The sequence below is a fragment of the Marinobacter sp. DS40M6 genome (assembly GCF_028581595.1).
GTDB lineage: Bacteria > Pseudomonadota > Gammaproteobacteria > Pseudomonadales > Oleiphilaceae > Marinobacter > Marinobacter salarius.
The window spans coordinates 268,619-435,058 of record NZ_JAFCAE010000003.1 but is presented as its reverse complement, the minus strand read 5'-3'; the positions used below and the strand labels follow the sequence as shown (position 1 = coordinate 435,058).

Sequence of the window (166,440 nt, the reverse complement as noted above, 5' to 3'; positions counted from 1 at the left end):
GGGTCGTTAGCTCAGTTGGTAGAGCAGTTGGCTTTTAACCAATTGGTCGAAGGTTCGAATCCTTCACGACCCACCAAATTACGAACGAGGCGGTGGACTGAGTCGTCGCGTTGTTCTGGTCCGGATTCGGGCCGACAGTTATGGGTCGTTAGCTCAGTTGGTAGAGCAGTTGGCTTTTAACCAATTGGTCGAAGGTTCGAATCCTTCACGACCCACCAATAGAACAGGAAGCCAAAGCGGCTCCTGTCGAAAAAAGAGCCTTCGGGCTCTTTTTTTTTTGGGTATACGGTCATACATCTGTGATAGTGGGCGTAGTTAAAAGGGTGCATGTAAGTAACCTAAGCAAAACTCTGTGACAGCAGGGTGTCAGCCCAGTGAAAGTCGTGGCCGAAGTGATATACTTCCGACGTTAACGCAATACAGAGATGCAGTAATGACGCGAGTTGAAGACCGTATTCTCGTTCAGGAACATCTGGCACACCAGGCGGAGCCAAAGACCCTGAGCGACGACGAGAAAGCCAACCTTGAGTCCCGTATTCGAGCAGCGCTGAAAGCGCAGGATGCGGTGCTCGTGGCTCATTACTACACCGACCCTGACATTCAGCGCCTGGCGGAGGAAACCGGCGGCTGTGTTGCCGATTCGCTGGAAATGGCCCGGTTTGGCAACCAGCACAAAGCGTCAACCGTGGTCGTGGCAGGTGTCCGTTTCATGGGCGAAACCGCCAAGATTCTGAACCCGGAAAAACGTGTGCTGATGCCCACGCTGGAGGCCACCTGTTCACTGGATATTGGCTGCCCCGCGGACGAATTCTCGGCCTTTTGCGACCAGCACCCCGACCGTACCGTTGTGGTCTACGCCAATACCTCCGCAGCGGTGAAGGCAAGGGCGGACTGGGTGGTTACCTCCAGTTGTGCTCAGGCCATTGTGGAGTCGCTGGATGCCCGTGGTGAAAAAATACTCTGGGCCCCGGACAAGCATTTAGGCCATTACGTGCAGAAAACCACCGGTGCGGATGTGTTGCTCTGGGATGGTTCATGCATCGTACATGAAGAGTTCAAGTACCGGGGGCTGGAGGATCTGAAAGCGCTGTATCCGGATGCGGCGGTTCTGGTGCACCCTGAGTCGCCCAACGCGGTGGTCGAGATGGCCGATGTTGTCGGTTCGACCTCTCAGCTGATTCATGCGGTACAGACGCTGCCCAACGATCAGTTTATCGTTGCCACCGACAACGGCATTTTCTACAAGATGCAGCAGTTGGCCCCCAACAAGACCTTGATTGAGGCGCCAACAGCCGGAAATGGCGCCACCTGTCGTAGCTGCGCCCATTGCCCGTGGATGGCGATGAATGGCCTCGAGAACCTGCTGTCGGTGATTGAGAACGGTGACCAGGAGGTTCATGTGGACCCGTCGTTGCGGGAGGATGCGTTGAGGCCGCTTCAGCGAATGCTGGATTTCACCGCCGAGATGAATCTGAAGGCCGCCGGCAACGCCTGACGTCAGCTGCGGCGCTGGTTCAGCCGCTCTGACACCTGCGACAATCGTTCGGTCACGATTTGGCGCAATGGCGCTCCGGCGGGGAGTCTTTCCTGGGCCTGTCGCAACTGGCGCTGGGCTGCCTCAAGGTCGCCCATCAGGATATCGTATTCGGCCCTCGCCCGGTGCACCCCAACGATGTTGCGCGCCAACCCTTCGGCTTCCGCCAACCTCAGCCAGAGATGCTCTTTCTTCGGCAGTTCCCGCGTCAGTCTGTGGAGGTATTCGGCGGCACGTTCGCCGTTACCCGCCGCGGTTTCCAGGTGTGCGAGCATGTCGGTAATCGGGTAGTTGCCGGGATTTCTTGCAAGGGCTTCGGAAAGCAGGCTGCGAGCTTCGTTGAGCTTGTCCTGCTCAATCAGCGCCTCTGCGAGTGTCACCTGATAGGTGATGCGCCCCGGTGTTCCATCGAGCAGCCTTTCAAGCTCAATAATCGCCTCACTCTGGTTTCCATTTCTCAGCAACGCCACCGCCAGGCCGTAGCGAATGGCATCCGGCTTTTCGGTGTCCGAACGGTTCAGGTAGTCCTTGAACGTTTCCACAGCGATGTCTGCGGACTTTGCGTAGCGAACCTGAAGCCGGGATCGAACCAGATGATACTCCTGGGCATCGGCCACATCCCTGCGGGGGTATTGCTCGGCGCGGTTGCGGGTGTCGGATACACGATTCTGCGTCAGCGGGTGGGTGGAAAGGTACTCCGGAACCCGGTTTCCCTGCAGGCGGTTCTGTCGCATCATGATCTCGAACATTTCCGGCATCCCTCTCGGGTCCATGCCGGAGCTGGCGAGTATGTCCATGCCAACCCGGTCAGCTTCCTGTTCATGAGCCCGGCTATAAGCCAGCATATTCTGCACTGCCAGTGCCTGAGTGCCTGCGATGGCTGCTATGCCGACATCCGACTGGGTAACCGCTGAGAGGATGATGCCGGCGATCATGCCGGCAATGGTCAGCGGGGCGCTGGTTTCCTGTTGCTCCAGGCGCCTGGCGAAATGGCGCTGGCTCAGGTGCGCCAGTTCGTGGGCCAGAACCGAGGCAAACTGTTGCTCACTCTCGGCATTCAGGAACAGGCCGCCATTAACGCCGACGACATTGCCGGGGACCGCAAAGGCATTGATGTCGGGGCTGTCGATGATCGCCAGCGTGAGGTCGCTGCTACTCAGAGGTGCCGAGGGTACGAGGCGATAAATGATCGAGTTCAGGTAGTCCTGGACCAGGGCATCGGTGATCTGAGGGGCGGATCGCCGGATGGATGTCATCACTTGACGCCCGATATCCGTTTCCTGGCGCTCAGAGATCAGCCCACCACCGGCGCCACCAATGGACGGCAGTGTGCTATCCGACGATTGTGCCGAGGCCTGGCTGACCGTCAGTGAAAACGCCAGGGCAAAGGCGGATGCCAGGATGCCTGGCCGTTGAGCTCGGTGGCGGTTTGTTACAGTCATGAATAGGCGATGTCCGTTGTCATGGGGTTCTCTCTGACAGCATTGTGCCACCGAAAGTTCTTTCGGGGTTCGTCTGTTACGATTGAGGTGCAATACAGTACCACTGTGGGCATAATGCCGGCTCCTGTTTTGAACATACGGATGCCTTATCGCCATGGCTGATCGAACACTGGACGCATCGGGCCTGCGCTGTCCGATGCCGCTATTGAAAACCAAGCTCGAACTCAACAGCATGTCTCCCGGCCAGGAACTTGAAGTTATCGCCACAGACGCCGGTTCTGCAAGGGATATTCCTGCGTTCCTCGAACTGTCGAGTCATGAGCTGGTCCGCACATCCGAACAGGGTGGCTGTTTCACCTTTGTGATAAAGTGCGGCGGTTAAGCCCGTAGTAATGACCCTCCGGAGTCGTTGATGATCAGAATTTTACGTGGTCTCGCCCACAAATACTTTTCAGATGAAGAAGCCGTCATTCTTTTCCTGCTGATACTGGCAGGCGTCGTCTTCATCATTTTTTTCGGCTCCATGCTGGCGCCCGCGATTGCGGCGGTTATTGTTGCCTTTATTCTCCAGGGGCTGGTCACCAAGCTTAATCGGCTCGGCATTCCGGAAATCGTATCCATCATAGGCGTGTTCTTTGTCTTCCTGGGGCTGTTGATTGGCGTCCTGTTCGGGTTGTTACCTCTGATCTGGACCCAGGTGACCGGGCTGGCGGGCGAAGCACCTCGTATTTTCAGAGAGATGCAGTCCTATCTTGAAGTGCTTCCTGAGCAGTATCCAACGTTGATATCCATGGAAGGCATCAACACCATCTACAATCAGGTAACCACCGAAGCCGGCCGCATGACCCAATGGCTGGTGTCCTTTTCACTGGAAAGCATTCCGGATCTGGTGGCGCTGCTGATCTACATGGTGTTGCTGCCGATTCTCGTATTCTTCTTCCTCAAGGACCGCCGGGTGCTACTGGGTGCGATCGCTCGCATGCTGCCATCCCAACGCCCGATGATGGTCCGGATATGGCATGAAGTGAATCTTCAGTGTGCCAACTACGTGCGGGGAAAGGCGGTGGAGATACTGATCGTTGGAGGTATCACCTACGTGGCCTTCAAGGTTCTGGGTATGCCTTATGCGGCCCTGCTGTCACTGATGGTGGGTCTGAGCGTGGTGATTCCCTATATCGGGGCGGCTGTTGTCACCATTCCGGTCGCCATGATCGCCCTGTTCGCCTTCGGGTGGGGCAGCCAGTTTATCTGGGTCATGGTGGTGTACGGTGTGATCCAGGCGCTGGATGGCAACGTTCTGGTTCCCATCCTGTTCTCGGAAGTGAATAATCTGCACCCTGTCGCCATCATCGTGGCTGTGTTGTTCTTTGGTGGCATCTGGGGTTTGTGGGGTGTGTTCTTCGCCATACCGCTGGCGACCATGCTCAAGGCGATCTTCTCGGCATGGCCGGTCAAGTACGGGCAGGCAGAGACGTTGCCAAAGGAGTCTTAAAGACTCCTGACGGCTTCCAGCACTTCGTCAACGTGGCCTGGTACTTTCACGCCTCGCCACTCCCTGCGGAGGACCCCGTCCTTGTCGATCAGGAAGGTGCTGCGGTCAATGCCCATATATTCCTTGCCATAGAGCTTTTTCAGCTTGATGACATCGAACTGTTGGCAGAGGGCTTCGTCCTTGTCGGAAATCAGGTGAAAGGGAAATGCCTGTTTTTCGCGGAAGTTGTCGTGGGCTTTCAGGCCGTCACGTGACACACCGAAAATAACCGTATCGAGTGCTTCAAACTGGTCGTGCCGATCGCGGAAATCCTGACCTTCAGTGGTGCATCCGGGGGTGTTGTCCTTGGGGTAGAAATAGACCACCACATTCTGGCCTTTCAGGTCCGATAAACGAATGGTTTGATCTCCGGTAGCCGGGGCCTCAAAATCATCAACAGGACGGTTCAGTTCGGGTGCTGACATGACATCTCCTTTAATTCCCTTGTGTCAGTGGGTGCCCAACATTACCATATCGTTTTTATTCGTACGGAGTTTTTATGATTACGGGGAGCCTTGTCGCACTGGTCACGCCCATGCATTCCGATGGCAGCGTTCATTGGGAGCACCTTGATAAGCTGGTGGACTTTCATCTCGACAACGGAACGCACGGTATCGTGGCCGTTGGAACGACGGGTGAATCCGCCACGCTGGACCCGGAAGAGCACATGCGGGTGGTGGGGCATATCATAAAACGCGTCAATGGCCGCATTCCTGTGATTGCCGGTACCGGCGGTAACAGTACTCGCGAAGCCATAGAGCTGACCGAAGAAGCTCACAAGCTGGGTGCCGATGCCTGTCTGCTTGTCGTCCCGTACTACAACAAGCCGACCCAGGAAGGGCTCTACCAGCACTTCAAGACCATTGCCGAGGCTGTCCCGGTCGATCAGATTCTCTACAACGTTCCCGGCCGAACGGCGTGCGACATGCTGAACGAGACCGTTGAGCGCCTGGCAGATATTCCGAACATCATCGGCATCAAGGATGCAACCGGCAATATTCCCCGTGGTGCAGAGCTGGTTGAAGCCGTTAGAGGCCGCCTGGTGGTCTACTCTGGCGACGACGCGACGGCCGCCGGACTGATGCTTGCCGGCGCCAAAGGCAACGTCTCCGTTACCGCCAACGTGGCGCCCAAGGGCATGGCTGCGTTGTGCGAAGCCGCCATCGCCGGAAATGAGGAGGAAACCGAGCGGCTTAACGAGTTGCTCATGCCTCTGAACCGCAAACTTTTCCTCGAGGCCAATCCCATCCCCGTGAAGTGGGCTCTCTATCATATGGGTATGATCGGGGAGGGCATTCGCCTTCCGCTCACCCCTCTGAGTGACAGGTTCCACGGCGAAGTGGAAGACGCACTGAAAGCCTCTGGCGTACTCTGAGTCAGGCTGTACCATCTATCGTAACTGGAGTCGCCTGATGGCGTTTAGGTTCAGGACAGAAATCGAAAAAACCGAAAAATGCATCAGGCCCCTGGCGGGCCTGATGTTTGTTATGGCCCTGTCAGGCTGTAGCTTGATCGAAGACCGCTCAGAGCGCTATGTCAATGCCTCGGAAGGCACGCCTCTGAAACTGCCGGAAACGGCGGATGAAGGCGAGTTTGGTCAGATCATGCCGATACGCGAAGCGACCGCTGCCGACTCGGGCCGTATGTATCGGGGAAGCATACCCAGGCCGCCGGATATGACCTCCGATATCCTTGACGAAAACTATCTGGTTGAGGAGCTGGATGGCCAGATATGGCTGCTGGTGAATGATGTTCCAGGTCGCCTTTGGCCTGCAGTCACCTCCTACATGAATGAGAACGGCCTTGGTGTGGCGTACGACAGCCCCCAGCTCGGCCTGATGCAGAGTGAATTGGTTAACTTCAGCAAGCAGGCGAGGGGATTGCTGGGGCTGCCGGACAACCCCGACGGACCAGAAGCGAAAGTGGTTGTCCAAGCCCGTGTTGCGCCCGGTGTGCGCCGCAAAACCACAGAGGTTCAATTCCGTTCCTTCGAAGTTGCTGATGACCCGAACGAACTGATGGCTTGGGGCGGTGGGGACACCCGTAGCCGCGAGCAACTCGATACCAGTCGGAAGCTGCTCGAAGACCTGGCCCAGTATTTACGCAACCGGGAAGACAGTAAGTCTTACTCCCGTGCGGCATTGGGCATGGCCAGCGAACCCCTGGTCAAGTTGGTATCGGACGACGAAACGCCCAGGGAAATTGTAATGAGCCTGGATTACGGCCGGGCTTGGGCGGAGGTTCGCCGAGCGGTGGATGACGCGGGCATACCGGTGATCGACCTGAACCGTGAAGACGGATATTTCTTTGTGGATTTCCGGCCGGAATCCGAGCGCGAGCCGGGATGGTTCAGCTGGTTCTCCGACGCCCCGGAACCGGTACATTCGTTTGATATACGGCTTGAGGAACGCGACGGCGACATTGTCGTTTCCACCGCCATCGCCGAGAGTTACGATGGTGAGAATCGCTCGACCGAGCTGCTTTCAGAACTGTTCGAATATCTTTACTAATGCAAGCAGTGCCTGCACCGAGCGGGCACGTCCGGAGATGTGACATGGAAAAGCGTGAAGAGCTTTACGCGGGCAAGGCCAAATCCGTATACCGTACCGATGACCCCGACCGGTTTGTGATGGTCTTTCGCGACGATACGTCGGCTTTTGACGGCGAGAAGAAAGAGCAGCTCAACCGCAAGGGCATGGTGAACAACCGCTTTAATGCCTTCATCATGGAAAAACTGGAAGCGGCCGGCGTTCCCACGCACTTTGAGGGCCTGCTTTCCGGCACGGAATCGCTGGTCAAGAAGCTGGATATGATTCCGGTTGAATGCGTGGTTCGTAACATCTCCGCCGGCAGTCTGTGCCGCAGGTTGGGTGTTGAGGAAGGGCTGACGCTGAACCCGCCCACCTTTGAACTGTTCCTGAAGAACGACGCCATGCATGATCCCATGGTCAATGAGTCATTGGCGGTCAGTTTTGGCTGGGCGAAAGCAGACGAGCTTGCCAGAATGAAAGAACTGACCTATCAGGTAAATGACGTACTGAAGGCGCTGTTTGAGGAAGCCGGCATGCTGCTGGTGGATTACAAGCTGGAATTTGGTCGTTCGGGTGGCCAGATTGTCCTGGGTGACGAATTCAGCCCTGACGGCTGCCGTATCTGGGACAGGGAAACCCGAAAGAAGATGGATAAGGACCGTTTTCGTCAGGGACTGGGCGATGTGATTGAGACCTACGAAGAGGTTGGTCGTCGTCTCGGCATCCGTTTCGACTGATCAGTCAGGTACAACAACCAGAAAACAGGTGCACTATGCGTAAACTGATTCTTGCCATCGGCGGCTCTTTGGTCATCGCCGCCCCAGTCGCAACCGCTGATGTGGTTGGTGTGGGCGCCAATGTCAGCTACTGGGATTCTGACCTCTCGGGCGAGGCTGGTAAAAACAACAAGGTCGTCGATGTAGAAAATGACCTGGACCTGGAAAGTGACACCAATGCCAACCTGAACGCCTATTTCGAGCACCCGGTTCCGGTGCTGCCGAATGTTCGGCTGAACTATACTCGCATCGAGCAGAGTGGGCGCGGGGAATTGTCCACCGAGTTTGATCTGATTCAAGACGGCGCGGAGGTGGATTCCGATCTGGACCTAAGTCAGTTTGACGTCACCCTGTATTACGAAGTGCTCGACAACTGGGCCAATCTGGATCTGGGCGTGACCGCCCGCAATCTGGATGGCGAACTGATTGTCCGTGAGCGGACCACCAATGGCCAGGTCAGTAAGACTGAGGTCGACGGCGTGATTCCGATGGGTTATCTGGCTGCCCGCTTTGATCTTCCCTTTACCGGTGTTTCCGTCGGTGGCGAGGCCAACCTCATCAGCTTCGACGGCGATTCCATCTATGACTACAACGCTTACGGCCAATACGAACTGTCGTTGTTACAGCTGCGCGCCGGATACCGTCAGATCAGCATTGATTACGAAGACAGCGATGACCGTCTGGACATCGAACTCGGTGGCCCGTTTGTAAGTGCCGGGCTGACGTTCTGAAGGAACAGGAGAGAACACGTTGAAAATTCTGGTTACGGGCACGGCGGGCTTCATTGGCTCCCATCTGGCGCATCGGCTGCTTGACCGAGGTGATGAAGTAATCGGCGTAGATAACGTCAACGATTACTACGACCCCACTTTGAAGGAAGCGCGGCTTGGGCGCCTGACCTGTAAACCAGGATTCACCGAGGTTCGTAAGGACGTGGCCGACAGGCCCACCATGGAGGCCCTGTTCCGAGAGCACAAGCCAGAGCGTGTGGTTCACCTGGCGGCCCAGGCGGGCGTGCGGTACTCCCTGGAGAATCCTCATGCCTACATCGATGCCAATTTGGTGGGTTTCACCAACATCCTGGAAGGTTGTCGTCACAATGATGTGAAGCACCTGGTGTACGCCTCCAGCAGCTCCGTCTACGGCGCGAATGAAACCATGCCGTTCTCCATCCACGACAACGTGGACCACCCCCTGAGTCTGTATGCGGCCTCCAAGAAAGCCAACGAGCTGATGGCCCACACCTACAGCCACCTTTACAACATGCCCACCACCGGCCTGCGCTTCTTCACTGTCTATGGCCCATGGGGCCGACCGGATATGGCGCTGTTCATCTTCACCAAGAAGATCCTGGCCGGTGAACCCATTGATGTGTTCAATCATGGGCACCACAGGCGCGACTTCACCTACATTGACGATATTGTGGAAGGCGTTATCCGGACCCTGGACAGTGTCGCCACCCCCAACCCGCAGTGGAGTGGTGAAACTCCAGACCCCGGCACCAGCAAGGCGCCATATCGACTGTATAACATCGGTAGCAACAATCCGGTGGAGTTGTCCCGGTTTATTGAGATCATCGAAGAGCGCGTTGGTAAAAAGGCTGAGAAGAACCTGCTGCCCCTACAACCCGGTGACGTGCCGGCTACCTACGCCAATGTGGATGACCTGATTGAAGATGTGGGCTACAAGCCATCCACCACGGTGGAAGAGGGCATTGCCAACTTCGTGGACTGGTATCGGGATTTCTACAAGGTCTAGGTTTTTCAGGCGCACACAAAACCGCTGAAGGGCACCTTCGGCGGTTTTTTTATGCCCCCATTACTGGGGGCCAGTATTTAGCGTAACGCAATCAAGCGTTTACCGTGTCGAGAGCTTGCTATGTAGTTTATTGCTGTTATTCTGAGATTGGATTCACAATTATTCAAAATAAAAAAGGAAAGATGATGAATAAACTCGCCTGCGTTACTGCAGTACTTGGCCTCACACTTGGCCTGACTTCCTCGGTCTTTGCCGATGACTTTTCGGATATGGATCCCGTCACTTTGCGCCTGGCTCACGTCGTTAACGAGCAGGATGGCTTCCACATCGCCGCTGTAAAATTCCAGGAGCTGGTCAGTAAGCGCACAGAAGGTGCGGTGACCATCGAACTTTATCCCAATGCTTCTCTCGGCGACGAGCGCACCCTACTTGAGGGTATGCAAATTGGTACCGTGGATATGGGCGTCATAACCAATGGTCCGGTCGCCAATTTCGTAGAAGAAATGGCAGTATTTGAACTGCCCTTCCTGTTTTCTTCCCCGGAAGAAGCCTATGCCGTGCTTGATGGTCCCATTGGCCAGGAGTTGCTGGACAAGTTAAGCGAAGTCAACCTCAAAGGCCTCGCATATGCGGAGCGCGGCTTCCGTAACCTCACCAACAGCGAGCGGCCGGTCAGTCATCCGGATGACATTGACGGTTTGCGCGTGCGTGTCATGGAGAATCCTGTTTACGTTGATACGTTCCGTGAGCTGGGGGCAAATGCCGTTCCCATGGCCTGGACCGAAGCGCTGACAGCAATGCAACAAGGCACTATCGATGGCCAGGAAAATCCTGTCAACGTCGTACACTCCTTTAAGCTCAATGAGACTCAGAACTATATGACGATGTCTCGCCACACCTACGCGCCGGCGATATTTGTCATGGGGATGCCAGTATGGAACCGCTTGCCGGAGGCAGCTCAAGGCGTAATCAAACAGGCGGCCCAGGAAGCTGCGGAACATGAGCGCAGCGTTAATGCTGAAATGGAGTCCAAACAGTTGGCGGAGCTTCGAGCATCGGGGATGGAAATCGTAGAGGATCCTGAGATTGATGCCTTCCAGGCTGCCGTCGCCCCCGTCTATGAAAAGTACGGTAATCAGTTTGGTGATTACCTGGAGCGGATTCGTGAATTCCAGCAGCAATAGTTAAAGGACCCGACGACGTTATGTTGGGAATTCTGAAGAGAGTTGAACGTGCAATCGATGCCATCATGCAGCCTATGGTGTTTGCGGCGATGGTGGCATTGATCGCCGTGATCACGCTGCAGATTATATCCAGGGTTTTCTTTACAGCGGCGGGCTGGACTGAGGAGCTAGCCAGGTTCCTGCTTATCTGGATCACTTTTATGGGGGCCACCCTCGCGTTTCAGCGTGGTCGCCATATCGCTGTTACCTTCGTCGTCAATGCGCTGCCAGGCAGGCTGCGGCAAGTGACGCGTATTCTGGCTGTGGCCATTGTTTTGGGATTCATGATTGCGTTAGTGCTTGTTGGCTATCGCTATATGCAGATGCAAAGCTTCCAGACCTCGGCCTCTCTTGGCTGGTCAATGACCTACGTTTACGCGATTATCCCGGTCTGTGGAGCGCTGATGAGTTGGTATGCATTTGTTGATCTGGTTGAACTGGTGTCCGAAGGACCTGACGCCGCCGAGACTGCTTCTGATATAAGTGACCCGCCACTGTGACTGGTCTGCTGTTCCTACTTTTTTTTCTGTTCATGCTCATTGGCGTACCTATTGCCGTGTCAATCGGTGCCAGTACGATGGCAGCGCTATTTTTTCAGGGTGTGCCACTGATGGTGGTTACCCAGCAGATGTTTCAGGGGATTAACTCCTTCGCCCTGGTTGCGGTACCTATGTTCATACTGGCCGGCGACCTCATGGCCCAAGGCAAGGTCAGTGAGAAGCTGGTCAGTTTTGCGGACTCGCTGTTTGGGTTTCTGAAAGGTGGGCTTTCTATCGTAGCCGTACTGGCAGGCATGTTCTTTGCGGCTATATCCGGCTCAGGGGCAGCCACAACGGCAGCTGTTGGCTCCAGCCTGGTGCCGGAGCTTCGTAAAAAAGGGTATGACCCGGCGGCGGCAGCCAGTTTGATTGCTGCCAGCGGCACTATTGGTGTGGTGATCCCGCCATCAGTGCCGATGATTATCTATGCTGTCATTGCTCAGCAATCGGTTTCCAAGCTGTTTTTAAATGGTTTTATTCCCGGCCTTATCATGGGTTTGGGGCTCATCGCTATTGCCATTACCCAGGGTTACCGTCGGAATTATCCGCGTGGGACAGCATTATCCATCGCTACTATTTGGGGCACGCTCAAGAGCGCAAGCTGGGGGTTGATGACACCCGTCATTATTCTGGGTGGAATATTCTCTGGCATCTTTACACCCAGCGAAGCGGCAGTAGTGGCGGTCAATTACGCACTGTTAGTTTCATTGTTTATCTATCGCGACCTCAAGCTTCCGGATATCTATCGGATATTGATCCGCTCTGCGATTACAACCGCCGTTATCATGTTCGTCATTGCCACATCGGCCGTTCTGAGCTGGACACTATCAAGTTGGCAGGTACCCGGCGCGATTGCTGAATCGGTCCTGTCACTGTCCACTAACCCTTACATCATTATGCTACTCGTCGTCGGTATTATCCTGATAACGGGAGTGTTCATCGAAACAGCGAGTGCCCTGATAATCTTGACCCCGGTTCTGTTGCCGTTGGTCATCCAGCTAGGAATCGACCCAATCCACTTCGGTCTCATAATTGTGGTGGGACTGGCCATTGGTATGATTACGCCTCCAGTCGCAATCAACCTATATGTGGCGTCCTCTGTCACCGGTTTGCCGCTCGAGCGCATCACCCGCGCTATCATTCCCTACCTGCTTGGCTTAATCGCAGTGTTGCTTCTGGTGGTTTATGTCCCGATTTTTACAGGCATATCAGGTTAGGCAGGAATCGCTGCGTCTCAGTTGTCGTGATGAAACGGGAGTGGTAGTAGGAATCTTATTGGAAGAGCTTTGAAACAGTATCGGGAAAGAAAGACGGTATAGAGAAGGGAACTGCAAGAAACGGATCGTTAAGCAGGAATGGTAGGACCAGGCAGATTTGAACTGCCGACCTCTGCCATGTCAAGGCAGCGCTCTAACCAACTGAGCTATGGTCCTATGTCCTGCAACGGGGTGGAAATATACTGATTCCGATGGGCGTGGTCAACCTCTTTCAGGCGGTTTTCTGCTTTCTGGCCCAGCCTTTTATGGCCTTGCTGAGCACTCCCCACCGATTGATCAGCAGTGCGAGGAATATCAGGCCGCAACCGGCGAGTTGTGTGGTGGACATGGATTCGCTGAACCAGCCTGCAGCGAACAGTGCGACCCATACCGGCTCCAACACAAGGATTACAACTCCGTGGCTGTGGGTGGCCAGGCTTTGGGCATAGGTCTGCAGCAGGAAGCGGCCTGCCGTGCCTACCACGGCACTGGCAATCACCCAGCCGGCGAGAATGCCGGAGAAGTTCTCGAGAGTCGGTGTCCAGGGTTCCAGCAGCACTGACTCGGTCAAGGTGACGGTGCCTACGGTGAGCAGCGCAATGGTCGTGAGGGGCAGGGCGGGGACGCGGTGTTTTTCCACGGACTCTCCCCGGCGGTTGATCACCGTGCGCTGGTTGGCCGCGCGGGTGTTAAGGGTGAAATACAGCGCAAAGATAAACGCAGCCACCACAAAGAAAACCTGACCGATTTCGGGCCGGAATCCATTTTTGAGCGACAGCAGCGCGAGCCCGCCCACCGCGACCGGAATTGCAAACCAGGTGCTCAAAGGCTGTGCCTCCTGGAAGATCACCCGGGCAATCACTGGCACGATGACCACGCCAAGGCTGGTCAGGAAGGCACCTTCACCTATGTGGGTGACGTGAAACAGCCCCATCACCCAGAAGCTCATGGCCACTCCGAACACCAGCCCCACGCCAGCACTGCGCTTGAATTGGTCCAGGCTTAGTCGTTTCAGCGAAGGCCAGGCTATGACCGCCAGTACCGAACCGGCCAACAGGAACCGAAGGGCCATGAACATCAGCGGCGGCATCAGTAATACGGCTTCCTTGGAAAATATCCAGCTAATGGCTGCCATCAGGGTGACAACCACCAGTAACAGGTCGGATTTATGAGTGTTCGAGAGGGGCATTCAAGACCGCCATAGAGTGGATAGGCTTTAGAGCGACAGCGGCGGAGTTTATCACGGGCAGGTAAGAATGGCTCTTCCATGAGCCGGTTGGTGCTCCTTCAGACGGTTGGGTCCATCTTGGTATTTTTAGTTGTTGAGTGTGTTGTAGACCAGCGTCGACATATCGGTCTGGTTCGAACCGGGTACTTCAACATATCGGTCACCGGAACCCCACCACTGCCACCAGGCGCGCTTGTTGTAGGTGCGGCTGGCGAAATCGACACGCAGCCCATTGAGGGTTGTGTCATTCACTACCGGGACCGAAATGTTGCCGGTTTCCGAGCCCAGAACGCCGCTGTGGGAAGCACCCTCGTTCATCAGGATCGGAAAGTGGTTGTAGTACAGGTCCGACGGCCCGTTCTGGCTGGACACCTTGCCCGCCAGGCTCAGGTTCGAGCTACAGGAGTCGATACCGTTGCTGCTGGTGGCGCCACAGGCCGAGTGGGTTGGTACCACGCCATCATCGGTACCGGCAATGAACGGCTTGGTGATGCCGCCGTAGGAGGAGCCGCCGGCCACAAACCGCAGGCGCGGAATATTATTGGGACTGACGGCGAGGTTGCGTGCCGTGTTGGTTTGCAGGTCATTGACCACGCCAAGGCTGCCTGGCTCAGGGGTGATGCCGGTGAAGGCACGTACTGCCTGTTTGAGCGGCCAGTTGTACCAGCTGTCGTTGTAGGCAACATTGAGGGCCAGATCGGCCAGCTCTGTACCGCCGCCGGCACCGGAGTAGTCGATCGCAGCGAGTATTTTCAGCGGCTGCAGTCCGTCGGCCTGAAGCCAGCGGGCCTGGTTTTCCAGAAGATATCGGGTGACCAGGTCACCGGTGGAATGGGAAACCACAATGCAGAAATCGTTGCACAGCCCTTGCTGGCTGATGTCGCGTAGCTGCTGATAGGCCTGCTGGGCGATGTTGCCCTCCACACGGCCATCGCTGCCCCAATCTACACGGGCGTCGGAACGGGACAGCCAGAAGGTACGCCAGTAGTCCTCGCCAGCACTTTTTACCTCATTAAGGTTGGCAGGTGGATTGGCCAGGTCTTCCTGCTGGAAGCCGTGAACCAGGATCACGTTGTGGCCCGCAAGCTGGGCGTGGGCGGTGCCGGCGAACAAGCCGCCGGCGATGGCCACCGCAAGGGCGGTCTTACAGGCACTTCTCTTTCTTGTTTTCATAAAGGCTCCGTCTTTGTTTTATTGTTGTATCAGAACTTGTCTGCCAGCCTTTGCAGCAGCGCAGCACGTTGCTCTGATTCGGGGTCACCTGCCGGGCTGTCGGTCAATCCGTCCAGGTCCGGTGGCGAAAACGAGTAGCCATCATCAGGGCCATAGCCATAGTCGGTGCGGTCTCCGGGCGAGGCCGGCAGGCGCCGGATCTGCAGGTTGCGCAGTTCCAGGTTACCGCTAATCTCACGATGGGCGAGCACCGAGCCATGGGCTTTGAGCTCCAGGGTGTCGGTGGTTCCGTCGAGTCGCTTCTCCGCCTGCAGCTGCGCGAGTGCGCGGCCGTTGTGGTAGAGCTGGGCAGAGAGGGCATAGAAGCCGGGGTCTTTGGCGTCGAAATGAACCGGTATTATCAGGTCGTTGTTGGTCACCTTTGGGGCGCCCAGGCCGTCAAACTCTCCCAGGTCGGGCTCAATGGTCAGGGTTGAAACGTGGCGTACGGGTTTGCCATCAATGGTTGCCTCAACGATCAACCGATATTCGCCAGGCTCTGCGTCGGCCTCAATGATGCCTTCATAGTAGGGGGCACCGGCCTCGTTCTGGAGTGTAGTACTGGCAATCGCCTGGCGAGACTCGGGGGACTCCAGGGTCGCGTCCAGGCTTGGCCCTACCACCTGGGAGCCAGTAATGCTCGCTGCCACAAGAACGTCTTCTTCCTGTACGAAGCGGTATTTCTCAAGCGTGACGGTAAATTGTCCGCCCCCGTCCAGCGGCAGCTCCACAGGGTCGAAACGGTTGCCGGCGTAGGCCTTGGCCTGGTCGTCAGAGATTGGAATGGAGTACGTCGGGTAGCGGATGTTCTGGCTGTATTGGGCTGCAGCACTGGCCAACATGAAGCCGATCGCATTCTCAGAGGGTTCCTGCTTTTCCGTGGTCGGCGATTCGGCCGGCCCGGGCTTGGAGCGGGTGGTGTCTGTTCCGGAAGGGGGCGGGCTCCTACCTTCGCTCTCACCGGTTATCCAGGAGAACCGGACTGTATTGTCGGCCGACAGTAGATATCCCAGGCCGACGGCACCGGACACAACGAACGTTAGGGCCAAGAGCAACCGCAGTGGCATCTTTGGATCCTTGTTGGAGGCATTCTATGGCGCGAACGCCATTATTTTTGTTGTTGTATTAACATAACGGGCCAAACTGACTTCGCGCAAAAAAATGGCCCGAATGTGTAACAGAATGTGTCCAGGGTGTGATGTTGTTCACACTACCTCATAACCAGCCGGACTCTTTCACAGCTTCGAGGCCGAACCTGAGGCGAACGTCATCACCCACCAGATCCTGATCAATGCCGTAGGTCATGCCCCAATTGCTGCGCTTAATGGTGGCCTCGGCGGTGATGCCGAGGGTGTAGTCCTCGTGCCCGATGGGGTAGTCGGCAGATTTGTTAAGGGTTACATCAACATCCACCGGGCGGGTTTTGCCCAGAAGGGTCAGGTCACCGGTCACAATGCCGGTGTTTTCGCCGGTGGTTTCGAAATTGGTGATCTCAAAGGTGATGTCCGGGAACTTTCCACTGTTGAGAAAATCCTCGTTGCGCAGGTGGCCATCCCGTTTATCGTGATTGGTGAAGACGCTTTTGCTTTTGAACGTCAGTGTGCCGGAGGTGAGCTGTTGAGTCTCCTCGTCGTAGCCGAACTTTCCTTCCACATCCCGGAACATGCCCATTACCGGGGCATAGCCGATGTGGTTCACCTCAAACGACATCGAGAAATGCTCATCGTCGATAACGTAGGTTTCCGGCTCGGCCATGGCAACGGGGGCGGACAATGCCAGTGAGGCGGTCAGTGCAGCAGTGGATAGGAACGCTTTCATGTCTTTCTCCCTGTTTGGTAAAGCCAGCGCAGGTCTGTAAAAAACGAATAACAGAGCAGTAACAGCGCGATAGCGAGTGTGGCAGTCGCGAAGCCGGTCGGCGTAATCGGTAATATGGCAACCATCAGGGTGACTATTTGCCATACGCAGACAGTTTTGCGTCGAAAGCTGTCGGGTAGTGGTCTGTCCATGAAGCGAAACCAGTGGCCAGCGATCACAAAGGCGTAACGCATCAGCCCCAACGCGAGAACCCATGGGCCGGCTTTGCCCTGGGCCAGGACCGCAACACACAGCCCGAGGATGAACAGCGCATCCAGTTCCATGTCGAATCGGGCACCGAACGCCGTTGTTGAACGGGTGGCCCTTGCGACTGCGCCATCCACGCCGTCAAGAATCAACGCCAGTAAACACAATGACCCGTACAACCACAGCCAGTTCCCTAACCCGGAAGTGAACGGCGCCAGGCTGATGAGGAGTATGACGAGGGAGGCGCGTACCAGGGTTGCCCGATTGGCCCAACCGAAGTCCTGTTCCGCAGGCCAGAAGCGAATAACAGGCACCGCAATTGCCAAGCAGAGCAACACGGCGAGCGCGTAAAAGCTGGCAGGGGGGTGGAATCCGATGCCAGCGGCGGTCACCATGAGCGCCGTCAGTCCGCCGGACCAGGCAAGATCGGCAGCCAGGGGCAGGCGGAACGTGTGAGTGTGGGAATCCATCATCAAACCCCAGCGTATGATTGAGCGTGCATCCGGTCGTAACAGGGCCTTACTGAAAATATGGATGCGCCTGTATGCACTATAGCTGGCAAGGCCGCGTGTACTATAGCCTGCGTATACTATAGTGAGTTACGTGCGCTGTAAGGAAACAGACGATATGACAAACGCATTTTGGGTGACCGGGCCCGGGGAAGGGGCCATTCTCCCAGCAACCTACGATCATTGTTCGGCGACCGACGCTGACAGTCCAGCGGTGTCTGTGCGAGCGCTATACTCGGGCGTCAGTCGTGGAACCGAGTCATTGGTTTTCAACAACCGTGTGCCACCGTCGGAATACGATTCGATGCGTGCCCCGTTCCAGGAAGGCGATTTTCCCTTCCCGGTCAAATATGGTTATGCCAGCGTAGGTCGTGTTGTTTCGGGCCCCGAGGCCCTGACTGGCCAGTCGGTTTTCTGCCTGTTTCCTCATCAGGAGCACTACCAGGTTCCTGCATCCGCCGTGGTACCTCTTCCATCCGGTCTTCCGGAATCCAGGGCAGTGCTGGCCGCCAACATGGAAACCGCGGTGAACGGCCTGTGGGATGCTTCACCACGAGTGGGCGAGCGGGTCGCAGTGGTTGGCCTCGGCGTCGTTGGTCTGCTGGTTGCCTGGCTTGCCAGCCGAATACCGGGTACCCGGGTTACCGCCGTGGACACCAATCCACAGCGTAAAGCGGTTGCGCACACGCTGGGGCTGGATTTCCAGACCCGGTGCCGGCAGGACGATCATGACTTGGTCATCCACGCCAGCGGCCACCCAACGGGTCTTGAAACCGCTCTTGCGCTGGCGGGACAGGAAGCGCGAATTATTGAGATGAGCTGGTACGGCGAGCAGCCAGTGCCGGTATCCCTGGGCCGGGCATTCCATTCCCGTCGGCTGACGATACGGTCTAGCCAGGTTGGTAACCTGCATCCTGAGCAGCGGCCACGCTGGCGCCATCGGGATCGAATGGTGCTGGCCCTGGAGCTGCTGCGGGATGATGTCCTGGACTGCCTGATCAGCGGCGAAACCACCTTCGAATCGCTGCCGGAGGTTATGCCGGCACTTGCTGGAAACAGAGCTGGCGGAACGGCCTCCGACACTCTCTGCCACCGTATCGTATACCCCGACAATTGACTCCCATCATCCGTATCGAGGACCCAAAACCCATGTTCAGCCTTACCGTCAGAGACCACATGATGATCGCCCACAGCTTTAAGGGTGACATTTTCGGCCCCGCCCAGGGCCTGCATGGCGCCACCTACGTAGTTGATGTCTCCTTCGAGCGGGAAGCCCTCGACAACGACGATCTGATCGTCGATATCGGGCTGGCGTCCGAGGTGTTGTCGTCGGTGATTGCCGAGTTCAACATGAAGAACCTGGACGATATCGAGGAATTTGCCAATCGCAATACCACCACCGAATTCATGGCGATGACGGTGTTCGACCGACTGGCCGCGGCGATCCGCCAGGGCCGGCTGGGTGAAACTGGCAAAGGCCTGTGTTCGATGAAGGTCACCCTTGGCGAATCCCATATTGCCTGGGCCAGCTACCATGGCGAACTCTGAGCCATTAACGTCGGTGTTGTTCGTTGTCCCGGGGGATCCTGAACAGAAAACCGGAGGCTACCGGTACGTTCAGCATGTTGTCGCAGGGCTCAGGGATAACGGCGTGGATGCCTTTGTTTCCGGGCTCTGTGGCAGCTTCCCGGTGCCAGACCGGATGGCGGAAGCATCCATGAACAGGTTGCTTGCCGACCTTGCGGATGATTCGGTGGTGGTACTTGATGGCCTGGCCATGGGCGGGCTTCCGGACGTGATCGCCAACCATGCATCCCGTTTGCGGGTTGTGTCGCTGGTCCACCACGCCCTGGCGGATGAAACGGGGCTGACGCAAGAGTTGCAGGATTGGCTTTTCCGGGTAGAGCGTCGGGCGCTGTCAAAGGTGGCCGGGGTAATCACGACCAGTGCCCACACCGCGCACCGACTGAAAGACTACAGCGTACCGGCCACGGCCATCCGCGTGGTTGAGCCGGGCGCCGACACCATTGCCGGTATTGGCGCTGAAACCCAGCCATCAAGAGCCCAGGGCCCCACGATTCATCTGCTCTGTGTTGCCCACCTGTCGCCGCGCAAGGCACAGCACCATCTGGTTGAAGCGTTAAGTGATCTCCGGGACTGTTCATGGCACTGCACCCTGGCAGGCTCGCTGGATCGCGACGAGCGCTATGCCCACGAGCTTCGCGGTATCATTGCGAACCTGGGGCTTGAACATCGGATCAGTCTTTTGGGGGAGCTGGACGACCTTGAGCTTGCCGGCGCCTATCGTAACGCTGATGTTTTTGTGCTGCCGTCCGTTTACGAAGGGTATGGAATGGTGATTGATGAGGCGATTGCCGCGGGGTTGCCGGTGATCACCACGGATGGGGGTGCCCTTTCCACCACAGGCCTGCGGCCTGGCGTCCGGCAGTATCAAGCCGGCGATGTCGCAGGGTTGCGGGCGTGCCTGGAAGACTGGCTTACTAACCCCGGCGCGCTTGGCGAGGCGGCTACCCAGGCACAGCAGGCGGCGCGCTCCCTGCGAAGCTGGCAGAGTACCGCCATTGACTTCCAACGGGCACTGGAAGACCTGCTGCCGCCACCGGACCCTACCACCTTCGACAGCGACTGGCTGGCACTGCGTGAGCCGGCAGACCACCTTGCTCGTAACAAGAGGCTGCTCTCGGAGGTGCTGGTTTGGGCGGAACAGGACTATTGTCACCCGGGCGTTCTGAGCGGTCATCACGCACCACCACTGCTGGTGGTGGATCTGGGTACCGGCACTGGCTCCAACGCCCGTTACCTTGTGCCGGCCATGACGGTACCCCAGCGCTGGGTGCTACTGGACCAGGACGAACACCTGCTTGCCCTTGCCGGAGAGAGACTGCAACACCTTGATGTCCCGCTGGAAACCCATGCCTGTCACTTGAACGCCAAGCGGCTTGCCGGGCAGATTCCGGATGGCACCCGGTTGATCACAGCTTCGGCCCTGATAGACCTGATGTCGGAAGACTGGCTTGAGGCAGTGGCGGTAGCCGCCGCCAGACACAATGCCGGTGTGTTTATCGCTCTGAGTTACGCGGGTGATGTCGAGCTGTTGCCGGCAGACCAGGACGACGACTGGATACGCGAGACCGTCAACGAGCACCAGCACAACGATAAGGGGACTGGTGCCGCGCTGGGGCCATCGGCGACGAATTACCTCAAGCAACAGCTCGAATTGCGGGACTATCAGGTGTCTGTTGCTCCAAGCCCGTGGCGCCTGACGCCTGCTCAAAGTGCACTTCAGCGCGCCTTGCTTGAGGGCTGGCGTGACGCGGTGATGCAACAGTCGCCGAGCGAACGTCAGCGGGCCGAGCGCTGGTTTGGCCTGCGTCTGAAGCAGGCTGATGAGCAGAGCCTGTCAATCCGCGTGGAACATGAAGACTTGTTTGCCCGGCCAGCCAGAGACGGCGTTGCCTGACGTGCGACGCCTGCTCCGAACCCGTTACCTGCGCTGGGGTTTCACCCTGCTGTTGCTAGTGGCGACTGGCTACTTCCTGGATCTGGGCGTGCTCTGGCGGGAGCTGGCGCAGTTCTCATTACTGGCGTTATTGGCAGCCATGGTGGTGTCCGTTGCGCAGGTGGTGCTTTCAGCCTGGCGCTGGCGTTACACCGCCCGGCGACTTGGGTTGGTCTTGCCCATGGCTGTTGCGGTGCGGGAGTACTACCTTGCCACTTTTCTCAATCAGGTGCTTCCTGGCGGGGTGATGGGCGATGTTAATCGGGCCTGGCGTCACAGTCTCGACTCCGGTGAGCGCCTTGCGTCCGCTCATGCCGTCATGATTGAGAGAATGTCCGGGCAACTGGTGATGATGGCTGTGGCGCTGAGCCTGGGTGTTTGGCTTGTCTGGTACCGATACGGAATGCTTGAAGCCCTCTCGGAATATGGCGAACGGGCGCTGCTGTTGCTGGCCGGCCTGACAGCCACAGTGGTATTGGTTACAAGTATTTGGCAGCGCGCGAAAGACTATGTCCATACGCTGCGGCGGGACTTGCGCAAAGCCTTGTTGGAGTGGCCGGCCGTGGGTGTCCAGTTGGTGTCTTCCGCCGGTGTGGTGGCCAGTTACCTGGCCGTGTTCTCGTTGCTGGCTCTGGGCGCGGGTTATTGGAGTGACCCGCACATGGCTTTGGTTCTGACGTCTCTTTGCAGCCTTCTGCTGCTGGTCATGGCCATTCCGGTCACTGTTGCAGGCTGGGGGGTGCGCGAGGGTGCTGCGGCATTGCTCTGGCCCATGGCTGGGATGCCGGCAGAGCAGGGCGTTGCACTCAGTGTCGGCTATGGGTTGGCGGTTCTGTTGTCGAGCCTTCCGGGCGTGCTGTTCGTGTTCACTCGTCGACAGTCGAACGAGTGAAATCCAGGTCAAACAGCATGTCACTGCCCAGGTCCACCATCTGGGCCTTCGGGCGCAGGGCGCTGTCGAGTTTCTTGATCTCCGGCAGTGAAAATGCCGGGCGCCCACTGCCGATGATCATGGGGGCGACCATGACATGCAGCCGGTCGAGCAGGTCCGCATTCAGGAATTCAGACACGGTAAGCCCTCCGCCCTCCACAAAAATCTTGCGAAGGCCAAAGTCCGCGAGAACCGCGAGTATATGGGCAGGGTCCGTGGTGTCATCCTGCCCGAGGCAGGGCACATCTGTTACGCCGTGGCGGGGTGTCAGCTTGTCGCCGGCGTGGTAGTCCCCTGCGACGAGGCGGAGCGTAGGGGATGCTTCGTCGCTGAACAGGTGATGGCTGTCCGGAACCCGATGGTTGCGATCAATCACCACCCGGACCGGATTAATGCCGGACGTCTTGCGGACTGTCAGCCTGGGATTGTCGGTGGATGCGGTTCCGGCGCCGACAATGACCGCTTCCGACACAGCCCGCAAGCGGTGCAGGTGGGTAATGCCATCCTCGCCATTGATGAACTTGGAAGCGCCGGTCACCGTGGCGATACGTCCGTCCAGGCTCTGCCCCATCTGGCCGACAACCCGCGAGCGCGAGCCTTGAGCAACCGGGCAGCACAGAGGCAGGAAAACCGACAGCAGGTTGCGTGCGTCGAGCTCTGCTGGCAGTCGAAGTTCCCATTCGCCGTTCTGGCCTATATCCAGTGCTGGCTTGTCACTGCCCGGCAATGAGAGTGTCACATTGCTGCGGTTCACTGCGTCCAGTACCAGCTCCCATGCGGTGTTCTTATCCAGTGCTTTTGCCGCCATACCAAGTTATTTCCGTTGCTTATGGATTCATTATAGGTAGATTGTGTGTAAAGCTATATGTACGTTACATTTCCGGTTTGATTCACCGAAAGTGCCATCAGGCCACAAGACTAACCACGGCAGAGAACACTCCTATGCGGTACCTGCAAACCTTTAACCGCCGCCTGCGGCAGATTCGGGAAGCCGGGCAGTTGTCGTGCGGGGACGTGGCAGAAATGTGCGGAGTGGACGAGGCGCGGGTGGTGAGTTGGGAATCGACTGATGCGAGGCAGCGGGCATGGCCGTGTGTCACCGAGTTACTGGATTTTTGCCTGAAGACGGAAACCCCACTGGAAGACCTGCTGGATCTGGACGACGCCGGGGACACCGGCCAGTTGGAGTTGCCAGGCCTGGCGTTCAGCCAGGGCGATGACCTGTCAACGGCCCTGAAAGAACTGGAGCGTGAAATCAGCCGGATTCAACTTTCAGAGGAGGAAATGGAACTGCTGCGCCGGTTCCGGAAAACCTCCGGCGAAAACCGGCGCATGATCCTGCAAATCCTCGGCAAATAGGCGCCTATTTACCTTTCTTGTAGATGTTTTCGTAAACGTAGTTGGTTGCTTCCACAAACCCGTCAATACTGCCGCAATCAAACCGGCGGCCCTTGAATTTATACGCCAGCACACAGCCGTTCTTCGCCTGTTCCAGCAGTGCATCCGTTATCTGAACTTCACCGTTCTTGCCGGGCGCCGTGCGCTCGATGATGTCAAAAATATCGGGCGTGAGGATATAGCGACCGATAATCGCAAGGTTGCTGGGGGCGTTCTCCGGCGATGGTTTTTCGACCATGTCGGTGATGCGATAGAGGCCGTCTTTCATCGACTCGCCCGCTATGACGCCATATTTGTGGGTCTCGTCTTCCGGTACTTCCTCAATGGCAACGATGGAGCAGCGGAACTGGTTGTAAAGTTTAACCATCTGGGCGAGTACGCCTTCTTCGGCGCCGTCAGCCACGCAGAAGTCGTCCGCCAGTACAACCGCGAATGGGTTGTCGCCAACAAGGTTGCGACCGGTGAGAATGGCGTGACCGAGACCTTTCATTTCGTTCTGGCGGGTAAAGGCGAACGAGTTATTGTCGATCAGCTCCCGGATGGAGGTAAGCAGGTCTTCCTTGCCCGAGCCGGCAATCTGGTGCTCAAGCTCATAGCTGATGTCGAAGTGATCCTCGATGGCCCTTTTACCACGACCGGTAACGAAACCGAACTCGTGAACCCCCGCTTCTGCAGCTTCCTCCACACCGTATTGAACAAGGGGCTTGTTCACAATGGGCAGGATTTCCTTGGGCATGGCTTTGGTGGCTGGCAGGAAGCGGGTGCCGTAGCCGGCAACAGGGAAGAGACACTTCTTGATCATAACGTTCGTCCTTATTTCGTTTCGGTCACGGCCTGTTTGAAGTCAGTCGTCCGTGTAGGCTGACTCACGAATTGTGCCAAGTGTAACCAAGTTAGTGACCCAAATGGAGGCCTCGGTAGCGAAATGTAGAATTTGGTAATAAGTGGCACCAGTTCTCAATACCTCCGGCCTGTTGAAATCTATAGAAAAAACTTTCAGAGGTATTTGTAATCATCTGTTTTCTATGAAGATTAACTTTGTAAATTTTGGCAACCAGTGATGGATTTAAGGGCGTTAATGCAATACATTCCGCAGTGACGATTTTTTAAGAATAACCGGTATTCGCAGCGACAGGCGGCCGGCGCTCACTGGCAGGATCAGAAACATTGAGACATTCCCTGTTGTTCGCACTGATTTGGTGCGTTCTCAGCCAACCTTTGTACGCGGAATCATCGGGTTCCTGGTTGCGTAATGGCTGGAAACCCTACGCCGATAACTTTGAGGGCACCGTAAATGCGTTTCGCGATGAGCGTGAACACTGGCTAAGATCCCGATTGAAGTTTTCCGGCAAAACCTCCCTGAACAGCGACGGAATGGACGGAGACATCGGTGTGTCTGCTGACAGCCTGGTCGGTAGCAGCGATGCAATCGGGTTTCATTATCGCGATGCCCGGTCCCACAAGAACCGCTCGGACGTCAACGCCACCTCGTTTCGCTACCGCTTTCCGGCCGGCGCCAACCAAGTAACCGTGGAAACCGGAAGTTCTTACTACAGCCACGCCGTTACCAGTGGTGACAGGCGCTACAATGCCAGTGGCGAATCCAGTGTTGTGGGTGTCGGGGCCAGTCGGCCGCTGTTTTCACGGTTTGGTCTGGCGTTTGATGGTGTTGCCCACCATACCGGTCGAGACAGTCGCGCTATGGAGAAGGGGAGCCTGGTATCGGAGAGCCGCTACGAGTTGTCCTCAGTCGGTCTCAAGGCGCAGGGCGGTCATGAGCTTTGGGATGGTTTGCAGGCCAGCACCGGTCTTCTGGCGGTGAGCGGTCGCGAGTACAGTTCGACCGATTATCGGTTGCAGGACGATGTTGGTCGCGAAGACGCCTTCTATAAAGTGGCGATGTCCGCTTCGCTGGAACAGGAGCTCTATCGGTGGCGCTGGCGGATTCACGGACGCTACCAGTTCGCTGATGAAGATCTTCCGGTGTCGGAGTATCTGACCGTCGCAGGCCCCTCCATGATCGCCGGTTTTAACGGGCAATCCGTATCGGTTGTTCGGGGTGGCTGGTTGCGCCTGGATACCGCCAGCCCCTCCTGGCAGATGCCGTTTATGGACGGTGTGCTTTCCAGCGTGAATTTTGCGGTGTTGCACGGCTGGGTTCCATACTCTGAAACCCAGTCCGACCGCCACGGCCGGGCCTCTGCTGGCCAGGTGTCGTTGAAGTTCGAGGGCCGGGCTTTCACAGCGAATGTCAGCGTCGGCCGTATGATTCGTGCTTCCACGATGGCCATGACGATGCCCGAACGCCCGGACGTTCGGTTTTCCCTCACCATGGGTATCTGATTGCTTGCTAACGACGTTCTAGCTCCCTCCTGAAGCCTCTCGGGCCCCCTGCGGCCAACCTGCCTTACGAAGATGTCACTTGAGACGGCGCCGGTCGCAAGTGCTACATTAAAAAGTCGATGGACATTTTTGAGGTAGGAGCTACATGCATTCAGGGAAACGATGGCTGATCGGCCTGATATTGCCGGGGCTGCTCTACGCCCATGCGGCGGGGGCGCTTGAGTTCAGGGAAATAGTGGACAAGGCCAAAGCAAGGGCTGAAGGTGAGTATCAGCCACCACCTTCGGTGCCCGGCTTTCTCAGGAACCTGAGCTACCGAGCCTACCAATCCATCCGTTTCAATCCGCAAGCCAGCCTTTGGCGGGAAGGGCGCTCCCGTTTCCAGGTGATGATGGTGCCACCGGGGAGCTATTACACCCATACCGTCAAGTTGAATGAAGTGGATGCCGACGGTGTAAAACCCATCCCGTTTGATAAATCCGGGTTCAGCTTCCCGGACCCGGAACTCGCCAAAAGGGTTCCCGCGGACCTGGGCTATGCGGGCTTCAAACTCACGTACCCGATGGGCCGTGGCGACGAACAGAATCAGTTTCTGGTCTTCGCCGGCGCAAGCTACTTCCGGGGCGTGGGTGCCGACAATCACTTTGGTCTGTCGGCGCGGGGTATAGCGATAGACACCGGACTGCCCTCCGGAGAGGAGGTGCCATCGTTTGTTGAATTCTGGCTTGAGCGGCCGGGAGGTGGCAGTGAACGTATGCGGGTTTACGGCCTGTTGGACGGCCCTAGCGTCGCCGGCGCCTACCGTTTCGATATCCAGCCTGGCAAAACCACACGTATCGATGTCACTGCTGAGTTGTTCTACCGCAACCCGGTGGATCAACCGGGCCTGGCGCCACTGACGTCGATGTTCTACTACGGCGAAAATACTGCCAGGCCCCGGGGTGAATGGCGGCCCCAGGTGCACGACTCAAGCGGACTGCTGATTCATGACCAGGGCGCGGGCGAATGGTTGTGGCGCCCTCTGACGAACCCATCGCGCCTCCGGCTCAGCTACCTTCAGGTTGATCGCCTGGCTGGCTTCGGTTTGATGCAGCGGGATACCCAGTTTGACCAGTTTGAGGACGCCGAGGCTCGATATGACAAACGGCCCAGTGCGTGGGTTGCGCCAAGGCAGGGATGGTCGAACGGCGAGGTCGTGCTGGTTGAAATCCCCACCAACGCGGAAACCAACGACAACATTGTTGCCTTCTGGAAACCGAAGGAGCCAGTAAAGCAGGGTGACCATCGGGCGTTTGCCTACAGCCTTCGTTTTGGCGACAAGGACGTATCCGGGCAGGACACCGGGCGTGCACTGCAAACGTTTGTTGGAGATGGCAATCGTCCCGGAGGCGGCACGGAAGAGGGGGCCTACCGAATCATTGTTGATTTTGCAGGAGGGCCACTGGACGATCTCAAGCCTAATGCAGCCATCGTCAGTAAGGTCAGTGAGGGCAGCGGAAACAGCGATGCCGTTGAGATCATAGAGCATTTCGTTGAGTACGTTGAGGCTGATGGCACCTGGCGACTGTCGATGCTGGTGCGCCCCGTCGGTGAAAAGGCTCCGGTGCTCCGAGGACAACTCCTGCTTGATAATGAGCCACTGACCGAGACCTGGACCTATTCCATCGGCCCGGATTCCGGGCTTGGCCAGAAACAGTAGAGCGGAGATTTGTTCATGCCGGAAACCTTATGCCAGCAGGCAATCGAGAGGGTCATGACCTATCTGCGCGACGATGGCGTGGAACTGGACGCGGAAACCTGTCGACAGGTGTTGCGTTTGGTTGACGGTGCCATGACAGAAGGTGATGGGCCAGACTTGCCCGCCCGGTGTATTGAGCTCGTGCCGGACTACTTCAACCTGCCGGGAATGGACATCCCGGCGCCCATTCCACCCCTCATGCGCGGCCACCTGGGGTACTACCCCCATGACTGAGGTCATTAATGCAGCCCCAATCGAGCGTTCGGGAACCTGGCGACGTACCGCCACAGTGCGTCGTTTTTTCCTGACACTGTTTGTGGTTGGGCAAACCGTTGTTGCCAGTTACTTCCTGCTCTGGATTCTGCCGTATCACGGCGGCACATGGGTGGAGCTCGGCCTGCTTGCGCTTTTCATCCTCCTTTATATGTGGATTGCAGTGGGGTTCTGGACGGCCGTGTTTGGCTTTGTGCTCAGGCTGGTAGGGGGCGATCGCCACAGTCTTCTCAAGCGCCATCCGGAGTCGGAACTGGAAAACACGGCGTTGGCCAAAACCGCCATCGTTATGCCGATCTACCATGAGCCGGTGCAATGGACACTCAGTGGGTTGAAGGCTGTCTATCAGGATATTGAGCGGACCGGGCACCTGGACCGCTTTGAGTTTCATATCATCTCCGACAGCAGGGACCCGAACGTCTGGCTACAGGAACAGGCCGAGTGGCATCGGTTGTGCGAAGAGTTGGGGGCCGAGGGGCGGCTATTCTATCGTCGACGGCGCGTCAATCTCAATTTCAAAAGCGGCAACGTTGCGGACTTTTTGCGGCGTTGGGGCCGTCGTTACCGCTATATGGTTGTTCTGGATGCCGACAGCCTGCTGAGCGCGGGAACCATCGTGAAAATGGTGCAACTGATGGAGCGGGAACCCAACGTGGGTATCCTGCAGACCGCACCCACCATTATCAACGGTGAGTCTCTCTTTGCCAGAGTGCAGCAGTTCGCGAATCGCCTTTACTCGTCGTTGTTTGCCACCGGTCTGGCAGCCATACAGATGGGAGACGCTGCTTTCTGGGGCCACAACGCCATTCTGCGTGTCGAGCCATTCATGGCGCACTGCGGTCTTCGCAAACTACGGGGCTTCGGGCTTTTTCGCGGGCCCATCATGAGTCACGATTTTGTGGAAGCGGCCTACATGGGGCGCGCTGGTTATGAGGTGTGGCTTGAGCCTGAGCTTGGGAACAGTTTTGAAGAATCACCGCCCACCATTTCGGATGAGCTTTCCCGGGATAATCGCTGGTCCAGGGGCAACCTCCAGCATCTCTGGATCCTTCTGTTCGGTCGGAAGCTGCGTCTGGCCCACCGGATGGCGCTGCTGAACGGCATCATGGCGTACCTGGCGTCGCCGCTCTGGTTGGCGTTTCTGATTCTGACGACCGTTGAAGCCGTGCAAATGACCGTCGCCAGCATCAATTACTTCCCAGAAGGGCACCAGGGGCTATTCCCCCTATGGCCGGAATGGCGGCCGGAATGGGCTATCGGGCTTGCGTTGAGCACTCTATCGCTGCTGTTCCTGCCAAAGTTTCTTGCCATCTTTGATGCTGTAATCCACGGCCTTGTGCGGGGCTTCGGAGGTGTCTGGCGGCTATTTCTGAGTGTGATGCTGGAAATCGTTGTGTCCGTGCTGCTGGCTCCGGTCAGGATGATGGCCCACAGCCGATATGTTCTTGGCGCTCTTCTCAACGTCTCTTTGTCCTGGGCAGGGCAGAACCGTACCGAAGAAACGACATGGCGGGACGCTTTTCTGACCCAGTTTCCCGGCATGCTCGTGGGCGCTGGCTGGTCCGCCTTCGCCTGGAGCCTGGACCCCATGTTTTTCCTCTGGTCCCTGCCCGTAGCGGTGCCGCTTGTGTTGGCAGCCCCGACATCGGTGGTGCTCAGCCGTGTAGGGCTGGGGCGGGCCTTCCGAAAAAAAGGATTACTGGTGATACCGGAAGAACTTACACCAGTCGCGGTATTGAACGACGCCAGACGCGCAAGGGCCGAGAGTGATGAGGTTCCGGTGATTACCGCTGTGGAGGCCGCCGTGATACGGCCGCGACTGAACCAGCTTCATCTCACTTTGGCGCGCGCCGATCGCCAACCCAGAAGGGCGGAGTTGCTGGCGCCATTGGTACGACGACTCGCCGACAAAGGGCCGGAGTCATTGTCCCGGAACGAACTCAGCCAAGTGTTCCGTGACCGCACGGCACTGGCGGAACTGCACCAGCTTGCCTGGCGTTCATCGCCGGACAGTTTCTGGGGACGGCGAATATCCAGTCTGGGCAAGACAAAACCTGAAGAGTAAAGGCTTCAATATTAGACGGGAGCATGACATGGACAGACGCACACTGATCAAAACCTTCGTCAGTCTGGCGGGAGCCCAGGCACTGCCCCTCTCGGCATTGATGTACAGTGGTTCCAGCGTGGCGGGCGAGGTTGGTGAGCCCAAGCCATTCAGTTACGCGTGGCTGAAAGGCCATGCGCGGGCCTTGGCCGGTGAACCCTGGGTGTCACATGAAGGGGAGTTGCCCGGCTCGTTGAAGAATCTGTCCTGGGACGATTACCAGGCGATCGGCTTTCGCCCCGAAGAAGCGCTTTGGCGTAACGACGACAATGCGTTCCAGGTGCAGCTTTTCCATCTTGGCCTCTACTTCAAAACCCCGGTGCGCATCCACGAAGTGGAAGATGGCGAGGCCCTGGAGCTTGCGTACAAGCCGGAATACTTCCGATATGAGGGTGAACAACCCCTGGGAACCCTGCCGGAGGATCTTGGCTATGCCGGGTTCCGTGTTCACTTCCACACGGACTACGAGCGCGACCTGGCCGCTTTCCTCGGCGCCAGCTACTTCCGGGCGGTTGGGTCAGAGATGCAATACGGGCTCTCCGCCAGGGGCCTGGCGATCGACACCGCACTGGAAAGCGGGGAAGAGTTCCCGCAGTTTTCGGCCTTCTGGCTGGAGAAGCCGAAACCGGGCAGCCAGAACATGGTGGTCTATGCACTTCTGGATTCACCCAGCACGACCGGTGCCTATGCCTTTACGTTGACCCCGGGACGGAACATGGTGATGAGCGTGGATGCGGCGATATACCCGAGAAAACCCATTCAGCGGGTGGGGGTCGCGCCACTGACCAGTATGTACCAGACCGGTGAGAATGATCGCCGTATGGCTTATGACTGGCGCCCGGAAATTCACGATTCGGACGGGCTGTCGATCCTGAACGGGCAGGGCGAATGGCTGTGGCGGCCACTGGTCAATCCTCGCTCCCTGCGGGTAAATACGTTTGTTGACAATAATCCTCGTGGCTTTGGCCTGCTGCAGCGCGACCGCCGGTTTGCCAACTACCAGGACGACGGCGTGTTCTACGAGAAACGTCCGAGCACCTGGGTCACGCCTCACGATGACTGGGGCAAAGGCAGCGTGATGCTGGTGGAGATTCCCACCAAGGACGAGACGTTCGACAATATCGTTGCCTTCTGGCACCCCGAGAAGCCCATGGAGCCGGGGCAGGAGTATCTTTATTCCTACACGTTGTCATGGGGGGGCGAGCCGCCGATGGAGCCAGAGGAGCTGGCCACGGTCCAGGCAACACGTACGGGATTGGGGGGCGTTGTCGGGCAGGAGCGAAAATATTTCTCCTGGCGGTTTGCCGTGGACTTTGCCGGCGGCGCGCTGCCGCTGGTGGGGGACGATGCAGAGGTAGAGCCTGTGATAACGGCCAGCCGCGGGGAGGTGGAAATCACCTCTGCGCGGCCATTGGACTCCATTGGTGGTTATCGGGCGATGTTTGACCTTGTGCCCGACGACTCCCTGGAACCGATTGACCTGCGTCTTCAGCTCAAACTCGGTAACCAGGTGCTTACCGAAACCTGGTTGTACCAGTACACGCCGCCTCCGAAGGACGAGCGCACGCTCTATTAGCCTTGCTTCTGGGCGGTGAAGGCTGCCGCTCTGTCAACAATTACGCTGCCAGGTAATCCGGGATTGTTGACAATAATCGAGTTAGGGCGTAGATTTCCGGTAATTCCAGTCACTATTGTTGACAAAATATGCCGGAAGCTATCGCCCAAACCTATACCCGTGCCGATGAAGCCTTCGATTGTCTGCAAACGGCCATCGTTAAGGGCGACCTTGCCCCTGGCGAAAAGATCGGCGAAGTCGAACTTTGCTCCCGTTTCAATCTTACCCGTGGCCCGCTTCGCGAGGCGCTTGGCCGCCTTGAATCCCGAGGGTTGCTGGTGCGCCGGCCCCACGCCGGGGTAAAGGTGGTCTCAGTCAGCGCTGATGAACTCATGGAGCTCTACCGCATTCGCGAAACCATGGAGGGGCTCGCCGCCCGTCAGGCCGCCGAGCGGATGACCGATCAGGAAATCGCTGACCTGTCCGCCACCCTCGATAGCCATGAGCGAATGATCGAACAGGCCCAGGGCCAGGCCTACTATCAGGCGGAAGGCGACTACGACTTCCATCACCGAATTGCCACAGGCAGTCGCAACACCAAACTCGCGCAAATGCTGCTGGGTGATCTTTACTATATGGTCCGGATGTATCGTTACCGTTTGAGCACCTCATCCGGGCGCCCTCACATGGCGCTGGGGGAGCATCGCAGGATTGTTGAAGCCATCGCCCAGCGTGACGGCGAGCTGGCGGAATTCCTGATGAAACGACACATCCATGCGGCCCGCAAAAACATCGAGAAAAAGATTCAGCAAGGCGATTTAACGATCTAGAACCGTCACCCCAAATAACGAGGTTACTCATGTCCAAAACACTATCCCCAGGCGCACGCTTCCGCAAAGCCCTGAAAGAAAACCACCCCCTACAGATCGTCGGCACCATCAACGCCTATACTGCCATGATGGCGGAAAAGGTCGGTCATCAGGCCATCTACCTGTCCGGCGGCGGTGTTGCCAATGCGTCCTATGGTTTGCCAGATCTGGGCATGACCACGCTGAACGATGTGGTCGAGGATGTCCGCCGTATCACTGCGGCCACCGACGTCCCGCTGCTGGTAGACATCGATACCGGGTGGGGCGGCGCCTTCAACATTGCTCGCACAATTCGCGAAATGGAACGCGCTGGCGCAGCGGCAGTCCATATCGAAGATCAGGTGGCCCAGAAACGCTGTGGTCACCGACCGAACAAGGAAATCGTCTCCCAGGAAGAAATGGTGGATCGCATCACGGCCGCCGTGGATGCCCGTCAGGACGATGACTTCTTCATCATGGCTCGTACCGACGCGTTCCAGAAGGAAGGCCTGGACGCCGCGATTGAGCGTGCGAAGGCCTGCATAGAGGCGGGCGCCGACGGCATTTTCGCCGAAGCGGTGACCGAGTTGGAGCACTACAAGGCCTTCTCTGAAGCCCTGGACGTGCCGGTGCTGGCCAATATTACCGAGTTCGGTGCCACGCCGTTGTACAATCGCAAGGAGCTTGCAGAAGCCGGCGCCGGTATGGTGCTGTATCCATTGAGTGCCTTTCGCGCCATGAACAAGGCTGCACTGACGGTTTACGAAAACATCCTCGAGAAAGGTGACCAGAAAGACGTGGTTGATCTTATGCAAACGCGGATGGAGTTGTACGATTTCCTGAACTACCACGATTTCGAACAGAAGCTGGACGAGCTGTTCCAGCAGAAAAAGGGTTAATCAAAATCCAAACATTGATGAGGGGGAAAACCATGGCTGAAGCAAAAAAACTCGGAGGCGCAGGTCTTCGCGGCCAGGTGGCTGGCGTAACGTCGCTGTGTACTGTTGGCCAGTCCGGTGCCGGCCTGACCTATCGTGGCTATGACATCAGCGATCTGGCGGACCACGCCCAGTTTGAAGAAGTGGCTTACCTGTTGTTGCGCGGCAAGCTGCCTAACCGGCAGGAGCTTGAGGACTACAAGAAAAAGCTTGTGAGTATGCGTGAACTGCCATACGCCGTGAAATCCGTACTGGAGCATATTCCCAAAGACGCCCACCCCATGGACGTCATGCGCACCGGCTGCTCCATGCTGGGTAACCTGGAAACGGAGACCGACTTCAGCCAGCAGGACGACAAAATCGATCGCATGCTGGCACTGTTCCCGGCCATCATCACCTACTGGTACCGCTTCGCCCATGAAGGCGTGCGCATCGATACCGCCAGCGACGTGGATTCCATTGGCGGCCATTTCCTGGAACTGCTCCACGGCAAGAAACCCAGCGAACTGCATGAGCGAGTTATGAACGTGTCGCTGATTCTTTATGCAGAGCATGAGTTCAACGCCTCTACCTTCACGGCTCGAGTGTGCGCTTCCACCCTGTCGGATATCCACAGCTGCGTGACCGGTGCGATTGGTACGCTGCGCGGCCCGCTTCACGGTGGCGCCAATGAGGCGGCCATGGCGCTGATCCAGAAATTCCAGACCCCGGACGAAGCCGAGAAAGGCCTGCTGGGCATGCTGGAGCGCAAAGAGAAGATTATGGGCTTCGGCCATGCGATCTATCGGGAGTCTGATCCCCGCAACGCCATCATCAAGAAATGGTCCGAGGAGCTCGCCAAGGAAGTGGGTGATACCGTTCTGTACCCGGTATCGGTTCGTTGTGAGGAAGTCATGTGGCGCGAGAAGAAGCTGTTCTGCAACGCCGACTTCTTCCATGCCTCCGCCTATCACTTCATGGGTATCCCGACCGAATTGTTTACCCCCATCTTCGTGATGTCACGGGTGTCTGGTTGGACCGCCCACGTGAAAGAGCAGCGTGAGAACAACCGCATCATCCGCCCAAGTGCCGATTACGATGGCCCGGCGGATTCGAAGTGGGTGCCGATCGACGAGCGGCCGTAATCCGATAAACCAGAATTTGAGTACCGCCCATGAACATTGATTACCGCAAACCTCTCCCGGGCACCGACCTGGAGTATTTTGACACCCGTCAGGCTGTGGAAGACATCCAGCCTGGCGCCTACGACAAACTGCCGTACACCTCCAAGATCCTGGCGGAGCAGTTAGTTCGTCGTTGTGATCCATCGGCACTGACGGATTCCCTCAAGCAGCTGATCGAACGCAAACGGGACCTGGATTTTCCCTGGTACCCGGCCCGCGTGGTCTGCCATGACATCCTTGGCCAGACGGCCCTGGTAGATCTGGCTGGCCTGCGCGATGCCATCAAGGAAAAGGGTGGTGATCCGGCGAAAGTCAATCCGGTGGTGCCCACCCAGTTGATCGTGGATCACTCGCTGGCCGTTGAGCATGCTGGTTTCGAGAAAGACGCGTTCGAGAAAAACCGTGCCGTGGAAGACCGCCGCAACGACGACCGTTTCCACTTCATCAACTGGACCAAGACGGCGTTCAAGAACGTAGATGTGATTCCTCCGGGCAACGGCATCATGCACCAGATCAACCTGGAGAAGATGTCGCCGGTGGTTCAGAACCGTGACGGTATTGCGTATCCGGATACCTGCGTGGGAACCGACAGCCACACGCCAATGGTAGACGCCCTTGGTGTTATCTCCGTGGGCGTGGGCGGCCTTGAAGCCGAAAGCGTGATGCTGGGCCGCGCCTCCATGATGCGCCTGCCAGACATCGTGGGTGTGGAGCTCAAGGGCAAGCTGCAACCAGGAATCACCGGTACCGACATGGTGCTGGCTATCACTGAATTCCTGCGTAAGGAAAGGGTGGTAGGTGCCTACCTGGAATTCTACGGCGAAGGCGCCGACAGCCTGACCGTAGGTGACCGGGCCACCATCTCCAACATGACTCCGGAATACGGTGCCACGGCGGCGATGTTCTATATCGACGGCCAGACCATCGATTACCTCAAGCTGACCGGTCGTGAAGACGAACAGGTCGCCCTGGTTGAGAGATACGCCAAAGAGACAGGCCTGTGGGCCGACAGCATGAAAAACGCCGAATACGAGCGAGTGCTGACATTTGACCTGTCCAAGGTACATCGTACGCTGGCGGGCCCGTCTAACCCCCACGCGCATCTTCCCACCTCCGAACTGGCCGAGCGCGGTGTTGCCGGCAAATGGGAAAAAGAAGAGGGCAAGATGCCGGACGGCGCGTGCATCATCGCCGCGATTACCAGTTGCACGAATACCAGTAACCCCCGCAATATGGTGGCCGCAGGCCTGATCGCCCGTAATGCCAACAAACTGGGCCTGACTCGCAAGCCCTGGGTAAAGACTTCCCTGGCGCCGGGCTCCAAGACGGTAAAAATGTATCTGGAAGAAGCCAGCCTGATGTCCGAGCTGGAAGAACTCGGCTTCGGCGTAGTGGCTTTCGCCTGCACCACCTGTAATGGCATGAGTGGCGCACTGGACCCGAAGATCCAAAAGGAAATTGTTGATCGGGACCTGTATTCCACCGCCGTGCTTTCGGGCAACCGGAACTTTGACGGCCGCATTCACCCCTACGCTAAACAGGCGTTCCTGGCATCGCCGCCGCTTGTGGTGGCCTATGCGATTGCGGGCACCATCCGCTTCGACATCGAAAAAGACGCCCTGGGGCACGACAAGGATGGCAACCCCATTACCTTGAAGGACATCTGGCCGGATGATGCGGAAATTGATGCCATCGTGAAGTCCAGTGTGAAGCCGGAGCAGTTCCGCAGCACTTATATTCCGATGTTCGACATCACCCGGGATGCGCACGCCAACACCAACCCGAACTACGACTGGCGCCCCCAGAGCACCTACATTCGTCGCCCGCCGTACTGGGAAGGTGGCATGGTAGGCGAGAAAACCCTCAAGGGTATGCGCCCGCTGGCGGTGTTGCCGGACAACATCACCACCGACCACCTGTCGCCGTCCAATGCCATCCTGATGGACAGCGCAGCCGGTGAATACCTGCATAAAATGGGCGTGCCGGAGGAAGACTTCAACTCCTACGCCACCCATCGGGGCGATCACCTGACGGCTCAGCGCGCCACGTTTGCCAACCCGAAACTGTTCAATGAAATGGTCCGGGACGAGAATGGCAAGGTGAAGCAGGGCTCCCTGGCGAGGGTTGAGCCGGAAGGCAAGGTCACCCGCATGTGGGAAGCCATCGAAACCTACATGGAGCGGAAGCAGCCACTGATCATCATCGCTGGCGCCGACTATGGTCAGGGTTCCTCCCGCGACTGGGCGGCCAAGGGCGTGGCCCTGGCGGGTGTGGAAGCCATCGTTGCCGAAGGCTTTGAGCGCATTCACCGTACCAATCTCGTCGGCATGGGCGTTATGCCCCTGCAGTTCGAGGAAGGCACCACGCGGCAAACCCTGGGTATTGATGGTACTGAAACCTATGATGTAGAGGGCACTGCTGCACCGCGTGCGCAACTCACTCTGGTTATCCATCGCAACAATGGCAGCACCGAGCGTGTGCCCGTGATCTGTCGTCTGGATACAGCGGAAGAAGTGTCTATCTATAGTGCTGGTGGCGTGCTTCAGCGCTTTGCCGAGGACTTCCTGCAATCGGAGGGCGCCGCATGACCCACGCGCCCCAGATAAAAGTTCCCGCCACCTACATGCGTGGCGGCACCAGCAAGGGCGTGTTCTTTCGGCTGAAGGATCTGCCGGAAGCGGCACAAGTCCCGGGCAAAGCCCGGGATAACCTTCTGCTGCGTGTGATTGGCAGCCCGGACCCTTACCAGAAGCAGATCGACGGCATGGGCGGAGCCACCTCCAGCACCAGCAAAACCGTGATCCTGGCCGAGCCGACGCAACCGGACCACGACGTGGACTACCTCTTCGGTCAGGTGTCCATCGACAAGCCGTTCGTCGACTGGAGCGGGAACTGCGGCAACCTGACCGCCGCCGTCGGCGCATTTGCCATCAATGGTGGTTTCGTCGCTCAAGAGCGCATTCCGGAAAACGGTATTGCCACGGTTCGCATCTGGCAGGCCAACATCCGGAAAACCATCGTTGCCCGCATTCCCATCACCAATGGTGAAGTGCAGGAAACCGGTGATTTCGAACTGGACGGCGTGACCTTCCCGGCTGCCGAAGTCCAGGTGGAATTCATGGACCCCGCCGATGGCGAAGGCGCCATGTTCCCCACCGGCAACCTGGTGGACGACCTGGACGTACCCGGTGTTGGCACCCTCAAGGCCACCATTATCAATGCCGGCATTCCCACCATCTTCCTGAATGCAGAAGACATTGGCTACAAGGGCACGGAACTGCAGGACGATATCAACAGCAATCCCGAGGCCCTGGCGATGTTTGAAACCATCCGCGCCCACGGTGCTGTCAAAATGGGACTGATTCAGTCCGTAGAAGAGGCCGCCAGCCGCCAGCACACGCCCAAGGTGGCGTTTGTGGCAAAGCCTTCTGCCTATTTGTCTTCCAGTGGCAAAGCCATTGGGGCAGGGGATGTGGACGTGCTGGTGCGGGCCCTTTCCATGGGTAAGCTCCACCACGCGATGATGGGAACAGCCGCCGTTGCTATTGCTACTGCAGCTGCCGTACCGGGAACTCTGGTTAACCTGGCCGCCGGCGGCGGTGACAGAACCTCCGTGACCTTCGGCCACCCATCAGGCACCTTGCAGGTTGGTGCGGAAGCCAGTCTGGTCAACGGCCAGTGGACAGCCACCAAAGCCATCATGAGCCGCAGCGCGCGAGTGCTTATGGAAGGTTGGGTTAGGGTGCCCTTGATCTAATTGTGACGCTGGTTGCGACAGGTTTCACGATTCCAGAATTCAGCGCTTGTAAGCTCTTTGAATAAAAGAGATAAACGCTTAAATTTCAACGGAATGTGAAAAATGTCGCAACCATTCGGTCCGTCTGGCCTTCCTCTTATTGTTTGTTCAATCGCCTTGGCATTGGTTGGATGTGGTGACGGTGGATCCTCCTCATCATCGAATTCTTCGCAAGCTGGGCAAGACAACGCTGGCCCCGGAGTGACGGCGAAATCCCTGCCTGAACTGGATGGCTATATTGAGCACGACTATTCCTTACGAGGCACGAACGAGAACCCACGGGTTTATCGTCGTAATCTTGAATCTCACTCGCTGGCTTATGTGCAGGCAGGGGATAAGGTGGGTGGGCAGGTATTTGCCGGGGGTGTCTTTACCGACAATCTGTTCGCTCCAGCCGCCGTAACCGCAAGCTCAACCAGCGTGTCGATTCACAGCCGCGTTGATGGAACAAGTGTCAAACTGTCGAATATTGGTGGCGGGCAGGAACCTTGTTCCGTTAAGGGTTTCGTGAACAGTGACCTGTCGACAGGACTTGTCAATCTGGCGATGTCCGGCGGTAATCTGACATGCGACCTCTCGGTTGATTCCGACGACACGCATTACTGGTGGACATTGGGAGCCAATACGTTCGAGGTCTGGGAAGCGGATGGGGTGTCATCCTACACGGATGTATTCTTCAACGGCGACGGCGATATCGATTTTGTGGTCGCCAATAACTATGCCGAAAGGACGATCATCCTGTATGGAGAGTCAGGCGCTGAGCTGAAGCGGGTGGCGGGAAGCACTTGGGTGCCGAGAGTCTACCCCATGGCAGAACCCGGCCCCACACGGGATGAGACGTTTGTGGGTGTGCTCAGTGACGGCGAGTTTTTGATTACATCAGTTGCAATGCTGTTGGACTCCGGTCTTGCAGGCGCACAACCTGTGCTGTCGGGACTTTCTGAGTCTGCCAGGTTGGCGTCACTCTCTTTGATCGAGGACGACAAATACACAATCATCGCGGACCGTGGCGTGTTGCACAAGGTCGATGAAATCAATCGATCTGCCTCTTTGTTTGCTGATTTCTCAGATAAGTTTGCGGATGGTTGGGCGCTCGACGATGTTGTCGTTATGGGCGACAAAGCCATCGCTTTATGGACGACTTTTCAGGGTGCTGATCGCTCAGACCCTCTCGGTGAAGTCTATACCGTCGATCTGAGTTCGGGTGAGGTCGATTTGCTTCTTGCGGTGGAATCTACGTTTGTTGCTTCTCGAACGGAATCACTGCTTTTCGTCAATTTCCTGGATTTCTCAGGTCGTAACAGAACCCTGATTGTAGGCCGGCCCGGTGGCCCGGTTGTGCCTAACGCGGAAACCTACTATGCAACGTCGATGAATCTGACTCGTGGCGGAGACCGAGCAAAAGTGCTGGCGATGAGCTCTTCCATCGAGAGGGATGTGCTCAGCCCTGCGGGATTGCTCAACCCCGACATATGGGCCGTCAATGAAACCACCGGGAACATAACAAGCAAGGTAATGACGCTGCCTTACAATTGTTACTCTATGGACTCTCTTTATGCGATTAACAGTCACCTCAGTGTCGTGTCTTTCTGTGAGGATGGGTTCGCAATAGAAGAGCTGGAGCTAGAGAGAGGGACATTGAGTTTCGTCACCTCGGATCTGCGGGCAATAAACTGAAGGGTAATGATTGGAAAGCTAAAAGCCTCACCAGCTTGAGCCTGGAGGCCCACGTTCCGGCTCCGCAAAACACCTGTCGAGCTTGCGGAGCCGAAGCGCTCTACTTATGCCTTGCGACTACGGCGACGCAGTCCAAAACCCAGGGCGCCAAGCCCCAGCAGGGCCAGGGTGCTGGGTTCCGGAACCGGGTTGGTCGGAGTAATCGGGCTACCGGCGTCGAAATCGTTGTTGTCAGTATCGCTCAGGAAGCTGAACATGCCTGAGAACAGGCTGCCATCGAAATCGATAGCCATGGTTGTAAACAGGTCGTCGTAAAATACACCATCGAGGGAAAGCTTGTCGGAGTATTCAACGTTCACGGTTGTGCTATCCGTCAGATCGCCGGAATTGGACAGTCGAAAAGGCTTGCCCAGGGCTGAATCTGGTGAGCGGGAGTCGCTACCAACAATGTCAAAGATCGTGTTTCCCGGACGCCCGTTCAATACGATGCTGGTGACGTCTTGAACGGAATTGAAGGTAAACGGGGAGCTGTAGGTGTCTCCATTGATAGACAAGCTCCAGCCACTACCGATGGCTTCGCCATAGGAAGAGCTGCCGACTGTACCGTCAAATGCCACGGTTTCACAGGCTGCGCTGGCAAAGCAAGTAGTGACTTCCATGCCGTCCATCAGCGAGCCGTCGGTTGAATACCCGGTCAGCATTTCGGTGTTGTAGAGGTCGCCGTCAGAGTTGACGACGTTTACGATGGGGGCTGCGTAAGCGTTCCCAGCCATTGCAGCGGCCAATCCCAGGCCAATCACTATTTTGTGGTCAAATCCTTTCATACTTCATTCTCCTTGCGTTTTTACAGATATCCATATTCACCCCGCGTTTCCTGCAGAGTGGTCTCCGGACTGCGTTCTCAGCAAGAAAAAAGCCAGCTTGGATATTTTTCGGTTAAAACAGCCGGTTGCCATTTTCTGAATACTCTGGTCACCGGTGAGGCATTGAAAAGTGTATAAAAAGTCAACGCTTAAGATCTGGATGGCTGTATCCCGGCCGGGCCGATGTACTAACCTGTTTGGCATGACTGTTTTTCGTTCTTAGTCTCTCACTGAGATCCAAAACCAATAAGGGATTCGCAATGAGCTCCAACGCTGATCAGAACATTCGCCCCGACTATGACGACGTCCTGCAGGCAATCGCCGACTACGCTCTCGGCTATCGGATAAAAAGCAAAGAGGCTTGGAATACCGCGAGAAACTGCCTGATAGATACCCTCGGTTGCGGCCTTCTCGCCCTGCGTTTTCCTGAATGCACCAAGCACCTTGGGCCGCTGGTTGACGGCACCGTTGTACCCCATGGCGCCCGTGTTCCGGGCACTCCTTACAGACTCGATCCGGTAAAGGCGGCCTGGGATATTGGCTGTATCGTGCGCTGGCTGGACTACAACGATACCTGGCTGGCGGCGGAGTGGGGCCACCCCTCGGATAACCTGGGGGGCATACTGGCCGTGGCGGATCATCTGTCCCAGAAGCGGGTGGCGGAGGGCAAGGCGCCCCTGACCATGCGGGATGTCCTGGAGGCTATGATCATGGCCCATGAAATCCAGGGGGTGCTTGCACTCGAAAACTCGTTTAACCGGGTGGGGCTGGATCACGTTGTGCTCGTCAAGGTGGCCTCAACCGCTGTTGTCGCAAAACTGATGGGTGCCAGTCGCGATCAAATGCTGTCGGCCTTGTCCCATGCCTGGGTGGACGGTCAGGCGCTGCGAACCTACCGTCATGCGCCGAACGCTGGCTCCCGAAAATCCTGGGCGGCGGGAGATGCAACGTCCCGGGCCGTGCGGCTGGCCGATATTGCAATGCGGGGAGAAATGGGTATCCCGGGGGTGCTCACGGCGCCCCAATGGGGCTTCTACGACGTTCTGTTCAGCAAAACCAATAAAGATCAGAAACTGAAACCTGAGGACAAGCGTCAGTTTACTTTACCCCAGGCTTTTGGCGCCTACGTGATGGAAAACATTCTGTTCAAGATTTCCTTCCCGGCCGAGTTCCATGCTCAAACAGCGGCGGAAGCAGCGGTCATACTTCATCCCGAGGTAAAAGACCGCCTGGATGACATCGAACGAATCGTTATCACCACCCACGAATCTGCCATCCGTATCATCTCGAAACAGGGCACATTGGCAAACGCGGCCGACCGGGATCACTGCCTTCAATACATGGCTGCTGTACCGCTGATTTTTGGGAGGCTGACAGCGGAGCATTATGAAGACAGCTTCCATGAGGCCAATCCGATGATCGACCAACTCCGAGACAAGATGGACGTGGTTGAGGATGAGCGATACACGCGTGAGTATCTGGAAGCAGATAAGCGCTCAATTGCCAATGCGATTCAGGTGTTCTTCGCCGACGGCACCAGCACGGATAAGGTGGCAGTTGAGTATCCCATTGGCCATCGCCGTCGCCGAAAGGAGGGGATTCCCCTGCTTGAGGATAAGTTCCGCCATAACCTGGCGACCCGGTTTCCTGGTCAGCGCTGCGAGAAGATCTTTAACCTGTGTAAAGATCAAGCGCTATTGGAGTCGACCCCCGCACACGAATTTGTTGATCTGTTTGTTATCTGAACTGATTGGAGCGCCTGCTCTCCGGGCATAGCGAGGGGTTGTCGAAAAACTTTACATTGAGAAAATGTGCGGGCTTCTAACTGACTGAAAATGAACCAGTTGAAGCCGTGGCACGTCTTATGCAGTAGTTACTCCCTATCGAAGACGATTCTGTCAGCTTATATGGAGTACTGATATGAACACACTACAAACAGTCGGCGCCATTGGGGTTCTCCTTGGCGCCTGCAACTGGGCCAGCGCTGCGCCCATTCTCAGTATTAGTAGCCAGGGCGCTACAGCGGCCGCCTCCGCGGAACAGGACTTCCTGGACGCTGCGCATTCCGGTTATCTCACCGAAACGTTCGATGATAATTCTTTTTACACCGTTGGAAGCCAGGCCGGCACCATCACGTCCTCAGTGGGTTTTGGATCCTTTACCAGTGCGGTGCCAGGTTCAGGCGGTTTGTGCGATAGCGGTCCCTATAATTGCAATGGCGGTCTTGCCGTATTGAACGCCGGCGCCAGTCCCTTTAGCGGGCGCTATTCCGTATCTGGGGATAACTGGTTGGACAGTATGGATGCACGCCAGATGGTTATTTCTCCAGCGACTGGTTTTAACGCCATGGGTTTCTATATGACAGACCCCAACGATGCTGGCGGACGCCTCTCGATTGGCGGGTTCGATTTCAGCTTCAACGACATATTTGGGTCCGCTCTGGGCAACGGCAGAGTTTTTTATGTCAGCCTCTATGACGCAGCGGGTTTGGGGGATGTCAGTATTTTTTCCAACAACCCCAATGATGGGTACGGCATCGACAACATAACAGTCGCCAATGTCACAGAGCCGGGTACGCTGGCTTTGTTCGCGCTGGGACTGCTAGGGATTGGACTTTCGCTTTCGCGGAAGTCAAAGCGCAATCGCTGAGGATCAATGGCGGTGTGTCAGTATATTTTACGCAACCCAAATATTGCCAATGTAAGTTATTGTTTAATAATGAATAAATAATTGGCACGACAACTGCATTGGTTTGGGCGGTTGATGAGAATCATAAGATGTAGACAAGGAGCAGTAAAATGAAAATGACTTCAAAGCTGATTGCAGCGGCGATGCTGGTGGGAACGTTCTCGGTAGCTCAGGCCGCTCCAATGGACGTTTTCGACCTGAAAACAGACGGTGGCGCGGACGTGTTTACCGATTCCCTCGGTGAAGGCGCGTTCTACGACAACGGAGCCTCTTTTGCGAAACTGAACGATGTTGATGGTAACCAGGATTCAGCCGGTGCCTTCCTGCTGTTTGAATTTGCAGGTTTTGCGAACATCAACAACTTCGGTATCTATAACCTGAACGACACCAACGAAACACTTCAGGTGTTTTCAGGGTCGGAAGGCTCTGGCGGTCGCCAGGTAGAATTTGACCTGGACGCTGGAACGGCTTCCACTCACTTCGGAACAGCCAACATTGGCTCTACGTTCGGCTTCTATCTGCAGCGCGGCAACACCACGTTCTATTCAGATGCCAGCCTGAACGGCGGCGTTGACATGACGCGGATCTTTGACGTGACTGGCAGCCAGAACAGCAGCTTCTTTGGCAGCTCACTGATTGTGGCCTTCGAAGACCTGATTGATGGTGACTTTGATTACAACGATCTGATCGTTGGAATTTCAGACGTGCAAGCAGTGCCTGAGCCAGGAACGCTCGCTCTGTTTGGTCTTGGCCTTCTGGGCCTCGGTATGACTCGCCGTCGCAAGTCAGCCTGAGCTATGTAAGCCATGAAACACCCTGCCTTGATCTCTGGGGCAGGGTGTTTTGCGTTTCTGGCGTCGCGTTGGGTGCTGTCCTTCTACTGTCCCTGATTGCAGTATCATTAAAATACAGTAAACTCTGTTCATCGTTAGATCTGCAGCATGGGATGCGCAGACGCATTTCCAGTGAACAGCAAAAGGAGTTGGCGTGGCCCACGTCAGATTGTTCAGGCACTACATTCATGTCCCTTTCGTTATTCTGGGCTTAATTGATTTTGTTGTCCTGGCCGTAAGTTTCTCGCTTGCCGCATTTTTTCGCCACTTCGGCGAAGTGTCCTTCTTTCTCGACAGCTATGTATTCCTGCTGCCTTCCGCTGTTGTTTTCAGTCTCGTCAACCTGGTAGTCATGATTGCCCTGGGTGTTCATCAGTCCCGCCTGGAAGAAGGCATGTCCGGGATGATGCTGAGGACCATTTTTTCGCTCATTATCGGCGTTCCGGCGGTGAGTGTTCTATTTATCATCGGCAACGACTGGCTCTGGTATCTCGGCTTCACGGATCTCCTCACATCGGCCTCGGTCTTTGGATTCTTCCTGCTGGGAATATGCCGTTGGGTCTTCTTCGCAATGGCAGGTAAGGACGCGTTCAAGCGAAAAGTTCTCGTACTCGGAGCGGGTTTCAGGGCCCGGCAGCTTCTGGAAGACCTTACAACGCCGTTTAATCGTAAGGGTTTTATCCTGACAGGGTTTGTGCCGATTCCCGATGAGCCGATTCAGGTCAGTGATGAAAACCTTCTCCAGATCCCGACCACGTTGCATCAATACATCCTCAAGCACCCAGCAAAGGAGATCGTGGTTGCTGTCGACGATCGCCGTAAGGGGTTGCCGATGGAAGATCTTTTGGAATGCAAAATGCTGGGTGTCCGTATCGTGGATGGGGCTAGTTTCTACGAGAGAGAGTCACGGAAAGTCGCACTGGAGATGGTAACCCACGGCTGGCTGGTATTCTCGGACGGCTTCAAAGTGTCGTCGGTATATGGGTTTGGCAAGCGTTTGCTGGACATCCTGGCGGCGGGTGTGTTGTTACTGGCAGGCCTGCCACTGATGATTCTCACGGCAATTGCCATCAAGATTGAAGACGGGATAAAGGCGCCCGTGTTTTACAGCCAGGAGAGAGTAGGCCTTAACGGCAGTGTCTTTAAGGTTCACAAATTCCGTTCAATGATCACCGATGCAGAGAAAAACGGTGCAGTATGGGCCAGTCAGAATGACGCACGGGTCACGAAAGTGGGTGATATTATTCGTAAAATCCGCGTGGATGAATTGCCCCAGATCTTTAACGTTATCAACGGCACTATGGCATTTGTGGGCCCTCGCCCTGAAAGGCCTGTCTTTGTTGAGCAATTGTCGGAGAAGATTCCATTCTACAGCGAGCGCCACCGGGTAAAGCCGGGTTTGACGGGTTGGGCCCAGCTTTGTTTTGCTTATGCTGATAATGAAGAAGATACACGGGAAAAACTTCGTTACGACCTTTATTACATCAAAAATCAGAGTTTATTACTGGATTTGTTGATTATAATTCAGACAGTAGAAGTGGTATTGTTTAAGAAAGGATCACGGTAGTTTCGGGACCCACATTTCCGAGACATGGAAACAGGCAAGGAATTGTAGAGAGGACGAACAATGTCATCCAAGTATTCGCTCCTGGGATTGGTTTTATCCCTGACCGCAGTCATTCTTGTTTCGGGTTGCGCTGGCCCGAAAACCTCATCACCGGAACAGATTCAACGTGCCTTGGCCGTCGACACGGTCAATAGCGTTGATGAATATATCCTCGGTGCCACTGACGTGGTGCGTGTCTCTGTGTGGCGCAATGAGGACCTGAGCATTTCCGTGCCTATTCGGCCCGATGGAAAAATCTCAGTACCGCTTGTGGGCGACGTGCAGGCCTCCGGCCGAACACCTGATGCCCTGGCAAACGACATAGAGACCAAGCTCTCGGCCTATATCCGGGAACCTCAGGTCAGTATCGTTGTCACCAGCATGGGGAGCCATGAATACTCAGACCGAGTACGTGTAACGGGTGCGGTACAGCAGCCGACATCGGTTCCTCACCGCGCCGGCATGACGGTGCTTGATATGGTTCTCACCTCAGGCGGCGTTACACCATTTGCGTCCCCGAATAACTCCGTACTCTACCGGGCCGTTGAGGGCGAGGTGGTTGCTATTCCAGTCAAGCTGGACGAAATCCTCTCTCGCGGCGATATATCGACAAACTACAAACTACGGCCGGGAGATATCCTGACCATACCTGAGAGAAGCTTATAACCCGGCACCGGGTAAGATGGTTGATCCCGGATGGGCTTTTTGAATAACGGACTATTGCTATGGCACTTCCTTTAAACCAGTTACCGAAAGAGATCGTACGGGAAGTACGGTCTCGTAAATGGCTGGCACTGTTGTTGTTTGCAGTCGTCAGTTTCTCGGTATTGGCTGCCGGTTTCGTCTGGCCTTATAAATATCAGTCGGAAGTTGTTATTTTTGTCGACGACAGAAATATCATCCAGCCGCTCATGGAAGGCAGGGCTGTTGCCACCGAAGTAAGCGAAAAAGTGTCTGCGGCCAGAGAGCTGCTGGGAACCAGGAGTGTGCTGGAAGGTATCGCCACAGACACGGAAATTTTCGGTGACAACGCCGCCAACTTGCCCCCCGAACAGCTAGAAGAGCGAATCAACGGATTGAAATACAGCATGTCCATAGCGCAGCGGGGCGATAATTATTTCAGTATTGGCTACTCGTCCTCCTCCGCTCTGAAGACCTTCCGTGTGGCACAAAAGCTCGGCCAGGCATTTATTGAAGAAAACGCCAGGCGCAAGCGAGAAGAAAGCCGTTCCGCCTACGATTTTATTGACAAGCAGGTTAAAAGTTACGAGCAACAGATTGGCCAGGTGGAAGAACGCCTTAAACAGTTCCTATCCGAGAACGTGGATGGCACGGAATCGGACGCGAACGCCCGTCTGTCGAATCTGCAAAGTCGCCTGGAACTGGCCCAACTGGAAAAAGAAGAGCTTGAAACCCGAGCCCAGTCGCTCGAGCGTGAACTCAACGGCGTCAGCAGGACACTTCGGCAAGGCCGCACCGTTGATGCCTATCAGGAGCGTATCAATTCCATGGAGGAGCAGTTGGATTCACTAAGGCTGCGCTACCACGATACTTATCCGGATATTGTTATTTTGCGTGAGCAGCTTGAAGAGCTGCGCAGGCAAAGAGCAAGAGCTCTCGACGATCAAGAGGTGTCGAGCGGCGCAGGCGGCGATGAAAGTATCCCCAATCCTGTGTATCAGGAGATCCGGTCCAAACTGGTCACCACGAATACAGATATAGAAACGGTTGAGACAAGAATCAGTTCTATTAAGCGCCTGGTGGGCGAACAGAAGCGCCGTATGGAGCGCATCCAGGAAAACAAAGCGCAGTATTCTGAACTGACCCGCGACATGGAAGTAAACAAAGAAATCTATAACGATCTCTTACAACGCCGAGAAAAAGCCCGTGTCTCGATGCACCTGGACATAGAAGGGCAGGGCCTTAGTTACAAGATTACCGAGACAGCGCAGTATCCCACGAGCCCTACAGGGCCAAAGTTCTCAATGTTCGCCATGGCAGGTCTTTTACTAGGTGCTGTGGCGCCTTTCGGTGCCGTTGCCGGGCTGCTTCAGGTCGACCCCCGAATTCGGTCTCGTGACCAACTGCAAGACGTTCTCGACATCCGGGTGTTGGAGCATTTGCCGGAAATTCGGACGCCTTTTGAAAAGCGGCGGGATCGAAAGGTCACCGTGGCCGTGGTTGTAATGGCGGTACTGGTTGCCGCCGCCTACGTCGCAGTAGCGCTGGCTTCTGTGTTTGGAGTGATTTGATGGCTGATTCCAGAGCAGACCAGGGAAAAGATACCCCTGCCGAGGGAAGCGTTCTTTCTGATTTCGAAAAATGGAAATCAGAAAAAATGAACAGGGAGACGGAGAATAGCAGTGGATCTGCTTCTGCGGGTAATAACCCTGAAATTGTCACTCGTGGGGAAGATCGTTTCTCCGAATGGGACGACTCGAGAATGCTCGTACCCAGCTCGTTGGAACTCGGATCTGGCAGCGTCGACAAGTACGTCATCAGTAAACAGATCGTTCGGATGCAGGAACCACGTCGTCTGACGCCGGATGATTTGGAAGAGCGACGAATTGTCTATCCGGAGTCCCCTAATAGGAAACTGGTCAACCATTTCCGGAACCTGCGAACGAAGCTGCTGGAAAAATCCGGAGGCAATAACTTTACGCTTGTGGTCAGCGGCGCAAGGGCAGGGTCTGGCTCGTCGTTTGTCGCTCTCAACCTGGCTGCAGCGTTCGCCTTTGACGAAGCAAAAACAGCGCTAATTATCGACTGCAACTTGAGGGAACCCGCTCTTCATTCAACGTTGGATATCGTTCCAGACTCGGGGTTGACGGACTTTCTCGACGACCCCGACTATGACATTGGCCGTATTCTGTATCCCACCGGGATTCCCCGGCTGCGCTTGATCCCTGCCGGAAGCCGTCGTGAAACTCCCAGTGAATTTTTCACTTCATTCCGTATGAAACAGTTCCTTCAGGCGGTACGCCGTCGTTACCCCGATCGCTTTATCGTATTGGATACTGCTCCCATTACCGAGTCACCAGACGCGCGCATCCTGACCGAACTCTGTGACTACGCAATGCTCGTTATTCCGCACGCTGGGATGACCGCCGATGGTATAGAGCAGGCGGCCGGGGCCTTCAATGCAGAGAAGTTTGTCGGAGCGGTGATTAATGGCTAACTCAATCGGGCCATGGAAGCGCTCGCCATTATCTGCTCCTGCAATGTTGGTTGGTTGTTTGGTGGTTAGCCAGTTGGCCACAGCGGAGCCTGTGAGCCTGTCCGGGGGGCTGACAAACCGTTTTAGCGACAACACCACCCGGGACGCCGACAACGAAATCAGTGATACGGAAACCCGAGTCAACCTCAGACTGTCCCATCAAAGCGACCCGGGCCAATGCCAAACCGATACGTTCGCAGACATCGGCTACGGCATCTGGCATGACAAGACCTATGATCCGGAGACCTACACAACACTCGATTTTTTGGGCAACTGTGAGCTTTTTCAGGGATTCAGCTGGGAGGTGGCCGATAACCTAAGGGACGTCGAACAGGACTCTCGTGGCACGGAAACTCCAGATAACACAACGAGCAAGAATATATTTCGCACGGGACCGACTTACGTTTTGCCACTTGGCAAAGTCGACCAGCTTCGTTTCTCCGCGCAGTATGAACAAACCGAGTTTAGTGAAACGGATGAAACTGACAGTGATCGGTATATTGGTTCGCTGGCCTGGAATCATCTGTTCAATCAGTCGTTATCTGGTGGTATCACTGTTACCGCCAATCGGGCTGAGTTCGATACCGGCGCCGAGATAGATACAGATGTAATTACCTTGGATTTCTCTCAAACCTGGGCAACAACCCGTTTGTCGGGAAGCCTTGGTGTCAGTGAGATCGAGAGCCGTTTTGGTGGTACTACCCAATCGAGTGACGGTGTTGTTGGGAATGTCTCGCTGGAGCGGGATATCAATCCAGTCACCACCTTCTATCTCGACGCCAGCCGCGAACTTACGGACCAAACCTCGGATTTCGATATTCGCTTCGGGGAGTTTGTGTTTGATCTGCGCGAGATCAGTGAAATCGAAGTCACGGCTGTTGATACTGGAATCAGAAGGCAGTTCAGTGATGGGGCACAGCTTAACGTCAACGCATTTGCCAATCGTGCTGACTATATTCGAACGAATGAAACCGAAGACCGCTTGGGGCTGGTAATAGGCTATCGCCGGCCTGTCATTCCGCTGTTAACGTTTCAGTCCAATGTTCGATACCAGTATGAAACATTCGAGGAAGACAATGTTGATGAAGAGACCGCGAGTCTGGATGTGGGGCTGACCTACGAGATAACACGTGACCTCGGCATCACGGGCAGGATTGGTCACACGTCCAGGTCCAGTGATTTCAACCCCAGCGAATATGAAGAAAACTGGGTGCTGGTTGGGCTGGACTATCGTTTCTTATGATGGTTTTTATCTGAATACCGCTATCAAAGCCGGAGTACTAAGGACGTGAAACAGAACGCCCTGACAATCGATGTCGAAGATTATTTTCAGGTAGCGGCACTTGCCGAGGCCGTCCATCGTGACGACTGGCCAACCATGGAATACCGGGTTGAAGCGAACACAGAACGGTTGCTGGAACTGTTTTCCGAGCGTGATGTGAAGGCGACCTTCTTTACCTTGGGCTGGGTTGCCGAGCGCTCCCCCGGGCTGGTGAAAAAGATCCAGCAAGCGGGGCACGAGATCGCCAGCCATGGATACAGCCACCAGTTGGTCTACACCCAGACACCGGAAGTTTTCAAGGAAGAAACCCGCAAGTCCAAGCGCATACTCGAAGACATTACCGGTGAGCCTATAACCGGCTACAGGGCTGCGAGCTATTCGATTACGGCACAGTCCCGTTGGGCTCTGGATATCCTTTGCGATGAGGGGTTCACCTGGGATTCATCGATATTCCCGGTTCACCATGATCGCTATGGCATGCCAGGCACGCCTCACGAGCCCTATCTATTGCAGGCGCCCAATGGCAAAACCCTCACGGAGTTTCCGCTGTCGACCTGCCCGATTGGTAGATACCGGTTGCCCATCGCAGGGGGTGGCTACTTCCGATTGTTCCCTTACTGGCTCAGCCATTGGGGCTTGGGCAAGATTAACCGGGCAGGGCAACCGTTTATTTTCTACCTGCACCCCTGGGAAATCGATACCGGGCAACCAAGGCTGAACGTCAAGGCATTTTCCCGCTTCCGACACTACAACAACCTGGATAAGTGCATGCATCGGCTTGAACGGCTGCTCGGCGATTTCCGTTTCGGCTCGGTATCGGACGTGCTGTCCGATATGGACATACCCACCAGGGCTGTCGCTGTCTGATCGTTGTTTAGGGAATTCTTTAAGGATAGCGTAATGGGAATGGAAACACCTATCCCCGGTCTGGAGGCTTCAAAGGCGCGGCTGGACGAGTTGAAGAGTGACAAAGGCCGTCTCAGTCGCCTGGTGGGCGAAGCCCGCAAAAGCGGAACCAATGCGGATGAACTGATTGCCGAGCTCCAACAGGTATCCAGCGAGATAAAACGGCTCCAGAAGCAGGTTAAGCAGCAACTCAATGGGGCTCAGGCACAGGACAAGTGGACCCCAAAGCCGATCACTATTCCTCCTGCTGTTGGAAATACCACGATGGCACAAGCCATCGCCGTAGAGCCCTGTGCAGATTCCGACATCCATCACGCAGAAGCCTATGTAGCCCGTCATCCTGCAGCGTCAGTTTGGCATAGGCCTGGTATTTCATCGTTCATCAGTAAAACCTACGGCCACAACACCCGATATCTCTGTGCCTACGATGACGTAGGGGGCATTGTCGGTGTGCTTCCCCTGGTACAACTCAATAGCCGGCTTTTTGGTAATTTCCTGGTTTCAATGCCCTATTTTAATTATGGCGGGGTTTTGGCGGACCATCCCGACATTGCCCAAAAACTCATCGGCGAGGGCGAAAAGTGGCGACAGCAGTTGGGAGCAGGTCACCTGGAAATGCGGTTTTGCCAGGATAATAAACTTGCCTTACCGCAACGCACGGACAAAGTCACCTTCTGGTTACCACTGCCGAGTAAGGCCAAAGACCTGTGGGACAGCTTCCAGCCCAAACTGCGTGCGCAAATCCGCCGGGGCGAGCGGGAAATGAACGGGTTCGCTATCGGTGGCGCTGACTTGCTGGACGAGTTCTATCGGGTTTTTGCCATCAACATGCGTGACCTCGGAACGCCCGTCTACGGTAAAGAGTTTTTCCGAAACTTGCTGGACACTCTAGGCGGGCAGGCGTGGCTGGTAGTTGCCCGTATTGAAGGGCAAGCGGTTGGCTGCGCTTTTTTGACCGGTTACAAGGGCCGCATGGAGATTCCCTGGGCGTCTACACTGCGCAAGTACAACCACACCAGCATCAATATGATCATGTACTGGAAAGCCCTGGAATTCGCGGTACAGCAGGGTTTCGAGGTTTTTGACTTCGGCCGTTGCAGTCACGATGCCGGCACCTATCGTTTCAAGCAACAGTGGGGTGCCCAGCCTCTGACATTGCATTGGGACTACTTGCTGCCGGAGGGAGAGGCGCTACCCGCACTCAACCCGAACAACCCGAAGTTCAGGCTGTTGATCGCCGTATGGCAGCGACTTCCGGTTTGGGTGACCATGCTGCTTGGCCCTCATATCGTCAAGGCCCTGCCGTAATGAGCCTGTTCCAGACAAAGGCGTGGCAAAGCGCCTGGTGGGACACCTGGGGGCACCAGAAAAGCTTCCGCCTTGTCCGGCCCTGGGACGGAGAAGTGTCCGGGCTGTATGAGTCCCGGTACAGGCTGAAAGGGGTGCTGCCTATACGATCGCTCCAGTTCGTAGGCACTAGCTCCCGTGAGCTGAGAACCCCAAGAACGGAACATAACCGCTTTTTTACAGACATGGGTGGCCAACCACTGATCCGTGGTTTGGAGCACCAACTGGAAAACAGCCACTGGAGCGAAGCGGTTTTCAGTGACTTGCGCACTGGCTCCGAAGAGCTATCTGCTCTGGTCACTCTTGCTGCCACCCAACGTTGGGCTTTTCGTATCATTGCGGCTGATGACGGATACGCCGTCAAGACTTCCGGCGACTTCGAAGATTACCTCGGAGCCCTGGGTGCCAACAGTCGTCTGAGACTCTATAACCGGCGGACCACATTTGAGTCGCTAGGGGAGGTGCGGCAAGAAAACCTGTGGCCAACCAGTCCGGAAGGCTTTTTCCAGGCGTTAAACCGCTTTCATCAAGCCAGGTGGAAAAAAGATTGTGTGACTGATAAAAGTCTGGCTTTCCACCGGGCTTTCCTCTCCCGGATAGAAGATGAGGGCGGTCGCCCTTTTTTATCGGCATTGTTGTGTGACAATACAGTGGTGTCCGTTCTATATAATGTCTGGTACAGGGGAGTGGTATACAACATACAGGCAGGATTTGAGGAGAACTTCCATAAAAAGCTATCTCTTGGCACTCTCCATCTCGGATATGCCATCGAGGACGCGTTCAAGCAATCAGATACTCACCGGTTTGATCTGCTAGCGGGAAAAGGCAAGAAAGAGGACTATAAAGCGCGACTGGCAACAGATACCTATCAGTTTGTATCCGTAATGCTTGTGAAAAGCGCGTTGTTCCGGGCCCTCTATTGGATGAGAGGATTGTAAGGCCATGGCAGGGACTGTATGAAGACCATTCTGCATCTTATTGATACAACGGGCCCTGGCGGCGCCGAAACCGTTTTCATTAATCTTCTCAAAGAACTACAGCACACAGAGTTCCGTAATGTGGTGGTGCTGCGGGGTGAAGGTTGGGTAGCAGACCAGGTCCGCAGCCTTGGTATCACCCCTAAGTTCATAGACTCCAAGGGCAGTTTTAACCTCGGATATATCAAAGTACTGAGGCAACTGGTGATCCAAGAGAGCGTGGACCTGATTCACGCTCACCTGCTGGGTTCAAACGTATATGGCGCCTTACTGGCACTTATCTGCCGCAAGCCCATGATCGCGACTTTTCATGGAGCCGTCGATGTGGCCGCTGGAGAGAGATTTCTGAAAGCCAAGTTTTCCATCATCGGGTGTGGGGCGTCTGCAATTGTCTGTGTCTCCAAGCGGTTGCAGGAAGAACTGGCGGCCCGCAGTTCCTTACCGGCGCGGAAGATCAACCTGATTTACAACGGTGTTGACCCGGATATGTTTTGCGAAGCGCCTGCATCGGGCCTGAGAGGGGAGCTGGGGTTGCCGCCGGAAGCCACTGTTGTGGCCTCTATCGGTAATATTCGGCCCGCCAAAGGTTACGAACATCTGGTGGATGCGGCCATCAAAATGGCCAAACTGGACCCCAGTGTTCACTTTGTCGTTGTGGGGCACCAGAGAGAGTCCCTGTTTAAACAGCTCGAGGCTCAAATCGCCCGGGCTGAAGAGCCTCCCAGAATCCACTGGCTCGGCTTCAGGTCGGATGTAGCAGGCATTTTACGGCAGGCAGATATTTTTCTGTTGCCCTCGGTCTCCGAGGGATTCTCAATATCCACCGTTGAAGCTATGATGGCTGGAGTGCCCATTATCGCGACACGAAGTGGCGGTCCGGAGGAAATACTCTCCGATGGCGAAACCGGGCTCCTGATACCCATCAAAGACCCGGACGCCATCGTTGGTGCGGTCGAGCGCCTGAAAGACCCGACGTTGCGTAGCAGGGTTATCGAAAAAGCCCGACAAAACGCGCTCGAGCGATTCAGCCTTGGAAGTATGTTGGAGGCGTACCGCGGGTTGTATGAAAGGTTTATTCGGCGCTAAGGCGCCGGCCGAAGGACCGGAGTCGTGTGGATTTAACGCAGGAGGCGCAGGCTTGAAATCAGTTGTCTTGAACTTCGTAAACTTTGTTGGCGAGACCGGGCTGTATCGCCTGTTGTGCCCCGGGCGTATCCCGGTTTTTATGCTGCACCGTGTTACCGATGGCAACGACGATATACCTGGTGATATGACCGCGGACAAGCTTCGCAGCTACCTTCGTTACCTTTCCAGGCGGGGGTACAAAGTGCTGTCCATGGAGCAACTATGGAAAGTTCTCGAGAAAGGCGAGCCAATTCCGTCAAAAACGGTCATGTTTACCATTGATGATGGCTTCTTCGACCACCACGACGTGGCGGCGAGGGTTTTTGATGAGTTCGGCTTTCCCCTCAACTTCTTCGTGATCACTGGTTTGCTGGATAAGCACCTGTGGCCGTGGGACGACCAGATCGCTTATGCACTGAATCGGACAGACCTGCGACAGGTTAGCCTCCAGCTCCCATCAGGTGGCGAGTACTCCATAGATCTCTCGGTGAAGAATATCAGGCAAACGGCCCGCGAGATCCGGAACGCGCTGAAGAAAGGCAAACAGGCGCATATCTACCGCTGGCTGGATGAAGAGCTCTACCATAAACTCAAGGTTGAGTTTCCTGGCAATATTCCTCCGGAATACCGGCCAATGTCCTGGAACAATGCAAGATCGTTGCGTGAAAGAGGGCATGGAGTGTATCCGCACACCTGTTCGCACCGCATTCTCTCGGCGCTGTCGCCGGAGGAAAAGCACCGGGAAATCAACGAAGCCCGCAAAAGGGTTGAGCAGGAGCTGCAATATACGCCGGAAGTCTTTGCCTACCCGACTGGACGCCGTTCAGATTACGATTCGGCTGATATAGAAGAACTGAAACGGGCGGGATTCAAGATGGCGTTCAACACTGTTCCGGATTATGTCAGCCAGGGTTGTAGTCACTTTGAACTCCCACGATTTTCAGTGCCTGGGGCTGTCGCCGATTTTATTCAAATCGTAAACCGGTTTGAGGCCATGAAAGAAAAACTGCCTAATCAGCCAACTTTCTCACGCAGCTTCCTGCCTACCCGTTGAGCCATATCCCGGATGGAAGACCGGGCATATCGAAGGGCGGGCTGAGGGTCTTTCCAGTAGAGCAATGCGCCGATACGCCGCCGGCGGAGTACCCTCAGGTAGCGAAAGAGTATCGACAACAGGTTCTCTCTGTTTTCAAGTCGTGCGATCAGGTCACCAAAAAAGTTCCAGTAAACCCAATTGTTCTTCTGGGGGGCCAATGCACTCTTCTGACCGTAGGCCGCGTGGGTGCACGCCAGGATATTGTTGACTCCGCAACGGGTATCAAACCAGTTACACATGCCGAGGCGGGGGTTGGTTTCAATATAGTAGTAAGTGTCTGAATTTTGGTCCTTCTTGAACTCGATCATCGCCGGGCCAGTGTAGTTCAGGGCCCTACCAATCTTTTCGCACTCTTCCCGGAGCTTCTGATTCTCCTGGCTGATCGCCATGGACGTCACGCCATAGTGTGAGGGCATGGTTCCCATGCGTTTGAACACAAAACAGGCACTGAGCTGCTGCTGGTGGTCAAACGTTACATTGCAGACCCATAGATTATCGTCACCCCCTTGGACCACTTTCTGTCCGATGAATCGGTCAAGGTAGCCCTTGAAGCGTTGCCGGAAATCGTTCAGTTCAGCGGGGGAGTTCAGAATAACGTTTTTCGCGCCCAGCACACCGTATTCCCTGAAAGTTCGTGGCTTGATGATGATTGGGAAGGCATCCGGTTCGTCATCCGACAGCTGGTAATAGGTTTTCGGAAGGGTAATGCCGCCCTTTTCCATATACAGGCATTCCAGCTTCTTGTCGTTAAGTACGTTCGTGGTTTCAGTGCTAGGAACAACAAGATGCTGTTTGGCATAACCTTCACATTTCAGTTGCCCGAGTAACTCCGCTGCCAAATCCGAGCATGCAAGCAAAACCCCTGGCCCGCCTTCATTGTCATGTAGCTGGTCGAGAACAGGCCGAAGATCGTCAGCGGTGGGATTGGGCGGCAACAGGAAGCGATACTGGCCAAACCGGCTGTAGGTACACAGGTCCGAGTGATTAGTGAGGAGCGTATAGGTCTTCAGGCCCGCGTGAGCGGCTGAGCGCACAGCACCGAGGCCGTTAAGTCCGTTAGCAAGGATAATAACGTAGGGTTTCTTGTCAGGCATTGTCAGTTCTTTAGTGCGCGTAGGTAATGTTTCAGCTCGAACCAGAACGGACGAAGATCTTTCCACCGATTGACTTCATGGCGGGTTCGCAGGTTCGGCATAACAAAATTGAAGATTTCCCGCAATTTCCAGCTAAGTGAGTAACGGCTCAAAGGTGCCTTTAAAACGAGGTAAAGCCTATCCAGATCACCCAGCAACCAGCGTACACGTCGATACTCCCATACCGGCTGGGGTACGGCTTGACCGGTACTCACAAGGTATAGCAACCATGGGAAGTCAATACCGGAGTCGATTGCTAGCTGTAAAGACCCCCAGAATCTGGGGTTAACTTCCATAAGGTACCCGGTACCGTCCTCAGCCACCCGGAACTCCACCATGGCTACGCCATGCCATTTTGCGGAACGAAGTAACGTTTCTGCGGATACACGAAGTTGCTCATTAATGGGAGCGGACTCGCATAGTACGCTTACGCCGCCACCGGGAGGTTTCTCCCTAAGCCGGCGATGGGCGAAATAGCACACCGGATCACCATGATCAAACAACGCAAAAACGCCCTGGCCAGTACCGTTGATAAAGGATTGAATCGAGAAGGGAAAGCGAAAAAATCCATTGGAGGTGATAGCCGTTCGCGCCTCCTGCCTGGTATTGGCAACAATAACCTGAGTGGACTCGATGCCCCCTTCAGTCAACACTTTGGACTTGTAAGGTTTTAAAACGACCGGAAAGCGCTCCAAGTCGTTGAGTGCCCTCAAGCCTTCCTCGGCATCATTGCAAAAGACGGTATCCGGAACGGGGATATTTTTCTCCTGGGCCAACTGAAACAGATCATTCTTATTTGCCAGTTGTTCCACTGCCTCCGTGGTGGAGAAGGGGAGTACAATATGATCTGGCAGCTCATCACGGTACCGCAGCAGGACGTACGTTGTGGCCTCTGTGATTGGCAACAAAAATGAAATGCCGAGCGATTCGACTTGATGCAAAATATCGTCGAAAAAAAGGCGAGGCGACAGGAAGGGATTTGAATAGGTCACCCGCTGGTGGCAGTAACGGGAACAACCAGCGAGCGACTCCGGTGCCGCTTCACCCACGGCGACCCAGAGCCCCCTCGACCCCAGAGAACGCACAGCGGCCAGGGAGGCACGCTGATTTCCGTCAAGTACGAGTATTCTGGGTTCCATGGGTATAAACGTCCTTTGTTTGTACCAACAGTAAAAGTCGGAGCCCGATTATCCGGTATGTAGCTCACAAATTCTATCGCGCGGAGCGATCTATGCCATCAAAAAGCATCAATGTTTCCCGATGGTAACGTAACTTGTGGCATGATACCCAGAGCTAGGAAACACTGGGTTTTTCTGGACCAGAACAGGGAGATTGCACGTTGAACCGGTTGGTCTATGAGCGGTTTGGCTCAAAAAAAGGACTTGCACATTTTTTTTACCACGGGGTTCTCGCGTGGTTCGGATTCTATAGCCGACATTGGAAGGTCATTCCTGCCCCCAATCAACGGATTGTATTCATATGCAGCGGCAACATATGCCGAAGCCCTCTTGCAGAAGTTTACGCAACGAAGCTTGGCAGGGAAGCGGCCTCTTGTGGTTTACACTGCGGGGACGATTACCCTGCCGACATGAGAGCAATTGAGTTCGCTAAACAATATGGGCTTGAACTCGAAGATCATAGGACGATCAATGCCAGAAATTTTGAGTTTCGAAGCACGGATTTGATTGTTGTCATGGAGCCGGCGCATGCAACTGCTTTTCGAAGTATTGTAGGAAACGGTTACAAACTGGTTCTCGCGGGCTCCTACTGTAAAAGTCCATACCCTTACATTCACGATCCATATAACTGTTGTAATGAGTTCTTCGTACGCTGTGAAAAGAGAGTAATTGAAGCAGTAAGGGAGATGTGTGGTGGTTAGGAAGCAAAAAGAGATTTTTGCTCAAGACCTGTTTCGGCTGGAGTTGGCACCTATGTGGCGCTATTTCAAGTCGGAATCTTTTGCTTTCTGGATGATCTGTTTCTATCTATTTTTGGAGTATGTCAGGCCTCAGTCCATTATTCCAGAGCTGGACTTCCTACCTTGGACACAGCTAGCTGTGCTCGGATCGCTGGCAGGATGCTTTATCGATAAAACGGTAAAGTGGAACTCGACTCCCTTGAACTCATTGTTATTTCTATTCTTTATCTTGATATTGATATCTAGTGCTTTTGCATACGATTCATCGATATCTTATAGATACTTGGAAAATTTTTACACATGGCTGATAATTTATTTGTTAGTGGTAAATATCGTAAATAGCAAGAATAGATTCTTTATATTCATTTGTATATTTTTGTTGGCTTCATTTAAATTGTCATTGTCGCTATCTATTACTTGGGCGATGAGAGGGTTTGCGTTCACTGGATGGGGACTAAGTGGTCCCCCGGGGTTTTTCCAAAACTCTGGTGAATTGGCTATTCAGATGCTTGTATATTGGCCTGTCGCTTTCGCAATCGCAATTGCTTTGAAGTCCTACGTAACCCGGATTAAATACTATATTTTGTTATTGATGCCCATCACGGGAATTATGGTAATACTGGGCGCAAGTTCGCGAGGTGCACAACTTGCACTATTTGTTCAGCTGATATTGTTAAACTTCCGATCAATTTTTAAAGTTAAAGTGTTGGTCGCTTTTTCCATCATTCTGTTTTCTCTATGGAACATTCTCCCACAGGAGCAAAAAGAACGATTCCAAGTCGCTGGTGATGATAGAACTTCTATACAAAGGCTATTTTATTGGGAAAATGGTTTTGAGATGATGAAGAGCCACCCCGTGACTGGGGTTGGTTACTTTAATTTTGTAAAATATTATGAAAGTTTTTTCAGAGAGGATCTCTTATATGAGCGCGCTGAGCTTCCTCATAATATTTTCGTACAGGTTGGGGCCGAGCTTGGGGTTTTTGCTCTTATTATATATGTATTGTCGATTGTTTTTGTTTATTTAAAAACGGCTCGGTTAAGGAAACACTTGATTAGCTCTGGCGGCGATTGTTTCTACATACCGCTTCTTAAGTACCTTAATGTTTCGCTAGTTGGGTTTGTGGTCGCAGGTCAATTTGTTTCAGTAGTGTACTATCCTTTTCTATGGATTCACTTCTCGTTTTTCGTATGCTTGATTAATATAGTTGGTGCAAAAAATATAGATAGATTTAGACAAGGACGGCGAAATGATTAACGTAAATTATTTGAAGTCTAGGCTTCGAGATGTATGGTTCCTTAATATTTCAAAAATTTTTTCAGTGGCGTTGTTTTTAGCGTCGCGTTTGCTTGTTAGTTTTAATTTAAAGAATAAAGCTATTAAGTATTTGTTGATGTCAATCCGATACAGTTACTATGGTCCTTCTCAGGAGTTGCTATATAGAGAGTTTCGTGAGTTTGATTTCACCGAGTTCTTATCTAAATCGACCTCTAAAAAGGATGCTGTTGGTCGGACGATCATCTTAAGTGCACCTTATACGGATAGATCGGGAGTGTTTCGAAAGGGTGTAATGCTGCTAACTTTTTCTCATACATTTTCATTTTTTATCAAGCATGGTAATTGGGATAGACTTAACCAAAGCTTTGCATTTGTTCTAGAGCCAAGTTGGGCTGGCTATGCTGATCCTGACATTCTTGCTTTTGCGCAAACTGCTGAACATTGCGTAATCCAGGCTTCTGAGATTAAAGATAGGATTTTGATCAACACGATTTTCCCTGAAGTTCCATGTATCGACACTGGCGCCAGCAATTGGATTGATGATCGGTTTTTTTACTTTGATAAAGATCGCCCTGTTGAGGAAAAAGAATTTGACGCTATTTATGTGGCAAACTTAAATCCAATAAAAAGAGTGTATAGAGCAATTGATGCTGTTAAAGAAGCTAAGAGAACGAAAAGTGATATAAGGGTAGCCATTGTATGTGCTGGATGGGGTAGTGGTAGTTATGATGAACTGAGGAACCATATTGCCTACCAAGGGGTTGTGGATAATCTGACTCTTTTTGAGGGTATGGATCAAGACAACCTTATAGATCTCGTTTTGAAATCTAAATGTAGTATTTTACTGTCCCTAAAAGAAGGCAGTAATAGGGTGTTATTCGAGTCAATGTTCCTCAATGTTCCAGTTATTTGTATTAGTGAGAATGTCGGCGTCAATAAGTCCTACATCAACTCACAAACTGGACTATTGGTTCCAGATAGGTTAGTTGATAAAGCTATCTGCTTTATGGTTGATCATTATACGAACTTTTCCCCTAGACGATGGGCTATGAGGAGTATATCGCCGGAAGTGACTACAAACGGTTTATCTGAATTGCTCGAAGGGTACTATGGAGTTGACTTGAACTATAAACTTGAGGTCAAAGTTAACAGCCCTGAAGTGCAGTATAGGCGGGAAGATCTTCGTGACTATGATTTTTTAGATAAGCTACTAGAGTCAAACACAGATGCCGATTTTTCAGAGAATTGCAGGCAAATCCATGAAAAGTTCAAGATGAATGAGGTCGGCTAAATAATGTCAACTGAGATGAATGAAAAAAATGCATGGATTACCTGGGAGCGCCAACAAAGAAATGTTTCCATGGCAAGAGTCTTTTCTGCGGATTATTATGAGTTCAGTAAGCCTCGCAATAGCTATATTTTTCGTGTTCTAGTAAATGCTTTCCTAACTTTAAAAGTTTTCCTAAAAAAATATCAAATCATTTTTGTTCAGAATCCATCGATAGTTTTAGTTGCTGTTTCAGTTTTTATTAACGTTTTTTTTAGGAAAAAACTAGTTGTAGATGCTCACAATGCAGGTGTTTTTCCTTTCGAAGGTAAAAGTAAGCTTTTAGTAGCGTTCAATAACTTTTTACTTAAACGGTCTGATTTGGTGATCGTTAGTAACTCTTCTCTAAGCCGAAAACTCTCTGATTTAGGAATTACCTCTATCGCTATGCCTGACCCAATTCCCAAGCTTGAGGGGAGTGTTAGGGCTAGTTTTGATATGTCACCAGTTCAGGTGTTCATTGTCTGTTCTTGGTCCGATGATGAGCCGATCGATTTGTATTTCTCTCTTGCTAAGGCCTTCCCAAATATTGAGTTCGGGATTTCTGGAAAAGTTAAAGAAAGATATAACTACCTATTAAATGATGTTCCTGAGAACCTTAAGTTGATGGGTTTTTTACCTGAAAACGAATATTTTTATTATCTAGCCAGCTCAGAGACTATAATTGACCTAACCACACGAAATGACTGCTTGGTGTGCGGGGCGTACGAAGCGATTGGTGCTGGAGTTCCAGCTATATTGAGCGACACTACGGTAAATAGAGAGTTGTTTATTAAAGGTATTGTGTTTTCAGAATGTAATGATTCCGCACTTGTTGAGGCGTTGAATTATTTATTTCGTGATCATGCGACCCTGGTGTCTGAAGTTGGTTTGATGAAGGATAAGATGATTCGGGATGAAGAGCGTAATAAAATGCGTGTTTTGGAGTTTCTCACCGAATAATTACTTGTAATGCGAAATTCACTATCGATATGCGATTCTCGCTTCTTATAACTAAATTAATTTGACAATTGTTTAACAAAGGTCCGATCATCTAGTATGTCCGTGTTTCATATAATAGGGGTTGGCTATGAAAGCGTATTCGGCAATAGCTATTGCTGCGGTTATGATTTTGTTACCGCTGGAGACTATCAGCGCTTTTACGATTTCAGTATCGGGCGACAATGCTAACTCTGGGCAGAGGCCCTTAAGCGAAGGGTGTCAGCTCTATGGGGAGGAGGCATTCACGTCGGATTCAGGAAACACGAGGTACACGGATGAGCAGGTTTATAGTGGTGATGGTGCGCTAAAGCTCACTATCGAACAAGGTAGTAAAGGATTTGGATCACTGGGAGGTATCATAGATTTTGCATCTTGTGATCACGTTGGGGGTCGGGTCCTCAAGAAGGGTGACGAGGTTTGGGTAAGGGTGCACATATTCTTTCCGCAGAATTTTGAGTTCAATCGTAACGGCAGAAACAAGTTTCTAAGGCTTCGAACGTTTAGCGGCTCCGGCAATAGCGAAGGCTATAACGATCTATATTTGGACGGTCGACTGGACTCTACTCCATACGATTATATTTTCGAAGGTGTACAACGTTGGTATGCCATGGGAGAGCAGGAACATCTCTTCCCGCTGGGTCAGTGGCGAACCGTAGAATACTACCTCAGATTGGATGATAGAACTGAGCCGCAAGGCGGAAACGCTCGTGTTCGTGTATGGATCGATGGTGAGCTAATCGGGGATACTGGTGAGCGGGCAAACCTTGTGACTCCGGATAGCTACATCGAATCACTATACTTTTTTACATACTGGGACAACGACGGTGCTCATAAAACCCAATCGTTCTATGTTGATGACCTGGTGGTCACTAGTGACACTCCAGAGAACAGAGATGCGAATGGGTTCCCATTTATCGGCCTAGGTAAGCCAACCAGTGGTAGTGGATCAGGTGGCTCTGGTGGCTCTGGGGACGCGCCACGTCCCTTGCCGCCAGTACTTACTGTTGATTAAGGTTGGAGATCTTGCTCTTTGCAATTGAACATACGATGACCAGTTAAATGAAGTAGTTTGCTCGGCTAGGCAATGATTTTAGGGGTTTAGTGCTTCACGCTTGCTACGGTATTAAGAGGGCCGGGACCCAAAGTACCTTTTTAGCTTGCGGATATCTGAGGTTGATGTGTCAAATTTTTTTACGGTGATGCTGTTTCGAGCTTTCTAAGTTATTGAAAGTTTCGACACGGCATAATTTATGCGTGCGTCATTGTATATTCATGGAAGAAAAGGTGGTTCGGATGCGTAATCTGTTTTTTGTTTTGATAATTACTTTTAGCCCTTTGGCTATATCATCCCCCATAAAATACAGTTTTGAGGGCTACACCAGTTTTATAAACTTGAACAGTGGGGATCATGATCCAGAATCACCTTTGATAAGAGACGACGGTGTAGTGATTACCAACGGCGACTCTTTTATGCAAGGCCATATCGTATTCGATCCAGACCAAGTAAGAAGCGGTGCAGGAGGGACTGGTCTTGGTGAAGTTCTCAGTTGGTCATTTTCGACGCAAGGCCTCACATACCAGGGATCAGGTGGAGGATTTCACTATTTAACGTTCGAGAATAGCTCATTCAAGTATCATGACGAAATTCCCACCGGTGGCTATGGACCAGATGTAGCCTATATGGATTTCAACTTTAACGGGGATCCTTTCGCACTTGGGGCGGACTTCTTTCCTGTTGCTGATTTTATAGGCGGTAAATTCTTCACGTCGATCGATATAGCTAAAGTTGATGACGATACAGCAATGTGGGGCCTTGAAGGGAAAATTACTGATTTACAGGTCGATCAGTGGTCGGTCCCTGCTCCTTCTTCTATCTGGATAATGGCTTTTGGTCTTCTAGGTATATTTTTCAAGCTGTACAAAAGAAAAGTTTAGCTTACTAATAGTGGGCGTATATATAGCTATCTCGGTATAGTGTCTTAGATATTGGGGGATAGGGCTTTTGGTTTGTCCTATTTTCCCAAAGTTTTAGTTATCAGAGCTCTAAGTCCTTTTCTCTCGGATTGAGTGCTTAGATAAAATGCAATTGCTGTAGAAGCAACCAAAAAGATTCCAGATTTTTCAATTATTACTTTTATAGTAAATTCCGAAGTTGTTATGGTCTGGTCGAGTAATGTGGATGCCAATAGTACCAATACCGACATGACTAGTGGCGCTTGACGGATCTTTAAAGGGTATAGCTTATTTCCATTGTATAGTGCATAGACGTATTGGACAATTGATCCCAAAGCAAAAGCGACTGATGCACCAACGAAGCCATAGAAAGGTATTAATATAAAATAGAAAACAGAGATTGCAATTGCTGTTACGGCATTGTTCTTCGTTACTTCGAGAGTTCGATCAGTCAACATAAAGCTAAAGTTATTAAATATTGTTAGGCACTGAAATATCCCAGCAATTACCAAGTAGGGTACTGCCTTGGCCGCGGTATGAAATGGTTCGGCAGACATAATATTGATTATGACGCTAGAAAATATGCTTACGCCGATCCCTGCAACTACCAACAGCGCCGTAATCATTCGGAACGCCATAGAATAATCTGGGTAAGGATTTTTCAGTTTCGCGATTTCGAAGCGCTCAGTCTGCCAGTATTGAGAAAAAGGAAGCCAGATTAAAACTGATACGATTGATCCAAATTTTGCAGCAAGCTCAAAAAGACCAACTTCGTCGAGTGATGAAAAAATTCTGATAAAATAGCGATTGGAGGAACCGATATATAAACCTATTAACCCTGATATCCAGAGTGGCCAACTGAATTTCAGGATGTATAGAGCGACGGACCTTCTGACAAGAAATCCTGTTTTATAAACCGTATAAATCAACAATGCTAACGCTATAATTACAGAGGATATCAAGCTGCTCAATGCCAGGCCCATAAGTCCCCAGTCGAGAACCACTATCGTCAATATGTTTAATCCAAGCTGTAAGCCCAGTTTTATCATGTTGAAGTTAAAGTAAGTCCATGGCTTTTTGACGATCCGTAAATAGGTCAGCCCATATTGTTCCAGCGCATGAGTAACTATCAGAGCGGAGAATATAATGATGTAAATACTATATTCTTCCTTCCCAAAAACCACCTCAGCTAGAGGCTCCGAAAAACTGGCCATTAGAATGCTGGCCACACCGCTGAAGAATGATGTCACCAGAAGTGCGGTTGATACCACTGAGTTTTTCAGCAGCTTGGTTTCTTCCTGGTGGTAGAACTTGGGAACGGCCTGAAACATATGCCCGCCCAGAACTACCTCGAACAGACTGACAAGGAAAACAAGGAGGCCTATAACACCGTAGTCAGCCGGCGTTAAATAATGCGTATAGATCGGCAACATAATGAAGCCGACCAACTGTCGAGAGATGTTGCCAACTGCGTAAATGGTTGAATGCTTAACCATTTGCTGTGCTTGACTCACAGCGAATGCTCCGTTGTTTTTTCCAGTGCTTCAAAGATATTAATCAAGCCTTTTGCCTGGGAGGCTCTTGAGTAATGTTTTATGACTCGCTCCCGGGATGCTGCGCCCATGGCCAGTCTCATCGCCTGGTTACTCAGCATGTCCTTTAAGGTCTGAGCCGCGACACTGTAATTACCGACCGGGAAAGTTTTACCTGTTTCAGGTGTTACTGCCTCGTCTAACCCAGGTAGTGCAGATACCATTAGGGGTAAGCCCGTGGCCGCCATTTCGAGTGAGGACATGGGGAAGGAGTCCCACTCTGTCGACGCAATCATTCCCATGGCGCAACTTTTCAGGATATCTGGGACATCATTTCGGTACCCACCAAATGTAATATGGTCGTTCACGTCGGGGTTCTGCAGGTATTCTTCGAAGTTCTCTTTCTCGCCAGGGCGGTTGCCAAGGATAAGGAACTGAACATTCTTGTAACCCAGGTCTTGCGTAAGCACCTTCGCGGTCTGGAGTATTACGTGGACACCTTTCCTGCGCTCCATGTGTCCGGTGAACACCACAATTTCTCGATCTTTGGGAATGTCCAATTGTTCGTGAGCGTAGTGCCTCTTGGTCTTGTCGGGGGCGTACTTGGTCGTATCAATCCCGGTTTTAACGATGGAGGTCTTGGACAGCGGTATGCCGCGCCCATCGACGGCGGTGTCTCTCATGCCCGTCGACTGAAACACGTAATGGTCGGGGCCATGGCGTTTCGTGGCTACTTCAAGCCTTTTAACAATTAGCTTCAACCCCGTGTTGAGGGAACTCATAGGGGCGCCCCAATAGGAAACGAAGGTTCTCACCCCGCTCTTTCTGAAAACTTTGTACATTGGCCGGGAGACAGCCTGGTCAAAGCCTAGTAGACGAGTAATGTTGTGGTCTTTGATATAACGCTCAGCAGCACGAAGTTGTTCCGGCGTTGACCAACGAGTGTCCAGCTGGATGATGTTTTTCAAGTCTTTGGGTAAAGACGGTGTAATTCCCCCGTCTAGAGTGGTGTAGGCGTAATGAATGTCCGCCATATCGTTAGTAAAATGCTTTGCGACCTCCAGAAACGTGTGTTCGTGGCTGGACGCCGCATACCCTGGGTTTGACTCGCAATGGAACAGCACCATCATCCCTGTCACGACTTGATGTCCTCCTTCGCCGATGCGATGGGTTGGGCGTCTTCGTTAACATCGGCCAACAATCGATAGGGGCGCTCACTGATGGCTCGGGCGTTGCCTTGAACCTTCAGGGCTGCGGCTTCGAACGAAGCCCGTGACTCAAGAGCCTCCCTTACCAGTGGTTCAAGAGTCTGTTGCACGTCGTCAATGGATGTTACCAGCGGCTTCAGCCCAAGGGCTTCAAACGATCCACGCAGCTTTGCCTCTGTATACTCATTCACGTAGATGCCCACTGCCGGTACACCTGTAGACAGCGCAAATATCAGTTGGTGGTAACGCATGGATACCACGAACTGACTGTCTACCGTCAACGCTTTGAGGGAAGAGGCGAGGGGGATTGGATCAACCAGGTGGAATCGAGTGGCTGGCCATAAATGCTCAATATTATGGGCCAGTTTGATGTCGCCTTCTGTTCCACGCGGCGCATGATGAGGGATGAAAACCGTATTAACGTTATTGGAGGACACCGCCTTTTCTATGGCGGTAGCAACGCGCAACACGGCGTCGTCGTCCATTTCGCCGAATTTTCGCATTGAGACGCAGGCGAAGGGCGCGTTCTTTGCACTGATGCTACGTGTGTAGTCGTTGTGGCGCTGCTCCAGAAAGCAGGCATCATCAAGGGCGAATTCCACAGGTCTGCTAATTTGGGTGTGGGAAAAATTGAGATCCCTTACTCCAATCCACTTGGCATCTTTCAGTACCGAATCGACACGTTTGCGGTGGCTGTCGTTATAGGGGCCAATGGTCTGGCTGACCAGGTAAATGTCTTTATTGAAGAAGTTCGCGACTCTAAGCAGGCGTAGGCGGGCTTCCAGAACGCCGGTCCAAACACTGGTCATGTTGCCTCCGCCGCAGACCACCACTTTGTCGCACTTGAGTACCTGATAGAGGTTGGTCGCGAGCGCCTTCAGGTAGGATAGGGGCTTTTTCCACCGCATTTCCCGGAATACATCGTCTGGGGTGTGATAGAACTCAAATGCCTTGATTCCATAGGTTTCGGGAACCTTCGTCGGGTTTGCGCACCCCAGTATGAGGTTATCCTTGCCCACGAGCTGGCTGAGGCGGTCGATAGCGACTTCCGCCATGGCTTCGTCACCAACATGGTAGTCGGGGCCCAGTCCGGTTATATCCGACAGCATGAGAATTTTCGGCATGTTCCTGTCTACTCTGTGTGTATTAAGCGAAAGATCGGCTTTATGGTGAAAAGGCATCACAAATGCTGTGGTGCTTATGTATTGTAAACGTCCGTGTACTTAACCGTATTGGCCTCAACCCCAAAAAGTTGACGAACGTGCATCAGGCCACTATCGGTTTTATGCCTACGCCCGGTGCCTTCGGCGAAGATCTGCGTTATTGCCCGGGTATAGCCTTCAGGAGAATGGTCCTTAACCAGCCACCCGCAACGCCCATTGTCCAAGACCTCCGGAATGCCGCCAACGTGGTGCGCTACAACGGGGATCTCCAGTGCCAGGGCCTCCAGGAGTGTCATCGGCAGGCCCTCATGGTCGGACGTCATTAGCAGCACATCAAGCTTCGTCATTTCGGCGGCTGCAGGGCTTACAAACCCCGTGAAAACTATCCGGTCTGAGATGCCCAGGTCGATGGCGAGTTGTCGCAATTCTGGCTCGAGAGGGCCGCTTCCGATGATGATGCCCTGGCACGCCTGTCCCTGCTGATTTAACAAGGCCATGGTTCTGATAAAGATATCAACCCGTTTGACGGGCACCAGGCGCCCAACAATGCCAATACGGGGCGTTTTGCTATCTGTTTCGGTCGGTATCTTCCATTCGTGACGGGTGTTGTCCACGTCAATAAAGTTATAGATTTTATGGACTTTTCCGGGAAACAGTCTCCCCAGTCTTACCTCCAGTTGGGTAGACACCGCAATAATCGCCTGTTGCCGTAATCTACCCAGGACAATGTCCAGTTTCTGAACCAACCATTTGTGAGGGCGTTTCAGGGTAAAGGCGGTTTCCGGGTTGCCATGCACAGTGCGAACGGAGGCCGGCACCCGCGCCAGCTCCTTTCCGAGAATGCCGAGCACGTTTTCCTTGAAACCGTGGGTGTGCACGATCCCGGTTTCGTGTTCTCTACAATGAGAAGCGATGCTACGGGCAATGGCTATCGGACCAAGTTTTGTCTCATCCGCCAGGGTGACGGGGATGTCCAGTTCGCGCAGTTTATCGTGCAGGATGCCGGTGTTGAAGACTACCGCTGTCGGTGAAATCTGATCCGTGGCCTGTAGTGCCCGGCAAAGGTTATATACCTGTACCTCGGCACCTGCCCATAAATCGCCGGACACCACATGCGTTACAACCCGTCTGGCCTCACTCTGCGTCATAAAAGACCGCGTCCGATTGTCGCCAGTAAGGTACGTGTACTGTGGCTGTTGCCGTCATGGAGGTTAAAGCGGTGAAGATCATAAGGATTGCACCCGGCAACATTCCAGCCGGTTTTGGTGGTGCATGCTGCCTTGTAGGTATCGGAGACCAGGTCTTCACCTTTGCCGGTTATGTCGCCATTGGGATAACAGAACACTGGTATGGCGGCATCGCCCAGGGATTTGAGGTCCTTAAGGCAGTCCACGATTTCTTCTTTTAGCGATTTTTCATCTTTCAGGCGGTTCAGGCGGTAATGGTGCCTGGTGTGCGCGCCATACATCACAAGACCGTTTTGCGCCATTTCAGCCAGTTCCGAGCCGCTGAGAATGGATCTGGAGGTTTCCGTGGGGGCGATATCCGGATGCGATGTGTAAACCTGTTCAAGAGCCTCAAGGATCGCCACATCTTCGAGTGACTTCAGTCGCGCGATCACTTCGTCCGCTTCCATAAGGGAAAGTGGGCGATTTGCGCCAGGGGTTGGCCCACTAGGCAGGTGAGGTCGCAGCCAGTCGAAGGATGAGTCATTCTCGGGAATGGTCTGTGTGGTCAGTAGGCTGAGCACCTGTTCCGGCCAGAAGGTGTTGCCGGTGTCGATCATTTGAGTGACCAGGAAGATCGTTGCGGGGGCGTTCTGTGCTTTGAGAGTTGGATAGGCGTACTGGTAGTTGTCTTGCCAGCCATCGTCAAAGGTGAAGGCAACCGCTAGCTTTGGAAGCGGCTCGCCTTGCCTGTTACGGTCAAGCCAGTCGGAAAGGTGGACGGGTTCCGCCCCAAGTTTACGGGCAAACCTGATATGGTTTTCGAGTGACTGCGGGCTGGTGACCATACCCGGTTGCTCAACGGCACGCTCGGGCGCATCCGCCGGGAGAATTCGGTGGTAAGTGAGGATCAGGAGCGTTGGCTTTTTTGAGAGACGGACGCGCAGCCAGCCGTAGCTCGCCAGCACGAAAAGCGCACCTGATTTAACAAGGGATCTGAAGAATGCCACGCCTTGGGCCTCCGTCGGCTTCGCCAATGGTTTTGGCTTGTTCGTCCATGTATAGTTTATCGCCATAGAGATTCTGCCAGTAGTGTGCAGAGATGTCATCCACAAGGGTTCACAGGGATTGGGAGCGATGCTGGTTATTCTATTCTGGTTTGCGGCAATTGGAGCGCTTTTCAGCTACTTTATTTATCCATTGATTCTCCGCTTTATGCCCCGTCGTCCGGAAGCGGAGCGCGAGCATTCCCAGTCCGGTTCTCCACCGGCCGTTTCCCTCATCGTGACGGCTCATAATGAAGCCCACCGAATCCGTGACAAAATCGAGAACTGCCTGGCTTTGGACTACCAGGGCCTGGAAATCATTGTTGCTTCGGATGCCTCCAGCGACGAAACCGACCAGATCGTGGGCGAGTACTCTAATCGCGGTGTGAAGTTGGCCCGCGCCGAGGAGCGGAAGGGAAAGGAGCACGCTCAACTGCAGGCGATCAATACCGCAACCGGCGATATCCTGATCTTTTCAGACGTTGCAACGTCGATTCCCGAAGACGCGATTGGCCGCATGGTGGCTTATTTTAATGACCCCACTGTGGGCGCTGTGTCCAGCGAGGATCGCTTCATCAGCCGGGATGGCAGTGTGGTGGGTGAAGGTGCCTACGTGCGTTACGAGATGTGGCTGCGGGGCCTGGAATCAAAACGGGCAGGGCTTGTAGGGCTGAGCGGATCCTTCTTTGCTGCTCGCAAGGAAGTGTGCCAGGAAAACTGGGATATCTATTCCCCCAGTGATTTCAATACTGCCTTAAACAGTGCACGAAGGGGGCTGGTGGCTGTAACGGCGCCGGACGTCCTTGGGTTCTATCAGGATGTGGCGGACGCCTCGAAGGAGTATCAGCGTAAGGTGCGCACCATCATCCGGGGGCTGACGGCGTTGAGCCGGCATCCCGAGGTGCTCAATCCGTTCAGGTTTGGCCGTTTTGCGTTCCAGGTGTTCGGTCACAAGCTGATGCGGTGGGCCGTTCCGTGGTTTCAGGCGTTGTTGCTTTTGGTCTCGTTTGCCGTCGCGGGGAAGGGCGGTATCTACACTCTGGCATTACTGCTTCAACTGGCGTTTTATGGGTGTGTTCTGGCGGGGCATTTCGCGCCGGAGTTGCGTAAGCACACCCTGGTGAAGATTCCCTATTTCTTTGTTCAGGTCAATCTGGCGGTTGCCCACGCAACCGTGAGCTTTTTTGCCGGGCGCAGGATGACGGTATGGACACCCTCAAAGCGTTGATGGCCAATCGAGGTCTGTTCAATGAAGGGTAAGTTGCGCCCGGTCGGAAGCCCTGTCCCGTTTCCCCGTATTCGTGAGCGCCAGGAGTTGCCTTGGGCAGCGCCTTACCATACTGAGTTCATGGGCTCCGGTACTGAAGCGCTGTCACTGGCGGTTGCGATTGCCATTCGTCGCCATTCTCAGGTTTCTACACCCGAGGTGATTATTCCCGCCTACGGTTGCCCGGATCTGGTGTCGGCAATTGTTGCCCAGGGTGCCAGGCCGGTTTTGGTGGATTTGCTTCCGGATTGCGCATATATGAGCGATACCTGGATTCGGGAGGCAATAACAGCTTCGACGGTTGCCGTGGTAGGGGTGGGTTTCCTTGGCATTCCGGAGCGTCTGGAAGAGCTCTCGGGCATCTGCCGGGAGCACAATCTGTTTCTTATCGAAGACTCAGCTCAGTGTTTCCCGCCTGCAAGCGCCTTTAAACCGCATGCGGATCTTGTTGTGCTGAGTTTTGGGCGAGGAAAGCCCATCAACCTGATGGGAGGGGGCGCTTTGCTGGTTCGTACAGAACTTGCTGGCCAAGCGGAAGAGTCTGTTGCCCAGCACCCTGTGTCGGTGTTGAAGGTTGGGGTGGGATGGTTGATCAAGCGTCTCGTGTTTAACTTTCTGATGAGGCGATTACCATACTACGTGCTGGAGCGGCTGCCTTTACTGGGCATTGGCGAGACCAAATTTCACAGACTGGTCACCATTTCCCGTCTTGATCTTCCAGAGAGCGTCCTACAGGCTGGCCTGCGTGATTTTCAGTTACGACCATTGATCCATCAACGTTATGACACTGAGTTGGCAGGGCTTGAAGCTCGGGGATGGAAATGCCTGACCAGCGATAGGTCGGAAATGTCCCGTAACGATCTGCAGCAGCCGGTTCCTTTGCTCCGTTATCCCGTTCTGGCGCCCAGCAAAGACATGCGTGATCGGGCTATAGCGACTCTGAATTCGGCAGGCATTGGAGCAAGCGCTTTTTATGAGCGAACACTACCGCAGATAGACGGTGTCGAAGCGGAAGTTGAGGGTAGGGATTACCCGGTGGCCAGTGATTTTGCATCGCGTTTACTGACGCTGCCTACCCATGAAAACGTAACGTCCGCAGACGTTACGCTCATAGGTCGTATCCTTTTGAGTCTGAAGGAGTTTTAGTCGCGCCCTATTCAATCGTGCGTGTTGCAATCTCCGAGTACTCACTTGTCAGGCCATTGGAGTCAACCGCCCGGATCTTGAATTGCCACTCGCCGCTCTCCAGATCCTTGAGGATGTGGCTGTTGTGGCGTCCTGGTTCGATTGATACGGTATTCTCCGTTGCTGACGAACCGGTTAGCCTTATGGCATCCGCGATCACGTAGCCGTCTGAATCATTGTCTATTTCCACCACCGCTTGGGAACCTCCGCTGACAAAGGTTCCGAGCAGTTGCCAGGAGCCCCCGTTTTCCCGCTGATCAACCGTTACAGCTTCGGTAGTTTGTGAGCCGTTCGAAGACGTATAGGTGTACCTGTACTCCGCATCGGGTGCGCGCAATGGAGTGGATACCCAATGCCCGTAAAGCTCGTACTCCGTCCCTGAGCTAAGCTCGTAAACCTGCCACTGTGCACTGACTTCGCCAGAGCCGGGATTCATAATGAAATAGTTGTCGCCAATGAATCCGCCATAGCCTGTGGATTCGCGGCCGCCGCCATAAGAGACGAACTCGGAGTCTGTGTTATCGATGGTCATGTCCGCCGACGAAGATGCTCGCTGGTACGACAGTTCGTACTCGGCAATATCGCTTTGGCTGAGAGCGCTGCCATCGACTCTCTCGGTAGGAGCCTCCCAGGTCAGCAATACAGAGTTGCTGGCGAGGCCGCTGGTATCGTCGTTGGGGTCTGTATCAGCCAGGTATTCCTGAAAATTCGTCAGGCCGTCTGCGTCAGAGTCCAGCCCCGAGTCATCAACGGTGGGATCCAGGCCGTAGGCCACTTCGAAGCCGTCCGGGATACCGTCGGCGTCAGTATCGCCAATCGTTGGATCCGTGAGGAAAACAAACTCGTCTTTGTTGGAGAGCCCATCGCCATCCAGGTCCTGACCGGCATCAGACGGGTCGTCTGGGTTAAGCCCATATTGCCGCTCCCATTCGTCGTCAATGCCATCGCCGTCGCTGTCACCGGTAGCTGGAACGTCATCATCCTGATCGTCACCAATTCCAATCTCACGGAACATCACCGCATCGGCAACCACGTAACCGTCGGCGTCATCGCTGACGGTTACGCGCCCTGTAAGGGTGGACATTCGGTAGGTGCCGAGCTTCACCCATTCACCACTGTTTTGTCTCTGATCGACGGTGACCGTCTCCGTAACAAGGTTGTCCCGATCATCAAGGTAGTGAACGACGTATTTAACGTTGGAGCCCCTCAGCCCTGAGGAGGTCCACTTTGCATACACATCAAAGGTTCTGATGATGTTCAGGTTCCAGGTGGCAACATTATTGCCCGATCCGGGCGCAGATTGCAGATAGTGGTCGCCTTGGTAGCCAGAAACGGATGTAGAGCGGGTCCAGTTGCCCTCGGTGTAAAAGCCAATGCTATCGCCGTCGATAATATGATCGGCCGGGCCTCCGGCGGCGGGCGGTGGGAGATCGTCAACAGGCGATTGGGGTTGGATGGCACAACCTGCAAATAGCGAGCTCGTGATAGACAGAACTAAAATCGTCTTATTTCTGGCCATGGGAGCGTCCTCTGGCGACTGGGTTTAAAGATACGGACTTCTAGGTTCAAGCGTGTACTGAGACGCCGACGAATGTCTTTGAACGCGGATTCTTTTTGTTTTGTATCTTCGTTTTACTGGGTGAGTCGTCCGAAAGAACCTATGTCCGAAAATTTTGTGTTCGGACAATTACAAGTATTGTTGGTGGTTACGGTATTTTCTAATGCTTACTTCAATCGTTTTTGAATGTTAAATCGAGGTATATGCACTTAACGTATAAGTGTCCTATAAGTCGGAAGAGTAAGGGATAGTATAGATAAGCCTTGGTCCAGACCGAGCGCATTGCCGGAGGAGGTTTGTACCTAGAAACCAGTGGGCGGCTTGTATCCCCTGAGCCGCTTCTTCAAACCCACGAGCAATCTCCCCAGACCGAATTTAATGCCATCAAAAGGCGACTCACCAGGAAACCTCGGAGACACACCAAACCGCCGCAACAGTCGATTCAGCGAATGGATATAGGCCTGCCTGCGGGTGGTTTTGGTATAGAAGACAATGCCAATAGAAACCGTTACGCCGTTATCCGGGGTTACCCAGGTATTCTCGGTACGTGTTGAGTGGGGCGAGGTGCTGGGGAAATAGACACCTTCTCCGGGGCCAAGGTCCCACTCGTGGCGAGCGTCCATGAACTCGTCCTTCAGGATGACGTCGTGAAGGGAACCGTCGATGATGAAGCTTTCCACGGTATGGGCGGGAATGATGCCTCTGTCGTGGGAATCCCAGACGTTCATGATTTTACGGCCGTGTATCTGCAGCCAGAAGTTGTTCTCCCGGTCGATGTGAAAGGGCGTTACTGACGGAGGCGCGGAGATGAAAATGAACGCCTGCGGGCTGAAAATGCCAGGCTGCTCCCGATCAACCAGGTGCTCGACGGATGAGATAGCCTCGTTGACGAGACCGGCATACTGCGGGTCGGTTTCTGCATTGTACAGAGCCACCCAGGAGCCGGGTTCCGAGATGTTTGCAAAGACGTCGGAAAGATCGCGCCCGTCCGGGCTTTCGGCGTGATGAATGAACTTGGAACTCTGCTTGGCACCAGGGGCGATAAAGCGGCATTGTTTTGAGGGCAGCAGGCGGTGAGCCAATGCTTCCAGTTGATCAAGCTGGAGCAGAGGGTGTTCATAGAAGTTGTGCCCAAGGAGCGAGATGCTGTTTAGGGAAAAGTCCGTTTCGTCTTCAACCCAGACCTTGAACCTGCCCGTGGGTGCTGCAGGCTGATCGCTTTTCACTTGGTTTGCCGTTTCGGGAACGGCTATCTGTTCAGCTGTGTCCATGCTCGCCTGCTCCTACTCGGGATGGCGTAAAAAAATTATAGGTAGACCGCAGAAAGCCGTCAATTGGCCGGAACGCGAACCGAAGGGTTAGTCACTTCGGATCATTAACCGTGAAATAAAACCCGTGGTAGTGCTCTACGGTTTTCTCCAGATGGTAGGGGATTTCTATCCGGCGCGGGTTTTTCCACCGGTCCACCAATCGGTACCCTGCCTTTTCCATGTTACTCACCAGATTGGCCTGCGAGCTGATGTGATAGGGCACTTCGCAGACTTCCAGGTATTGCAGTGTCCAGAAGTCTTCCGTCGGGTGGGAGGGCAGGTTGTGGACCAACACATGCTTGGGAAGCCGTTGGAGCTGGCTCACGGTTTCGGCAATGGTGGTGTCCATGTATTGCAGTGTTCCTGCCGTCATGAAGATGTCTGCGGCGTCTTCCTCACCCATGTCGTTACTGTCGATGAATGCGAGCCGTGTTTCGTCTTTCTGGCTGGCGATTTTACGCCCGGCTTCGACGGCCGCCGGCAACTCTGCGATCACCCATTGGAGTCTGTCGGGGTACGAGAAAAAATTTTCAAAACTGTAGAACCCCTGGCCGATACTGCCGCCCAGTTCCAGTAGCCGTTGGGAAGGCTGCATCAGCCGGGAGAGCCAGAATAACAACGGGTAATCGATATCCAGCACCCGTTTGTCCAGTACTGGCAGCTCCTGCTCCAGATGTTCCCCCTTGTTTTGGTTGATGACGTCGTACTCGTTGGCCAACTGGCTGATGGCCTGCTGCTGGGCTTCGTGGAAGGAATCGTAAACGCCCCGGTAGGTAATGCCCAGCCGCTTCCTGGCCATGTGGAGGTAGAGGTCGTGACCATAGGGCAGCAGTTCGATGCTATTGATGATCCGGTTCTTCAAGGCTTTGTTCACTGTTGTCTCCTTTACGCAACGGATTGCGCCAGTGAGTCTATTCCGATGTTTTTATGGACAATGCTACGGAGGACGGGGTGTCTCCACCAAAGTAAACTCTGTTGGTGGCGACAAACGTATCCGAATCGCTATATTCGTCTTTGCCGGTGTTGAGGTTCCGCGCCAGGCGTGGAAAGTTGCTGCTTGAAATGTGGAACTCGAGCCGGTGTCCTTTCCGGAAGCGATAGGCAATGGGCCTCATTTCCAGTTCAACCCGATAGATGCGGCCCGGTTCGACGGGGCTTGGGTTGTCGATACCGTTCCGGTAACGCAGGCGGACGACGCCATCCTGGAGGTTAAAGGCCCTGCCATCCGGGTACTGGTCGACCATCTTGACGGTAAAATCCGTATCCTGGGCGTTGGTCGACACGTAGAGGACAACGTTGGCATTGCCAGCCAACTCCATGTCCTGCTCCAGTGGGTCACTTGCGTGAACCAACACGTCCTGACGTGACTTCAGTGGCCTCTGGTCGAGCGGCCCGGGTTTATCTTCCGGCCTGTAAGTACAGCAGATTGGCCCGCCGAGGGTGGGGACGGGATCTAAAGGGTCGTAGGTAAACTCTTCATACAACGGGCCACTTTGCTCAGGCTCGCTGTTTAGGTTCGTCTCCTTTACCAGGCGATTGCCCGGCATGAAATAGTGGCGTTGGTCGCTGGCATCGGCAGGCGGCCACTGCTCAGAGGTATTCCATTCCCCGGAATGGATCGAGTAATACTCGAAATCGGGTGGCAGGTCCGTTGGTTCGTCTTTCAGCCAATGATCAAACCAGTCGATGTAGGTTTGCCGGAAATCTTTGCCGGCGTAATCAAACGACATCTCACCAATGGTGACTTCCCCGGGCTTCAGTTTTCCGGCGCCGCAATGCACGCCTGGTGCGATCAGTACAGGCTGGGACTTCGCTCGGGGATGGCGGGCGTTCTCTGCCATGTGTTCGGCCAGCTTGAAGGTGTTATGGGCCGTTTGGTCGAACCAGTCGTTGATATGCAGTGTGGCCACCGAGAACTCGTCGGCCGGGTGGGTGTAGCCTTCTTCGTCCCACCAGTCGTCCGTTAAGGGGTGGCGAATAATGTCATCGAAGCCGGTTTCGTAGGGAACGATCTTGTCTGCAATCCCGGAAACGGGCAGGTGGGTCATATAGGTACGCATTCGCTCTTCGTAATCGTCGGGGCGTGGCGTTACCTTGAAATCCTTTGCGCCCTCAGCGGTGAACCACCCTAATGAAGAAGCCAGGTTCAACACGCCGTTTTCGAACACGCCAAAATAGCCAAACGTGTTCTTGACCTTGCCGGCGGCACCGCCGGCGCCGGACGCAATCATGGCGATGTGATTCGGGTGGTTGGCCGCGGCAAGAATGATCTGGCTTTCACCCAGGTAGGAGCATCCAAATGTTCCGATTTTGCCGGTTGACCAGGGCTGTTCAACCAACCATTCGATGGTGTCGTAGCCGTCTTGCTTTGCAGTCCAGTAGGGGCTCTTGTAACGACCCTCTGAGTAAAACCGGCCACGGACATGTTGTACGATCACGGCGTAGTTGTGTCTGACGAAGTGCCGGACGGTGCTGAATTCGATGCCGCCATAGGTGGTGCGAATGTATATAACCGGTTGGCGTTTGTTTCCAAGCGGCCGGTATACGTCTGTTGCAAGCTTCACACCGTCGCGCATGGGAACCATGACATTGCGGGCCCGTTGCATGTTTTCGCGCATGGGCATGGTGACATCGCCCAGCCATAGCTTTACGTCGTCTGCGCGATAGCCGAGCACGGCAAGGATGGCAATCAGGATCAGCGAACTGGTGATCAGGACGAATTTCATTCCGGTTTCAGGGTCTTCAAATGATCCAGTTGTTTATTGGCCCAGTCTGTAATGGTGCCGATCAGGCGTTGTCGGTGCACTTCGATGGAGAAGATGTGCTTGGCATTGGGCCAGAAGACTTCCTCGATAATGGGTTCAAGGCCTTTGATACCCATGGCAGAGGCGAACTGGCCAAGCTTGTTGTAGTGGTAGAGGGTTTGGCTGGTAAACACGGCCAGCACCCGGCCATCTTTCTCCACCAGGCTCTCGAAGCAACGGTCCATATCGTCTTCATTGGGCTCATCCCGCAAGTCCATGGGGGAACTGAGCAGCGATCGCTCCCCACTGGTATTTTGTTTCAGCCGGCGGGAGACAATCTTGTGGATATTCAACCATTTGTTTGGATTGGTCAGTTTCCGGAACAGTTCTCTCTTCGCGAAACCTTCGTCCTGCCGGGACACCGGGTCCAGAAGGATAAGCCCCTTGATGGATGGGTCCTGGGCGCAGAGTTTGATGCCGTTGTCGGCACCTGAACACAAACCGAAGATCAGCAGGGGCCTGGAGCCATAGAGCTTTTCGAGGGATTTCTTCATGAATGACCAGTCGAGGGCCACTGATTCCCGGTTGGTCATGGTTTCGTGGGCTGGGGAGTCCCCCTTGCCAGACAGGTCCACCCGCAACGCGATATAACCCAGTTCCGCGAGTTGGCGGCCGAGCAGTACATTCAGCCGATAGGGCTCCGCCCGGTGGGACAGGCCGGCGTTCAGCAGCACCACAATGGGGCTGTTGAAGGTGTCTTCAGGCTCGGAGAGAACGCCAATGCCGTGCTGGTGTTCCCCATAGGTGAATATCCGTTCCTTGATCATGCGAATACCCTGTCCAGTAATGCTTCGAGTACCGGTTTCTGGGTGATTACGCCGTCGTGGTAATACGGCCAATCGTAGCTGAGGCCGGGATAGGCGCAGTTGCTTAGTCCTGAGCTTTTGCAGAATTCCGGATCGGTTGAGACGGTGAAGCACAGGTCGGGGTTGTTCAGGGTACTCTCGGGAATAGCCAGTTCGCGTATGCCGGTTACCAGCCCTGAGGGAAGGTCGAAGTTCCTGTACTCTATGTTTTCGAAGGGAACATTGTTCTCGCGTGCCGCTGACTGATGCCGCTTGCGCAGGATGGCATCGATCTCATTCAGCCACTCAACGTAGCGTTCTCCGGACAGCACTGGATCCCAGAAAAGGAATTCCTTTACGGAGGCATGGTTAATTTGTGCCGCCAGCGTTGCACCAAACCGCACGCCTAATAACACCACATGGTTGGCACCGGAGACAGCGATGGCTTCATCAATCGCTTTTTGGATATCGGACAACCAGACTTCTATCGTTGCCTCGGACAGCAGTCCCTGGGATTCTGCCGTTCCGTAGTAGTCGAAGCGAAACGCATGATTCCCGCGCTCGGAAATGGCCACGGACAATTCCGACAAGGCCCGGTAAGTGCGCCGGTACTCGTCAAAAAGCGGCGGGCACACAACCACGACTTTTTCTGCATTGGGGTCCGTCGCAGACGAATAGCAGCCGAACAGGCGGCTGTTATCAAAGAAAAAAGGTTCTATCATTGCCCGTTACTTCCCGTCATGACTGAAACAGCTTCCTCCAGAACGGCTTCTTGGCGACCGGTGTTTTTGACTGGCTTGGCTCTGAGGGCGCCTCATTGATAAGTCTTTCAAGGTCCGCAACAAGTCCGGCAAAGGTCTCCTTGAGCGACTGTACCGTCTCTGAATCAGCAGAAGCCTCGTTGTAGTCAAACACGCCAATGAAACCACCAGGCTGGATCCGCACCCAGAATTCCACCGGGTACTCGGTGTTCAGTCGGGGCAGGTCCAGTTGCCTGAGCGCCAGGTCGGCAATGGAGGTTGGCCGGTTGCGGATGTCCTGAAAAGCAAAGCTGGCCTGGACAAATTCCGGAAACAGCTCCCTCTCGGCAGGCGTGTTACGGACGATATCAGCGTAGGTCACCGTCTGATGATCCAGTGTTTCCCTGAGTTGGTCGCCCAGGCTGGCAATGCGTTCCCGGAAGCTGGATGATGGCGCCTGAAGCAAACAGGGAATGGTGGTCACAAAGCTGCCTATCAGGTTGATCACGTCGGCGCGTTGACGGCCGGACGTGGGCACGCCAAGTACAATACGGTTGTCTTTGTGCGACCGGGAGATGGTCTCCGCGAACAGGCAGAACAGGATCTCGTGAAGTTTGAGCCCGAGTTCATTACCCACCTTTTCCACCATCGCCAGGCTTGCTTCCGGGAAGTTCAGGGTCTCCCGGGCACATTGGTTGGGTTTGGCGTCGTTCTCGTTCTCGCGGGCCCCGGATTCCAGGACGCCGGCAATCTTGGCCCTGTGGTAATCGACATCCTCTGTCGACGCACCTTTTTCAATTGACCACTCAGCGTAATCCCGGAACTCGAACGCCAGTTTGTTGGCCTTTTCCCGTTCCGTATTGCTTTGTACCAGATAGGCGTCCTCCAGTTCCTTGAGGAAGATATCAAACGACCAGCCATCGAAGACCAGTTGATGTGGCACGAACACGTAGTGGTAGCGGGCATCGCCCAGCACAAACAGCGTGGAGCGGAACAGCGGCCGGTCGAGCACCTTGAAGGGTTTGAACGCCAGGTCCCGTGAGCGTTTCAGCGCCGTTTGCTCGGGGTTATCCTCGCCGGTTAGGTCCACAACATCGAGTACGGGGACCTGCTTCACTGGCAGGATGCCTTGCTGGTAGCGGCTATCCACCTGGGTAATGACCGTTCGCAGCGCGGTCTGGCGCTCGAAAACCTTGATCAGGCTACGGGTGAACGTATCAATATCAAGGTTGCCTTCGAGGAACCAGGACGCGGGCAGGTTGTTACACACGTTGTCCGGGTAGGACAGCTGCCGCAGCAGCAGCCGGGTCTGTTCATGGCTCAGCAAGCGCCGCTGGGCCGTGGGCAGATCCGCCGGTGAGTCTTCGTGCCCGGCGGAGGCCGGCGTGCTGTGGGAGACTTTCTCGGCGATTTCACTCAGGCTGAGCCCGACGATGTCTTCCGGGGTCAGTTTGATGCCGGTCTGGCTCTCTATCCTGCGGATGGCCTGCAGCGCGAGCAATGAGTGCCCGCCCAGGCTGAAGAAGTTGTCCTCGCGTACAATCCGGGACTTGGAATTGAGTACGTCGGACCAGACATCGGCAAGCATCTCTTCGGTCTGGTTTGCCAAGGCGGAGGCCTTGAGAATACTGGACTCTCGAAGTTCCGGTTTGGGCAGGCGCCGCCGGTCCATCTTGCCGCTAGGGCTCAGGGGTATGCTATCGATGGCAATGATGTATTGAGGGATCATGTACGCTGGCAGCAGTTTTCGAAGTTCCTTGCGGATGCTCACCACATTGGGCACGTCTCCGGATTCCGAAACCACACAGCCAACGATGCGTGCGTCGCCCGGTGCCAGTTCCCAGACATACGCGCAGGCGGATTTAATGTCAGCGCAGGCGGCGAGGGCGGACTCAATATCACCCAATTCAATGCGGTAGCCGCGAACCTTCACCTGATCGTCCATGCGGCCCAGATGCTGAAGGTTGCCATCGGGAGTCCATTTCGCCAGATCTCCGGTGGCATACAGCCTTCCGTGGAGGGGATGGTCAATGTACTTCTCTGAGGTGAGATCGGGCCGATTGTGGTAGCCCGTTGCCAGCCCAAGGCCGCCGATGTACAGCTCGCCAGGGCAGGACAGGGGCACCGGATTGCGTTCCCGGTCAAGAATGTGCACCTGGGTATTGTGGATAGGTTTGCCGATGGAGATCAGTTTGTCGGTCAGGCGCAATGGGTGGCAAGTGGACCAGACGGTGGTTTCCGTCGGACCATACATATTCCACAGTTCGTCCAGGCACCCGAGCAGATCCCGCACCAGATCCTGGGGCAGTGGTTCCCCGCCACAGAGCCCCTTCATCCTGACCCCATCCTGCCGCCAGTCGGTATCCAGCAGCATGCGCCAGGTTGCCGGGGTTGCCTGCATGATTGATATCTGGTGATCGAGAATCAGCCGGCGCAGTTTTTCACCGTCCTTTACGCTGTCCTTGTCGGCGATCACGGTTGTGGCGCCCTGAGTCAGGGGTAACAAAAGCTCCAGGAAGGAGATGTCGAAGGAGAAGGTGGTGACCGCCAGAAGCCGGTCATTGGCTGTGCAACCGGGTTTGTCCGACATGCTCTCAAGAAAGTTAATCAGAGCCCGGTGAGGAACCAGCACGCCCTTGGGTTTTCCGGTGGAGCCGGAGGTGTAGATAATATAGGCCGTTTGCTCCGGGTCGATTCTTACCGGTGGCACGGGGGACGCTTCGGCTGACGCCGGTTCAATTGCCTCATTGATATCGACTTTGAGGAGGTTCACGCCGGCGATGGCCGCAGGCGTCTGTGAGTCGACGATGACAGCGGAAGCTTCCGAGTCCTCAATCATGTACTGCAATCGAGCCTCCGGAAAGTCCGGGTCCAGGGGCAGGTAAATCGCACCCAGCTTGAGGATGCCGACAATAGCGGCCAGGGCAGCGTCCGAGCGCTCGACACAGACCGCCACCGTATTGCCGGCCGCAATACCTTGGTTGGCAAGGCTGGCGGCCACGGCATTACTGCGTTCATCGAGCTGCGGGTAGGTCCAGCTACGGTCACCGAAAGCGCATGCGAAGGCATCGGGCGTGGCTGAGACATGGTGCTGCAGGGCGTCGATGACCGTTCCATGGGGCATGTCGCGCTGGGTGTCGTTGGCGCGCTGAACCACGTTCGGTTCCTGTTCCGCGAGGGCAATGCTACCCACGGCAATCTCAACATCCGCCGTGGCGGTCGCCAGTATCCTTTCCAGGGCCTCAAGCCAGGACACGATGGTGGCCTCGCTGAACAATGCCGTGGAGTAAGTGGCTTCGATGGTGAGGCTGTCGGACGACGGCAGGATGTTCAGGAACATCTCGAAGTTCTCCGCTGCGCGGGGCACGGTCCGGACTTTGCCTTCTATATCGCCGAACTGGATGGACTCCAGGGGCTGATCGATGTTGAATATGGTATTGATCAGCGGAACACGGGTGCGGTCGACGTTGATCGCTTCTATGAGCTTGCCGAACGTGAAGTTTGAATGCTCGGAGGCATTGAGCACTTCGGACTTGACCTGTTTGCACAGCTCAGAAAACCGCGTGTCCGGGGTCAGTTGGGCCCGGATTGGCAGCAGGTGAACCATGTGGCCAACCTGCTTCAGTCGGTTCTGTGTGGCCTGGCCTGCAACGGGGAGCCCCACCACGATGTCGTCGCTGGATGTCAGGCGATGCAGCAGCACAAAATAGCTCGCCAACACCATGTTCACCATGCTGACTTTCATAGCGGCTGCTGTCTTGGGCAGGCGTTTGGCAAGCTCCGGGTCTATTCGGTAATCCAGCCGCGTCGCCTCAAAGGTTCGAAAATGGGGCCGCGGGTAATCCAGGGGCAGGTCCAGGTTTGGCGGCACTTCGGCAAAACGATCGCTCCAGTAGTCGTTGTCGATGTTGCTGATTTCTTTGGAATCCACCATTTCCGCGTAATCGAAGAAGGAGATATCCGCTCCGCTGTCGTCCGATTGAGCGCGTTGACTGCCATAGGATTCGGCCAGTTCGGTCAGCATCAGTCCGATTGACCAGCCGTCACAGACAATATGATGGGCGGCCAGCACCAGTTCGTGGGTGTTGCTGTCGAGCTTCATCAGCCATGCGAACAGGAGAGGGCCTTCCTCCAGATTCATGGGGGAGATGGCGATGTTCTTCCAGAGATCTCTAATGGCAGCTTCCTGTTCGCTCGGAGTGCCGCCACTGAGGTCTTCCACCTCCAGCTGGAATGTGGAGGTGTCGTGCAGGCAGATTTCCGTGCCGTTCCTGGAAAACGTTGCCCTCAGAATATCGTGCTTTGCGATAAGGTCATCAAAACACTGGCGGAGCAGATTGGCATCAAGATTGCCGGAAAGCTTAACGGATACGGCCTCGTTAAAGGCGGTGTTGGCAACGTCGCTAAGCTGGGCAGAGGCGATGATTTCCCTTTGCGGCCCTGTTGCGGGAGCAACCCGCAACAGTTCACCACCGGCGAACGGATTGAAGCTGGCGGAACTCATGGGCGGCCCACCTCCACATATGCGCCTTTATTGTCAGGGTCTTCAATGAAGTAAGCGGGCTCTCCTTTCTCATTTTTTCCCAGCCTGGCACCTGCGGGAATGCTGCTGTTGCCACTCAGATACTTCTTGGCCGCCACTTGGTCGCCCTCGAGCAGGCCGTTGACGATGAGGTTCGCCAGGGCCGACTTGAACGCCTGCAGTATTTTCTTCACATCTTCGGTGGAGTGCTGGGTTGTCAGGAAGTTTGGGCGGTACTGCTGGATGTGGATGCCGTCGAGCGTCATCGACAGGAACAACAGGTGCCCCCAATGAGACGTCGGGGGAATGGAAATGTAGAACAGCGAGGCAAACTCCTCGAAGCTGACATTGGACTTCAGTTGCTCGATGAAGGCCTTGGCTTCCCTGGCCATGGCGGTGGTTTTTTCTTCCAGCGCCGGGTAAATCGAATCGCCGTCTTCCTTGATCTTGGTAAGTACCGCTTTGGCAACTGCCAGGGCCAGCGGGTGCCGCACAAAGGTTCCGGCGAAGAAGGTCACACCCTGCTCGGGGATGGAATCATCGCCAAACTCCCAATAGCCCCCGTCCATCGCGTCCAGGTACTTGGCTTTGCCGGCGATAATGCCGATGGGATAGCCGCCGCCGACGACCTTGCCGTAGGTCATCATGTCGGCATCAACATCGAAGCGTTTGCGAATACCGCCGGGGCCAACGCGGAAGCCGGTCACTACCTCATCGAGGATCAGCGCGACGCCGTTTTCTTTCGTAATCCTGCGGATTTCCTGGATGTATTCCTTGCTGTGGAACTGGGGCTTCCTGCTTTGCACCGGTTCCACCAGTACAGCGGCGATCTCGTCACCCAGTTTTCGGATCTCATCCAGGCTGCTCTGCTCGCCCCAGGGCAGGAGTATCATGTTTGAAGTTGCTTCCCTGGGCACTCCTGGTGCGGCGGGAAGAGCCTTGTGGTCTTTACCGACCCGCATGACCACTTCATCGTGAATGCCGTGGTAGGAGCCTTCGAACGCCACGACCTTGGTGCGCCCGGTGACCGTGCGGGCAACCCGGAGAGCGCCCACGTTTGCCTCAGAGCCTGTACAGGCAAAGGTGCATCGCTCATTACCGGTAAGTTCACAGAAGAGTTCAGCGACTTCTCCCGCCAAAGGGGATTGCGGACCGGTTTCCACGCCGCGGTCAATCTGGGCCTTGGCAGCGTTGGAAATGAAGTCCGGTGAATGCCCGAACAGAATCGGGCCGAAGCCGTTGGAGGTATCAATAAGCTCGTTGCCGTCGATATCCCAGAGTTTCGATCCTTTCGACTCCACCGTGACAATCGGGAAAATGACTTCTTTCCAGCCCGGATTGAAGCCGGAAACACTTCTCGGATCGGCCAGGTGTTTCCTGTGCTTCTGCGTGTAGCTCTTGGACCCTGCGTATTTTTCCTGGTATTTCGTCATCAACCGGTCAATCCATTCCCGCTGTGCGGAGGTGACTTCGGTATTGGTTTTCTCCCGTGTGATACGAGTGCCAGGGGTGTGGGCCGGTTTACTGGGTGTGTCGTCGGCGCTCTCGTTGGCGCTTGCCCGCTCCTTGTTTGCAGCGGCAGCGGCAGCGGCAGCGGGCGCTGGCGTGGATGCGGCTGCCTGTTGGGTTTGCGGAACACTCTGCGCCGTTGAAGCCCCCTGTCGCCCAAGGGCCTGAAGTTGCATCTGCATAATCTGCAACTGCGCATTCACGATATCCTGTATATGGCCACCGGAAGTGGGCATTGCAGTGCTGAAATCAACACCGGAGGGCATGGACATTTGGCTGCCATCAGCAGGCTGAGGCTGACCAGCTGCCTCCTGAGACGGTGGTGCGGCCTGGGTGACGACCTCGGGCTCAACCTGGGAGGCAATGAACTCCGAGATCAATTCCAGGGAGGTGTATTCTTCCACAAGATGTCTGAATGTGATCCCGAGTTTAAACTGCCGCTCCAATGCAGTCGCGACCTGGGTGAGCAACAACGAATCCAGACCAACCTCACTGAAGTGTGAGGCCGGGTCTGCGTCGCCCAGTTCATACCCCGACACGTCTTCAATGATGGCCATGACATCGGCGCGGATTTTTTCGGAATGCTGTTTTGAGTCCATTTTAACGTCCTGTGTAACCGGGGTTGCCGGATTAGCCAGATGAGACAGTTGCGAAGCTGCCGCGGTTGAAGGGGCGACGCTGTTGGTCATGTTTGCGGGGTCGTTGTTGACCGGGCCGAGCCAGAACGAGTCGTCCGAGAACGCGTAGCCCGGGAGCCGTTCCTTGCAAACCCACAGCCCCTCAAAGTAACGGTTCCAGTCCAGGGCGTGCCCATCGACCCAGAGCTGGCCAATACTTCGGTAAATGTCATCTTCCGCGTTCTCGTCGGTGCCCTTGCTGGTGAGAGCGGGATAGGCGTGAATACCTTCAAGCTCCCGGTGGCTATTCGCCAGGTTGACCAGGGTGTTGCCGGGCCCGACTTCCAGGAGACTGATTCGTTCGCCATCGTTTTCATGACGGAGGCTGAGAGCCTGCAACGCGCTGGAAAACAGCACCGGGTTTCTGAGCTGTTGCGACCAGTACCGGGGCGACATCGCCTCCTCATCCGTCAGCAGTGCGCCCGTCATGGTTGAATAGATAGGGATGGAGGGCGCCTGCCGTTGAATCGTGGATACGAATGCTTCGAACTCGGGAACAATGGGGTCCATCATCGACGAGTGGAACGCATGGCTGGTCTGCAGGATAGTGCTGGCGATCTTCCGGTCGGACAATTCGGCGGAGATCGCCTTGATGGCCTCCTGCTCACCCGAGAGCACCATAAGGCCAGGCGCATTCACCGCAGCCACCTCAGCCCGCTGGCCAACGAGTTCTTCGATGTCATCCGGGTTTGACCGCACAATGAGCATTTTTCCGGCCGGCATGCGTTGCATGAGGGCGCCCCGGGTGGCAACCAGAGCCACGGCGTCCTCAAAGCTGAAGATGCCTGCAAGGGCAGCGGCGGCGAATTCGCCAATGCTGTGCCCGATCAGAAACGAGGGCGCAACGCCATGCTCTTCCAGGTAGTTTGCCAGTCCGAATTCGAGCAGGAACAGGGCCGGTTGCACGAAGGAAGTCTGGTTGACCAGATTGTCATCGGCATTCTGGTCGCCTTCGGCGAACAGGATGCCGCGTATGTCCACCCCACTGGTTTTCAGTACGATCTTGCAACCGCGATCAAAGGTCTCCCGATAAGAGCTGGCGTTCTCATACAGCCACTTGCCCATATGTCTGGCCTGGGTACCCTGGCCAGAGAACATAAAACCGACACTCTGGTTGGGGTTGTTACCAGCCTGGCCCTTGGCGAAGGATACACCCTGGCCGAGTTTCTCCATGGTGGAGGGCAGGTCACCGCCGAACACGATCGCCCGATGATCGAAGTGCTTGCGACCATGGATCGAGGTATGGGACACATTCGACAGCAGGGCATCCTTCCGGTTGCTGAAGTAGTCGCAATATCGGGCGATCTGTCGCTCCAGTGAGGGCTTGCTCTTGGCCGATAGCAGTATCGGGAAACGGCGCTCTGGAGTGATCTCTTTAGGCAGCTCGGGCGCCTTTCCGGGAACGTATTCCTCCAGGATGACGTGGGCATTGGTACCGCCCACACCAAGAGAGGTAACTGCCGCCCGGCGGGGGGAGGGCAACTTCCAGGCCTCCACTGCCGTATTGACGTAAAAATGGGACTTTTCCAGTTCCAGCTTCGGGTTTGCGGTCTGGAAAAACAATGTGGGCGGTATCTTGTTGTCACGGACGGCCAGAGTGGATTTAATCAGGCTAGCCAGGCCGGCGGCATGGATGGCGTGCCCGATGTTGGATTTAACAGAACCGATCGCGCAGGTTTTCTCCCGGGTATTCTCTGAGGAATAACAGCGCCTCAGTGACAACACTTCAATGGGGTCGCCCAGTGGCGTCGCAGTGCCGTGGGTTTCAATGAAACCGACGGAGGAAGGTTCGATGGCAGCGCGGGCAAGGGCATCCTTATAAACAGCCACTTGGCCGGCCACACTGGGTGCGGTGAAGCTGGCCTTCTGTTCGCCGTCGTTATTTACTGCATAGCCTTTGATGACGGCGTAGATAGTGTCGCCATCCCGTTCCGCCAGGTCTCGACGTTTCAGGACGATGGCGCCGGCACCGTCGTTGAACGTAGTTCCCGTGGCGTCCTGGTCGAAAGGTCTGCAATGGCCATCTTTCGAGAGCATGCTGCCTTCCTGGTAGGCGTACCCGCGCTTCACTGGCGTCGAGATGGACACACCTGCGGCGATGGCTTGCTCACATTGGCCGTTGTCGATCGCTTCACAGGCCTGTGCCACTGCGACGAGTCCCGTGGAACACGCCGTAAAGACGTTGATGCTTGGGCCCTTCAGGTTCAACTTATAGGAGATGCGGGTGCTCAGCAGGTCGGGCTCGTTGGCGAGACCACAGTTGAGAACACCGTAGCTATCAATAATCTCCTTATTTGGCAGAACATACTGCTGGTAATAACGAGCCCAGTTCATACCAGCGAACACGCCGGTGCGGTATTGGGCATCGCCCGGAGGAATGCCGGCGTCCTCAAGGGCGTGCCAGCTCAGTTCCAGGAGAATACGCTGCTGCGGATCCATCACCCGGGCTTCTATCGGTGAGATACCAAAGAACTTGGCGTCAAAGCGGTCGTAACCCTCGACAATACCCTTGGCTTTTACATACGCGGGATTGGAGCGTTCTTCTGCACTGACGTCGGGGCTCAGTTCGTCATCGGTAAAGAAACTGACGGTTTCCTTGCCCGCAAGTAGGTTCTGCCAGTATTCCTCCAGATTGTTGGCGCCGGGAAAGCGGCAGGCCATGCCAATGATGGCAAACTCGTTGTTGTTCCTGTCGCCGCGCCGTGCCGATGCTTCAGTGTCATCAGCATTGGAACGGGTTGCAAAGAAATTCGCTTGCTGCTGGATCGTCGGGTGCTCGAACACAAACGTGGCACTGAGCTCAACCTCAAAGGTGCGTTCCAGCAGGGTTGCGAGTTTCAGGGCTTCTAGTGAGGTGCCGCCGGCATCCATGAAGTTGTCGGTATCTTCGACCGGGCGGTTCAGTATGGTGTTCCAGTTTTCCTGGATGCGGTCCTTGGTGACTCTGGAGGCCTGTGGGGCGTCTTTTGGCGCCGTAGCGTATGGGTCCGGAAGGCGGGCTTCATCCAGTTTGCCGTTCTTGTTCTTCGGCAATTCGGACACCTGGACAATAAAGTGGGGAATCATGTAGGCCGGGACAACCTCAGCCAACGCCTGGCGGACGGATTGTGTGCTGAAGCCCGATTCCGACACCAGGTAGGCGGCGAGTCGCTTCTGTCCTTGTGGTCCAATTCGAACAACGACCCGAGCCTCTGTGACGAACTCAAGGTTGTTCAATTGGTACTCAATTTCGCCTGGCTCGATGCGGTGCCCGTCGATTTTAACCTGCTTATCTATTCTGCCTAAATAATCGTAGCTACCATCGTCGTTGAGTTGCCCCAGATCGCCTGTCCTGTAGCCGGTTCGCGACCGGCCGTCATTGGCTTTCACCTGAATGAACTTCTCAGCGGTCAATTCCGGCCTGTTGAGGTAACCCAGTGCGAGGCCATCGCCGAAGGCAATGAGTTCACCGGTCTGATCTGGACCCTCAAGAATGTTCAGCTCTGAATCGACAAGAGCACATTGGGTACCGGGAATGGGAAACCCAATAGGAATTCGCTTGATATCTTCCGGCAGAGGCCTGGGTATCGGGAATACGGTGGTAAACGTTGTATTCTCGGTGGGCCCATAGCCGTTGAACAGGGCAGTGTTGGGCAGGTGTTCGAGTGCTTTCCTCACATGTGGCACTGAAAGCGCTTCGCCTCCTGTCAATAACTGTTTAACAGGCTTGAGGTAGTCAGGGTATTCGGCGATGAACGTGTTAAACAGCGAGGCAGTAAGCCATAGAGTGCTGACATCACGCTCCAGGATAACGTCCCGGATGCAATTGGGTGTCAGTACGCCGGTCTCTGGGTGTAGTACGCAGGTGCCACCATTGAGTAGGGGGCCCCAGAGTTCCAACGTGGAAGCATCGAAACTCAGGGCTGATAACTGAAGGAACGTCTGCTCTGGTGAAAATGATATGAAATCGGTGCTGGTGACCAGCCGAAGTATTGCGCGGTCGGGTACCACCACACCTTTGGGCTCTCCGGTCGAGCCGGAGGTAAACATGACATAGGCTGGCCGCTCGCTGTTTTCAGGGATATCCGGTATTTCCACGTTACTTTGCGGGGAATTACGGGTATTTATCCATGAAATATCAAGGTGATTAAGTAAATCAGATCCAGGAGCATTAATTCCAAACTTTGCAGATACAGCTTCAGTGATGAAATGTTGACGTTCTTTTGGGTAATTAGCGTCAATAAATACGTAATGAGCGCCACAAAAAAGTACACCCAATAAGTTGGCGCATAAGTCGGGGTGTCTTTCTGACGGAAGTATGACCGAAGAGCCTTCTTCTACACCTGCTCTTGCCAACTCGCTGGCAATCCTCCGGGCTTTGTCGAATAATTCGGTATAGGTGAGTTTCTTCCAGGTCTGATTGTCTCGCCACGCTACGGCGGTGCGACCGGGGTGGTGCTGAGCGACTTCAATAAAACGGGCGATGACGGTTTGTTGGCTACTGCTGGCGGTCATGACAAAACGTCCTGTTTGACAATCGTACCTATAAGATCCAATGAAGTGGCGCTGCAGCTTTTTTTAAAACCCTTGGACATAAATGTCGATGGCTTTTAGGCTTTGCTATCCTTCATCATTAAAAAAATATAACAGTCTTTCTTTTCGATTGAAATGGAATTTGAAACAGCTTTCAGTTTCTAGTTAACCCTGATGCCGGTGGAAATATATGAGTAAGGACACCTTGTTTCCAAACATCGTTAAAAAACGTTGGTTACGACCTCTGAAGCAATGGATTCTCCGTTTAGTTGAGATAAAGTCCGGTATCTTTCTCTCGCAGCACATTGTCGATGGGGCGTTATCGAGGAATGCAAGCTCTATCGCGCCGTCCCGCATTGTTGAGGCTGACGGAACAGAACCCGGGTTGCCGGTGTCTGATCAGGAGTTTCTGCGTCGCACCCGCCAGGGTAATCGACTTTTCCAGATGCATGTTGATAACCAACTGGTTTCCTGGGGCTGGGTGGCTGGGCCGGGCACCTGCATTGGCATTTTACACGACCTTTATCTGACCGTTCCCGATAGGGCGTTCTACATTTGGGACTGCGCTACCATTCCCGAGTGTCGTGGCCGAGGGTACTTCCAGATGTTGCTTGATGGGATCTTGAGCGTGCATCGCTCTACCTCGACCCTGGCACTCGTGGCGGTTGATACTCACAACGGCGCATCCAGGAAGGCTCTGGGCAAGGCGGGCTTCCGGTTCGGATTTACCTACATCAGTGTCCGAACGCTTGGTTTGGGATTGTTCAGTGTTGCGTTCAAGGGGTGGAGAGTGAGTAGGGCACAGCCCTGGTTTGATCGCATAGGACGTTAGTTCTCCCGCAATCGATCAGGTTGGACCAGTCTGTTGACAGTGCACATGGTAGTGCTTGCAGCTTTATTGCCCATGGAATATGGTAATTTTGTAATCAGGGAATTAGTAGAAGCAGGGTCCACCTTAACTAGCGCGATTCATGCGGGGCGTTGTGGATTGTTGAAACAGGAAGTCGCGATGAGTTTATTTGATCTTTCCGGGCCGGAATCCATAAAAACCATTCCCTTTCCCACTGAACAGGACGGATTGCTTCCTTATATCCGTCGTCGTCAGCCTTTGTTGTTGAGTGGCATCGAGGAGTCTTTGCCGTTCATCCGGGACTGGAACTACGATTTTTTCAGAGAATCGCTTAAATCGATTCGGATACAGCGACAGTCAGAAGACGGCATCTACCATTATCTGGGCTTCGAGCGCATCCCCATGGCGGATTTTGATGAGGTGATGCGCACAACCGGGAATGGCTATGCGCTTGAGCCGCTGAAAGGTCGCGGTGTTTCCGAGGACCTGCCAAACAGTGTTGCGGTCACGTTGCCGGCGTTCGTGCCTGAATCCCGTTTTCGGGTCTCGAATCTGTACATTGGGCCCGGGAAAAATAAATCGCTGTTGCACTATGACGAAACCCACAGCCTTCTGATGATGTTGGAAGGGCGCAAACGATTCATTCTCTTTGCGCCGGATCAAAGCGACTGCATGTATCCATACAGCCCATTCAGTTTGCGGGCATTGTTGGAGAATCGGGTGGTGGACAGCAAGATCGACTGCCAGAAGCTGGACCTGGAGGCATTCCCGAAATTGGGCAATGCAAAGGGCATTACCGGCTGGCTGGAAGAAGGGCAGGCACTTTTTATTCCCGCCGGCACCTGGCATTTCATTGAAGCGGAAGGTCGCAACGTGTCGGTCAACTACTTTTGGCTGCAGAACCGTGTCAGGCACTGGTTACAACAACCACTGCTTGATTTCTGGCTGAAACGGCGCGCCATTGATGTGCTGGACCAGCTTCGCAAGGTTAAACACAAGTTGTCTGCAGCCGCTTAGGAAACACGAATACTGTGGAACTAAGAGTTATCAGAACGGAGGAGGCATTCAACCAGATCAGACCACAATGGGACGAGTTGCTGTCGACTCTGGACCCTATTCCTCTACCATTGACTCATGCCTGGCTGCAGGCTTGGTGGCGCGCCTTTTCGATCAATATGCAGTTGGAGTTCCGGTGTGTCTATATCGAGGGAGCCTTGGTCGGGGTTGCGCCACTTTTTCGGGTTCGTGAGCGTTATCGGGGAGTTCCGGTAACACTCCTGAAGCTTGCGGCCAACGGTCACACCCCCTATTCGTCCATCGTCGTTGATTCAGCGGTGATTGGTCGGGAAAGGGACGCAGTGTTGGGGTTGCTGACAAAGGTAGGTTGTGACGAAATCGGCCTCTTCTTCAAGATACACCAGAGCGGTGACCTGAAGCGCTTTCTGCAGGACCGCTCGATGCCCGGGCACAATCGGGTCGGTGAAAAACCCAGCCTTTACACGCCTGTTATTCGCATTGACCAACCGTGGGAGGCCTTTTACCGGTCCCGGCCGAGGAAGTTGAAGAAAAGCCTCAACCATAAACTGAACCGGTTTGGAAAGAATGCCGGCTTTTCCATCCATGAAGAGACTATTTCAAGCCCCGATCAGGACACCGTCCGTGAGTTGGTAGAGATCTCCGCCAACAGCTGGAAGGCGACTGTTGGCAATGATTTGCGCTCGAATGAACGAAGTCGCCGGTTTCTGCACAATCTGATCGAATCGTTTGGGCCTACCGGTTTGTTGTCGGCCTGGATCATTCGCGATGGAGAGCGCCCGGTGGCGTTCGAAGTTCACCTCAAGTACGACGACATTGTTTATCCCATACGTGCTGATTTTGACGAGTCTTATAAAGCCTATTCACCGGGCTCTGTTCTTGAGTACACGGCACTGAAGAGACTATTTGAGAACGGGTTGGTAAAAGAGTACTACACCTGTGCGGACGACTACTGGTATCTGAGTAACTGGACATCAGAGTACCAGTCATATTGCACCGTTGAGCTTTTTGGAAGTAGCCCAAAACTTCATCTGTTGTACCTGCTTGAATACCGACTCATACCCGTATTAAAGCGTTTTCTGGGGAAACGCGCCAAACAACGCCGCCGTCCCGACGGACTGAAAGGAGAGTGAATCAATGAGGACGCTGGTGATTGTCAGTCCTGACAAGTCGGATATCTATTTTGCCAATCAGCTGGCCAAGGCCCTGAACGTAGTGGGTGTTGTTGTTGAAAATCAGACACCGGAGAAAGATCGCTCTTCGCTGGCTACCAAAGCCATAAAGTACCTGTCTACGCCCGGTCAGTTCTTTCGCAAGGTTCTGGAGGTTATGGACAGGCGGTTTATTGAGCCGCGCCAGCCCTACAACGATCCAGCGAATTCACTGGACTTTGGCGAAGAGGAACGTGTTCTGAAGGTGGGAGAGGGTGTCGAAATACTCCGCACCCAAGGGGTGAATGCGATTAATAACCCTGGATACCTGGCCTGGATTCGAGACCGGCGGCCTGATGTGATTGCCGTTTGTGGTGCCTCAATTTTAAGGGCGGATCTGCTTGCGATTCCGAAATATGGCGTCCTCAACCTGCATGGGGGGCTCTCCCAGTTCTACCGTGGTCTGTTTACGACAGACTGGGCGATACACAATCGCGAGCCGGAGTGTGTTGGGGCCACTGTGCATTTTGTATCTGAGGGGGTTGATGACGGCGATGTGGTATACCAGGGCCGGCCACACATCGAAGAAGGTGATCACCCTAACAGCCTATATGAAAAAGTGGTCCGCCTCGGAGTGCAAATGATGGTGCGTGCGGTCTCGGATATCGAGCAGTCCCGATGCCCGAGAACCAAGCTTGAATCGAAGGGGGATCTTTACCTTCACAATATGTTCCATGTCGCGGCCAAGCGCACCACCTGGCGCCAGATTGAAACAGGCGCGATTACGGATTATCTGACCAATCAGATCGAGCGCGACCAGAAGGTGAAGGGGGCGCTCATCAACGAGTTCAGCACTCCAAAGGAAACGAGTTAAGTCAATTAACGTCGCGAGTTTTCAAGAAACCGGCCAAACGCTTCCCGTTGTTGGTCGCAATCAGCAATTTCGTTACCCTCACAGCGCCCTGCCAGGGCCCATAGCGCGCCGCGGCTGTCGCCGGTGATCTTTTTGAAGGCACCGGTGATCTTGGCTTCGATACGCGAGTCTGTAAGAGTGTCGCCTATGTCATACCATGACCAGATGATGATCTGTTCTTCGCTTGCCTGGCGCTTGATGATGGTTTCGTTCACACGGTTCAGGCTGGGATAAGAATCAATATCCAGTTCTTCCGTGGTTTGGGATACGAGAGTCCAGTCATCGCTATCGAAAAGCCGATTGCGGAAATAAATCAGCTCTTTGTTCTGAGTCTGGAGTCGATAGCCGGTGATCTGCAGCTGCACCTGCTGTAGGTCATCGGATACGTAAACACCACCCAGGTCTATGTCCGGTTTTTGATAGTCTGGTTGCCAGATGTTTGCGTGCCTGAGCGGGCCTCGCCATTCCGGTACTGATTCCGGCAGGATGGGGTTCCACTCCGCGGCCACTCTTTCGGTTTTCGCGTGAACGGCGAGCGGTACCAGGGAAGGCCAGACAATAAGCACCGAAGCAATGACCGGCCAGGCGATGGATGACCGTGGGTGTTCAGACGTTTCTGCTACGGCTGGCGTATCGACAGTATCTTCAGATGGTTTGTCCAGCCTCGCTGAAATATAGAAGAGGGGGACCAGGGTAAAGATAACAAACACCACCCAGCCGAAGAGTTCATGGTCTTCAACCAGCGAGGTTTCCATGTTGGTGTAATGGCCGGCCGCAATAATGCCAAAGACCCGAATCCAGTTGGCCAGCATCGACAGTAAGGCGGAGATGAGGACAAGCTGGACCGTGGCCATATATGAGCGGTAGTGGAGCTGCCCGTAGAAACTGGCGAGAAAGAGCGCAACCATAAGGTATCGCACACCGCTGCATCCGTCCTCGACCAGGAAGGTGCCCACTTCCAGCATGATGTAGAATTCCTTAATGGTGGCCTGTATCCCGGCCAACTGAAGGAAGATATTGTTGAAGAAAACGGTGATGTGCTGGAGCAGGGGAGACAGGTCATCCCAAACCGGTACCGCGAATATGAGCAGCATAATCGGGCCGCCGGCGGCTTTCAGGAATCCCTTTCCCCAAATGGACCAACCCCAGAAAATAACAAGCACGGGAACCAACAGCAGCCGAAACACCCGGATGTCCGCTGCCTGAGACAGCAGCAGGACGACACTGGCACCGGCCAGCAGGAATAAGGGCAGTGGAGAGGCATTGATGCGCAGTTTAGCCAGAGACTCCCTTCTCAGGTAAAGCAGAAACAGGGTGCCGGCCAGCACCAGGAATCCATGGTTGTAGATGATGGAGTCGTACCAGAGGCTAAAGAAGGTCTGCCATTCAGCCCAAAGCCCAAAGACGAGCAAAGGCACCGTTAGCAACCACAGGTACTGCCGGGAATATCCTGTAACCGTGTGCATAAGTTCCTTTTATCCCTGGCCACCAAATTTTTCCAGCACTTTCCTTGCTGCAGAATTTTTGCCTACGCTTCGATACGCCTCTGCCAGATGCAGTGCGATTTCTTCCGACTCCGGTTGTAGTTCATGGGCCTTTTCGAGAATGGGTACACTGGCTTCATGATTACCGGCCTTGAGCATGATCCATCCGTAGGTGTCCGCGACTGCCGCGTTGCCAGGGCTAAGCTCGTAGGCTTGCTTCGCCAGATCGATTGCCCGCTTGTCCCCATTTTCGTGATAGATCCAGGCCAGGTTATTTAGCACCACAACGTTGCCGGGTGCGCTTTCAAGTAGGGTCTCATAATTCGATTTGGCGCTTTCATACTGGCCCTCGGATTGCTGCAGCAGCGCCAGCGTAAGAAGCAGCTGGTTACTGCCGGGATACGTTTTGCGAGCGGACTCGAGGAAAGAGAGTGCTTCCTGTGCCTTGCCGGATCGTTGCAGGTTTGTCGCGTATCCATTTGCGAGTTCGGCGCTGGGGCGCTTGTCGAGGGCGAGTTGGTAGAGTTCAGCCGCTTGCTGATACTCTTTTTGCCGTTCGAAGTAAGCGGCTTCCGTTACGTAGGGCGCAGAAGATTCCGGGTGTTGCTGCTTGGTTTCCTGAATAATTCTCCGCGCTTCGTCTTCCTCGCCTTCGTTGAAGGCTTGTTGAGCGGCTTGAAGAGCGATGTCCTGGTTGTCCGGGAACAGTGCGCGAGCCCGGTCAAGGAGAGCGGCCGCCCGGGCTGTTTCTCCCGAGCTCTGGAATGCGGTTGCTGCGCTGCTATAGATGCCTGCAACGAAGGGCGTTGCGGGTGATGGGGTCGATTGCTCGTTTCGCTCCAGCAGGGAGGCGGTTAAATCGTCCGCTTCCTGCTGGTTGTTATCCATGAGGGCAACCTCAAGCAGAATCAGACGAGGGCCGGTCGCTTCCGGATTCTCTTTGAGAATCTCCCGCATGAAACCTGTGGTTTCTTCGCGATCCAGAACGGTCGCCAGCCCTTGAAGCGCCTGGCGGCTATCCGGGGCGAGCCTGACTGCTGCCCGGAACTGCTTCTGCGCTTCCGCTTGATCGTTCTGAGTCAGCGCCAGTCTACCAAGAGCGATCAGCGGTGCTGGTGATTCTGGCGCTTTCTCCCTGGCCTTGTTGAAGTCTGTTTTGGCCGCGTCCACATTGCCTGCGGTGGCTGCAAGGCTTCCCCTGGTCATCAGGGCATTGATACTGTCAGGAGCTTCTTTAATCCACTGAGAGGCGGATTTTACAGCCTCGTCCATGTTGCCAGAGCGAGCCTGAGCTTCAACGATGACGCTGCGTGCCTGCTCCAACTCAGGGGCGCTTTCAAGAACCCGGGTTGCCTCGGCGATCGCTCGGTCATGTTCACCCCGCTGGTTGAGGTAGGTCGCATACCGTAGCCTCAGCTGGTGGTTGTCGGGGTTGCTTGCCAGGGCCTTGTCCATAAGCGTTTCGCCCGTTTTCAGGTCGCCGCTGGCAAGCGTGGCAATGGCCACCATGGCAAGCGTTTCCGGATCGGAGTCTTTGTCCTCCAGATTCGAGAGTATGGCCTGGGCGCCTTCTGGATTTCGCATTTGCAGCCGTGCGGCGGCCAGTAATTTGCTGGCGGTTTCTGAATTTCCCGCTTCTGCGATGGGTGCCAGCAGCTTTTCAGCATCCTCTACCCGGCCTTGCCTGAACCGGACAAGGCCGAGCATCAACGATGTCTGCTCATGGTTGGGAGCTTGCGCCAGAACTTCCTCCAGATAGCGCGCGGCCTCATCGAGGTCACCCTGTTCCACTGCCGCCTGGGCGGCCATCAGGTTGCTCTTGATCGTACCGGGGGCGGACTTGGCCAGTATTTCTTCGTATACGAAAGCTTCTGACTGCTTCCCCTGGGCTCTAAGGACGCGAATAAGGGACGAAATCGTGGCGTATTTGCGCTGGGTCATTACATCGTACTGACCGATGTCTTCGAGGGCCCGGATATAGGCATCTTCCGCTTTTTGCCACTCTTCCTGAGAAGCGGCGAGCTCGGCCTTCCAGAGCCATAATTCACCATTCGCCTCATCGACCTCTTCCGCCTCGGTGACCAGTTTTCGGGCCTTCGATACGTCGCCGCCGGCGAACGCTGTTTTCGAGAGTCCTATCACCGATTCAACTTCCCCGGAGTCTATTTCCCGTGCTCTGTTGAACGCAGTGCGGGCTTTTTCAAGTTCATTGGATGCCAGGTAAATCTGGCCTTCCAGCAGTGCCGCCTGGGTTTCCACCGGTCGGTCCGGGGAGGTGATGTCATCGAGAGCCGCCAGGGCGTCTTCAAAATCTTCCTGAAGCAGATTGGCTTCTGCGAGGATCAGGCTGGCGCGGTTCCGAACCTTTGCATCGATCTGCTCTGCAGGGAGGCGCTCCAGGATCTGGTTAAGGTGCCGTTCGGCATTGGCCGCATCGCCTGCCTTGAGGAGATTGTTGACGATCAGGAAATACGGTTCGATCTTTTCCGGTTGAAGCTCGATCGCGCTCCTGGCTTCCAGTGTGCTCGCCTTGAGTTCACCCTGACGCTGGAAAAAACGTGACTGGTCAATATGACTCAGGTACTGGATGTCGTCCTGGCTCATCTCATTGCTGTCGCCACAGCCGGCGAGAGCGAATGAGATTGCGACTGAGAGGAGGGTGGCACGTACTGCTGAAACTGGCTTCATGGCCCTGGTCCTTTTCCTTATCGGGTCTTGTTCTGGATTCCTTGCCTGCTATTCAGGCGCCTGACGATTCGGGGGATGTTTCAATCCGATATTTATCAGTCAGGTTATACAGCGTTGGTCGGGTTACGCCGAGCAGGCGTGAGGCCTGCGCCATATTGAAGCTACAGGACTGCAGTGCCTGCACAATGGCGGCACGTTCCGCATTTTCCCTGACCTGCCTGAGATTCAGTTGGCTTTCGGGGCCTTCAAGGTCGCAGTTTAGCTCAAGGTCGGCGGCGGTAACACGTTTGCCGTCGGCCATGATTGTGGCCCGTTTCACCTTGTTGATCATTTCACGCACGTTGCCGGGCCATGGGTGTGTCTTGATGGCCTTGATGGCGTCTTCGGTAAAGGCCAGGTTGGGCCGATCCATTTGTTTGCCCAATGACTGCAACAGCGACTGCGCAACAACGAGGGCGTCGCCTTCGCGCTCGCGAAGTGCGGGAACGTCGAGAGTAATTTCACTGATCCGGTAATAAAGGTCCTCGCGGAAAGTCTCCTGATCGATCAACTGCTGTACGTCCCGGTGAGTTGCGCACACCACGCGGACATCGACAGGAACCGGGTTGACCGAGCCCACCCGATCGACCACGCGCTCCTGGAGAAAACGGAGCAGCTTTGCCTGGAGGGGCATGGGCATGTCGCCAATCTCGTCCAGGAATAGGGTGCCGCCATTGGCGCTTTCGATTTTGCCTTTCTTGCTCTGGGTGGCGCCGGTGAACGAGCCCTTCTCAAAGCCAAAGAGTTCGCTTTCAAGGAGGTTCTCAGGAATAGCGGCACAGTTAATGGCCGCAAAAGGTTTATCGAAGCGGTGGCTCAAGTCATGAAGCGCCCTTGCCAGCAGCTCCTTGCCCGTGCCGGTTTCACCGGTAATCAGGGTAGTGACGTCGGTGGGGGCCACTTTTTCGAGGGTGCGACAGATGCCAAGCATCTGTGGGCTGGCCGCGACGATACCTTTGATGTTGGTGCCATTACGCTGACGGGCCAGCTCCCGATTGTCACGTTCCAGTTCGGCCAATCGCAAGGCACGGTTCACCACGAAGGTCAGAATGTCCGCGTCCAGCGGCTTCTGGTAGAAGTCACTGGCCCCCATGCCGATGGCCTTGACGGCGTTCTCCTTGTCTTCCCGTCCGGTGACCACAATGATCTTGGTCATGGGCGACAACCGAAGAATTTCTTCAAGCAGTAGAAAGCCTTCTTTTGCACCACCTGGATCCGGAGGCAGACCCAGATCCAGAGTAATGACATCGGGTTCGCTTCGACGCAGTGCGGTCAGGGCTGACTCCCGGTCAGCCGCAACGCTTACTTCCAGATCTTCGCTGAAACACCAGCGCATCTGGCTTTGTAAACCCGGATCATCTTCTACGATTAGCAGTCGTCTACTCACAACGGTTACAAATCCCTTTTTGTAATGGTGACGGTCTTGCGATCAATCCTCTAAACCCTGATTCTTAACCGAAGATTGACACTTTGCAATGATAGTGTTCGTTGTATTTCGGTTTCGCCAATTATTTGGCATTCTGCTGCGGCAGTGGGTCGCCGGTAATCAGTCGCTCGGGTTCTTCCGGGGCCTGTTCCGGTTTGAACCGGGCAAGCGGGAACCGGATTGAGAAACAGGAGCCCAGGTCCGGTTCGCTGGTTACATCTATATTACCCCCAACATTGCGCACATACTCCCTGGCCTGATAGGCACCAATGCCCATGCCCGTCAGCCCCTTGGTACTTTCGAACGGTTTGAATAACTGGGTCTGGATAAAGTCCTCGGTCATGCCGGAACCGGTGTCCTGGATGAACAGCACAACGTTGCCCTTGGCGGTTTTCAGGGTGAGAGTGATTTCGCCATCGGGTGGGGTGGCATCCTGCGCATTCTGAATCAGGTGGCCGAGAATACTGTAGAGTTGCTCCCGATCGGCATTGATGAAAATGTTTCCGGGATTATCGGCAACCCTCGGTGCAGGTTGGCGGCGGGAGTAGTGCTCCGCCAACTGGCTAACAACCTCAGTCAGGTCGATCACTTCGGTCACCAGGGTTTCGTCCGCTGGCTTGCGGATGTGATCCACCAGGTTCGACATCTTGCGCACGGCATGGTCAGTGGTGTGAATCATATCGTCGATAAAGGCCGGGTTGTTCCGGTGCCTGGGGGCGTTTTTCACCAGCAACGATAGTTGAGCAATCAGCGTTTTCAGGTCATGCACCATGAAGGCAGACGCCTTGCTTACCGCCTCAAACTGCATGGCCCTGGAAAGCCGGTTTTGGGCGTCAGTTTGTGCAAGCAGGTTACAGGTCTGCCGGGCGACAACCTTGATCAGGTCAAAGTTCTCCCAGTTGAGTTCAACGCGCGCGTAAGGGTTGCCGACCATGGCAATACCGTATAAGTCGTTGCTGAGGTATAGGGGAATGACCAGCCAACCATCCGGTGTATGTGATATCGGGTCGGGGATCTCCAGCAGGTTGTAGCTGACCGGATCGCCACGATATTCATGAAGGTCGATAATCCACTCCCGTTCCCCAAAGAAGCGGACAAGTTCGGAGTTGGCGTCGATGGTCGTGTACTTGGGCGTGACCATGTTGACTGCGTTCTTGAGGATGAAGTCGCCTCTTTCCTCTCGTATCCAGAGTGCGCCGGCGTTGCTTTCAACCAGGCTCGAAAGAATGCGGATGACCCGTTCCGGAAGTGGCGGGCTGTCGCTGAGGTCGGCCATTTCCCGGGTCATTTTCAGCCATTCGTCGCGGTAGTCGTATTTGTAATCGAAAAAGTTCTGGCTGATAAACACCATTAGCCGGGAACGCACACGGCGCGAGACCAGCAGGGTGACGAGGAATACCAGTGCGATGCTGAAGAAGAGTACCTGCAGGGCGTCGCCCCATTCGCCTCCCAGGGTTTTGACGTAGTAGCCACCCAGTGACAGGAACAACAGGTAACCACCGGCGAGTATCAGGGCTCCGGCGTGGAAGACGGCTGAACGGGAGAGCTGGAAATCCACTGGCTGTTTGCGGGTGTTAATCACGTTGACAGCAAACAAGGGCACCAGTGCAGCGTTGACCAGGCCACGGGCGTTCCAGAACGACTCCGAGACCTGGCCAAAGAGCAGGGTGTCGGCATACATGAAGAAATCAAAGGCAAACAGGCTGCCAACGGCAATACAGACATACTTCATGCTGGACCGACCAAATGACACGGAGTTTCGCCAGATCTGCTCAATCAGCGATAAGCCGAGTAAGGATAGGGCTATCTGGCCAACCACTTTGGTTTTACCGTCCAGAATGCTGAGCCCGAAGAAATATTCCAGGACACCGCTGCCGAGTAGGAGAGCAACCAGGATCAGGGTGGCTGCCGCCAGCACTTTTCGTAGGCGACCGACAAGATTGGCAGACCGGAATGAATCGCGAAGTAGGGCGAAGAGGACGGTAATCCACGCGGCATCACGCAGAAGTTCCAGCAGGTAGCGAATAAAAAAGCTTGGTTCGCCCCAAAGGCTTTGGGTAACAAGTGAGCCGGCCCACAGCGTGGTGACCACGGCGGCGAGGAGCAAAGAACGATCAATGTCCCGGCGCAGGTATCGTGTGGCAATCAGCAGCGATAGCAACCCAAAGGCAATGGCTGCCGTGGAATGACTGATCAGGCTGAAATTATTCAACATGTTTCGCTTCCTGCGCTATGCGCCACTTTCCATAACGGCACCGATTTCGATCCTGTGCCGTTCACACCGGCTTCTTGTTCTCCCGGTAGAACCGGAATATCTCTTTTAGCGGGCGCCTGGGAGTGAAACCGAATTCCCTGGCGAACGCCCTGCCGTCGATGACTACAGGATACTTGAAAAAGTGCATCAGGTACGAAGGAAAACTTCGCAGGTTGAGTGTGCGCAGTATCATCCTGGGCAGTATGGGGGGAATGGATGGTACTGGTATGCGGCCGCAGCCGCAGAGCTTCAACGCATGCTGGTAGGCCACCCAGTCCTGCGGCGCGACATTGAAAATTCCCCGCTGGGGTTTGTTGTAAGCCAGCACGATGGCATCCGCCATGTCATCGATATGGATAAACTGCATCATCGGTGAAAAACCGGCCAGAACAGGTGCCCGTTCCATGCCCAGCAAGGTGCTGATGGAGTTGCGCACGCCTGGGCCGACAATGTTGCAGGGCCGCAGAATGGTGATATTCAGGTCCGGGTAGCGCCACAGGTAGATGTTGGCCAGGTTCTCCAGTTCCACGGAATCAATCAGGTCCGCGCTCAGCCCCGCACTTTTCAGCGGAGCTTCCTCGTCTATCAGCGCCGGGTTGTAGGCCACCGCGCCATAGACGTGGAAGGTCGACAGGACCACCACCCTTTTGATGTTGTACTTGTGGCTCAAGTCCAGCAGTTTCTGGGTACCGAGAACGTTGGCGTTGTACCGGCGCATTCGGGTGAGCTGGCTCGACATGATGCGGCCGAGATGAATGACGCCATCAAACCGGTAACGCCGGAAAAGGTCTTCGAAGGAGCGTTTGTTGAAGTCGATGCAGTAGCTGGGGATATCGTCGCCCAGATAGACCTGTTCTCGAAAATCCACGGCAACGAGGTTGCAGGTATCCCGCAGGCGGCTGATTACCTGTTGAGCCAGGGCGCCAGCTGCACCTGTTACAAGAATCTGGGGTCTGCTTTTTTCAACCATCAGAACAGCCTTTTCCTTTCGCTCAGTCCGGTATCGATCAATTCACTGATCGCTGCCTTCACCTGTTCCACCCGCTCTGTCACCTGTTCTTCGGGAATTTCCAGGTCGTCAAACACCATTGGATCGCCAAAGTTCAGGTGGACTTTGGCCGGCAAGACAAATGGCATGGCCACCGGAGCGTAGGGAATGCCGAGCCACCGAGCCAGTGGTTTGATGTTGGCGATGGCGGGAATGGTTTCCTCACACCCGACCACGCCCACTGGCACAATGGGTGCCTTGTACTTCATGGCCAGGTGCATGAAGCCGTTACCGAACCGCTTGAGCTGGTAGCGATCCTGATACAGCTTGCCAGACCCGCGAATGCCTTCGGGGAATACGATGACGGCCTCGCCGTTGGCCAGCATCTTGGCGCAATTGGTGGGATCGCCCAAAACCGCGCCAAACTCGTTCAGCAAATTGCCGAGGTAGGGGACGGTCGGGAAAAAACGTTCGATCATTGCCCGGGGAATGCGCGGGTTTTTCTCGCGAGAGGCAAGGGCATAGGCGATCAAAAGTCCATCTACCGGCAACTGCCCACTGTGATTCGGGACGATCAGCACCGGCCCCTCCGAGGGAATTTTGTCAACGCCGGTGGCTTCCACTCGAAAATACTTTTCGTAGATCTGGCGGGTCAGGGAGAAGCCGTACTTCATCACTTCGTTGTTATAGCCCCAGGGATCGTACCCCAGAGAACCAATCGGCTTGCGGATGCGATTGATGTGATTCTCCAGCTCTGCCGGGATCAACCGTGACTTCAGAATCGATGCTAGACCCATGTGGTTTCTACTCTCTTCCTATCATAACGCCAAGGGTATGACTCTGGCCCGTATTCAGCACGCGGTAATCGCCGAGAGCATTGGCGCTTTCAACGCACAGCATGGACTCCCAGGCAACGTCGGGGAAATCCGACAATCGTGCCGCTTTCTCCGGCCCCGGATTCCAGACAACCGTGGAGTCGCTGCCGATGGCGGTGATGCGCCGGTTCCCTGATGGGGTTTCAATGATCAGCGAATTGCCGCTTTCATAGATGCGGTCGGTTTCACCCTCGAAGCTCACTGGCCCTTGCTGTGTGTGGTAGCTCCAGTCTTTCAGGGAGTCCACGTATCCGCAGTTTTCGAGGCCTCTGACCAGCGTTTTGGAAATGTCCGGGGTCGGAAGATAGGTGTGAAGTGCCTGGGTAAACGCCAGCGGTTCCGAACCCGGATTGGTGGTGGTCAACGCCAGTTGGCAGCCGTCAGCCGAGAAGTGGAAGGTCATCAGTAACCGGGCGCGGCCGTCCCAGGCATCAGAAAAGTCACTGTTTGCATCCAGTGACAGGCTGATTTCCACGTCGTGCGCGGTTTCCCTGACATCCTCCAGCTTCCACACTGCTGTGCGGGCGAAACCGTGGGAGCTGGTGGTCAGCAGCCTGCGGCGAACTTCCGGAGGATTTTTCTCGGGCGCCCCAAACCAGGGCCAGCATATCGGGATGCCACCACGGATGGCCACGCCGGGTTCAAAGCGCGCGGTGTCGCTTATCCACAGCCAGTCTGGTTCGTCACGGGCGGCAAAGTGAGTAAGGTGAGCGCCCTGCAGGAAAAGGCGGGCGTGGAACAAGGGGTGGTGTACCTCCATGGCTTCCAGTTGCCCGATGGTTGTCCATCGGGTGAACGACCAGTGCCCGGGTTTTAGTGTCACGTAGTGCCTCGTTACAGCTTTCTGGGTGGTCAATGGATTGTCGGTCTGAGGTGCCGCAAGAGTTACGGCATGTCCTTATACTCAGGGTAAATTAAAACTGTGCTTACGGCGAGAAACCATCATAAAATCGGCCGTCCCCGTCGGAGTTTGATGAATGATTGACCAGATTACTGCCTCAGTTCCCGAGCCTCGCCAGGCTGGAGTCGATCTTTCGACGCCGGGAGGCGATCAGTGGCTTGATGACTTGGCGGATGGTCTCACGGAACATGGCTGGATGAGCCAGGATGTGTCGGTGCTGTTAACTCCGTCCCTTTTAAAGGGTCTTCGCAGTGAAGTTCGGATACTGGACCGGACCGAGGCACTGCGTAAGGCGGGTGTGGGGCGTGGCCAGGACTTGCTTCAGGACAGATCCGTAAGGCGAGACAAGATTGCGTGGCTGCAGGGGGTGACGCCGGTTCAGGCGGCGTTGTTCGAGTTCTTCGAGTCGGTCAGGCTGGGTTTGAATGAGCGGCTGTTCCTGGGGCTGAAACGGTTTGAGGCGCACTACGCCACCTATCACAACGGTGACTTCTACCGTCGCCATGTGGATAGCTTCCAGGGCAGGGCGTCGCGGGTTGTCAGCCTGGTGTTGTACCTCAACGAGGGTTGGCAGGAAGCCGACGGCGGCGCGTTGCAGATTTTCAATCGTGAAAACGAGAACGAGGTATGTGGCGTCGTATTGCCACTGGCAGGGCGGATGGCGCTGTTTATGAGCGAAGAAATTCCCCATGAGGTGTTGCCGGCCCACCGTACCCGTTACAGCGTCGCCTGCTGGTTCCGATGCGATGAAGTGCCGCTGCCATTGTAGTGCCGGAACCCTTTTGCTAATATGCGCGCCGCTTTGAGGGATTTCGCCCCAAAGCCCGTTATGGTGGCTCCATTGGTGCCTCCGCAACGATAAACCGTGAACCCGGTCAGGCCCGGAAGGGAGCAGCCGAAGCGGTGGACTTGTGTGCCGGAGTGTCGCTGATGGAGTCACCCCCAGATTTTTCCTTTTAACGCCCCCGATTATCCCTCTCTGATTGCTTCTTGTTGGCTTCTTCTAACATCCTGACCGTGCTATGGTTAAACCCATTTTTAACGGCAGTTGGCAGAACATGAGCTACCAGGTACTTGCCCGTAAGTGGCGCCCCCGGACATTCGAAGATATGGTCGGCCAGGAGCATGTGCTCCAGGCACTGATCCACGCCCTGGACAACCAGCGGCTGCACCACGCCTATCTGTTTACCGGTACCCGGGGCGTAGGCAAAACAACCATTGGCCGATTGCTGGCCCGATGCCTGAACTGCGAAACCGGCGTTACCGCCACGCCGTGTGGAACCTGCTCCAGTTGCCAGGAAATCCAGGAAGGGCGGTTTGTTGATTTGATCGAAATCGACGCAGCCTCCCGTACTGGCGTGGATGATATGCGGGAACTCACCGATAACGTCCAGTACTCGCCAACCCGTGGCCGCTTCAAGGTGTACCTCATTGACGAGGTACATATGTTGACCAACCAGTCCTTTAACGCTTTCCTCAAGACCCTTGAAGAACCCCCGGAACACGTCAAATTCCTGCTGGCGACCACGGATCCCCAGAAGCTGCCAGTGACCGTGTTGTCCCGTTGCCTGCAGTTCAACCTCAAGCGGATGACGCCCGAACACATTGCCGGGCACCTGCGCCACGTGCTGACCCAGGAAGGCATTCCTTTCGAGGAACCGGCCCTGTGGCTATTGGCACGTGCCGCGGATGGCAGTATGCGGGACGCCCTGAGCCTGACAGACCAGGCCATTGCCTTCGGCAATCAGACGCTCAGCGGCAGTGATGTCAGCAACATGCTGGGCACGATTGATCAAAGCGATATCGAGAACCTGGTGAATGCGCTGGTGGAAGACGACGGGCCCGCGCTGCTGTCCGAGATCAATCGTATTTCCGATTTTGCGCCGGATTACAGCGTGATCCTGGCGGACCTGTTGTCGCTGTTCCATCGGGTGACGATGGAACAGGTGGTGCCGGGCAGTGTCGATAATGCCCTTGGGGATGCCGCGCAGGTGGAATCCCTGGCGCGCCGGCTGAGCGCGGAAGACGCGCAACTCTTCTATCAGGCCGCGCTGATGGGACGTAAGGACCTGGCGGTCACTCCCGATGCCCGCATGGGGTTTGAGATGACGTTGCTGCGAATGCTGGCCTTCCGGCCTGGCACTGACCGCCGTGAACCACCGGTGGTGGCCTCCGGGACGTCATCATCAGGGCAGGAGTCCCGGGAAGACCCTGAGCCTGGCCCGGCAGCGTCGGAGACAATAACAGCGACTGTTGAGCCTGAACAAGCGCCTCAACAGCCAGATTCAGAACAGCGGGCAGAGCCAGAACAACGAACCGAACCGACGCCCCAGCCGGAGCCTCAACCGGAAGCCCAGGAGCCCGTACTGGAATCCCAACCCGCTCCCGCGCCAGAGGAGCCTGACGCTGCCTGGCTGGCGAGCCTGGATGAAGCGGCTGAATCTGCAGCGGCCGAAGCGGCCAGCACTGAGGATTATGAGCCCGAGCCCGTAGCGCCTGAGCCGGAATACGTCGAAGCGCCTCAGGCCGATGTGCCCCAGGTAGAATCAGCAGCGTCGACCGAATCGACTGAGCCGGCCGAACCGATCGAAGAACCCGCGGATACTGGCGAATTTGTCTGGGAACGTGATTTTCGCAGCCTGGGCATTGTGGGCATGCCGGGTAACCTCGCCAGTAATGCGGCTATGGCCCGCAACGGCGATGAAATCGTGCTGACCATCGATGAAGGTCACGCGCGGTTGTTGAACGCCCGCCATGAAGAAAAAATTATCGAGGCGTTGAGGAATCGGTTTGGCGCCACCATAACCCTGCGTGTGGAGCAGGGCGATGCTGAGGGCAAAACGCCGGCTGCCTGGGAAGAGCGCCAGCGGCAGGCGCGCCAGAAGGCAGCGGAAGACTCAATTCGCAATGATCCCGCAGTGCAGTCGATTGTTGAACGATTCGAGGCTCGGGTCGTCGAAAACAGTATCCGGCCGCCGAATCAGGCAAAGTCCGGCTAAGGTCTGCGGTTGGAGCCACGTGGTGGCAACTCTCTAAGGCAATTCTGTAGAAGGTGAGCGTGATGAACAATATGGGCGACCTGATGAAAAAGGCCCAGCAGATGCAGGAAGAAATGAAGAAGGCCCAGGAAGAGGCCGCCAAGGCCGAGATTACCGGCGAAGCCGGCGCGGGCCTGGTCAAGGTGACTATGAACGGTCGCCATGACGTGCGGAAAGTGGATATCGATCCGTCCCTGCTGAGCGAAGACAAGGAAATTCTGGAAGACCTGCTGGCGGCTGCTATCAACGACGCCGTGCGCCGTGTTGAGGAAAACCAGAAAGACAAAATGTCCGGCATGATGTCGGGTATGGGTATGCCTCCGGGCTTCAAGATGCCGTTCTGATCGAGGATAGCTGATGGCTTTTAGTCCGTTGGTAGACGAACTGGTGGAGTCTCTCCGCTGTCTGCCTGGCGTCGGTCAGAAAACGGCCCAGCGTATGGCCTTCCACCTGCTGGAGCGCGGCCGCTCTGGAGGCTCGCGGCTTTCTGACGCACTGGATCGTGCCATGACCGGTGTGCGCCGCTGTGAGAGCTGCCAGAACTTCGCCGATACGCCTACCTGCAATATCTGCGAAAACCCCGAACGACGGAATGGTACGCTCTGCGTGGTGGAAAGCCCCTCAGACCTTCTTGCCATTGAGCAGGCGGGCGATTATCGCGGCAGCTACTTCGTGTTGATGGGGCATCTGTCGCCCATCGACGGCGTGGGCCCCGAGGAAATCGGTATTGAGCGGCTGCTGCAACGCATCCACGGAGAAGGGGTGACGGAGCTGATCCTTGCGACCAATCCAACTGTGGAAGGTGAGGCGACTGCCCACTACATTGCCGACAGGCTGGATGGCCGCAATATCCTGATTACCCGTCTTGCCCATGGTATCCCGGTGGGGGGCGAACTGGGTTATGTTGACGGATTTACCCTGACCCATGCCTTCCGTGGCCGAAAACCTCTGACTGATTAAACCTGACCGGGATTATTATATGGATTCCAACACCCCGGCCGCTTCCGTTCCTGCGGCTCCCGACACGGTTACCTGGATTCGGGAGCCGGACGACCTGGACCGCTGGCTTGCCGAAGGGCAAGGCGAACCGCTTGCACTGGATACCGAGTTCGAACGGGTCAACACCTTCTTCCCGATTCCTGGTCTGGTCCAGTTGGGGATGGGGCAGCGGTTCTGCCTGGTAGACCCGTCGGTCGCAGAGGCGTCAGAGGGCTTTCGCAACGCGCTCACCGACCCGGACACCCCCAAATTGCTATACGCCATGAGTGAGGATCTGGAACTGTTCCGGCACTGGTTGCAGCTGGAACCGGAGGGCATTCTCGACCTGCAGATCGGCGCCGCGCTGGCCGGTGCCGGCTTTTCCGTCGGTTATGCCCGGCTGGTGGAAACTCTCTTCGGTGAATCACTGGATAAATCGGCGACGCGCTCGGATTGGGTTTCTCGCCCGCTTTCCGCGGCTCAGGAACGCTACGCTCTGGACGACGTTCGCTTCCTTGTTCCCTTGTATCACTGGGTGATTACTCGGTTGCAGAAACGGGGCCTTGAAGCGGCATTGGCTGACGAATCCACTCGATTTTCAAAGGAACTGGCAGCCCAGGATAATCCCGACAGCCATTACCTGAAACTGCGAGGCGGCTGGACATTGAGCCGCCAACAGCAGGGGGTGCTGAAAACCCTGGTGTGTTGGCGGGAACATGAGTCGCGCCTCCGGGATCGGCCCCGCAACCGTGTTGTGGCCGATGCGCTGCTGATTGCCATCGCCCAGAGACTGCCACAGTCAGTACGGGAGCTATCGAATATCCAGGGCTTGCCTCCGGCCGTGGTCAGGCGCTACGGGGATACGATTATTAATATGGTTGCGGAGGCATCGACCGCGGATAATTCCGGCATCGACGTTATTGCCGCTCCGCTGAGCCGCCAGGACCAGATGTTCTATAAACAGCTCAAACGGCTGATGGTGAAGGCGGCGGAGGAACGGGATGTGCCGGTGGAACTGCTGGCGCCTCGCAAGCGCCTTGAGGCTGTTGTACAACAACGAAACCTGGCTGCCGGGCTGTTTGACGAGGGCTGGCGCCGTGACCTCCTGGCACCGGTGCAGGAACAGATTGAGGAATTACTGAAATCATGACCGAAAAGACCTTTGTGTCGGTGTTTCGCAGCAGTAAAAAGCCGGACACGTATATCTACGTTCGACGGGGCCAGGCCTGGGAAGACCTGCCGGATAGCCTGCGGGGCATATTCGGCCAGCCAATACACGCCATGGACCTGATCATGACACCGGAACGGAAGCTTGCCCGAACGTCTGGCAAGCAGGTTCTGGAGGCTATTGCCGACAAGGATTTCTTCCTGCAGATGCCTGAGGAATCCAGCGGCTACGTTGTAGACTTTCGCCGTAAACCGGAGCCCGGTCGGGAATGATTGCAGAGATTCCGTTCTGGCAACGCAAACGTCTCCATGAGATGACCGCCAAGGAATGGGAGTCCCTGTGTGACGGCTGCGGAAAATGTTGTCTGGCCAAGCTGGAAGACGAAGACACCGGCGATGTCTACTACACTGAGCTGGTATGCCGTTACATGGAGCAAGACACCTGTCAGTGCAGCGTGTACTCCGAGCGCTTGCAGAAAGTGCCTGCATGCACGGTGCTGACACCGGATACGCTGAGCGACTACCATTGGCTGCCGTATACCTGTGCCTACCGCACACTGGCGGAAGGGCGTGCGCTTGCAGACTGGCACCCGCTACGGTCGGGTGACCCCGATACGGTTCATGAAGCGGGTGTATCGGTGCGTAATCGCGTGATCTCGGAAGCCGATGTACCGGAAGACGATTGGGAAGAACACATAATTCACTGGATCCTTTGATGATAGACGCAGAAACAAACCTTGCTTACGGAATATTCTGGGCCCTGTACGCCGTCGCCTTCGTGGTGTTCTTCTACACCATATCCCGCCTGTTTCGGGTAATTCCGGTTTATGCCATCCGCACGCTGTTGCAGGCCGCGTTGATTGTCCTCCTGTTGACCCCGGTCGAGTCCGGTGAGGTAGCTGGCTGGTGGATGCCGGCCTGGTTGCACGGCGGCTACGAAACCATTCTGGGTGATGCCGCCAACGCGGGCCGGGCCTTTGTGAACATGGGCATAGCATCCCTGATTATGGTGTTGGTGTGGGTTCTTGACCTTGTCAGATACCGGCTGGTTAAACGCTGAGACTTTCCTTGATCATCACCTCGCATGGAGCTGCCCTGATGCGACTTCTAAGCCGCCTGTTTGCTGTCATCCTCATCCTGCCAATTACGGCGCTTGCACAGCAGGCGCCAACCCTGCAGTTACCCGACAGTGCCGATGTCCGAATTATTGTCGACATCTCCGGCTCCATGAAAACCAACGATCCGGACAACCTGCGCCGCCCGGCTGTGCGTCTGTTGGCGCGTATGCTGCCTGGGCAAGCCAATGCCGGAGTCTGGACCTTTGGTCAGTACGTCAACATGCTGGTGCCCCATGGCAAAGTCACTGATGACTGGCGGGGGCTGGCTGTCGAACGCTCAGATGAGATCAATTCGGTCGCCCTTCGGACCAATCTGGGGGAGGCGATTCAGGTTGCCAGTGATGATTACCTGTTGGGCTCGGAGAGCCTCGACAATACGGACTTCATTCTACTCACCGATGGCAAAGTGGATATCTCCGATAACGAGAGCGCCAATGATCGCGAGCGTGAGCGGATTCTGGGGGCATTGCTGGACGATTTGAGTAGCCGTGGTGCCACCCTTCATACCGTCGCATTGTCCGAGGAGGCAGATCTTGCTCTTTTGAAGAGTCTTGCGGAACGCACCGGGGGCCGCTATGCCCTGGCGTCGTCCGCTGATGCACTGACTCTGGCTTTTCTTGAAGCGCTGAACACCGCTGTACCGCAGCAGCAGATTCCCATTGAGGATAATGGCTTTCAGGTGGATGGTGGCGTAGAGGAATTTACCGCGCTGATTTTTCGCGCTGGTGACGAGTCTGCCGCCAACCGAACGCTTGAACTGGTCAGTCCCGGCGGCACCAAGGCAGGGCCGGACTCAGCCACCGAGGGAATGCGTTGGGTGCGCGAAACGGAATACGACCTGATTACCGTCACCGATCCTGAGGCGGGCGACTGGACGATCAACGGCGAGTTGGGTGAGGGCAGTCGGGTCACTGTCGTCAGCGATCTGCGGATGGTGGTGAGCCCGGTCCCGCCAACATTCACGGAGAACGAACCAGTATCCCTTCAGGTGGCCTTCTTTGAGGAAGACCGAAAAATTGAAAACCGTGACTTCCTGGGGGTTATCGATGTCAGTGTGTCATTAACCTCAGAGGACGGGCGCAGCGGTAACAAGGTGTTGTCTCCGGATGAGCCGCCGCAGGACGGCGTCTATACGGACACCATCACACGACTGCCTGATGCCGGTGAATACCAACTCAGCGTTGTTGCGGACGGTCAAACGTTCTCCCGACGCTTCAGTACCGTTACCCGATATATTCAGCCCGAGGGCGAACAAGCCCCAATTGAGGCAGTCGTTTCTGACGAGCCCTCGCAGGAAGCGTCAGTGATGGAGGATGAGTTGCCAGAGGCCTCACCCGCTCCCGAAATTGAATCGCCTGTGTCCAGTTCCGGGCCGATCGATATCAGCCAGGTTGAAGAGCCAGAACCGAAGCCGCTTGAGGAGCAGCCTGTCGATAAGGAAGAGGCGGAACCGGAAACGCCGGCCACCGTTGAGGAGGCGGCGAGCGGCATTCCGTTCTGGGTATGGGCCGCTGCCGGCACCTTGGGTGTGGTGGCTGTCGCCGGGGTGGCATTCCTGTTCGTCAAGCGCAGAAAATCAGCGCAGGATCAGGGCAACAACGAGGAGCCGCCCCTGGTCGCAGAGGAAACGCCGGAGGAAGAGGCTACCGCCGCACCCGAACCTGAACAGGCGCCTGAAGACGTACCCGAAGAGATACCTGAACCAGAACCGGTGCCGGAACCCGAACCCGAACCGGAAGAATTGCCGGAACCTGAAGAAGTGCCGGAACTCCAGCAAGACGAAGCGTTGCCCGAGGACGATATCCCCGTTGCTGATGCGGAAGTGGAGGACGGTGAAGACGAATTCGGGCTGGAGGACTTTGATCTCTCCGAGTTCGACGATTTGCCAGCCACTGATGAGGATAGTGAGCCCACCGACGACGAGTTTGAAAACGACGACAAGGACGGAGGAAAGGATCGGTAATTGGCGGTTAATCGAACAGGGCTCTTATCAGAACGGCTTCGGTTCTCTATACTCTGAGTCTATTTTCAAACAGACGTTTAACCGTTAATTGAACAGGACACTATCAGCATGAAGTTTACCGGTACCGAGAAATATGTTGCCACTGATGACCTGCAGATGGCCGTCAACGCAGCCATAACGCTGCAACGCCCGCTACTGATCAAGGGCGAGCCCGGCACTGGTAAAACCCTCCTGGCCGAAGAAATGGCTGCGTCCCTCGGCCTGCGCCTGATTCCCTGGCACATCAAATCCACCACTAAGGCTCAACAGGGACTGTACGAATACGATGCGGTCTCCCGTCTGCGGGATTCCCAGCTCGGTGACGAGAAGGTCAAGGACATCAGCAACTACATCGTCAAGGGCAAGCTGTGGGAAGCCTTCGAATCCGAGGAACAGGTGGTGCTGCTGATCGATGAAATCGACAAGGCGGATATCGAGTTCCCGAATGATCTTCTGCTTGAACTCGATCGCATGGAATTCTTCGTCTACGAGACACAGCAGTCTGTGCGTGCTAAGCATCGGCCTATCATCGTGATCACCAGTAACAACGAAAAGGAACTGCCGGATGCTTTCCTGCGCCGTTGTTTCTTCCACTACATCAGCTTCCCGGATCACGACACCATGAAGAGCATCGTGGACGTGCACTTCCCGGGTCTGCAGCAGCAGGTGGTTCGCGATGCGCTGGAAGTTTTCTTCGACGTTCGCAAGGTGCCAGGGCTGAAGAAGAAGCCGTCCACTTCAGAACTGATCGATTGGCTCAAACTGCTGATGGCGGATGACCTGTCTGCCAAAATGTTGCAGGAGAAGGACACCAGTTCCGCCTTGCCGCCGCTGTATGGCGCACTGGTGAAGAACGAGCAGGATGTTCACCTGTTGCAGAAGCTGGCCTTCATGGCCCGTCGTCGTAGCTGAAATACAGCAAGAGCAGCACCCTATGTTGATTGATTTCTTTCTCGAAGTCCGGCGGGCCAAGGTGCCCGCCAGTCTGCGCGAACTCCTCGACCTGCTTGAAGCTCTGCAGAACAGGCTCGCCTTTGCGAATATGGAAGAGTTTTACTACCTGGCTCGTGTCTGCCTGGTCAAGGACGAGCGCCATTTCGATAAATTTGACCGGGCGTTCCAGGCCTATTTCGAGGGCATAGAAAACCTCGATGACCTGATGCAGGCGTTGATTCCGGATGATTGGCTGCGCGCGGAATTTGAAAAGCAGCTGTCAGAAGAGGACAAGGCCAAAATCGATTCCCTCGGCGGGCTGGAAGAGCTGATCGATACCTTCAAGAAACGCATGGAAGAGCAGAAGGAGCGTCATCAGGGCGGCAACAAGTGGATTGGCACTGGTGGTACCTCACCCTTTGGTGCGAACGGTTACAACCCGGAAGGTTTTCGCATTGGCCAGAACAAGGGGCGTCATGGCCGCGCCGTAAAGGTTTGGGAAAAACGGGAGTTCAAGGACCTGGACGACAGCGTCACTCTCGGCATTCGCAATATCAAGGTGGCCATGCGTCGGCTGCGTAAGTTTGCTCGCCAGGGTGCCGCGGACCAGCTCGACATGGACGATACTATCCGCTCCACTGCCCGCAACGCCGGGTACCTCGACTTGAAGATGGTTCCCGAGCGGCACAATGCGGTCAAAGTCCTGATCTTCTTCGACGTGGGTGGCTCCATGGACCCTCACGTGCGGGTCTGCGAGGAGCTCTTTTCGGCTGCTCGGCTCGAATTCAAGCACATGGAGTACTTTTACTTTCATAATTTCATCTATGAAAGCGTGTGGAAAAACAACATCCGCCGGATGAACGAAACAACGAGCACCTGGGACATTCTTCACAAGTACACGCCGGACTACAAAGTGATCTTTGTAGGGGATGCCACCATGGCGCCCTATGAGGTGTCACACCCCGGCGGGTCCATCGAACACTGGAACGAGGAAGCGGGCGCAACGTGGTTTCAGCGCATTACCGATCACTTCCGCAAGGTGGTGTGGATCAATCCATTGCCGGAGAGCTACTGGGGCATGGGTGGGTCGCTCGGTATGACCCGTCAGCTGGTGAATGACCACATGTATCCGTTGACCATTGAAGGCCTGGAATCGGCCATGAAACAACTGAGCAAATAAAAAAAGCCGATGCGGTTGAGAGCATCGGCTAAGCTCGGCATATCAAACGGGGTGGCCAAAAGGCTGTCCCGCGCTTCTCTCGGAGCAAATCCGGGGCCAGTTTAAAATAGTGAATATAAATCAGTTAATTAGAATAATTTTCGTGCATCTCCCGTGAACGGGAGATTCCTCGACGTTTTGCTCCTGTCAAAAAATCCGACGGTTTCGGATTTCCAATTGGTGATCTGGATACCGTTCTTGCCTGTTACCAAGTGTTACTCTTTCTGCCGGTTTGTTACAGAACATTGCTAGAGGCAGGAAGCGTATGGTCGCCGGAGCGCAGCAAACAGTAACGGTCGGGCGCCAGGTCAGGGTGGCGTGGCTGGTCATTTTGGTCATGATGGTGGCATCTCAGCTCGGTTTGACGCGTAGCGCCTTTGCTGAGTCGCTGGACCAGGAGATCGACCGCCTGAAAGCCGATGTGGCGGACCTCAGCCAGACGTTGTACCAACTGGAGGAGAACGTACTCTACCCAGTCGACACGCAAGTGGCAGTTTTCCTGACACTCAGGAATCGGGAGGGGCTGGATCTGGACTCGGTGGAACTGTACCTGAACGACACGCCAGTTGCTTCCCACCTCTATACCGACCAGGAACGTGACTCCCTGAAGCAGGGCGGTGTCCAGCGGCTCTATATCGGTAACCTGCCTCATGGCGCCCATCAACTAAAAGCGGTTCTGACGGCACGTTCAGCGAATGAACGCTTTGTTCGCCGTGAAGCGACCCATCAATTTCGGAAGCGGCCCGGTGAATCCCGCATACAGATGTCTCTGGATGCCGCGGCGCCGGACTACGAACCAGTGGTTTCGTTTCAGGAATGGAAATAGGGCGAAAGGATGGTCGTGCTCGCTAAGTTTCGGAAAGTCTCCACACGGTTTGCTCTCAGTCTGACCGCGGCCCTTATCCCGGGGCTGGCGTCCGGAGGCAACGATTTGGCGTCGTTGCACTTGGGGCTCGCACAATTCGCCCTGGACACCCATGAACCGGCTGCAGCATTGCGTTATACCCGGAATGCCACTACCGAAGCCGAACGCCTGGTTCGCGCTAAAGCACTTTTGGTTACGGGGAGTCATCAAGAGGCTGAACGGCTGCTGAAAGAACTGATCGAAGGCCAGTATTACCGCGGGCAGGCGGCACTATTGCTGGCGGAACTGCCGACGGACTCTGGAGACAACAAAACCCGGGAATACCTTGAAACTGCTTCAAAGCGGGCCAGTGGAAGTGACCGGCAAAAGGCGCTTTACCGGTTGGCCGAGATTGAGAGGGAGGCGGGGCATACCGATCGGGCCGGGAAGGTGCTGGCGTCCATGGAGCCAGGCTATTGGGCTGCGCTGGGTTACATGAACATTGCGGCTGACTACGGCAGGCAGGACCGGAATCCATCGCGAGCACTGGTTGCACTTCGAGTGGCTCTGGCCATGTCCGAAGAAGACGTCGACAGCCAACGCAGCCAGGAACTCAGAAGCCGACTACTGGTTCGCGCCGGCTACCTTGCTTACGATCACGGAGACTACGAAAAGGCCATCGGCTTCCTGGAGAAAATCCCCCTGGAAAGCTACAGCACATCCCATGGCCTCTACCTTCACGGTCTTGCACTCTCGGCCAGTGGCAACCAGCGTGCGGCAATGCAGTCCTGGCATCGCGCCAAAAAGTACCCACTGGCCTATCCCGGTGTGGCCAATGCCTGGCTTGGAACGGGTAGGGGGTACGACCTCGCCGGTTACCTGGGGCAGGCGGGTGAAGCTTATCTAGCAGCAAATGCGTCCTATGAAAGTGAACGGGTGACCCTTCGCAAACTGGCTGACCAGATCCGTCAGAAAGGTGCGTATCAGGCGCTGGTACTGGACGCACGGAACTCTGAGGCCCAATGGTTCCTTGCCGACAACCGTACGCTCACACAGCCCCGTACTGCCTATCTAATTCGTTTCATTGAGCAGCCCGCTGCCCAGGCCGCCGTCAACCGGGTGGCTGAACTGAGGGAGATGAGGCAAACACTGAATCAGCGGGAAGACAGCCTTGCTGTTTTTCGGGGGGCCATCAGTGAACGTTTGGGGCCCGTGGGGCACAACGTTGATGGCAGTCCCTTCAACGAAGAAATCAAAGAGCTGGTGCAGCGGTTGGCGAACCTGAAAGCCTGGACCATCTCTCCTGCACAACAAGAGGCGCTGAAAGGTGTAGCCAGGACATTGGCCGATCTGAAAGCGTCCGTTGGCAGGCTTGATGGAAGATTGAAAAAGAAAGATCGCAAGCTCAATGAACTGATGACACGCACCGACCATGCGCTGGAGCGGATACGGACGGTCCGTCGCACGGCCGATGCACTTCTGAGCAGGGCGGAGTCGGAACTGGATGAACTGGCTCTGGCCTATGTCGAAGAGCAGGATCACCGTATGGCGTTTGCGTTGGATCGGACCGAGCAGCAGATTGCCCACCTGTACGAGTATCTGGCCCTGGAAAACCTTGAGCGAGGTCAGCCATGAAGCCAGTGGTGTCAATTTCCCTGACGGTGCTGTTTACGGCGTTCGCGGCGAGTGCCCAGGCACAGGAATCTTTCCGGGTAGAGCTGGGTCGCGACGGCGAAACCATTGCTGATATGCGCCCGGTTTTTCTGGAATTCCAGTCCCGACCGATGCCGGCCATATCGCCAACAGAAGTTGCCCGTCGATACCAGCGATTGTTTGAACACTCTGATGAACCTGAAGTACGCATTGATGCACTTAACCGGCTTTCCAATATCCAGAAGGTGACTGACGAGGACGTCAGCTTCAGCGAAGAACGCGAACAACAGGTATACCGACAGGCGCTGGAAAGTTACGAATCCATTCTCGACAGGGGCGCCTACCAGGGCCGGCTTGATGAATTGCTATACCAGATGGCGAAGGCTCATGCCTACACGGGGCAGGCGGAGGAGTCTATTGACCGGTTACGCCAACTGGTTGGTCTGTATCCTTCGTCCTCCCTGGTACCTGAGGCCCGTTTCCGCATTGCCGAGGCAGCGTTTTCGGCGGGAGACTATGCCGAGGCTGAGTCCGAGTACAGCCGTGTGATATCGGGTGACGGCACCGATAGCCTGAAAACCAAGGCCCGATATATGCAGGGCTGGAGTCAGTACAAGCAAGGGGCTTCTGCCCGGACAAGGGCCGCAAAGACGTTCCTGACGGTACTGGACGGTGTCGGTGAGGAAACCAGTGGGTTTCGCCGCATTCCTGCCAGCGACGCTGAACTGGTTGACGACACCTTCAGGATTGTCGCTCTGATGGCGGCGGAAGACCGGGGCGTTGAATCCCTGGCAAGCTGGTTGACCGATGCGGGTGGCAAGGACTACGGGTACCTCCTGTACGACAGGCTGGCAGATTACTACGCCAGCAACCGGCGTTTTGAAGACAGCGTGGCGGTGAACAATGACTTTGTTCGCGATTTCCAGGCGCATAACGCCGTACCGGCCTTTCTGGCCCAGAATGTGGAGGTCTGGCGCATGGCGGGGCAAGCCGATCGCGCAAGGGCCGCCAGGGCAGAGTATGTCCAGGCATTTGCCGGCGATGCCCGTTACCAGCAACTCGCGAGAGCGGATCAGGAACGCTGGCAGAATTTCAGCCGGTCACTGGCGGACTATCACTATGATCAGGCCGAAGAGGGGCAAGCGGAGCGCCAAGTGGCATCTTTCCGGTTGGCTGGGGGTTATTACAGTCAGTTGGCTGGCCGGAGCAGCCAGAAGGGCGACGTTCTTCGCATGGCCGGTGATGCGTTCCTGCAGGCAGGTGACCACACTGACGCCTTCAAGCATTACCAGCGTGCGGCTTATGACACGGATCATGAGACAAAAGAGTATCCGGGGGCGGCGGATGCCGCCTGGGCTGCCATCGTAATTCAGCGTGATGCGCTGGACAATCGCAATTCACTTCCCGCGACACTGGACGACCTGGCTGCAGCCGCCGACCGCTTCGCGGCTGAGTTCCCAGAGGACGAACGTCAGGCTGGTCTGACGGCGGATATCGCCAACCGAATGCTCGCGGAGCATCGTTATGCTGAGGCCCTTCGGTTTGCCGAGCTTGCCATAGCCCATCCGTTGGTCAGCCCAGCCGAACGCTACAGTGCCTGGGTCGCAGCCGGTGAGGCGAGCCTGGCGATGGCGTCTTATGGGCTTGCTGAAAATGCCTGGCGTCAAGCACTGGCACTGATTTCAGAGGGGCTGTTACAGGAAGGGCGGGCCAAAGATACCGACAGTCTGAAACGGCAACTAGCCAGCAGCATCTACTACCAGGGGGAGAAAGCGGCGAGCGAGGGCCGCATTGACACCGCCGTGGCGCATTTTCAGCGTGTGGAGTCTGCGTTTCCGGGGTCGGACATTGCGATCAAGGGCCGTTACGACGCAGCGAATACACTTCTGAAGGCAGAGCGCTGGCAGGCTGCCGTTAATGAACTGACCCGATTTCGCACGGATTACCCGCAGCATGACCTGACCCCAACCGTAGGCGAAAAGCTGGTGTTTGCCTATCAGTCATCGGGCCAACTGGTGCGCGCGGCGGATGAAATCATGCGTGCCGACGAAGGAGAGTCGCCGTCCTGGGATCAGCAACTGAGGGCGGCTGAGCTGTATCACAAGGCAGAGGCCCATGCGCGTCGCAATCGCATCTACGTCGCGTGGCTCAACCGCGATTCCGCTGCTGCCGATTCCGAGAGCCATATCCTTAGTCAGACCCTGCGCCAGCGTCTTGTGCTCGACGATGTGGAGCCGCGGCGATATCGAATCGAGTTGGTAGAGCGAGAGCTCGCCAGCCAGTGGCATTCGGAAGACACGCTGACGTGGGCTGGGCGGGCAGCCATCGTGCTGGGGGCGGAAGAGTCCGAGCGGTTTGCCGATGTTCCGCTACAGATTCCATTGGCCGAATCCCTGGGGCGCAAACAAGCGGCCCTCTCGGCTGCGCGGGAGCGTCTCTCACAAGCTGAGAAGCTGATTGGCGAGGGCGCAGGTTCGGAAATTCTGTTCCGTCGGGCAGAGCTGTACCGGGTGATGGCGCAGGATCTCATGACGTCAGAAGCGCCGGCGAACCTGAGCGACCTTGAGGCAACCCAGTACCGGATGTTGCTTGAAGAAGAGGCCTACCCTTTCGAGGAAAAGGCCATCGACCTGCACGCAAGGAATCATCAACGCCTGGCGGAAGGCCGGTTTGATGAGTGGATGGAACGCAGCCTGCAAGTTCTGGCGGACCTGTTCCCCGGCAGGTACGACCGGGAGGTGCGCTGGATGACGTGGAATGAGGAGGTCAACGATGATGCCTGAAACAGCACGTGCGGTTCTGCTTTCGGGGTGTCTTGCGTTGCTGGCGGGGTGCGCCAGCCAGCCCAAGCCGGAGCCGGTGGTCGTCAACACCGCCGAGGCCAGTGAGCTGGCACGTCAGGCCTGGGAGGCACACCAGCAGGGACGCAAGGAAGAGGCCCTCGAACGGTACCGTGAGGCTTTTGATATCAACCCGGCCAACGCGCTCACGGCCAATAACCTGGCATTGTTGCTGCGAGAACAGGGACGATTTGAGGAGGCGGTGACGGTGCTGGAGGCGGGGCTCAGCCATTCCCCGGTTACCGCCGAACTGCATTACAACCTTGCTGTTATCTCAGAGCTGTATCTGCTGGATCTGGATGGCGCACTGGCTCACTACCGCCGTTACCGCGAGTTGGCGGGCACCGAGGAGAAGCAGGTGGCCGGATGGATTGCGGACCTTGAAAGGAGGCTGGACTGAATGCGCTTTTATCGACGATTGGCGACGGCCGCGATGAGCTTGATGCTTACCCCGTTCATGGCCTTTGCAAATGAGGCGTCCAATGCCTCGGAAGCGGTTGTGTCTCAGACCGCGGATAACACCGTCGCACTGGGCGTAGAGGGAATCAACCGCCATACCGGAGACGATGATCCCGGCGTGCTTTATATCTTGCCCTGGCAGCCGCCGACCTTGCCGCGGCGTTCACGCGCTGAACTGGATGCCGGAAGCGAGGAACTGCTCGAACCCAAGGACCCGCTGACCCTTGAGCGTCACCGGACCTTTCGTGAAACCCTGAATCCATTGTTGGATTCCACTCTTTCCCTGCAGTAGAGAACCGGGAGTCTGAATATGCTGGAAACTGTTGTTCGTTTTTTTCAGGAAGGTGGTCCCTTCATGTATCCGATTGCCATTGTGCTGGCCATCGGCCTGGCGATTACCGTTGAGCGTTTCATCTATCTCGCTTCGGTGCGCCGCCGGAACCGGCTTGCCTTTGAAAAGGGCATACTGCCGCTGCTGAGGAAACGGGATTACCAGCGGGCGATGAAAGCCGCGACAGGCTCTGACAGTGCCATCGCGTCGATCATGAGCGCCGGCATTGGTCGGCTATTGAATAATCACTCCCGCGAAGATGTTGAGTACGCCATGGAAGAGGGGTTGATGGAAGTCTTGCCGCGTCTTGAGAAACGTACCCAATACCTGGCAACCCTGGCCAACATCGCGACACTCCTGGGCTTGTTGGGCACGATCATCGGCCTTATCGCCGCGTTTACGGCAGTGGCCGCTGCAGATCCGTCCCAGAAGGCGTCGCTGTTGTCGGAAAGTATCTCCGTTGCCATGAATACCACGGCGTTCGGGCTGATGTCGGCCATTCCCCTGTTGATGTTTCATGCACTGCTTCAGACCCGTACCAATGAAATCGTCGACAGTTTCGAGATGGCCGGGGTGAAGCTGCTGAACATTATCTCCGAGCAGCCCGCCCCCCAATCCGCCTGAGCCAGGGTTTGCCGCATGAGACGAAAACATCGCAGGCTTGTCAGTAATCCGGAACTGGATATCACGCCATTCCTGAATCTGATGATCGTGTTAGTCCCGGTATTGCTGCTGGGCATGGTCTTTAGCCAGATTCGTATGATTGAGCTCGACTTTCCCGGGATGGAGTCGGGTGAGTCGCCACAGGCTGACGAACTGCGGCTGGTGGTGGCGTTGATACCCCAGGGCCTGGAAGTGCTGGACAGTGAGAGAGGCGTGATCCGGACCCTGCCGTTGATTGAGGGGGAACAGGACTTCGACGGCCTGAGGGAAACTCTCAAGCAGATCAAGAAGCGGGTGCCGGAGAAGACTGACATCGTTCTGGAGGTCAGCCCGGACATCGACTATCAGACTCTGGTGACTGCGATGGATACGCTCCGCTCCTATCCGGCAGTTGTTGCGGCCAGTGTGGTGAAGGGAGAGCTTTTCCCGGATGTGGCACTGGCAGACGCACCTGAAAACCGGACGTTATCGGTCGAAGGGGAGGGTGCATGAAGACCTCCCGCCGTGCCCGTCGTATCCAGCGCCACTACAGCCGTATGCACCGCCCGGGAGGCCTGAATCTGGTGTCCCTGATGGACATCTTCACGATCCTGGTGTTCTTCCTGATGGTGAACTCGTCCGATGTAAAGGTTATGCAGAACACGGCCGATGTCCCACTGCCGCAATCGACCGCGGACAAGGAGGCGGTCGAAACCCTGATGGTCCAGGTAATCGGCCGGTCCATTCTCGTGCAGGGCCGGGAAGTTGCACGGTTGGATGGCATTGAAACCGGGGACAGCACCATCGGTGGGCTGGCGGATGAGCTTGCCTGGGTGCGTAACCGGAGGGGCCAGGTGCCGGAGCAGGGTCATGAGGTGACCATAATGGCAGGGCGCGCCACCGACTACCGGTTATTGAGAAAGATCATGCAAACCTGCATCGATGAAGACTTCCGGCAGGTCCGGCTGGCCGTTGAGTCGGCGAAGGAGGTCGGCAATGGCTGAGCGTCAGGACCTTTCTCTCAAAAAGGTGTCTCCCAACAATTTCGCGACCAAACAACTTTCATCCGGATTGCCATGGGGCGCGGAAAAGGGAGAAAACCGCCGTTTTGTGCTGGCATTGTTGGTGATGGTGGCGGTCTTTCTGCCTCCTGCGCTGCTTATTCCGGCGTTTCAGCTTCCGGAACCCGACCGCAGCGAGGCGGAGAAGATTCCGCCTCAGTTGGCGCGACTGGTAGAGCAACGCGAGCCGCCTAAGCCGGTTCCAGTGCCTGAACCTGAACCCGAGCCGGCTCCGGAATCTGAGCCCGAGCCCGAACCTGAAAGTACAGAACCCAAAGCGGTGGAGCCGGAATTGGCTGAAGAGGTGCCCCCACCCGAGCCTGTGCGCCCGACACCCGCTCCTTCCCAAACGGTCGAGCAGGCGCGTGAAACCGCCTCCAGGTCGGGTCTGATGGCAATGCAGGACCAACTTGCCAGTATGCGGGCTCCAGAGCCGGACGCCGTGGACACCCTGGCGGCCAACGTCGATGCCGAGACCGCAAGCGGCGATGGAGATCTGTTCGGTGCCGAAACTGACCCCGACAGGGCGCTTGCTGGCAGCGGCGGCGTCACTCGGGAAGCCGCGCCAGAAACTGAGGTGGCAGTGGCTGGTCATCAGGTTCGAAACGTGGAGGTGGCGCAGGAAGCAGTACCAGAAGCTGCGCCGGAGCCCACCGGCGGACCGGGGCAGCGGGGCATGAGCAACATCCGCCAGGTGTTCGACGCCCAGAAAACGTCACTCTACTCCCTCTACCGACGCGAGCTGCGTCAGGACCCGACGCTGGAAGGTAAGGTTATGCTGGAATTGGTGATCGAACCGGATGGGTCAGTATCGCGTTGCGAGGTGGTGAGCTCCGAGCTGGGCAATCAAAGCCTGGAGCAACGCATTGCCATGCGCGTGCGCCTGTTCAATTTTGGCCAGGACGATGTGGAACCCAGGACGGTGCGATTCCCCATCGATTTCCTGCCGGGTTAATTCAGTGGCCCGTATACGCTAGTGCGCTATGGTAATTTTTGGTAGCTGTGGCTTGCTCAGGGACATCTTTTGGGTAGGAGCGATCACTTTCGCCTCACCGGTCACCACCCGCTCATCGTTCTGGTTGCGGACATCGCAGGATAGGGTTACGCGGTTTTTGCGTTCCTTGGCCAGTACTGTCAATGTCACCGTCAGGGTGTCGTCCAGCTTTACCGGGCGCTTGAACGCCAGGCTCTGTTCCAGGTATATGGTGCCGGGGCCCGGCATCACGGTGGCCAGGGCCGCGGAAATCAGTGAGCCGCTCCACATGCCATGGGCAATCCGTTCCTGGAACATGGAGTCGGCGGCAAACTCCGAATCCAGGTGGACCGGGTTCACATCTCCGGAGACAGCAGCGAACAACACCAGTTCGTCCTCGGTCAGTGTTTTCACATAGGTTGCGGAGTCGCCTTCCTGGAGTTCGTCGTAGGTGATGTTCTCAAGCGTGTCCAAAGTGTCGCTCATGATGGGCTCCAGTGTTGGTGTGATTAGGTTGGTGGCTGCAACCGCTACAGTTCTGCTTTGAAAACTACCTCATCGTTCACAAAACTGCTATTCTCTCCCGACTTTTCGAGGCTGATACTTTTGTCTGGTTGATTTTTTGACCAAAACGACATTGGTAAACATTATAAGCACAAATGCCAAACAGGAGATGGTGATGGATTTTGAGCAGTTCTATCAGGACAAATACCCCGCTGGCGTGTCCCTGAACGTAGACCTGGATAAATACAGTAGCATGGTTGACGTATTTGATCAGGCCGTGAACAAGTACGCTGACCGCCCCGCGTTCAGTGCCGTTGGCGCCACGCTCACCTATCGCGACCTGGACACCCAGAGCCGGAATTTTGCCGCCTGGCTGCAGAACAAGACCGACCTCAAGCCGGGCGACCGGATTGCGGTGCAAATGCCCAACGTGTCCCAGTACCCTGTCGTAGTGTTTGGGGCCATGCGCGCGGGCCTGATCGTGGTGAATACCAACCCGCTGTACACCACTCGCGAAATGGAACACCAGTTCAATGATTCCGGCGCCAAGGCGCTTGTAGTGCTGGCGAACATGGCCCATAACGCAGAGAAAGTGCTTCCTCATACCGGCATCGAGCATGTCATTGTTACCGAAATTGCCGACATGCATTCGCCGCTGAAGCGTACGCTGATGAACGCCGCCGTGAAGCACCTGAAGAAAATGGTGCCGGCATTCAGCCTGCCCCAGGCTCACAAACTCCCGGCGGTGCTCAGTGCAGGGGCCAGGGAAAAATTCTCCCCGGTGGAGTGCAAGAAAGACGACATCGCCGTTCTGCAGTACACCGGTGGCACCACCGGTGTGGCCAAGGGCGCGATGCTGACCCACGGCAATCTGGTCGCCAACCTCCTGCAGGCTCGGCCGATGATGGAAGATTCGGTGGAGGAAGGCACGGAAGTGGTTATTGCTCCGCTGCCGCTTTACCACATCTACTCGTTCACCCTGAACTGCGGCATCATGCTTGAAGCTGGCGCCCACAACGTTCTTATCCCGAACCCCCGTGATATCCCCGGATTTGTGAAAGAGCTCAAAAACCATCGCTTCACCGCATTCCTGGGGCTGAACACGCTGTTCGTGGCGCTGTGCAACAACGAAGAATTCAAGGCCCTGGATTTCAGTGCCCTGAAACTGACGTCGTCCGGCGGCATGGCGCTGACCAGCGACACCGCGAAGATGTGGCAGCGTGTTACAGGGTGTGAAATCAGTGAAGGTTACGGCATGACTGAAACCTCTCCGGTTGTTACCTTCAATCCGAACAGCGCGATCCAGCTTGGCACCATTGGCCTGCCGATTCCCGGCACCGAAATCAAAACCATCGACGACGACGGCAACGAAACGCCTCTTGGCGAGCCCGGCGAATTGTGTGTGAAGGGGCCACAGGTGATGCGCGGATACTGGCAGCGTCCGGAAGACACCCAGAAGTCCTTCACTGACGACGGTTTCCTACAGACGGGTGACATTGCCCTTATCCAGGAAGATGGCTACATCCGCATCGTCGACCGCAAGAAGGACATGATTATCGTGTCTGGCTTCAACGTCTTCCCCAATGAGATAGAAGACGTGGTCAGTGGTCATCCGAAAGTGGTTGAGTGTGCCGCTGTCGGTGTTCCCGATGACAAGAGTGGAGAGGCGGTTAAGGTCTACCTGGTGGCAACCGCGGAAGGTGTTACTGAAAATGAACTGAAAGAGTTCTGCCGCGAACGCCTGACCGCTTACAAGGTCCCCAAATCCTTCGTGTTCCGCGATGAACTGCCGAAGACCAACGTAGGCAAGATCCTGCGGCGCGAGCTGCGTGACGAAGCCAACAGCAAGTAACCGGTTCGTGCGGGCGGTTTAATCGCCCCGAACGGATGATGTGAACCCCGCCTCGGCGGGGTTTTTCCGTTTAATGAGGCGCGGGATATCGTTAGACTGTCGCCACGCCCGAAGCGAACCGGGTATCCAAGATCCAACAACGGTAAAACGGACCGATGACGCAAGCCCCCCCGGAACAGTCCACGAATACGCCAGACAGCAAGGCCGCCGTAAAAGCCATCATGGAGCAGCTGGATGCCTGCAACCAGTTGGAAGCCGCCCGTATTCACAAGTTGGTAGCCCGGAAAAAAGGGCGTCCGGGGCAAAAGGACCTGGAGAAGATGGCGCAATGGCTCGATCGGGGTCAGGCGCGTGTCACGGAACGCCAGGCATTGCATAAGCCGGCCACCTTTCCGTCATCGCTGCCAGTGTCTGAACGGGTCGATGATATCCGTGAGGCCATTGAACAGAACCAGGTGGTGATTATTGCCGGCGAAACCGGTTCCGGTAAGACCACCCAGATCCCCAAGATCTGCATGAACAGCGGTCGGGGTATTCGCGGGCTGATCGGCCACACCCAACCCCGCCGGATTGCCGCCCGTACCGTAGCCGGTCGTATTGCTGAAGAGCTTGGAGAGCAGACTGGCGGGCAGGTGGGGTATCAGGTACGTTTTACCGACACCACGTCCGACCAGTCGCGGATCAAAGTCATGACCGACGGCATCCTGCTGTCGGAGGTCCAGCACGACCGGTTCCTGGATCGTTACGATACCCTGATTATTGATGAGGCCCACGAACGCAGCCTTAATATAGACTTTCTGATGGGCTACCTGCGGCAACTGTTGCCGAAACGGCCTGATCTGAAGGTCATCATCACCTCCGCCACCATCGAAGTGGAACGCTTTAGCGAGTTCTTTAGTGGCGCGCCGGTCATCGAAGTCAGCGGGCGAACCTATCCGGTAGATGTGCGTTACCGTCCTCTCACCGGCGATGAGGACGATCGGGACCAGGGTTGGACGGATGGCGTGCTGCGTGCGATGGAGGAAATCGAACAGCACGAACGTGCAGAAAAGCAGCCACCGGGCGACGTACTCGTATTCCTGCCCGGCGAGCGGGAAATTCGCAGCCTCAGCAAGGTACTGCGACACGCCGAGCTGCGCCATACCGAAGTTCTACCATTATATTCCCGGCTCAGTAACCAGGAACAGAACCGGATATTCCAGGGCCACCGGGGGCGTCGGATCGTGCTCTCCACCAACGTCGCGGAAACCTCCCTGACCGTGCCCGGCATACGCTATGTCATCGACACCGGCGTGGCCCGTATCAGCCGTTACAGCGTACGTTCCAAAATCCAGCGCCTGCCCATTGAGCCGGTGTCCCAGGCCAGCGCCAACCAGCGTGCCGGGCGCTGTGGCCGGGTTGCTCCGGGGATTTGTTTCCGGCTTTACGACGAAACCGATTTCATCAACCGGCCCGAGTACACCGACCCGGAGATCCTGCGCACCAACCTGGCCTCGGTTATTCTGCAGATGACCACCTCGGGGCTTGGGGATATCCGCCATTTCCCGTTCCTGGAGCCACCGGACCGTCGCCTGATCAACGATGGCTACAAATTGCTCGAAGAGCTTGGAGCCGTTGATGACAAGCGCCGTCTGACAAACCTGGGCCGCACCATGGCACGCCTGCCGCTGGACCCAAGGCTGGCGCGCATGCTGGTGACCTCCTCGGAACAGGGCAGTCTGGCAGAAACGTTGGTGATCATTGCCGGCCTGAGCGTTCAGGACCCGAGAGAGCGCCCCCAGGACAAACAGCAGGCTGCCGATCAGGCCCACGCGCCGTTCAATGACAAGGAATCGGATTTCCTGACCTTGTTGAATATCTGGAATTTCTACGAGGAACAGCGCCAGGAACTGTCCCAGAATCAGCTGAAAAAGGTCTGCCAGAAGAGCTTTCTGTCGTGGATGCGGATGCGGGAGTGGCGCGACATTCACCGGCAACTGACGCTGATTTGCCGTGAGCAGAAACTGAAACTGAACAGAGATGCGGCCAGTTACGAGTCTTTGCACAAAGCCATTCTTGCGGGTTTGCTGGGCCAGGTGGCGGTGAAGCTTGAAAAGAAGGAGTATCTGGCCACCCGCAACCGTAAGGTCATGATCTTTCCGGGCTCAAAAGTGTCGAAAACCGGCCCGAAGTGGATTGTGGCGGCGGAAATTGTCGAAACCAGCCGCGTGTTTGCGCGGGTGGTGGCGAAGATTGAGCCGGAGTGGATCGAGCCCCTGGCCGGGCATGTGGTGAAGCATCACTTCTTCGAACCCCACTGGGAACAGAAACGTGGCCAGGTCATGGGCTATGAAAAGGTCAGTCTCTACGGCCTGGACATTATTGCCAAGCGCCGAATTCCCTACAGCAAGGTGGACCCGGAGGAGTGTCGCAACCTGTTCATCCGCCGTGCCCTGGTGGAAGGCGATTACCAGTCCAAAGCGCCTTTTATTGCCCGTAACCGGGAACTGTTGGACACCGTTGAAAACCTGGAGCGCAAAACGCGGCGGCGGGACCTGTTGGTTGAGGACGAAGTGCTGGTGGCGTTTTATGACCAGCGGCTGCCAGCGGACATTGTTAGCGGCCGGCATTTCGAAAGCTGGTGGAAGCAGCTGAGTGCTGACCAGCTCCGTGACATGGAATTGACGGAGGACGATATCCTCCAGCGCCCGGTGGATGAGCAGGCGGGCTCACTGTATCCGGACTACCTGGAGTGGGAAGGGGTGAGATATCCCCTGAGTTATGAGTTCGAACCCACCAGTGAGCGCGATGGCGTTACGCTCCAGGCACCGGTGATGGCCCTGAAACAGCTTCCGGCGCGGCGGCTTGAATGGCTTGTGCCGGGGCTCTTGAGGGAGAAGTGCATCGCACTGGTCAAAGGCCTTCCGAAGGCGTTGAGGCGCAACTTCGTACCGGTACCGGATTTCGTGGATGCGGCTCTGGAAAACCTTCAGGCTTCAAACGAGCCATTGGCGCTGCAGCTGGGCGAACAGCTCCGGCGAATGACGGGTGTCAGGATTGACGCCGATGCCTGGCCACAGGAGGATCTGCCGAAGCACCTGAGAATGAATCTTCGGGTTGTTGATGATGCGGGCAAGCCCATCGCCGAGGGGCGGGAAACCGAAAAGCTGCAAAGCGAACTGGAAGGGCGGGCAGAAGCTGCGTTGTCTTCGGCAACCCGCAGGGAGCCCTCGACCGAGGCTGCGAGTGCGTCAACGCGATGGGATTTCGGGTCGCTGCCCGAATCCGTCAGGACCGAAAAAGGCGGTATGGAAGTCACCGTATACCCGGCATTGGAGGACACGGGGGATTCCGTTCGCCAGACACGGTTCCTGGACCGGCTTACGGCGGAGGACGCAACTCGCAAGGCGGTGGCGCGACTGATACTGATTCGGCTGGGCAATACGCTGGAGGACATCGAACGGAAGTTGCCGAACTTCAAGTCATCGGCGTTGATGTTCGCGCCGGTGGGCAAAGCCCGGGTGTTGCTGGATGACCTGTTGCTGGCCACGGCGATGCAGCATTTTGTGCCCGATGACGTACCCCGGGACAACAACGCGTTCGAGAACGCGTTTAACGCCGGGAGGGCGGAATTCGTACCGGCACTTGAGCAGGCTGACGAGCGGCTACACCAGGCCATGACGGGCTATCATGGCGTGATGAAACAGCTCAAGGGCAAAATCAACCTCGCGCTCGCGAACAGTATGGCGGACTTGAAGTTTCAGCTGCAAAATCTTGTGTATCCGGGTTTTATTGTTGCCACGCCGCCGGAATGGCTTGCCCATTTTGGACGCTACTTTGAGGCCGCCAGCATCCGCTTCGAGAAAATGCCCAGGGAGCTTGGACGGGAGCGGGAGTTCCTGCACACCATGGAGCCGCTCTGGTCCCGCTATGCCAGCAAACGCGATGAGCAGCAACGTCAGGGGGTAAGGGACCCGGAGTTATTGCTCTATCGCTGGATGCTTGAGGAATTTCGGGTCTCTTTCTTTGCACAACAGCTGGGCACGGCCGTGCCGGTATCGGTCAAGCGCCTCGACAGGCAGTGGGAGCAGACGCGCGTGTAAGCCGGTCACGTTTGCGGGCAAAACGTTTAGACTGTGTTAGTATTTGGTCAATATTGGTGCAGTTAGATTGTTTGTTTTTACAACTATGACGTGGGGTTAGCGTGATTAGAGCCGTTATCAGCGGGACCGGGTTGTACACACCGCCAGCAACCATTACCAACGAAGAACTGGTGGAGGCATTCAATGCCTTCGTCGAACTTCACAACGCACGTCATGCTGACGATATTGCCAGTGGCGATCTTGAGCCCCTGCAACCGTCTTCGTCCGCTTTTATTGAAAAAGCGTCCGGCATCAAGCGTCGCCACGTGATTGACAAGCAGGGCATACTCGACCCTGAACGGATGTGCCCGAACATACCGGACCGACCCAACGAAGAAGCCTCGGTGCAATGCGAGATGGCGCTGGCAGCCTGCGAAGAGGCTCTCAAACAGGCCGGCAAGACCGCGGCCGATGTCGATGCAGTTATTGTCGCCTGCTCTAACATGCAGCGCCCATACCCGGCTATATCTGTTGAGGTTCAGGACGCGTTGGGCATCGAGGGCTTTGCCTACGACATGAACGTGGCGTGCAGTTCCGCGACCTTTGGGCTGCAGGCGGCGGCGAACGCCGTAGAGAATGGCACGGCCAGGGCGGTGCTGGTGGTTAGTCCGGAAATCTGCTCCGGCCACCTGAATTTCCGTGACCGGGACAGCCACTTCATTTTTGGCGATGCCTGCACCGCCATCCTGGTGGAAAGAGACGCCGATGTTGCGGAAGGGCAGGGTTTTGAGGTTCTTGGAACCAGCCTGCTGACCAAGTACTCCAATAACATTCGCAACAACTTTGGTTTCCTGAATCGGGGCGATAAAGAGGGCATTAACAAGCCGGACAAGCTGTTCGTGCAACAGGGGCGCAAGGTGTTCAAGGAAGTGTCGCCGTTGGTGGCGGAAACGATCCTCAAACAGCTGTCCAGCCTGTCGTTGTCGCCAGATGACCTCAAGCGAATGTGGCTGCACCAGGCCAACCTGAATATGAACCAACTGATTGCCCGCAAGGTGTTGGGGCGCGACGCGGACACGAAAGAGGCGCCGGTCATTCTGGATGAGTACGCCAACACCAGCTCCGCTGGCTCGATCATTGCGTTCCACAAACACAAGGACGACTTTGGCGCTGGTGAACTGGGCGTGATCTGTTCGTTTGGTGCAGGCTATTCCATCGGCAGCGTTGTGGTTCGCCGCCGATAGGGTCTGGAGTGGCGATAGGCGGTCTTAACTGGCCGCCAACGCCCTGAGCTTGTCAGGCAGTGCCATCGACGTGCGTTTGGTGCGGTCAAACCAGACAATTTTCGCATAGCCTTCCGCGTAGAGTGTGCCGGTCTCGGTATCGGTCAGCGTATGATAGGTGTCGAGGCTGGTATTGCCGGCTTTGTCGGCGTATGTTCTGACCTCAACCGTTGCCGGATGGGCCAGTTCCTTCAGAAAGGTGGCGCTGGTCTTTATAATGACCGGACCGTCGGGGTCGTTTTCCGCGCCCAGCTCCAGGGACGCCAGCCAGGTGATGCGGGCTTCCTCGAAAAAGCGGAAATAAACCGTATTGTTGGCATGGCCGTATGCGTCCATATCTCCCCAGCGCAAAGGCATGGAGAGTGTGCTAACCAGATTCCCGGGTACTGACATCGGGGCTACTCCTGAAGCAAGGGGTTAATAATAAAAAAGCAGAGCGCCGGTATTTTCGACGAACAGTAACAGTTTTAACAACCTCAGGTCTGACGATGAGAGACATTTTTTTCCGGCACCCAGCAATCGGCGCCCTGATTTTTATCTGCCTGTTTTCAGGCAATGCGGTCGCGCAAACCGTGCAGCCAGTCGATCCTGACATGGCAGAACGAAAGCTTGATGCCCCTCCGAGCGAGGTCGATCCCTATGAGGACTGGAACCGGAAGGTCTATGGCTTCAACGAAACCATCGACAACTGGTTCCTCCGCCCTGTTGCGAAAGGGTACCGCACCGTCATGCCAGGCTTTGCGGACCGTGCTGTCACCAATTTCTTCAACAACCTGACTGAAATACGTAACTTCGCCAACAGTATCTTCCAATTGAAGGGAGAGTCTGCCGTCGTGGCGGCGGGTAGGTTTACCTACAATACGGTTTTTGGTCTGGGCGGGTTGATTGATGTGGCTACCATGTTCGATTTGCCTGAGCGTCCAGAAGACTTTGGCCAGACCTTGGGCTACTGGGGCACGGGCTCTGGACCTTACCTGATGCTCCCGTTTTTGGGGCCTTCGAATCCCCGGGACTTTGGTGGGTTTGTATCCGACAACCTGTTGTTGCCCTCAGCCTGGGACCTGGCTGAAACGCCGGATGTCTATTATGCGAGGGCGCTTCAGATTGTTGACAAGCGTGCCGATCTGATCCCTGCGGAAGGGTTCATCTCAGGTGACGGCTATACGTTCGTGAGAAACGCGTACCTGCAACGGCGGGCTTACCTGATCAATGATGGCAGAACCGTAGACGATCCATTTGCCAGCGATGACGATGAGGATTTGATGCTCGAGGATTTCTGACGCATCGAATCGGCTGGAACAACGGAGGTTTACCAGATGGTTGATGACCGTATCCGGAAATTCCGCAAGATGCTGGCGGAGGCGCCCAATTACGAAGTCTGGAAGGCTGCGGCGCTGGAGCTGGATTTCCTTGAGGGCAATGTGGAGTGGAAAGAGGAGTTTGGCTCCGACCTTTACCATTACGAACTCATCTACGACCGGCTCAGCAACCTCCGCACCTACCGGCATCAGAATGATTTCGAGCGCCTGAAGCGTGCATTGAGAGAAGGGCTTCATCACGACCTGGGCAATATGGGCAATACGGCCCTGTATACTCGTTCCCGGGTTGGCACCAAGCATCTGATCGAGGAGTACATCACCCAGGTGTGCGAATCGCTGGATTTCCTGTGCGACACCAAGGTGCCGGGATTCCCAGTGGCCGAAAAGCTGCAGTTCTTCCGCGATACCCTGACCAGTTATGGCCGCCCGGCTTTGCTGCTCAGCGGCGGTGCCACGCTGGGCATGTTCCATTTCGGCGTTATAAAGGCACTCTGGGAAAAAGGGTTGTTGCCGCAGGTCATTGCCGGCTCCAGCATCGGCGCCATTATCGCTGGCATACTGGGTGTCCACAGCGATGCGGAAATACCGGACATGCTGGTGCCTGAAAACCACGACATGAGGGCCTGGAAATGGCGAGGGCTGTTCAGTGCCATCCGGGGTGACGGCCTGATGGATCAGGAGCAGTTAAAGGCGTGCCTGCGTGCCAATATCGGGGAATACACCTTTGAGGAAGCGTTCCAGAAGACCGGTCGTTCCATCAACGTCAGTGTGTCACCGGTCCAGACCCACCAGAAAGCCCGTTTGTTGTGCGGCTACACGTCACCCTATCTGTTGGTCTGGAGTGCCGTGCTGGCCAGCGCGGCAGTGCCGGGCATCTTCCCGCCGGTACCGCTGATGAAGAAGGACATTCAGGGCAACGTGCTGCCCTACATGTCGCGGCTGAAGTTCGTGGACGGGTCGGTGGTCAGCGACTTGCCCATCGAACGGCTGATGCACCTTTACGACGTGAACTTCACCATTGTCAGCCAGACCAACCCCCATGTGGTGCCTTTTCTGAACCGGCGAGGCCGGGATGAAAAGATCAATGTCGCCAATCTGCCGATGCACCTGCTGAAATCAGAAATCCAGTTCCATGGCCAGGGCCTGTTCGATTATCTGCGGAAACGCGTTCAGCCGGAAATGCTTCGGCAGGTAGCGGGCCAGATGTACACCATTATGGGGCAGCGCTATTCCGGGGATGTCACCATCTCGCCGACGTATCGTCTTCGTGACTACCGTCGCATGTTATCCAACCCCGATCCGGCATGGGTCCGGGAGATGATATTGCAGGGAGAACGTGCGACCTGGCCCAAGATTTCAATGATTCGCTCCCACGCCAGAATCTCCAAGACCCTGGAGCGATGCATTCGCCGCTTGAAATCCGAACAGCGCCGCTCCACAGCTGAACTGAGACTGGTAAGCAATGCGGATTCCGGCACTTCATGAGATGACAGCCCCGGGAGCCGGGCGGTATGATACCGCGATAGCCGGGGAGCCCGATGGCGGCTCCCGCAAGCTCCGCCTGAGCACCTGACTGGACACGCATGTACTACGATTTCTTCGGTTTTCGGGAGCCCCCGTTTTCGATAGCCCCGGACCCCCGCTATCTGTATCTGAGCGAACGCCATAAAGAAGCGCTGGCGCATCTGATGTATGGCGTGCAGGGGCAGGGCGGTTTTATCGTGATCACCGGAGAGGTCGGCACGGGCAAGACCACTGTCAGCCGCTGTTTCATCGAGAATGTGCCGGATCATGTAGACATTGCACTGATCCTCAATCCCAGGTTGTCTGCCCGTGAGCTGTTGTCCTCCATTTGCGATGAGCTGGAGATTGCCCATCCGGTTGGATCATCCATCAAGGAACTGGTGGGACTGATCAACGATGACCTGCTCAAGGCCCATGCAGCGGGCCGCCATAAGGTTCTGATGATTGATGAAGCCCAGAACCTGTCCGCCGAAGTGCTTGAACAGCTCCGATTGCTGACCAATCTCGAAACCGCTGAGAAAAAACTGCTGCAGATTGTGTTGCTGGGACAACCTGAACTGCAGGAGATTCTGGGGCTACCAGAGCTCCGCCAGTTAAATCAGCGGGTAACGGCCCGTTATCACCTCGACGCCCTGGGTCGAGCAGAGATAGAGGCCTACCTGCGTTACCGGCTCAGCGTGGCAGGCCTCCGGGGTGAGATCTTTACCGATCGCGCGATCCGGGCTTTGTACCGCGCCAGCCATGGTGTACCGAGACTGATTAACCTGATCAGTGACCGTGCATTGCTGGGCGCCTACGCCGAAGGCGAGCACCAGATCACTGCTCCCCATATCCGTAACGCTGCCCGGGAAGTGAACGGCCAGAATCTGCCCAGGCGCGCTGGGCAGTCTCGAAAGTCCCATGCGCTGATGTTGGCTGCAGCCCTGCTGATGGCCATCATCATGACCACGTGGCTGTTCATAGGGCTTCCGGGGAGCGGTGGACCCGAGCCCGATGCTGTCGCCGAAAATCAGGGAAGGCCCCTTACTGGCGCCATCGAACGGGTCGAGCTGGATATGCCTGTTGTCGAGTTGTCGGAAAAGCTTCCCGAAGCCAGTGAGCAGACCAGTGACTCACGCGAGGAGGAACCACTGCCCGAATTTGAGTTCCCGGACCAGACCATCTCTTTGCCAGTGGCTTTTCGCGAGCTGTTTGAACTATGGGGGTTGGAATACCGCGCCTCGGAAAGCCCAGTGGCGTGTGAGTTTGCCGAGGGGCAGGGACTGCGTTGCCTGCAGAACAAGGGCGCACGCCGAAGCCTGGAGTTTCTGGACCGGCCGGCGATACTTCAGCTTCGCAACGGCAATGGGGACAGTCACTATGCGGTCCTGAGCGGCCTCCAGGATAATCGCGCCACTATCGAACTCCCGAGTGGTCGCCGGGAGGTCACCTTCTCCAGCCTGGAGCCCTATTGGTTTGGCGAATTTACCGTACTTTGGGAAGCGCCTGCCTACACGTTGGGCGATGCGTCCGGTAGCGCTCAGGGTAATGAAAGGGTGGCCGAGCAGATCTGGATGGGCTCAAGAATGATGGAACTGGCCAGCCGATACGCCGAAAGCCGGCAGGAAGAGAGCCGCGTCAACCGTATGCCGGTCGAAGAACAGGTCCGCTGGTACCAGCAGCAAAGAGGCCTGACGGTCGATGGCATTGCCGGTGCCATGACCATCATCCAGATGAATAACGACCTGGAATCCGCCGTGCCCCGGCTGACGTCCGGAAGGATGGTGAACTGACATGTCCTATATCCTTGATGCTCTCCGGAAATCCGAAACTGAAAGACGGCAGGGTCGGATTCCGGACCTTGGCCAGCAGGTACAGCTGATCCACAAACCACGGAAAAAATCGATTCCGATTCTGGTGTGGGTTGCGCTGGGCCTGGTGCTCAACGCGGCTGTATTGGCCTGGATCTTCTGGCCCCAGGGGCGTCAGGCTTCCCTGACGGATCAAACAATCCCGTCGGCTGGCGTGGCTGCGCCCGCACCCACACCCACCGTTGAACCGGTTATAGTTGATGACAAGCCGGAACCTGCGGGCCAGGTATCGACGCCCGAACGTGTACAATCGCCGCCGACTAGTGACACGCTCGAGGGTGCTATCGAGATTCCAACACCGGGAGCGAATACCGACTCTCCAGCGGATGCGGTAGCGGAAACCGGTGACGAGAATGAGCGGGAGCGACCCACGGTGATTGTGCCCACGCCGCGAACGCCAAGTGCCGTCAATCCCAGCGAGCGGGACGGTGCCACCGCACAGACGGCGCCGCACCTTGTAGAGCTTCCACTTTCCTTCCAGAAAAGGGTGCCAGACCTGATTTTTAACAGCCATATCTATGCGTCCGAGCCGTCGGCCCGCCGGGTCATGATCAATGACAACTACCTGCGCCCCGGAGAGTCGTTTTCCGGTATCACTGTCGATCGGATTACCGAGGAAGGCGTGGAGCTGAGCATGGATGGCCGTCGCTTCCGGGTGGGTGTGGTTCGCAACTGGGTGAGCCCCGACTGATGGCACTCACCGAGGACGTCAAACAGCAGATTCAGCAGACCTACCGTGACGTGTTGGCCGGCAAGGACATCCGTGCCCGCTATGGCCAGCGCCTGATGATCGCCGAGATTGCCCGCTACATGGGCGAGATCACCGAGAATGACGGCCAGCGCACCTCTCCAGCCGGCACCTGCGTGGTGGAGGCGGGCACAGGCACGGGCAAGACCCTGGCCTATTTGATTGCCGCCATTCCGGTGGCCCGTGCCCTTGGCAAGACACTGGTGATATCAACAGCGACCGTTGCCCTGCAGGATCAGATCGTCCACAAAGACCTTCCGGACCTGAAAAAGCACAGCAAACTGGATTTCACCTGGACCCTTGCCAAAGGTCGTGGCCGCTACTTGTGTATGTCTCGTCTCGAAGCTCGCCTGCATGACGAGGGTAACGGCGACAGCGATACCATGCCGCTGTTCCTGCTGGATGGGCCCGGCAAGGAAGAACCCGGCACCCGGGCCTATTTTGAAGACATGCTGGCCAGTTACGGGTCCCGGAAGTGGGACGGTGATCGCGACCATTGGCCGGATCAGATACCCGATGACATCTGGCGCCAGGTCACCACCGACCATCGTCAATGTACCAATCGCCACTGTAGCTATTTCGACAGCTGTGCCTTCTTCGACGCCCGAAAAGACCTCGATGATGCCGACATCGTGGTGGCCAACCACGACCTGGTGCTGGCAGACCTTGCCCTTGGCGGTGGTGCCATTCTGCCGGAGCCGGAAAATGCATTGTTTATCTTTGATGAGGCACATCACCTGCCGGACAAGGCACTGAATCACTTTGCGGCGTCGGTGCCGCTGAATGCCACGCGGCAATGGCTCAAGCAGCTATCCCAGGCACTGGGAAAGATGCAGCCGTTCCTCACGCCCGGCACCCAGGCCGCGAAGACCATCGACAGGATCAGTTCCGCCTCCCGTGAAGTGGATATATGTCTGACGAGGGTATACGACGAGGCCGAACAGAATACCGGTTGGGAGTTCAATGAGGAGCGACGCTCTGCCCAGTGGCGCTACCCGGAGGGCGAATTGCCCGAGGTGCTTGCCGGCCTGGCGGTGGAAACCCGGGTGGCGACGGCCACCCTGGTTCGCCAGCTTGGTGTGATGGTGGACGAATTACAGACGGCCTTCGATGAACGCAAGGCCAGCGATGTCGACCGCGATACTGCGGAATCCTGGTATCCGGTGATTGGATCGTTCCACAGCCGTGCTGAGGACCAACTGCGGTTGTGGGTCGCGTGGTGTGATAATCCGGGCCAACCGGCCAGTGAGCCGGCAGAAGGTGAGGAATCAGCGCCTGAGCCTAAGAAGCGGTCCGGGCCACCGGCCGCCCGTTGGTCGGTGCGACAGCGCTGGGAACACGCGGAAGACATTACGCTCTACAGTAGCCCGGTGCTGGCGGATAATCTGCTTTATTCCAGGCTCTGGTCGCGGGCCTATGGCGCTGTGTTGACCAGTGCAACCCTGACCGCCCTTGGGCGCTTTGATCGGCTCAAGGCCAGAGCAGGTTTGCCCGAAGCCAGCCGCTTCGTGGTGGTGCCCAGTTCCTTCCGCTATGGCGAAATGGCAACCGTGGAAGTACCGGCCATGACCGCCATGCCCACGGACGATAGCTTTACGGACCAGGTGGTGTCGCGGCTACCGGCCTTGTGGGCCGGGGAGAAGGCGACACTGGTACTGTTTACCTCCAGGCGCCAGATGCAGTTGGTGCGGGATGCCCTGGCGCCGGAATACCCGGATCTGATCACCACTCAGGACGATATGGCCAAGGGCGAGGTCCTGCGCCGCCATTGCAGCCGTGTAGATGAGGGGCTGCCCAGTGTGTTGTTCGGTGTGGCAAGTTTTGCAGAGGGCATTGACCTGCCTGGCAAGTACCTGAGCCATGTGGTGATTACCCGACTGCCGTTTTCGGTACCGGATGATCCCATCGAAGCCAGCCTGGCGGAATGGGTGACGCACCGCGGCGGTAACCCGTTCATGGAAATAACCGTACCCGACGCCTCCATCAAACTGGTGCAGGCCGTTGGTCGCCTGCTACGGACCGAGTCGGACACCGGCCGCGTCACCATCCTTGATCGTCGCATCATCGCCCGTCGATACGGGCAGTTGTTGTTGGACGCCTTACCGCCTTTCCGGCGAATCATAGAGCCCTGATCAATAGAGCCCTGATCAATAGAGCCCTGATAAAAAGAGAGCCATAAAAAAAGAGCCAACCCATGTGGGTGGCTCTTATAGAGTGGGTCCTTATCGAACCCGGGCGTCGAAACAACGCGGAACAAGAAGTCTGAAGGCCTGAAGTTTCAGAAATCTTACCGAGGTTTCCCTCAGCGTTGGGAGCATAGTAAGGGAGGAGGGGGCGTATCCGGATCGTCCAAAGGGCGTAGTGGGCGTATAAAATTCGACAAAAGTGTGATGCGCGTCACAAAAGTTGCCCGAAAGACAGCTTCAGTGAGTCAAGAGTCAGGCCAGTAGCCGAAGTTCCCTTGCTCTTGCCAACGCCTCGGTGCGGGATCCGACTGCAAGCTTGCCGTAAAGGTTGCGAATGTGGGCTTTTACGGTGGTAGGCGCCACCCCCATCGTGTTTGCGATGTCCTTGTTGGCGAGGCCCTGATTGATGAGATCCAGCACTTCCAGTTCCCGCTGACTCAGGGGTTCGGGGAGATCTGTGTTGCCCGGGGCCGCCTGCGTATCCCTCTGCGAGTCTTCCGGCTCTGTTTCAGCGGTTTCTGCCTCTGCCAGTTCCGAGAGCATGGCTGTGACCCGGCTGTTCCAGCGGCCCGGCGCCTTGAGAACCGGCAGCGCTCTACACAGCTGGCGGATGGTAGGACTCTCCTCCGCAAGCAGGCGCATGAATCCGGCCTCTGATGCCCGCTGGACGGCCTGGGCCAGCATCTGTTCCGCTTCTATCGTTTTACCTTCGGCGAACAGCGCCTCGCTGTAGACCAACTGGATTTCCACCAGATGGCGGTAGTGCTGATCCTGCTCTGCGCTGAGTCGGAGGGGGGCCAAAGTTGCCATGGCGTCGCTCGGGCGGCCCAGTGCCACCTGAACACGGGCGATGCTGATTTGGTTCTGTTCCCGGTTCAGCGGATTGGTGAACCGGTCAGTGCTCACCTGTTGCACCCATTTTTTCGCCAGATCCAGATGACCGGTGGCGAGATAGCAACGAGCCAGCATGGCGGAGCATGCTGGAGGCTCGAACAGGATGTGGTCCCGCCGACGTCTTGCAACGCTGGCGGCATCTTCCAGTGCTTCCATCGCTTCCTGGTAGCGCCCTTCACTGAAGGCCAGGTGGCCACGCACGTACTGGATAACCACGTGCTGCCCCGGTTCGGTGCCATTGTTGACATGGTCCAGCAGCGGGGCCAGGTAGGAGGCGGCCAACTGGGGTTCGTTTCGCTCCCGGTAAATCTCGATCAGGGCGCTGTTTTGCCAGCATGAAATTAACATGGGCTGGCGTGGGTCGCTGTGGTGCTGGTCGACCCATTGCCGCACACGGGTGCAGGTATCCAGGGCTTCGTCGATATCTCCGCGGTTGTACTGAATCCATGCAAGCAGGCCGCCGCTTGAGAGTACGGTACTGGGTTTGCGCTCCAGTTCCCCATAACGCACAGCGGAGGTCAGGGCGTCCTCGGCGGCTGCCAGGTCCCCCTTACCGTAATAGTCCAGTCCGACTCCGTAATAGGTCACGGATTTCAAGGGGATGCGGGTGTGGTCAATGTCACGCAATACCTGCTGGGTCAGGTCGCTGGCGCTTTTATCGTCGCTTTTCGATCGCGCCAGATAAGAGCGGATCAGTGAAATCTCACTCTGCAGGCCCAGGGCGCCCTCGGCATCGGGGTGGGAATCGGCCACCTGTTGGTCGAGCATGTCTTCCAGTTCGCCCAGGAGGGGCTCCAGCACGTCTACCCGGTTGGCGAAAAACAGCGCCCACACTCTCAGCATCAACAGTTGTGGGCTGTCCTGCAGAGTGTTGGCGGGCAGGGAATCCAGCCAGCTCAGCACCGGCAGGTGAAAACCGCCGTGGATCAGGTTGTTGCCGTGTTCAGCCAGTACCTTTGCGAGCCAGGGCCAGTCCTGATGCTGGACAATCTGGGAAATGCCTTCCTGAACGTGGCCATGGACCAGCAACCAGTGGACTGCTCGCTGCCATTGCTTTTCGGTATCTTCCGGTTTGAACTGTCTCACCCGTTGTAACAGCGCGTCCCGGAACAGGTCGTGATAACGGAACCATTCATTGTGGGTATCCAGCGGGATCAGGAACAGATTTTCACGCAGCAGCTGTTCCAGCAGGACCTGACTGTTGGTGGTGCCGCGAACGGCGTCGCAGAGTGAGGCACACAGCCGGGGACAGCAGGCGGTGTCGAGCAGGAAGTCGCGCACCGGCGCAGGTTGCTGCTCCAGCACCTCTGTCAGCACATAATCACTGATGCGGCGCTCGTCCAAATCGATGCGTTGGTGACCCGTTCCAGGTTTTTGATCGTCAATGCTGCCGCCGGACAGCGCGGACAATTGCATGGCGGCAACCCAACCCTCGGTTTTACTGCAGATCCTGCGAATTTCCTGCTCGGAGAGTTCGAGCCCCATGGTGTCGTGGAAGAAGCGCTGGCACTCCTCCTCGGAGAATGCCAGCAGCCCTGGGTGTATGTCCTCCACCCAGCGGCGCACCCGCCAGCGTGAAAGCGGCAGGGCTGGTTCGGTGCGGGATGCCAGGGTCACCAGGACCCCTGGCGGCAGGTAGTCCATGAAATATGACACCTGGCGCTGTAGTTGTGGGTCGCGGATAAAATGATAGTCGTCCAGGACCAGCGACCAGGGTGCGCCATCGGCGGCGAGAACGTTAATCAGCCCGGTAATGGGGCCTTCCAGTTCCTGGAGGCTGCAATGGCTGAGTTGTTGACGGCATTGCTCCAGACCTGCGAGGCCATTGTGTTCAAACGCCCCCACCACGTACTGCCAGAATCGGCGGGGCTCGTCATCATGCTCATCCAGGGATAGCCAGGCGACGGTAGACGGTGACTGGGAGCACCATTGGCTGACCAGTGTGGTCTTGCCAAAACCCGCTGGTGCCACCACCAGATTCAACCGCTTGGCACCGTCCGGCTGCAGCAGGGCGCTCAGGCGATCCCGTTGTACCGAACGGGGATCCGCGGTTGGTCTGAGGAATTTGGTGGTTAACAGCATCGTTTCCCTGAATGCCCGTAAATGGCAAGTGTCCCGTATGGTTAATTCGTTGACCTACTGCGTGACGCTGCGGCCTCTGGCCAAGGCGTCAGTCCGCAGGTGTGGTGGTTCCACATCAAGGGCTGGCAACACGGGCCAGAGGCCGCAGCGTCTCGCCCTTCGGGAGCCACTGAGGGTCTTGATAGCCGCGTTGCGCTGGTTCGATTTGGAGCCACCAAACCTTCACCATCGCGCCTAGCTCTCAAGACCCTCAGTGGCTCAGTAGGTTAACGAATTAACCAGACGGGACACCAGATAACGGATTGTGTGCTTTGTCACAGTTAAGTCAAGGGCCGCAAAGACAAATGACGCTGTCGTCATGCTGCGTTCTGGCGTTTTTGGTCTAAACTGTGTTGGAAGGGATTCTGTATACTCAATAAGAATGAAAAATCACGTTTTTATGCGTATTCTTCTAATAAGAGCAGCGTATACATGCCCGGTCTGTACCGGGCCTTATGGGGAGCGACAGGGTAGATGAAATTACAACAGTTGCGCTATATCTGGGAAGTTGCGCACCATGATCTCAACGTATCCGCCACTGCCCAGAGTCTTTTTACTTCACAGCCGGGAATATCCAAGCAGATCCGTCTTCTGGAAGACGAACTCGGCCTGGAAGTGTTTGCCCGCAGCGGCAAACACCTCACCCGTATCACACCGGGCGGCGAGATCATCATCCGTGAGGCCGGTGAGATACTGCGCCGTGTGGAAGGCATCAAGAAGATTGCGCAGGAGTTCAGTAACCAGCGCAAGGGCGACCTGAGCATTGCCACCACCCACACCCAGGCCCGCTATGCGCTACCGCCGATCATTCAGGGCTTTATCGAGTCCTACCCCGAGGTGTCCCTGCACATGCACCAGGGAACTCCCATGCAGATTTCAGAAATGGCCGCCAATGGCGCGGTGGATTTTGCCATTGCCACCGAGGCCATGGAGTTGTTCAACGACCTGATCATGATGCCGTGCTATAAATGGAACCGCAGCATCATCGTGCCGAATGATCATCCCCTGGCCAGGAAGTCCGAACTGACGTTGCCGGACCTTGCCGAATTTCCACTGGTCACTTACGTGTTTGGTTTTACCGGCCGTTCGAAGCTGGATGAGGCTTTCCAGGCCCATGGGCTGACCCCGAAAGTGGTGTTTACGGCCGCCGATGCTGATGTGATCAAGACGTATGTGCGGCTGGGTCTTGGGGTTGGCATCATCGCCAGCATGGCGTTCGACGAGCAGAATGACCCCGATCTTGTCTGCCTGGACGCCAGTCAACTCTTCCGTCCGAGCGTGACCCGGATTGGCTTCCGCAAGGGGACGTTCCTGCGCGGTTATATGTACGATTTCATCCAGCGATTTGCACCACACCTGACCCGTGAGCGGGTGGATGAGGCCGTGACTCACCAGGGCAGCAGGGCGGAGATCGAGGAACTGTTCAACGACATCGATCTACCGACCTACTGACGGCCCGGGAAAGATTATTCGCGGGCAATCAGGTTTCCGGCGTGTAGGCCACATTCCTTCTGCGTGGCTTCTTCCCACCACCAGCGGCCCTCGCGCTCGTGCTGTCCTGGCAGGATAGGGCGTGTGCAGGGTTCGCAGCCAATGCTGACAAAGCCCTTTTCGTGCAGTTTGTTGTAGGGGGCTTCCGTCATACGGATATAGTCCCAGACTTCCTTCGAGCTCCAGTTCGCCAGCGGATTAAACTTTACCAGCGTTTTCTCGTCCGTAGAGAAGGCGTCGTCAATCTGTACCACAGGCACGTCATTGCGGGTACCGGGGCTCTGGTCCTTGCGCTGGCCGGTAATCCACGCATCAACCGTGGCCAGTTTTCGCCGTAACGGATTGACCTTGCGGATACCGCAGCATTCGCCATGGCCGTCTTCATAGAAACTGAACATGCCCTTGCGGGTGACCAGATCCTGCACTTCCGCAGCATCGGGGAACATCACCTCAATGTTAATGCCATAGTGCTCGCGGACCCGATCAATGAACTGATAGGTTTCCGGGTGAAGGCGCGCCGTATCCAGGGTGAATACCTGAAGGTTGTCGGTCAGCTTATGGGCCAACTCAATCAGTGCGACGTCTTCCGCACCGCTGAAGGAAATGGCAATGTTGTCGTACTTCGCCAGAGCGGCCTGGAGGATAGCCCTGGGGCTCGCGCCTTCAAGCTCGGCCTGTAACTGTGCAATGTCCGTCATTTGAAAGGATCACCTGGAGTGTAAATGTGTGATAAATCTACCATTAACCGGCAACAGTCTGAAGGAATGGGGGAGTATATCGTTATAGCCGCACAGATGTACGATGCATTCCGCCCCGGTTTTTCTTATCATACCGCCTGATTCCAATCCCCGGCGGCCTTCGCCGGGCTGACCAGCGTTCAACTATCAGGAGACCATTGTGGAACTCGCGTGCCTTGACCTTGAAGGAGTATTGATCCCGGAAATCTGGATCGCGTTTGCGGAAAAAACCGGCATTGAGGAGCTCAAGGCGACCACCCGCGACATTCCCGATTACGACGTACTGATGCAGCAGCGCCTGAAACTGCTGGACCAACACGGCTATGGCCTGCCGCAGATCCAGGAAGTGATCGGCGAGCTGGACCCACTGCCCGGCGCACGGGAGTTCCTGGATTGGCTGCGGGAGCGGTTCCAGGTGGTGATTCTTTCCGACACCTTCTATGAATTCGCCATGCCGCTGATGGCCAAGCTGGGCTATCCGGCACTGCTGTGCCACAAGCTGGAAGTAAACGAAGACGGCAGGATTACCGATTATCTGCTACGCCAGCGTGACCCCAAGCGTCAGTCAGTGCGTGCCTTCCAGCTGCTGAACTACCGTGTTATTGCGGCGGGTGATTCCTACAACGACACCACCATGCTGGGCCAGGCGGAAGCGGGCATCCTGTTCCATGCGCCGAAGAACGTGATCGAGGAGTTCCCCCAGTTCCCGGCGGTACATACGTTTGAAGAGCTTAAGGGCGAGTTCCTGAAGGCCAGCGCCATCCATAACGGATAGCGCGGACAAGAGGCCGGGGCAAGCTCTTTGTCCTGGCTTTTCCTCCTTTGCAATTTGCTCTCTATAGCGCTTCCAGTACGCTCATCAGCTTCTGAACCTTGTCCACGGATTCCCGGTACTCATCATCCGGGTCTGAATCCGCGACGATGCCACATCCCGCCCAGCAGTGAATCTTTCCTTCCGAATCCGTCATCAGGGTTCGGATTGCGATATTGCTCTCCAGGTTATTGGAAAAATCCCAACGGAAGACCGAGCCGCAGTAGGGCCCGCGACGATGGGGTTCCAGGTCGTCGATGATCTCCATCGCCCTGCGTTTGGGTGCACCCGTGATAGAGCCCCCGGGGAAGGCAGAGAGAAGGGCTTTAAACGGTGTGTTCTCTGGTTGCAGCCGGCCTTCCACCGTGCTGACCAGTTGATGGACGTTTTCATAGCTCTCGATACTGAAAAGCTGTGGCACCGAGACGGAAAACGGCTCGCAGAATCGCGACAGGTCGTTGCGAATCAAGTCCACGATCATCAGGTTTTCGGCCCGGTCCTTTTCAGCGGCGGCCAGGGATTCGGCAATCCGCTGGTCGTTCTCCGGCGAGTTCAGATCCCGGGGCCGGGTACCCTTGATGGGTTTGCTGATGACCCTGTTGCCATCTTCAATGCTCAGGAACAGCTCTGGTGAAATGCTGAGGACCTGATAGGAACCAGCGTTGATGTACGCAGCGTGGGGGACCGGAACGGCCTGGCACAAAGCCCGGAACGCTGTGTACGGGTCGCCCTGGTAGCCGCCGGTGTACTTGTTGGACAGGTTGACCTGATAGCAATCCCCGGCATGGATATAGCCAAGCACCCGGGATACGCCATTGCGGTAGTGTTCGGCGGGTTGGTCGGCTGTAAATCCCGGGCTGATGTGAAAAGGAGTAGGGCGCGTCGGCTTTTCGCCGGTGAGGTTCAGCACCCGTTCACGGGTTCGGTCGTCACACTCGGGATGAAAATCGAGCCTGGGCGAATTGGCACCCGAAACATCCAGCGTCAGTTGCCAGAGGTAGAGCCCGACATAGCCATAGTCCCCCGCGCTGGCCTCGCCGGAGAATCCCGGCACCGTGTGGTTTCCAGCTTCGTAGAACAACGTGCCCATGATGCCGCCTGCCAATTCCCGGCCCTGCTCTTGGGCCAGTCCCGCCCACGCCTGATCCAGCTCTTCCGCCAGGCATGAAAAGGCGAGTGCATCTTTGGGTATCGGCCAATGCTTTATCGGGAACGCCGTAATGATCCGCCGTTGCCTGCCGGCGTCGGTGTAGTCGATAAACCCATGTTGGCTGCTGATCTGTGAAACGAGGCGTTCTGCCTCTTCCGCACTTAATGTTTTCACGATGTTACATACTTAACAAAATCTTGCATGGGTTCACGGTAGCCTGTGCGGCAAGTCACCTGATTTCGGGCTTGGGAAGGCTTGGGCCGGTGCATTCTAAACAATAATCCTAAGGGCAGTAACCAGTATGAAGACTTGTAACGGCATTGGTAAGCGATTTGTTTTGGCTATGATCGCAGGGTTTGCGTTTTCCACAGAGGTGTTGGCGCAGGATGCGATTGATCGGGAGGACCATGTGCTGTCGGATGGCAAGCTGGACGATAAGGATCTGGCGGCGGTCGTCGCGGTTGCGCAGCGACACCTCACGGAACTGACCGACTCGGTGGTTAAAAACGCCGGTACAGAACTTGAGGAAGCCGGCATTTTCCGTCCAATGGCGTTCATGGTGATGAAGTCCGACAAGGTCCAGCAAATGAGGCTGGAGGAAAAGGCTGAGGAAGCACCGGGGCAGGTCAAGGTACTGATGTATCGCGCAGGTCTGAAATCGATTGCCCGCCGCGGGGAAATCCATGCGTCTGCGATCGCATACCCAGGCAGCGTTGAGAAAGATGGAGAAACCATCCGTGCGCTGGTTCTTGAACACGAACATCGTCTTGGCATCTCGGGTTTCAAGCTGATCCCCATCAACCTTGAGAACGGAAAAGCCAGCTTTGGAAAACCAATGTCGCAGGAAAAGCCGTTCCAGATTTTTTACGACGACAAGGGTGAGGGAGATTCTTCAACTAGCTGATATTAAAGAGTATATCGGTCAATTATTACGAACCGAGTTGTTTTGTGACAATTTGTGAATGCATTCACGGAACCAGACTGTAAAACAATCTTAAATGGAGTGGTGAGGTTGAGCCTCACAACAAGGTTAAAACGTTCAACCGGATAACAATAAGTTCAATCAAGGAGAACAATATGAAAGGCCTGAAGAAAATTGCACTGGCAACAGCTGTTGCTGCTGCGCCCTTCGCCGCTCAAGCCGAGCTGCAGGCGATGGACGACAGCATGATGGGTAACGTCACCGGTCAGGCCGGTGTGACCATCGAGCTGGAAACCCAGGTAAGTATCGGTCAGTTCACCTACACGGACGAAGGCACCTTCGCCGTTAAGGACATTGAGCTGGGTGGTGCGTTGGCCAGTAGCTCACAGTCTGCTGCAGACTATGCTGCGGCTACCGGCGCCGGCGCTCTGTTGGACCAACTGAAAATTGACATCGACATCGCTGACGATGGCGACGCGATCATTCACGTTGGCTCTCTCCAGACTGATGGCAGTGGTAACCCGATTCCCATCGACTGGGGTATGACTGCAGGCTCCATGGAGCTTGAAGGTAACGGCGGTGAAAACACCGTTCTCGTTTCCAACATGGACGCATGGGGTCTTCTCGGCGCTCTGGACATCGTTGTCGACACTGACGACGTAGATGGCCAGGCTGGTACTGGTACCCTGAACATTGACGCAGCGTTCACCGTTGAAGAAATGAGCTTCGACGTTGACTTCCTGGGTGTTGGCATCGCTGGCATGACCATCAAGGGCTCTGAGTCCGGCGGTGAAGCACTTGGTGCAGCCGGCCTTGCTCAGATCTTTGGTGAAGATCCTGCCAACCTGACTCCGGAAGAGCAGCGTAAAGTTGGTCTGGCTCAGGCTGGCTTCGCGATTGTTGGTCTGGACATCTACAAAGGCGACGGCCTGGGCGCTTCCACAGCGACTGGCGTACTGCGTGTAGATGTTGATGACGTCCTGATGGACATCAACGTTGCCGAAACCAACATCGGCGGTGCAAACATCGGTACCATCGGTATCGACAACCTGCACATCAGCAACACCAAGCTGGCTGTATACGGTCACTAAGCTGATCGCATAACACCTTTGGTGTGAACGCCCCGCGCTGCGGGGCGTTTTTTTATGCCGGTCAAAAAAGTACTGGTAAAAAAAGCGGTGACTCGCAAGGAGTCACCGCTTTTTATGTTTCGGACCTGTAGAGATAGTCTTAGCGATCCGGCACCGCTATAGACAGATCAAACCCACCGCCAGGACGGGGTGTTAATGTGATCGGGCCTTCGTTAATGCCATGGGGCACCTGGATCGTATCAATACCCGGCGGGTTGCCAATGGTGAAGTTCAGGTTCTGGCCGTCAAACCCAACGCCCAGTTGATCGTTCAGAAAGGTCTGGCTGAATGGCTCGTCGGGTATTTGGGCCTGCTGTCCGAAAATAATGGGCGGAATGGTTGGGGTGAACTCCGCTGGGGGCTGCACCCGGGCGAGTTCTTCCTGGGGCAGCAGCAGAGCGCGCCGGAGGAACTCCTCTTCCGCGCTCTCAAGGGCACCTTTCTTGCCTTCCCGTTCGAAGCGTTCAAGGGCTTCGCGATAGGCTTCCTCTTCCGCTTCCGTTAGCACCGGCTCACCCGGAGAAATGGTCAGGGAGCGGATAATCTGCTGCCGGTCCGCGTCGGTTTTCTGCCGTTCTTTAGGCACCACGATGACGGCGGAATCCTTCACGTAGGTTTCAACCATTTCGTCAGAGGTCAGGGTCTGCACCCCGGCCATCAGCGGGGAGCTAAACGAAACAGCCAGGCTGGCCGTACCAGCCAGAGCGATGTACAAGGGTGTTCGGCGGTTCATGGCGTAGCCTCTTGCCGTGTCCAAACGCGAAATGGAGGCGCTTCCGACACTAAACTGCAGTCAGTATGCTCCTTGGTTGCAGTATTCTTCTCAGAGATTCGGATTTCAAGGCGATTTTGTGGTGTTTGTGATCAGAATCGGACTATTGTCAGTATTCTTCTGTAAAACCGCGCAAACGTGTTTATATAACAGGCGTAACCATCCAGTTTTTGTAACAGGACTCTTATGTTGAAGGCATTTCGTTCGCGATGGCAGCGCTGGGTCAACCAGCGGATTCCGCGAGCCGATCAGCGAATATTCGGACAGCGCAATGTTTTTATCCTGCCCACGGGTGCCGGGGTGGTGTTTGCCGGTTTACTGTTGATCATGCTGATTACCGGAATTAACTACCAGAACAGCCTGATATACATGCTCACATTTCTGTTGGGCGCAGTAGTTGTTGCGGCCATGCACCAGACCCACCGCAACCTGTCGGGGCTGGAACTGACACTCATACAGGCCGGTGATGGCTTTGCCGGCGATACGATACCCTTCCGTTTAAGGGCTGTGTCGCCCCGTCATGATTCGCTGGCGATATCCCTGTTCTGCGATGACAGTCAACTCGAAAACCAGCACGTGCCAGCCGGGCAGCAGGAGGATATGACCCTGGCGATACCGTCCTATCAACGTGGCTACCTGCAGCCGGAACGTATCCGCGTGGAAACCCGCTTTCCTTTTGGCCTTTTCAAGGCCTGGTCCTGGCTGCGGCCGGTCACGTCCGGCATTGTCTATCCAAACCCTCTGGCCGCCCCGGATGTGACCAGCACGGTTCAGGACGGAGAGGAGCAATCGAAGGCCCGCTCGACGGATGGGAATGACCATGCCGACATTCGGCCCTGGCGGGAGGGGGATCTGAGCCAGAGGGTTCAGTGGAAACGATACGCCCGTACCGGTGAGATGGTGATTACCGATTGGGAAGGTGAACAGGGCAGCCCCCACTGGCTTGATTACGACGCTTTCAGGGGCGTGGACCGTGAGCTGCGCCTGGGTTACCTGGCTCATCAGGTGATGGAACGGGCCCGCAACAACAGCCGTTTCGGGTTGAATCTGCCGGGGCAGGTGATTGAACCGGACACCGGTGCTGCTCACGCCAACCGGTGCCTTAAGGCGCTGGCCATCTTTGGCCTTGAACAACCAAGGGAAGGTGGTCCTCTGCCCCATGGTACCCGCTCCGAAGAGGTTGGGAATCGGACCTCTGCGTCTTCTGGTTTCGGGGAGGGACGGGCATGATTCGCAGGTTCCTGAGTAATTCGCCGAGTTCACGCTCCTTAAAGGCTGCGGAATTGGTATCGGGCCGCGCGTTGATATGGCTGATCGCAGGCTTTGGGTTGTTGCTGATTCCCCAGTGGGACCGATTGCCGATCTGGCTGGTGGCCAGTTGCGCTGTACTTGCTGGCTGGCGGTGGCTGGCGCAATCCGGGCGGGTCAGGTTACCGGGAAGGTGGATGCGTACCGGGATCATGCTGGTACTGGTGGCCGTTTATATCGCAACTGTGCAGGGGCGTTTCACCGTTGATACTGCGGCGTCGTTTTTTGTGCTGGCGGTGGGGCTTAAATGGCTTGAGACCCGATCCACCCGGGATTTCTATGTGCTGTTTTTTATCCTGGTGTACCTGGCGACAGTCAACTTTCTGTTTCATCAGGAGATTCACTGGAGTGTCATTAACATTGCGGGCGTTGCCTTATTGTTAATCGGCCTGCAGGTGGTGAATGCGCCGGAAATTCCCGGTGCCATGAAGAAGGGATGGCGGCGCTTGGGGCTGATGCTGGTTAAGACCTTGCCGATTGTAGTGCTCCTGTTCGTGTTCTTCCCGCGCATGTCGCCGCTCTGGAGTGTGCCGCTGGTTTCCGGCGAAGCCCGAACTGGAATCAGCGACACCATGACTCCCGGTGACATCTCGAGTCTCGCCCAGAGCAGTGAGCGAGCCTTTCGCGTCACCTTTGGCGGTGAGTTACCGGCCTACCGGGACCGATATTGGCGCGGGCTTATCCTGGATCGCCTTGACGGAGACACTTGGCAACAGGGCCTTGGAAAGCCGTTTCGCCGGCTTGGCCGTGTTGACGTTGATGGTGGCGTAGGGCCGCTCGGGCCCAACCAGTACGAGGTGTTATTGGAACCGACGGACCAGACCTGGGCCTTTGCTCTGGAGAACTCCAGGGCGGTCTCCAATAATGTAAAGCAAACGGATGAGAATCTGTTCCGGTTTGACCGGCCGGCTGACAGCGCGGTCCGTTACCGGATGGAGTTGGTCGGGAACCAAACAACGGAGGATGCCAGTGCGGAGCCCGATAACCTTCAGCGTTATCTCCAGTTACCACAAAGCGGCAACCCGAGGGCAAGGGCGTTCGGGCAACAACTGGCTGGCCAACACGACAACCCTCAGGCATTGGTGCAGCAGCTTCTGACCCGTTTCCGGGAGCAGGCCTATTTCTACACCCTGCGCCCACCCGCTATGCCCGTGGATGGCATCGACAGCCTGTTATTCGATGAAAAGCGGGGTTTCTGTGCCCACTACGCCGGGGCTACCACGTTTGTGTTGCGCGCAGCGGGTATTCCGGCCCGAGTGGTGGTCGGATATCAGGGCGGGTCACCCGGCGCAGATGACGAATATCTCATTGTGCGGCAGTACGATGCCCATGCCTGGGTGGAAGCGTGGTTCCCCGGCCAGGGTTGGGTGCGGGCGGACCCGACAGCTGCCATTGCTCCCGAGCGTATTGAGTTTGGTCTACGGGAGGCGGTGGCTGAGGAAGGCTCGTTCCTTGAGAACGATTGGACATCGCCACAGCGCTACGGCGATTTGGCGATGCTGCAGTGGGCTTCCCTGCAGCTCGATAAGATTAATTACCACTGGCAGCGCTGGGTTGTCGGATATCAGGGGCAGTCACAGATGGACCTGATGTCGCGTTTGCCTGGAGGGATAGGAATGCGGGAGCTTGGCTATATTACCGCGGGCATTGTCGGTATGGCGCTGTTACTGGCGGGTTTGGTTACCGCCTGGCAGTACCGTCGCGTGGAAAGCCGGGACCCGCTTGGTCGTCTCGTCAGCCGCTGGTATCGGTTGTGTGACCGTTCGGGAGTGCCTGTACGTCACGGTGAAACACCCTCCCAACTGGCCTCAAGGCTTGCCCGGGCAAAACCCGCGGCGGCCGGCACAGCAACGGCTTTTGCCCGATTGATCAACAAACATTACTATGGCCGGAGTTCCGAAACCGGTCATCATGGCGAACTGGCGAAAATGAAGCGATTGCTGGCCACGATGAAACGACAGGCGGATCGACCGTCAACCAGTTCATCAGAGGGGTGAATACGTGAACGCATCCATAGCAACCATGGCATGGCTTGAAGACGCCTGGAGCCGACTGCTCCAACGCATCGCCGGCAACAGGATGCCCCATGCCCTGATGGTGACGGGCGAGAACGGCGTGGGAAAGCGTCTGTTTGCCAACGCGCTGGCCGGGTTGCTGGTCTGTGAAAAGGCGGATATGGACGCAGGGTCCCCTTGTGGCATCTGTAAGCAGTGCGAGCTGGTTGCCGCGGGCACCCATCCGGATATTCGGATTTATGCACCGGAAAAATCACGGATGATCAAGATTGATCAGATTCGTGCGCTGTCCGCATTCGCGGTCGGCTCTCCCCAGGTGGCCTCCCGCAAGGTGGCCATTATTGATCGGGCGGACCAGTTGAACATCAATTCCGCCAACGCGTTGCTGAAAACCCTGGAAGAACCCGCCAAAGATGTGGTGCTTCTGCTGCTACAGGAGAGTGGCAGGCCGGTATTGCCGACGATCCGTTCCCGCTGCCAGAGTTTGCTGATTGCTACGCCGGACAGGGATCAGGCTGCTGGTTGGCTGGCGACGGCGGTCAAAGCGATGGATGGCGACAACAGACCAACGCCGGAGCAATGCGCCAAGGCGCTGGTACTGGCAGCCAATGCGCCGCGGCTGGCCCTGGAATATGCTACCGGAGAGTTTATTAGCCTGCGGGATGAGGCGTTGGACAACTTCCGCCATTTCATGAAGGGTCAGCTCACTCTTTCCGAGGCTGCAAAGCCGTTCAAGGCAATGGGGCTTGAAAGTGCTCTATGGCTATTTGAAGGCTGGGCTGGTGACCTGGCCCGCATCAGTGCCGGGGGGCAGCCCCGGGATGCGGAAGCGGCGGACATGTTAACGTTCCTTGCCAGAAACAATCCTTCCTGGCGGGCCCATGAACTCCTGGATGCGATCCACGAGTCCAGGTCTGCCGGCGTTTACAACGTGAACCCTGAGTTGGAAACGGGCCGATTGCTGATCGCATGGCAGAAACTCATGCCGCGCCGCAGGCCAGCTGCGGGATAAACGGAGTGACCAATGGCGCGGCAGGATAGGGCAGTGATTAACAACTACTGCTATGATTGCGGAATATCAGGAGTTTATTGACTCCGGTTGTTATCAATCCGGTTGCTATCAATACAGAGCTATCAATACAGAGAAAGGTGTTTACTATGGGGCCTGGTTTTGGCGCACGCAGTGGCATTCTCACGCTGACCATCAAGGACAAGGCGGTACTCTACGCCGCCTACATGCCTTATATCCGGCAGGGCGGGTTGTTTATTCCCACGCAAAAACAGTATCAATTGGGCGATGAAGTGTTCCTGTTGCTCAACCTGATGGATGAGCCGGAAAAAATCCCCGTGGCGGGCAAGGTGATCTGGATTACCCCGAAGGGTGCCCAGGGCAACCGTGCAGCGGGCATTGGTGTGCAGTTCGATGGTGAAGACGAAACCGCGCGTACCAAAATCGAGTCCTACCTGGCGGGTTCATTGAGCTCGGATCGACCCACCCACACTATGTAAGCGCTTCAATGAACGACACCATTCTGGAAACCCCACCTGATACAACAATGACGTGTCGGGAAATCAACTGGTCTCTTAAACACATCGACCTGGCAGGCCTGCACTGGCCCGCTGCCACGGCCTCTGAAACCTGGCCGGTGCTGATGATCCACGGCTGGCTGGATAACGCCCTGTCATTCGCCAGATTGGCCCCGGCGTTGGCGGGCAATCGCGATGTGTACTCCCTCGATATGGCTGGGCACGGGCGTTCCGGGCACCGGCCTGAAGGCCAGGGTTACCAGTTGATGGATTATGTGGCGGACCTGGCAGAACTGGTTGAGACCCATTTCAAAGACTCGCCGAAAGGGCAGATTGATCTGGTGGGTCATTCACTCGGCGGGATTGTCAGCGTGCTCTACGCGGCGGCGTTTCCGGAACGGGTGCGTCGGTTGGTCATGATCGACAGCATTGGGCCGATCAGTCGTAAACCGGATGAGGTGATCGATCAGATGCGCAAGTCGATCATCAAACGAATGACGGGTTCAGGGAAAGCGGTCGTATACCCTGACATAGAGTTGGCAGCCAAGGCTCGGGAGGGTGGCATGATCCCCCTGTCGCCAGAAGCCGCGAGAATGCTGGTAACGCGGAGCATGAAGTCTTCCGGTGATGGTTTCGTGTGGCAAACCGATCCGCGTTTGCGCCATCCATCGATGATAATGATGGACGAAGCGCAAGTGACCGCTTGCCTGAAGAAAGTCGTCACGCCAACACGTTTCCTGCGTGCGACGCAGGGGCTCCTGGCCAGTCGCCCGGAACTTGATTCACGTTTGGATGCGATCGCGAACCTGGATGTGGTGGCCGTGCCCGGAGGCCACCATTGCCACCTGGACGGGAATGTTGAACCCGTCATTGATGCAGTCAGAGGCTTTTTAGACGATGCAGAATAAGCGCTTGTCGCAGTCAGTAGTGTGGGTCGCCGCCATGTTCATGGGGTTTTCGACCATGGTGTCGGCGCAAATGCCACCGCCGGAACCGTTTCCGGAGGCGCGCCTTGATCAGGAAATCAGCATCAAGTCGCCGGGGCATCTGGTGTTGTTCAGCCCGGTTCGTGAGGTGAACAACGAGATCCGCTCCGCGTCCATGGCCCGGCTCCCGGTCAAGGGCGTCGGGCAGTTATATGAAGTCCAGGGCGGTGCCAACCGGGAAGAGGCTCGCGATCACTATCTAAGGGAATTGCAGGCCCGTGGCGCCCAGATACTGTTTGAATGTTCCGGAAGGAATTGCGGGCGCAGTAACGTGTGGGCCAACCAGATTTTTGATCAATCCAGTCTCTATGGGCGGGACAACAATCAGGACTATCTTGTTGCCGGTTCGGTCGATGAGAATGGCCAGCCGTGGCTGACGCTGGTGTATACGGTTACCCGCGCCAACCAGCGCCAGTTTGTCTGGGTTGAACATTTGGTCGCGCCTCAGGGAACTGATATTCCGGGAATGGGCAACGAAAGCGCCAGAATCAAGGGGCCGGTGATTGTGCCCTGGCAGGGTGGCATCACCTACCGCTTTGAGTGGAGCGGTGCCGACCGGCGCATCATCAATGACTGGGCCGGCGAGGCTGAAGCCCGGGTAGTACTGACGGCCTATTCCCAGCTCAAGGATAATGAAACCCTGGAAGCGTCTATGGAGCGGGCAGAGGCTGCAGCGCAGTCACTTTCCCAGGTGTTGGCCAAAAGTGGCGTTTCCGAAAGCCGCCAGATGATCATTACGGTTGGCCCCACGGTTGTGATACCAAATCCCGATCGGCAAGGTGACCGGGTTGAAGTGATGGTGATTACGAGGTGAAGGGAATGAACAGGCCATCCGGGACAGAGCTTCAGGACGAAGATCAGAAGCCGGCAGACGATATCTCCCAGATTGTCACGAGCACCGGAATATCCGCTGCTCAGTCGGCGTCCGAGAAAGGCGATCCCCGGCCGACGGCTCCCGGCAAGGGCAAGACCGTAGCGCTGACTCTTGGCAGTGGCGGGGCCAGGGGCTATGCCCATATAGGTGCGATCGAGATACTGGTGGAAAGAGGCTACGACATTGTCGCCATTTCCGGCTGTTCCATGGGAGCCTTGATCGGGGGCGTGTTTGCAGCCGGCAAGATGAAGGATTACAAGGACTGGGTAACTGGCCTGGGCCAGTTCGATGTGCTGAAGCTGCTGGATGTGACTTTTAGCTCCGTCGGCGCCATTCGTGGAGAAAAGATATTCTCCGTGGTGCGGGAAATGATTGGAAATACCCGAATTGAAGACCTTCCGATCGCCTATACGGCTGTGGCGACGGATCTCCTTGCCCATAAGGAAATCTGGTTTCAGGAAGGGCCGCTGGATCAGGCCATCCGGGCGTCGGTTGCCATACCCAGTGTGGTGACGCCTCTGGTGTTGAATGGCCGCGTGCTGGTGGACGGCGCTTTGCTCAATCCACTGCCGATCATTCCGACCATTTCCTCCCATGCCGATATGATTGTGGCCGTAAACCTCAGTGGCGAAGATGACCGCGGGCGGCGATTGCCGGATGCGGCGTTTGCAAACCCTGACGACGATGATACCGAGGAATGGGTCGAAAAAATCCGTGATAAGGCCTCCCGCTGGTTTGACTGGGATGCCCTGAAGACCTTCAGTACCAAGAAAGAGGGTGGTTCGTCGGCTTCACCGGAAGAGAAAATCAGCAAGGCGGTGGCGAAGAACGAGCACAATAAAAAGACGCCCGCGATAAAATCGGAACCGAAGAAACATCAGGATGATCACGAGACTATTGACTGGGATAAGCTGGGTATTGGTAAGTTCGATGTCATGAACCTGACCGTCGAAACCATGCAAAGCGCCTTGGTACAATACAAGATCGCTGGGTATCCACCCGATTTGCTGGTGAACATTCCCAAGAACGCCAGCCGCAGCTATGACTATCACAAGGCGCCGGAACTGATTCAGCTTGGACGGGAACGTATGGCCGCCGCGTTGGACCGGTACGAAGAGAACCAGAACAGCTCTGGCCCGATGGCGATATGACCCTGAAACCGCGATTGCGGCGGTGGGCTGCAGCCTGTGCCGGAAAGAGCGTATAATTCAGCGCCTTGATCATTTCCGAACAGGATGAGCGTGCGTGAGTAACCCCATTGATGACCTGCACACCGTCAGAGACTACCTGAGGTACGTTTCTTCTCGTTTTGCCGATTCGCCTCTTTATTTTGGCCACGGCACTGACAACGTGTGGGATGAGTCTGTGCAACTGGTTATGCGCAGCCTCCATTTGCCTCTGGAAAACAATACCCTGTTTCTGGATGCGCGGCTGACCCGTGAAGAACGAGCGTTGATCCTTGATCGCATGCAACGCCGTATTGACGACAGGGTCCCCTTGGCTTATCTGTTGGGTGAAGCCTGGTTTATGGGGCTGCCATTTCATGTGGATGAACGCGTGCTGGTGCCGCGTTCACCATTGGGAGAGCTGATTCAAGGCGGGTTGCAACCCTGGTTGGGTAACAAGCCCGTGGGCAGGATCCTGGACTTGTGTACTGGCAGTGGCTGTATTGGCATTGCAGCCGCGAGCGTATTCGAGGACGCCGAGGTGGACCTTGCGGATATCTCTACCGACGCCCTCGACGTGGCCGCGGTCAATATCGATTATCACGAGGTTGGTGACCGGGTAAGCACCGTACGGTCCGATGTGTTCGATGGGCTTGAAGGTCGATACGATGTCATCCTCAGCAACCCTCCCTATGTGGACGCTGACGATATTGCGGATATGCCGGCGGAGTATGGCCACGAACCGGAACTTGGCCTTGCTGCCGGGGGAGATGGGCTGGACATCGCTCATCGGATACTCGCGAGGGCAGCCGATTACCTGAACCCGGGTGGCCTCTTGATTGTTGAGGTCGGGAATAGCTGGGTGGCGTTGCAGGAAGCCTATCCGGATATGCCGTTTACCTGGCTGGAATTTGAGAATGGCGGCGACGGTGTGTTTCTGTTGACTGCTGAAGACCTACATTAAATACCCTGGATAAGATACTGAATCATGTCGGGAAATAGCTTCGGAAAATTGTTTACGGTGACCAGCTTTGGTGAGAGCCACGGGGCTGCGCTCGGATGCATAATTGATGGTTGCCCTCCGGGGCTTGAGCTGTCCGAGGCTGATATGCAGCGGGATCTGGACCGCCGCAAGCCCGGCACTTCGCGTCATACCACCCAGCGCCGGGAAGCGGACGAAGTGAAGATCCTCTCGGGGGTGTTCGAGGGTAAGACCACTGGCACCCCCATTGGGTTGGTGATCGAGAATACCGATCAGCGCTCAAAGGATTATTCGAAGATCTCGGAGCAGTTCCGTCCTGCCCACGCCGACTATACCTACATGCACAAGTACGGTGTTCGGGATTATCGGGGTGGAGGTCGGTCTTCTGCACGCGAGACAGCGATGCGGGTCGCCGCCGGTGCCGTTGCACGGAAATTTTTGGATCAGCGCCTTGGCATCACGATCCGGGGTTATCTTTCCCAGTTGGGACCAATCCGCATTGAGAAGATCGATTGGGATCAGGTTCACCAGAATCCGTTTTTCTGCCCGGATGCCGATAAGGTGCCGGAGATGGAAGCCTATATGGATGCCCTGCGCAAAGAGGGCAATTCCATCGGTGCGCGTATCAATGTGGTCGCTGAGGGCGTTCCTCCCGGCCTGGGTGAGCCGATTTTCGACCGGCTGGACGCGGACCTGGCTCATGCGTTGATGAGCATTAACGCGGTGAAGGGTGTTGAGATTGGAGCGGGCTTTGGGTGTGTTGACCAGAAAGGCACGGAGCACCGGGATGAGTTAACCCCTGAAGGGTTCCTGTCGAACCATGCCGGTGGTGTTCTCGGCGGCATTTCGTCGGGGCAGCCAATCCTGGCCAGTATTGCGCTGAAACCGACGTCCAGTTTGCGGTTGCCGGGGCGGAGTATTGATGTTCACGGTGATCCCGTGGAGGTGATTACCACGGGGCGGCATGATCCCTGTGTGGGCATTCGTGCGACGCCGATTGCGGAGGCGATGATGGCCATTGTGTTGATGGATCATTATCTCCGCCATCGTGGTCAGAATGGGAATGTCACGGTGTCTACGCCTAATATTGGGCAGGCGTGAGAGTATTGGAGTTTTCAGCCAGCCTGCGAAGGAACAATTCGCCAACTAGCCGGTCGTCTTAATTCGCGAAGCGGTTCCGGCGGTGAGCATGGTTCAAAAAACGCCCGTAAATACGTCCCTGTAGGGCTCGGTCGCGGTTGGTAATGGTGCTCGCTGCGGCAAGCAGGGCCTCTCAAAACACGCCGCAAGTACGTCCATGTAGGCTCGGTTGGGCCATCCCTGGCCCTCCACGGTTTTGAAAGGCCCTGCTTGCCGCAGCGGTCGGTCTTCTGTGATATCTCATTGGAGCATTCCTATCTATTGGCGCCTTTCAAACCTCTACTTCTGGTTTTTCGCTCTCCTCGGCGGTTTGCTGCCGTATTGGTCCCTGTATCTGGAAGGCCGGGGCTTTTCCTACCTTGAGATCGCCACACTGATGGCGACGATTCAATTAACCAAGATTGTGGCGCCCAGTGTGTGGGGATGGCTGGGGGATCGGACTGGGCAGCGGGTGCGGTTGGTTCGGTTCGGTGCCATTACGGGGTCGCTGTTCTTCGCCGGCGTGTTCATGGAGCCGGGGTTCTATGGGCTGTTGCTGGTCATGCTGGCGTTTACGTTCTTCTGGAACGCGATTTTGCCGCTTTATGAAGTGATCACGTTGCGGTCGCTGGGAACGCAACGTGAGAAATACGGCAAGGTGCGGTTATGGGGGTCGGTAGGGTTTATTGGCGCGGTGGCGCTGGTGGGCGGGATTCTGGAGCTGATCCCGATCACTCTGTTGCCGTGGTTGTTGTTGCCGGTGTTTGCGGGGATTGCGGTGTCGGCGTTTCTGGTGCCGTCGGAGCGGGGAGAGCGTAAGCCACCGGCGCCCAAGGGCAGTCTGAAAGCGATTGTGACTCACCCGGCGGTGGTGACGTTCTTTTTGATGAACTTTCTGCTGCAGGTATCCCACGGGGCGTACTACACGTTTTTCAGTATTCACCTTGAGCAGCACGGGTACGGTAAGTTGGCGATCGGGTTGTTGTGGTCGCTAGGGGTGCTGGCAGAGATTGGGTTGTTCCTGGTGATGCATCGGCTGACCCGCAATTTCACCGTGCGGCAGATTGCGATTGCGGCACTGGCGCTGACGATGATTCGCTGGGTGTTGATCGCGGAAGTGACGGATGTGGTGGCGGTGCTGATTTTCGCGCAGTTGCTGCATGCGGCCTCTTACGGCGCCCTGCACGCTATTTCGGTGCAGTATATTCAGGGTTTCTTCGGGCAGCATCATCACGGCCAGGGGCAGGCGCTCTACAGTGGGCTGACCTTTGGTGCCGGTGGCGCACTGGGCGCCTGGTTGTCGGGCTTTCTGGTGGACGGGTTCAGTACCTCCGCCGCGTTCTGGGGCGGGGCGGCGGCCATGGCCATTGCCATTGTCATCACTTGGCGGGGCCTGAGGCCGCCGCCCGAGCATTGATTGGTGTTGCTGTGGTGTTTAGCGGGTTTTATTGAAGATCTGCTGCGATATCCAGCAGTGCCTGTGCCTGGGGGCTCAGCGATCGGCCCTTCAGTCCCACACCGCCGAGAATGCGGCTTACGGAGTGGGGCACAGAAAGCACCGTAAGTGAGTCGTCGACCATGCTCACCGGCAAAACGCTCCACCCAAGCCCGACGCTGGCCATCATCTTGATGGTTTCCAGGTAGTTGGTGGGCATCTGGATTTTCAGGGGCAGGCTCGCATCGAGAAACAGTCGGCTGATGGATCGGTAGGTGGCGGTGCCAGCTTCGGGGAGCAGGGCGTCATACCGGGACAGATCCCCGAGCCCCGGGTTGTCCAGCGAGGCCAGTGGATGTTCCGGCGACACCACGAATGCCATGGCATCTTCCCAGCGCACGTGCACATCGAATGCCTGGTCCATGCTCTCGCTCAGGGTCACGAACGCGAGCTCTGCTGTACGTTTACGCATCTGCCCGAAGGCGCTTTCAGAATCCATGAACTGCAGTTCCAGAGACACCTCCGGATAATCCCGGTTCAGCCGCCGTAACCAGGCAGGGAGATGATGCAGTCCGATGTGGTGGCTGGCAATCACCGACAGCTGTCCTGAAACCGATCCCTCACGATCTGACAGCGCCTGTCGGGCATTGTGCACTTCATCCAGAATTCGCCGGGCATGGGGTAGAAGGCGTGCCCCTGCGTCCGTCAATCGGACCTGTCTATTGCTCCGGTCGATCAGCTTCGTTCCCAGTTGGTTCTCCAAAGCAGCCAGCCGCTTGCTGATTGCGGGCTGCGTCAGGTGTAGCAGTTCTGCCGCCTCGGAGAATGACTCCTGGTCTACGATTGTCAGGAATGCTTTCAGGGAGTTCGCATCCATGGTGGTTACCTCTTTGACTGCGTCCCTTGGTGAAGGTCGCATGCCGGGAAGACTGTTCCAAAAAACGCCCGTTAATACGTCCCTGTAGGGCTCGGTCGCGCCATCCATGGCGCTCCACGTTTTTGGAACAGTCTTCCCGGCATACTCCCCAAGCTAGTGAGTTGCCTGCCATTCATCGTCTATGTGTAGGCCCGGGAAATATCAGAGTAGCGTGGTGGTAAGAGCCTCCCAAAACCGTGGAGCGCCATGGACGGCGCGACCGAGCCCCCATGGATGGGTTTACGGCGTGTTTTGGGAGGCTCTTACCGCCATGCGACTCGCACCCAACACGCAGGCCCGGCTTTAAGGTAGGCTCGCCCAAAGCCTAATATTCCATCATGGAATGCGCAACATAAAAAACATGAATTGAGGTTATTCAAGGCTAGGCGTTAAAATAGAACCATACTGAAAAAACAGAAACCCCCAGAGAGTGAGAGAGAACCATGGCGGGCAAGACCTTATACGACAAATTGTGGGACGACCATCTCGTCAAACAGCGGGATGACGGCTCCGCGTTGATCTACATCGACCGGCATCTGCTGCACGAAGTCACCTCGCCGCAGGCCTTTGAAGGCCAGCGGCTGGCCGGGCGTAAGCCCTGGCGGCTGGATGCCAACCTGGCGACGCCGGACCACAACGTACCCACCACCGACCGCGCCAGAGGCATTGAAGGCATTGTTGACCCGGTATCCCGGATTCAGGTGGAAACCCTGGACAAGAACTGCGACGAGTTCGGCATCCTGGAATTCAAGATCAAGGACCAACGCCAGGGCATCGTGCATGTGATCGGGCCAGAGCAGGGCGCGACACTGCCTGGCATGAGCATTGTTTGTGGCGATTCCCATACCTCCACCCACGGTGCATTCGGCTGCCTGGCTCATGGTATCGGCACGTCAGAGGTGGAACATGTGCTCGCCACCCAGTGCCTGGTTCAGCAGAAAATGAAAAACATGCTGGTGAAGGTGAATGGCAAGCTTGGGCCCGGCGTGACCGGGAAAGACGTTGTCCTCGCCATTATCGGGAAGATCGGCACCGCCGGCGGCACGGGCTGTGCGATCGAATTTGGCGGTGAAGCGATTCGAGGCCTTTCGATGGAGGCCCGAATGACGATCTGCAACATGTCCATCGAGGCCGGTGCGCGAGTGGGCATGGTCGCGGTAGACCAGACCACCATTGATTACGTCAAGGATCGCCCGTTTGCCCCCAAGGGCGAGATGCGCGAGCAAGCCATTGAATACTGGAAGACGTTGCACAGCGATGACGATGCGGTGTTCGATAAGGTTGTTGAACTCGACGGTTCCGAAATTATGCCGCAGGTGAGCTGGGGGACGTCTCCCGAGATGGTCGCCGGCGTTGGCGGTAATGTGCCGGACCCGGAAGCGGAAGCCGATCCCATCAAGCGCGAGGGAATTGTCCGTGCCTTGAAGTACATGGGCTTGAGGCCGAACATGCCGATTACCGAGATCAAGCTGGATCGTGTGTTTATTGGCTCCTGTACCAACAGCCGTATAGAGGATCTTCGTGAAGCAGCGGCGGTCGTGAAGGGGCGGAAGGTGTCGTCATCACTCAAGCAGGCGATGGTGGTGCCTGGTTCCGGTCTGGTGAAAGTTCAGGCGGAACAGGAAGGGCTGGACAAGATATTTATTGAAGCCGGTCTTGAGTGGCGTGATCCGGGCTGCTCCATGTGTCTGGCCATGAACGCCGACAAATTGGGGCAGGGAGAGCATTGCGCCTCCACTTCCAATCGTAACTTCGAGGGCCGCCAGGGCTTCGGCGGGCGTACCCATCTGGTTAGCCCGGCCATGGCAGCGGCGGCGGCGATCAACGGCCACTTCGTTGATGTCCGCGAGATGATGAACTGATCCACAGGAGAGACACCATGCGAGCCTTAAAGCAACACCAGGGCATTGTTGCCCCCATGGACCGGTCCAATGTGGATACGGACATGATCATTCCCAAGCAGTTTCTGAAGTCCATCAAACGTACCGGCTTCGGGCCGAACCTGTTTGACGAACTGCGTTACCTTGATGAAGGCAAGCCGGACCAGGACTGCTCACAGCGGCCCATCAATCCTGATTTCATGCTTAATCAGGATCGCTACAAAAATGCCAGCGTGCTCCTGGCGCGGCGCAACTTTGGTTGTGGCTCCAGCCGCGAGCACGCCCCCTGGGCGCTTGAGGATTTTGGGTTCCACGTTATCATTGCGCCCAGTTTCGCCGACATTTTCTATAACAACTGCTTTAAGAATGGCTTGTTGCCAATTGTTTTAGATGAAGAAATTGTAGATCGGCTGTTTCATGAAACCGAGGCGGAAGAGGGCTATCAGTTGGCGATAGATCTCGAAGCCAAAACCGTTACCACGCCGTCCGGCGAATCGTTCAACTTTGAAGTTGATGATTTTCGTCGACATTGCCTGCTGAACGGCCTGGACGATATCGGTGTTACGCTTGAAGACGCGGAGGTCATAAAGGCCTACGAAGCGTCGAGGCGCAAAACGGCACCCTGGTTATTTGATGCCGGTCGCTGATCCGCCCTGAATTACCACAACGAATCGACCTTCAAGGAATCACTATGTCCCGTTCTATCCTGATGCTTCCTGGCGATGGCATTGGCCCGGAAATTGTTGCCGAAGCGGAAAAGGTTCTGCGTAAGATAAACGAGCAATTCGGTCTGGAGCTGCACTTCGAGTCCGCCCTGGTTGGCGGTGCCGCCATCGACGAAACGGATACGCCACTTCCGGAGGATACCCTGGACAAGGCGCGTAAGGCGGACGCAATCCTGCTGGGCGCCGTGGGTGGCCCCAAGTGGGACAAGCGTCCGATGGCCAGTCGTCCTGAAAAAGGACTGCTTGGGCTGCGCTCCAACCTTGAGTTGTTCGCCAATCTGCGCCCGGCCATTTTGTATCCCCAGCTTGCTTCTGCATCCTCACTGAAGCCAGAGGTGGTCTCCGGCCTTGATATAATGATTGTTCGGGAGTTAACCGGCGGCATCTATTTTGGCCAGCCACGGGGCGTCCGCGAACTGGAAAGTGGGGAGCGTCAGGGCTACAACACGTACGCCTATACGGAATCGGAAATTCGTCGTATTGGCCGTGTCGCCTTTGAAGCGGCCCAGCAGCGTGGCAAGAAGCTCTGCTCTGTCGACAAGGCGAATGTGCTGGAAGTGACTGTTTTATGGCGGGAAATCATGGAAGATCTGCGCCGGGAGTACCCGGATGTCGAGCTCTCCCATATGTACGTGGATAACGCCGCCATGCAGCTGGTCAGGGCACCCAAACAGTTTGATGTGATTGTGACTGGCAACATGTTTGGTGATATTCTTTCTGACGAAGCGGCTATGCTGACGGGGTCGATCGGGATGTTGCCCTCTGCGTCTCTGAACTCTGAGAAGCAGGGTATGTACGAGCCCTGTCACGGGTCTGCACCCGATATTGCAGGCAAGGGCATAGCCAACCCGCTGGCTACGATCCTCAGTGGCGCAATGATGTTGCGGT

Annotated in this window: 136 protein-coding genes, 3 tRNA genes and 1 other RNA gene (1 of these 140 running past the window's edge); 100 read left to right on the top strand and 40 right to left on the bottom strand. The window is 55.8% G+C overall.

The window, feature by feature from the left end:
• The 3 genes from JJO78_RS09615 (at window position 1) to nadA (ending at window position 1,495) form a co-directional block, all read left to right on the top strand.
• Window positions 1-76: transfer RNA gene (locus JJO78_RS09615), tRNA-Lys, on the top strand.
• Between the two features lie 66 nt (window positions 77-142).
• Window positions 143-218, top strand: a tRNA-Lys gene (locus JJO78_RS09610).
• 215 nt (window positions 219-433) lie between these two features.
• Window positions 434-1,495, top strand: a complete 1,062-nt coding sequence (gene nadA / locus JJO78_RS09605; RefSeq protein ID WP_036205367.1) for a quinolinate synthase NadA — start codon at window positions 434-436, stop codon at window positions 1,493-1,495.
• Between the two features lie 2 nt (window positions 1,496-1,497).
• Here nadA and JJO78_RS09600 read toward each other — a convergent pair whose 3' ends face one another.
• The gene (locus JJO78_RS09600; RefSeq protein WP_075196201.1) at window positions 1,498-2,976 is read right to left on the bottom strand and encodes a M48 family metalloprotease; all 1,479 of its coding nucleotides are present in this window, start codon (window positions 2,974-2,976) and stop codon (window positions 1,498-1,500) included.
• 154 nt (window positions 2,977-3,130) lie between these two features.
• Here JJO78_RS09600 and JJO78_RS09595 point away from each other — a divergent pair, with 154 nt between their 5' ends.
• Window positions 3,131-3,358, top strand: a complete 228-nt coding sequence (locus JJO78_RS09595; protein WP_036205371.1) for a sulfurtransferase TusA family protein — start codon at window positions 3,131-3,133, stop codon at window positions 3,356-3,358.
• Between the two features lie 30 nt (window positions 3,359-3,388).
• Complete coding sequence (locus tag JJO78_RS09590; RefSeq protein WP_036205372.1) at window positions 3,389-4,468, top strand: AI-2E family transporter; 1,080 nt, start codon at window positions 3,389-3,391, stop codon at window positions 4,466-4,468.
• Here JJO78_RS09590 and JJO78_RS09585 read toward each other — a convergent pair.
• Complete coding sequence (locus JJO78_RS09585) at window positions 4,465-4,932, bottom strand: peroxiredoxin (protein ID WP_036205373.1); 468 nt, start codon at window positions 4,930-4,932, stop codon at window positions 4,465-4,467. The two genes, JJO78_RS09590 and JJO78_RS09585, sit on opposite strands and share 4 nt — an antisense overlap.
• 74 nt (window positions 4,933-5,006) lie before the next feature.
• Here JJO78_RS09585 and dapA point away from each other — a divergent pair, with 74 nt between their 5' ends.
• The 8 genes from dapA to JJO78_RS09545 all read left to right on the top strand — a co-directional run bounded on the left by dapA (window position 5,007) and on the right by JJO78_RS09545 (window position 12,551).
• Window positions 5,007-5,882, top strand: a complete 876-nt coding sequence (dapA, locus tag JJO78_RS09580) for a 4-hydroxy-tetrahydrodipicolinate synthase (RefSeq protein WP_036205374.1) — start codon at window positions 5,007-5,009, stop codon at window positions 5,880-5,882.
• Window positions 5,883-5,919: 37 nt separating this feature from the next.
• On the top strand, window positions 5,920-7,017 hold the full coding sequence (bamC, locus tag JJO78_RS09575; protein ID WP_036205375.1) for an outer membrane protein assembly factor BamC: 1,098 nt from the start codon (window positions 5,920-5,922) through the stop codon (window positions 7,015-7,017).
• Window positions 7,018-7,061: 44 nt separating this feature from the next.
• On the top strand, window positions 7,062-7,775 hold the full coding sequence (purC, locus tag JJO78_RS09570; RefSeq protein ID WP_036205376.1) for a phosphoribosylaminoimidazolesuccinocarboxamide synthase: 714 nt from the start codon (window positions 7,062-7,064) through the stop codon (window positions 7,773-7,775).
• A 35-nt stretch (window positions 7,776-7,810) separates the two neighbouring features.
• Window positions 7,811-8,545, top strand: coding sequence for a TIGR04219 family outer membrane beta-barrel protein (locus tag JJO78_RS09565; RefSeq protein ID WP_127401488.1), 735 nt, complete (start codon window positions 7,811-7,813; stop codon window positions 8,543-8,545).
• A gap of 19 nt (window positions 8,546-8,564) precedes the next feature.
• On the top strand, window positions 8,565-9,572 hold the full coding sequence (locus tag JJO78_RS09560; RefSeq protein WP_127401486.1) for an NAD-dependent epimerase: 1,008 nt from the start codon (window positions 8,565-8,567) through the stop codon (window positions 9,570-9,572).
• A gap of 182 nt (window positions 9,573-9,754) precedes the next feature.
• Complete coding sequence (locus JJO78_RS09555; RefSeq protein WP_273623500.1) at window positions 9,755-10,756, top strand: TRAP transporter substrate-binding protein; 1,002 nt, start codon at window positions 9,755-9,757, stop codon at window positions 10,754-10,756.
• 20 nt (window positions 10,757-10,776) lie between these two features.
• The gene (locus JJO78_RS09550; protein WP_075196196.1) at window positions 10,777-11,295 is read left to right on the top strand and encodes a TRAP transporter small permease; all 519 of its coding nucleotides are present in this window, start codon (window positions 10,777-10,779) and stop codon (window positions 11,293-11,295) included.
• A complete protein-coding gene (locus JJO78_RS09545) occupies window positions 11,292-12,551 on the top strand; it encodes a TRAP transporter large permease (protein ID WP_075196195.1) in 1,260 nt (419 codons plus the stop codon). Before JJO78_RS09550 ends, JJO78_RS09545 begins: the two co-directional genes overlap by 4 nt.
• Before the next feature lie 139 nt (window positions 12,552-12,690).
• On the opposite strand, the gene JJO78_RS09540 is transcribed toward JJO78_RS09545, so the two are convergent.
• The 6 genes from JJO78_RS09540 to JJO78_RS09515 form a co-directional block, all read right to left on the bottom strand.
• Window positions 12,691-12,767 (bottom strand) — tRNA-Val (locus JJO78_RS09540).
• Window positions 12,768-12,822: 55 nt separating this feature from the next.
• A complete protein-coding gene (locus JJO78_RS09535; RefSeq protein WP_075196136.1) occupies window positions 12,823-13,779 on the bottom strand; it encodes a DMT family transporter in 957 nt (318 codons plus the stop codon).
• Between the two features lie 126 nt (window positions 13,780-13,905).
• Complete coding sequence (locus JJO78_RS09530; protein ID WP_127401484.1) at window positions 13,906-14,991, bottom strand: hypothetical protein; 1,086 nt, start codon at window positions 14,989-14,991, stop codon at window positions 13,906-13,908.
• A 29-nt stretch (window positions 14,992-15,020) separates the two neighbouring features.
• Window positions 15,021-16,097, bottom strand: a complete 1,077-nt coding sequence (locus tag JJO78_RS09525) for a hypothetical protein (RefSeq protein WP_127401482.1) — start codon at window positions 16,095-16,097, stop codon at window positions 15,021-15,023.
• A 148-nt stretch (window positions 16,098-16,245) separates the two neighbouring features.
• A complete protein-coding gene (locus JJO78_RS09520; RefSeq protein ID WP_075196134.1) occupies window positions 16,246-16,848 on the bottom strand; it encodes a YceI family protein in 603 nt (200 codons plus the stop codon).
• Complete coding sequence (locus JJO78_RS09515; RefSeq protein WP_227517908.1) at window positions 16,845-17,564, bottom strand: CDP-alcohol phosphatidyltransferase family protein; 720 nt, start codon at window positions 17,562-17,564, stop codon at window positions 16,845-16,847. The genes JJO78_RS09520 and JJO78_RS09515 overlap by 4 nt, the downstream gene beginning before the upstream one ends.
• Before the next feature lie 157 nt (window positions 17,565-17,721).
• Between JJO78_RS09515 and JJO78_RS09510 the strand changes: the two genes are divergently transcribed.
• From JJO78_RS09510 to JJO78_RS09495, 4 genes are read left to right on the top strand one after another with little or no spacing between them, the layout of a single operon-like run.
• Window positions 17,722-18,720, top strand: coding sequence for a zinc-dependent alcohol dehydrogenase (locus JJO78_RS09510; RefSeq protein ID WP_075196132.1), 999 nt, complete (start codon window positions 17,722-17,724; stop codon window positions 18,718-18,720).
• Between the two features lie 32 nt (window positions 18,721-18,752).
• A complete protein-coding gene (locus JJO78_RS09505) occupies window positions 18,753-19,151 on the top strand; it encodes a 6-pyruvoyl trahydropterin synthase family protein (RefSeq protein WP_036205386.1) in 399 nt (132 codons plus the stop codon).
• A complete protein-coding gene (locus tag JJO78_RS09500) occupies window positions 19,138-21,084 on the top strand; it encodes a glycosyltransferase (protein ID WP_127401480.1) in 1,947 nt (648 codons plus the stop codon). The genes JJO78_RS09505 and JJO78_RS09500 overlap by 14 nt, the downstream gene beginning before the upstream one ends.
• 1 nt (window position 21,085) lies before the next feature.
• Window positions 21,086-22,015 carry a lysylphosphatidylglycerol synthase transmembrane domain-containing protein gene (locus tag JJO78_RS09495; protein WP_226910013.1) on the top strand — a complete coding sequence of 310 codons (930 nt, stop codon included), beginning with the start codon at window positions 21,086-21,088 and terminating at the stop codon, window positions 22,013-22,015.
• Here the strand turns inward: JJO78_RS09495 and JJO78_RS09490 are convergent.
• Window positions 21,990-22,862, bottom strand: coding sequence for a RibD family protein (locus tag JJO78_RS09490; protein ID WP_085680394.1), 873 nt, complete (start codon window positions 22,860-22,862; stop codon window positions 21,990-21,992). The genes JJO78_RS09495 and JJO78_RS09490 overlap by 26 nt on opposite strands.
• Before the next feature lie 134 nt (window positions 22,863-22,996).
• On the opposite strand from JJO78_RS09490, the gene JJO78_RS09485 reads away from it, so the two are divergent.
• The gene (locus JJO78_RS09485) at window positions 22,997-23,413 is read left to right on the top strand and encodes a helix-turn-helix domain-containing protein (protein ID WP_127401478.1); all 417 of its coding nucleotides are present in this window, start codon (window positions 22,997-22,999) and stop codon (window positions 23,411-23,413) included.
• A 4-nt stretch (window positions 23,414-23,417) separates the two neighbouring features.
• Here JJO78_RS09485 and galU read toward each other — a convergent pair whose 3' ends face one another.
• Window positions 23,418-24,254 carry a UTP--glucose-1-phosphate uridylyltransferase GalU gene (galU, locus tag JJO78_RS09480; RefSeq protein WP_036205392.1) on the bottom strand — a complete coding sequence of 279 codons (837 nt, stop codon included), beginning with the start codon at window positions 24,252-24,254 and terminating at the stop codon, window positions 23,418-23,420.
• Between the two features lie 365 nt (window positions 24,255-24,619).
• On the opposite strand from galU, the gene JJO78_RS09475 reads away from it, so the two are divergent.
• From JJO78_RS09475 to JJO78_RS09425, 11 genes are all read left to right on the top strand, one after another.
• Entirely contained in the window at window positions 24,620-25,795 is a 1,176-nt protein-coding gene (locus tag JJO78_RS09475; RefSeq protein ID WP_036205393.1) for a ShlB/FhaC/HecB family hemolysin secretion/activation protein, read from the top strand.
• A 145-nt stretch (window positions 25,796-25,940) separates the two neighbouring features.
• A complete protein-coding gene (locus tag JJO78_RS09470; RefSeq protein ID WP_126812407.1) occupies window positions 25,941-27,494 on the top strand; it encodes a glucan biosynthesis protein G in 1,554 nt (517 codons plus the stop codon).
• 15 nt (window positions 27,495-27,509) lie between these two features.
• Window positions 27,510-27,767: a hypothetical protein gene (locus JJO78_RS09465; protein ID WP_036205395.1), complete on the top strand. Its 258-nt coding sequence runs from the start codon at window positions 27,510-27,512 to the stop codon at window positions 27,765-27,767.
• Window positions 27,760-29,871 carry a glucans biosynthesis glucosyltransferase MdoH gene (gene mdoH / locus JJO78_RS09460; protein ID WP_127401476.1) on the top strand — a complete coding sequence of 704 codons (2,112 nt, stop codon included), beginning with the start codon at window positions 27,760-27,762 and terminating at the stop codon, window positions 29,869-29,871. Before JJO78_RS09465 ends, mdoH begins: the two co-directional genes overlap by 8 nt.
• A gap of 28 nt (window positions 29,872-29,899) precedes the next feature.
• A complete protein-coding gene (locus JJO78_RS09455) occupies window positions 29,900-31,486 on the top strand; it encodes a glucan biosynthesis protein (protein ID WP_127401474.1) in 1,587 nt (528 codons plus the stop codon).
• Window positions 31,487-31,614: 128 nt separating this feature from the next.
• Window positions 31,615-32,295, top strand: coding sequence for a GntR family transcriptional regulator (locus tag JJO78_RS09450; RefSeq protein ID WP_036205397.1), 681 nt, complete (start codon window positions 31,615-31,617; stop codon window positions 32,293-32,295).
• A 29-nt stretch (window positions 32,296-32,324) separates the two neighbouring features.
• On the top strand, window positions 32,325-33,212 hold the full coding sequence (gene prpB, locus JJO78_RS09445; RefSeq protein WP_036205398.1) for a methylisocitrate lyase: 888 nt from the start codon (window positions 32,325-32,327) through the stop codon (window positions 33,210-33,212).
• 32 nt (window positions 33,213-33,244) lie between these two features.
• On the top strand, window positions 33,245-34,375 hold the full coding sequence (gene prpC / locus JJO78_RS09440) for a bifunctional 2-methylcitrate synthase/citrate synthase (RefSeq protein WP_036205399.1): 1,131 nt from the start codon (window positions 33,245-33,247) through the stop codon (window positions 34,373-34,375).
• A gap of 29 nt (window positions 34,376-34,404) precedes the next feature.
• Window positions 34,405-37,002 (top strand): Fe/S-dependent 2-methylisocitrate dehydratase AcnD, encoded by a 2,598-nt coding sequence (acnD, locus tag JJO78_RS09435; RefSeq protein ID WP_075196126.1) that lies wholly within the window; start codon window positions 34,405-34,407, stop codon window positions 37,000-37,002.
• Window positions 36,999-38,171 (top strand): 2-methylaconitate cis-trans isomerase PrpF, encoded by a 1,173-nt coding sequence (gene prpF / locus JJO78_RS09430; protein ID WP_273623494.1) that lies wholly within the window; start codon window positions 36,999-37,001, stop codon window positions 38,169-38,171. The genes acnD and prpF overlap by 4 nt, the downstream gene beginning before the upstream one ends.
• Before the next feature lie 102 nt (window positions 38,172-38,273).
• A complete protein-coding gene (locus JJO78_RS09425) occupies window positions 38,274-39,887 on the top strand; it encodes a hypothetical protein (RefSeq protein ID WP_143071129.1) in 1,614 nt (537 codons plus the stop codon).
• 104 nt (window positions 39,888-39,991) lie between these two features.
• Here JJO78_RS09425 and JJO78_RS09420 read toward each other — a convergent pair whose 3' ends face one another.
• Window positions 39,992-40,711 (bottom strand): PEP-CTERM sorting domain-containing protein, encoded by a 720-nt coding sequence (locus tag JJO78_RS09420; RefSeq protein WP_036205406.1) that lies wholly within the window; start codon window positions 40,709-40,711, stop codon window positions 39,992-39,994.
• A gap of 299 nt (window positions 40,712-41,010) precedes the next feature.
• Here JJO78_RS09420 and prpD point away from each other — a divergent pair, with 299 nt between their 5' ends.
• The 13 genes from prpD (at window position 41,011) to JJO78_RS09355 (ending at window position 55,785) form a co-directional block, all read left to right on the top strand.
• On the top strand, window positions 41,011-42,495 hold the full coding sequence (prpD, locus tag JJO78_RS09415) for a 2-methylcitrate dehydratase (RefSeq protein ID WP_273623492.1): 1,485 nt from the start codon (window positions 41,011-41,013) through the stop codon (window positions 42,493-42,495).
• A gap of 175 nt (window positions 42,496-42,670) precedes the next feature.
• Window positions 42,671-43,399 carry a PEP-CTERM sorting domain-containing protein gene (locus tag JJO78_RS09410; RefSeq protein WP_273623491.1) on the top strand — a complete coding sequence of 243 codons (729 nt, stop codon included), beginning with the start codon at window positions 42,671-42,673 and terminating at the stop codon, window positions 43,397-43,399.
• Between the two features lie 149 nt (window positions 43,400-43,548).
• Entirely contained in the window at window positions 43,549-44,232 is a 684-nt protein-coding gene (locus tag JJO78_RS09405; RefSeq protein ID WP_091641255.1) for a PEP-CTERM sorting domain-containing protein, read from the top strand.
• A gap of 193 nt (window positions 44,233-44,425) precedes the next feature.
• The gene (locus JJO78_RS09400) at window positions 44,426-45,838 is read left to right on the top strand and encodes a TIGR03013 family XrtA/PEP-CTERM system glycosyltransferase (RefSeq protein ID WP_126812424.1); all 1,413 of its coding nucleotides are present in this window, start codon (window positions 44,426-44,428) and stop codon (window positions 45,836-45,838) included.
• A gap of 60 nt (window positions 45,839-45,898) precedes the next feature.
• Entirely contained in the window at window positions 45,899-46,543 is a 645-nt protein-coding gene (locus JJO78_RS09395; RefSeq protein WP_091641250.1) for an XrtA/PEP-CTERM system exopolysaccharide export protein, read from the top strand.
• 59 nt (window positions 46,544-46,602) lie between these two features.
• Window positions 46,603-48,129 carry an XrtA system polysaccharide chain length determinant gene (locus JJO78_RS09390; RefSeq protein WP_273623487.1) on the top strand — a complete coding sequence of 509 codons (1,527 nt, stop codon included), beginning with the start codon at window positions 46,603-46,605 and terminating at the stop codon, window positions 48,127-48,129.
• Window positions 48,129-49,055, top strand: coding sequence for a polysaccharide biosynthesis protein (locus tag JJO78_RS09385; RefSeq protein ID WP_273623486.1), 927 nt, complete (start codon window positions 48,129-48,131; stop codon window positions 49,053-49,055). The genes JJO78_RS09390 and JJO78_RS09385 overlap by 1 nt, the downstream gene beginning before the upstream one ends.
• Complete coding sequence (locus JJO78_RS09380) at window positions 49,048-50,337, top strand: outer membrane beta-barrel protein (RefSeq protein ID WP_273623484.1); 1,290 nt, start codon at window positions 49,048-49,050, stop codon at window positions 50,335-50,337. The genes JJO78_RS09385 and JJO78_RS09380 overlap by 8 nt, the downstream gene beginning before the upstream one ends.
• A 45-nt stretch (window positions 50,338-50,382) precedes the next feature.
• Window positions 50,383-51,243 carry an XrtA system polysaccharide deacetylase gene (locus tag JJO78_RS09375; protein ID WP_273623482.1) on the top strand — a complete coding sequence of 287 codons (861 nt, stop codon included), beginning with the start codon at window positions 50,383-50,385 and terminating at the stop codon, window positions 51,241-51,243.
• Window positions 51,244-51,282: 39 nt separating this feature from the next.
• Window positions 51,283-52,590, top strand: a complete 1,308-nt coding sequence (locus JJO78_RS09370; RefSeq protein ID WP_273623481.1) for a FemAB family XrtA/PEP-CTERM system-associated protein — start codon at window positions 51,283-51,285, stop codon at window positions 52,588-52,590.
• 251 nt (window positions 52,591-52,841) lie between these two features.
• Window positions 52,842-53,567 carry a GNAT family N-acetyltransferase gene (locus tag JJO78_RS09365; protein ID WP_273623480.1) on the top strand — a complete coding sequence of 242 codons (726 nt, stop codon included), beginning with the start codon at window positions 52,842-52,844 and terminating at the stop codon, window positions 53,565-53,567.
• Between the two features lie 18 nt (window positions 53,568-53,585).
• Window positions 53,586-54,692 (top strand): glycosyltransferase family 4 protein, encoded by a 1,107-nt coding sequence (locus tag JJO78_RS09360; RefSeq protein ID WP_273623479.1) that lies wholly within the window; start codon window positions 53,586-53,588, stop codon window positions 54,690-54,692.
• A gap of 52 nt (window positions 54,693-54,744) precedes the next feature.
• On the top strand, window positions 54,745-55,785 hold the full coding sequence (locus tag JJO78_RS09355; RefSeq protein ID WP_273623478.1) for a polysaccharide deacetylase family protein: 1,041 nt from the start codon (window positions 54,745-54,747) through the stop codon (window positions 55,783-55,785).
• On the opposite strand, the gene JJO78_RS09350 is transcribed toward JJO78_RS09355, so the two are convergent.
• Together JJO78_RS09350 and JJO78_RS09345 are read right to left on the bottom strand one after the other, a co-directional pair.
• Window positions 55,746-56,921 (bottom strand): ATP-binding protein, encoded by a 1,176-nt coding sequence (locus JJO78_RS09350; RefSeq protein WP_273623477.1) that lies wholly within the window; start codon window positions 56,919-56,921, stop codon window positions 55,746-55,748. The genes JJO78_RS09355 and JJO78_RS09350 overlap by 40 nt on opposite strands.
• 2 nt (window positions 56,922-56,923) lie before the next feature.
• On the bottom strand, window positions 56,924-58,099 hold the full coding sequence (locus JJO78_RS09345; protein ID WP_273623476.1) for a carboxylate--amine ligase: 1,176 nt from the start codon (window positions 58,097-58,099) through the stop codon (window positions 56,924-56,926).
• A gap of 200 nt (window positions 58,100-58,299) precedes the next feature.
• Between JJO78_RS09345 and JJO78_RS20590 the strand changes: the two genes are divergently transcribed.
• The 6 genes from JJO78_RS20590 to JJO78_RS09320 all read left to right on the top strand — a co-directional run bounded on the left by JJO78_RS20590 (window position 58,300) and on the right by JJO78_RS09320 (window position 64,400).
• Complete coding sequence (locus tag JJO78_RS20590) at window positions 58,300-58,839, top strand: arsenate reductase/protein-tyrosine-phosphatase family protein (protein WP_443094027.1); 540 nt, start codon at window positions 58,300-58,302, stop codon at window positions 58,837-58,839.
• Window positions 58,832-60,136 (top strand): O-antigen ligase family protein, encoded by a 1,305-nt coding sequence (locus JJO78_RS09340; protein WP_273623475.1) that lies wholly within the window; start codon window positions 58,832-58,834, stop codon window positions 60,134-60,136. Before JJO78_RS20590 ends, JJO78_RS09340 begins: the two co-directional genes overlap by 8 nt.
• Window positions 60,129-61,448 (top strand): glycosyltransferase, encoded by a 1,320-nt coding sequence (locus tag JJO78_RS09335; protein ID WP_273623474.1) that lies wholly within the window; start codon window positions 60,129-60,131, stop codon window positions 61,446-61,448. The genes JJO78_RS09340 and JJO78_RS09335 overlap by 8 nt, the downstream gene beginning before the upstream one ends.
• A gap of 3 nt (window positions 61,449-61,451) precedes the next feature.
• Entirely contained in the window at window positions 61,452-62,426 is a 975-nt protein-coding gene (locus JJO78_RS09330; protein ID WP_273623473.1) for a hypothetical protein, read from the top strand.
• A gap of 127 nt (window positions 62,427-62,553) precedes the next feature.
• Window positions 62,554-63,477: a hypothetical protein gene (locus JJO78_RS09325; protein WP_273623471.1), complete on the top strand. Its 924-nt coding sequence runs from the start codon at window positions 62,554-62,556 to the stop codon at window positions 63,475-63,477.
• Between the two features lie 281 nt (window positions 63,478-63,758).
• On the top strand, window positions 63,759-64,400 hold the full coding sequence (locus JJO78_RS09320; protein ID WP_273623469.1) for a hypothetical protein: 642 nt from the start codon (window positions 63,759-63,761) through the stop codon (window positions 64,398-64,400).
• Window positions 64,401-64,477: 77 nt separating this feature from the next.
• Here JJO78_RS09320 and JJO78_RS09315 read toward each other — a convergent pair whose 3' ends face one another.
• From JJO78_RS09315 to JJO78_RS09295, 5 genes are all read right to left on the bottom strand, one after another.
• A complete protein-coding gene (locus JJO78_RS09315) occupies window positions 64,478-65,932 on the bottom strand; it encodes a lipopolysaccharide biosynthesis protein (RefSeq protein ID WP_273623467.1) in 1,455 nt (484 codons plus the stop codon).
• Window positions 65,929-67,080: a glycosyltransferase family 4 protein gene (locus JJO78_RS09310; protein ID WP_273623654.1), complete on the bottom strand. Its 1,152-nt coding sequence runs from the start codon at window positions 67,078-67,080 to the stop codon at window positions 65,929-65,931. Before JJO78_RS09310 ends, JJO78_RS09315 begins: the two co-directional genes overlap by 4 nt.
• 5 nt (window positions 67,081-67,085) lie before the next feature.
• Window positions 67,086-68,282 (bottom strand): polysaccharide pyruvyl transferase family protein, encoded by a 1,197-nt coding sequence (locus tag JJO78_RS09305; protein WP_273623465.1) that lies wholly within the window; start codon window positions 68,280-68,282, stop codon window positions 67,086-67,088.
• A 74-nt stretch (window positions 68,283-68,356) separates the two neighbouring features.
• Entirely contained in the window at window positions 68,357-69,469 is a 1,113-nt protein-coding gene (locus tag JJO78_RS09300) for a glycosyltransferase (RefSeq protein ID WP_273623464.1), read from the bottom strand.
• Window positions 69,466-70,497, bottom strand: a complete 1,032-nt coding sequence (locus JJO78_RS09295) for a polysaccharide deacetylase family protein (protein WP_273623462.1) — start codon at window positions 70,495-70,497, stop codon at window positions 69,466-69,468. The genes JJO78_RS09300 and JJO78_RS09295 overlap by 4 nt, the downstream gene beginning before the upstream one ends.
• Window positions 70,498-70,624: 127 nt before the next feature.
• Between JJO78_RS09295 and JJO78_RS09290 the strand changes: the two genes are divergently transcribed.
• Together JJO78_RS09290 and JJO78_RS09285 are read left to right on the top strand one after the other, a co-directional pair.
• Entirely contained in the window at window positions 70,625-71,761 is a 1,137-nt protein-coding gene (locus tag JJO78_RS09290; RefSeq protein WP_273623460.1) for a glycosyltransferase family 2 protein, read from the top strand.
• A 21-nt stretch (window positions 71,762-71,782) separates the two neighbouring features.
• Window positions 71,783-72,946 (top strand): DegT/DnrJ/EryC1/StrS family aminotransferase, encoded by a 1,164-nt coding sequence (locus tag JJO78_RS09285; protein ID WP_273623458.1) that lies wholly within the window; start codon window positions 71,783-71,785, stop codon window positions 72,944-72,946.
• Between the two features lie 7 nt (window positions 72,947-72,953).
• Here the strand turns inward: JJO78_RS09285 and JJO78_RS09280 are convergent, their stop codons facing one another.
• From JJO78_RS09280 to JJO78_RS09245, 8 genes are all read right to left on the bottom strand, one after another.
• On the bottom strand, window positions 72,954-74,504 hold the full coding sequence (locus tag JJO78_RS09280) for a golvesin C-terminal-like domain-containing protein (protein WP_273623456.1): 1,551 nt from the start codon (window positions 74,502-74,504) through the stop codon (window positions 72,954-72,956).
• A gap of 341 nt (window positions 74,505-74,845) precedes the next feature.
• Window positions 74,846-75,814, bottom strand: a complete 969-nt coding sequence (locus JJO78_RS09275) for a JmjC domain-containing protein (RefSeq protein WP_273623455.1) — start codon at window positions 75,812-75,814, stop codon at window positions 74,846-74,848.
• A 91-nt stretch (window positions 75,815-75,905) separates the two neighbouring features.
• Entirely contained in the window at window positions 75,906-76,727 is an 822-nt protein-coding gene (locus JJO78_RS09270) for a TIGR04325 family methyltransferase (protein WP_273623454.1), read from the bottom strand.
• Window positions 76,728-76,764: 37 nt separating this feature from the next.
• Complete coding sequence (locus JJO78_RS09265; protein WP_273623453.1) at window positions 76,765-78,579, bottom strand: CocE/NonD family hydrolase; 1,815 nt, start codon at window positions 78,577-78,579, stop codon at window positions 76,765-76,767.
• Entirely contained in the window at window positions 78,576-79,424 is an 849-nt protein-coding gene (locus JJO78_RS09260; RefSeq protein WP_273623451.1) for a serine aminopeptidase domain-containing protein, read from the bottom strand. Before JJO78_RS09260 ends, JJO78_RS09265 begins: the two co-directional genes overlap by 4 nt.
• Window positions 79,421-80,164, bottom strand: coding sequence for a hypothetical protein (locus JJO78_RS09255; RefSeq protein ID WP_273623450.1), 744 nt, complete (start codon window positions 80,162-80,164; stop codon window positions 79,421-79,423). The genes JJO78_RS09260 and JJO78_RS09255 overlap by 4 nt, the downstream gene beginning before the upstream one ends.
• Before the next feature lie 16 nt (window positions 80,165-80,180).
• Window positions 80,181-84,686, bottom strand: coding sequence for a non-ribosomal peptide synthetase (locus JJO78_RS09250; protein WP_273623449.1), 4,506 nt, complete (start codon window positions 84,684-84,686; stop codon window positions 80,181-80,183).
• Window positions 84,683-91,384 (bottom strand): polyketide synthase, encoded by a 6,702-nt coding sequence (locus tag JJO78_RS09245; protein WP_273623447.1) that lies wholly within the window; start codon window positions 91,382-91,384, stop codon window positions 84,683-84,685. The genes JJO78_RS09250 and JJO78_RS09245 overlap by 4 nt, the downstream gene beginning before the upstream one ends.
• Before the next feature lie 208 nt (window positions 91,385-91,592).
• Between JJO78_RS09245 and JJO78_RS09240 the strand changes: the two genes are divergently transcribed.
• From JJO78_RS09240 to JJO78_RS09225, 4 genes are all read left to right on the top strand, one after another.
• Window positions 91,593-92,234, top strand: coding sequence for a GNAT family N-acetyltransferase (locus JJO78_RS09240; protein ID WP_273623446.1), 642 nt, complete (start codon window positions 91,593-91,595; stop codon window positions 92,232-92,234).
• A gap of 177 nt (window positions 92,235-92,411) precedes the next feature.
• Complete coding sequence (locus JJO78_RS09235; protein WP_273623445.1) at window positions 92,412-93,269, top strand: cupin-like domain-containing protein; 858 nt, start codon at window positions 92,412-92,414, stop codon at window positions 93,267-93,269.
• 14 nt (window positions 93,270-93,283) lie between these two features.
• Window positions 93,284-94,420 (top strand): GNAT family N-acetyltransferase, encoded by a 1,137-nt coding sequence (locus JJO78_RS09230; RefSeq protein WP_273623443.1) that lies wholly within the window; start codon window positions 93,284-93,286, stop codon window positions 94,418-94,420.
• A gap of 4 nt (window positions 94,421-94,424) precedes the next feature.
• Window positions 94,425-95,312 (top strand): formyl transferase, encoded by an 888-nt coding sequence (locus JJO78_RS09225; protein ID WP_273623442.1) that lies wholly within the window; start codon window positions 94,425-94,427, stop codon window positions 95,310-95,312.
• A gap of 5 nt (window positions 95,313-95,317) precedes the next feature.
• On the opposite strand, the gene xrtA is transcribed toward JJO78_RS09225, so the two are convergent.
• The 7 genes from xrtA to JJO78_RS09190 all read right to left on the bottom strand — a co-directional run bounded on the left by xrtA (window position 95,318) and on the right by JJO78_RS09190 (window position 105,928).
• Window positions 95,318-96,817: an exosortase A gene (gene xrtA, locus JJO78_RS09220; protein ID WP_273623441.1), complete on the bottom strand. Its 1,500-nt coding sequence runs from the start codon at window positions 96,815-96,817 to the stop codon at window positions 95,318-95,320.
• Window positions 96,818-96,826: 9 nt separating this feature from the next.
• Window positions 96,827-99,523: a tetratricopeptide repeat protein gene (locus JJO78_RS09215; protein ID WP_273623440.1), complete on the bottom strand. Its 2,697-nt coding sequence runs from the start codon at window positions 99,521-99,523 to the stop codon at window positions 96,827-96,829.
• Window positions 99,524-99,575: 52 nt separating this feature from the next.
• Complete coding sequence (gene prsR / locus JJO78_RS09210; protein WP_036205429.1) at window positions 99,576-100,949, bottom strand: PEP-CTERM-box response regulator transcription factor; 1,374 nt, start codon at window positions 100,947-100,949, stop codon at window positions 99,576-99,578.
• Window positions 100,950-101,070: 121 nt separating this feature from the next.
• The gene (gene prsK / locus JJO78_RS09205; RefSeq protein WP_036205430.1) at window positions 101,071-103,203 is read right to left on the bottom strand and encodes an XrtA/PEP-CTERM system histidine kinase PrsK; all 2,133 of its coding nucleotides are present in this window, start codon (window positions 103,201-103,203) and stop codon (window positions 101,071-101,073) included.
• Window positions 103,204-103,264: 61 nt separating this feature from the next.
• Window positions 103,265-104,212 carry an SDR family oxidoreductase gene (locus JJO78_RS09200; protein ID WP_036205431.1) on the bottom strand — a complete coding sequence of 316 codons (948 nt, stop codon included), beginning with the start codon at window positions 104,210-104,212 and terminating at the stop codon, window positions 103,265-103,267.
• Complete coding sequence (locus tag JJO78_RS09195; RefSeq protein WP_036205432.1) at window positions 104,212-105,027, bottom strand: lysophospholipid acyltransferase family protein; 816 nt, start codon at window positions 105,025-105,027, stop codon at window positions 104,212-104,214. The genes JJO78_RS09200 and JJO78_RS09195 overlap by 1 nt, the downstream gene beginning before the upstream one ends.
• Before the next feature lie 7 nt (window positions 105,028-105,034).
• Window positions 105,035-105,928: a D-hexose-6-phosphate mutarotase gene (locus JJO78_RS09190; protein WP_273623435.1), complete on the bottom strand. Its 894-nt coding sequence runs from the start codon at window positions 105,926-105,928 to the stop codon at window positions 105,035-105,037.
• A 154-nt stretch (window positions 105,929-106,082) separates the two neighbouring features.
• Between JJO78_RS09190 and JJO78_RS09185 the strand changes: the two genes are divergently transcribed.
• From JJO78_RS09185 to JJO78_RS09085, 21 genes are all read left to right on the top strand, one after another.
• Window positions 106,083-106,775 (top strand): 2OG-Fe(II) oxygenase, encoded by a 693-nt coding sequence (locus JJO78_RS09185; RefSeq protein WP_273623433.1) that lies wholly within the window; start codon window positions 106,083-106,085, stop codon window positions 106,773-106,775.
• A 70-nt stretch (window positions 106,776-106,845) separates the two neighbouring features.
• Window positions 106,846-106,942, top strand: an RNA gene (ffs, locus tag JJO78_RS09180) — signal recognition particle sRNA small type.
• Window positions 106,943-107,064: 122 nt separating this feature from the next.
• Complete coding sequence (dnaX, locus tag JJO78_RS09175) at window positions 107,065-109,005, top strand: DNA polymerase III subunit gamma/tau (RefSeq protein ID WP_273623652.1); 1,941 nt, start codon at window positions 107,065-107,067, stop codon at window positions 109,003-109,005.
• Between the two features lie 59 nt (window positions 109,006-109,064).
• Complete coding sequence (locus JJO78_RS09170; RefSeq protein WP_174447635.1) at window positions 109,065-109,388, top strand: YbaB/EbfC family nucleoid-associated protein; 324 nt, start codon at window positions 109,065-109,067, stop codon at window positions 109,386-109,388.
• A 13-nt stretch (window positions 109,389-109,401) separates the two neighbouring features.
• The gene (recR, locus tag JJO78_RS09165; protein WP_036205441.1) at window positions 109,402-110,004 is read left to right on the top strand and encodes a recombination mediator RecR; all 603 of its coding nucleotides are present in this window, start codon (window positions 109,402-109,404) and stop codon (window positions 110,002-110,004) included.
• A gap of 19 nt (window positions 110,005-110,023) precedes the next feature.
• Complete coding sequence (locus JJO78_RS09160) at window positions 110,024-111,172, top strand: ribonuclease D (RefSeq protein WP_041334784.1); 1,149 nt, start codon at window positions 110,024-110,026, stop codon at window positions 111,170-111,172.
• Window positions 111,169-111,462: a YcgL domain-containing protein gene (locus tag JJO78_RS09155; RefSeq protein ID WP_127401415.1), complete on the top strand. Its 294-nt coding sequence runs from the start codon at window positions 111,169-111,171 to the stop codon at window positions 111,460-111,462. Before JJO78_RS09160 ends, JJO78_RS09155 begins: the two co-directional genes overlap by 4 nt.
• Window positions 111,459-111,905: a YcgN family cysteine cluster protein gene (locus JJO78_RS09150; protein ID WP_036205444.1), complete on the top strand. Its 447-nt coding sequence runs from the start codon at window positions 111,459-111,461 to the stop codon at window positions 111,903-111,905. Before JJO78_RS09155 ends, JJO78_RS09150 begins: the two co-directional genes overlap by 4 nt.
• The gene (locus tag JJO78_RS09145; RefSeq protein ID WP_273623430.1) at window positions 111,905-112,249 is read left to right on the top strand and encodes a hypothetical protein; all 345 of its coding nucleotides are present in this window, start codon (window positions 111,905-111,907) and stop codon (window positions 112,247-112,249) included. Before JJO78_RS09150 ends, JJO78_RS09145 begins: the two co-directional genes overlap by 1 nt.
• A 38-nt stretch (window positions 112,250-112,287) precedes the next feature.
• Window positions 112,288-114,270, top strand: coding sequence for a VWA domain-containing protein (locus JJO78_RS09140; RefSeq protein WP_273623429.1), 1,983 nt, complete (start codon window positions 112,288-112,290; stop codon window positions 114,268-114,270).
• Between the two features lie 108 nt (window positions 114,271-114,378).
• On the top strand, window positions 114,379-115,221 hold the full coding sequence (locus JJO78_RS09135) for an AAA family ATPase (RefSeq protein ID WP_075196100.1): 843 nt from the start codon (window positions 114,379-114,381) through the stop codon (window positions 115,219-115,221).
• A 22-nt stretch (window positions 115,222-115,243) separates the two neighbouring features.
• On the top strand, window positions 115,244-116,422 hold the full coding sequence (locus tag JJO78_RS09130; RefSeq protein ID WP_007152565.1) for a vWA domain-containing protein: 1,179 nt from the start codon (window positions 115,244-115,246) through the stop codon (window positions 116,420-116,422).
• Between the two features lie 304 nt (window positions 116,423-116,726).
• On the top strand, window positions 116,727-117,287 hold the full coding sequence (locus tag JJO78_RS09125) for a hypothetical protein (RefSeq protein WP_052479513.1): 561 nt from the start codon (window positions 116,727-116,729) through the stop codon (window positions 117,285-117,287).
• Window positions 117,288-117,296: 9 nt separating this feature from the next.
• On the top strand, window positions 117,297-118,940 hold the full coding sequence (locus JJO78_RS09120; protein ID WP_273623426.1) for a hypothetical protein: 1,644 nt from the start codon (window positions 117,297-117,299) through the stop codon (window positions 118,938-118,940).
• Complete coding sequence (locus tag JJO78_RS09115; RefSeq protein WP_273623425.1) at window positions 118,937-121,741, top strand: tetratricopeptide repeat protein; 2,805 nt, start codon at window positions 118,937-118,939, stop codon at window positions 121,739-121,741. Before JJO78_RS09120 ends, JJO78_RS09115 begins: the two co-directional genes overlap by 4 nt.
• On the top strand, window positions 121,731-122,198 hold the full coding sequence (locus JJO78_RS09110) for a tetratricopeptide repeat protein (RefSeq protein ID WP_273623424.1): 468 nt from the start codon (window positions 121,731-121,733) through the stop codon (window positions 122,196-122,198). Before JJO78_RS09115 ends, JJO78_RS09110 begins: the two co-directional genes overlap by 11 nt.
• Complete coding sequence (locus JJO78_RS09105) at window positions 122,199-122,549, top strand: hypothetical protein (protein ID WP_273623423.1); 351 nt, start codon at window positions 122,199-122,201, stop codon at window positions 122,547-122,549.
• Between the two features lie 18 nt (window positions 122,550-122,567).
• On the top strand, window positions 122,568-123,212 hold the full coding sequence (locus tag JJO78_RS09100; protein WP_036205450.1) for a MotA/TolQ/ExbB proton channel family protein: 645 nt from the start codon (window positions 122,568-122,570) through the stop codon (window positions 123,210-123,212).
• A 15-nt stretch (window positions 123,213-123,227) separates the two neighbouring features.
• Window positions 123,228-123,743, top strand: a complete 516-nt coding sequence (locus JJO78_RS09095; protein ID WP_041334778.1) for an ExbD/TolR family protein — start codon at window positions 123,228-123,230, stop codon at window positions 123,741-123,743.
• Complete coding sequence (locus JJO78_RS09090; RefSeq protein WP_036205453.1) at window positions 123,740-124,234, top strand: ExbD/TolR family protein; 495 nt, start codon at window positions 123,740-123,742, stop codon at window positions 124,232-124,234. Before JJO78_RS09095 ends, JJO78_RS09090 begins: the two co-directional genes overlap by 4 nt.
• Entirely contained in the window at window positions 124,227-125,246 is a 1,020-nt protein-coding gene (locus JJO78_RS09085; RefSeq protein ID WP_273623420.1) for an AgmX/PglI C-terminal domain-containing protein, read from the top strand. Before JJO78_RS09090 ends, JJO78_RS09085 begins: the two co-directional genes overlap by 8 nt.
• Before the next feature lie 18 nt (window positions 125,247-125,264).
• Here JJO78_RS09085 and JJO78_RS09080 read toward each other — a convergent pair whose 3' ends face one another.
• Window positions 125,265-125,750: a MaoC/PaaZ C-terminal domain-containing protein gene (locus JJO78_RS09080; RefSeq protein ID WP_036205454.1), complete on the bottom strand. Its 486-nt coding sequence runs from the start codon at window positions 125,748-125,750 to the stop codon at window positions 125,265-125,267.
• Window positions 125,751-125,943: 193 nt separating this feature from the next.
• Here JJO78_RS09080 and JJO78_RS09075 point away from each other — a divergent pair, with 193 nt between their 5' ends.
• The 3 genes from JJO78_RS09075 to JJO78_RS09065 all read left to right on the top strand — a co-directional run bounded on the left by JJO78_RS09075 (window position 125,944) and on the right by JJO78_RS09065 (window position 132,925).
• Window positions 125,944-127,620 carry a long-chain fatty acid--CoA ligase gene (locus tag JJO78_RS09075; RefSeq protein ID WP_091641125.1) on the top strand — a complete coding sequence of 559 codons (1,677 nt, stop codon included), beginning with the start codon at window positions 125,944-125,946 and terminating at the stop codon, window positions 127,618-127,620.
• A 155-nt stretch (window positions 127,621-127,775) separates the two neighbouring features.
• Complete coding sequence (gene hrpA, locus JJO78_RS09070; protein ID WP_273623418.1) at window positions 127,776-131,702, top strand: ATP-dependent RNA helicase HrpA; 3,927 nt, start codon at window positions 127,776-127,778, stop codon at window positions 131,700-131,702.
• A 101-nt stretch (window positions 131,703-131,803) separates the two neighbouring features.
• Window positions 131,804-132,925 carry a beta-ketoacyl-ACP synthase III gene (locus JJO78_RS09065; RefSeq protein ID WP_036205456.1) on the top strand — a complete coding sequence of 374 codons (1,122 nt, stop codon included), beginning with the start codon at window positions 131,804-131,806 and terminating at the stop codon, window positions 132,923-132,925.
• Between the two features lie 24 nt (window positions 132,926-132,949).
• Here JJO78_RS09065 and JJO78_RS09060 read toward each other — a convergent pair whose 3' ends face one another.
• Window positions 132,950-133,357, bottom strand: a complete 408-nt coding sequence (locus JJO78_RS09060) for an acyl-CoA thioesterase (RefSeq protein WP_075195252.1) — start codon at window positions 133,355-133,357, stop codon at window positions 132,950-132,952.
• Window positions 133,358-133,452: 95 nt separating this feature from the next.
• Between JJO78_RS09060 and JJO78_RS09055 the strand changes: the two genes are divergently transcribed.
• The 5 genes from JJO78_RS09055 to dinG all read left to right on the top strand — a co-directional run bounded on the left by JJO78_RS09055 (window position 133,453) and on the right by dinG (window position 140,537).
• Window positions 133,453-134,244: an MlaA family lipoprotein gene (locus JJO78_RS09055; protein ID WP_041333267.1), complete on the top strand. Its 792-nt coding sequence runs from the start codon at window positions 133,453-133,455 to the stop codon at window positions 134,242-134,244.
• A gap of 36 nt (window positions 134,245-134,280) precedes the next feature.
• The gene (locus JJO78_RS09050) at window positions 134,281-135,768 is read left to right on the top strand and encodes a DUF3336 domain-containing protein (protein ID WP_036205459.1); all 1,488 of its coding nucleotides are present in this window, start codon (window positions 134,281-134,283) and stop codon (window positions 135,766-135,768) included.
• Window positions 135,769-135,866: 98 nt separating this feature from the next.
• Complete coding sequence (locus JJO78_RS09045) at window positions 135,867-137,579, top strand: AAA family ATPase (RefSeq protein ID WP_273623415.1); 1,713 nt, start codon at window positions 135,867-135,869, stop codon at window positions 137,577-137,579.
• A 1-nt stretch (window position 137,580) separates the two neighbouring features.
• The gene (locus JJO78_RS09040) at window positions 137,581-138,348 is read left to right on the top strand and encodes a general secretion pathway protein GspB (protein ID WP_273623414.1); all 768 of its coding nucleotides are present in this window, start codon (window positions 137,581-137,583) and stop codon (window positions 138,346-138,348) included.
• Window positions 138,348-140,537, top strand: a complete 2,190-nt coding sequence (dinG, locus tag JJO78_RS09035) for an ATP-dependent DNA helicase DinG (RefSeq protein ID WP_041333272.1) — start codon at window positions 138,348-138,350, stop codon at window positions 140,535-140,537. The genes JJO78_RS09040 and dinG overlap by 1 nt, the downstream gene beginning before the upstream one ends.
• A 306-nt stretch (window positions 140,538-140,843) precedes the next feature.
• On the opposite strand, the gene JJO78_RS09030 is transcribed toward dinG, so the two are convergent.
• A complete protein-coding gene (locus JJO78_RS09030) occupies window positions 140,844-143,567 on the bottom strand; it encodes a LuxR C-terminal-related transcriptional regulator (protein WP_273623412.1) in 2,724 nt (907 codons plus the stop codon).
• 513 nt (window positions 143,568-144,080) lie between these two features.
• Between JJO78_RS09030 and cysB the strand changes: the two genes are divergently transcribed.
• Entirely contained in the window at window positions 144,081-145,058 is a 978-nt protein-coding gene (cysB, locus tag JJO78_RS09025; RefSeq protein WP_273623411.1) for an HTH-type transcriptional regulator CysB, read from the top strand.
• Window positions 145,059-145,072: 14 nt separating this feature from the next.
• Here the strand turns inward: cysB and JJO78_RS09020 are convergent, their stop codons facing one another.
• Window positions 145,073-145,795: a phosphoadenylyl-sulfate reductase gene (locus tag JJO78_RS09020; protein ID WP_273623410.1), complete on the bottom strand. Its 723-nt coding sequence runs from the start codon at window positions 145,793-145,795 to the stop codon at window positions 145,073-145,075.
• A 199-nt stretch (window positions 145,796-145,994) separates the two neighbouring features.
• On the opposite strand from JJO78_RS09020, the gene thrH reads away from it, so the two are divergent.
• Window positions 145,995-146,609 carry a bifunctional phosphoserine phosphatase/homoserine phosphotransferase ThrH gene (gene thrH, locus JJO78_RS09015; RefSeq protein ID WP_273623408.1) on the top strand — a complete coding sequence of 205 codons (615 nt, stop codon included), beginning with the start codon at window positions 145,995-145,997 and terminating at the stop codon, window positions 146,607-146,609.
• 61 nt (window positions 146,610-146,670) lie between these two features.
• Here the strand turns inward: thrH and pabB are convergent, their stop codons facing one another.
• On the bottom strand, window positions 146,671-147,969 hold the full coding sequence (pabB, locus tag JJO78_RS09010) for an aminodeoxychorismate synthase component I (protein WP_273623407.1): 1,299 nt from the start codon (window positions 147,967-147,969) through the stop codon (window positions 146,671-146,673).
• Window positions 147,970-148,096: 127 nt separating this feature from the next.
• Between pabB and JJO78_RS09005 the strand changes: the two genes are divergently transcribed.
• Window positions 148,097-148,699: a hypothetical protein gene (locus JJO78_RS09005; RefSeq protein ID WP_273623406.1), complete on the top strand. Its 603-nt coding sequence runs from the start codon at window positions 148,097-148,099 to the stop codon at window positions 148,697-148,699.
• 173 nt (window positions 148,700-148,872) lie between these two features.
• Window positions 148,873-149,808 carry a DUF6160 family protein gene (locus JJO78_RS09000; protein ID WP_085680530.1) on the top strand — a complete coding sequence of 312 codons (936 nt, stop codon included), beginning with the start codon at window positions 148,873-148,875 and terminating at the stop codon, window positions 149,806-149,808.
• A gap of 139 nt (window positions 149,809-149,947) precedes the next feature.
• Here the strand turns inward: JJO78_RS09000 and JJO78_RS08995 are convergent, their stop codons facing one another.
• Complete coding sequence (locus JJO78_RS08995; RefSeq protein ID WP_036205472.1) at window positions 149,948-150,580, bottom strand: hypothetical protein; 633 nt, start codon at window positions 150,578-150,580, stop codon at window positions 149,948-149,950.
• 225 nt (window positions 150,581-150,805) lie between these two features.
• On the opposite strand from JJO78_RS08995, the gene JJO78_RS08990 reads away from it, so the two are divergent.
• From JJO78_RS08990 to JJO78_RS08945, 10 genes are all read left to right on the top strand, one after another.
• A complete protein-coding gene (locus JJO78_RS08990; protein ID WP_273623402.1) occupies window positions 150,806-151,849 on the top strand; it encodes a DUF58 domain-containing protein in 1,044 nt (347 codons plus the stop codon).
• Window positions 151,846-153,924 (top strand): transglutaminase family protein, encoded by a 2,079-nt coding sequence (locus tag JJO78_RS08985; protein WP_273623400.1) that lies wholly within the window; start codon window positions 151,846-151,848, stop codon window positions 153,922-153,924. Before JJO78_RS08990 ends, JJO78_RS08985 begins: the two co-directional genes overlap by 4 nt.
• Before the next feature lie 25 nt (window positions 153,925-153,949).
• Entirely contained in the window at window positions 153,950-154,954 is a 1,005-nt protein-coding gene (gene holB, locus JJO78_RS08980; protein WP_273623650.1) for a DNA polymerase III subunit delta', read from the top strand.
• A 146-nt stretch (window positions 154,955-155,100) separates the two neighbouring features.
• Window positions 155,101-155,451 carry a PilZ domain-containing protein gene (locus JJO78_RS08975; RefSeq protein WP_007152597.1) on the top strand — a complete coding sequence of 117 codons (351 nt, stop codon included), beginning with the start codon at window positions 155,101-155,103 and terminating at the stop codon, window positions 155,449-155,451.
• An 8-nt stretch (window positions 155,452-155,459) separates the two neighbouring features.
• Window positions 155,460-156,377: an alpha/beta fold hydrolase gene (locus JJO78_RS08970; protein ID WP_075195244.1), complete on the top strand. Its 918-nt coding sequence runs from the start codon at window positions 155,460-155,462 to the stop codon at window positions 156,375-156,377.
• Window positions 156,367-157,269, top strand: a complete 903-nt coding sequence (locus tag JJO78_RS08965; RefSeq protein ID WP_273623397.1) for a DUF4892 domain-containing protein — start codon at window positions 156,367-156,369, stop codon at window positions 157,267-157,269. The genes JJO78_RS08970 and JJO78_RS08965 overlap by 11 nt, the downstream gene beginning before the upstream one ends.
• A 5-nt stretch (window positions 157,270-157,274) precedes the next feature.
• On the top strand, window positions 157,275-158,480 hold the full coding sequence (locus tag JJO78_RS08960; protein WP_036205477.1) for a patatin-like phospholipase family protein: 1,206 nt from the start codon (window positions 157,275-157,277) through the stop codon (window positions 158,478-158,480).
• Window positions 158,481-158,574: 94 nt separating this feature from the next.
• Window positions 158,575-159,459 carry a 50S ribosomal protein L3 N(5)-glutamine methyltransferase gene (prmB, locus tag JJO78_RS08955; protein WP_036205478.1) on the top strand — a complete coding sequence of 295 codons (885 nt, stop codon included), beginning with the start codon at window positions 158,575-158,577 and terminating at the stop codon, window positions 159,457-159,459.
• Between the two features lie 24 nt (window positions 159,460-159,483).
• Entirely contained in the window at window positions 159,484-160,578 is a 1,095-nt protein-coding gene (gene aroC, locus JJO78_RS08950; protein WP_273623393.1) for a chorismate synthase, read from the top strand.
• 271 nt (window positions 160,579-160,849) lie between these two features.
• A complete protein-coding gene (locus JJO78_RS08945) occupies window positions 160,850-162,013 on the top strand; it encodes an MFS transporter (protein ID WP_227517736.1) in 1,164 nt (387 codons plus the stop codon).
• Window positions 162,014-162,041: 28 nt separating this feature from the next.
• On the opposite strand, the gene JJO78_RS08940 is transcribed toward JJO78_RS08945, so the two are convergent.
• Window positions 162,042-162,908, bottom strand: a complete 867-nt coding sequence (locus tag JJO78_RS08940) for a LysR family transcriptional regulator (RefSeq protein ID WP_036205481.1) — start codon at window positions 162,906-162,908, stop codon at window positions 162,042-162,044.
• Window positions 162,909-163,390: 482 nt separating this feature from the next.
• Here JJO78_RS08940 and leuC point away from each other — a divergent pair, with 482 nt between their 5' ends.
• The 3 genes in view from leuC to leuB are tightly spaced (at most 44 nt apart) and all read left to right on the top strand, a layout consistent with a single transcriptional unit that may run on beyond the window.
• Window positions 163,391-164,809 carry a 3-isopropylmalate dehydratase large subunit gene (leuC, locus tag JJO78_RS08935; protein ID WP_273623392.1) on the top strand — a complete coding sequence of 473 codons (1,419 nt, stop codon included), beginning with the start codon at window positions 163,391-163,393 and terminating at the stop codon, window positions 164,807-164,809.
• 17 nt (window positions 164,810-164,826) lie between these two features.
• Entirely contained in the window at window positions 164,827-165,474 is a 648-nt protein-coding gene (leuD, locus tag JJO78_RS08930; protein WP_273623391.1) for a 3-isopropylmalate dehydratase small subunit, read from the top strand.
• A gap of 44 nt (window positions 165,475-165,518) precedes the next feature.
• Window positions 165,519-166,440: the 5' portion of a 3-isopropylmalate dehydrogenase gene (gene leuB / locus JJO78_RS08925; protein ID WP_036205484.1), read on the top strand. The gene runs 152 nt beyond the window's last position; the window shows 922 of its 1,074 coding nt (coding positions 1-922); it begins with the start codon at window positions 165,519-165,521; the stop codon falls past the right edge of the window.

Coding starts and splice junctions, on each gene's coding strand:
- nadA (WP_036205367.1), top strand. CDS start 434: ATGACGCGAGTTGAAGACCGTATTCTCGTTCAGGAACATCTGGCACAC.
- JJO78_RS09600 (WP_075196201.1), bottom strand. CDS start 2,976: ATGACTGTAACAAACCGCCACCGAGCTCAACGGCCAGGCATCCTGGCA.
- JJO78_RS09595 (WP_036205371.1), top strand. CDS start 3,131: ATGGCTGATCGAACACTGGACGCATCGGGCCTGCGCTGTCCGATGCCG.
- JJO78_RS09590 (WP_036205372.1), top strand. CDS start 3,389: ATGATCAGAATTTTACGTGGTCTCGCCCACAAATACTTTTCAGATGAA.
- JJO78_RS09585 (WP_036205373.1), bottom strand. CDS start 4,932: ATGTCAGCACCCGAACTGAACCGTCCTGTTGATGATTTTGAGGCCCCG.
- dapA (WP_036205374.1), top strand. CDS start 5,007: ATGATTACGGGGAGCCTTGTCGCACTGGTCACGCCCATGCATTCCGAT.
- bamC (WP_036205375.1), top strand. CDS start 5,920: ATGGCGTTTAGGTTCAGGACAGAAATCGAAAAAACCGAAAAATGCATC.
- purC (WP_036205376.1), top strand. CDS start 7,062: ATGGAAAAGCGTGAAGAGCTTTACGCGGGCAAGGCCAAATCCGTATAC.
- JJO78_RS09565 (WP_127401488.1), top strand. CDS start 7,811: ATGCGTAAACTGATTCTTGCCATCGGCGGCTCTTTGGTCATCGCCGCC.
- JJO78_RS09555 (WP_273623500.1), top strand. CDS start 9,755: ATGATGAATAAACTCGCCTGCGTTACTGCAGTACTTGGCCTCACACTT.
- JJO78_RS09550 (WP_075196196.1), top strand. CDS start 10,777: ATGTTGGGAATTCTGAAGAGAGTTGAACGTGCAATCGATGCCATCATG.
- JJO78_RS09535 (WP_075196136.1), bottom strand. CDS start 13,779: ATGCCCCTCTCGAACACTCATAAATCCGACCTGTTACTGGTGGTTGTC.
- JJO78_RS09530 (WP_127401484.1), bottom strand. CDS start 14,991: ATGAAAACAAGAAAGAGAAGTGCCTGTAAGACCGCCCTTGCGGTGGCC.
- JJO78_RS09525 (WP_127401482.1), bottom strand. CDS start 16,097: ATGCCACTGCGGTTGCTCTTGGCCCTAACGTTCGTTGTGTCCGGTGCC.
- JJO78_RS09520 (WP_075196134.1), bottom strand. CDS start 16,848: ATGAAAGCGTTCCTATCCACTGCTGCACTGACCGCCTCACTGGCATTG.
- JJO78_RS09515 (WP_227517908.1), bottom strand. CDS start 17,564: ATGGATTCCCACACTCACACGTTCCGCCTGCCCCTGGCTGCCGATCTT.
- JJO78_RS09510 (WP_075196132.1), top strand. CDS start 17,722: ATGACAAACGCATTTTGGGTGACCGGGCCCGGGGAAGGGGCCATTCTC.
- JJO78_RS09505 (WP_036205386.1), top strand. CDS start 18,753: ATGTTCAGCCTTACCGTCAGAGACCACATGATGATCGCCCACAGCTTT.
- JJO78_RS09500 (WP_127401480.1), top strand. CDS start 19,138: ATGGCGAACTCTGAGCCATTAACGTCGGTGTTGTTCGTTGTCCCGGGG.
- JJO78_RS09490 (WP_085680394.1), bottom strand. CDS start 22,862: ATGGCGGCAAAAGCACTGGATAAGAACACCGCATGGGAGCTGGTACTG.
- JJO78_RS09485 (WP_127401478.1), top strand. CDS start 22,997: ATGCGGTACCTGCAAACCTTTAACCGCCGCCTGCGGCAGATTCGGGAA.
- galU (WP_036205392.1), bottom strand. CDS start 24,254: ATGATCAAGAAGTGTCTCTTCCCTGTTGCCGGCTACGGCACCCGCTTC.
- JJO78_RS09470 (WP_126812407.1), top strand. CDS start 25,941: ATGCATTCAGGGAAACGATGGCTGATCGGCCTGATATTGCCGGGGCTG.
- JJO78_RS09465 (WP_036205395.1), top strand. CDS start 27,510: ATGCCGGAAACCTTATGCCAGCAGGCAATCGAGAGGGTCATGACCTAT.
- mdoH (WP_127401476.1), top strand. CDS start 27,760: ATGACTGAGGTCATTAATGCAGCCCCAATCGAGCGTTCGGGAACCTGG.
- JJO78_RS09455 (WP_127401474.1), top strand. CDS start 29,900: ATGGACAGACGCACACTGATCAAAACCTTCGTCAGTCTGGCGGGAGCC.
- JJO78_RS09450 (WP_036205397.1), top strand. CDS start 31,615: ATGCCGGAAGCTATCGCCCAAACCTATACCCGTGCCGATGAAGCCTTC.
- prpB (WP_036205398.1), top strand. CDS start 32,325: ATGTCCAAAACACTATCCCCAGGCGCACGCTTCCGCAAAGCCCTGAAA.
- prpC (WP_036205399.1), top strand. CDS start 33,245: ATGGCTGAAGCAAAAAAACTCGGAGGCGCAGGTCTTCGCGGCCAGGTG.
- acnD (WP_075196126.1), top strand. CDS start 34,405: ATGAACATTGATTACCGCAAACCTCTCCCGGGCACCGACCTGGAGTAT.
- prpF (WP_273623494.1), top strand. CDS start 36,999: ATGACCCACGCGCCCCAGATAAAAGTTCCCGCCACCTACATGCGTGGC.
- JJO78_RS09425 (WP_143071129.1), top strand. CDS start 38,274: ATGTCGCAACCATTCGGTCCGTCTGGCCTTCCTCTTATTGTTTGTTCA.
- JJO78_RS09420 (WP_036205406.1), bottom strand. CDS start 40,711: ATGAAAGGATTTGACCACAAAATAGTGATTGGCCTGGGATTGGCCGCT.
- prpD (WP_273623492.1), top strand. CDS start 41,011: ATGAGCTCCAACGCTGATCAGAACATTCGCCCCGACTATGACGACGTC.
- JJO78_RS09410 (WP_273623491.1), top strand. CDS start 42,671: ATGAACACACTACAAACAGTCGGCGCCATTGGGGTTCTCCTTGGCGCC.
- JJO78_RS09405 (WP_091641255.1), top strand. CDS start 43,549: ATGAAAATGACTTCAAAGCTGATTGCAGCGGCGATGCTGGTGGGAACG.
- JJO78_RS09395 (WP_091641250.1), top strand. CDS start 45,899: ATGTCATCCAAGTATTCGCTCCTGGGATTGGTTTTATCCCTGACCGCA.
- JJO78_RS09390 (WP_273623487.1), top strand. CDS start 46,603: ATGGCACTTCCTTTAAACCAGTTACCGAAAGAGATCGTACGGGAAGTA.
- JJO78_RS09385 (WP_273623486.1), top strand. CDS start 48,129: ATGGCTGATTCCAGAGCAGACCAGGGAAAAGATACCCCTGCCGAGGGA.
- JJO78_RS09380 (WP_273623484.1), top strand. CDS start 49,048: ATGGCTAACTCAATCGGGCCATGGAAGCGCTCGCCATTATCTGCTCCT.
- JJO78_RS09370 (WP_273623481.1), top strand. CDS start 51,283: ATGGAAACACCTATCCCCGGTCTGGAGGCTTCAAAGGCGCGGCTGGAC.
- JJO78_RS09360 (WP_273623479.1), top strand. CDS start 53,586: ATGAAGACCATTCTGCATCTTATTGATACAACGGGCCCTGGCGGCGCC.
- JJO78_RS09350 (WP_273623477.1), bottom strand. CDS start 56,921: ATGCCTGACAAGAAACCCTACGTTATTATCCTTGCTAACGGACTTAAC.
- JJO78_RS09345 (WP_273623476.1), bottom strand. CDS start 58,099: ATGGAACCCAGAATACTCGTACTTGACGGAAATCAGCGTGCCTCCCTG.
- JJO78_RS09335 (WP_273623474.1), top strand. CDS start 60,129: ATGATTAACGTAAATTATTTGAAGTCTAGGCTTCGAGATGTATGGTTC.
- JJO78_RS09330 (WP_273623473.1), top strand. CDS start 61,452: ATGTCAACTGAGATGAATGAAAAAAATGCATGGATTACCTGGGAGCGC.
- JJO78_RS09325 (WP_273623471.1), top strand. CDS start 62,554: ATGAAAGCGTATTCGGCAATAGCTATTGCTGCGGTTATGATTTTGTTA.
- JJO78_RS09320 (WP_273623469.1), top strand. CDS start 63,759: ATGCGTAATCTGTTTTTTGTTTTGATAATTACTTTTAGCCCTTTGGCT.
- JJO78_RS09310 (WP_273623654.1), bottom strand. CDS start 67,080: ATGATGGTGCTGTTCCATTGCGAGTCAAACCCAGGGTATGCGGCGTCC.
- JJO78_RS09305 (WP_273623465.1), bottom strand. CDS start 68,282: ATGCCGAAAATTCTCATGCTGTCGGATATAACCGGACTGGGCCCCGAC.
- JJO78_RS09300 (WP_273623464.1), bottom strand. CDS start 69,469: ATGACGCAGAGTGAGGCCAGACGGGTTGTAACGCATGTGGTGTCCGGC.
- JJO78_RS09290 (WP_273623460.1), top strand. CDS start 70,625: ATGCTGGTTATTCTATTCTGGTTTGCGGCAATTGGAGCGCTTTTCAGC.
- JJO78_RS09285 (WP_273623458.1), top strand. CDS start 71,783: ATGAAGGGTAAGTTGCGCCCGGTCGGAAGCCCTGTCCCGTTTCCCCGT.
- JJO78_RS09280 (WP_273623456.1), bottom strand. CDS start 74,504: ATGGCCAGAAATAAGACGATTTTAGTTCTGTCTATCACGAGCTCGCTA.
- JJO78_RS09275 (WP_273623455.1), bottom strand. CDS start 75,814: ATGGACACAGCTGAACAGATAGCCGTTCCCGAAACGGCAAACCAAGTG.
- JJO78_RS09265 (WP_273623453.1), bottom strand. CDS start 78,579: ATGAAATTCGTCCTGATCACCAGTTCGCTGATCCTGATTGCCATCCTT.
- JJO78_RS09260 (WP_273623451.1), bottom strand. CDS start 79,424: ATGATCAAGGAACGGATATTCACCTATGGGGAACACCAGCACGGCATT.
- JJO78_RS09255 (WP_273623450.1), bottom strand. CDS start 80,164: ATGATAGAACCTTTTTTCTTTGATAACAGCCGCCTGTTCGGCTGCTAT.
- JJO78_RS09250 (WP_273623449.1), bottom strand. CDS start 84,686: ATGAGTTCCGCCAGCTTCAATCCGTTCGCCGGTGGTGAACTGTTGCGG.
- JJO78_RS09245 (WP_273623447.1), bottom strand. CDS start 91,384: ATGACCGCCAGCAGTAGCCAACAAACCGTCATCGCCCGTTTTATTGAA.
- JJO78_RS09240 (WP_273623446.1), top strand. CDS start 91,593: ATGAGTAAGGACACCTTGTTTCCAAACATCGTTAAAAAACGTTGGTTA.
- JJO78_RS09235 (WP_273623445.1), top strand. CDS start 92,412: ATGAGTTTATTTGATCTTTCCGGGCCGGAATCCATAAAAACCATTCCC.
- JJO78_RS09225 (WP_273623442.1), top strand. CDS start 94,425: ATGAGGACGCTGGTGATTGTCAGTCCTGACAAGTCGGATATCTATTTT.
- xrtA (WP_273623441.1), bottom strand. CDS start 96,817: ATGCACACGGTTACAGGATATTCCCGGCAGTACCTGTGGTTGCTAACG.
- JJO78_RS09215 (WP_273623440.1), bottom strand. CDS start 99,523: ATGAAGCCAGTTTCAGCAGTACGTGCCACCCTCCTCTCAGTCGCAATC.
- prsK (WP_036205430.1), bottom strand. CDS start 103,203: ATGTTGAATAATTTCAGCCTGATCAGTCATTCCACGGCAGCCATTGCC.
- JJO78_RS09200 (WP_036205431.1), bottom strand. CDS start 104,212: ATGGTTGAAAAAAGCAGACCCCAGATTCTTGTAACAGGTGCAGCTGGC.
- JJO78_RS09195 (WP_036205432.1), bottom strand. CDS start 105,027: ATGGGTCTAGCATCGATTCTGAAGTCACGGTTGATCCCGGCAGAGCTG.
- JJO78_RS09185 (WP_273623433.1), top strand. CDS start 106,083: ATGATTGACCAGATTACTGCCTCAGTTCCCGAGCCTCGCCAGGCTGGA.
- dnaX (WP_273623652.1), top strand. CDS start 107,065: ATGAGCTACCAGGTACTTGCCCGTAAGTGGCGCCCCCGGACATTCGAA.
- recR (WP_036205441.1), top strand. CDS start 109,402: ATGGCTTTTAGTCCGTTGGTAGACGAACTGGTGGAGTCTCTCCGCTGT.
- JJO78_RS09160 (WP_041334784.1), top strand. CDS start 110,024: ATGGATTCCAACACCCCGGCCGCTTCCGTTCCTGCGGCTCCCGACACG.
- JJO78_RS09155 (WP_127401415.1), top strand. CDS start 111,169: ATGACCGAAAAGACCTTTGTGTCGGTGTTTCGCAGCAGTAAAAAGCCG.
- JJO78_RS09150 (WP_036205444.1), top strand. CDS start 111,459: ATGATTGCAGAGATTCCGTTCTGGCAACGCAAACGTCTCCATGAGATG.
- JJO78_RS09145 (WP_273623430.1), top strand. CDS start 111,905: ATGATAGACGCAGAAACAAACCTTGCTTACGGAATATTCTGGGCCCTG.
- JJO78_RS09140 (WP_273623429.1), top strand. CDS start 112,288: ATGCGACTTCTAAGCCGCCTGTTTGCTGTCATCCTCATCCTGCCAATT.
- JJO78_RS09135 (WP_075196100.1), top strand. CDS start 114,379: ATGAAGTTTACCGGTACCGAGAAATATGTTGCCACTGATGACCTGCAG.
- JJO78_RS09130 (WP_007152565.1), top strand. CDS start 115,244: ATGTTGATTGATTTCTTTCTCGAAGTCCGGCGGGCCAAGGTGCCCGCC.
- JJO78_RS09125 (WP_052479513.1), top strand. CDS start 116,727: ATGGTCGCCGGAGCGCAGCAAACAGTAACGGTCGGGCGCCAGGTCAGG.
- JJO78_RS09120 (WP_273623426.1), top strand. CDS start 117,297: ATGGTCGTGCTCGCTAAGTTTCGGAAAGTCTCCACACGGTTTGCTCTC.
- JJO78_RS09115 (WP_273623425.1), top strand. CDS start 118,937: ATGAAGCCAGTGGTGTCAATTTCCCTGACGGTGCTGTTTACGGCGTTC.
- JJO78_RS09110 (WP_273623424.1), top strand. CDS start 121,731: ATGATGCCTGAAACAGCACGTGCGGTTCTGCTTTCGGGGTGTCTTGCG.
- JJO78_RS09105 (WP_273623423.1), top strand. CDS start 122,199: ATGCGCTTTTATCGACGATTGGCGACGGCCGCGATGAGCTTGATGCTT.
- JJO78_RS09100 (WP_036205450.1), top strand. CDS start 122,568: ATGCTGGAAACTGTTGTTCGTTTTTTTCAGGAAGGTGGTCCCTTCATG.
- JJO78_RS09095 (WP_041334778.1), top strand. CDS start 123,228: ATGAGACGAAAACATCGCAGGCTTGTCAGTAATCCGGAACTGGATATC.
- JJO78_RS09090 (WP_036205453.1), top strand. CDS start 123,740: ATGAAGACCTCCCGCCGTGCCCGTCGTATCCAGCGCCACTACAGCCGT.
- JJO78_RS09085 (WP_273623420.1), top strand. CDS start 124,227: ATGGCTGAGCGTCAGGACCTTTCTCTCAAAAAGGTGTCTCCCAACAAT.
- JJO78_RS09080 (WP_036205454.1), bottom strand. CDS start 125,750: ATGAGCGACACTTTGGACACGCTTGAGAACATCACCTACGACGAACTC.
- JJO78_RS09075 (WP_091641125.1), top strand. CDS start 125,944: ATGGATTTTGAGCAGTTCTATCAGGACAAATACCCCGCTGGCGTGTCC.
- hrpA (WP_273623418.1), top strand. CDS start 127,776: ATGACGCAAGCCCCCCCGGAACAGTCCACGAATACGCCAGACAGCAAG.
- JJO78_RS09060 (WP_075195252.1), bottom strand. CDS start 133,357: ATGTCAGTACCCGGGAATCTGGTTAGCACACTCTCCATGCCTTTGCGC.
- JJO78_RS09055 (WP_041333267.1), top strand. CDS start 133,453: ATGAGAGACATTTTTTTCCGGCACCCAGCAATCGGCGCCCTGATTTTT.
- JJO78_RS09050 (WP_036205459.1), top strand. CDS start 134,281: ATGGTTGATGACCGTATCCGGAAATTCCGCAAGATGCTGGCGGAGGCG.
- JJO78_RS09045 (WP_273623415.1), top strand. CDS start 135,867: ATGTACTACGATTTCTTCGGTTTTCGGGAGCCCCCGTTTTCGATAGCC.
- JJO78_RS09040 (WP_273623414.1), top strand. CDS start 137,581: ATGTCCTATATCCTTGATGCTCTCCGGAAATCCGAAACTGAAAGACGG.
- dinG (WP_041333272.1), top strand. CDS start 138,348: ATGGCACTCACCGAGGACGTCAAACAGCAGATTCAGCAGACCTACCGT.
- JJO78_RS09030 (WP_273623412.1), bottom strand. CDS start 143,567: ATGCTGTTAACCACCAAATTCCTCAGACCAACCGCGGATCCCCGTTCG.
- cysB (WP_273623411.1), top strand. CDS start 144,081: ATGAAATTACAACAGTTGCGCTATATCTGGGAAGTTGCGCACCATGAT.
- JJO78_RS09020 (WP_273623410.1), bottom strand. CDS start 145,795: ATGACGGACATTGCACAGTTACAGGCCGAGCTTGAAGGCGCGAGCCCC.
- JJO78_RS09005 (WP_273623406.1), top strand. CDS start 148,097: ATGAAGACTTGTAACGGCATTGGTAAGCGATTTGTTTTGGCTATGATC.
- JJO78_RS09000 (WP_085680530.1), top strand. CDS start 148,873: ATGAAAGGCCTGAAGAAAATTGCACTGGCAACAGCTGTTGCTGCTGCG.
- JJO78_RS08995 (WP_036205472.1), bottom strand. CDS start 150,580: ATGAACCGCCGAACACCCTTGTACATCGCTCTGGCTGGTACGGCCAGC.
- JJO78_RS08990 (WP_273623402.1), top strand. CDS start 150,806: ATGTTGAAGGCATTTCGTTCGCGATGGCAGCGCTGGGTCAACCAGCGG.
- JJO78_RS08985 (WP_273623400.1), top strand. CDS start 151,846: ATGATTCGCAGGTTCCTGAGTAATTCGCCGAGTTCACGCTCCTTAAAG.
- holB (WP_273623650.1), top strand. CDS start 153,950: ATGGCATGGCTTGAAGACGCCTGGAGCCGACTGCTCCAACGCATCGCC.
- JJO78_RS08975 (WP_007152597.1), top strand. CDS start 155,101: ATGGGGCCTGGTTTTGGCGCACGCAGTGGCATTCTCACGCTGACCATC.
- JJO78_RS08970 (WP_075195244.1), top strand. CDS start 155,460: ATGAACGACACCATTCTGGAAACCCCACCTGATACAACAATGACGTGT.
- JJO78_RS08965 (WP_273623397.1), top strand. CDS start 156,367: ATGCAGAATAAGCGCTTGTCGCAGTCAGTAGTGTGGGTCGCCGCCATG.
- JJO78_RS08960 (WP_036205477.1), top strand. CDS start 157,275: ATGAACAGGCCATCCGGGACAGAGCTTCAGGACGAAGATCAGAAGCCG.
- aroC (WP_273623393.1), top strand. CDS start 159,484: ATGTCGGGAAATAGCTTCGGAAAATTGTTTACGGTGACCAGCTTTGGT.
- JJO78_RS08940 (WP_036205481.1), bottom strand. CDS start 162,908: ATGGATGCGAACTCCCTGAAAGCATTCCTGACAATCGTAGACCAGGAG.
- leuC (WP_273623392.1), top strand. CDS start 163,391: ATGGCGGGCAAGACCTTATACGACAAATTGTGGGACGACCATCTCGTC.
- leuD (WP_273623391.1), top strand. CDS start 164,827: ATGCGAGCCTTAAAGCAACACCAGGGCATTGTTGCCCCCATGGACCGG.